At 33.8% G+C, this 230,686-nt stretch carries 205 protein-coding genes (2 of these 205 running past the window's edge); 118 read left to right on the forward strand and 87 right to left on the reverse strand.

Features of this window, described 5'->3' with window-relative positions; all coding sequences use genetic code 11:
• Positions 1-1,054 carry the 3' portion of a DEAD/DEAH box helicase gene (locus OZP10_RS18030; RefSeq protein ID WP_281632103.1) on the forward strand. It extends 311 nt beyond the left edge of the window, so 1,054 of the gene's 1,365 nt are visible here — the last part of the coding sequence; the start codon falls outside the window, past its left edge; it ends in the stop codon at positions 1,052-1,054.
• 220 nt (positions 1,055-1,274) lie between these two features.
• Positions 1,275-1,718, forward strand: a complete 444-nt coding sequence (locus tag OZP10_RS18035; RefSeq protein ID WP_109192792.1) for a hypothetical protein — start codon at positions 1,275-1,277, stop codon at positions 1,716-1,718.
• 317 nt (positions 1,719-2,035) lie between these two features.
• Here OZP10_RS18035 and OZP10_RS18040 read toward each other — a convergent pair whose 3' ends face one another.
• From OZP10_RS18040 to OZP10_RS18055, 4 genes are all read right to left on the reverse strand, one after another.
• The gene (locus OZP10_RS18040) at positions 2,036-2,614 is read right to left on the reverse strand and encodes a PhnA domain-containing protein (RefSeq protein WP_281632104.1); all 579 of its coding nucleotides are present in this window, start codon (positions 2,612-2,614) and stop codon (positions 2,036-2,038) included.
• A 74-nt stretch (positions 2,615-2,688) separates the two neighbouring features.
• Positions 2,689-3,147, reverse strand: a complete 459-nt coding sequence (coaD, locus tag OZP10_RS18045) for a pantetheine-phosphate adenylyltransferase (protein WP_281632105.1) — start codon at positions 3,145-3,147, stop codon at positions 2,689-2,691.
• Positions 3,148-3,234: 87 nt separating this feature from the next.
• A complete protein-coding gene (locus OZP10_RS18050) occupies positions 3,235-3,927 on the reverse strand; it encodes a DUF421 domain-containing protein (RefSeq protein ID WP_281632106.1) in 693 nt (230 codons plus the stop codon).
• 169 nt (positions 3,928-4,096) lie between these two features.
• Complete coding sequence (locus OZP10_RS18055) at positions 4,097-5,068, reverse strand: D-alanine--D-alanine ligase (protein WP_281632107.1); 972 nt, start codon at positions 5,066-5,068, stop codon at positions 4,097-4,099.
• A gap of 318 nt (positions 5,069-5,386) precedes the next feature.
• Here OZP10_RS18055 and OZP10_RS18060 point away from each other — a divergent pair, with 318 nt between their 5' ends.
• Together OZP10_RS18060 and OZP10_RS18065 are read left to right on the forward strand one after the other, a co-directional pair.
• A complete protein-coding gene (locus tag OZP10_RS18060; protein WP_281632108.1) occupies positions 5,387-6,007 on the forward strand; it encodes a PASTA domain-containing protein in 621 nt (206 codons plus the stop codon).
• Entirely contained in the window at positions 5,997-7,040 is a 1,044-nt protein-coding gene (locus OZP10_RS18065; RefSeq protein ID WP_281634773.1) for an RluA family pseudouridine synthase, read from the forward strand. The genes OZP10_RS18060 and OZP10_RS18065 overlap by 11 nt, the downstream gene beginning before the upstream one ends.
• 198 nt (positions 7,041-7,238) lie before the next feature.
• On the opposite strand, the gene OZP10_RS18070 is transcribed toward OZP10_RS18065, so the two are convergent.
• The 6 genes from OZP10_RS18070 to OZP10_RS18095 all read right to left on the reverse strand — a co-directional run bounded on the left by OZP10_RS18070 (position 7,239) and on the right by OZP10_RS18095 (position 12,459).
• Entirely contained in the window at positions 7,239-7,862 is a 624-nt protein-coding gene (locus tag OZP10_RS18070; RefSeq protein WP_281632109.1) for a hypothetical protein, read from the reverse strand.
• Positions 7,863-9,104: an ATP-binding cassette domain-containing protein gene (locus OZP10_RS18075; RefSeq protein WP_281632110.1), complete on the reverse strand. Its 1,242-nt coding sequence runs from the start codon at positions 9,102-9,104 to the stop codon at positions 7,863-7,865.
• Positions 9,105-9,205: 101 nt separating this feature from the next.
• Entirely contained in the window at positions 9,206-10,051 is an 846-nt protein-coding gene (locus tag OZP10_RS18080; protein ID WP_281632111.1) for a sulfurtransferase, read from the reverse strand.
• A gap of 3 nt (positions 10,052-10,054) precedes the next feature.
• The gene (locus OZP10_RS18085; RefSeq protein ID WP_281632112.1) at positions 10,055-10,912 is read right to left on the reverse strand and encodes a ThuA domain-containing protein; all 858 of its coding nucleotides are present in this window, start codon (positions 10,910-10,912) and stop codon (positions 10,055-10,057) included.
• Between the two features lie 14 nt (positions 10,913-10,926).
• Positions 10,927-11,316: a DUF1398 domain-containing protein gene (locus tag OZP10_RS18090; RefSeq protein WP_281632113.1), complete on the reverse strand. Its 390-nt coding sequence runs from the start codon at positions 11,314-11,316 to the stop codon at positions 10,927-10,929.
• 153 nt (positions 11,317-11,469) lie between these two features.
• Positions 11,470-12,459, reverse strand: a complete 990-nt coding sequence (locus tag OZP10_RS18095; RefSeq protein WP_281632114.1) for an alpha/beta fold hydrolase — start codon at positions 12,457-12,459, stop codon at positions 11,470-11,472.
• A 281-nt stretch (positions 12,460-12,740) separates the two neighbouring features.
• Between OZP10_RS18095 and OZP10_RS18100 the strand changes: the two genes are divergently transcribed.
• A complete protein-coding gene (locus tag OZP10_RS18100; protein WP_281632115.1) occupies positions 12,741-13,433 on the forward strand; it encodes a hypothetical protein in 693 nt (230 codons plus the stop codon).
• Between the two features lie 93 nt (positions 13,434-13,526).
• Here OZP10_RS18100 and OZP10_RS18105 read toward each other — a convergent pair whose 3' ends face one another.
• The 6 genes from OZP10_RS18105 to OZP10_RS18130 form a co-directional block, all read right to left on the reverse strand.
• Positions 13,527-13,964 (reverse strand): acyl-CoA thioesterase, encoded by a 438-nt coding sequence (locus OZP10_RS18105; protein WP_281632116.1) that lies wholly within the window; start codon positions 13,962-13,964, stop codon positions 13,527-13,529.
• 116 nt (positions 13,965-14,080) lie between these two features.
• Positions 14,081-14,554, reverse strand: a complete 474-nt coding sequence (locus tag OZP10_RS18110; RefSeq protein WP_281632117.1) for a DUF1203 domain-containing protein — start codon at positions 14,552-14,554, stop codon at positions 14,081-14,083.
• Between the two features lie 74 nt (positions 14,555-14,628).
• Positions 14,629-15,090 (reverse strand): SRPBCC family protein, encoded by a 462-nt coding sequence (locus OZP10_RS18115; protein ID WP_281632118.1) that lies wholly within the window; start codon positions 15,088-15,090, stop codon positions 14,629-14,631.
• A gap of 54 nt (positions 15,091-15,144) precedes the next feature.
• Complete coding sequence (locus OZP10_RS18120; protein ID WP_281632119.1) at positions 15,145-15,612, reverse strand: hypothetical protein; 468 nt, start codon at positions 15,610-15,612, stop codon at positions 15,145-15,147.
• 44 nt (positions 15,613-15,656) lie between these two features.
• Complete coding sequence (locus OZP10_RS18125; protein ID WP_281632120.1) at positions 15,657-16,934, reverse strand: Na+/H+ antiporter; 1,278 nt, start codon at positions 16,932-16,934, stop codon at positions 15,657-15,659.
• Between the two features lie 25 nt (positions 16,935-16,959).
• A complete protein-coding gene (locus tag OZP10_RS18130; RefSeq protein ID WP_281632121.1) occupies positions 16,960-17,346 on the reverse strand; it encodes an RDD family protein in 387 nt (128 codons plus the stop codon).
• Positions 17,347-17,629: 283 nt separating this feature from the next.
• On the opposite strand from OZP10_RS18130, the gene dnaK reads away from it, so the two are divergent.
• Positions 17,630-19,513, forward strand: a complete 1,884-nt coding sequence (gene dnaK, locus OZP10_RS18135; protein ID WP_177210065.1) for a molecular chaperone DnaK — start codon at positions 17,630-17,632, stop codon at positions 19,511-19,513.
• 131 nt (positions 19,514-19,644) lie between these two features.
• Here dnaK and OZP10_RS18140 read toward each other — a convergent pair whose 3' ends face one another.
• The gene (locus OZP10_RS18140; RefSeq protein ID WP_281632122.1) at positions 19,645-20,247 is read right to left on the reverse strand and encodes a hypothetical protein; all 603 of its coding nucleotides are present in this window, start codon (positions 20,245-20,247) and stop codon (positions 19,645-19,647) included.
• Positions 20,248-20,430: 183 nt separating this feature from the next.
• Here OZP10_RS18140 and corA point away from each other — a divergent pair, with 183 nt between their 5' ends.
• From corA to OZP10_RS18205, 13 genes are all read left to right on the forward strand, one after another.
• Positions 20,431-21,504, forward strand: a complete 1,074-nt coding sequence (gene corA / locus OZP10_RS18145) for a magnesium/cobalt transporter CorA (protein ID WP_281632123.1) — start codon at positions 20,431-20,433, stop codon at positions 21,502-21,504.
• Positions 21,505-21,571: 67 nt separating this feature from the next.
• Positions 21,572-23,665: a phosphate acetyltransferase gene (pta, locus tag OZP10_RS18150; RefSeq protein ID WP_281632124.1), complete on the forward strand. Its 2,094-nt coding sequence runs from the start codon at positions 21,572-21,574 to the stop codon at positions 23,663-23,665.
• Positions 23,666-23,827: 162 nt separating this feature from the next.
• Positions 23,828-25,012 (forward strand): acetate/propionate family kinase, encoded by a 1,185-nt coding sequence (locus OZP10_RS18155; RefSeq protein ID WP_281632125.1) that lies wholly within the window; start codon positions 23,828-23,830, stop codon positions 25,010-25,012.
• Between the two features lie 103 nt (positions 25,013-25,115).
• Positions 25,116-27,860: a helix-turn-helix and ligand-binding sensor domain-containing protein gene (locus tag OZP10_RS18160; protein ID WP_281632126.1), complete on the forward strand. Its 2,745-nt coding sequence runs from the start codon at positions 25,116-25,118 to the stop codon at positions 27,858-27,860.
• A gap of 244 nt (positions 27,861-28,104) precedes the next feature.
• Positions 28,105-31,113 carry a SusC/RagA family TonB-linked outer membrane protein gene (locus OZP10_RS18165; RefSeq protein WP_281632127.1) on the forward strand — a complete coding sequence of 1,003 codons (3,009 nt, stop codon included), beginning with the start codon at positions 28,105-28,107 and terminating at the stop codon, positions 31,111-31,113.
• Positions 31,114-31,117: 4 nt separating this feature from the next.
• Positions 31,118-32,581, forward strand: coding sequence for a RagB/SusD family nutrient uptake outer membrane protein (locus OZP10_RS18170; RefSeq protein ID WP_281632128.1), 1,464 nt, complete (start codon positions 31,118-31,120; stop codon positions 32,579-32,581).
• Positions 32,582-32,657: 76 nt separating this feature from the next.
• A complete protein-coding gene (locus OZP10_RS18175; RefSeq protein ID WP_281632129.1) occupies positions 32,658-34,037 on the forward strand; it encodes a glucoamylase family protein in 1,380 nt (459 codons plus the stop codon).
• Positions 34,038-34,042: 5 nt separating this feature from the next.
• Positions 34,043-34,756: a carboxylesterase family protein gene (locus tag OZP10_RS18180; RefSeq protein ID WP_281632130.1), complete on the forward strand. Its 714-nt coding sequence runs from the start codon at positions 34,043-34,045 to the stop codon at positions 34,754-34,756.
• Between the two features lie 10 nt (positions 34,757-34,766).
• Positions 34,767-37,067 carry a beta-glucosidase BglX gene (gene bglX, locus OZP10_RS18185; protein WP_281632131.1) on the forward strand — a complete coding sequence of 767 codons (2,301 nt, stop codon included), beginning with the start codon at positions 34,767-34,769 and terminating at the stop codon, positions 37,065-37,067.
• Positions 37,068-37,159: 92 nt separating this feature from the next.
• Positions 37,160-37,933 carry a glycerophosphodiester phosphodiesterase family protein gene (locus OZP10_RS18190; RefSeq protein WP_281632132.1) on the forward strand — a complete coding sequence of 258 codons (774 nt, stop codon included), beginning with the start codon at positions 37,160-37,162 and terminating at the stop codon, positions 37,931-37,933.
• A 31-nt stretch (positions 37,934-37,964) separates the two neighbouring features.
• A complete protein-coding gene (locus OZP10_RS18195; RefSeq protein ID WP_281632133.1) occupies positions 37,965-39,881 on the forward strand; it encodes a discoidin domain-containing protein in 1,917 nt (638 codons plus the stop codon).
• Between the two features lie 164 nt (positions 39,882-40,045).
• Positions 40,046-41,437, forward strand: a complete 1,392-nt coding sequence (locus OZP10_RS18200) for a M20/M25/M40 family metallo-hydrolase (RefSeq protein WP_281632134.1) — start codon at positions 40,046-40,048, stop codon at positions 41,435-41,437.
• A gap of 8 nt (positions 41,438-41,445) precedes the next feature.
• The gene (locus OZP10_RS18205) at positions 41,446-41,970 is read left to right on the forward strand and encodes a PsbP-related protein (protein ID WP_281632135.1); all 525 of its coding nucleotides are present in this window, start codon (positions 41,446-41,448) and stop codon (positions 41,968-41,970) included.
• A 79-nt stretch (positions 41,971-42,049) separates the two neighbouring features.
• Here the strand turns inward: OZP10_RS18205 and OZP10_RS18210 are convergent, their stop codons facing one another.
• The 18 genes from OZP10_RS18210 to OZP10_RS18295 form a co-directional block, all read right to left on the reverse strand.
• Positions 42,050-42,352, reverse strand: a complete 303-nt coding sequence (locus OZP10_RS18210; RefSeq protein ID WP_281632136.1) for a hypothetical protein — start codon at positions 42,350-42,352, stop codon at positions 42,050-42,052.
• Positions 42,353-42,358: 6 nt separating this feature from the next.
• Positions 42,359-42,811, reverse strand: a complete 453-nt coding sequence (locus OZP10_RS18215) for a hypothetical protein (RefSeq protein WP_281632137.1) — start codon at positions 42,809-42,811, stop codon at positions 42,359-42,361.
• Between the two features lie 89 nt (positions 42,812-42,900).
• The gene (locus tag OZP10_RS18220; protein WP_281632138.1) at positions 42,901-43,575 is read right to left on the reverse strand and encodes a YiiX family permuted papain-like enzyme; all 675 of its coding nucleotides are present in this window, start codon (positions 43,573-43,575) and stop codon (positions 42,901-42,903) included.
• Positions 43,576-43,675: 100 nt separating this feature from the next.
• Positions 43,676-44,581, reverse strand: a complete 906-nt coding sequence (locus tag OZP10_RS18225) for a hypothetical protein (RefSeq protein WP_281632139.1) — start codon at positions 44,579-44,581, stop codon at positions 43,676-43,678.
• Between the two features lie 22 nt (positions 44,582-44,603).
• The gene (kdsA, locus tag OZP10_RS18230) at positions 44,604-45,422 is read right to left on the reverse strand and encodes a 3-deoxy-8-phosphooctulonate synthase (RefSeq protein ID WP_132990404.1); all 819 of its coding nucleotides are present in this window, start codon (positions 45,420-45,422) and stop codon (positions 44,604-44,606) included.
• Positions 45,423-45,658: 236 nt separating this feature from the next.
• Positions 45,659-46,000 carry a hypothetical protein gene (locus OZP10_RS18235; RefSeq protein WP_281632140.1) on the reverse strand — a complete coding sequence of 114 codons (342 nt, stop codon included), beginning with the start codon at positions 45,998-46,000 and terminating at the stop codon, positions 45,659-45,661.
• Positions 46,001-46,019: 19 nt separating this feature from the next.
• Positions 46,020-46,466: a 2-dehydro-3-deoxyphosphooctonate aldolase gene (locus OZP10_RS18240; protein ID WP_281632141.1), complete on the reverse strand. Its 447-nt coding sequence runs from the start codon at positions 46,464-46,466 to the stop codon at positions 46,020-46,022.
• Between the two features lie 19 nt (positions 46,467-46,485).
• Complete coding sequence (locus OZP10_RS18245) at positions 46,486-47,172, reverse strand: lysoplasmalogenase (protein WP_281632142.1); 687 nt, start codon at positions 47,170-47,172, stop codon at positions 46,486-46,488.
• An 8-nt stretch (positions 47,173-47,180) separates the two neighbouring features.
• A complete protein-coding gene (locus OZP10_RS18250; protein WP_281632143.1) occupies positions 47,181-48,452 on the reverse strand; it encodes a sterol desaturase family protein in 1,272 nt (423 codons plus the stop codon).
• A gap of 109 nt (positions 48,453-48,561) precedes the next feature.
• Positions 48,562-50,073, reverse strand: coding sequence for a WG repeat-containing protein (locus OZP10_RS18255; protein ID WP_281632144.1), 1,512 nt, complete (start codon positions 50,071-50,073; stop codon positions 48,562-48,564).
• 84 nt (positions 50,074-50,157) lie between these two features.
• The gene (locus OZP10_RS18260; protein WP_111376979.1) at positions 50,158-50,433 is read right to left on the reverse strand and encodes an ATP-dependent Clp protease adaptor ClpS; all 276 of its coding nucleotides are present in this window, start codon (positions 50,431-50,433) and stop codon (positions 50,158-50,160) included.
• A 36-nt stretch (positions 50,434-50,469) separates the two neighbouring features.
• Positions 50,470-51,303: a 50S ribosomal protein L11 methyltransferase gene (gene prmA / locus OZP10_RS18265; RefSeq protein WP_281632145.1), complete on the reverse strand. Its 834-nt coding sequence runs from the start codon at positions 51,301-51,303 to the stop codon at positions 50,470-50,472.
• A gap of 129 nt (positions 51,304-51,432) precedes the next feature.
• Positions 51,433-52,185 carry a triose-phosphate isomerase gene (gene tpiA, locus OZP10_RS18270; protein WP_177210039.1) on the reverse strand — a complete coding sequence of 251 codons (753 nt, stop codon included), beginning with the start codon at positions 52,183-52,185 and terminating at the stop codon, positions 51,433-51,435.
• 84 nt (positions 52,186-52,269) lie between these two features.
• The gene (locus OZP10_RS18275) at positions 52,270-52,767 is read right to left on the reverse strand and encodes a TlpA family protein disulfide reductase (protein ID WP_281632146.1); all 498 of its coding nucleotides are present in this window, start codon (positions 52,765-52,767) and stop codon (positions 52,270-52,272) included.
• Positions 52,768-53,090: 323 nt separating this feature from the next.
• Positions 53,091-53,750, reverse strand: a complete 660-nt coding sequence (locus OZP10_RS18280) for a YqiA/YcfP family alpha/beta fold hydrolase (RefSeq protein ID WP_281632147.1) — start codon at positions 53,748-53,750, stop codon at positions 53,091-53,093.
• 41 nt (positions 53,751-53,791) lie between these two features.
• Entirely contained in the window at positions 53,792-54,247 is a 456-nt protein-coding gene (locus OZP10_RS18285; RefSeq protein ID WP_281632148.1) for a hypothetical protein, read from the reverse strand.
• Between the two features lie 137 nt (positions 54,248-54,384).
• Complete coding sequence (locus OZP10_RS18290; protein ID WP_281632149.1) at positions 54,385-55,485, reverse strand: BT_3928 family protein; 1,101 nt, start codon at positions 55,483-55,485, stop codon at positions 54,385-54,387.
• Positions 55,486-55,572: 87 nt separating this feature from the next.
• Positions 55,573-56,115 (reverse strand): DUF1599 domain-containing protein, encoded by a 543-nt coding sequence (locus OZP10_RS18295; RefSeq protein ID WP_177210035.1) that lies wholly within the window; start codon positions 56,113-56,115, stop codon positions 55,573-55,575.
• 147 nt (positions 56,116-56,262) lie between these two features.
• Between OZP10_RS18295 and folP the strand changes: the two genes are divergently transcribed.
• Together folP and OZP10_RS18305 are read left to right on the forward strand one after the other, a co-directional pair.
• Complete coding sequence (gene folP, locus OZP10_RS18300; protein ID WP_281632150.1) at positions 56,263-57,096, forward strand: dihydropteroate synthase; 834 nt, start codon at positions 56,263-56,265, stop codon at positions 57,094-57,096.
• 138 nt (positions 57,097-57,234) lie between these two features.
• A complete protein-coding gene (locus tag OZP10_RS18305; protein WP_281632151.1) occupies positions 57,235-57,867 on the forward strand; it encodes a hypothetical protein in 633 nt (210 codons plus the stop codon).
• A 28-nt stretch (positions 57,868-57,895) separates the two neighbouring features.
• Here OZP10_RS18305 and rlmH read toward each other — a convergent pair whose 3' ends face one another.
• The 7 genes from rlmH to OZP10_RS18340 all read right to left on the reverse strand — a co-directional run bounded on the left by rlmH (position 57,896) and on the right by OZP10_RS18340 (position 63,508).
• Entirely contained in the window at positions 57,896-58,369 is a 474-nt protein-coding gene (gene rlmH, locus OZP10_RS18310; protein ID WP_281632152.1) for a 23S rRNA (pseudouridine(1915)-N(3))-methyltransferase RlmH, read from the reverse strand.
• A gap of 141 nt (positions 58,370-58,510) precedes the next feature.
• The gene (locus OZP10_RS18315; RefSeq protein WP_281632153.1) at positions 58,511-58,813 is read right to left on the reverse strand and encodes an antibiotic biosynthesis monooxygenase family protein; all 303 of its coding nucleotides are present in this window, start codon (positions 58,811-58,813) and stop codon (positions 58,511-58,513) included.
• A gap of 50 nt (positions 58,814-58,863) precedes the next feature.
• Complete coding sequence (locus tag OZP10_RS18320) at positions 58,864-60,276, reverse strand: amidohydrolase family protein (RefSeq protein ID WP_281632154.1); 1,413 nt, start codon at positions 60,274-60,276, stop codon at positions 58,864-58,866.
• 261 nt (positions 60,277-60,537) lie between these two features.
• Positions 60,538-60,822: a GNAT family N-acetyltransferase gene (locus OZP10_RS18325; protein WP_281632155.1), complete on the reverse strand. Its 285-nt coding sequence runs from the start codon at positions 60,820-60,822 to the stop codon at positions 60,538-60,540.
• Between the two features lie 6 nt (positions 60,823-60,828).
• Positions 60,829-61,224 (reverse strand): OsmC family protein, encoded by a 396-nt coding sequence (locus tag OZP10_RS18330; protein WP_281632156.1) that lies wholly within the window; start codon positions 61,222-61,224, stop codon positions 60,829-60,831.
• 3 nt (positions 61,225-61,227) lie between these two features.
• Entirely contained in the window at positions 61,228-62,109 is an 882-nt protein-coding gene (locus OZP10_RS18335; RefSeq protein WP_281632157.1) for a pirin family protein, read from the reverse strand.
• Positions 62,110-62,407: 298 nt separating this feature from the next.
• Entirely contained in the window at positions 62,408-63,508 is a 1,101-nt protein-coding gene (locus OZP10_RS18340; protein ID WP_281632158.1) for a DNA alkylation repair protein, read from the reverse strand.
• 205 nt (positions 63,509-63,713) lie between these two features.
• Between OZP10_RS18340 and nadC the strand changes: the two genes are divergently transcribed.
• The 5 genes from nadC (at position 63,714) to priA (ending at position 69,260) form a co-directional block, all read left to right on the forward strand.
• A complete protein-coding gene (nadC, locus tag OZP10_RS18345) occupies positions 63,714-64,571 on the forward strand; it encodes a carboxylating nicotinate-nucleotide diphosphorylase (RefSeq protein WP_281632159.1) in 858 nt (285 codons plus the stop codon).
• 91 nt (positions 64,572-64,662) lie between these two features.
• Positions 64,663-65,586, forward strand: a complete 924-nt coding sequence (locus OZP10_RS18350) for a YihY/virulence factor BrkB family protein (protein WP_177210024.1) — start codon at positions 64,663-64,665, stop codon at positions 65,584-65,586.
• A 1-nt stretch (position 65,587) separates the two neighbouring features.
• Positions 65,588-66,016 (forward strand): DUF2147 domain-containing protein, encoded by a 429-nt coding sequence (locus tag OZP10_RS18355; RefSeq protein WP_281632160.1) that lies wholly within the window; start codon positions 65,588-65,590, stop codon positions 66,014-66,016.
• Positions 66,017-66,027: 11 nt separating this feature from the next.
• Positions 66,028-66,786 (forward strand): subclass B1 metallo-beta-lactamase, encoded by a 759-nt coding sequence (gene bla-B1-FLAV, locus OZP10_RS18360; protein WP_281632161.1) that lies wholly within the window; start codon positions 66,028-66,030, stop codon positions 66,784-66,786.
• Between the two features lie 23 nt (positions 66,787-66,809).
• Entirely contained in the window at positions 66,810-69,260 is a 2,451-nt protein-coding gene (gene priA, locus OZP10_RS18365) for a replication restart helicase PriA (RefSeq protein WP_281632162.1), read from the forward strand.
• A gap of 11 nt (positions 69,261-69,271) precedes the next feature.
• On the opposite strand, the gene OZP10_RS18370 is transcribed toward priA, so the two are convergent.
• The gene (locus OZP10_RS18370) at positions 69,272-69,970 is read right to left on the reverse strand and encodes a LytR/AlgR family response regulator transcription factor (protein WP_008463025.1); all 699 of its coding nucleotides are present in this window, start codon (positions 69,968-69,970) and stop codon (positions 69,272-69,274) included.
• A gap of 177 nt (positions 69,971-70,147) precedes the next feature.
• On the opposite strand from OZP10_RS18370, the gene rpsF reads away from it, so the two are divergent.
• The 9 genes from rpsF (at position 70,148) to OZP10_RS18415 (ending at position 89,331) form a co-directional block, all read left to right on the forward strand.
• Complete coding sequence (rpsF, locus tag OZP10_RS18375; RefSeq protein ID WP_068842999.1) at positions 70,148-70,489, forward strand: 30S ribosomal protein S6; 342 nt, start codon at positions 70,148-70,150, stop codon at positions 70,487-70,489.
• 5 nt (positions 70,490-70,494) lie between these two features.
• Positions 70,495-70,791 carry a 30S ribosomal protein S18 gene (gene rpsR / locus OZP10_RS18380; protein WP_002987043.1) on the forward strand — a complete coding sequence of 99 codons (297 nt, stop codon included), beginning with the start codon at positions 70,495-70,497 and terminating at the stop codon, positions 70,789-70,791.
• Between the two features lie 65 nt (positions 70,792-70,856).
• The gene (rplI, locus tag OZP10_RS18385) at positions 70,857-71,297 is read left to right on the forward strand and encodes a 50S ribosomal protein L9 (protein WP_177210020.1); all 441 of its coding nucleotides are present in this window, start codon (positions 70,857-70,859) and stop codon (positions 71,295-71,297) included.
• Between the two features lie 116 nt (positions 71,298-71,413).
• Positions 71,414-71,887 (forward strand): DUF6495 family protein, encoded by a 474-nt coding sequence (locus OZP10_RS18390; RefSeq protein WP_281632163.1) that lies wholly within the window; start codon positions 71,414-71,416, stop codon positions 71,885-71,887.
• A gap of 1,167 nt (positions 71,888-73,054) precedes the next feature.
• Complete coding sequence (locus tag OZP10_RS18395; RefSeq protein WP_281632164.1) at positions 73,055-83,473, forward strand: Ig-like domain-containing protein; 10,419 nt, start codon at positions 73,055-73,057, stop codon at positions 83,471-83,473.
• A gap of 47 nt (positions 83,474-83,520) precedes the next feature.
• The gene (locus OZP10_RS18400) at positions 83,521-84,453 is read left to right on the forward strand and encodes a PorP/SprF family type IX secretion system membrane protein (RefSeq protein ID WP_281632165.1); all 933 of its coding nucleotides are present in this window, start codon (positions 83,521-83,523) and stop codon (positions 84,451-84,453) included.
• Positions 84,454-84,464: 11 nt separating this feature from the next.
• A complete protein-coding gene (locus OZP10_RS18405) occupies positions 84,465-86,402 on the forward strand; it encodes an OmpA family protein (protein ID WP_281632166.1) in 1,938 nt (645 codons plus the stop codon).
• 243 nt (positions 86,403-86,645) lie between these two features.
• Positions 86,646-88,649 (forward strand): NAD-dependent DNA ligase LigA, encoded by a 2,004-nt coding sequence (gene ligA, locus OZP10_RS18410; RefSeq protein ID WP_281632167.1) that lies wholly within the window; start codon positions 86,646-86,648, stop codon positions 88,647-88,649.
• A complete protein-coding gene (locus OZP10_RS18415; protein ID WP_281632168.1) occupies positions 88,639-89,331 on the forward strand; it encodes a hypothetical protein in 693 nt (230 codons plus the stop codon). The genes ligA and OZP10_RS18415 overlap by 11 nt, the downstream gene beginning before the upstream one ends.
• Here the strand turns inward: OZP10_RS18415 and OZP10_RS18420 are convergent.
• Both OZP10_RS18420 and OZP10_RS18425 read right to left on the reverse strand, forming a co-directional pair.
• Positions 89,318-90,229 carry a bifunctional metallophosphatase/5'-nucleotidase gene (locus OZP10_RS18420; protein ID WP_177210013.1) on the reverse strand — a complete coding sequence of 304 codons (912 nt, stop codon included), beginning with the start codon at positions 90,227-90,229 and terminating at the stop codon, positions 89,318-89,320. The genes OZP10_RS18415 and OZP10_RS18420 overlap by 14 nt on opposite strands.
• A 46-nt stretch (positions 90,230-90,275) precedes the next feature.
• Complete coding sequence (locus tag OZP10_RS18425) at positions 90,276-91,055, reverse strand: 5'-nucleotidase C-terminal domain-containing protein (RefSeq protein ID WP_281632169.1); 780 nt, start codon at positions 91,053-91,055, stop codon at positions 90,276-90,278.
• A gap of 47 nt (positions 91,056-91,102) precedes the next feature.
• On the opposite strand from OZP10_RS18425, the gene OZP10_RS18430 reads away from it, so the two are divergent.
• The 18 genes from OZP10_RS18430 (at position 91,103) to OZP10_RS18515 (ending at position 107,604) form a co-directional block, all read left to right on the forward strand.
• Entirely contained in the window at positions 91,103-91,615 is a 513-nt protein-coding gene (locus OZP10_RS18430) for a DUF6913 domain-containing protein (protein ID WP_281632170.1), read from the forward strand.
• Positions 91,616-91,630: 15 nt separating this feature from the next.
• Positions 91,631-92,512: a 4-hydroxy-tetrahydrodipicolinate synthase gene (gene dapA, locus OZP10_RS18435; RefSeq protein WP_281632171.1), complete on the forward strand. Its 882-nt coding sequence runs from the start codon at positions 91,631-91,633 to the stop codon at positions 92,510-92,512.
• A 139-nt stretch (positions 92,513-92,651) separates the two neighbouring features.
• The gene (locus tag OZP10_RS18440; protein ID WP_281632172.1) at positions 92,652-93,446 is read left to right on the forward strand and encodes an outer membrane protein assembly factor BamD; all 795 of its coding nucleotides are present in this window, start codon (positions 92,652-92,654) and stop codon (positions 93,444-93,446) included.
• A gap of 9 nt (positions 93,447-93,455) precedes the next feature.
• Entirely contained in the window at positions 93,456-93,773 is a 318-nt protein-coding gene (locus tag OZP10_RS18445; protein ID WP_008463064.1) for a DNA-directed RNA polymerase subunit omega, read from the forward strand.
• A 7-nt stretch (positions 93,774-93,780) separates the two neighbouring features.
• Entirely contained in the window at positions 93,781-94,995 is a 1,215-nt protein-coding gene (gene coaBC, locus OZP10_RS18450; protein WP_281632173.1) for a bifunctional phosphopantothenoylcysteine decarboxylase/phosphopantothenate--cysteine ligase CoaBC, read from the forward strand.
• A 71-nt stretch (positions 94,996-95,066) separates the two neighbouring features.
• Entirely contained in the window at positions 95,067-95,951 is an 885-nt protein-coding gene (gene porD / locus OZP10_RS18455) for a type IX secretion system protein PorD (protein ID WP_281632174.1), read from the forward strand.
• 57 nt (positions 95,952-96,008) lie between these two features.
• Positions 96,009-97,661, forward strand: a complete 1,653-nt coding sequence (gene recN / locus OZP10_RS18460) for a DNA repair protein RecN (protein WP_281632175.1) — start codon at positions 96,009-96,011, stop codon at positions 97,659-97,661.
• A gap of 51 nt (positions 97,662-97,712) precedes the next feature.
• Positions 97,713-98,414: a hypothetical protein gene (locus OZP10_RS18465; RefSeq protein ID WP_281632176.1), complete on the forward strand. Its 702-nt coding sequence runs from the start codon at positions 97,713-97,715 to the stop codon at positions 98,412-98,414.
• Between the two features lie 55 nt (positions 98,415-98,469).
• The gene (gene fabV, locus OZP10_RS18470) at positions 98,470-99,660 is read left to right on the forward strand and encodes an enoyl-ACP reductase FabV (RefSeq protein ID WP_177210004.1); all 1,191 of its coding nucleotides are present in this window, start codon (positions 98,470-98,472) and stop codon (positions 99,658-99,660) included.
• Between the two features lie 126 nt (positions 99,661-99,786).
• Positions 99,787-100,785 (forward strand): glycosyltransferase family 2 protein, encoded by a 999-nt coding sequence (locus OZP10_RS18475; protein WP_177210003.1) that lies wholly within the window; start codon positions 99,787-99,789, stop codon positions 100,783-100,785.
• A 2-nt stretch (positions 100,786-100,787) separates the two neighbouring features.
• A complete protein-coding gene (gene coaE / locus OZP10_RS18480; RefSeq protein ID WP_281632177.1) occupies positions 100,788-101,384 on the forward strand; it encodes a dephospho-CoA kinase in 597 nt (198 codons plus the stop codon).
• Between the two features lie 59 nt (positions 101,385-101,443).
• Positions 101,444-103,030, forward strand: a complete 1,587-nt coding sequence (locus OZP10_RS18485; RefSeq protein WP_281632178.1) for a sensor histidine kinase — start codon at positions 101,444-101,446, stop codon at positions 103,028-103,030.
• 3 nt (positions 103,031-103,033) lie between these two features.
• Positions 103,034-103,750, forward strand: a complete 717-nt coding sequence (locus tag OZP10_RS18490) for a response regulator transcription factor (protein WP_008463080.1) — start codon at positions 103,034-103,036, stop codon at positions 103,748-103,750.
• A gap of 489 nt (positions 103,751-104,239) precedes the next feature.
• Entirely contained in the window at positions 104,240-104,497 is a 258-nt protein-coding gene (locus OZP10_RS18495) for a hypothetical protein (RefSeq protein ID WP_281632179.1), read from the forward strand.
• A 77-nt stretch (positions 104,498-104,574) separates the two neighbouring features.
• A complete protein-coding gene (locus OZP10_RS18500) occupies positions 104,575-104,985 on the forward strand; it encodes a hypothetical protein (RefSeq protein ID WP_281632180.1) in 411 nt (136 codons plus the stop codon).
• A 3-nt stretch (positions 104,986-104,988) separates the two neighbouring features.
• Positions 104,989-106,380 carry an RtcB family protein gene (locus OZP10_RS18505; RefSeq protein ID WP_281632181.1) on the forward strand — a complete coding sequence of 464 codons (1,392 nt, stop codon included), beginning with the start codon at positions 104,989-104,991 and terminating at the stop codon, positions 106,378-106,380.
• A gap of 14 nt (positions 106,381-106,394) precedes the next feature.
• Entirely contained in the window at positions 106,395-107,084 is a 690-nt protein-coding gene (prfH, locus tag OZP10_RS18510) for a peptide chain release factor H (RefSeq protein ID WP_281632182.1), read from the forward strand.
• Positions 107,071-107,604, forward strand: coding sequence for a hypothetical protein (locus OZP10_RS18515; RefSeq protein ID WP_281632183.1), 534 nt, complete (start codon positions 107,071-107,073; stop codon positions 107,602-107,604). Before prfH ends, OZP10_RS18515 begins: the two co-directional genes overlap by 14 nt.
• A 216-nt stretch (positions 107,605-107,820) precedes the next feature.
• On the opposite strand, the gene OZP10_RS18520 is transcribed toward OZP10_RS18515, so the two are convergent.
• The 8 genes from OZP10_RS18520 to OZP10_RS18555 all read right to left on the reverse strand — a co-directional run bounded on the left by OZP10_RS18520 (position 107,821) and on the right by OZP10_RS18555 (position 115,143).
• Positions 107,821-108,567 carry an acyl-[acyl-carrier-protein] thioesterase gene (locus tag OZP10_RS18520; protein WP_177209996.1) on the reverse strand — a complete coding sequence of 249 codons (747 nt, stop codon included), beginning with the start codon at positions 108,565-108,567 and terminating at the stop codon, positions 107,821-107,823.
• A 15-nt stretch (positions 108,568-108,582) separates the two neighbouring features.
• A complete protein-coding gene (gene miaA / locus OZP10_RS18525; RefSeq protein ID WP_281632184.1) occupies positions 108,583-109,512 on the reverse strand; it encodes a tRNA (adenosine(37)-N6)-dimethylallyltransferase MiaA in 930 nt (309 codons plus the stop codon).
• Positions 109,513-109,664: 152 nt separating this feature from the next.
• Complete coding sequence (locus tag OZP10_RS18530; RefSeq protein WP_281632185.1) at positions 109,665-110,504, reverse strand: ion transporter; 840 nt, start codon at positions 110,502-110,504, stop codon at positions 109,665-109,667.
• 30 nt (positions 110,505-110,534) lie between these two features.
• Complete coding sequence (locus OZP10_RS18535; RefSeq protein ID WP_281632186.1) at positions 110,535-111,896, reverse strand: exonuclease domain-containing protein; 1,362 nt, start codon at positions 111,894-111,896, stop codon at positions 110,535-110,537.
• An 86-nt stretch (positions 111,897-111,982) separates the two neighbouring features.
• A complete protein-coding gene (locus OZP10_RS18540) occupies positions 111,983-112,642 on the reverse strand; it encodes a YggS family pyridoxal phosphate-dependent enzyme (protein WP_281632187.1) in 660 nt (219 codons plus the stop codon).
• Positions 112,621-113,163, reverse strand: a complete 543-nt coding sequence (locus tag OZP10_RS18545) for a hypothetical protein (RefSeq protein WP_281632188.1) — start codon at positions 113,161-113,163, stop codon at positions 112,621-112,623. Before OZP10_RS18545 ends, OZP10_RS18540 begins: the two co-directional genes overlap by 22 nt.
• A 40-nt stretch (positions 113,164-113,203) precedes the next feature.
• Positions 113,204-114,091, reverse strand: coding sequence for a 3-hydroxyacyl-CoA dehydrogenase family protein (locus tag OZP10_RS18550; RefSeq protein WP_281632189.1), 888 nt, complete (start codon positions 114,089-114,091; stop codon positions 113,204-113,206).
• 86 nt (positions 114,092-114,177) lie between these two features.
• Positions 114,178-115,143, reverse strand: coding sequence for a Gfo/Idh/MocA family protein (locus OZP10_RS18555; RefSeq protein ID WP_111369704.1), 966 nt, complete (start codon positions 115,141-115,143; stop codon positions 114,178-114,180).
• A gap of 212 nt (positions 115,144-115,355) precedes the next feature.
• Between OZP10_RS18555 and OZP10_RS18560 the strand changes: the two genes are divergently transcribed.
• Positions 115,356-115,997: a protein-L-isoaspartate(D-aspartate) O-methyltransferase gene (locus OZP10_RS18560; protein ID WP_281632190.1), complete on the forward strand. Its 642-nt coding sequence runs from the start codon at positions 115,356-115,358 to the stop codon at positions 115,995-115,997.
• A gap of 30 nt (positions 115,998-116,027) precedes the next feature.
• On the opposite strand, the gene OZP10_RS18565 is transcribed toward OZP10_RS18560, so the two are convergent.
• From OZP10_RS18565 to smpB, 3 genes are all read right to left on the reverse strand, one after another.
• The gene (locus OZP10_RS18565; RefSeq protein ID WP_281632191.1) at positions 116,028-117,077 is read right to left on the reverse strand and encodes a Fic family protein; all 1,050 of its coding nucleotides are present in this window, start codon (positions 117,075-117,077) and stop codon (positions 116,028-116,030) included.
• Between the two features lie 88 nt (positions 117,078-117,165).
• Positions 117,166-117,804 (reverse strand): putative periplasmic lipoprotein, encoded by a 639-nt coding sequence (locus OZP10_RS18570; protein WP_281632192.1) that lies wholly within the window; start codon positions 117,802-117,804, stop codon positions 117,166-117,168.
• Between the two features lie 81 nt (positions 117,805-117,885).
• On the reverse strand, positions 117,886-118,341 hold the full coding sequence (smpB, locus tag OZP10_RS18575) for an SsrA-binding protein SmpB (RefSeq protein WP_177209986.1): 456 nt from the start codon (positions 118,339-118,341) through the stop codon (positions 117,886-117,888).
• A gap of 139 nt (positions 118,342-118,480) precedes the next feature.
• On the opposite strand from smpB, the gene OZP10_RS18580 reads away from it, so the two are divergent.
• A complete protein-coding gene (locus OZP10_RS18580; RefSeq protein WP_281632193.1) occupies positions 118,481-119,119 on the forward strand; it encodes a hypothetical protein in 639 nt (212 codons plus the stop codon).
• A 106-nt stretch (positions 119,120-119,225) separates the two neighbouring features.
• Complete coding sequence (locus OZP10_RS18585) at positions 119,226-119,450, forward strand: VF530 family protein (RefSeq protein ID WP_281632194.1); 225 nt, start codon at positions 119,226-119,228, stop codon at positions 119,448-119,450.
• A 1-nt stretch (position 119,451) separates the two neighbouring features.
• Here OZP10_RS18585 and OZP10_RS18590 read toward each other — a convergent pair whose 3' ends face one another.
• The 3 genes from OZP10_RS18590 to OZP10_RS18600 all read right to left on the reverse strand — a co-directional run bounded on the left by OZP10_RS18590 (position 119,452) and on the right by OZP10_RS18600 (position 121,528).
• Positions 119,452-120,006: a DUF3575 domain-containing protein gene (locus OZP10_RS18590; RefSeq protein ID WP_281632195.1), complete on the reverse strand. Its 555-nt coding sequence runs from the start codon at positions 120,004-120,006 to the stop codon at positions 119,452-119,454.
• A 112-nt stretch (positions 120,007-120,118) separates the two neighbouring features.
• Complete coding sequence (locus OZP10_RS18595; protein WP_281632196.1) at positions 120,119-120,667, reverse strand: GNAT family N-acetyltransferase; 549 nt, start codon at positions 120,665-120,667, stop codon at positions 120,119-120,121.
• Positions 120,668-120,676: 9 nt separating this feature from the next.
• Complete coding sequence (locus OZP10_RS18600; RefSeq protein ID WP_281632197.1) at positions 120,677-121,528, reverse strand: aldose 1-epimerase family protein; 852 nt, start codon at positions 121,526-121,528, stop codon at positions 120,677-120,679.
• 185 nt (positions 121,529-121,713) lie between these two features.
• Here OZP10_RS18600 and OZP10_RS18605 point away from each other — a divergent pair, with 185 nt between their 5' ends.
• Positions 121,714-123,984 carry a M1 family metallopeptidase gene (locus OZP10_RS18605; RefSeq protein ID WP_281632198.1) on the forward strand — a complete coding sequence of 757 codons (2,271 nt, stop codon included), beginning with the start codon at positions 121,714-121,716 and terminating at the stop codon, positions 123,982-123,984.
• Positions 123,985-123,988: 4 nt separating this feature from the next.
• Here the strand turns inward: OZP10_RS18605 and OZP10_RS18610 are convergent, their stop codons facing one another.
• The gene (locus OZP10_RS18610; RefSeq protein WP_281632199.1) at positions 123,989-124,252 is read right to left on the reverse strand and encodes a hypothetical protein; all 264 of its coding nucleotides are present in this window, start codon (positions 124,250-124,252) and stop codon (positions 123,989-123,991) included.
• A 201-nt stretch (positions 124,253-124,453) separates the two neighbouring features.
• Here OZP10_RS18610 and OZP10_RS18615 point away from each other — a divergent pair, with 201 nt between their 5' ends.
• The 10 genes from OZP10_RS18615 (at position 124,454) to argH (ending at position 135,419) form a co-directional block, all read left to right on the forward strand.
• A complete protein-coding gene (locus tag OZP10_RS18615; RefSeq protein WP_111423417.1) occupies positions 124,454-125,089 on the forward strand; it encodes a GNAT family N-acetyltransferase in 636 nt (211 codons plus the stop codon).
• A gap of 64 nt (positions 125,090-125,153) precedes the next feature.
• The gene (locus OZP10_RS18620) at positions 125,154-126,347 is read left to right on the forward strand and encodes an argininosuccinate synthase (protein ID WP_281632200.1); all 1,194 of its coding nucleotides are present in this window, start codon (positions 125,154-125,156) and stop codon (positions 126,345-126,347) included.
• Positions 126,340-127,317 (forward strand): N-acetyl-gamma-glutamyl-phosphate reductase, encoded by a 978-nt coding sequence (gene argC / locus OZP10_RS18625; protein WP_281632201.1) that lies wholly within the window; start codon positions 126,340-126,342, stop codon positions 127,315-127,317. The genes OZP10_RS18620 and argC overlap by 8 nt, the downstream gene beginning before the upstream one ends.
• Positions 127,318-127,406: 89 nt before the next feature.
• Positions 127,407-128,546: an aspartate aminotransferase family protein gene (locus OZP10_RS18630; RefSeq protein ID WP_281632202.1), complete on the forward strand. Its 1,140-nt coding sequence runs from the start codon at positions 127,407-127,409 to the stop codon at positions 128,544-128,546.
• 99 nt (positions 128,547-128,645) lie between these two features.
• Positions 128,646-129,839, forward strand: coding sequence for a glutamate-5-semialdehyde dehydrogenase (locus tag OZP10_RS18635; RefSeq protein ID WP_281632203.1), 1,194 nt, complete (start codon positions 128,646-128,648; stop codon positions 129,837-129,839).
• A gap of 172 nt (positions 129,840-130,011) precedes the next feature.
• Entirely contained in the window at positions 130,012-130,773 is a 762-nt protein-coding gene (gene proB, locus OZP10_RS18640; protein WP_281632204.1) for a glutamate 5-kinase, read from the forward strand.
• Positions 130,774-130,861: 88 nt separating this feature from the next.
• The gene (locus OZP10_RS18645) at positions 130,862-131,815 is read left to right on the forward strand and encodes an N-acetylornithine carbamoyltransferase (protein WP_250349336.1); all 954 of its coding nucleotides are present in this window, start codon (positions 130,862-130,864) and stop codon (positions 131,813-131,815) included.
• 101 nt (positions 131,816-131,916) lie between these two features.
• Positions 131,917-132,690: an acetylglutamate kinase gene (gene argB / locus OZP10_RS18650; protein ID WP_281632205.1), complete on the forward strand. Its 774-nt coding sequence runs from the start codon at positions 131,917-131,919 to the stop codon at positions 132,688-132,690.
• A 247-nt stretch (positions 132,691-132,937) separates the two neighbouring features.
• Entirely contained in the window at positions 132,938-134,008 is a 1,071-nt protein-coding gene (locus OZP10_RS18655; protein ID WP_089055811.1) for a M20 family metallo-hydrolase, read from the forward strand.
• Between the two features lie 130 nt (positions 134,009-134,138).
• The gene (gene argH, locus OZP10_RS18660) at positions 134,139-135,419 is read left to right on the forward strand and encodes an argininosuccinate lyase (protein ID WP_281632206.1); all 1,281 of its coding nucleotides are present in this window, start codon (positions 134,139-134,141) and stop codon (positions 135,417-135,419) included.
• A gap of 83 nt (positions 135,420-135,502) precedes the next feature.
• On the opposite strand, the gene OZP10_RS18665 is transcribed toward argH, so the two are convergent.
• A complete protein-coding gene (locus tag OZP10_RS18665; RefSeq protein WP_281632207.1) occupies positions 135,503-136,819 on the reverse strand; it encodes a pectate lyase family protein in 1,317 nt (438 codons plus the stop codon).
• A gap of 260 nt (positions 136,820-137,079) precedes the next feature.
• Here OZP10_RS18665 and OZP10_RS18670 point away from each other — a divergent pair, with 260 nt between their 5' ends.
• Together OZP10_RS18670 and OZP10_RS18675 are read left to right on the forward strand one after the other, a co-directional pair.
• The gene (locus OZP10_RS18670) at positions 137,080-138,081 is read left to right on the forward strand and encodes a DUF2157 domain-containing protein (RefSeq protein WP_281632208.1); all 1,002 of its coding nucleotides are present in this window, start codon (positions 137,080-137,082) and stop codon (positions 138,079-138,081) included.
• Positions 138,078-139,241, forward strand: a complete 1,164-nt coding sequence (locus OZP10_RS18675; protein ID WP_281632209.1) for a hypothetical protein — start codon at positions 138,078-138,080, stop codon at positions 139,239-139,241. The genes OZP10_RS18670 and OZP10_RS18675 overlap by 4 nt, the downstream gene beginning before the upstream one ends.
• A 157-nt stretch (positions 139,242-139,398) precedes the next feature.
• On the opposite strand, the gene ytxJ is transcribed toward OZP10_RS18675, so the two are convergent.
• Positions 139,399-139,788 (reverse strand): bacillithiol system redox-active protein YtxJ, encoded by a 390-nt coding sequence (gene ytxJ, locus OZP10_RS18680; RefSeq protein ID WP_281632210.1) that lies wholly within the window; start codon positions 139,786-139,788, stop codon positions 139,399-139,401.
• Between the two features lie 204 nt (positions 139,789-139,992).
• Between ytxJ and clpB the strand changes: the two genes are divergently transcribed.
• From clpB to OZP10_RS18700, 4 genes are all read left to right on the forward strand, one after another.
• Positions 139,993-142,590, forward strand: coding sequence for an ATP-dependent chaperone ClpB (gene clpB / locus OZP10_RS18685; RefSeq protein WP_281632211.1), 2,598 nt, complete (start codon positions 139,993-139,995; stop codon positions 142,588-142,590).
• Between the two features lie 399 nt (positions 142,591-142,989).
• Positions 142,990-143,874, forward strand: a complete 885-nt coding sequence (locus OZP10_RS18690; protein WP_281632212.1) for a DUF808 domain-containing protein — start codon at positions 142,990-142,992, stop codon at positions 143,872-143,874.
• 341 nt (positions 143,875-144,215) lie between these two features.
• A complete protein-coding gene (locus OZP10_RS18695) occupies positions 144,216-144,626 on the forward strand; it encodes a hypothetical protein (protein WP_281632213.1) in 411 nt (136 codons plus the stop codon).
• Between the two features lie 182 nt (positions 144,627-144,808).
• Positions 144,809-145,699, forward strand: coding sequence for a carbon-nitrogen hydrolase (locus OZP10_RS18700; protein WP_035644835.1), 891 nt, complete (start codon positions 144,809-144,811; stop codon positions 145,697-145,699).
• 310 nt (positions 145,700-146,009) lie between these two features.
• Here OZP10_RS18700 and OZP10_RS18705 read toward each other — a convergent pair whose 3' ends face one another.
• Entirely contained in the window at positions 146,010-147,269 is a 1,260-nt protein-coding gene (locus OZP10_RS18705; protein ID WP_281632214.1) for an OmpA family protein, read from the reverse strand.
• Between the two features lie 201 nt (positions 147,270-147,470).
• Positions 147,471-148,991 (reverse strand): choice-of-anchor I family protein, encoded by a 1,521-nt coding sequence (locus OZP10_RS18710; protein WP_281632215.1) that lies wholly within the window; start codon positions 148,989-148,991, stop codon positions 147,471-147,473.
• Between the two features lie 184 nt (positions 148,992-149,175).
• On the opposite strand from OZP10_RS18710, the gene OZP10_RS18715 reads away from it, so the two are divergent.
• Both OZP10_RS18715 and OZP10_RS18720 read left to right on the forward strand, forming a co-directional pair.
• On the forward strand, positions 149,176-150,216 hold the full coding sequence (locus tag OZP10_RS18715; RefSeq protein WP_281632216.1) for an agmatine deiminase family protein: 1,041 nt from the start codon (positions 149,176-149,178) through the stop codon (positions 150,214-150,216).
• Positions 150,217-150,430: 214 nt separating this feature from the next.
• Positions 150,431-151,615, forward strand: coding sequence for an endonuclease/exonuclease/phosphatase family protein (locus OZP10_RS18720; protein WP_281632217.1), 1,185 nt, complete (start codon positions 150,431-150,433; stop codon positions 151,613-151,615).
• A gap of 106 nt (positions 151,616-151,721) precedes the next feature.
• Here the strand turns inward: OZP10_RS18720 and fahA are convergent, their stop codons facing one another.
• Positions 151,722-153,005: a fumarylacetoacetase gene (gene fahA, locus OZP10_RS18725; RefSeq protein WP_281632218.1), complete on the reverse strand. Its 1,284-nt coding sequence runs from the start codon at positions 153,003-153,005 to the stop codon at positions 151,722-151,724.
• 109 nt (positions 153,006-153,114) lie between these two features.
• Here fahA and glyA point away from each other — a divergent pair, with 109 nt between their 5' ends.
• The 4 genes from glyA (at position 153,115) to OZP10_RS18745 (ending at position 156,949) form a co-directional block, all read left to right on the forward strand.
• Positions 153,115-154,389, forward strand: a complete 1,275-nt coding sequence (gene glyA, locus OZP10_RS18730; RefSeq protein WP_281632219.1) for a serine hydroxymethyltransferase — start codon at positions 153,115-153,117, stop codon at positions 154,387-154,389.
• Between the two features lie 148 nt (positions 154,390-154,537).
• Positions 154,538-155,131: a MiaE family protein gene (locus tag OZP10_RS18735; RefSeq protein WP_057122755.1), complete on the forward strand. Its 594-nt coding sequence runs from the start codon at positions 154,538-154,540 to the stop codon at positions 155,129-155,131.
• Positions 155,132-155,383: 252 nt separating this feature from the next.
• Positions 155,384-156,424, forward strand: a complete 1,041-nt coding sequence (locus tag OZP10_RS18740; RefSeq protein ID WP_281632220.1) for a GMP reductase — start codon at positions 155,384-155,386, stop codon at positions 156,422-156,424.
• 21 nt (positions 156,425-156,445) lie between these two features.
• Complete coding sequence (locus OZP10_RS18745; protein WP_281632221.1) at positions 156,446-156,949, forward strand: GNAT family N-acetyltransferase; 504 nt, start codon at positions 156,446-156,448, stop codon at positions 156,947-156,949.
• 157 nt (positions 156,950-157,106) lie between these two features.
• Here OZP10_RS18745 and OZP10_RS18750 read toward each other — a convergent pair whose 3' ends face one another.
• Positions 157,107-157,685: a pentapeptide repeat-containing protein gene (locus tag OZP10_RS18750; protein ID WP_281632222.1), complete on the reverse strand. Its 579-nt coding sequence runs from the start codon at positions 157,683-157,685 to the stop codon at positions 157,107-157,109.
• Between the two features lie 158 nt (positions 157,686-157,843).
• Between OZP10_RS18750 and aspA the strand changes: the two genes are divergently transcribed.
• The 6 genes from aspA to OZP10_RS18780 all read left to right on the forward strand — a co-directional run bounded on the left by aspA (position 157,844) and on the right by OZP10_RS18780 (position 164,767).
• On the forward strand, positions 157,844-159,253 hold the full coding sequence (gene aspA, locus OZP10_RS18755) for an aspartate ammonia-lyase (RefSeq protein WP_281632223.1): 1,410 nt from the start codon (positions 157,844-157,846) through the stop codon (positions 159,251-159,253).
• A 157-nt stretch (positions 159,254-159,410) separates the two neighbouring features.
• Positions 159,411-160,682, forward strand: coding sequence for a BamA/TamA family outer membrane protein (locus OZP10_RS18760; protein ID WP_281632224.1), 1,272 nt, complete (start codon positions 159,411-159,413; stop codon positions 160,680-160,682).
• A 149-nt stretch (positions 160,683-160,831) separates the two neighbouring features.
• On the forward strand, positions 160,832-161,506 hold the full coding sequence (locus tag OZP10_RS18765; protein WP_177209947.1) for a response regulator transcription factor: 675 nt from the start codon (positions 160,832-160,834) through the stop codon (positions 161,504-161,506).
• A 1-nt stretch (position 161,507) separates the two neighbouring features.
• On the forward strand, positions 161,508-162,890 hold the full coding sequence (locus tag OZP10_RS18770) for a HAMP domain-containing sensor histidine kinase (RefSeq protein WP_281632225.1): 1,383 nt from the start codon (positions 161,508-161,510) through the stop codon (positions 162,888-162,890).
• A gap of 82 nt (positions 162,891-162,972) precedes the next feature.
• Positions 162,973-163,695: a hypothetical protein gene (locus OZP10_RS18775; RefSeq protein WP_281632226.1), complete on the forward strand. Its 723-nt coding sequence runs from the start codon at positions 162,973-162,975 to the stop codon at positions 163,693-163,695.
• 124 nt (positions 163,696-163,819) lie between these two features.
• Positions 163,820-164,767, forward strand: a complete 948-nt coding sequence (locus OZP10_RS18780) for a bestrophin family protein (RefSeq protein ID WP_343543292.1) — start codon at positions 163,820-163,822, stop codon at positions 164,765-164,767.
• Between the two features lie 247 nt (positions 164,768-165,014).
• Here the strand turns inward: OZP10_RS18780 and OZP10_RS18785 are convergent, their stop codons facing one another.
• Entirely contained in the window at positions 165,015-166,436 is a 1,422-nt protein-coding gene (locus OZP10_RS18785) for an aminotransferase-like domain-containing protein (RefSeq protein ID WP_281632228.1), read from the reverse strand.
• Between the two features lie 111 nt (positions 166,437-166,547).
• On the opposite strand from OZP10_RS18785, the gene OZP10_RS18790 reads away from it, so the two are divergent.
• On the forward strand, positions 166,548-167,462 hold the full coding sequence (locus OZP10_RS18790; protein ID WP_281632229.1) for an EamA family transporter: 915 nt from the start codon (positions 166,548-166,550) through the stop codon (positions 167,460-167,462).
• Positions 167,463-167,793: 331 nt separating this feature from the next.
• Entirely contained in the window at positions 167,794-170,052 is a 2,259-nt protein-coding gene (locus OZP10_RS18795; protein WP_281632230.1) for an acyl-CoA dehydrogenase family protein, read from the forward strand.
• Positions 170,053-170,173: 121 nt separating this feature from the next.
• Here OZP10_RS18795 and OZP10_RS18800 read toward each other — a convergent pair whose 3' ends face one another.
• Entirely contained in the window at positions 170,174-170,518 is a 345-nt protein-coding gene (locus OZP10_RS18800) for a 5-carboxymethyl-2-hydroxymuconate Delta-isomerase (protein WP_281632231.1), read from the reverse strand.
• 114 nt (positions 170,519-170,632) lie between these two features.
• Between OZP10_RS18800 and susR the strand changes: the two genes are divergently transcribed.
• The 4 genes from susR to OZP10_RS18820 all read left to right on the forward strand — a co-directional run bounded on the left by susR (position 170,633) and on the right by OZP10_RS18820 (position 176,823).
• Entirely contained in the window at positions 170,633-172,279 is a 1,647-nt protein-coding gene (susR, locus tag OZP10_RS18805) for a SusR family glycan utilization regulator (protein ID WP_281632232.1), read from the forward strand.
• 205 nt (positions 172,280-172,484) lie between these two features.
• On the forward strand, positions 172,485-174,701 hold the full coding sequence (locus OZP10_RS18810; RefSeq protein WP_281632233.1) for a glycoside hydrolase family 3 C-terminal domain-containing protein: 2,217 nt from the start codon (positions 172,485-172,487) through the stop codon (positions 174,699-174,701).
• Between the two features lie 197 nt (positions 174,702-174,898).
• Positions 174,899-175,546 carry a DUF1349 domain-containing protein gene (locus OZP10_RS18815; protein ID WP_111423663.1) on the forward strand — a complete coding sequence of 216 codons (648 nt, stop codon included), beginning with the start codon at positions 174,899-174,901 and terminating at the stop codon, positions 175,544-175,546.
• Positions 175,547-175,686: 140 nt separating this feature from the next.
• A complete protein-coding gene (locus OZP10_RS18820; RefSeq protein ID WP_281632234.1) occupies positions 175,687-176,823 on the forward strand; it encodes an acyltransferase family protein in 1,137 nt (378 codons plus the stop codon).
• Positions 176,824-177,082: 259 nt separating this feature from the next.
• On the opposite strand, the gene OZP10_RS18825 is transcribed toward OZP10_RS18820, so the two are convergent.
• Positions 177,083-178,189 carry an NADH:flavin oxidoreductase gene (locus OZP10_RS18825; RefSeq protein ID WP_281632235.1) on the reverse strand — a complete coding sequence of 369 codons (1,107 nt, stop codon included), beginning with the start codon at positions 178,187-178,189 and terminating at the stop codon, positions 177,083-177,085.
• A gap of 7 nt (positions 178,190-178,196) precedes the next feature.
• Positions 178,197-178,499 carry an ArsR/SmtB family transcription factor gene (locus OZP10_RS18830; protein ID WP_091496855.1) on the reverse strand — a complete coding sequence of 101 codons (303 nt, stop codon included), beginning with the start codon at positions 178,497-178,499 and terminating at the stop codon, positions 178,197-178,199.
• Positions 178,500-178,830: 331 nt separating this feature from the next.
• On the opposite strand from OZP10_RS18830, the gene OZP10_RS18835 reads away from it, so the two are divergent.
• Complete coding sequence (locus OZP10_RS18835; protein WP_281632236.1) at positions 178,831-179,325, forward strand: TlpA family protein disulfide reductase; 495 nt, start codon at positions 178,831-178,833, stop codon at positions 179,323-179,325.
• 239 nt (positions 179,326-179,564) lie between these two features.
• Here OZP10_RS18835 and OZP10_RS18840 read toward each other — a convergent pair whose 3' ends face one another.
• Positions 179,565-179,945: a hypothetical protein gene (locus OZP10_RS18840; RefSeq protein WP_281632237.1), complete on the reverse strand. Its 381-nt coding sequence runs from the start codon at positions 179,943-179,945 to the stop codon at positions 179,565-179,567.
• Between the two features lie 212 nt (positions 179,946-180,157).
• On the opposite strand from OZP10_RS18840, the gene galA reads away from it, so the two are divergent.
• From galA to OZP10_RS18865, 5 genes are all read left to right on the forward strand, one after another.
• Positions 180,158-182,980, forward strand: coding sequence for a beta-galactosidase GalA (gene galA, locus OZP10_RS18845; RefSeq protein ID WP_281632238.1), 2,823 nt, complete (start codon positions 180,158-180,160; stop codon positions 182,978-182,980).
• Between the two features lie 294 nt (positions 182,981-183,274).
• On the forward strand, positions 183,275-184,144 hold the full coding sequence (locus tag OZP10_RS18850) for a helix-turn-helix domain-containing protein (RefSeq protein WP_281632239.1): 870 nt from the start codon (positions 183,275-183,277) through the stop codon (positions 184,142-184,144).
• Positions 184,145-184,455: 311 nt separating this feature from the next.
• A complete protein-coding gene (locus tag OZP10_RS18855; RefSeq protein WP_177209929.1) occupies positions 184,456-184,854 on the forward strand; it encodes a cupin domain-containing protein in 399 nt (132 codons plus the stop codon).
• A gap of 241 nt (positions 184,855-185,095) precedes the next feature.
• Positions 185,096-186,148 carry an NAD(P)-dependent alcohol dehydrogenase gene (locus OZP10_RS18860; protein WP_281632240.1) on the forward strand — a complete coding sequence of 351 codons (1,053 nt, stop codon included), beginning with the start codon at positions 185,096-185,098 and terminating at the stop codon, positions 186,146-186,148.
• 130 nt (positions 186,149-186,278) lie between these two features.
• The gene (locus tag OZP10_RS18865; protein ID WP_281632241.1) at positions 186,279-187,262 is read left to right on the forward strand and encodes an aldo/keto reductase; all 984 of its coding nucleotides are present in this window, start codon (positions 186,279-186,281) and stop codon (positions 187,260-187,262) included.
• Positions 187,263-187,478: 216 nt separating this feature from the next.
• Here OZP10_RS18865 and OZP10_RS18870 read toward each other — a convergent pair whose 3' ends face one another.
• Entirely contained in the window at positions 187,479-188,066 is a 588-nt protein-coding gene (locus OZP10_RS18870; protein ID WP_281632242.1) for a DUF4142 domain-containing protein, read from the reverse strand.
• Between the two features lie 172 nt (positions 188,067-188,238).
• On the opposite strand from OZP10_RS18870, the gene OZP10_RS18875 reads away from it, so the two are divergent.
• The 5 genes from OZP10_RS18875 (at position 188,239) to OZP10_RS18895 (ending at position 191,275) form a co-directional block, all read left to right on the forward strand.
• Positions 188,239-188,679, forward strand: coding sequence for a hypothetical protein (locus tag OZP10_RS18875; RefSeq protein WP_281632243.1), 441 nt, complete (start codon positions 188,239-188,241; stop codon positions 188,677-188,679).
• A 239-nt stretch (positions 188,680-188,918) separates the two neighbouring features.
• A complete protein-coding gene (locus tag OZP10_RS18880) occupies positions 188,919-189,158 on the forward strand; it encodes a DUF7218 family protein (RefSeq protein ID WP_281632244.1) in 240 nt (79 codons plus the stop codon).
• A 40-nt stretch (positions 189,159-189,198) separates the two neighbouring features.
• Positions 189,199-190,296 (forward strand): DNA topoisomerase IB, encoded by a 1,098-nt coding sequence (locus OZP10_RS18885; RefSeq protein ID WP_281632245.1) that lies wholly within the window; start codon positions 189,199-189,201, stop codon positions 190,294-190,296.
• Positions 190,297-190,373: 77 nt separating this feature from the next.
• Positions 190,374-190,538, forward strand: a complete 165-nt coding sequence (locus OZP10_RS18890) for a DUF1328 domain-containing protein (RefSeq protein WP_008463190.1) — start codon at positions 190,374-190,376, stop codon at positions 190,536-190,538.
• 89 nt (positions 190,539-190,627) lie between these two features.
• The gene (locus tag OZP10_RS18895) at positions 190,628-191,275 is read left to right on the forward strand and encodes a DUF5661 family protein (protein ID WP_281632246.1); all 648 of its coding nucleotides are present in this window, start codon (positions 190,628-190,630) and stop codon (positions 191,273-191,275) included.
• Between the two features lie 70 nt (positions 191,276-191,345).
• Here OZP10_RS18895 and OZP10_RS18900 read toward each other — a convergent pair whose 3' ends face one another.
• A complete protein-coding gene (locus OZP10_RS18900; RefSeq protein ID WP_281632247.1) occupies positions 191,346-191,885 on the reverse strand; it encodes a hypothetical protein in 540 nt (179 codons plus the stop codon).
• Positions 191,886-192,071: 186 nt separating this feature from the next.
• Here OZP10_RS18900 and OZP10_RS18905 point away from each other — a divergent pair, with 186 nt between their 5' ends.
• From OZP10_RS18905 to OZP10_RS18915, 3 genes are all read left to right on the forward strand, one after another.
• Entirely contained in the window at positions 192,072-192,635 is a 564-nt protein-coding gene (locus OZP10_RS18905; protein WP_281632248.1) for a YciE/YciF ferroxidase family protein, read from the forward strand.
• A gap of 70 nt (positions 192,636-192,705) precedes the next feature.
• A complete protein-coding gene (locus tag OZP10_RS18910) occupies positions 192,706-193,437 on the forward strand; it encodes a DNA-formamidopyrimidine glycosylase family protein (protein ID WP_281632249.1) in 732 nt (243 codons plus the stop codon).
• Positions 193,434-194,147, forward strand: a complete 714-nt coding sequence (locus OZP10_RS18915) for a DUF72 domain-containing protein (RefSeq protein ID WP_281632250.1) — start codon at positions 193,434-193,436, stop codon at positions 194,145-194,147. Before OZP10_RS18910 ends, OZP10_RS18915 begins: the two co-directional genes overlap by 4 nt.
• A gap of 288 nt (positions 194,148-194,435) precedes the next feature.
• Here OZP10_RS18915 and OZP10_RS18920 read toward each other — a convergent pair whose 3' ends face one another.
• Positions 194,436-194,936 (reverse strand): pyridoxamine 5'-phosphate oxidase family protein, encoded by a 501-nt coding sequence (locus OZP10_RS18920; RefSeq protein ID WP_281632251.1) that lies wholly within the window; start codon positions 194,934-194,936, stop codon positions 194,436-194,438.
• A gap of 232 nt (positions 194,937-195,168) precedes the next feature.
• Here OZP10_RS18920 and OZP10_RS18925 point away from each other — a divergent pair, with 232 nt between their 5' ends.
• Positions 195,169-195,600, forward strand: coding sequence for a response regulator (locus OZP10_RS18925; RefSeq protein WP_281632252.1), 432 nt, complete (start codon positions 195,169-195,171; stop codon positions 195,598-195,600).
• On the opposite strand, the gene OZP10_RS18930 is transcribed toward OZP10_RS18925, so the two are convergent.
• The gene (locus tag OZP10_RS18930; protein ID WP_281632253.1) at positions 195,590-198,412 is read right to left on the reverse strand and encodes a PAS domain-containing sensor histidine kinase; all 2,823 of its coding nucleotides are present in this window, start codon (positions 198,410-198,412) and stop codon (positions 195,590-195,592) included. The genes OZP10_RS18925 and OZP10_RS18930 overlap by 11 nt on opposite strands.
• 200 nt (positions 198,413-198,612) lie before the next feature.
• Here OZP10_RS18930 and OZP10_RS18935 point away from each other — a divergent pair, with 200 nt between their 5' ends.
• Both OZP10_RS18935 and OZP10_RS18940 read left to right on the forward strand, forming a co-directional pair.
• On the forward strand, positions 198,613-198,954 hold the full coding sequence (locus tag OZP10_RS18935; RefSeq protein ID WP_177209914.1) for a hypothetical protein: 342 nt from the start codon (positions 198,613-198,615) through the stop codon (positions 198,952-198,954).
• Between the two features lie 767 nt (positions 198,955-199,721).
• Entirely contained in the window at positions 199,722-200,552 is an 831-nt protein-coding gene (locus tag OZP10_RS18940) for a hypothetical protein (RefSeq protein ID WP_281632254.1), read from the forward strand.
• 62 nt (positions 200,553-200,614) lie between these two features.
• On the opposite strand, the gene OZP10_RS18945 is transcribed toward OZP10_RS18940, so the two are convergent.
• Complete coding sequence (locus tag OZP10_RS18945) at positions 200,615-200,875, reverse strand: SemiSWEET family sugar transporter (protein WP_281632255.1); 261 nt, start codon at positions 200,873-200,875, stop codon at positions 200,615-200,617.
• Positions 200,876-201,002: 127 nt separating this feature from the next.
• Positions 201,003-201,848: an SDR family oxidoreductase gene (locus OZP10_RS18950; protein ID WP_281632256.1), complete on the reverse strand. Its 846-nt coding sequence runs from the start codon at positions 201,846-201,848 to the stop codon at positions 201,003-201,005.
• A 392-nt stretch (positions 201,849-202,240) separates the two neighbouring features.
• On the opposite strand from OZP10_RS18950, the gene OZP10_RS18955 reads away from it, so the two are divergent.
• Genes OZP10_RS18955 through OZP10_RS18975 form a run of 5 tightly spaced genes read left to right on the forward strand, consistent with a single transcriptional unit; the run spans position 202,241 to position 208,814 of the window.
• On the forward strand, positions 202,241-203,455 hold the full coding sequence (locus OZP10_RS18955; protein ID WP_281632257.1) for a hybrid sensor histidine kinase/response regulator: 1,215 nt from the start codon (positions 202,241-202,243) through the stop codon (positions 203,453-203,455).
• 17 nt (positions 203,456-203,472) lie between these two features.
• Positions 203,473-207,039 (forward strand): response regulator, encoded by a 3,567-nt coding sequence (locus tag OZP10_RS18960; protein WP_281632258.1) that lies wholly within the window; start codon positions 203,473-203,475, stop codon positions 207,037-207,039.
• A gap of 17 nt (positions 207,040-207,056) precedes the next feature.
• The gene (locus OZP10_RS18965; RefSeq protein WP_281632259.1) at positions 207,057-207,422 is read left to right on the forward strand and encodes a response regulator; all 366 of its coding nucleotides are present in this window, start codon (positions 207,057-207,059) and stop codon (positions 207,420-207,422) included.
• 7 nt (positions 207,423-207,429) lie between these two features.
• Positions 207,430-208,242 (forward strand): CheR family methyltransferase, encoded by an 813-nt coding sequence (locus tag OZP10_RS18970; RefSeq protein ID WP_281632260.1) that lies wholly within the window; start codon positions 207,430-207,432, stop codon positions 208,240-208,242.
• The gene (locus OZP10_RS18975) at positions 208,221-208,814 is read left to right on the forward strand and encodes a chemotaxis protein CheB (RefSeq protein WP_281632261.1); all 594 of its coding nucleotides are present in this window, start codon (positions 208,221-208,223) and stop codon (positions 208,812-208,814) included. Before OZP10_RS18970 ends, OZP10_RS18975 begins: the two co-directional genes overlap by 22 nt.
• Before the next feature lie 69 nt (positions 208,815-208,883).
• Here OZP10_RS18975 and OZP10_RS18980 read toward each other — a convergent pair whose 3' ends face one another.
• Positions 208,884-209,648 (reverse strand): porin family protein, encoded by a 765-nt coding sequence (locus OZP10_RS18980; protein ID WP_281632262.1) that lies wholly within the window; start codon positions 209,646-209,648, stop codon positions 208,884-208,886.
• A 12-nt stretch (positions 209,649-209,660) separates the two neighbouring features.
• Positions 209,661-210,782, reverse strand: a complete 1,122-nt coding sequence (locus OZP10_RS18985) for a hypothetical protein (RefSeq protein WP_281632263.1) — start codon at positions 210,780-210,782, stop codon at positions 209,661-209,663.
• 342 nt (positions 210,783-211,124) lie between these two features.
• Here OZP10_RS18985 and OZP10_RS18990 point away from each other — a divergent pair, with 342 nt between their 5' ends.
• The 5 genes from OZP10_RS18990 to OZP10_RS19010 all read left to right on the forward strand — a co-directional run bounded on the left by OZP10_RS18990 (position 211,125) and on the right by OZP10_RS19010 (position 219,562).
• A complete protein-coding gene (locus OZP10_RS18990; protein ID WP_349293743.1) occupies positions 211,125-211,397 on the forward strand; it encodes a hypothetical protein in 273 nt (90 codons plus the stop codon).
• Positions 211,398-211,505: 108 nt separating this feature from the next.
• Positions 211,506-214,628 (forward strand): efflux RND transporter permease subunit, encoded by a 3,123-nt coding sequence (locus tag OZP10_RS18995; RefSeq protein ID WP_281632265.1) that lies wholly within the window; start codon positions 211,506-211,508, stop codon positions 214,626-214,628.
• A 37-nt stretch (positions 214,629-214,665) separates the two neighbouring features.
• Positions 214,666-215,949 carry a TolC family protein gene (locus tag OZP10_RS19000; RefSeq protein WP_281632266.1) on the forward strand — a complete coding sequence of 428 codons (1,284 nt, stop codon included), beginning with the start codon at positions 214,666-214,668 and terminating at the stop codon, positions 215,947-215,949.
• Between the two features lie 2 nt (positions 215,950-215,951).
• A complete protein-coding gene (locus tag OZP10_RS19005; protein ID WP_281632267.1) occupies positions 215,952-217,223 on the forward strand; it encodes an efflux RND transporter periplasmic adaptor subunit in 1,272 nt (423 codons plus the stop codon).
• Between the two features lie 338 nt (positions 217,224-217,561).
• Positions 217,562-219,562, forward strand: coding sequence for a heavy metal translocating P-type ATPase (locus OZP10_RS19010; protein WP_281632268.1), 2,001 nt, complete (start codon positions 217,562-217,564; stop codon positions 219,560-219,562).
• A 39-nt stretch (positions 219,563-219,601) separates the two neighbouring features.
• On the opposite strand, the gene OZP10_RS19015 is transcribed toward OZP10_RS19010, so the two are convergent.
• The 8 genes from OZP10_RS19015 to OZP10_RS19050 all read right to left on the reverse strand — a co-directional run.
• Positions 219,602-220,000, reverse strand: coding sequence for a tautomerase family protein (locus OZP10_RS19015; protein WP_281632269.1), 399 nt, complete (start codon positions 219,998-220,000; stop codon positions 219,602-219,604).
• 54 nt (positions 220,001-220,054) lie between these two features.
• A complete protein-coding gene (locus OZP10_RS19020; RefSeq protein ID WP_281632270.1) occupies positions 220,055-220,705 on the reverse strand; it encodes a VOC family protein in 651 nt (216 codons plus the stop codon).
• Between the two features lie 266 nt (positions 220,706-220,971).
• Positions 220,972-222,426 (reverse strand): sulfatase family protein, encoded by a 1,455-nt coding sequence (locus OZP10_RS19025; protein WP_281632271.1) that lies wholly within the window; start codon positions 222,424-222,426, stop codon positions 220,972-220,974.
• A gap of 143 nt (positions 222,427-222,569) precedes the next feature.
• Entirely contained in the window at positions 222,570-224,885 is a 2,316-nt protein-coding gene (locus tag OZP10_RS19030; RefSeq protein ID WP_281632272.1) for an arylsulfatase, read from the reverse strand.
• A gap of 291 nt (positions 224,886-225,176) precedes the next feature.
• Complete coding sequence (locus OZP10_RS19035; RefSeq protein ID WP_281632273.1) at positions 225,177-226,319, reverse strand: cytochrome-c peroxidase; 1,143 nt, start codon at positions 226,317-226,319, stop codon at positions 225,177-225,179.
• Positions 226,320-226,424: 105 nt separating this feature from the next.
• Entirely contained in the window at positions 226,425-227,888 is a 1,464-nt protein-coding gene (locus tag OZP10_RS19040) for a hypothetical protein (protein WP_281632274.1), read from the reverse strand.
• A complete protein-coding gene (locus OZP10_RS19045; protein ID WP_281632275.1) occupies positions 227,875-229,335 on the reverse strand; it encodes a RagB/SusD family nutrient uptake outer membrane protein in 1,461 nt (486 codons plus the stop codon). Before OZP10_RS19045 ends, OZP10_RS19040 begins: the two co-directional genes overlap by 14 nt.
• 3 nt (positions 229,336-229,338) lie before the next feature.
• On the reverse strand, positions 229,339-230,686 hold the end of the coding sequence (locus OZP10_RS19050; RefSeq protein ID WP_281632276.1) for a SusC/RagA family TonB-linked outer membrane protein. The gene runs 2,009 nt beyond the window's last position; the window shows 1,348 of its 3,357 coding nt (coding positions 2,010-3,357); the start codon falls outside the window, past its right edge; its stop codon occupies positions 229,339-229,341.

The following is a 230,686-nucleotide window of genomic DNA, read 5'->3' on the forward strand; positions in this document are numbered from 1 at the left end:
TGAAATAAAAAATTTAAGCAATCCGCCAGCGGTTTTAATTGGAACGCCTGGAAGAATTGCAGATCATATTGACAGAGATACTTTTAGAACGGATAAAATTCAAACTTTAATTTTAGACGAGTTTGATAAATCACTTCAATTAGGGTTTCACGAGCAAATGTCTTTTATCATTGGGAGATTACCAAAAGTCAATAAAAGAGTTTTAGTTTCAGCAACTTCAGATATCGAGATTCCGAAATATACACGAGTGGTAAACCCGACGGTTTTAGATTTTATTCCAGAGGAAGAAGAAAAAGCCAATCTTTCGATGAAAATGGTGATTTCGCCATCAAAAGATAAACTGCAGAGTTTGTTCAATTTGATTTGTTCGTTGAAATCAGAATCGGCTATTATCTTTTGTAATCACAGAGATGCTGCAGAACGTATTAGTGACACTTTAAACGAAAAAGGAATCTATTCAGTTTATTATCATGGCGGAATGGATCAAGAAGAACGTGAGCGTGCGCTGATTCAGTTTAGAAACGGAAGCGTAACATATTTGGTTACAACCGATTTGGCTGCCAGAGGTTTGGATATTCCAGAAATGAAACATGTTATTCATTATCATCTTCCGTTAAAAGAAGACGAGTTTACGCATAGAAACGGTCGTACGGCGCGTATGCAAGCAACAGGAACGGCATATATTATCATTCACGAAAGTGAAAAGCAATTGGATTATATAGATTATGAAATGAAGGTTTTGGATGTTGAAGGAAAAGTTTCGCTTCCGAATCCGCCTCAATTTCAGACTATTTACATCAGCGGCGGAAAGAAAACCAAGTTGAATAAATTTGATATCGTAGGATTCTTTTCTCAAAAAGGAAAATTAGAAAAAGACGATTTAGGTTTAATTGAAGTAAAAGATTTTGTTTCGTTTGCCGCAGTTAAATACAATAAAGTAAAAGAACTTCTGAAAAATATCAAAGATGAAAAAATGAAAGGCAAGAAGTTTAAAATCGAAGTTGCCCGTAATGTTATCAAAAAAGTAGAGGAGGAGAAGAAAGGGAAATATTGATTTTAGATAATTAAGAGGAAGGATTCGAGAAGCAAGATATAGATATGAAGATTGGAATTTGTAATTTTAATTTTTGTTGTTTATTTTATTGTATTTCAATAGTTTAGAAGTATGTGGCTAAGTTTTGCAATTTTATGTTAAAAAAATAACGAATTGATAGGTGTTTTTTCAATATTTCTATGTTTTTTTGTGTTCGTAAAATTGTAACCCCAAATACTATATGAAAAAGATTATTACTCTTGCCGCATTGTTTTTTACTTTTATTTCGTTTGCACAGGTTAAGGTTCTAGAAACAGTTCCTGTAGAAAAATTAGGAAAAGTAAATAACAACTACATTCAGAAAATTGGTGACGAATACACTGTGTATTACACTATCGTTCAAAGTGATGACGATTCGACTTTGAGAAAATTTTCATTTAAAAACATAGATAATGCTTATAATTCTTTATACAACATTATCATGGGCGGATTTACAGCTTCTCCGTTGTACGATATCAAATTAGAGTTACCTAACAACTACATTTGGTTGCACTACACAGGAAATGTAGTTCCAGACAAAGCTACAGTTCAATTTATGGTTTCTGGTAAAGAAAGAGACGCAGCAACAAACAATGTTTCTGAGCCATTCGTAAAAGACCAAATCAATAAATTATTCCAGAAATAATTTTTCGTTAGAAACAATATATTTAAAAAGCCCGTTCAGTTTTATGAACGGGCTTTTTTTTTGTTTCAAGTTTCAGGTTTCAAGTTTCAGGTTGATATACCTTGTTTTTGATTTTACCGCAATCCTGATAGCTATCGGGAGCAAAGTTTTTTTCTAATTTAAGGCTTTATAAAAGCACAAAGTTCGCAAAGCTTTGTGCATAAAACTTTGCGAACTTTGCGTTCCCGATAGCTATCGGGATTGTGTGCTTTGCGGTTAAATTATTAGTATTCTAAAAAAGCTTAGAATCTTAGCATCTCAAAACCTCAGCACCTTTTTTAAATCTTCTTCACGTATTGTGTAATAATCACAATCTGCTGTCCGTCTACTTTTCCTTCAATATATTCAGCGTTTTCGTGATCTAAACGGATGTTTCTAACAGCAGTTCCTTGTTTGGCAACCATGCTCGAACCTTTAACTTTAAGATCTTTGATTAAAACAACCGAATCTCCGTGTTGTAGTACTACGCCGTTACTGTCACGGTGAACTAATTTATTTTCGTCATCTTCGCCTTCTCCTGTTGCTTTTGCCCATTCTAGAGTGTCTTCATCTAAATACATCATATCAAGCAATTCTTGTGGCCACCCTGCTGAACGCATACGGCTTAACATTCTCCAAGCCACAACTTGTACTGGAATATTTTCGTTCCACATACTGTCGTTAAGGCATCTCCAGTGATTTAAATCAACATTGTCTGGATTTTCGATTTGGTCAATACAAGTGTTACAGGCAAATATAGCTTCATCAATTCCACCTTTTCTAGTTGGCAAAACTTGATAAACTTTTAAATTTTCTTCATTTCCGCAAAGTTCACATTTAGATCCGCTTCGTTTGCTTAATTCTCTCTCGATACTCATTATTTGATATTTGTTTTTAAAATGCGAAATTACTTATAATTTGCTTCGCTGGCAAGTTTTGTGTTTTGTTGTTTTTATTTCTTGACCCTAACTGCACTCGGAACCAGCATTTCATATTCGCCACCATGACGCAATACATCGCGAACAATGCTCGAACTGATAAATGAGGTACTTGCAGCTGTCAGTAAGAAAACGGTTTCTATTTTCGAAAGTTTTCTGTTGGTGTGTGCAATGGCTTTTTCAAATTCGAAATCGGCTGGGTTACGCAGGCCTCTTAAGATGAAATTGGCTTTTTCTTTTTTAGCGAGATCAATCGTTAATCCTTCATAAGTAATCACAGAAACTTTTGGTTCGTCTTTGAAGGTTTCTTCAATAAAGCGTTTTCTTTCTTCTAAAGAAAACATGTATTTTTTTTCGGCATTTACGCCAATAGCAATTATAATTTCGTCAAATAAAGGAATGGCTCTTTTGATAATGTCTTCGTGTCCTAATGTAATTGGGTCAAATGATCCTGGGAATATGGCTTTTCGCATTTTTTTAAGGTTCTAAGGTTCTGAGATGCTAAGATTCTAAGCTTGATTATGATTATGATGAATCTTATTTTTTTTTTTAGAATTTGTTTAAGTGATTCTTTTTGAATTGATTGCTTTTACCCATTCGTCTTTGTGGCAGATTTCGCAGTTTGCAGTTCCTTTTGGCAACTCTTGTGTATGTCCGCAGAAAGAACAAGCATAGATTCCGTTGGTTGGAATTAATTTGCTCTTAGAGTTAAATAAAGAAGGTAAAATAGGCAATCCGTATTTTACTTTTTCGTCGGGATAAAAAAATACGCTTATTTCTCCGCTTGGTTCTATAAAAGCATGTTTTACTTGTCCTAAATGTTCGATTGATTTTACACGAAGTTCTGAGAAAAATTCATCTTGTGCTAAAGTTTCTTTTTTAAAACTCGATATAGAAAATTTTCCATCATTAATTAAACATTCGGTTTTACCTTCTATAAACTCTTCGAATTTTTTGCTTTTTCCAGTAAGCCATGTCACAGAACGGTACAAGATAATAATGACCAAAAAGACAATTGCTGCCGGAATGATTCCGACATCTTCATAAAACATAGGATCGCCAGCAGCAGAGCCTAATGCAATAATGATTACGGTTTCAAAAATTGATAATTGTTTTACACCTCGTTTACCAGCCAATTTTAATGTTAGCAATAAAATAGTGAACATTACTGTCGAACGAAATATTACTTCCAAAAGGAAAACTTCTGGCAATTCATTAAAAAAAAGTCTATTCCATTCGAAGATTTCTTTCATTTTCTTAAGGTGCTAAGGTTCTTAGATTCTAAGGGATTAAATTTTTTTAGGTTCAAAGGCACAGAGTGACAAATGCTCAAAGCTAAAAGGCTTCGATTTCGTTCAGCCTGAGAATGTAAAAAACAAGGTGCTAAAATCTTAGAATCTTAGCACCTCAGTATCTTAGCATCTATTTTAAAGCTAACTCAATTGCATTTGTGAACAAATCTTCTAGTGAAATTCCGGCTGCTTTTGCTTGCTGCGGAATTAAACTTTCGGTTGTTAAACCTGGAATAGTGTTCATTTCCAGCATGTGTGGTTCGTCGTTTACGATAATGAATTCGCTTCTTGAGAAACCTTTCATTTTTAAAACTTCGTAAGCGCGTTTTGCTGTTTCGCTTACTTTTTTAGTCAATTCGTCAGAGATTCTTGCTGGCGTGATTTCCTGTGATTTCCCTTCGTATTTTGCTTCGTAATCGAAGAAATCATTGTCTGATACAATTTCTGTAATTGGCAATACTTTAATTTCTCCCTGATAGTTAATTACACCAACAGAAACTTCTGTTCCATCAAGGAAACTTTCTATGATGATTTCATTGTCTTCTTTGTAAGCCACTTCAATCGCAATTGGAAGTTCAGCTTCGGTTTTTACTTTTGAGATTCCGAAACTTGAACCTGCTTTGTTTGGTTTTACGAAACATGGCAATCCAACTTTTTTAACGATTTCGGCTGTATTGATTTCGTCTCCTTTGTTTAGATAATAAGAAACTGCTGTTTTGATTCCGTATGGCTTTAAAACAGATAATAAATCTCTTTTATTGAATGTTAATGCCGATTGGTAATAATCGCAAGAAGATTGTGGCATGCCGATTAATTCAAAGTAAGCTTGCATTAATCCGTCTTCGCCCGGAGTTCCGTGAATGGCGTTGAAAACACAGTCAAAAGTAATTTTCTCGCCGTTTACTGTTACAGAAAAGTCATTTTTATCGATTGGGAATTCGGCATCGTTTTGGTCTACATAAACCCATTTTTCTTTGAAAATGTGAATGCGGAATCTGTTGTATTTTGTTTTGTCAAGATATTGATACACGACATTCCCGCTGATTAATGATATTTTGTATTCGCTGGAATAGCCGCCCATGATGATGGCAATGTTTTTCATGTTTTTGTTTCAGGTTTTAATTTGTTTCAAGTTTCAGGTTTGCGGTAAATCGTTTAAATCTGTTTTGAAACTTTATTTTATATGATTTTTTAATAAATAACGTTCTTATGAAATAGAGTGCCCTAGTCCTGATAGGAGCGGCATCCTTTTGTGCCGGTGTTCGGCGCAAAAGATACAGCGGATAGCAGGAAGCAGCTCCTGAAAATTATCCTTCGGCTTTGCTCGGGATGACCATCATGGCACTTTCTTGTTTTAAACAAAATTATCATTTTTTTTGAAACGAAATACTTTATCTTTGTCGCTATTAAAAATAAATTTATGAGTTTACGTCAGTATTTAACAAGCCGAGTTTTTTTCTTGCAATTGCTTGCGGCCGCAGCTATAATTGCGGTTATTGGTTATTTATTTATGCATTGGTTAACTTTTACAACAGATCATGGACATGAAATTGCTGTTCCGAATTTGTCAAAACTAACTGAGGAACAAGTGGAAAACAAATTGGACGAACTTGATTTAGATTACGTTCTTTTGGATAGTGTTGATTACAGAAGTGAATACCCAAAATATAGTGTTGTGGAGCAAGATCCGTTGCCTGGGACAATGGTAAAAGTGGGTAGAAAAATTTATATCAAGATTAATGCTTCTGGTTTTTCTTCTGTGAAAATTCCTGATTTAATCGAGAAAACATATCGTGAGGCTGTACCAACGTTGAAAGCATTAGGTCTTGAGCCAGGAACGATTACGTATATTCCGAATCTTGGAAAAGACATGGTTTTGGAAATGCGTTTAAAAGGAAGAAACTTAAAAGTAGGAGATAGAGTGCTTAAAGCTTCTAAAATTGATTTGGTTTTAGGAGACGGAAAAGCAAGTTATGTTGATGAAAGTCAGGCAACAGATAGTACTGCGGTGCCTGCAGAAACCCCAAATGATGAACAATAATATTGAAGAAAATTTAGATCTGGAAGACGAATTATTTGAGCACTACAGATTTGAAGTACCAAAAGGTCAGGCGTTTTTACGTATTGACAAATATTTAATGTATTTGATTCCGAATGCCACGAGAAATAAAATTCAGAATGCGGCAACTAATGGAAACATTTTTGTGAATGAGATTCCAGTAAAATCAAATTACAAAGTAAAACCTTTTGATGTGATAACGGTTATGTTGTCGCATCCTCCGTTTGAAAATCATATTCTTCCTGAAGATATTCCGCTGAATATTGTTTATGAAGATGATGCTCTTTTATTGATTAATAAAGAGCCTAGAATGGTTGTACATCCTGGTCACGGAAATTATACTGGAACTTTGGTAAATGCTTTGGCGCATCATTTTGATAATCTGCCAATGAATAGCAGTGAGCGTCCAGGTTTGGTTCATAGAATTGACAAGGACACTTCTGGTCTTTTGGTTGTGGCTAAAACAGAAGCCGCTATGACGCATTTAGCAAAGCAGTTTGAAGCTAAAACTACCGAACGTGAGTATATTGCTCTGGTTTGGGGGAATGTTGTGGCTGAGAGCGGTACAATTGAAGGAAATCTGGCTAGACATTTAAAAGACAGAATGCAGATGGCCGTATTTGATGATCCAGAAATTGGAAAACCTGCTATTACGCATTATAAAGTTTTGGAGCGTTTTGGTTATGTGACTCTTATTTCTTGTAAATTGGAAACAGGAAGAACACATCAGATTCGTGCGCATATGAAGCATATCGGACATCCGTTATTTAATGATGAGCGTTACGGTGGTCATTTGATTTTGAAAGGAACGACTTTTACGAAATATAAACAGTTTATAGAAAATTGTTTTAAAGCTTTGCCACGTCAGGCGTTACATGCTAAAACACTTGGATTTGTTCATCCGAATACGGGAGAATTAATGCGTTTTGATACAGAATTGCCTCAGGATTTTCAAGATTGTATCGAGAAATGGCGTGTTTATGTGAAGTCGCATAATACGGAAGAAGAGAATTAATTAGATAATTTGTCAATTTGAAAATTAGATAATTCTTATACTAAATAAAAAAAGCTCCTTTTTGGGAGCTTTTTTTTGTTTTAGCATAATTTTATTATCGTTCCAATATTCTGTAGAGGCGCACTGCAGTACGTCTAACGTATTGTAGATATTCGTTGCTGAGACGCACTGCAGTGCGCCTCTACAGATATGCTTGTGTTAATTTAATTGTTGTAGAGATTTAATTGCTAAATCCGTTATTTCGACTTCTCCGTTGCTTATGAAACCTAATTTCCCTTTTTGATTTAAATTGCTTTTTTCAAGGGAACATTCTAATGAAGTCTGGTTGTCTACAGAAAAGTATAATTGGCTGTTTTGAACTCTAATTTTTATAACATACCATTTGTTGTTTTCCAACTTCATTGGTTTTTTGAATAGGGTTGGACCACCACGTTTGCCATACGAATCGTCATTTTTATCATAAACTCCATCGCCAATTACTAGGTTTTGATCAATTTGATATAAGTATGTTCTAATGTATTTTCCTTTATCCAAATTGAGCATAATTTCAAATAAAGATGCGTTGGTCATATTGACTTTAAAATCAATTTCATAATTCTCCGGAAGCTGTTTCTTTGAAACCAAAACTCCCCAAGGCGAAAGAGAACCGTTTCCTGTAAGGGTATCATTTTTTAAAACCCATTCTTTAGAATCGATTGTCCAATCTGATTTTAATTCTTTTGATGTATTAAAAGTATATTCTTTTTTTACTGTTGAAATGGTGCTAGAACAAGAAATCAACATGAATGGTAACAGTAGAAATACTGCAAATTTTATTTTCATTTAATTTGATTCTGAGTGATGTTTTATTTTTCCGATTGAACCTGTTTCAGATGGCAAAAGTTCAAAAACAGAAGTAGGGGCAAGGCCTTGTTCGATTCGGTGCGAAACATAGAGTATGGAAACATTGGTTTCTTGTTTTATTGTGTTGATAAGCTGAATTACCAAATCTGCGTTTTCGTCGTCTAAACCTTCTACAGGTTCGTCTAAAATCAATAATGGCGGATGTTTTAAAACGGCACGAACGATTAATGCAACGCATTGCTGGCCAATAGAAAGATCAATAAAACGTTTTTTGCGCAAATGTGTCATTTCGATTACTTCAAGCCATTGCGTTACGATATTTTTTTGATGTGTGGTTGGTTCTGTATACAATCCGATTTGGTCAAAGAATCCCGATAATATCATCTGTTCAACCGTATGGCCTTTCTGAAACAGATCCATCATGGAAGTAGCGTAAATCCCGATTTGTTTTTTAATATCCCAAACACTTTCTCCAGTTCCTTTTTTTCTTCCAAATAAAAACAAATTTTGTCCAAAACCTTTCGGATTGTCTCCTGTAATCAAAGATAAAATAGTACTTTTTCCAGAACCATTTGGACCGACTAACTGCCAGAATTCGCCTTGTTTTATTGTCCAAGAAATATTGTTGAGAATCTTTCTTTCGTCATAACTAACCGAAACATTTTCAAGTCTTATTAATTCGTCTTCTGGAAAAGTATGAGTTTCTGTTGCTTTTGGAATTGCAGTTGTATTTAATGTTTTGAAATGATTTTCGGCTTTTTTAAATGGATGCAATTCGAATGTATTGTCTTTAATTTGAGCTTTGTTTGGTACAAATTCAAGCACATCTACGGTACGATTTAGAAGCTGAATAATGGCAATATCATGGGTTAGATCTTTTAACGAATTGGCTAAAACAACTCGTGAAGCCTGATCCAAATGGTCAAAAGGATTATCGAAAATAATGTAATCCGGTTTCTGATTGATACAGTATTTTAAAAACTCTTTTTTTCGTTCGCCAGAAGAAAAAGTTCGAAGTTGTCTGTGCGAATCTGGAGAAGCTTCAACGCTGTCATATTGAAACTCTTTTTCAATGAATTTCTCGATGGCAATATCAGAAAACAGTATTCCTTTTTGATTGTTAAAAATGGCTAGTTCTTCTGTTGCTTCGCCGTTTAATATATTTTCTATTAATTTCTTTTTATTTACCTGATTTGATAAAAGTATATCCCAGTGTTGCATTGTAATTTTTATTTGTATTATTTTTTTTTTAGCCACAGATTATAAGGATTAGAGAAGATTAATCATTCGAATCTTTTTAATCTGTGGCAAAAAAATATATTTTATTCTGTTTTTTGTGTTGCCATTTCGCGGTCGTTTCTTGACCATTCACTCCAAGAACCAGTATATAATTTAGGAATTGGAAGTCCAGCGTAATCCATCGCCAATAAAGTATGGCAGGCCGTAACGCCAGAACCGCAATGTACGATTGTATTTTCTGGTTTTTTATCTTTTAAAATGGCTTTGTACTTTTCAGCCAATTCATCTGCCGGTTTAAAGAATCCGTTTTCATCAAGATTTTCTGTTAGTGGAATATTAATAGCTCCAGGAATATGTCCTGCAACTAAATCCAGTGGTTCTACCAAGCCATCAAATCTATTTTTATCACGAACATCGATTACAATATTTTGATCGTTTTTACGGGCTTTTTCGACTTGTTCAATATCGGCTAAAAGCAATTTCCATTCTTGAGAAGGATAAATTGTTTTTTCAAAAGTCTCAATTCCAGAAATGGTAGGAAAACCTGCTTGAATTGCTGCTTGATAACCGCCATTTAAAACCTGAATTTTTTCATGTCCAATGGCGCGCATCATCCACCAGAAACGAGCAGCGAAATTAGAACCGTTTTTATCATCATAAACAGCAACATGATCGGACGGTGAAATTCCTAATGAAGAAAGTACTTTAGAAAAATCTTCTGGAGATGGCAAAGGATGTCTTCCTCCATTTGCTGGATTTTCTGGAATCGCAGCCAGATCACGATTTAAATCTACAAAACGAGCGCCTTTCAAATGTTCTTTTTGATAATTTTCAAAAGTATTTGAGCCAGCTCGAGCATCAACTAAAATGATTTTAGAATTAGCAATTAATTCTTGAGCCGTAATGATAGGGGAAAGAGTAGTTGACATTTTTTATTTTTTCTTTGAATTGCCAAGCCAAAGCAAGGCATTAAGGATTAATTGACTTTGTGTTTTGTTTTCAAAAGTATAGGATAAAGTCTTGTTTGTTCCTCCTTCATAATCAATATCATTATGCCCCATATTTACATACAGCATTTTGTATTTTTTATTGGTCCAAACAACAGGATAATAACCGCTGTGCCAGATTTCATGTGCTTTTGGACCAGTTCCTAAAGGGAAACTTGATTCGTCTATTGCTAATAAAATTTCAATATCAGGATTTTTAGTCAAATCATTCGACCATCTATACCATTCGTTTGGAGCCGAAGAGAAGGTTTTAGGCAGATTTTTAGTCACAGGATGCTGATTTTCTACTCTTAAAACTGCAGAAGTAGGTTTCCAAGTATTGCTTCCATATTCTCCAGAACCTAAAAAAGTATTATGATACCAGTTCCAATCTTGATTATAGCTCGAATTATTTAAAGCAAATGCCGAAAAGTGAAATCCGATGAAACCGCCGCCATTTTCCATATATTTTTGAAAAGCTTCACGCCGTTCCTTTTTCTCAGGTCTTGTGTCTAAAAACAAAACAATTTGATATTTAGACAAGAACTTCGCATTTAGATTATCCCAATTGCTAGTTGAATCATATTGAAAATGATTCTCTTCTGCTAGCTTTGGAAAGTATTTATTGGCTTCATGTACAAAACTGATATGTGCCTGATCGTTTTTTGCGGTATAAAAAGCAATGACTTTAAATTTAGTATTTTCTTTTTTGTTTTGCGAAAAGCCAAAAAATGAAACAAGGAAAAGAATTAATAAAAGGCTTTTTTTTAAATAGGTTTGGTGGTTTTGGTTAAAAATAGTCATAAATGGTTAAGGAATTATACTGGAATTTTTTCGATTAAAATTTCATTCTCAGATTTGTCAAAATATGTGCAAGTCATTTCCACTATATCAACTCTCCATTTTGCAATTCCTGCTTGTGCACAGTGCTTACAGAAAGTCATATAATCGGTTTCGCCGTGCTGATGTTTTACCAAGTTTTCTATAAAAAGTTCTTTGTTAGGAAAATCGGCTACTTTTATTTCAGGATATTTTTCTTCTGCAGCTGCTGTGTAATTGTTTAATCCGTAATAAACAACGCTTCCGTCATGTACAAAAGTGTCATATCCTTTCACACCCAGAATTATTAAATCTTGAATATAATTTGGGAAATCTGCGCCCGTTTTTACTTTTGAATGGGCTTCTTTTATTTGTTCTATTGTAAACATATTTTTAATTTTAGATTGTTGATTTTAGATTTTAGATTTTGCCACGAATTAAACTTTTTGCCACAGATTAAGGGATTAAAATGATTTAATCTGTGCTAATCTTTTTAATCTGTGGCAAAAAAAATAATTAGCGCAAAATTCGTGGCTAATAAACTATTTCAAAAATACGATTAATGCTTTTATAAATGAATCAAAAGATTCGATATGTGGCAAATGTCCCGTATTTGGAATTTCTACCAATTTTGAGTTCGGAATTTCTTTTTGAGTTCTTTTACCCAGCTCGGCATAATTTCCCATTGTTTTTCTCACTTCTTCAGAAACCAATGGTTTGCCTAAAGCCGTTTTATCTCTTGTTCCGATAATCAATAATGTTGGGCATTTAATGTTTTTAAATTCATACAACACAGGCTGTGTAAAAATCATATCGTACAAAAGAGCCGAATTCCAAGCCACAAGATCATAATCTGGTGCTGTGGTCCAGCCTGCGCCAAGTTCAGCCCATTTTTGATAATCGGCATTCCATTTTCCGTCATAATAATTTGCCATTTGGTATTGCTTAATGCCTTCGTAATTCTGTTTCAATTCCGATTCGTACCACCAATCAACAGGTTTGTACGGAACAACCAATTTCCAGTCTTCTAGACCAATCGGATTTTCTAGAACCAGTTTTTCTGTAGTTTCGGGATACATCAAAGCAAAGCGCGTTGCCAGCATTCCGCCCATAGAATGTCCTAATACAGTCGTCTTGCTAATTCCTAAATGATCTAAAAGTTTTTTGGTGTTTTCTGCCAGCTGCTGAAAAGTGTATTGAAAATGATCTGGTTTTGTCGATTTTCCAAAACCAATTTGGTCTGGAACAATTACGCGATAACCTTCTTTTGTTAGTGCTTTAATTGTAGTTTCCCAATAAGCGCCATTGAAGTTTTTTCCGTGCAGTAAAACGATATTTTTCTGGTTATAGTTTTCGGGAATAATATCCATATAACTCATTTTTAGATACTGTCGCTGACTGCTCAGCTCAATAAAATGAACAGGAAATGGATATTCGTAATTACTTAAATTAATATCTAATGCTTTTATATTTCCTTGTTGGGCAAAACTTAAGAAGGGAATAAGTACAAATAATAGTCTTAGGATTTTCATTTTAGAAGGCATTGTTTTTATGATTTATAAAGTTAAACCGAACCACTTTTAAAACAAAGCTTAAAATCTTAAAGTTATCAGAAAAAAAGAGTTTGAAATGATTTTCTTGTTTTTAATGCCAATAATCGATGTTTTGTTGAAATTTTATCGATTAAATGATGCTGATTATGAAAATAATGTATTTTAACGGATAATGGAGCACTTCAAAGGACTTCTTTTATTAATAGGAAAATAGGACGTAATTTAGTGTAAGAATGTTGTAAGCCTTAAATGATAGTATTATGAAAAAAACTATACTTTTACTCCTGCTCACAGTCCCCACATTTGCCCAAGAACTCAATACTTTTGATTTCGCCGTTATAAACTCAACCTTAATTTCTGCCAATATAGATCTTGACAAAGGTCGGAGCGTTGTCTCTGCAAATCAAGATCAATATTCAGCTTATTTTCAGTACGCTCTTACAATGTGTGAAGACGACATCATTTTTGGCGCTGGAATTGACAAGTCCGAAATCGATCGTACCTATGTGGGTTATATCGGAAAGATTTGCGATAAATTTAGAGCTACAATTGGCATAGGATATGTCGATTCTAGAAGTGGTTACGAGGGAACTTTTACAGGTTTTAGCATCTCATGGCATTTTTCTGAAAATACCTATATTGGTGGAAACTTAGAAAATTTACATTCGTCAATAATTGATTATGATACCGACGAAAGTTTTGATTATTATAAGAAACTTGTTCCCAAAGTTTTTGGAAGTTATGAAATTATTCCAAATGTGATTGCTTTTGGACAGCTGAGTTCGAGAGTAAATGATATCGCTTTAAAATATCAGGTTCGCCGATTTTCAGCGGGAGGGTTTTATTCCGGACATTCATTTGGTGGGATTTTCGGAACCGTGAATGTCGGACGATTTGCCTTTTCCTGCAGTACCACTTTTGAAAGAGTAAATTTTGGGTTAAAGTTTGAATAATGAAATTAAAAATAAAGTTTGATTAAGAAAAAAATCCCAAAGACAATATCAGCAATTGTTTTTGGGATTTTTATAAGATTAAGATTTTCTGGTTTATAGCCCAACAAAATCTTCGCTTTTCGGGAAAATGCTCAAAGCTTGAATTGCAATTTCTGGAGTAGGAGAAGCTAATTTTCTAAGTTTGGTATCCATCCATGCGCCATCAACCGTAATCGTTGCGCAAAGTGTATCATCTTCTCTTCTAAATTCGTGAATGATAGACCAGCGTGAAGCATCAGCTTTCATTTTTGAGGTTTTAGTATGAATGAATATTTTGTCTGAAAGTTTTAATTCTTTTCTGAAAACACATTCTTCTCTAAACAAAACAGGTCCAAAACCTTGTGTCTGCATTACTTTTAAAGTTAAACCTAGTTCTTCTAAGATTTCGATACGATGCTGTGCACCAAAATCGTAATAAGCACTATGACGAACGTGAAAATTAGGGTCAAGATCTGACCAGCGGAAAGATATTTCTTTTACAAATGAAGCCATTTTATAATTGTAATTTTAATGAGAAATCGAAATTACGAATAAAAAATAAAAGAAAATTATAAAATTACTATGCGTGCATATTTTTTTATTTCCGTGGATGTAAAAAACATTTTTAATTATACTCTTTCTACTAAACAATTATAGCAGCCAGGTCTTGCATTGTGAATATGGATGTAATCTATTTTTTCGTTTTCAAAAGTTTTAATAATGCTTTCCTTGAGAGTATTTCCTTCAACTACAGACGCTTCTTTCATTATGCCATTTTTATCATAACTACGCAGCGAAAGTAATCTATGATTAAACATAAGCGGAATCTGGTTTGTTTCGAATGTACGTGTAGTGGCTTTCTTTCGTATAAAAATTGGTCCGCTTGCTTGATAAGGTGAGGCTGTTTGATGATGTTTGTATGGCAATAGAATGACTTCTTCGTCTATTTGAGCATCTTCTAAGCTAATTCTGCAAGGAAAACCTGGGGATTTATCGACTGTCATTCTGATTGCGCCGATTTTTTCTAGTTCTAGATCTGTTAATTTGAAGTAGCCTGAAAATTCTGTATGATTTAAAGACTTGATTTTAAAATTTGCTTCCATAATTTTTTTAAGCAAAAATCATATTTGATAGGAAGAAAAAAAATCCAAATCTTGCTATGTTTTTAAGTGATGTATTATAATGTCATTTTATCCAATTCAACTTCCAGCTTATCAAAATTCTCTTCGTTTTTGTCAACTACATATTGTTTAAGCTTCTGGCATTCTGCTTCGGTTTCAAAAAGCATTTTGAAAACTACTTTAGTCTGGTTTTCAGCAACAGTTTCAAAAGTTGTTAGAATTTGAAAAAGCGGTTTCGAATGACGTTTCCATGCAATAAGATTAGGTTTGTCAATTTTTATGAATTCGCATTCGTTTTCAAAATTTCCTCTTTCTGGGCCATGCATGGTAAATTTCCATGTTCCGCCTTCGCGAAAATCAAATTCATGAAATGTATTGGTAAAACCTTCTGGGCCCCACCAATTTTTTAAGTGTTCTGGATGACTCCAGGCTTTAAAAATAAGTTCTTGAGGGAAATTCAAAATACGTATGGTAACAATTTCTGAATCTGGGGTTGTCGAAAGAATCTCTGAAGTCATTTTTTTTAGCTTTAAATTAAACAAAAATTCACGGTTATAAAATTACGTCTATTTTTAAATACTTTCAAGATTGTCCCATTCGTATTCAATTTTATTTATTTTCATGAAATATGGAATTAATAGTAGAATTTCTAGTCTAAAAGAAAAATGATCTTTTCCTGCACTAAAAGGGAGTATAAAAAGAGAAGCAATGCATATTGCAATTCCAACAATGGCATCTATTTTGGCAATCATAATGGCATTGGGCTTTTCAAACCAAAGCGAATATGCTGCAAATCCTTTTAAAACCATGATAGAAATTATAAAAATTCCAGTTCCAGAATAAGCGGTATCGGTTGAGAATCCGTAGAGAGATAAATTTACATTAGGAACAAAAAGATTTGTAATAAGAGAACCTATTGCACATATAGCCATAAACATAAAAATCCAGCAGAAAACTTTTATCCACCAAGGCAGAAGTTTACGTCTTATTATTTCTGGTTTTTCAAATTCATCAAAATTGCTTTTTAATTCTTGTTCCATGGTTTGTTTTTGGTTTAGATTGGTTGGTTAGATATATTTTGAGTTTAATTTTTAAGCTTTCTTTTTTCTTCTATCTCGTTTATTTTTTTGACAATCCATGGGAGTGTTAATCCTTGGCCAATTAAAGTAAGAAGTACAACTGCAATAGAAATGAAAATAATAGCATTTCTAAGCGGAAATGGCGTTCCGTCTTCTAAAAATTTTGGCAATCCAATTGCAATGGCCAGCGAAACAATACCGCGCATTCCAGACCAGCTTATAATTAAGCTGTTTCCGAAGTCGAGAAGAGCATTTTCGCTTACTTTTCGCTTTTTCTTGTCATTATTTCTAAAAGCTTTCTGAAGGTTTATTTTTTGAAGAAATATTCTGACCATTCTCGTTAGCAATGCTACAATTGTTATTATCACTGCATATCCAATATAAGGCAAAATCATGTCATTTTCTATATCTTCTAAAACGTATCTGAAATTTAGTCCGATTAAGATAAAAATTAATCCGTTGAGTAAAAAGATAATAACGTCCCAAAGACTTTTAGAGCTGTTTTTTAAGTGCTCTGGAAAAACTTTGCTGCTTAAACGCGCCATTGCCAAACCTAAGAAAACAACTGCTATAACTCCAGAAACGTGTAAATGCTCGGCAACAAGGTAGGTGACAAAAGGCATTAAAAGCATAAAACTCACAACGACATTAGTATTGTTTCTAACCGTCCTTAGTATAATTCCTAATACTTTCCCCATTACCGCACCAACCAAAAAACCTCCTCCCAATAAAAAAACAAATTGAAAAGCGGCTTTCCAGATTACAAAAGTAGCACCCATAACGGCAGCAACTGCAAAATGATAGGCAACCAAAGCAGAGGCATCGTTTATTAAGCTTTCGCCTTCAAGTATAGTTAAAGTTTTTTGAGGTATTCCAAGTCCTTTTGTAATGTTTATGGCAGCGACAGCATCGGTAGCTGATAGTACAGCTCCAAGCACAAATGATAAAGGCCATGTCATGCCGGGAATCATATAATGAGAAACGACTGCAATCCAAAAAGTAGTGAAAAAAACTAATGGTATTGCTAGTGAACTAATTGTACCTATATTAGTTTTGAAGTGTTTAGGCGAAATGTTAAAAGAAGCATCATACAAGAGCGGAGGAAGAAAAATAAGGAAAATGATTTCAGGATTGATTTCGATTTCATTGATCGTTGGAATAAATCCGATGGCAACGCCAACAATTACAAGCAGAATCGGATAGGGAAGTTTGGCTTTATCGGCAAAAGCAGAAATACCGATAACAATGGCTAATATGAAAATGATTATGGTGTAGTTTTCCATTATGCTGATGTGCTAAATTTAGTTTTTAGATTTTTATCACTACAGTTCCGCTGATAATGTCATGAATTGCTCTTTTCTTTGAACTCGAAAAAATAGATATAAAAGAAAGCCATCCTAATAATAATTTGAATGAATATCGAATTATTGCCTGTAAAATATTTATTGATTTTGTTTCGTCTGATTTTTTTCTAATTCTAATGCTTTTAATATTGTTTCCAATTGTTCCTCCAAAAGTTGTTGCAATAGGTTCATACATAAATAAAGCTATCAATAAAACAGCTCTTAGCCAATCAGGAACATCTTTAAAATTAGATAAAACATCCGAAAAAATGATCATGCAAGCGATTATTAATACTGAATCAATTAAAATAGATTGTATTCTTTCTAATAAAAAAGGGTATTTTTCTTTCATTGATTTTTTTAACGAATATAATTAATTCTCTTTTATGCAGGAACGATAAAAATTTTTGATCAACCCGAATGGAAAATATATTTTATCTTATTTAATGTTCTAATAATGACACCTAAAAAGGAGTCTGCCATATCTGTCAGGTATGTAAAATGTCATGTTGTCAGATGATTTTTTTGGCACTGACGCAAAACTGACAATTTTATTTGGTTTTTTATATTGGCACAAAGATTGACTTATGCCACCTGAGTTATTAAAATAAAATCAAAAATTAAATATATAAAAAATGGGTAAAATAATCGGAATTGACTTAGGTACGACGAACTCTTGTGTTTCTGTAATGGAAGGTAACGAAGCAGTTGTTATCCCTAACGCAGAAGGAAAAAGAACTACACCATCTATCATCGCTTTTGTTGAAGGTGGAGAAATTAAAGTAGGTGATCCTGCAAAAAGACAAGCAGTAACTAACCCTACAAAAACGATTGCTTCTATTAAACGTTTTATGGGACACACTTTTGCTGAAACTACAGAAGAAGCAAAAAGAGTTCCTTACAGTGTTGTAAAAGGTGACAACAATACTCCACGTGTGGATATTGATGGACGTTTATACACTCCACAAGAATTGTCTGCAATGACACTTCAAAAAATGAAAAAAACTGCTGAAGACTATTTAGGTCAAACAGTTACTGAAGCAGTTATTACTGTTCCTGCTTACTTTAACGATGCGCAACGTCAAGCTACTAAAGAAGCTGGTGAAATCGCTGGTCTTAAAGTTATGCGTATCATCAACGAGCCAACTGCTGCTGCACTTGCTTACGGATTAGATAAAAAAGGAACTGATCAAAAAATTGCTGTTTACGATTTAGGTGGAGGTACTTTTGATATCTCTGTTCTTGAATTAGGAGACGGTGTATTTGAAGTATTATCTACAAATGGTGATACTCACTTAGGTGGTGATGATTTTGACCAAGTTATTATTGACTGGTTAGCTGACGAATTCAAAACTGAAGAAGGAATTGATTTACGTTTAGATCCAATGTCATTACAGCGTTTGAAAGAAGCTGCTGAGAAAGCTAAGATTGAATTATCATCTTCTGCTGAAACAGAAATCAACTTACCATACGTAACTGCTACTGCTTCTGGACCAAAACACTTAGTGAAAAAATTAACTAGAGCTAAATTTGAGCAATTATCTGATTCTTTAGTAAAACGTTCTATGGAGCCAGTTGCTAAAGCATTAAAAGATGCAGGTTTATCTACATCTGATATCGACGAAGTAATCCTTGTTGGAGGTTCTACTCGTATGCCAAGAATCGCTGACGAAGTTGAAAAATTCTTCGGTAAAAAAGCATCTAAAGGTGTTAACCCTGATGAGGTTGTTGCTATTGGAGCTGCTATTCAAGGTGGAGTTTTATCTGGAGATGTAAAAGATGTATTGTTACTTGACGTAACGCCTCTTTCTTTAGGTATCGAAACTATGGGTGGTGTATTGACTAAATTAATCGAGTCTAACACAACTATCCCAACTAAAAAATCTCAAGTATTCTCTACTGCTGCAGATTCTCAACCATCTGTTGAAATCCACGTATTACAAGGAGAAAGAGCAATGGCTGCTGATAACAAAACTATCGGTCGTTTCCACTTAGACGGTATTCCACCAGCACCAAGAGGAGTTCCTCAAATCGAAGTAACTTTCGATATCGATGCTAATGGTATCATCAAAGTTTCTGCAACTGACAAAGGAACAGGAAAATCTCACGATATCCGTATCGAAGCTTCTTCTGGATTAACAGCTGAAGAAATCGAAAAAATGAAAAAAGATGCTGAAGCTAACGCTGATGCTGACAGAATTGCAAAAGAAAGAGCTGAGAAATTGAACGAAGCTGATAGTACTATCTTCCAAACTGAATCTCAATTGAAAGAGTTAGGAGATAAATTGACAGACGATCAAAAAACAGCTATCGAATATGCTTTAACTGAATTGAGAATGGCTCACCAATCTCAAGATCTTGATGCAATCCAAAAAGGATTAGACAATGTAAATGCAGCTTGGAAAACAGCTACAGAAGCAATGTACGCTCAAGGAGGTGAAGGACAACAAGCTGCTCCACAACAAGAGCAGTCTTCTGGAGATAACGTTGAAGACGTTGAATTCGAAGAAGTAAAATAATTTACTCCATAAAGACGTATTGCGTCTTTACAATTGAATATAAAAACCGAGTCAGAAATGGCTCGGTTTTTTTGTTTAAAGTTAATGGTTAAACCCGACAGGTTTTAAAAACCTGTCGGGTTTGCTATGCATTATAAATTCAGAAATTCTTCCAATGAAGAGAAATTTTCTTTTTTATTGTGAGAAGATTTTAAATTTTCAAGATTTTCAAATAATGAAATCACTTTTTCACGTTTTAGTTTAGTTTGTTTTTCGGAGATACAAGTTAAATAAGAGCTCCATGGATATTCTATTGGATGTTCACAAAAACCATGGTTTACTGGATTGTAATGAATGTATTTTATAACAGAACGCAAATAGGATTGATTGTTAATTAATTTTCTTTTAAAAGGCCTTTCAAATAGAGAACCATGTCTATTGTAGCCTTTATTGATTGCTTTTGTATAAGCGTTAAACAAATTTCCGAAAGACTGATATGCAGGAATTACTTTTTTTATTTCAAATTCCTTTTGACTCTCTAAGATTTCTTCAAAAGTTTTAATTCTTACTAATAAATGAAAATGATTTTTTAATAAACACCAAGCTAGTGTTTCTGCAATTGGATCAATATGTTTAGTATAAAGCATTAGAAAATATTCATGATTTCTATTTTCTTTGAATAGGTTTTCTCCGTTAATGCCACGATTATAAATATGATAATATTTTCCGGGTTCTAGATTTTCAGTTTTTTGCATGTTTAATATCGTCAAGAAACCCGACAGGTTTTTAAAACCTGTCGGGTCTAGTTTAATATAAAAGTAGTAAAAAGATTACTTTTTCAGGTTTTTTATTTTTGTTAAATGTTTCTTATCAAACTGATAATTGTCATTTCCTGTTCGGAATCTTTTTCGTAATATTACTATTGTAAATTTTCATGAATGAGAAAGATCAAATACAAGAAAGGACGCAAGCTGCAACACATTACTTTAGAGTATACAGGCTCACATAAAGAGCATGAGACCGAAATGCAGCTTTTTGTATACGATGATGCCGATGTTATTGAATACGATAAGTTTACCGTCTTGGCTCTAAATTCTTGTTTTGATTATACTAAAAACAATTGGTTAAATATTCATGGCTTAAATGACATTGATCTTATTAAAACGATTGGTGCTCATTTTAAACTTGATGATTTTCTTTTAGCCGATATATTAAATACGACTAAAAGGACTAAGTTAGAAGAACAGCAAAACGTTTTATTCTTCAACATAAAATCACTTTTACCTTCTGAGTATTCAGACAATCTTAGTGTTGAACAAATCAGTTTTATTTTGAAAGATGGACTTCTAATCTCTTTTCAGGAAAAACGAAGCGATTTTTTTACGCATATCAGAGAGCGTCTTCGCACACACGCAGGAATTGTTAGAACTAAAAAAGTAGATTATCTCCTTTATTTATTGCTTGATGCTATAATGGAAAACTTCTACATTACTATTGAAGATGAAGAAGATAAAATTGAAGAATTAATTAATCAGGCTAAAAAAGGAGCACATCCTGTTATTCTTGAAAAAATTGAAAACCATCGGGATAATTTTAATTTTTTAAAACGTTCCATTGTGCCGCTTAGAGATTCCTTATATTATCTAAAAACAATTAAAGATGATGATGAATCAAACGGTTTAATCCAGAAAGAAACATTTAATTTCTTTATCAGGCTTCATCAAAAAAGTCTGGAACTTTTAGAACAAATAGAATCGGATATGAGCGCATTAGAAAGTGCCTCAAACTTTTATTTCTCGGAACAAAGCCGAAAAATGAATGAAATCATGAAAACGCTGACTATCATTTCGGCGATATTTATTCCGCTTACTTTTATTGTTGGAGTATACGGAATGAACTTTGAAAACATGCCAGAACTTAAAACCCAGAACGGCTATTTTGTGGTCATGGGTATTATGTTTCTGCTGGTAATAGCCCTAATTATCTATTTCAAAAAAAGACGCTGGTTTTAATGTTTGTTACAGTCGTGAGGAATTAGGATTTATGTAATTTTGTTATTTAGAATAAATATAAATAATTATGAGTAAAGCAATATATATTGCCACTAGCGACCATAATAGTGGAAAATCAATTATTACGCTCGGTTTGATGAGCATCTTAATTGGTAAAACGGCCAAAGTAGGGTATTTTAGACCTATAATCGAAGATTTTGTGGATGGTGAAGTAGATAATCATATCGAGACTGTTTTGTCGTATTTTAACCTTGATATTGCGTTTGAAGATGCTTATGCTATTACCAAAAGCAGATTAATTAAGAAAAAGAACAAAGGGAAAATAGGAGAGGTTCTAGATTTAATTATTGAGAAGTATAAAAAACTAGAAGAACGTTTTGATTTTGTTTTGGTTGAAGGAACAAGCTTTACGGGAGAAGGAACTTCTATCGAATTAGATTTGAATGTTTTGATTGCCAAAAATCTCGGAATTCCAACCATAATTGTAGGTTCAGGAGTTGGTAAGACTTTAGAAGAACTTTTAGATAGTCTGTATTTGGTTTACGATTCTTTCAAAGTAAAAGAGGTTGAAGTTTTATCTGTTTTTGCTAATAAAGTACAACCTGAAAATATTGAATTGGTGACAAAAAGCTTGCAGAAAAGTTTGCCATCCAATGTTTTGATAAATACAATTCCGCTTATTTCAAGTTTGAATAATCCGACCATGCAGGAAATTGTAAACGAATTGAATGCCAAAGTTTTGTTTGGAGAAAATTATCTGAATAACGAAATCGGACATTACAGTGTTGGAGCAATGCAACTTCATAATTATTTGGTGCATTTGCATAACAATGCTTTGGTAATTACACCTGGAGACCGTTCTGATATTATTTTAGGAGCTTTACAAGCTAATGAATCAGCAAATTATCCGACGATTTCAGGAATTATCCTGACAGGAAATATTGTTCCAGAGGAAAGTATTTTAAAGCTTATTGAAGGGCTTTCGGCTATTGTTCCGATTATTGCTGTAGATGGAGGAACTTACCATATTACAAATAAAATAGGTTCTATAAAATCGGAGATTTACGCCAACAATACACACAAGATTGAAACCTCAATTAATACTTTTGAAAAATACGTCGAAATTGAAGCTTTATCGCAAAGAGTGATTACTTTTCAGCCGGAAGGTATGACGCCAAAAATGTTTCAGTATAACATGGTTAAAAGAGCCAAAAAGCATAGAAAACATATTGTGTTGCCAGAAGGAAATGATGACAGAATTATTACAGCAGCGTCAAGATTGTTGGATATGGATGTAGTGGATATTTCAATCATTGGAGATAAAAAACAAATCGAAAGTAAAGTCGCAGAACTTGGACTTACATTTGATTTTTCTAAAGTAAATATTATCAATCCGATCGAGTCTGAAATGTATGAGGATTATGCTAATACGTACTATGAGCTTAGAAAAGCTAAAAACGTAAGTATTACAATGGCAAGAGATTTAATGGAAGATGTTTCGTATTTCGGAACCATGATGGTCTATAAAGGCCATGCAGACGGAATGGTTTCTGGAGCCGCTCATACCACACAGCATACAATTTTACCAGCACTACAATTCATTAAAACCAAACCTAATTCATCTGTTGTTTCTTCAGTGTTTTTTATGTGTTTAGAAGATCGAGTTTCTGTTTTTGGAGATTGCGCTATTAATCCAAACCCAACAGCAGAACAATTGGCAGAAATTGCGATTTCGTCAGCAGAATCAAGTCTGGCATTCGGAATTGAACCAAAAATAGCCATGCTTTCTTATTCTTCTGGATCGTCAGGAAAAGGAGATGAGGTAGACAAAGTAAGAACAGCAACGGCAATTGTAAAAGAAAAAAGACCTGACTTAAAAATTGAAGGCCCAATTCAGTATGATGCTGCGGTTGATTTAAGCGTTGGAAAAAGCAAAATGCCAGATTCAGAAGTAGCAGGACAGGCCAGCGTATTAATTTTTCCAGATTTAAATACAGGAAATAATACTTACAAAGCCGTTCAGAGAGAGACAGGAGCTTTGGCAATTGGTCCAATGCTTCAAGGTTTAAATAAGCCAGTAAATGATCTAAGCCGAGGATGTACTGTTGATGATATAATCAACACAGTGGTTATTACAGCCATTCAGGCTCAAGGAATGTAAATAATTGTGAATTGTTAATGGTGATTATGAATTACTTTGCCTTAAAAATTTGCTTTTATTTCAATTTTAAATCGAGATATAAAAAATATAAAACAAAAAGTTTTGAGTCTTTTAAGAAAACTCAGCACCTTAGAAACTTAGCATCTTAGTACCTTAAAAAAAATGAAAATATTAATTATAAATTCAGGGAGTTCTTCAATTAAATACCAATTAATGGTAATGCCAGAAAACGAAGTAATATGTTCTGGAATGATTGACAGAATTGGTTTAGAAACTTCAAATATTACTTTTAAAACAGCTGTTGCTTCACGAGAAGAAACACTTCCAATTCCCAATCACAAAATAGGTTTGCAGAAAGTGGCTAATATGCTTTTAGACCCTGAAAAAGGAGTAATTAAATCTACTTCAGAGATTGCTGCTGTTGGTCATCGTGTGGTGCATGGTGGAAGCGATTTTAGCGCAACAGTAAAAATTGATGAAAAAGTTAAAGAAAAAATCAAACAGCTTTTTGAATTGGCGCCTTTGCACAATCCAGCCAATTTAGAAGGAATTAATGTGGCAGAAGAAATTTTCAGTTCGGCAGAACAAATTGCTGTTTTTGATACTGCATTTCATCAAACTATGCAAGAAGTAGCATATAAATATGCAATTCCGAATTACCTTTTGAAAGAAAATAAAGTTCGTGTTTATGGTTTTCATGGAACGAGTCATAAATATGTTTCTGAAAAGGCAATTAAATACTTAAAAGATAATTCTAAAATAATTACAATACACTTAGGAAATGGCTGTAGTATGGCCGCAGTTAAAGATGGAAAGTGTATTGATACTTCAATGGGATTTTCTCCTTCAAATGGCTTAATTATGGGAACCCGCGCTGGAGATATTGACCAGTCTGTTGTTTTTTATATGATTAAAAATTTAGGTTATACTCCAGATGAGGTAAATGCTGTTTTATTGAAACAAAGCGGTATGCTTGGCCTTACTGGTTATAGTGATTTGCGTGACATTGAAGCTGAAGCCGAAAAAGGAAATAAAGAATGTCTCTTAGCATTACAGATGAATGCTTATAGAATTAGAAAAACAATAGGAGCTTATGTCGCAGCCCTAAACGGATTAGATGGAATTGTTTTTACTGCAGGAATTGGAGAAAACTCATCGTATATGCGTAATTTGATTTGTACAGACATGGATTATTTCGGAATTGAAATTAATACAGAAAAGAATCAAATTCGTTCTAAAGAATTGCGAGAAATCAATTCAGAGAAGTCTAAAGTAAAAGTTTTGGTAGTTCCGACTGATGAAGAATATGAAATTGCAAATCAGGTATTTCAATTGCTTGAAAATTAGAATATTTACACCACTGTAGTTAAAGGCTTCTTTCTTAAGGAGCCTTTTTTATGCTTTCAGTTTAAGTTTTTTGTCAGTATCTTTGAATTTAAAAAATAATATCTTGAAATCGATACTTTTTAAATCCGTTTTCTTCTTTTTCATCGCTTTACAGCTTCAGGCACAAGAATTACTTCCCTTTGTAGAAAATTATAGCAAATCTGATTATCAGGGAGATAATCAAATCTGGAATGTTGTACAAGGTAATGATAATGCCATGTATTTTGCTAATAATCACTATTTGCTTCGTTACGACGGAGTAAAATGGGAAAAATATACACTTCCGAACAAAACAATTATCCGATCAATTCTGATTGAAGGAGACAAAATATACTCAGGTTCTTATAAAGAATTTGGTTATTGGTATAGAAAAGACGGTACTATGCATTATGTTTCGATTACCAAAAATCTCAGATTATTTGATGAAAAAGATAATGAGGAAATTTGGAAAATTTTCAGGTTTAACGGTTCGCTTTATTTTCAATCGTTTAATGACGTTTTTATTTATAACGGAAAAACTATTAAGAAAATTAAATTCCCTTTTCTTATTTCGTATTGTTTTGGTGTAGATAAAAATTTATACGTTGCTTCTGTTAAAGATGGAATTTACAGAATGAACGGTAAATATATTGCCAATCCAAAAGGATGGGATATTTTAAAAAATACAGTTGTCCATGCTATCGAAAAGGTTCAAAACACAACTTATATTTTTACGCAGAAAAAAGGTGTTTTTATTGTAGAAAAAAATGGACTAAGAAGCTGGGAACATCCAATAAACGAAACTTTAAAAGCAGCAACTATCAATGTCGCTAAATTTGTTAAAAATGATAAGCTGATTATTGGGACTGGAAATCGCGGAATTTTCATTTTAGATTTAAAAAACAACAGCTATAAAAATATCGAGCGCGATAATGTTTTAATGAACAATTCGGTTCTCAGTATAGGATTGGATAAAGAAAATGATTTGTGGGTTGGTTTAGATAATGGTATTGCACATGTTGAGGTTAATTCTCCTATTTCTTTCTTTTACGATAATTCAGGGCTTTTAGGATCTGTATATGCTGTGGCTACAATTAATAAAGGATATTTAATTGCATCCAATCACGGTATTTTTGAATACAGTGCAGGAAAATTTAATATGATGCCGAATACGCAAGGCCAGGGTTGGAATATCTCTCTAATTGACGGAAAATATATTATAGGTCATAATGACGGCACTTTTTCATACGAAAATGGTACTTTGACGAAAATAAATGGTGTCAGCGGTGGCTGGAACATGTCTAAAAGCAGTATTAATAATACTTATTTTCAATCTACATATAGTGGCATTCTGGTTTATGATGATCCTTCAAATATGTCTCATTATAAGATTATCAAGGATCTGGCAAAACCCATAAAGTATGTTGCTCAAAACAAAAAGAATGAAATTTGGGCAGCCGATAATTATCGCGGTTTATATCGTGTTTTGCTAGATGATAATTATAATACATTAAAAGTTGAAAATGTCACACAGCAAAGCAAAATACAAAATGATTTTGGAATAAAGATTTTTGAATTTAGAAAAGAAATCCTTTTTCTAATTAATAACTCTTGGTATACGTACAATTCTATATCTAATAGATTGGAGGAAAATGAACTGTTCAATACAAATTTTAGAAATGTAACAGATGTAGTTTCGATAGATGAAGATCATTTCATGGTTTTGCAAAACGGAATCTTGTATCATATTTATGCACAAGGAAACAAATTTGTCTGGAATATTATTCAGGAGAAATATTATAAAGGAAAATTGATTAATGAGAATCTAAGAATTTTCAAAAAAGACAATTATTATTTGTTTAATCTGGATGACGGATTTATATCTCTTAAACTTGAGTATGAAAATAAACAAAATTCGGGAGTAAAAGTTGAAGCATTTAGTAATGGTGTTTTAGTTCCGAATGATGAAAAAATTAAATTCAATACTGAATTGCAGATTAATGTAATTTCTGGAATTTACGGAGCAAGTAAACCTAATTTATTTTACAAGCTAGATAAGGAAAAAGATTTTGTTCCAATTTCTGACGGATTAATCGTTTTGAATAATTTGGGAAGTGGTTATCATACGGTAGAAATTTTCAAACATGATGGTGCTACTTATGACAAAGTTTCTTTCTATAAATTTAAAGTTGCCGAACCATGGTATTTTTCTTTCTGGATGATTCTGCTATATTTTCTTGTTGTTGGAGCAGTTTTATTTTTCTACTATAAATGGAATAAGCTTCGTTATATGCAAAAACTGAAATTGCAGGCAGAGGAATTAAAACATCAGAGAGAAATTCTTGAAATGGAATTGAAGAAAGAAAACGAACTTAATATCCAAGAATACGAAAAACACATTTTAGAATTAGAATTGCAGGCAAAATCTTCGGAAGTAGCAGGTAAGTCACTATCTATTGCCAAACAAACTGAGATGATAGATAAAATTCAAGGTATTTTGGAAAGTGAAAAAGACTTTAGTAAACTTAAAAATGAAATTAGAAAAGCAATAAAGATTAATGAAGTAAATAAACACGAATGGGAAACATTTGAGACCAATTTGAACCAAATTCATAATGAGTTTATTATTAATCTATCAAAAAAATATCCGCATCTAACTCCAAAGGATATTAAACTATGTGTTTACCTTAAAATGAACCTTTCTTCTAAAGAAATTGCTCCTATGATGAATATCTCTTTTAGAGGTGTAGAATTACACAGATATCGTCTTAGAAAGAAGCTAAACCTTACTCAAGACGAAAACCTATCAAAGTTTTTATTAACTCTGTAAGATTACATTTTATTTTTTACAGAATTTATATTTTTCCATATCATTTTTTATATAATTACGATACATCATTACTACATCATAATGTTATGTTAAACCAATTTTGTTAACATTTATGGTGTTGATAATCATATTAATAAGATAAAATTTTAACACATTGATGTAGCTATGTTGTAGTGGTAATTGATGTACTACAACGTTGTAATTGCTTAATTTGGCTCTACTAACTTAAACGATTACGTACTGTATGAAAAATTTTATTTTTAGCTTTTTAGCGCTCTTGCTGCTGCCTACCTATATGATGGGGCAAGCTCAAGCAATTAAAGGAAAAGTAGTAGACAGTAATGGAATGGGAATTCCAGGAGCAATTATCGCTTCAGCTGATGCTAGAGCAACTGCAGATGCAGATTTCGACGGAAACTTTACAATTAATGCAAAACCTGGAGACATTTTAAAAATCTCTATGTTAGGTTTTGATTCGGTTTCTGTACCGGCAACTGCCGCACCAATGACAATAACCTTAAAAGAAGCAGGTGATACTGCTTTAAAAGAAGTAGTTGTAATTGGATACGGTACAAGAAAGAAAATTGATAATACTTCGGCGGTTAGCTCGATTAAGTCCGAAGAGATTACCAAAATGAAAGTAATGAATGCCTCTCAGGCTATTCAAGGTAAAGCTGCAGGGGTTCAGGTGTCTACTTCAGATGCGCCAGGAAGTACGCCTTCAGTTGTGATCAGGGGAGCTGGTACTGCATTAGGAGGAAGAAATCCTCTTTATGTTGTAGACGGTATGCCTACTGACAATATTAATAACATTAATACTAATGATATTACATCTTATGAAGTTTTAAAAGATGCTTCTTCATTAGCGATTTATGGTACAAGAGGTGCAAATGGTGTAATTATGATTACAACCAAAGCAGGAAAAGGTAAGCTTACTGTTGATGTAGAAAGTTTTGCAGGAATTAGAACTCCACTAAAAACTGTAAAAATGGCAAATGCTGAGGAGTATGTTCGTTACAGTAATGCTGCTTATAGCAATGATTTTCCTCAAGGAAGATTTTCTGCAAATCAGCCATATAACACAAATTGGCTAGATGCGATCACAAGAACAGGATCTTATACTCAAAATAACATTGCAATTTCAGGATCTTCAGACAATGTAAAATACTTTTTTAGTGCTGGAAATTATGAAGAAAAAGGAATTTTGAACGGATCTGATTATGGACGTACAACTTTTAGAAATAACAACGAATTTAAACTTTCTGAGAAAGTTAAAATTAGCCAAAATTTCAGTGTAAGTAGCATTAAAAATACGCCAATGCCTTTGAGCGCTTTTACTAATGCTTACAGACAATCTCCTTTAGTTCCTGTTCGTTATGCTGATGGAAAATATGGAGTTCCATTTATTTCTAATGGAGTTGTGGCAGAAACAGGATCATCATTTAATAATGTTGCAAATCCAGTGGCTCAATTAGATTATACAAATGAGCAGCAGCAATCGGTAACTTTACAAGGGGGATTAAAATTAGATTGGGATATTTTTAAATCTTTGAAATTCACATCACAATTTAATGGGGAATATTATACTTACAAACAATATAATTATGTAGACAATTTAGCACTTTGGCTTTCTGCAGACCCTACTCGTATAGCTTCTGGTTATCCTTCAGATTTGAATAAAAACACTTTAACAAGAGGTAGAGACGAATATTTTAACTGGAACTTGTCTAACTATTTAACGTATAACAAAGTTTTTGCTGAAATTCATGATGTTGAAGTTACTGCAGGTATTGAAGCAAATGTACAAGGAACTAGAGAAAAGTTAACGATTGATAGAAAGAATGTAAATGCAAATTCAAATTATTGGTCTTTAAAAGATGTTAACGTTGCAGGTAATGTTACAGGTTATAAAGATGAAGCACTTAATCAAAGAAGATTAGCATCTTATTTCGCTCGTTTTCAATATAAATTGATGGACAGATATTTGGTTACAGGTACTGTAAGACGTGACGGTTCATCTCAGTTTGCTGAAGACAAACGTTGGGGAACTTTTCCATCAGTTGGTTTAGGGTGGATCATTTCTAAAGAAAGCTTCTTAAGCAATGTAGAACCAATTAATTTATTAAAAATTAGAGGTTCTTGGGGTAGATTAGGAAATCAAAATGTGCCTCTTAATACACAATTATTAACTTCTGGACTAGATTATTCTGGTTTAGGTTCTGGTACTACAATTAATTCTCAGGTAGATCCTAATTTATCTTGGGAGATTGTTGAAGAACTTTCAGGAGGTTTTGATTTTGAATTGCTTAATAGCAGATTAAAAGGGTCATTTGATTTGTATGATAAAAACACAAACAATACAATTTTGAATGTTAAGCCTTATTCAACTTCTGGAATTACGCTAGCTACGCCAGCGCATGTTGGAGAAGTGTCAAATAAAGGATACGAGATCTCTTTACGTTGGGATGATAAAATAAACGATAATTTAAGTTATTGGATTGGAGGGAATTTTTCTCATAATAAAAATGAACTTACAAGCCTTAAAAATGTTCAGTTAAATCCAATTATTGGAGGAAGTTTAGGAAACGGTCAAAATACCAAAATTCTAGATAACACTTCTGTAGGTCAGCCATTGGGTAGTTTCTTTATGTATGAATATGCAGGAGTTGACCCAACAAATGGCCAAATGTTATACTACAAAGCAGATGGTTCTAAAGTTGCTCAATCAGGTTTAGATGAACTTAAAGATAAAAAATACGTTGGTTCTCTTTTACCGACTTCTAACTATGGTGTTACTTTAGGAGTAAATTACAAAAACATTGATTTTTCTGTTGACGGTTACGGAACTGGCGGAGCAAAAGTATACAATGGAAAAAAAGCACAAAGATTTGGAGGAGAAAATGTAGAAGCTTCTATGGCTAATGGCTTTTGGACGCCTACAAACACTACATCTTCAATTCCAGCACCTTCTAATTTAGTTCCTTATGCTTCAACATATTATTTAGAATCTGCGGACTTTTTTAGAATCAATAATATTACGTTAGGATACAAACTTCCACTTAAAGAAGATCAGTTTTTAAGCTATTGCCGTCTTTATGTAAACGCAATGAATCCATTTATCACACAAAAATTCTCTGGGTTCTCACCAGATGTTGTGTCTGATGGTAAGTTAGTTGAAGGCACTCAAGGGGTTGAATTAGATGCTTATCCATCATTGAGATCATTTGTTGTTGGTGTTAATTTAAAATTTTAAAATTATGAAAAGAATATATATATCAATGTTTGTGCTTTCTGGATTATTATTATCTGGTTGTTCAAATGATTTTTTAGATGTAGAGCCAAGTGAGGCTATTCCTGCTGATCCAGCTTTGGTCAATAGTGATGAAGGAGCTAAAAGTTTTGTAACAGCAATCTACAATCAGTTTTTAGGTTGGGAAATGTCTTCTTTTGGATGGAATGCGGTTTCAAGTATAATCTCAGATGATGCTGATAAAGGATCAGATCCTGGAGATACAGGGGGAGATAAAGATATTGTAGACGCATTGACATATAATGCTTCAACTCCATCATTTGAATCTACTTGGAATGCAAATTATGCTGGAATTAATAGATGTAATCAAGCATTAGCAATGTTTCCTAAATTAGATCAGGCATCACCAGATTTGAAAGCAAGATTAGTTGGGGAAACAAAATTCATGAGAGCTTTTATGTATTTTACTTTAGTTAAAGGATACGGAGGAGTTCCTATTGTAGATCATTTAGCTACAGTTCCAATTTCTGAGGAAGATAGAAAAATGCAATTGACACGTAAATCAGTAGCAGAAGTTTATGCTTTTATAGAACAAGATTTAAATGATGCTATTGAAGCTTTGCCTTTAAAATCTGCCTACACTGGAGCAGATGTTGTTAGGGCTTCTAAAGGAGCGGCGTATGCTTTATTAGCAAAAGTAAACCTATATCAAAAAAATTGGCAAAAAGTAATTGACAATTGTGATAAAGTAACAGGTTACTCTTTAGTTACCGATTATGCATTACAATTTAAAAAAGAAGGAGAATTTGGTCCAGAATCTATTTTTGAAATTAATGGAGTAGGTTCTACTTCTAGCCCTGGATTTGGAATTGGAAATTATACTGTTTCTCAAGCGCCTCGTGGTGCTGGAGGTTGGGGTTGGGGATTCAATACACCAACTAAAGGTTTAGCAGATGCTTATGAAGCTGGAGACGTTAGAAAAGATGCTACAATTATTTTTAGAGGTTCAGTTTTATATGACGGAAGAATAGTGGCATCAACTGTAGCTAATCCAAGATACAATTATAAGGCATATTCATCATCTTTCTATAATCAAGAATTTACAGACACTAATCTTAGATATTTAAGATATGCTGAAGTAATTTTAATGAAAGCTGAGGCATTAAATGAATTAGGAGAAACATCAGCAGCTATTCCTTTGGTAAATCAGATTCGTAAAAGAGCTGGTTTAGGAGATACTCCTTATACTTCACAGGCAGATATTAGAAAAGCAATTTATAAAGAAAGAAGATTAGAATTTGCTTTTGAGCACGACAGATGGTTTGATATTGTTAGAACTGGGCAAGCAGAAGCGGCTATGGCTGCAGATGGAAAAACTTTTATTGTTGGAAAACATGAGTTATGGCCTATACCAACTTCATTCTTGAGAGAAGCAAATGGGCTTTCTGAACAAAACCCTGGTGGTTATTAATCAAAATCTTAAAAATCACTTCCTTCAGATTTCCTGAGGGAAGTGATTATTTACCAAAAAATCTTAAATTTTTATAATGGTTAGAATTTCAGTTTTATTTTTAGCTTTTGCTTTTTTTAGTTGTGGATCAAAGGAAGATAAGTCAAAAGAAAATGTACAGGAAAATACTTCTGGCGTTACTGCATTAACAGATGAGCAGCTTTTAGATGCTGTTCAAAAACAAACATTTAAATATTTCTGGGATTATGCAGAACCAAATTCTGGATTAGCTAGAGAGCGTTATCATCCTGACGGAGTTTATCCTGAAAATGACTCAAATATCGTAACTACAGGTGGTTCAGGTTTCGGATTAATGGCTCTTGTTTCAGGAATGTCTCAAGGATATATTACTAAAGAACAAGGTGTAGAACGTCTTAACAAAATTGCAGATTTTTTAGGCAAAGCTGATCGTTTTCACGGAGCATGGCCACATTGGATGGACGGAAATACAGGAAAAGTAAAGCCTTTTGGAACCAAGGATAATGGTGGAGATTTAGTTGAAACCTCATTTTTGGTTGCAGGAATGATTACGGTTCGTGAATATCTTAAAGATGGTTCTGAAAAAGAAAAAGCAGTAGCTCAAAAATTCGATGCACTATGGAAAGGTGTTGATTGGCAATGGTACACCAACAATAAAAATGTGTTGTACTGGCACTGGTCACCAAACTACGCTTGGCAGATGAATTTTCCTTTGCGAGGATATAACGAATGCCTTATTACGTACGTAATGGCAGCGTCTTCGCAAACACATACAATCGATGCGAAAGCATATCACGAAGGTTGGGCGAGAAGCGGCGGTATAGTTTCTTCAAAAACAAAATATAATATTCCACTTATTTTAAAGCACAATGGTGCAGAAGAATTTGGTGGTCCATTATTTTGGGCTCATTATTCTTATGTAGGTTTAGATCCAAACCATTTAACAGATAAATATGCTAATTATTGGGATTTAAATGTAAATCAGACTAAAATCAATTATGAGTATTGTGTTCAAAATCCAAATAAAAATGCAGGTTATGGTCCAGAATATTGGGGTCTAACAGCTTCTTATTCAAGAAATCCTGACGGTTCTATTGGATACAATGCACACATGCCAAGCAACGATCAAGGTGTGATTTCTCCAACAGCAGCAATCAGCTCAATTGTTTACACGCCAAAAGAATCTATGGCCGTAATTAGAAATTTATACGAAAATCATAAAGAAGAAACTTGGGGAGATGCAGGTTTTTATGATGCTTTGAGTTTAGGAAATAAGTGGGTTGCAAAACGTTATTTAGCAATAGATCAAGGTCCTGAAGTTGTAATGATCGAAAATTATAGAACAGGATTGATATGGAAATTGTTTATGAACGCGCCAGAAGTAAAACAAGGTTTAACAAAACTTGGATTTAAATCTGGAAAATACAGACTTCAATAATTGACATGAAATACAAATTAGCTTTTTTATCTTTTTTGCTTTCACTTTTAGGCTTTAGCCAGAGTGAGGTAACTGGAAAAATTAATACCGTCATAATGGCAAAGTATGAACTTGGCTATGTTTTGCATAAACCGGCAAATACAAAAGAGAAAAAGCCTTTGATAGTTTTTATTTCTGGAGATGGAGAAAAAGGAACTGATCTTGAGAAAGTAAAAATTAATGGACCTTTAAAATATTTAAAGACTCATCAATTAGATGCTTACGTTCTTGCTCCACAATGTAAAGAAGATGAAAACTGGGATATAGAATCAATTTACCAGCTCATTCTAAAAATTCAGAAAGAGAATAAAATTGATTCAGAAAGAATATATGTTACTGGTTTGAGCTCAGGAGGTTGGGCTTCTTGGAATTTGGCTTTTGCACATCCAGATCTATTTGCCGCAAATGTACCTGTCGCTGGCTTTGTAGATTTGATTCAGTTAGAAAAAGCATGTGAAATTGCCAATATTCCAACCAGGATTTTTCATGGATTACTCGATGATGTGGTAAATGTGAATTATGCAATCACGATTTACAAAGAATTAAAAAAATGTAATGCTAAAGATGTGAAGCTGACCATTTTTGATGATGCAGGTCATGACAGCTGGACAAAAGTATATGATAATCAAGAAATCTATGACTGGATGTTGCAGCAAAGAAAAACGAATACAAACAAATAAATAGAATAGAATGAAAAACAAATTAGTCTTACTTTTTTTAGGATGCGCTGTTTTGGGTTATGCTCAAAAAAAGCCAGCTAAAAATACAGTGAAAATTAAACCAAAGTCTGAATTTGTGGCGGAATTAATGTCAAAAATGACTTTAGACGAGAAATTGGGTCAGTTAAACTTGCCAACATCTGGTGATATTACCACTGGGCAGGCAAACAGCTCAAATGTGGCAAAAAATATTGCTGAAGGAAAAGTGGGCGGTTTGTTCAACATTAAATCAGTTCAAAAAATTAAAGAAGTACAGAAAATTGCGGTTGAAAAAAGCCGTTTAAAAATTCCGTTGCTTTTTGGTATGGATGTTATTCACGGTTACGAAACAACATTCCCAATTCCGTTAGGATTATCTTGTACTTGGGATATGGGTTTAATTGAAAGAAGTGCTCAAATCGCTGCAAAAGAAGCAAGTGCAGACGGTATCAACTGGACATTCTCTCCAATGGTAGACATTTCTCGTGATCCAAGATGGGGAAGAGTTTCTGAAGGTTCAGGAGAAGATCCATATTTAGGAAGCCAAATTGCAAAAGCAATGGTTAATGGTTACCAACAGCACGATCTTACTAAAAATAACTCAATCTTAGCTTGTGTTAAACACTTTGCATTATATGGTGCTCCAGAAGGAGGACGTGATTACAACACAGTTGATATGAGCCACATCAGAATGTTTAATGATTATTTTCCTCCTTACAAAGCTGCAGTTGATGCAGGTGTAGGTTCGGTTATGGCTTCTTTCAACGAAGTTGACGGAATTCCAGCAACTGGAAACAAATGGTTAATGACAGATGTTTTAAGAAAACAATGGGGTTTCAAAGGTTTTGTAGTAACAGATTTTACGGGAATTCCTGAAATGATTCCTCACGGAATGGGCGATTTACAGCAAGTTTCAGCTTTAGCATTAAACGCTGGAGTTGAAATGGATATGGTTGGAGAAGGTTTCTTAGGAACTTTGAAAAAATCTTTAGATGAAGGAAAAGTAAAAATCGAAACAATCGATAACGCTGTAAAACTTATTTTAGAAGCAAAATATGATTTAGGATTATTCCAAGATCCATATAAATATTGTGACGAGAAGAGAGCAAAAACTGAAATCTTTACAACAGATAGCAGAAAAGAAGCACGTGATATTGCAGCTCAATCTTTAGTTTTATTAAAAAACCAAAATCAGTTGTTGCCTCTTAAAAAATCTGGAACAATTGGTTTAATCGGACCATTGGCAGATGCTAAAGAAAACATGCCAGGAACTTGGAGTGTGGCTACAAAAATGGAAAATGCTGTTTCATTATTGAGAGGTATCAAAGAAGTAGCTGGAACAGGAACTAAAGTTTTATACGCAAAAGGAAGCAATTTAGATTACGATGAAACTTTTGAAACTAATGCGACAATGTTCGGTAAAACGTTACACCGTGATGCTCGTACAAAAGAAGAATTATTAGCAGAAGCTTTAAAAGTAGCTGAGCAGTCAGATGTAATTGTGGCAGCTTTAGGAGAATCTGCAGAGATGAGCGGTGAATCTAGCAGCCGTACAAACTTAGAAATTCCACAAGCGCAAAAAGATTTATTAAACGCTTTATTAAAAACTGGAAAACCAGTTGTTTTAGTTTTATTTGACGGACGTCCGTTAGTAATTACAGACGAAGAAAAAACAGTTCCTGCAATTTTGAATGTTTGGTTCGCAGGTACAGAAGCTGGTTGCGCTATTGCTGATGTTTTATTTGGAGATGTTAATCCTTCAGGAAAATTAACTTCAACTTTCCCAAGAAGCGTTGGACAATTGCCAATTTACTACGCGCACAAAAATACAGGAAGACCACTTTCTAACACAGAAGGGAAATTCGAGAAATTTAGATCAAATTATATTGACGAAAGAAACGAGCCATTATTCCCATTCGGATTTGGTTTAAGCTATACCAATTTTGATTATTCAAACTTGAAAATTTCTTCCGATAAGATGGATTCAAACGGAAAATTGAAAGTAACTGTTGATGTAACAAACACTGGAAATTTTGACGGAAAAGAAACAGTTCAATTGTACATTAGAGATTTAGTTGGTTCAGTAACAAGACCAGTTAGAGAATTGAAGGGTTTCCAAAAAATAGCACTTAAAAAAGGTGAAAAACAGACAGTGAGTTTTGATATTACTGTTGAAGATTTAAAGTTTTATAACTCTGATTTACAATTCGTAGCAGAGCCAGGGCAGTTTGATATTTTCGTTGGAGGAAATTCAAACGCCGATAAGAAAGTTAGTTTTGAGTTAACTAAATAGTTGGTTTATTTGATTAGTGAAAAGCCCTTCGTTTGGAGGGCTTTTTTTCTAAAAGGAATAACCTTTTTTGTGATTTTTTAACTACGATTATTATGAATAAATTAAAAATATTTAGTTCAGCATGCCTTATTGCTTTTTCATTTTGTAATGCACAAAAGAATGCCATTGTAGCGCATCGAGGTGCATGGAAAAAAAACAATCTACCTGAAAATTCTATTGCATCTTTAAGACATGCAATCGATTTAAAATTGCCAGGTTCAGAATTTGATGTTTGGAGAACGGCAGACGATTCACTTGTAATCAATCACGATGCACATTATAACAAACTGCTTATTGAAGAAACGAATTATGCAGATTTGATAAAATTTAAACTTTCAAACGGAGAAAAGCTTCCAACACTTCATGAGTACATTTCAGAAGGAATGAGAAATAACAAGCACACACTTTTGGTTTGCGAAATCAAGCCTTCAGAAATCAGTAAAGAAAGAGGACAAAAAACGGGTGTAGCAGCAGTCGAAACCATTAAAAAATTAAAAGCCGATAAAAATACCTGCTACATCAGTTTTGATTATGATATTCTAAAGAAAATTAGAGAAATAGATTCTAAGACGTCTTTACAATATTTAGAAGGAAATAAATCTCCAAAAGAAGTCAAAGCAGATAAAATCAATGGTGTAGATTATCATTATTCAGTCTTTCAAAAGCATCCAGAATGGATTCAGGAAGCTAAAGACAATAAGATTATTCTAAATGCTTGGACTGTCAATGACGCAAAAGATATGGATTGGATTATAGCTCATAAATTCAATTACATCACCACAAATGAACCTGAACTTTTAAAGGAAAGAAAAGAGGTTAAAAACTAATCTTCTAAAACTTTACTAAAGAAATCTAACCATGAAAAAGATATATAAACAACTTACGCCGATTTTGTTTTCGATGCTTTTCGGAAGTACTCTTTTGGCACAAAATTCTGGTAAAACCGAATGGTTTGAACCTAGCAGACCCGCAACAACATATTGTAATCCGATAAATATTGGGTACAATTTTACTACTCATAATCACAACGGAATTCCAGAATCACGCCGTTCGAGCGCCGATCCTGTAATTATTACCTATAAAGGCGAATATTATTTATTTGCTACCAATCAAGCAGGTTTCTTTTGGAGTAAAGACATGTCCGACTGGAATTTTGTTTACGGAAGTTTTCAAAGACAGCCGGGCGACGATGACCAGTGTGCTCCTGCGGCTTGGGTTGTTAACGACACATTATTTTATGTTGGTTCAACTTGGAAAAGAGATCATCCGATTTGGAAAACAGCTGATCCAAAATCAGGTAGATGGACACGCCATGTAGATAAAGCAATGCTTCCAACTTGGGATCCTGCAATTTTTCAGGACGATGATAAAAAAGTATACATGTACTACGGTTCAAGCGGAAAATTACCACTTGTTGGAGTAGAAGTTGATTATAATACTTGGCTTCCAAAAGGAAATCAGGCTGATTATGCAACTTTGTATAAAGCGACAGAAGTAGAGGATATTCAGAAACCATACGGACAAATTAAAGAAGTTGCCATTTTAGATCCTTCGGCTCACGGATGGGAACGTTTTGGGCCAAATAATGATATGGAACCTGCACCTTGGGGAAATTTTATTGAAGGTGCTTGGATGACGAAACATAATGGAAAATATTATATGCAATACGGAGCTCCTGCAACCGAGTTTAAAGGTTATGCAAATGGAGTTCATGTTGGAGATAATCCGTTAGGGCCATTTACGTATCAAAAACACAATCCGATGTCATATAAACCAGGCGGATTTGTAATTGGAGCTGGACACGGAAATACTTTTGCCGATAATTATGGAAATTACTGGAATACTGGAACATGCAAAATTTCTATTAAAGATCGTTTCGAACGTCGTATAGATATGTTTCCAGCAGGATTTGATAAAGATGATGTAATGTATTCTATTACCGCTTATGGAGATTTCCCAATTGTATTGCCAACAAGCGAGCGTGATCAGACAAAAGGAGCTTCATCTGGATGGATGTTACTTTCGTATAAAAAGCCTGTTACTGTTTCTTCTTCTGAGGAATGTATGGAAGTGGAAACGCATAGAATGGATAACGGAGGAAAAAAAGTATATGAGAAGTTTTGTTACGGACCAGAAAATTTGACAGATGAAAATATTCAAACCTATTGGTCTGCAAAAACAAGTAATCCAGGCGAATGGCTTCAAATGGATTTAGGACGTCAAATGGAAATAAATGCTTTGCAGATTAATTACGCAGACCATAAAGCGACGCAGTTTAATAAAGCAATGGATATTTATTATCAATATAAAATATTCATGTCAGATGATGCTCAAAATTGGACTTTGGTGGTAGATAAATCTAAAAATGATAAAGATGCACCACATGATTATGTAGAGCTTTCAAAATCGATTAAAGCGCGTTACATTAAAATGGAGAACATTCACAATGCATCAGGCTTGTTTGCTATTTCTGATTTCAGAGTTTTTGGAAATGGATTGGCTGCAAAACCAAAACCTGTAGCTTCTTTTAAGGTAGACAGAAATAAAGCAGATTCTAGAAATGCTATGATTTCATGGAAAAAACAGACAGATGCAATTGGTTACAATATTTATTACGGAATTGCTCCTAATAAATTGTATAACAGTATTATGGTTTACGGTGACAATACATACGATTTTAGAGGTTTGGATAAAGGCACAAAATATTATTTCACAATAGAGCCTTTTAATGAAAACGGAATTGGAACAAAAAATAAGATTATTGAAGTAAAATAATCTTTATTTAAAGAATACGTAAAAGCTCCGATTGCAAATTGAAGAATTTGTAATTGGAGTTTTTTTTGTGAAAAGGTTGAGGAAAAAACTTCAGAAATGTCAATAATTTTGTTCCTTTGCGAATATGCCATTGGCATGCTAAACTCCAAATTACTACAAAAACTATGAAAAAAACGATTCTTTTAACTGCTTTAGTTTTAAACGGATTGACATCTTTTGCACAGACAAATGATGAAAAAAACATTAAATTATTTTACAAAAAAGCTTTAACCGAAGCAAAATGCTACACGTGGCTAGAATACTTGTCAAATGATATTGGCGCTCGTTTGTCTGGATCTAAAGGAGCAGAACAAGCTGTTGAGTACACTAAAAGCCAATTAGAAAGTTTAGGACTTGATAAAGTATATTTGCAAGAAGTTATGGTGCCACATTGGGTTCGTGGCGAAAAAGAAACAGCTTATATTCTGGATGGAAAAGTAAAAACCACTGTACCAATTTGTGCATTAGGAGGTTCAGTAGCAACTCCAAAAACGGGTCTTACAGCAGAAATAATCGAAGTTCAAGGAATAAAAGAATTGAACGAACTTGGAGCTGATAAAGTAAAAGGTAAAATTGTTTTCTACAATAGACCGATGAACCCTGAAAACATTGAAACCTTTACTTCTTACGGAGCTTGCGTTGATCAAAGATATGCAGGAGCAAAAGAAGCTGCAAAATTAGGAGCAGTAGGAACAATTGTTCGTTCTATGAATTTAAGATTAGACGATTTTCCTCATACAGGAGCTCAAAGTTATGGTGACTTGCCAAAGGCGCAATATATTCCAACTGCGGCAATCAGTACAAATGGAGCTGAATTGTTAAGTAAATCTTTAAAAGCAAATCCTGCTTTAAAATTTTATTTCAAACAATCTTGTGAAACTTTACCAGATGCGTTGTCATATAATGTAATTGGTGAATTGACAGGAACGGTGACTCCAGAAAACATTATGGTTGTTGGAGGGCATTTAGATTCTTGGGATTTAGCAGATGGTTCTCACGATGATGGAGCAGGAGTAGTGCAAAGTATGGAAGTAATCCGTATTTTGAAAAACTTAAATTATAAACCTAAAAATACCATTCGTGTTGTATTGTTTATGAACGAAGAAAACGGCGGAAAAGGTGGTGCTAAATACGAAGAAGTTTCAAAACAAAACAAAGAGAATCATATTTTTGCTTTAGAAAGTGATTCAGGAGGATTCTCTCCAAGAGGATTTTCAATTGAAGCTGATGATGTTAATTTGAAAAAGATTCAAGGTTACAAAGATCTTTTTGAGCCTTATTTGGTGCACAGTTTTACAATTGGTCATGCAGGTTCTGATATTAATCATTTGACTTCGCAAGCTATTGTTAAAGCAGGTTTGAAACCAGATTCTCAGCGTTATTTTGATTATCACCACGCTGCAAATGATAAATTTGATGCAATCAATAAAAGAGAATTAGAGCTTGGAGCTGCAACAATGACTACATTAATGTATTTATTAGACCAAAACGGAATCGAGACTAAAAAAGCAAATTAAGATTTATTTTGAAGCTGTTTTTAAATTTTATCGCGATCTTATTTGTAACATTCGTATTTGGACAGCATAAATCTGAAGACACCTCTGGGAAATTATATATAAGCGAAAAAAAATATTCGTTATTATTTCCTTATAACTGGCATCTTCAACAATCAGATTCTTTGCAAAAGAAGTTTATGCTTTTAAGCGAAAAAAGTTCGGCAAATGATAATTTTATTGAAAATGTAAGTTTACGGATTTCTGATCTTGGATATACAGGAGTTAAAGCAAAAACAGTAAAAAAGATAATTGATAAAAGATTCGGAGTAAGCAGCGAAATTATTTCTAATCGAAAGGTTGTAAAAAACGGTTTACACGGTCAAGAAATTGTTTACAAGCAATTAATGAGTAATGGTGTTTTCGGTACTATTTTGCAATACTATTTTATTAAAGATCGAGATTTATACATACTTACCTTTTGCAGTAAAAGTGAAGAGTACTTGTCTTATATGCCCGTTTTTCAATACATGTATGAGAATTTTGATATAAGATAAAACAGTATATTGTTATAAAAAAAAACAGCAATCAGGTATTGATTGCTGTTTTTTTTTATATAATTATTATCGATTGGGATTAAAGTTTCATTACAATCAAATAAAATATAAAGGTGAGAGGGATATTAGAAAGTAAGATCAGAATTTTGGTTCCTATATCTCTTCGCTGTTCTGGAAGATGAATAAACCGGTCTGTTAAATGTACAAACATAATTGCATTTACAATTATTGCGCCCAACGCAAATGGCCAAGCGATAACCAAAACGATCGGATTTCCGTTTGAAATGATATAAAGGATAAACAGAATTGTGCTGATTATAAATGTGCCAACAGCCAATTCAATAGATTGTTTTTCTTCAAAAGGGTTGTGAATTGTTTTCATATGTTTTTAAATTTTAAAAGTTTGCTGAATAGTTTGAACAGGCATAAAAAGCATTTTTGAAAAATCGAGATAATGAAATGAATTTGCTTTTCTTCCTCTTTTAAATTGATGAATAAAATAGTTGATGCGCTTCGGATAAAAAATAGTTCCAGTTGCTATTACCATAAACAGATACATGCTTTTCTTTCCATTCCCAAGCAAATAATACTGCATGCCAATTTCTTCATAAACCGAAACGCCAGTATTAGTCAAAACATGGATAATATCGTGATCTTCGAGTTTTTCCTGAATATCAAAATGGTTTTTGTAAAGAAAACTTCCTAAGCCAAATCCTAGACTTTCTTCGGGATAATCCATTAGAGTGTTTTTATCAATATTCCAAGGTTCATTCTTTTTAAAATATTTTTGATACGGTTTTTTAGAACATTCATACAGTTTTTCAATCAAATAATCTCTCATAAGGTGTTGGTTTAAAAGTTCTTTGAATTTCAAAGTTAATTAACAAATAAAAAAGCTAGAATGAATAAGGGACTAGCTTTTTTGAAATATTAGTAAGTGTCTACTACTGTTTTTAATATATTAGATTCGGCAATATCAGAAGGAGCAACGACTTTTTCTTCTAATGGAATATCATTGCCATAACGCTCTTTTAGTATTTTCTGAACTCTCGGATCTTGCAAATTAAAATCTTTCAACTCTCTAAGTTTAGACAATTCGATTCCTGCAGCGTTTTTATAAATCTTCCAAATCAATTCAGAGCAATATATTCTGTTGTCAGTCCATTCAAAATAGGCATCGTATTCTTTACCGTCAAATTGCTGACTGTAATCTTTCATTTTTTGCAAAACTTGCGGACTTAAAGCATTTTCGTCTTTTAACCTTTTTACGACATATTTGCTGTCTTTTCCGTGTTTAATCCAATCTTCAAGTGGAGTAAGTTTTACTGGCTGAACGGCTTCAAAAACAAACCAATTTCCGTTAATATCGTAAATAATGCCGCAATGTGAGAATTTCGAATTAGTTGCAATTCGAACGGCTTCACATTGTTTAGATTCTGAGGTTTGAAAAATTAGATCACCATCCTTAAACTTGCTTGCCACCATTTTTTCTTCTTTGGCTCCAGTAAACGGATTGTTCGGAAAAACTTTTATAGCCACAAACAAGGCACAGCCAAAGCTGATGATAAAAGTAATGATCGGGAATAGATATTTTTTGAATTTCATAAAGTAAGTTTTAAAGTACTTTGAGATGCAAAGTAAATGATAAAAAAAATAGCTGCCAAATAAAATGACAGCTATTTTCTAAAATATATTTTGAGAAATATTAGATTCTGAAAATACCTCCAACAGCAATAATTCGTTGAAAATAAGTAAAGTGTTGAGACGCTTTATCTTCAGGGCTTGTTGTTGTTTTAATATCCGGCATGTTGATATAACCTCCTTTTAACTCTCCTTGAACATAAAAATGTTTGAAAAAAGTAATGTTAAGACCTGCTTTTGCAGAAACCCCATAACCAGAAACATGAAAATCATCGTGACGTTCTTTACCTAAAATCGTAGTATTAGTTTTTGGATATAAAACCCCAGCGCCAATACCTTCAGTTAAGTTAATCTGAACTTTATCGATATTTGGCAAACCAAACCATTTAGAAATATCATCAAATCTGGCAACTTCCGTATTGATGTAGTTTAAACCATCTGTATGTTCGTACATTAAAAAAGCAGGACCGTTTACATTTACTTCACCATTTCCATAACCTCCTTCTTTAGCTCCTCCTTGAGACATATCGACAGGAGTATTGTTATAGTTACCATTGTAGATTGATGCAGGATCATCTGATGGCAAATTGATGTTTCCGTTAACGTTTGCAATTTGATTCTGAGCCATTACATATTTCATGTGATCAACACCGATTGTAACACTATAATGATCACTAAAAAAGTAACCAAGTCTCAAATTTGTTTGAGGAATAGTCATATTTACAGGATTAACATAGTCAACATGCCATCCTTTTGGTTTGTCATGAGCTGACATATTTTCAACAGTAAAGTTGTAATCCTTACCTCTAAAGTTAACATCAGATTTTGAGTAACTTTCTCTATTACCACCCCACATAACAAAGAATTTTCCTTTATTGTGTGCAGCATATTTTTGTACTGGTATTTCCTCCTGAGCAAATGTGTTTAGAGAAACACAAGCCAGTAAGAAAAATAAAATTTTTGTTTTCAAAGAACTTAAGTATTATAAAAAATTAAAATGAGTTAACTGTTTTTCTAATAGCTACTAATTTGTTCATCAAACCTTCAAAATAGTCTAAATGAAGCATATTAGCACCATCACTTTTTGCGTTAGCAGGATCAAAATGCGTTTCGATAAAAATACCATCAACACCAACTGCGATACCCGCTTTTGCTACTGTTTCGATCATGTCAGGTCTTCCGCCTGTAACTCCAGCAGTTTGATTTGGTTGTTGAAGTGAATGCGTTACGTCTAGAACTGTAGAAGCATATTGTTGCATAGTAGGAATTCCTCTAAAATCTACAATCATGTCTTGGTAGCCAAACATAGTACCGCGATCTGTAACCATAACATTCTCGTTATTACAGTCTAAAACTTTTTGAACAGCATGTTTCATGCTTTCTGGGCTCATAAATTGTCCTTTTTTCAAGTTTACGGTTTTTCCTGTGTTGGCAGCAGCTACAACAAGATCAGTTTGACGAACTAAGAAAGCAGGAATTTGCAATACATCTACATATTGTGCAGCCATATCAGCATCTTCATTGGTGTGAATATCTGTTACAGTCGGAACGTGAAAAGTTTCAGAAACTTTTCTTAAGATTTTTAATGCTTTTTCGTCACCAATTCCAGAAAAACTATCGATTCTAGAACGGTTTGCTTTTTTGAAAGATCCTTTAAATACATAAGGAATCTGAAGATTGTCGGTAATACCAACTAATTTTTCAGCAATTCTAAGAGCCATTTCTTCTCCTTCAATAGCGCAAGGTCCTGCTAATAAAAAGAAATTTCCGCTGTCAGTATGCTTAATTTGTGGAATATGTTGTAAGTTCATAAAATTATTTTTTTGCAATGCAAAGGTAGTTATGATTTATGAATAGCAGATGAAGATTTAAGATTATTTTAAGAAGTCGAATAACTGACAAGGAGCTCAGTAGAATTAACGATTTTCTAAAATTTCTTCAAAATGATTAAATGCTTTTTCCAAGGCAATATTAAAGCATGAAAAGAAACTAAGACATGATATTTATCATGTTCCAAAGTTTTGCAGTTTAATGTTGTTTTTTAGTTTTAGCTAATATGTCTTTTTGATTTATTTTCTCTCCATCTTTTAATTAAAAATTGAGTGACAATAATCAAAATGAGAACAAAAAGAAAAAAGAAACAAGCTACAGCAATTCCGACAAGAGGCATTCCGCATCTTACAGGATTTGGATATTGTTCGTATTGTTTAGAAAAATTATAATCTGCAATATTAAAAGCCACAAAGGCAAGTACAATTTGAAGGATAAAATTTATCCAAGAAATAATAGTGAATTTTAGAGAAGACGGTTTATAGATTGAAAAACTTCCCAGTATTAATTGTGATAAGACAGGTAAAATAATGAGAAGCAAGGGTAGTAAATTAAGCATAATTTTAATCTGACACCGTTTATTTCAGCCTCAAACCTAGAGGAACCATTAAAATCCCTTTTTCATAAATATTCAAATACAGTTTTATCGGTTTTTTCTGTCCTTCCCATTTTAACTCGTAAACATTCAAAAATCCAGCGCCCATATTACTTCTTTTAGTTGGGAAAGGGCAGCACGTTTCTAATCTGGAATACGTTATTTTTTCGCCATTTGGGCCAGCCAAAGCGTTTAAGAAACGAGTTTCGTTTAGAGCTTCGTTATTTGTGTTTTGAAAAAAGATATTAATTGGATAATCAGGATCATAACCGTACTTTTTATCTTTAGCAAATTGCGTTATAGCAAAAGTATTGTCCTTTTTTAGAATCAAATCAGGTGCGTTATCGTCGACATTCTTTAAAGTCGATTTTGTGCTTACGCAAGAAGAAACACTGATTAATAAAACAATTAAAAAAGCTATTTTTTTCATGGTCGAGATTGTTGGATAATTAAACTGCTTGTTCTGTTGTTTTTGGATTTAGTCTTAAAGTACCAACTACAATCAGATATTGTGCCAGAAGATAAGTCAGCATAATAAAAAAGGAACTTTTAGGAATGGGAGCATAAAATTTATTCACCGCCAAAATGCTATCAGAAATAATAAAGAAAATGGCGCCTAAAAATACAAGCTTATTTCCTGGTTTTTCCCATACCAGAAATCCGTTGAAAGCAAATAAAAGCATAATTGAAATCACAGAAGCATAAATGGAAACAGGAATTTCAAGTTCTCCTAAATAAGGCATTAAAACAGAAACCATTCCAATTAAGTAGCATGCAATAAAGACACTTCCAAATATAAAAAGCGGTTTGTTTTGTTTTTTTCTGATTCTTTTCTGTTTATTAAAAAGAACGCAATAGACAATATGTGCCGTTAAGAAAAATACAAGCCCTAAAATAAAATAAATTTCACCAAGATCAGTAAAAAGCAAAATGACATCTCCAAGCCAAGAAAGCGCAAGTGCGGCCAATAAAATATTTTGAGTTGGAAATTTCCTGTAAAAGTAAGCCCCAAACCCAATAATTGGTATTAGGATGGGTTTAAGAAAAAGGTCGAAACGTTCGTAGCCAAAGAGCAGAATAATGAGATAAATTATACTAAATGCTACATAAATTTTAAAAAAAAATGAGTTTCTCATAATAGGGGTTATGAATTGGTATATTGGTTTTGGTTGGTTTTAAAGTCAAAATTAACAAAATAAAGTGTTGTCAAGAAAGATAAAATTAGGTAAGTAAAAATAATATAATTACTAATTGAAATTGTACGATTTAAACCAAACCAATCTCCATAATAACCAATGATGCAAATTACAATTCCCAATCGGATAGCTTCCCATAAAATAGCAAACCGGTTTTTATCCATTAACTCTGTGTAGCTATATATGGTTACAAAAATAAAAAAGCCATAGATGAAGATGTTTGGAAGACCAATTTTAGCAATATTTTCAAACAGATAACTTACAAATAGTAATGTTACCAGCATTTGAATAACAGACCAGTAAATTAGTTTTTGAGAATTCTGCGTGCCATATTTTTCAAAATTAAAAACATTCTCGATTTTGTTTACGGGATATTTTTCTTCAAAGTTTTCTGGACGCCAGCCTGTTGGTTTAAACCAAATTGTCAATTTGTCTTTCCATTTTGGAGCGCGCCAGGCATCTTTTATTAATAAACTCAGATGCTGAAAATTTATCTTTATAGGATTCCAGGTATTGGCTGGTCTTGTGATTCCGAAAACAGGAGGTACATCGTCTAATTCTTCTTGAAAAGTACCAAAAAGCTTGTCCCAAAAAATAAAAATCTGCGAATGATTTTTATCTAGATATTCTGGATTAATGGCATGATGCACTCGATGATGTGAAGGAGTTACCAAAATATACTCAACAAATCCCATTTTCTTAATATGTTTGGTGTGATACCAAAATTGTAAAAATAAATGAATAGGTAGCGTAATCGCAATTACAGAAGCAGGAACGCCCAACAAAGCTGCGGGAATCAATAAAAAAGTAAATAAATTGACCAAACTAGCAATGGGCTGACGCAATGCGCAAGCAAGATTAAACTCTTCACTACTATGATGAATGGCATGTTTATTCCATAGAAAATTAATTTGATGTGCCAAACGATGGCTCCAATAGCCATAAAAGTCGATAACAAAAAAGGCAATGCAATAGGAGAGAACATTAGCTTCCAAATGCTGTAATGCAATTTTAGAAACTAGCCATTCGTAAGAAAGAAAAGTCACGCTCAGTCCTAAAACATCTTTAACCGAATTAGTAATGCCAGAACTGATGCTGGAAACGCTGTCTATTAATGGTGCAGTGTCGTTCTTTTTGTAAATGCCGTAAATTTTTTCAATGATAATCAAGGCTAAAAAAACCGGCATTGCAATAATCAATATCTTTCCGTATTCTTCCATAAAAAATGCATTCTATTTCGTTCAAATATATAATAAAATCAAATGCATTTTGAATTATTTGTAATTAAACAGTTATGATTGTGTTATTTATTCAAAATAGAATTGCAAATTATTGAGACTCAAAAGGATATTTTACAGAATGAAATTTTACCGTTTTTAGATTCTTTATATTAAATCGTACCGATTCTTTTATGATTTGAAATGAGTCGTATTTTATATCCAAGAGTATTTGATTATCAGAACTGACAACTCCGTACTTATTGTTTTTCTTTACAACAAATTCTCCCGTTCCGTAAATCTCTGTAATCGCATCATATTCTGCCGGAATTGCTATTGTGTTGTTATTGCTGTAAACTCCAAATTTGTTCTTGTATTTAAAAACTTGATAGTTGCTCTTTGCAAATCCTCTAAAAATAGAATTATCCTTTACGAATTCATCTACAAAAATTTCAGTCTCAGTGTAATTATTGTTTTCAACTGTAAGAAGATATTTTTTAGAATTTTTTACAGCGAAAATTTTGTTTTGAGAAGCACTATAAAAATCATACTCTTCAGGAATTATAACTTCTCCTTTACTAGAAAGCAGACCTTCTTTGTTTTCAGGGTTAGTTGTGATATAGTATTTAGAAAAAGGATTAATATACTGATACGAAATCGGAATGATTTCTTTTTCCAGATATGGATTTACAATGCCTTGTAAATTATTTTTATAAGCAAAATAATGATCTTTGAATGAAATACTATCTTTAGAATAAACAGCATAAATGTTATCGTAAACTAAAGGTTTCAGAACAGAATCTTTTTGATCGACCAGACCATTTTTTGCATTACTTTTTACAATATAAATCGAATTAGAAGGATAAATTTCATCGTATTTGCAGTCAATATTGTATTTTCTATTTGAATTTATAATGCCTTTCTTTTTGGTCAACGTGTTTAAAATAAGGAAAGCATCTTGAGTAAGTATTCTTTCAAACTTATGATTTTTAATAGTATTTAAAACGATGTTTCCAAGAGTATCAATTATTAAAGTGTTTTTGTTTTGAAGCGTTACAATCGATCTTTTATGCTGGAAATATTCAATATCAGAAGCCTGAAAATTGGTGAATTGTTTTCCTTCGGCATTAAATAAATCAACATTGTTATTATTCTGGACAAATAAAATAGCATTGCTGCCCATTATATTCTCATATTTAATTGGCAGAATGATTTTATTTTTTAGGTCAATAACTCCGCTTTTGTTGTTTTTTGAAACTCTTACCAGATTATTTCCGAAGTAGAAAACATCTTCATAATCAAAGGGAATCATGATATTGCCTTGCAAATCAATAAATCCTCTTTTGAATTTTTTATTGACTATTTTGCCAGCTTCAAATATATTTTTAAGATCTTTTCTATTATGGATGAATTGATATGTGGGGTTTATAACTACATTTCCGAGAGAATCAATTAATCCCATTTTTTCGTTAAAAGTTCTAAATACAGCATAATTATTTTCAAAACCATACACATATTCGTAAGTCTTATTTTCCGTCAATTGCTTGCGAAGATCCTCAAATTTTGCTTGCCCTTTTGAGATAAAAGATAATAGTAGAATTATTAAAAGAAAGATATTTCTCATAATTTTAAATTAATAAAAATAAAAACGCATTCTGTTCAATTCTAGTAGAGAATAAAGCAGAATGCGTTTAAAAATTATGTGCAATTAAACAATTTCGGCGCTAAGACCAGCCTCGAGAAGTTGTGTGCATTGCGGTTTCAATTTTTCTATCGGGCCTGTTTTCACAGTGCATTTTCCGTTGTAATGTACAATCAAAGAGCATTGCTCAGCTTGTTCTGCTGTGTGGCTGCAAACACGCATAAGAGTATCAATTACGTGATCAAAAGTGTTTACATCATCATTATACACAATGATCTCGTTATTAAAAGCAATGGCTTCTTTTTCGCGAACTCTTTCTCTTACTTTTTCTTTAGTACTCATATCTTATAGTTTTTGTACTGAATTGATTATCAGTATCTAATTTACGTATTTTAAAGATACCCAATTGTTTCTTTGAAGCTTTTTAACATAAGTTAAACCCTTTTCGACGCATGATGCATCGATAAATGGAATATCTTCTTCGTAAAAACCGCTAAAAAGAATAATTCCTTTTGGATTTAAAGCATCTACGTATGCTTGCATATCATTCAGCAAAATATTTCTGTTGATATTGGCAATAATCAAATCATATTTTTTGCCTGCTAATAATGCCGCATCGCCTTCATAAACGCTGATGTGTTTGCAATTATTGCGTTCCGAATTTTCGATAGAGTTCAAATAACACCAATTATCAATATCAATCGCATCAATAGGTTCAGCGCCTTTCATTTCAGCTAAAATAGCTAAAATGGCAGTTCCACATCCCATATCAAGTGTTTTTAAACCTTTCACATCCATTTCAAGTAAATGCTGAATCATCATGTGAGTAGTTTCATGATGTCCAGTTCCAAAACTCATTTTTGGCTCAATTACGATATCAAATTCAGCGTCTGTTTTTTCGTGAAAAGGAGCACGAACGTGACATTTTCCGTCTACATCAATTGGTTCAAAATTCTTTTCCCATTCTTCATTCCAGTTTACCTGATCGATCTCTTCAATCGTATATTCAATTTTAAACTCTTCAGATTGCAAAATATAGATATCATCTAGAATATTTTCATCCCATAAATCTTTCTTCACAAAAGCCGAAATTCCGTTTTCAGTTTCTGTAAAACTTTCAAATGCTTTTTCGCCTAGTTCAGCCACTAAAATTTCAGAACCCAATTCTTTTGGCTCAATTGTAAAATGATATCCTAAATATATATTCGACATAAATAAAAATTTTTGCAAAGGTAATCCTTAAATTATAAATTTTCAATTTTAAAATTCCAAATTCCAAAACGAAAAAACCATTCGCATCGCGAATGGTTTTTTGTAAAATTTAAGATCTAAAATCTAAAATTAGATAGCAGTAACAATAGCTAGGAAATCGTCAGCTTTTAAAGCAGCACCACCAATTAAACCACCATCTACGTCTGGTTTAGAGAAGATTTCTTTAGCGTTCTCTGGTTTTACAGAACCACCATATAAAATAGAAACTTCGTCAGCGATTTCAGCTCCAAAAGCTTTACGGATAACTTCTCTGATAAATTCGTGCATTTCTTGTGCTTGTTCTGGCGAAGCAGTTTCTCCTGTTCCAATAGCCCAAACTGGTTCGTAAGCTAAAACAATTTTAGACCAAGATTCTTTTGCGATATGGAAAACACCATCACGTAATTGATTCTCAACAATGTTGAAGTGATTTCCAGACTGACGATCTTTTAATTCTTCTCCGAAGCAGAAGATTACTGTCATATCATGTTTTAACGCTGTATCAACTTTATCTGCGATTAAAGCATCAGTTTCGTGGAAAATAGCTCTGCGCTCAGAGTGACCTAGGATTACTGTATTAACGCCAATGCTTGTTAACATATCTGCAGAAATTTCTCCTGTAAAAGCACCGCCTTCTGCTTGGTGAACGTTTTGAGCAGAAACTCCAATAGTTGTATTTTTCAACTTAGCTGCAGCAGCTTGTAAGTTTACAAAAGTTGGAGCTACAATTACTTGTGCATTTGTTTTTGCTGGAATTTTAGCAATTAATTCGTTTAATAACTCTTCAGTTTGCGCAGCATTTTTATGCATTTTCCAGTTTCCTGCAACAATCGATTTTCTCATTTTGGTAGTTTTATATTATTTTTTTGTTTTTTGTTTTGAAAGAAGTCAAAATTTAAATTGAATTTTGATATTCTTATTGAAAGATTATTTCAATGATTGTAAAGTAGAATTAATTTTTTCGAAATCAGTTTCGATTGCTCTGTATAAAACAATTTTTCCAGTTTTGTCAACAACAATATATCTTGGAATCCAGTCCAAATCAATAGCTTTTCCGAAAAGACCTTTCATGCCATCGTTCATCATAAAATGGTCGCCTTTATTTAACTCATGTTTTTCGATTCCAGCTTTCCATTTATCAGCTGTTTTATCAGCTGAAATAAATAGGTAAGAAACATCAGGATTATTGGCTTGTAATTCTTTTAATTTTGGCATTGCTTTTACACAGTCACCACACCAAGAAGCCCAAACTTCGATAACCAAAGTTTTTCCTTTATATTTTTTTAAAATGTTTTTGAAAGTAACCTGACTTCCGTCAGTGGCTAGTAATTTCTCAGACAGAGCTTCTTTAGAAAAAGCAGTTTTCTGAGCTTGAGTGCATGAAAAAGAAATAAATGCAATTACGGCTAGAACTAATTGTTTCATATTTGATTAAAATTATTTTTTATTAGGGTACTGAATTCACAAAGTTAAACAAACAAATCGAATGCCAATTGTAGATTAACAAAATTTGAAGAGTCGTTTATTTTATAACAAAACGACGTTTTTTGGTTGAAAAAAGTGTTTTGAAATCGTAATAGTAGAGAGTAAAAATGGTGTTTTTTTCTAACGAAGATATTTTGCAAATAAAAAAATGATAAAAATTTTATTTTTAGAAAAAGATTTTAATCAAAAAAACGTCTGATTGCAATAAAGAAGCCTTCAATAAAATCAAAATTATTGAAGGCTTCTTTTATTTTTTTGAATGCTTAATTTAATTCATAATTGCCATTTGCCCATTTTTTGCTCGGAGCAATCCAATTGTCTGCGGCTTTGTACAAAAAGCCATGTTTTAGGCCAGTGTTCAATTCAATTTCCTTGAAATGATCTATTTTGCATTTAGAAGTTTCTTTTCTTTTAATAGCAGAAACTCCGTAAATATCTGATTTCTCATAAATAGTCAAAATATTTCCGCACCAATTAATATCTGTGATTTGTTGTATATCGGTGTCCATAAAACAACCTATAAAAACAAAATTCAGATCTGGATTAGACAGATAAGTAGAAACATATTGGGCAATATAACCACCTTGTGAAGTTCCAATTACCGTAATATGATTGGAAGGAACGCCTTTCTTTATAAGGTTTTTGATTTGCTTTGCCATCGTCTGGGCATATTCAGCAGAGTTTGTGTTTTTCTTTCTTTTTTCACTAAAAACAATAAAATTATCCTTTCTGAATGATTCTAATATTTCGTTATACTCGGCTTTTCCATATTCAGGATGAGCGACATTTAGATCGTTTTCTTGTACAAATTTGTTGTAAAAAAAGAAGATATAGCGTTGATTTTCATTTTTTGTTTGACCGAAACCCGCAATGCAAAATAAAATGGAGAACGAGAAAGTAAGTGTTTGAAAGAGTTTTTTCATGAATAGATTATGTAGAATGTAAAAATGGATTTAAATCGATTTTAGTTTTTTGTATCCATTAAAATTTTATAAATCCCAGTTGTTTTTTCTTCTTCATATGCAGCATTTTTAACTTCAAATGCCTTTTTTATGATACTACTGCATTGGCTTCCTTTTACACTTTCTGTAACAACAAGTAATTCAAAAACAGGTTTGTCTCCAATATTTACAGCATAATTAAATGTTCCTGCTTCAAATGCTAATACTAACAAAGCACGATCTGAATTGTTGCTTTTCAGATAAGTGGTTTGAATTATCTTATTTTGATTTAAATCTGTTACTGTCACAGGTGTTTGCGGGGTAAAGGTGCCATTGTTAAACAAATTAGCTCCGGAATCTTTATCTACAAATTCGAAAGTAAGTCCAAAAGGTCCTGTTGAGCAGTTTGTTTCAGCAGAATCACAGCCTGTAGCAAAAAATAAAACTAGAATAGCGGAAATCTTTAGCAATTTTTTCATGGTTAAAATAGTTTTTGGTTTGCTCAAATGTAGGATTATTATTCGTAATCTAAAAGTTAACTTTTAACAAGAATCCTAAAAATCAAAAGCGCCAGCAAACGTATTGTTTGCTGGCGCTTTTGATTTTGTTTGAAGTATTACAATTTCAAATCATCAACATCATTGTAATGTACTTTTTGAGCGATAGTTCCGTCATGAACCACAACAATGCTTGGATTGGCTCTTTCAACCGTTTTTAAAGCTGTTCCATCGCAGAAATAGAAATCAATATCTAAAGCGTAATCTTTTTTAGCTTTAGCAATTTCGTCAGCTCCAGAAGCGGTCATCCCAATTACTTTGTAGCCTTTTGCTTTTGCATCTGCAGTAACTTTAGCTAATTTTTTCATTCCTTCAGGATTTGACAAATTCAAATCGTAAGTTACATAGATTAGTAATTTTGGTTCCTTTAATAATTCTTCTTTATAGTCAGAATCATCTTTTGTCATCGTAAAATCGTGAATAGGAGGAACGTAACCTTCAGAAATTATTTTGTCTTTTCTATCAACAAATACAGCACCTTCAGGAATATTCATTAAATCCTTTTCTGTAAATTCTTTGTCTACGCCATTTACTTTATAAATGAAAATCATTTCTACAACCGATTTTGGAGCACCTTCTGGAATTTCCATTCCTTTCTCGATGTTTGTTCCTACTTTATATGGGCGGAAATCTTTGATAGGATTGTGATTGATCACCCAAACAGCCATAAATACACATAAAATGATACTGATTAAAGTGATAATATTGGTAACCAATTTAGAGAATAAAGGTTTTACTAATTTTTTATTGATAAATAAGATCAGGATAAAGAATAATAAAACAACGTCTTTTGTGAATGATTGCCAAGGCGTTAAGTGTAAAGCGTCTCCAAAACATCCGCAATCTTTAACTACATCAAAATAAGCAGAATAGAAGGTAAGGAAAGTAAAGAAAACGATTAGCAATAATAAAGCCCAGATTGTTAGTTTTGATTTATATCCAACCAAAAGCATAACACCCAAAACTACTTCTAAAATTACTAGAAAAATAGCTAGTCCTAAAGCCAATGGTTCTAAGAAAGGCATGTTGAAAACAGGTTCACTAAAATATTCTGCTAATTTATAAGAGAATCCAACGGGATCATTCAGTTTTATTAATCCAGAAATGATAAATAATACACCGACAAATAATCGGGAGAATTGGGTAATGATGTTTTTCATGGCGTAAATATTAAGATATTAAATCTCAAAAAATAAATTCCAAATTCCAATCATGTTTGGATTTTGGAATTTAAAAATTTTGAAATTTTATTTATTTATAGGGTTTAAGATTAAAGCAAAAACAGAATAATTAATCATATCCTGATAGTTTGCATCGATACCTTCAGAAACGATTGTTTTTCCTTTATTGTCTTCAATTTGTTTAACGCGAAGTAGTTTTTGAAGAATCAAATCTGTTAAAGAACTAACACGCATATCACGCCAAGCTTCACCATAATCGTGGTTTTTGGCTTCCATTAATTCTTTTGTCAATTTTACTTTAGCATCGTACAATTCAGTTGCTTTTTCGACGTCTAGATCCGGCTGATCCACAACGCCCAACTCTAACTGAATTAAAGCCATGATAGAATAATTGATGATTCCGATAAATTCTCCTTTTTCATCTTCATCTACTTTACGGACTTCATTTTCCTGTAAACTTCTGATTCGTTGTGCTTTTATAAAAATTTGATCCGTCAGCGATGGCAATCTTAAAATTCTCCACGCACTGCCGTAATCTTTCATTTTATTGATAAACAAAGTGCGACAAACCGCTATAACATTATCAAATTCTTGGGAAGTATTCTTCATTTATATGCTGTATATTTGCTAAAATTTCTTCAAAAATAAGGATAATTTTTTAAGAGTTTCAAGTTTAAGGTTCGCTTTGTTTCAAGTTTTTTCTAAACAAAGTGTTAATGCAGAACTTGGAACCTGAAACCTGAAACAAAATAAACAATGACAATTAACTGCAAAGGTGAACTTATAGATTTATCGATTCCTAAAGTAATGGGAATTCTAAATGTTACTCCAAATTCTTTCTTTGACGGAGGAAAATATAAAAACGAAGACGAAATTATTTCGCAAGTAGATAAAATGCTTTCTGAAGGTGCAACATTCATTGATATTGGAGCATATTCTAGCAAACCAAGTGCTGAATTTGTAACGGAAAAAGAAGAAATTGACCGAATTGTTCCGGCAATCGAATTGATTTTAAAGCATTTTCCGGAAGCTTTATTATCAATTGACACTTTTAGAGCCGAGGTTGCAAAAGCAAGTATAGAAAGTGGCGCTGCAATTATTAATGATATTGCTGCGGGAGAACTAGATGATAAAATGTTTGGTGTTATTGCAAAATATAATGTTCCGTATATTATGATGCACATGCGAGGAAATCCGCAGACGATGCAAAGTTTAACGCAGTACGATGATATTATAAAAGAAATGCTTTTCTATTTTTCTGAAAAAGTGAAAAAAGCAAGAGCGTTAGGCATCAACGACTTGATTTTAGATCCAGGTTTTGGTTTTGCTAAAACAACCGATCAGAATTATGAAGTAATGCAAAAAATGGAACTTTTTAATTTGTTAGAATTGCCTGTTTTGGTAGGAATTTCAAGAAAATCGATGATTTATAAAACGCTTGATATTACACCACAAGAAGCTTTAAACGGAACAACATTCTTAAATACAATTGCATTGACAAAAGGTGCTAAAATTCTTCGTGTTCATGATGTGAAGGAAGCGATGGAATGTGTTACTTTGTTTAATAAAATGAGTTTAAATACTATTTAAATGATTGTTTTGTCATTCCGAGGAACGAGGAATCACACTCGAAACTCGACAAAGATTGGCGAATTTCTGTGAGGAAATACTAGTGTGATTTCTCCTTCGTCGAAATGACAAACTTTGTGTAAAATGAATTTTAAAAATATGAAATACTTTACCCTAATTATAGCTTTCCTACTTTTCTCCTGCGGAAAAAAAGAAGACGTTTTATTGCCAAAATCAAATGTTTCAATTGTAAAAGACGTACAAGATCATTCGCCGATTTATATCTTTTTTAAAATTGAAGGAAAAGACACGATTGCCGATTTAAATCGAAAAAGCGCCATAATTTCAACCAATTGGATTTTAAATATAGACAAACGTCTTCCATTGAAATTAGTGATTCCGCAAGTAATGAAAATGCAGGAGAAAAAGCGTAACGAGAAAATGCATCAGAACGAAGAATCTGAAAACTATTATTCTTATGCAGATTCTATTGGGAAAAATCTAGCCTTTTTGCCTTTTACGAAAGTGTTTTATAAAATGGAGAAACCTACTGCAGGAAGTTTTGTGGTTTACTTTAGTAAAGGAAAGAAACGAGTTTTTATGGGAAATCAGGAAATAAAAATATCAGAAATATTAAAGCACTTTTATAGTATAAAGTTTGAAAAAGTGCCAGATCTGGTGTTTTTATTTGATAAGAATATGAGTTATGAAGAATACATTCAGTATAAAATTCTACTGCAAAAAGATGTGACTTACAATCTTGATACACTTCCAGTAGAATTCATTTTCTAACCTGAAACCTGAAACTTGAAACATAACCTTATTGATGATGATAAGGTTCGTTGCGTAAAATTGTAAATCCGCGGTACAATTGTTCGATAAAAAATAAGCGAACCATTTGATGCGAAAATGTCATTAGCGAAAGCGAAACTTTTCCCTGCGCTTTTTTATAAACGGTTTCAGAAAATCCGTAAGGACCACCAATTACGAAAACTAAAGTTTTAACTCCAGAATTCATTTTCTTCTGTAATTCTTCAGAAAAACCAACGCTTGAGAATGTTTTTCCGTTTTCATCCAATAAAATCAACTTATCGGTTGCTGAAAGTTTAGAAAGAATCAATTCGCCTTCTTTTTCTTTCTGCTGACTTTCAGATAAGTTTTTTACGTTTTTGATATCGGGAATAATTTCCAAATCAAATTTGATGTAAAATGACAAGCGTTTGGTGTAATCGTCTATCAAAGTCTGAAGCGATTTATTATCTGTTTTGCCTATTGCTATAAGTTTGATGTTCATTGGTTAAGTTTTTTGCAGCGAATTGCACTAATTCGCACGAATTTATTTTTTTGCCACAGATTAAAAGGATTTTCACAGATTATTTAAAGGGAAATAAAAAATCCTTTTTAATCATTTTAATCTGTGGCAAAATGAAAAACTTTATTTTTTATTCTCAAAAACGGTTTCAAAATGTTCTACAATTGGAAACGGTTCGTAATAATGATGTAAAATCTTTTTCCATTCTAAATAAGCTTCAGAAGTTCTAAAACCTACTGTATGATCTTCTAATGTATTCCAATTGACCAATAAAAGATATTTGTTTTCGACTTCCAAACATTTCTCTAATCGATGCCCTAAATAACCATCAATTGAAGAAATGTATTGACTTGCTTTTGTAAAATCAGCTTCAAATTGATTGGCTAAGTTTGGTTTTACGTATAGAAATGCGGCTTCTAATATCATAGTTTACTGTTATCAAACCCGACAGGTTTTTAAAACCTGTCGGGTTTCGTTTAGTTGTTAAACTTCGCTTCAAAAGTTTTAAAACGATTATCTAAATCTTTGATTAATTGTTTTTTAACTGATGCATCTTGAATAAAACTGTAATTGATGCTGTTGTAAACGTATTTTTTAATTGTTTCATAATTTACGTCAGGATATCTTTTTGCCAGTAAAACATATTGCTCTGTCATATTACTTCTCAAAATTCCTGCATCGTCTGTGCTAATCACAATTGGGACATTAAATTCTTTGTAAAGCGTAAACGGATGTCTGTTTTCTTTCACTTTTAAAATGAATTCGTTACTCGTTAAATTGATTTCAACAGGGATGTTATTTTTAGACATGTACTTCAATAAATCATATGAGTTGGCTTCGTAAGCAATATCAACTCCGTGACCAATTCTATTTGCGCCTGCAACATAAATAGCATCGTTGATGTGCCAAGTCAATTCTTCTGGTTGAACTAAACCTAAAGTCAATTCGCCTGCATGAAGCGTATATTTTACATCAGGAAATTTGGAGTGACAGTATTTAAACATCACCATGTGTAACCAGTAATCTTTCATAGAAGTTTGTCCGTGTTCTGGAGAAACGATATTTACACCAGCGGTCAATTTACTTTCGCTTGACGAAATAAAAGCAATTACCAGATTTTTGAATAAATCTACTGGATCCATAAAACGAAGTACAAAGTTTTGATAACGCATTGTAAAACGTTCGTCGTCCATTTTTAAATCTTTATGCAATTTGGCTATGAAATTATTGTTGAAATCTTCAGCATACTTTTTAGCATCTTTTTTCTGAAGTAATTTATACAATTCATCCAAAAGTTTCAGAACTGCTTTTTCATCTTTCTGTTCTGAAGCTTGGCGAAGTTTGGTATTGAAATCGGTTAAATCTGAAACATTCATATCACAAGGAATTGTTGATAATTGTGTTTCAATGTAAGTTACATTTTCTGCAATGGCGCGTTTTTTTAATTCTAACATTCCTTCTGCAAAATGGCCTTGAATGGTAGGCTCAAATTTCATAAAAGAATCAAAAAACTGATCGTCAGAAGGAACCGATCCGTTATAATCTTTAACCGACCAAGTTTGCATAATCTGCTGTTCGTAATACTCTAATTTTCCTTTATTTTTAATAGAGGAGAAATTTTCCCAATTTCCGTTTGTAGGTTTGGTTTTAGAAACTGCCATCGTTTCAAGATTCAAATAAAAGTCTTCTGCAATTGCTCTTTCCAAAAGAGGCTCTGCATAAACTGATCCTGAAAAATGATGGTGTAAATCGCCTCCTTTAGGCATTTGTTGAAAGAAAGCTGTTAAGAGAGCTTCATTATTTCTGATTTTTTCTAAATAACTCTCAGCCGATTGAGAAAAGCCGATTTGTGCTATAAAAAAACAGAAAAGCGTAATTATTCTTGTCATACTCTATGATTAAATTACGCGCAAATATACGAGTTTTCGGAGAAATTTGAAAATTTGTTTTTTGTTGTGGTGAGTTTTACCGCAAAGAGCGCAAGGTTTTATGATATACGAAACCTAATATAAACGCAAAGTTCGCAAAGCTTTATGTAAAAAACTTTGCGAACCTTGCGTAATTCTTTGCTCCCGATAGCTATCGGGATTGCGGTTAAAAAAAACTTAGTCCCGATAGCTATCGGGATAGCATCTCAGAACCTTAGAAACTCAAGAAAAAAGCACATCACGAATTTCTTCAACCTTATCAAAAACGCTTTTTGCGAAAGGACAAAGTGGGATAATTTTTAGATTGTTATTTCTCGCATATTCTACGGCAGCCATAACCAGTTTTTTGCCCACGCCTTTTCCGTTAAAGTCAGGACTTACTTCGGTATGGTCAATGATGAATTTTGAATCTCCTGCCCAAGTGTACGTCATTTTTCCAGCTTCTTTTCCGTCTTCGATGGCTTCAAAATAGCCTTTTCTTATATCGTTTATTTGTTGAATTTCCATATTGTTTTATACTAAAGAAGTTTCTATTTTAATTGTGTTTATAAGTGTTTTATGGACGGGACAGCTGTTAGCAATTTTCAAAATTCGCTGTTTTTGAGTATCGTCTACATTTCCTGTAATTAAGATTTTGGTTGAAAATAAAGAAACAGTATGTTCTTCATTCTTTTCAAAATCGACCCAGATTGTAAGTTCTGAAACATCCCAAGCTTTGCGATCAATGTACATTCGCAGTGTAATTAAAGTGCAGGATGCAAGAGAGGAAGCCAGAAGTTCAAACGGACTAAAACCTAAATTTTTTCCGCCCACATCTTGCGGTTCGTCAGCAATTAGAATATTCCCTGTTTTAGAAGTTATTTCTGTGCGATATTTTCGTGTGTCTATTGTTGCTTTTACTGTATCCATAAGTTATTTAATTCTTGGTTCTGGTAATGGAACAAATTCTGTTTCTCCTGGAACTTTTGGGAAAGTTTGGTTTGTCCAGTCAGTTTTTGCTTTTTCGATGAGGTTTTTGTCTGATGAAACAAAGTTCCAAAAGATAAAATGTTCTTCAGGAAAAGGCTGTCCACCAAAAATGTAAACAGTTGAATTTGCAGCAATTTCAAATTCACAAAGAGAAGCTTCGGTTGTAATTAAAATTTGTCTTGGATCGTAAGTATGTTCGCCATTTTTAATGCTTCCATCTAAAATATACAATCCGCTTTCTCCGAACAAATGGTGTCCGATATTAATTTTCTTAGCTTCTTTGCTTTTAATTTCAATAAAGTATAACGGACTGTATACAGGAACAGGTGATTTTCTGTCAAATGCTTCGCCGGCAATTAATTTGTATGAAACGCCATCTTCTTCCCAAGCTGGAATGTCATCTGCTTCAACATGTGTGAAATTAGGCTCCATTTGCTCCAATTCTTTTGGGAGCGCCACCCAAATCTGCAATCCGTGAAGCATTTTATCTGAATGTCTTAAATATTCTGGAGTTCTTTCGGAATGAACGATTCCTTTTCCAGCCGTCATCCAGTTTACTGCTCCCGGTTTTATTTCCAATTCTGTTCCTAAACTGTCGCGATGCATAATGCTTCCTTCAAACAAAAATGTCAAAGTAGAAAGTCCGATATGCGGATGCGGAGGAACATCCATATTTTCATGATCACTTAAATGTGCGGGTCCCATATGGTCGATAAATACAAATGGTCCAACTGCTCTTTTTTCGCGGAAAGGCAATAAACGGCCTACCATAAAATTGCCAATATTGGCAGCGCGTTCTTCGATAATTAAACTAATATTTGACATGTGGTATTTTTTATTTGATTTGAAAACAAAATTACAGTGGTGATAGAAATCTGTAACTTAATTTAGATTAAGAAAAGTTGTTTTTTGTATTATCTATAAAAGTAAGGAAAATGTGGAATAATTCAAATCATTGATTTTGATGTTTCTAAGTTTTTTTGTCATTTCGACGAAGGAGAAATCTTAGCAAGAAACTCGACAAAGATTGAATTCTCGTTGCGGAGCTACTTGTGGAGATTTCTCCTTCGTCGAAATGACAAACTAGACGACAACCCCTTGATTATTTACGAAATTTGTACTTTTAATCAATCAGCTCAAACTCCAAAACTTCACTCTCAGTTCCATTAATAATAATCGACAATTGATGTTTTCCAGTATGAAAAACTCGCGTTGTAATGAGTTTAAAAGACTGGTTTCTCTCAATCTTAGTTAATTGATTCGGATGATAAACTTTCTCACTGATTTTGAATACTTTTTTAGCCAAATGTCCTTTTGCTTTTTTATAATGGACAGCATATTCTAAACGAACTGTTTTTGGAGCTTCGTTTTTATTATTCAAGTGAAAATGAAACTGAAGATAATCTCCAATTTTTACAGTTGGTGTTTTGATTTCGAAAGACGAAAGTTCAATATTGGTGCTTTCTAAACCATAGTGGCTTAAAATTTCAGGATGTCCTTGTTTTAGTAAAGTTCGGCTTCCATGTTTAATAATTCCGTCAGTTTCTTTGCTGTGGCCTTTCCATCTTGAAGCTATTTCTAATACAATTTGCGGATTATCTTTAGCAATATCATTTAAATTATTGGCTACGCTTCTTCGAACATATTCTGAAGGATCGTTTTTTAAATTCTCTAAAATAGGAAGAATAGGAGAAGGGTCTTTCTTCAAAAACGGAATTGCCATTGCCCACGGTAATCTCGGTCGTGAACCTTCACTTGCCAATCTGCGAACGTGTTGATTTTCATGTAAAGACCATTTTGTCATTTCGTCAATCATTCTTTCTTTATATTTTAAAATGAAAGGACGAACGGCAAATTCGCAACTTATAAATTGTGTGATAGAAACAAAAGCTTTTACAGATGTTTCAAAATCGTCTAAACCGTAATTTTCAATATAATCGGCAAAAAAAATGAAAGCCAAATTGCCATCAGTGAAACTACTTTTCTTTAAATTTTCGATGATTTTATCAATTAAAGCAACGGCTTCAGGAAAATTTTGAGGTATAAACTGATGCAAAACCACTGTTGTGTGCTTCATTCTTTCTTTCCATTCTTTTTGAGCAAAATTGCCTTCGTAAATCGCTTCAATGAATTTCTCTTTTTTGAATGATGGATGCGCTTCGGCGACAGCCTGACCAAATTTTTCGTAAAAAGAAACCGAGTAAATATCTTTAATTAATCCCATAAATTTTGCTTGATTGAACTCCAAAGATATTTAATTGATCTCTTATTAAGAGATTAAGTATTGTTAAGAATTGTCACTTTATTTTTGTGAATATCTTAATGTTTAAAAAAGAGGTATTTGATGTTTTATCTAATTTTTCATGTTGTTAGAACTTTCAAATCCATAAAATATATCCTAATTTAGCATTATTATTAAAAACAGAAAAATGATAAGCGAAGCTCAATTTCAAGCAGAATTACAACTTTTAATCAGTAATGCCATTAGAGAAGATGTAGGACCAGGCGATTACAGTTCGCTGGCATGTATTCCAGATACTGCCCACGGTAAGGCAAAACTATTAGTAAAAGATCAGGGGATCATTGCTGGAGTTGAACTTGCTAAAATGATATTTGAACATGTTGACCCAAAATTAAAAGTAAAAACATTTATTGAAGATGGGACACGTGTAGAATATGGTGAAATCGTTTTTGAAGTTTCAGGAAGCTCTCAATCTATTTTAAAAGCTGAAAGAGTGGTTTTGAATACCATGCAGAGAATGTCGGCGATTGCTACAAAAACAAGTCATTTAATGCAGCTTCTAGAAGGAACAAATGCAAAAATACTAGATACTCGTAAAACGACTCCAAATTTTAGAGCCGCAGAGAAATGGGCCGTAAAAATTGGTGGTGGCGAAAATCATCGTTATGCTTTGTATGATATGATTATGCTGAAAGACAATCATATTGATTTTGCTGGTGGAATTACGCGCGCTATTTCTAAAACAAAGGAATATTTAAAGGAAAATAATTTAGATCTGAAAATTATTGTTGAAGCCCGCAATTTAGATGAAATCAGAGAAATTTTATTGAGCGACGGAGTTCATAGAATCCTGATAGACAACTTTAATTATGAAGATACAAAAACGGCAGTAAATTTGATTGGTTCAAAATGTCAGACAGAGTCTTCTGGAAATATTAGCGAAAAAACAGTTCGTGAATATGCTCTATGTGGTGTAAATTATATTTCCTCAGGCGCTTTAACGCATTCTGTTTATAATATGGATTTGAGTTTGAAAGCTTTTTAATGGAGTTATGAATTTTGAGTGATAAGTTATGGTTTTTGTAAATCTAAAATCTCCCGATAGCTATCGGGACTAAAATCTAAAATCAAAAAATATGTCGCAAGAGATAGAAGATCGGATTGAGAAACTGCCTGTGGTGCGGTCATTAGCCCGACTTTTGAAGAAAATTAAACTGCCTTGGCTAGAAGGGTTTTCATTGTATGATTTGTTGGAAATGTATACCATAGGAATTGTTGATGGTGCTTTTTCATATCATGCAAGTGCGGTTTCATTTAGCTTTTTCATGGCTTTGTTTCCTTTTGCGCTATTTATTTTAAACTTGATTCCTTTTATTCCGATAGATAATTTTCAGGAAGATTTTTTGCAGTTCGTACAGCAGAGTGTTCCTCCAAATACCTTTGATGCAATCAGCAAAATTATCAGCGATATTTTAAATAATAGTCACTCGGGTTTGCTTTCGTCTGGATTTTTTCTTTCGATTTTTTTAATGGCAAATGGAATTAATGGCATTCTAAGCGGTTTTGAATCTTCTAAACATGTCTTTGATAAAAGAGGTTTTTTTAAGCAATATTTAGTTGCGTTGGCGATATCTATTGTGATGACTATTATTTTGTTTGTAACAGTCGCAACAATTGTAGTCTTTGAGGTTTTTATTCAAAAAACAATTATTCAGGATGTGCTGAGTGATCGAATTCCGCTTATTATTTTAGGGCGTTATTTGTTTGTTGTTTTAATGATCTTGATAACATCTTCAATATTATTGCGTTATGGTACAAAACAGTATAATAAAGTGCCTTTTATAAGTATTGGTTCTGTTTTTACCACAATCTTAATTGTTATATCTTCGTTCTTTTTTGGGATTTGGGTTATAAAATTTTCAAAATACAACGAACTTTATGGTTCAATTGGAACATTATTAATTCTAATGTTTTATATTTGGATAAACTGTATGATTCTGCTTTTAGGTTTCGAATTGAATGCTTCTATCAGAAAATTAAAACAAAAAAAAGAAAAATAATATGAAAAACTTGATGCTAACTATCGGAGTGTTCTTCTTTGCCCTAACCATGCAAAGTCAAAGTGTAATTGGAAAATGGAAAACAATTGACGATGAAACGGGCGAAGCAAAATCTATAGTAGAAATTTACGAAAAATCTGGAAAAATTTATGGAAAGATTGTAGATATACTTCGCGAAGGCCACAAAAAAGATGTTTGTGTAAAATGCGATGGTGCTGAAAAAAATAAACCGATTTTAGGAATGGTTATTATAAACGGACTTAAAAAAGATGGTTCTGAATATAACGGAGGAACAATTTTAGATCCTACAAGCGGTAAAAAATACAAATGTTATGTTACTTTAGAATCTGCAGATAAATTGAAACTTCGCGGTTATGTTGGGATTTCTTTAATGGGAAGAACACAATACTGGACACGAGTAAAAAATTAATTAATATTTAAATGCGAAAATTAGCTTCGATAGTTTTATTCTTAGCAGTAGTTTCAAACAGCTTTGGACAATCTAAGAATTCGCCATTACAAATAAGTCATCTAACAGGTGACTTTTATGTTTATAAAACATTTCATTATTACAATGGAATATTAATTTCTGCCAATGCTATGTATCTAGTTACAGATAAAGGTGTTGTGCTTTTTGATGCGCCTTGGGATAAAACACAGTTTCAGCCTTTATTGGATAGTATAAAAACAAAACACAATATAGAAGTTGTAATGCTTTTTGGCACACATTCTCATGAAGATCGTGCAGGCGGATTTGATTTTTACAGAAAAAAAGGAATCAAAACCTATTCAATTAAATTGACAGATGATATTCTGAAAGAAAAGAATGAGCCAAGAGCTGAATTTATAATTCCAAATGATACTGTATTTACAGTTGGGCAATATAAATTTGAAGTATATTATCCAGGTAAAGGACATGCGCCGGATAATATTGTAGCGTGGTTTGCTAAAGATAAAATTCTTTATGGCGGATGTTTTATAAAAAGTCAAGAAGCAAAAGATTTGGGATATTTAGGAGATGCAGATGTTAAAGAATGGGAGAGATCAATAAAAAAGGTTCAGTCGAAATTTAAAAATCCAAAATACGTTATTCCTGGACACGATGGTGGAACAACGAATAAATCTATAAATCATACTTTGGAGCTGGTGAAGGAATATAATCTTTCAAAAAATGCTTCTCTTAAAACCGGTCAGAAATAATTACTGACTTATAAAAAATTTTCATGTATTTCATCGAAGTTATTTTACCACTTTCCTTAGCAAAGACTTTTACTTATAGTATTTCTGAGGCCGAATATCATTTCATTAAAAAAGGAATGCGTGTTGCGGTGCCTTTTGGTAAAAATAAAATATATACGGGGCTTGTTTTGGATGTTCATGAAAATGCTCCGACATTATATGAAGCAAAAGAAATCCATCAGATTTTAGATGAAAAACCGATCGCAACCGAAATTCAGATTAAACACTGGCTTTGGATTGCAGATTATTATATGTGTGGCATTGGTGATGTGTATCGCGGAGCATTTCCAAGCGGATTATTGCTGGAAAGTGAAACAATTATTTCGCATAAACCCGATGTTGTGGTCAACGACAGCGAACTTTCTGACGATGAGTTTTTGATTTATGAGGCATTACATCATCAGAGTTCTTTAAAAGTTCAGGAAATTGCTTCTATTTTAAATAAAAAAAATATACTTCCAATTCTGCAAAAACTGATTGCGAAAGATATTATATTTTTAGAGGAAGAAATAAAAGAAACGTACAAGCCAAAGTTGGTTCGTTATGTTAAACTGCATTCAAAATACGAATCGGATAGTGGTTTGGAAAAATTGCTGGCAGCATTAAAAAATGCCAACAAACAAAGGGAAATTGTTTTGGCTTATTTTCAGATTAGTGCTTCTGAAAAAAAGCCTATTACAGTAAAAAAACTCATAGAAGTTTCAAATGCAGGTTCGGCAGCTGTAAAGTCTTTAGTTGAAAAGGAAATATTTGAAGAGTATTATTTACAGCAGGATCGTATTATATTTAATGGTGAAAAATCAGAAAAAGAATTACAGCTGAGTGAAGCTCAAGAAAATGCTTTTTCTGGAATAAAGAATAGTTTTTCAGAAAAAGAAGTGTGTCTGCTTCACGGCGTAACTTCGAGCGGAAAAACAGAAATTTATATAAAGCAGATTGAAGAGTATTTGGAAACTGGAAAGCAGGTTTTGTATCTGTTGCCAGAAATAGCGCTTACGACACAGCTGGTTTCTAGATTGCGCCTTCATTTTGGCGATAGAGTCGCTGTTTTTCATTCAAAATACAGTAATAATGAAAGAGTTGAGGTTTGGAGGCAAACGCTTGAAAATTCGCCGAAAGCTCAAATTGTAATAGGAGCAAGATCGGCTTTGTTTTTGCCTTTTAATGACCTAGGATTATTAATTGTTGACGAAGAACATGAGCAGACTTTTAAGCAGACTGATCCAGCGCCAAGATATCATGCAAGAGATGCCGCAATAGTTTTGGCTAATTTTCATAAAGCTAAAGTATTATTAGGTTCAGCAACACCTAGCATTGAAACCTATTTTAATACGCAAAATAATAAATACGGATTGGTAACTCTTTCTGAGCGTTACAAAAATGTGCGTTTGCCTGAAGTGGTTTTAGTTGATATAAAGGACAAGCATTTCAGAAAAAGAATGACAGGGCATTTTAGTGATCTTTTAATTGAAGAAATTGCCGAGTCATTGTCATTGGGCGAGCAGGTTATTTTATTTCAAAATAGGAGAGGATATTCGCCTATAATTGAATGTTTAACCTGTGGGCATGTTCCGCATTGCCAACAGTGCGATGTGAGTCTAACATATCATAAGCATAAAAATCAGCTTCGTTGTCATTATTGCGGATATTCGATTGCAAAACCTACTAATTGTCATAGCTGTTCAAGTATAGATTTAACTACAAAAGGTTTTGGTACAGAACAGATAGAGCAGGAGTTATCTTCACTTTTTCCTAAAGCGAAAACAGCCAGAATGGATCAAGATACTACTCGAGGTAAATTTGGTTTTGAAAAGATAATAGATGCGTTTAAAAATCGTGAAATTGATATTTTGGTTGGTACACAAATGCTAGCCAAAGGACTTGATTTTGATAATGTGGGCTTGGTTGGAATCATGAATGCTGACAATATGCTTCATCATCCCGATTTTAGGGCTTTTGAGCGTAGTTTTCAAATGATGACGCAAGTCGCTGGAAGAGCAGGAAGATCTGAAAAACAAGGAAAAGTTGTAATTCAGACTTACAATCCGAATCATAATACAATTCAGCAAGTTACAAACCATAATTATATAGGTATGTATAAAGAGCAGTTGTATGATAGGTTGATCTATAAATATCCACCTTATTTTAGAATTATAAAGCTTACGTTAAAGCACAAAGATTTTGATAAACTAAAAGAAGGAGCGATGTGGCTGTATCAGGTTTTGAATCAAAATCTAGGAATACCAGTTTTAGGTCCAGAAGAACCTGCAATAAGCAGAATACGAAATGAATATATTAGAACCATATTAATTAAGATTCCGCAAAATCTTCATTTAGGGAATACAAAAAAAACTATCCAGAAAATGCTGAATAGTTTTGAAGCTGTGGCTCAATATAGAGCTATAAAAGTTGTGATTAATGTAGATTTCTACTAAGACGAGTTAAATTAAGAAGAAGTTGAAAGTGCTTTTACAAGATCTTCTTTTTTATTACGGCTTAAAGGTATTTTGGTGATGCCTATTTCGGCAAATTTACTATTGAAACGTTCAACTTTATCTATATTGATAATATATGATTTGTGGACACGGATAAACTTGTCTTTTGATAAATCATTTTCAAAAGATTTCATAGTAGAAAGAACCAGATTACTATCGTCCTCAGTTACTACTCTTACATAATCTCCAAAAGCTTCAATCCATTTTATTTTTGAAGTAAAGATTTTAAGTTTTTTTAGATTACTTTTGATGAATATATGTTCTCCTTCTTCTTCTTTGATATCTTTTTTAAGCAAATGCATATCAATTGCTCTTTTTACAGAGGCGTTAAAACGATCCACTGCAATAGGTTTTTGAAGATAGTCGGTAGCATCATAGTCGAAAGCTTTTAAAGCATATTCGGCTTTAGAAGTGATAAATATAATCTGCGGTTTTGATTTTAATCCGTCTAGGAAATCAAAGCCGTTAATAACTGGCATTTCTATATCAAGAAATATTAAATCGATATTATTTAATGAGATACAACTTTTTGCTTCAATTGCATTAGAAAAATCCCCGATTAAATGCAAGCCTGGGTGATTATTTACCAATTTGGCAATAATTGTCCTTTGTATAGAACTATCATCTACAACAACACAGTTTAGTTTCATAACATTTAAATTTAGAATAAATTCAGGATAGCAGTAGTAAATGTATTATTTTTTTGTAAAAAAAACTAAAGTTGAGGCATCTTTTTTGCATTATGACGAATAAAAGAAAAAAACTGTTGCATATATAAATTAAATGCTTACTTTTGCACCCAATTTTAACAAATAAATTTTTTATTTATGAATCATTATGAAACTGTTTTCATTTTAAATCCCGTTTTATCTGAGGTTCAGGTGAAGGAAACAGTAACGAAATTTGAAGAATTTCTTACTAGTAGAGGAGCTGAAATGGTATCGAAAGAGGATTGGGGTCTTAAAAAAATGGCTTACGAAATCCAAAACAAAAAAAGTGGTTTTTATCACTTATTCGAATTCAAAGTAGCTGGAGAAGTTCTTTTAGCTTTTGAAACTGAATTCAGACGTGATGAAAGAGTTATGCGTTTCTTAACTGTAAGTTTAGATAAACATGCTATTTCATGGGCTGAGAGAAGAAGAGCAAAATTAAAATCTACTAAAGCGTAATTATTATGTCTACAATCGAGCAATCTGCAAAAGGAAAAAAAGACGGAGATATCAGATATTTAACGCCTTTAAACATTGAAACTAACAAAACTAAAAAGTATTGCCGTTTCAAAAAATCAGGAATCAAATACATCGATTATAAAGATGCTGATTTCTTATTGAAATTCGTTAACGAGCAAGGAAAAATTCTTCCTCGTCGTTTAACTGGAACTTCATTAAAATACCAAAGAAAAGTTTCTGTAGCTGTAAAAAGAGCTCGTCACTTAGCTTTAATGCCATACGTGGCCGATTTATTAAAATAGTATAAAAATCTAGTCGCTGGTTTCTGTTCAAGCAGAACCTAACTTCTAAAAATAAGGACAACAACATGGAAATTATTTTAAAACAAGACGTACAAAACTTAGGATTTAAAGATGATGTAGTATCTGTAAAGCCTGGTTACGGTCGTAACTTTTTAATTCCTCAAGGTTTTGCTACTTTAGCAACTCCTTCTGCTAAAAAAGTTTTAGCTGAAAACCTAAAACAAAGAGCACACAAAGAAGCTAAAGTTGTTGCTGATGCTAAATCATTGGCTGAAGCAATTAAAGCTCTTGAAATTAAAATTTCTGCAAAAGCTGGTGGAGAGAAACTTTTTGGTTCTATCACAAACATCGACATTGCTGAAGCTTTAGAAAAATCTGGAAACGCTATCGACAGAAAATTCATCACTAGTGGTATCGTAAAACGTACTGGAAAATACAGTGCAAGTATCCGTTTACACAGAGATGTAATTGTTGAGTTACCATACGAAATTGTTGCTGAAAAGTAATAGTTTTTAACTCTATACTAAAATCCCGATGCAAATCGGGATTTTTTTGTTTAATATAGAAAGAATAGTAATAATTAGACTTATAGCTAACAGCTAAAGCATAAAGCCTAAAATGAATGAAATACGCAAGATTAACAAAAGAACAATTTGATGAATTACATGCTGAATTTGCAAGTTTTTTGGCTACACAAGCTATAGACAGAAAAGAGTGGGAGGAGCTTAAAGTTAATAAACCAGAAGTAGCAGAACAAGAGCTTGATGTCTTTTCAGATTTAATTTGGGAAGGTGTATTGACTAGAGCAGAATATTTAGAACATTTTTCTAAAAACCATATATTTTTATTTCATTGTTTTGATACTTACATCCAATCGATTGTTTTGAAATCTCTTTCTTCAGATGTTGATTTTTTGACAAAAGAAGGACTACAATGGTTAAGCGATAATATGTTTACTGACAATATTGAAATGAAAGTGGGGAAAAAAGTATTTACAGAAGAACGTAATTCTTCGATTTTTGAGTTGATTAAACAAGGGGCTTTTTTAAGTGATGGTCAATTATTTAGTCAAATTAATACGATTATAGAATCGTAATTTAGTTTTAATAACTTTTTAAGATGGCAAGCAATTAATAATAATTGTTTGCCATTTTTTATTTTTTAACTTTTGTTTAATTTTTTTATAAATTTTAACCCCGTATTTCTACGCGTTTTTTTTGAATCTTTCAAAGAATTCGAAAATTTATGCTTGCTTGAAATACAAGAGGTGTATTTGGTCTGTATTACGGATAATTTTGTCGATAAAATTGTATTTATTGTAAGATTATACTTTATTTAAATCGATTTAACATATTTTGTTTAATATTTTGTTTAATTAATAAAAGGAGACAAAATTATGTTAAATGTAGCGTTTTTTCTACTGTTTTAGGAGGCCCGTAATTTTAAAACAAGAGATTTAAGATTAAATTATAAGAATTTTAGGCTTGTTTTATGTTTTTGTTTTTTCTAATTTTAGGTAACAAAAGTTAAACAAAGTTTTGCTTTTGTTTTTTCTAAACATGAGGGTTAAATTATTTTTCCCGAAAAGTTGAGATTGAAATTCAAAAAAATTAAATAATAACTTAATAAGTCTGTGTATGGAATTGACAATTACTTTCTTTATCAAATTTACTTTAGTTGTTTACTTTGTTTTAGCTTTATATGTTATCCTATTAAGCTTACTTCAGCTCAACGAAATTTTTAATCGTTATACGATATTTAATTTTTTTTCAAAAGGTTTACATTTTAGTTTGCTCTCTTATAGTTGCCCCATTTTGCGGGCTGATTATAAGGAGCAATAATTTTATTGGATATAAAGAGATTCCTGCTAGCTTTTGTAGCTAGATAATTTAGAATGACTAATCAACTTTCTAATGAACGAATCGACATATATATAGAATCCCCATTCTACTTTAAACTAAAATTTTCATTATGAAAATTAGGCCTGCAACAAATCACTCCTCTTGGAAAATTGACTACAATCATTTTTCCTCAAAAAAAACGGAATTTATTTTATCTCGTGGAGATAGAATAAGTTCACCGGTATATTGTGATGTACCGAATTCAACATAATTTTTTTTTACTAAAACAGAATTTAGCGGCTTTTTTATAAGTCACTAACCTTTGTTTTAACTGTTTGATTTTTAACTGATTGTTTAATTGCGTAGGTGCGTGCACTTACTGCAAGAGGTGTTTTATTGTCCATTTTCTAATCTTCCAAATTATGAAAAAAAAATTTACTTTTTATGATCTCATCATCCAGAAGAGATTATTTGCCGTATGGCTTTTATTGTTTTTATTGCTTTTGAGTAATAAAAACTTTGCGCAAACATTTTGCCGACCTACAGCAAACACTACCAGTATTGGTGGAGTTTGTTTGGGTCCTACTGGAGTGACTAATGCTGCTTTGGCTTACGATTCCAGTTTGAGTACATATGCAACAATAACAAACTCATTGGGAGTTGCTTGTTTTGCCCAGGAAACGGTAACCTTTAATCAAACTGCGAAAGCAGGAGATGAAATTGTGCTATATTATGGTAACGGAAGTGCTGTAATAAGTGCAGGAGTATTGGCAAATTCGACTTTGCAACCTTTGTTATCTGGTAGTCCTGCAGGAGATGCAGTTCCGTTAAGCGGACTAGTTAATCTTCAACTGTTAGATAATGGAGATAATATTAATGTTGTAAAGTATACGCTAACATCAGATGCTAATCAGATAAAAATTCAAACAGGAGGACTTGTTAGTTTGCTGATTAATTTAAGAATTTACGATGTACGTTTGCAGTTTGCAAAACCGACAATTGCAAATGGAGAGACACAATCGGTATGTTTTGGACAATCTGTAGCGCTTTCTGCCACAGCTGCCACTGGTACAACAGTAGCTTGGTATGATTCGCCAACAGCAACTACACCACTTTCGAGTGTAGGAACATATACTACACCAGCTTTAACAGCTACAACTACATATTACGTAAGTACTTCAAGAAATGCTGGCTGCGAAAGTGATCAGCGATTACCTGTAACGATTAATGTTATTCAGCCTATTGTGCCTGTCATTAGTACTACTGGTACTACTATTTGCTCTGCTGGAGCAACGCAGGCAACGACATTATCTGTTATAAATCCGGTATTAGGTACAACTTATAATTGGTATGATGCTGCAACAGGAGGAACTCTTTTGGCAACAGGAAGTACTTATACGCCAACAGTGCCATTAGGTACTAGTACTTTTTACGTAGAAGCTTCAATTGGAACTTGTAAATCGACCCGTACTCCAGTTACCGTTACATCGACTTCAGTTCCTGCTTTGGCGACAGTTTTAACACAAAGTGTATCGATACTTTCTGGTCAGAATGCAACTTTAAGTGCTTCGACTACAGAACCAGGTGTTGGTTTAGATTGGTATGATGTTCCGACAGGAGGAACAAAATTATTAGCTAATTCTAATACTTTTACAACTCCAATTTTAACAGCAACTAAGACTTATTATGTTGAATCAGTTAATCTTACTGGAGGTTGTGTAAGTGCAACCAGAGTGCCTGTAACCGTAACGGTTCAGCCAACAGCTTCAGGAGGATGTCTTGAAGCCAGCAGTCAGGTAACTACTCAAATTGGTATATGTTTATTGTGTAACGCTACAAATCCGAATTTTTCCGTAGACGGAAATCCTGCAACTGCAGCAAGACTGACTATTCCTGCTAATGTAGTAGGATCTATGCAGCAAACATTACAATTCACAAATCCAGGAAAAGCTGGAGATAATGTTGATGTTGATTTAGAATTACCAGGAGGTCTCGCAGATGTTCAGCTTTTAAGTGCTATTAGTTTAGCAACCTATAATGGTGCAACTTATAATAATGATAGAGTTACGATTAATAACCCTCTTATTACTTTACAGTTATTAAGTGGTACTAAATATAGAGCAAGTGTTAAAGCAGGTGCTAACTTCGACCGTGTGGAAGTTCGTTTAGGAGGAGTTCTAGGTCTTTTAACTAATTTAGATATTTATCAGGCTACTTATAGATATAAAGCTCCGACTGTTTCTGGAAATACAACAATTTGTAGCGGACAAACTGCAACTTTAAATGCTAGTCTAGCTTTGGGTGAAACTATTAAATGGTATGATGCTTCAACAGGTGGAAATTTATTAGCAAGCACAGCTTCATTTACTACTCCAGCTTTAACAGCGAATACAACTTATTATGTTGAACTGACTCGTAATGGTTGTGTTAATAGTGAAAGAAATCCTGTCGCAGTTACTGTAAATAATCCAGTGGCACCAACATCGATTTCTACTGTTCCTACAAATTTATGTAGCGGAGAAACTACAACGATAACAATTCAATCTCCAGTTGCTGGTACAACATATAATTGGTATGATGCAGCTACAGGAGGAACTTTGGTATTTACAGGAACCTCTTTTGTAACTCCAAGTTTGACCGTTCCAACGATTTATCATATTGAAGCGGTAATTGGAACTTGTTTGAGTGCTCGTACACCAGTTAATGTAAATGTTAACCCAAGACCAGCGCCTCCAGTTCCTGTATCTGCGAACGTTATTATTCAGTCAGGTCAGAATGTACAGCTGTCTGTTGTAAGTAGTCCTGGAGTTTCTTATTTATGGTATGATGCTCCAACAGGAGGAAATCTTTTACAAGGTACTGGCAGTAATATCTATACACCTAATCCCGTTTTAACTGCAAATAAAACATTTTATGTTGAAGCTGTGAGTACTGCATCAGATTGTAAAAGTACTTCAAGAACTGCGATTAATGTAATGGTAACCAATACGGTTAGTACTTGTTTGCAACCAAGTTCACAAACGACATCTATAGATCCAGGTCTTTTATGTGCTTTATGTACTTTCAGTAATCCTGGAGATTCTGTTGATAATGATATAGATACTTTTGCAACGCTTTCCACTGTTGCAGGAGTAGCAGGATCTTATGTGCAGCAAATATTAACTTTTCCCTCTGAAGGAAAGGTAGGAGATATTATAGAGGTTGAATTGGCTTTACCAGGTGGGCTTGCTGATGTGTCATTGTTAGGAGGGGTTAGTTTAGCTACTTATGGAGAAGTTTTTGGGGCTCCAGTTTTTAATAATGATAGAGTTCTGCTAAATAATGGTTTAATAAGTTTACAATTGCTGTCTGGAGATAGATTTAAAGCTAGTTTTGTTGCGACTGCACCATTTAATCAAGTTGAAATTCGTTTAGGTGGAGTGGTTACATTATTAACAAATTTAAATATTTATGGAGCTTCTTATAGATTTCCAAATGCTACAATAACAGGAGCAGCAGCACCGATTTGCGCTGGACAGGCGGCAACATTGACGGCTACTTCTACAGGAACTGAAACCTTTACATGGTACGATGCTCCTACAGGTGGAAATATTGTGGCAGTTAGCCCAACTCTTCCATTAACCGCTACTACAATTTATTATTTAGAAGCAACTCGTGGTGGAACTTGTATTAATAGTGTTCGTCAGCCTGTTACGGTTAATGTATTATCTATTCCAACAGATGCAGATATTACTATTGCAAGTCCTTTGACTGCTTCTTGTGCGGGAGGAATTGTACTAGCTCCAACATCTGCTTTAGCGGGAGCAACATTTAGATATTATACAGATCAAAATAAAACACAAGAAATTACTACAGGTACGGTAACAGGAATAACGTATTTAAAAGATCCTACAACAGGGGCATTAACAATTAGCGGACTTACTTCTGCTAGTCCTACTAATACTTATTATGTATCTGTTTCTAATGGAGGACTTTGTGAAAACATAAATGGGACATTAAAAGAAGTAGTTGTAAATTATCCAGCTGGTTCAGCTTTAACTGTTACAAGCCCATTTGTAGGATGTACAAAAGTTAACCTAAAAGATGCTATTGCAAATTTTGATGCAAATACAACTTACACTTTCTTTGATTCAGCCAATAATCCAATTACAGATCAAGCTGCAGCAAATATAACAGTGAGTGGAAATTATTTTATTCAGGCTCAGAAAACAGGTGTTGCTTGTCCATCAGTAAAAGTGCCAGTGACTGTAAATGTAACTCCATTACCAACATTAACTGGGGTAACAAATTCAATAGCGGTTACAAAAGGTTCATCAGTTACTTTAACAGCAACATCAAACGGAACTATAACTTGGTACGATCCACAAGGAAATGCTTTAGGATCTAATAGTACAGGTCCTCTTAATACAGTAGGAGTTTTCACTTATACTGTAGTTGCTAGCAACGGATCTTGTACTACAAGCCAAACAGTAACTATAAGCGTTATTGATCCTGCGACTTGTGATACTCTTTTAGAAAGAGTTTATGCAAATTCTCAATTATCAGGTTCAGTTATTACAGGTAATGTGACAAATGGAGCTTTGGCTGTAGATGCTGACCCAAGTACTTTTTCAACTATTACGACTGGCTTAGGAGTTTTAGGTGTTGGAACTACATGGCAGAATTTACAATGGCCAACCACTATACCAAAAGGAACTCCGGTAACAGTAAAATTAGGTCTAGAAAATAGTCTGATTGCTGTTGGTCAAAGTGTTACTGTGATAGGTACTAAGCGTGACGGATCTAATAATCCAATTGACATTGGAACTTTACAATCGGTATCAAGTTCATTATTGAATTTATTGCCAGGTCAAAATTCATTCGAATATACATTTGTGCCTTCTAATGCTTCGGGCGTTCAGGATTATGATGGTATTCGTGTACAATTAGGAGCAGTTTTGGGTGTGGCACAAAATATTAATGTTTATGATGCTTATTACAAAAAACAAGTTTCACAAATAGCTTGTGGCCAAGGAGATATTGAAGATATTTTCTCTGGCGTAAAAGATATGGGCGTTGGTGCTTTAACAGCTACCGTAGGTGTTTCTAATCCGTGGAATGTAGCCGATGGCGATGTTGCTACTTATGCTACAATGTTTAGTGGAGCAGGAGTACTTGCGGCTGCTGAACTTACTACAAAATTTAGAACACCGTCTATGGTTGGGGATAGTTTAAGAATTACAATTTCTAAACCAGGAACACTTTTAAATCTTAACTTACTTACAGGATTTAGAATTCAGTTGTATTCAGGTAATATTGCTGTTGGTGCTCCGATAGAAAATACGAGTAGCTTATTGACTTTAAAATTACTTTCGGGAGATACAATGGCTATGACAATTGTGGCGCCTCAAACACAACCATATGATAAAGTAGTAATTACTTTTGGAGGTGTAGCAAGTGTTTTAGATCAATTAAGAGTTCACACTATTGATCGTGTAACCAATACGAAAGTTATTGGAAGTGGTCTTGATAATAAATTAACAGTCTGTCCAGGAGATAATATTACCCTCCAAGTACCACCTAAATCGTGTGCTGATTATGCTTGGTATGACTCGCCAACAGGAGGGAATCTTGTAGCAAGTGGTCAAACTTATACAATTCCGGTTGCATTGCCTGCGGGCACTTATAAATATTATGTTCAGCCAATTCGTTACGGTTGTGCGGCTTTAGAAAGAGGAGAGGTAACAGTAGTTGTTAGAGCTACTACTCCTGTATCTGCAGTAGCAAACGTAACTATCAATGGAGGAAATAGTACTATTATTTGTTCTGAAACAGGAACAGTAACATTAGATGCGATTTTAAGCAATACACCAGTTCTTACGAATCCAGTATACCACTGGTATAGTTTTGATGGAACAACAAGTCAGTTAATTGCAGGTGAAACAACATCTAAATTAGTAATAAACGGGTTAGCTCCTGGAACTTATACTTATTATTTAGGAGTTAGTTCAGATGAATATTGTGAAACTATACCAGCAAACAGAAAACAAGTAACGTTTACAATCTTACCAACTTCTCTTGAATCTGATATAGTGGTAAATAACGCTTCTATTTGTCATAATACAGATGCAGTATTAACGCCAACAAGTGCGTTGCCAACCCCTGTTTTCTTCTGGTACTTAGATGCCAATAAAACACAGCCAATTTTAAATGGAACCGTAAGTGGCGTAACGTATGCTGTTGATAGCACTACGGGAGTTTTAACCGTATCAGGTTTAACACCTGCTATGAGTCCTCTTACTTATTATGTGGCTGTTACAAGTGACAATACATGTCAAAATAAAAACGGAGAGCTTAAAGCGGCTACTGTAATAGTTAATGATCCTCCAACGCCAACATCCACAGAGAATACACAGAATTTCTGTTTAATCAATGCGCCAACGGTGGCTAATCTTCAGGCAAATGAAGCTAATGTAGTTTGGTATCTTTCTAATATGGGAGGAACTGCATTAGATCCAACAACAGCATTGGTTGATGGAACAATTTATTATGGAGCTATAAAGGATTTATTAGGTTGTGAGAGTTCAGTTAGATCAGAAATAACAGTACATGTAAATGATCCAGGAACACCGACTTTGGTGACAGCAGGAGTGCAAACTTTCTGTAAAGAAGATCTTCCGACATTTGCAAGCATTCAGACAAATGAAGCAAATATAGTTTGGTATACAGCTATAACAGGCGGAACATTGATTCCATCGACAACAGCTCTGACAACAGGCCAGTATTTTGCAGCAATCTCAGATCTATTAACAGGCTGTGAAAGCGCTACGAGATTACCGGTTGATGTTAATGTAAATGATCCAGGAACACCGACTTTGGTGACAGCAGGAGTGCAAACTTTCTGTAAAGAAGATCTTCCGACATTTGCGAGCATTCAGACAAATGAAGCAAATATAGTTTGGTATACAGCTATAACAGGCGGAACATTGATTCCATCTACTACAGCTCTGACAACAGGCCAGTATTTTGCAGCAATCTCAGATCCAGCGACAGGCTGCGAAAGTGCTGCGAGATTAACAGTTGATGTAATTGTAAATGATCCAGGAACTCCAACATTGGTGACTGCGGGAACGCAAAACTTCTGTTTGGCAAATGCTCCTACGTTTGCAAGCATCCAGACTAATGAAGCTAACATTGTTTGGTATACAGCATTAATAGGCGGAACATTGATTCCACCAACAACAGCTCTGACGACAGGGCAGTATTTTGCAGCGATTTCAGATCCAGCGACAGGCTGCGAAAGCGCTTCAAGATTGACAGTTGATGTAATTGTAAATGATCCGGGAACACCGACTTTAGTAACAGCAGGAGTGCAAAATTTCTGTAAAGAAGATCTTCCGACATTTGCAAGCATTCAGTTCAATCAGGCAAATATAGTTTGGTACACGGCTTTAACAGGCGGAACATTGATTCCATCGACAACAGCTCTGACAACAGGCCAGTATTTTGCAGCAATCTCAGATCTATTGACAGGCTGTGAAAGCGCTACGAGATTACCGGTTGATGTGAATGTAAACGATCCTGGAACACCGACATTGGTGACAGCAGGAGTGCAAACTTTCTGTAAAGAAGATCTTCCAACATTTGCAAGCATTCAGACAAATGAAGCGAATATAGTTTGGTATACAGCTATAACAGGCGGAACATTGATTCCATCTACAACAGCTCTGACAACAGGCCAGTATTTTGCAGCAATCTCCGACCCAGCGACAGGCTGCGAAAGTGCTGCGAGATTAACAGTTGATGTAATTGTAAACGATCCAGGAACTCCAACATTGGTAACTGCGGGAACGCAAAACTTCTGTTTGGCAAATGCTCCTACGTTTGCAAGCATCCAGACTAATGAAGCTAACATTGTTTGGTATACAGCATTAACAGGCGGAACATTGATTCCATCTACTACAGCTCTGACGACAGGACAGTATTTTGCAGCGATTTCAGATCCAGCGACAGGTTGTGAAAGCGCTTCAAGATTGACCGTTGATGTAATTGTAAACGATCCAGGAACACCGACTTTAGTAACAGCAGGAGTGCAAAATTTCTGTAAAGAAGATCTTCCGACATTTGCAAGCATTCAGTTCAATCAGGCAAATATAGTTTGGTACACGGCTTTAACAGGCGGAACATTGATTCCATCAACAACAGCTCTGACAACAGGCCAGTATTTTGCAGCAATCTCAGATCTATTGACAGGCTGTGAAAGCGCTACGAGATTACCGGTTGATGTGAATGTAAACGATCCTGGAACACCGACTTTGGTGACAGCAGGAGTGCAAACTTTCTGTAAAGAAGATCTTCCAACATTTGCAAGCATTCAGACAAATGAAGCGAATATAGTTTGGTATACAGCTATAACAGGCGGAACATTGATTCCATCTACAACAGCTCTGACAACAGGGCAGTATTTTGCAGCGATTTCAGATCCAACGACAGGTTGTGAAAGCGCCTTGAGATTGACAGTTGATGTAATTGTAAATGATCCGGGAACACCGACTTTAGTAACAGCAGGAACGCAAAACTTCTGTTTGGCAAATGCTCCTACGTTTGCAATCATCCAGACTAATGAAGCTAACATTGTTTGGTATACAGCTATAACAGGCGGAACATTGATTCCATCTACAACAGCTCTGACGACAGGACAGTATTTTGCAGCGATTTCAGATCCAGCGACAGGCTGCGAAAGTGCTTCAAGATTGACAGTTGATGTAATTGTAAGCGATCCGGGAACACCGACTTTAGTAACAGCAGGAACACAAAACTTCTGTTTAGTTAATGCTCCAACATTTGCAAGCATTCAGTTCAATCAGGCAAATATTGTTTGGTATACAGCTTTAACAGGCGGAACGGTAATTCCATTAACAACAGCTTTAGCTACAGGCCAGTATTTTGTGGCAATCTCAGATCCATTAACAGGCTGTGAAAGCGCCACGAGATTACCAGTTGATGTGAATGTAACTGATCCTGCAACGCCAACAACAAATAGTACAACACAAAATTTCTGTTCAGGAACAAATCCGACTGTTGCCAATCTTCAAGTGAATGAAAGCAATGTAGTTTGGTTTACTACGCAGACAGGAGGAACAGCTTTAGCTGCAACAGATGTTTTAACAACGACAACTTACTTTGGAGCAATTAAAGATCCAGCAACAGGATGTGAAAGCAGCGTAAGATTGCAAGTGGCTGTAACGGTTGGTAATCCAGCAAATCCAACAACAAACAATACAGCGCAGACTTTTTGTTCTGTAAATGCGCCAACGATTGCAAATATTCAAGTAAATGAAAGCAATGTAACTTGGTTTACAACTGCCAGAGGAGGAACAGCAATTCCTGCAGGAACAGCTCTTGCTTCTGGAATATATTTTGGAAGTATTGTAGACGGAATAGGTTGCGAAAGTTCAACTCGTCTTCAGGTAACTGTTACCGTAGTTAATCCAAGCGCGACACCGACTACAGCTAATACAACACAAAACTTCTGTACTTTAAATTCGCCAACAGTGGCAAACATTCAAGTAAATGAAGCAAATGTTATTTGGTATAGCACAGCAACAGGAGGAACAGCGATTCCGCCAACAACAGCACTTGTAACAGGTACATATTATGGTGCAGTTTCAAGTACAATTGGTTGCGAAAATCCAGCTAGATTGGCTGTTGTAGTAAATGTAAATTCACCAAGCGTGATAACAACACCAAGAACAACACAAACTTTCTGTTTATCTGCAGTGCCAACATTGGCTAATATTTTGGTAAACGAAACAAATGTAGTTTGGTACGCATCAGCAACTGGTGGAACACCATTGGCTAATACAACTCCACTTACAGCAACTACTTATTATGCTGGAGCGTTAACGAATACATTTAATGGCTGTGATAACGGACCAAGACTAGGAATTACAATTGCATTCGAAAATGATGCTGCAGTTCAAATTGCTTCAACAGATGATACTCCATGTGTATTCAAAGGAGTAACGTATTCAATTGCAAATGGTAAATCTAATTATGTATGGACTATTAACGGAGGTACAATTGTTTCAGGCGGAGGTACAAACGATGGATCTGTAACCGTTTCTTGGTCAGATATTGGTCCAGGAACTGTAACGGTGGCTTATGTTAATAATTGTGATGAGAGAACCATAAAAACTCTAAATGTTACAGTAGCAAGCTGTTCAGATCTAACGATTACTCATACGGTTGATAATCCTACACCAAATTTTGGAGATCAGGTAACCTTTACAATAACTGTAAACAATGTAGGAGAAGGCGATTTCATCAATACGCTTGTGAGTGATTTACTTCCTAGCGGTTTACAATTGGTAAGTTTATCTGCAACATCAGGAACATACGATCCAGCAACACAGCTTTGGACAATACCAACGCTTAATGCAGGTCAGAGTGTAGTATTGACAATAGTGGCAGAAGTTTTACCAAATGGCAATTATACAAGTGTCGCAACTGTAGAAACTTCAACTCCGCTAGATGTTGATGCATCAAACAATTCAGCTTCAGTTACATTAGAACCAATTTGTTTAACTGTTTACAATGAGTTTACTCCAAATAATGATGGTAAAAACGATTTGTTCAGAATAGACTGTATTGAGTCTTATCCAAACAACGAGTTGAAAGTGTTCAACAGATACGGAGCATTAGTGTATAGTAAAGCACATTATGAAAATGATTGGAACGGAACAGCAAATGTATCCGGTGTAATTAATAGAGGAGATATGCTGCCAACAGGTACTTATTTTTATGTGATAACCATTGGAGATGGAACGGTTAAAAAAGGCTGGTTGTCTATCATGAGATAACCCACTTCTATTAATCATCTAATTAATTAAACTAAATAAGTATCGTTATGAAACTATATATAAAATCATTAGAAACATATTTTATATTAATATGTTCTTTTATTACGGTTTGCGCTTCGGCACAGCAAGATCCCGAATATACACAGTATATGTATAACACTATGGCGGTAAATCCAGCGTATGCTGGATCTACCGGAACCATAGAAGCAGCACTTTTATATCGTTCTCAATGGGTAGGAATGCCTGGTGCACCAGAAACACAATCATTCTCCATTCATTCTCCTCTTAGAAATGAAAAACTTGGATTGGGTTTAAGCATTGTTAATGATAAAATTGGACCTTCCAACGAACTATATCTTGATGGAAACTTTTCTTATTCATTGCCTCTTGGTTATGAAAAAAGATTGGCTTTTGGTATTAAAGCAGGAACAAGAATGCTAAACATCGATTGGTCTAAAGGAAGATATTATGATAATGATGATGTTTTATTAAATCAGAATATTAACAATCAGATGAAATTAGCTGTAGGAGCAGGGATTTACTATTATACAGATAAATGGTATGTAGGATTTTCGATTCCAAGTTTTATTCAGAATGATTACTATGACGATGTTCGTGAATCTATTGATTATGATCGTATGCATTACTATTTAATGGGAGGTTATGTTTTTGATTTGAATCCAAATTTGAAATTTAAACCAGCATTTTTAGTAAAAGCAGTAAGCGGAGCTCCACTTACCGCAGATATATCGGCAAATTTCATGATTCAGGAAAAGTTTGTTATAGGGGGAGCATATCGAACAGATGATTCGGTAAGTATACTGGCAGGTTTTCAAATAGCACCAAGTTTCTTTCTTGGATATGCTTTTGATTACACTGTAAGCCAATTGAACAAATACAATGATGGTTCACACGAATTCATCTTGCGTTATCAATTTGTGCAAAAACAAAGTAAAATTAAATCTCCTCGATTCTTCTAAAAATAAAACTTATGAGAAAACTATATATCCTATGTTTAATTTTGAGCGTTACGTTTAGTTTCGCTCAAAAAACTAATTTGAAGAAAGCTGATGCTTTATTTAGAAGCTTTTCTTATTTGGATGCTTCCAAAGCTTATGAAGAATGTTTACAAAACATAAAAGATCCGTCAGCGCAGACTTTGAAGAATGCGGCAGATTCCTACTATTTTATTTCCGATTCTAGAAATGCACTTAAATGGTACAGAAAATTATATGAAGTGCAAGGAAATAATCTGACTGATATTTACTATTTGCGTTACATTCAATCTATGAAAGCAGTTATGGATTATGATGAAGCAGATAAAATAACAAAAGAATATTTAGATAAAAAAGGTGATAAAGCAGAGATTAACCGATATGTTGCCCAAAAGAAATATATGGACAGCGTAGCAAAGGCAAAACCTCTATATACCATTAAAAATTTAGATATTAATACGAGTAAATCAGACTTCGGAGCTACATTTTTTAGAGACAATGTAGTATTTACATCGGCTCGTGATACCACAAAGTTTAGCGAAAAATTGTATACTTGGAACAACCAGCCTTTTCTTAATCTGTATATTGCAGAAAGAAATCCAGCAGATGGAAGTTTATTTAACGAAACAGTTTTTCTGCCGAATATAATGACAAAATATCATGAAGCTACGGCAAGTTTTGATAATCAGGGAAAAACAATTTATTATTCAACCAATATTGTAAAGAAAAACAAATTGGTTGTTGATGAAGCGAGAGTCAATAATTTTCAGATTGTTAAAGGCTCGATCGTTAATAATAAATTAGAAAATCCAGAGAAAGTATTTTTTGATAGTGATGATTATTCCGTAGGGCATCCTGCATTAAGTGAAGACGGAAGACTGCTTTTCTTTGCTTCAGATATGCCTGGAGGGCAAGGTGAAACCGATCTTTATATGGTAAAAATTGCGGCGGATGGGACTATGAGTTCGCCTCAGAATTTAGGGCCAAATATCAATACAATTGGTAATGAAGTTTTTCCATTCTTCCAAAACGGAGTTTTGTACTTTTCTTCTGACGGACATTATGGCTGGGGAGATCTGGATTTATACGAAAGTAAGCTTCAGGCAGACGGAACTTTTTCAGTGCCAAAAAACCTTGGAGCGCCTATCAACAGCAATAAAGACGATTTTTCTTTTATAATTGACAAAACAGATGCTTATGGCTATTTTTCTTCAAATCGAGCAGGAGGAAAAGGTGATGATGATATCTATTCTTTTGTAAAAGGAAAACCAATTTGTAACCAAAGTATATCTGGAATGGCTATCGATCATAAAACCAAAAAGCCTTTGACCGATGTTACCATAATGGCGTACAACTCTTTTAGCGAAGTTTTAGGTGAAACCAAAACAAATTTCGACGGTAAGTATGCCATTGAAGTTCCTTGTAACAAAGTAATCAAAATGATTGCAGCAAAACCGAATTACAGTAGTGATGACAAAACTGTAGAAACAACAGAGCAAAATGGTGGCGAAATAAAAGATGTAAACTTTGAATTAAGCAATTACGACGATTTGGTTGTGAAAAAACAAGGAGTAGAAAAAGTAGATGTTAACCCAATTTATTTTGACTACGACAAATTCGATATTACTCCAAAAGCTGTAGAAGAATTAGCTAAGGTTGTATTTATAATGCAGAAATTTCCAAACATCAGAATCAAAATTGAATCTCACACAGATTCACGCGGAAAAGATGCATATAATTTAAAACTTTCAGACAATAGAGCAAAATCGACACGAGATTATATCCTTTCGCAAGGCATAGATGCTTCTCGAATTGAAAGTGCCATTGGGTATGGAGAGACTCGTTTAATTAATAAATGTAAAAATGGTGTAAAATGTACCGAAGAAGAACATTTGTTAAATAGACGTTCAGACTTTATCATTATTCAAAAATAATTTTATATTTTCGCTGTAAACTATTGATTTTCAGTTTAAAATACAAAACGTCGAAACCATTTGGAAGTTGGTTTTTTTAATTCTTTTTTAAGAATAATGGACAAGGAGAGAATCAGACTGCATGAATTTGCAGTCTGATTTTTGATTTTCTAAAACTTTAATTTTTTCTGCATTTGAACAAAAATAAATTCTAATTTTGATATTCAGTTTTTCATCACAATAATCTGCAATATTTTACTATTTATGAGCATTCAAGAGACCATTCAAACATTACGAAATGAACTTAATCAGCACAACTATAATTATTATGTGCTAGACAATGCCACAATTTCAGATTACGATTTTGATATTAAACTGAAAGAACTTCAGGATTTAGAAAACAAGCATCCAGAATTTTTTGACGAAAACTCACCAACGCAAAGAGTAGGCGGAACTGTAACCAAAAACTTTAAAACAGTTGCGCATCAATACAGAATGTATTCTTTGGATAATTCTTATTCTAAAGAAGATCTTTTAGATTGGGAAAACCGTATTCAGAAAGTTTTAGGAAATGTTAGTTTGCAGTATACTTGTGAATTAAAATATGATGGAGCTTCAATAAGCATTACATACGAAAACGGAAAATTAGTTCAGGCATTAACTCGCGGAGATGGTTTTCAGGGAGATGAGGTAACAACCAATATTAAAACGATAAAATCAGTTCCTTTGCATTTAAAAGGAAATTATCCAGATAAGTTTGATATTCGAGGAGAAATTATTCTTCCATTTGCTGGTTTTGAAAAGATGAACCAGGAATTAATCGAAATTGGAGAAACTCCATATTCAAATCCAAGAAATACGGCTTCAGGAAGTTTAAAACTACAAGATAGCGCTGAGGTTGCTAAGCGTCCGCTTGAGTGTTTGCTTTATTTTGTAACAGGAAACAACCTGCCTTTTAAAACACAATTTGAAGGATTAGAACTAGCTAGAAGCTGGGGCTTTAAAGTGCCAAAAGAAGCAAAATTAGTCAATAGCATGCAAGAAGTTTTTGACTTCATTGACTATTGGGATGTTCACCGTCATAATCTTCCATATGAAACAGATGGTGTGGTTATCAAAGTGAATAGCATTCAGCATCAGGAAGAATTAGGCTATACTGCAAAATCTCCACGCTGGGCAATTGCTTACAAATTCAAATCAGAACAGGTTTCAACCAAATTAAAATCAATTTCGTATCAAGTAGGAAGAACCGGAGCAATAACGCCAGTTGCCAATTTAGAACCTGTTCAGCTAGCTGGAACTATTGTAAAAAGAGCTTCTCTTCACAATGCCGATCAGATTGAAAAATTAGATATCAGAATAAATGATACCGTTTTTGTTGAAAAAGGAGGAGAGATTATACCAAAAATTATTGCGGTTGATTTAGACAAGCGTCCAGAAGATTCAGAAAAAACACATTATATTACGCATTGTCCTGAATGTCAAACGGAATTGATTAGAAACGAAGGAGAAGCGAATCATTATTGTCCTAATTTTTACGGATGTCCTCCGCAGATTATTGGAAGAATCCAGCATTACATTTCAAGAAAAGCGATGGATATCGAAGGACTTGGAGGAGAAACTGTTGCTTTATTGTTTAAAAATGGATTAGTGCACAATTATGCTGATTTATATGAGTTGAAAGTAGAAGATATTCTGCATTTAGAAAGAATGGCTCAGAAATCGGCGGAAAACTTGGTAAATGGAGTTCAGAAATCAAAAGAAATTCCGTTTGAAAGCGTTTTGTTTGCACTTGGAATTCGTTTTGTTGGAGAAACTGTGGCTAAAAAACTAGCAAAACATTATAAAAATATCGATGCTTTGAGTCAGGCTTCGTTGATGGATTTGGTTTTAGTAGATGAAATTGGAGAAAGAATTGCTAAAAGTGTTATCGAATTCTTTGAAAATGAAGAGAACAAAAAAATTATAGAACGTTTAAAAAGTTATGGAATTCAATTTGAAATTGAAGAAAAAGTAAACCCAAATGCTACTGATAAATTTGTTGGAAAAACTTTTGTGGTTTCTGGCGTTTTTAGTCAATTTTCTAGAGACGAACTAAAGAAAGCCATCGAAGATAACGGAGGAAAAGTAGGAAGCTCAATTTCTGCAAAAACAGATTTTGTAGTGGCGGGAGATAATATGGGACCAGCAAAACTGGAAAAAGCAACAAAATTAAATATCACCATATTGTCTGAAGAAGATTTTATAAACAAATTGAATGAAGCCTAATAAACCATCATTAATTTTGTTCTTTCTGGCATTGTTCTGTACTATCATTTTTGATTGGACAGGACAGGATTTTTTTGCGACATATGCAAAAGCAATTGTTCTTCCTGCGATTTTTATTTATTATCTAATCAGCAGTGAGTTCGAAATAAAAAAAACAGAAGGTTTAATTTTTTTCTTCTGTTTTGTTGGTCAGGTTTATGACTTGATGGATATTGAAAGCTCTGAAATAGGAGGAGTACTGAGTTTTCTGATTGTTTATGTTTTAATCGTGACCATATTTATTCGGGAACACGAGAGAATAAAATTAACCAAAAGGGATATTTTGCCTATTTCTATCGTAGTTGTTTTTATTGTCTACTTGTTAATCTCTGTTTTAAGTTTACAGCTTGACAGCATGAGAAAATTTATTATGCTTTATACTGTATACGGAATTGTTTTGAGCGTACTGAGTTATTTTTGCTTTGTTAGTTACATTACAAAAGGAACACACATGGCCTTGCTGATGTCGCTAATGGCAATAAGCTATATTTTCTCTGATATCTTTTATATTTTTAATGAGTATTTCTCGTACTCGGTTGTTTTAGTCCTAATACGAGATACAACTCAAATTCTAGCTTATTTCTTTATGGTAGAGTACTTTTTAGAAAAAGCTAGAATTCAAAGAAAGACTATACAACAATAGTTGCGCTTTGGTTGGTGTGAGCTTTGTCTTTATCAAAATAGAAATCGATACGGCCTAAATTAATTCCGTAGCATCCCACTTGATTTACCAGCACATCTTTTCCTGCCTTATTCTTTACGATTGTAGGTTTGTCTAAGAAAGTATGTGTGTGGCCTCCAATGATAAGATCAATATCCTGAGTTTGTGCAGCAAATGTCAAATCACTTATTTTACTTGGCTCGTCTTTATATTTGTAACCTAAATGCGAAAGACAAATTACCAAATCACATTTTTGTTCTTGTTTTAAAAGTTTTGTCATATCCTGAGCAACTTCAACAGGATTGTTATAAACTGTTTCAAGGTATAATTTTTTATCTACTAAACCTTGAAGTTCAATTCCAACACCAAAAACACCAACTTTAATTCCATTCTTATTAAAGATTTTGTACGGTTTAACATGTCCGTCCATAACCGTGTTTTTAAAATCGTAGTTAGAGTTGATAAAGTCAAAAGTTGCATGCGGAAGCTGAGCGTATAATCCGTCAAGACCATTGTCAAAATCATGATTTCCAATTGTTGAAGCATCATATTTCATCATGCTCATCAATTTAAATTCCAATTCACCTCCATAATAATTAAAATAAGGCGTTCCTTGGAAAATATCTCCAGCATCCAATAAAAGAACATTTGGGTTCTCTTTACGGATAGCTTCAATTAATGTTGCACGGCGAGAAACGCCTCCTTTATTAGGATTACGCGGATCATCAGCAGGAAAAGGATCAATGTGGCTATGCACATCATTAGTATGTAGAATTGTTAGATGCTTAATATCGTTACTTTCAAAACTGCTCAAAGACAATCCTAAACTTAATAGGGCAGTACTCGCTGCTGTTTTTTCGATAAACTCTCTTCTTTTCATTTTATATATTTTTTGCAGAAATGCTATACTTGTTTTTTTGTAATTTTTATTCTTCGGTAATTCTGATATTTTTAGGAGCAACCACTGTGTCTACTTCTTTAAAATAATCAATCAGTACATCTCTTAGTTTGTAATTTAAATCAAACTTTTGAGTGCTTTTTGCAAAGAAAGTCATGCTGTCTCCTCCATTTGCCAAATAATCGTTTGTAGCAACGTAATACGTTTTGTTTAGATCAAGCGGTTTGCCTTGTACTATGATATCTTTTGCTTTATTATCTTTTGTAATAGTAAAAGTCATTCCAGACAATGGCTGAGGTTTTTTCTCCTTAATAATGTAAGCCGCAATTTCTAAGATCTGATCGCCCTTTAAAGCTAAAACAACCAAACTGTTTTCAAAAGGCATAATTTCAAAAGCCGTTCTTGTTGTAACATTTCCTTTTGGCAAAATAGCACGAATACCGCCATGATTTAAAAGACATATATCTATGTTTTTCTTTTCACGAGCGTTAAAAACAATGTTTCCTCTCTGCACGCAAACATCTGCCATTAGGCTTCCAATGCCAGTTTGCCACTTTCCAGTGCTTTTGTCAAGAGTTTCAGGGCAATAAGCCAATACATTATCTAAATCCTTATTAATGTGATCTCGATAAGGTTTAATAAAATTTTCAATTTCAGGAGTTTCCCCAGTCTTTTCGGTAACAGGAAGTTGTTTTCCTTCAATTTTAGATAAATTGTAGTTTTTCGTACTACAAGAAGAGATTGAAAAAAGTGTTAAGAATATAACAAAAAGTTTTAAAAATCCGTTATACTTTTTTAGTTTTACCATTTTAAATGCAACTTAAATAATTAATTTTGTAATCTAGTAAAAGTACTATGTTTTTAAATTATATAAAGGAATTTTTTGTAAAAAAATCATTAAATGTTAATTTAAATAATGAAAAAAGCGGAGTATTAGCTAAAAACGGTCAAACAATTGGTTTATTGATAGATGAGAGCACTTTTGAAAATTCAGAAGCACTAATTAGGGAGTTAACGCTCCACGGAATTGCTTTAGAAAATATAAAAGTTCTTGCCTACAGAGAAAAATTTAAGGAAAAAGAAACCTATTTTCGTCCAACTTTTGGTAAAAAACACATCAATTGGAAAGGTGAAATTATAGAAGGTTATTTGAATGAATTTGTAAATTCAGAATTTGATCTTTTGCTGAGTTATTACGATGTTGAAAATGTCTTTTTAATGTTTATCACAAACAAGTCAAAAGCTAAATTTAAAATCGGATTTTCTGCTGTAGATCAAAATTTAAATCGTTTGATGATTAATACAGAATTAGGGAGCTATAAACTATTCGTTTCAGAATTGTTTAGGTATTTAAAAAATATAAAATAAATTATAATAATTAATATGCAATCATTGATAGGTACTGGTGTTGCACTTGTGACGCCATTTAAAAAAGATTTTTCAGTTGACATTGAAGCTTTACAGAGAGTTGTAAACTTTTCTATAGATGGTGGAGTGGAGTATCTTGTTGTAATGGGAACAACAGCAGAAAATGCAACCCTTACAGCAGAAGAGAAAGAATTGGTTATAAAGACTGTAATCGATGTGAATAAAGGAAGATTGCCTCTAGTTTTAGGAGTTGGAGGTAATAATACTATGCAGATTGTAGAAGAGTTGAAAACAAGAGATTTTTCTGCTTTTGAAGCGATATTGTCTGTTTCACCTTATTATAATAAACCAACTCAGGAAGGAATTTATCAGCACTTTAAAGCAATTGCTGAAGCTTCTCCAGTTCCAGTAATCCTATATAATGTTCCAGGAAGAACGGCAAGTAATATGCTTCCTTCAACAGTGGTGCGTTTGGCTAATGATTTTAAAAATGTCGTAGCTATTAAAGAAGCTGCTGGAGATATGGCTCAGGCTATGCAGATTATTAAAAATGCTCCAAAAGATTTCTTAGTGATTTCTGGAGATGATATGTTGGCATTGCCGATCGTTTTAGCAGGAGGAGCAGGCGTTATTTCGGTAATCGGACAAGGTTTTCCTAAAGAATTTTCAGAAATGATTCGTTTAGGATTGAATAAAAAAGCAGCGGACGCTTACAAAACACATTACTTTTTGTCAGACAGTATTGATATGATTTTTGAGCAAGGAAATCCAGCTGGAATCAAACAAATCTTCCAAGCCCTTGGAATTGCTGAGAATACTGTTCGTCTACCATTGGTTTCTGTTGATGAATCTCTTGCAACAAGACTAAATGACTTTGTAAAAAACAGCATTAAATAATTGTTAAAGTGTTAGTATTTTAAGATACTAAAAAATTATTTTGCAGTAGCTAAATTAATAACTAAATTTGCCACCGAAACTTCGGTGCGATTTCACTTTGGCATAATTAATTGTCTGAGATTGTAATAACAGTAAGAAAATGAAAAAAATACTATCGCTATTAATTGTTGTGACTCTTTTTTATTCTTGTGGAGAATATCAAAAAGCATTGAAAAATGAAGATGTTGCAGCAAAATTTGAAATGGCAACAAAAATGTATGATGCCGGTAAATACACAAAAGCGATTCGTCTTTTTGAGCAATTAGCAACTTCTTACCGAGGAAAACCTCAGGCAGAAAAGCTGTTTTATATGTTTTCGCAATCGTATTATAAAACAAAACAATACTATTTAGCTGGCTATCAGTTCGAAGCGTTTGTTTCAGGTTATCCGCGAAGTGAAAAAGTGCAGGAAGCTGCTTTCTTAGGAGCTTATAGCTATTCTAAGTTGTCGCCAGTTTACAGTTTAGACCAAGCAGATACTGTAAAAGCATTAGAAAAATTGCAGGCTTTTATTGATAATTATCCAAATTCAGAATACATCCCTCAGGCAAATGAGGCTGTACAAAAGCTGAATGGTAAATTAGAGAAAAAGGCATACGAAAACGCTAAAGGATATAATACCATTTCAGATTATAAATCGGCATTAATTGCTTTTGATAATTTTATCGCTGATTTTCCTGGAACACCTTTAAAAGAAGATGCATTGTTTTATAAATATGATTCAGCATATCAATTGGCAATTAACAGTATTCCTTCAAAAATGGAAGAACGTTTACATGTTGCACAAGCGGCTTATGCGAATTTGATGAAATTTAAAAGCGATACAAAGTATAAAGAAAAGGCAGACGAGATGAATGCTAGAGTTGAAACAGATTTACAAAAATTTACTAAATAAAATAAAGTCATGGATTTAAAAAAGACGAATGCTCCTGTAAACACAATAACTTACAATAAAACAGTTATTGAAGAGCCAACAGGAAATGTGTATGAGGCAATTACCATTATGGCTAAAAGAGCAAATCAAATTAATTCAGAGATTAAAAAAGAATTGACTGAAAAATTAGAAGAATTTGCTACTTACAATGATAGTCTAGAGGAAGTTTTTGAAAATAAAGAACAAATTGAAGTTTCTAAATTTTACGAAAAATTACCAAAACCACACGCTTTAGCTGTTCAAGAATGGTTAGACGGTAAAACTTACCACAGAAGTTCAAACAAATAATAGTACAATGTCAGTTTTAAACGGGAAAAAGATTTTACTGGGTGTTTCCGGTGGAATTGCAGCCTATAAAACAGCCACTTTAGTACGACTTTTTATAAAAGCAGGTGCACATGTCCAAGTGATCATGACACCTGCTTCTAAGGATTTTGTAACCCCACTTACATTATCAACCTTATCAAAAAATCCAGTACATTCAAGTTTCTTTAATCAAGATGATGAAGATCAAGTTTGGAACAATCACGTTGAATTAGGGCTTTGGGCCGATTTAATGTTGGTTGCGCCTGCGACTGCCAATACTTTATCTAAAATGGCAACGGGAAACTGTGATAATCTTTTAATTGCGGCCTATTTATCGGCAAAATGTCCAGTCTATTTTGCGCCTGCAATGGACTTGGATATGTATAAACACCCTTCGACTTTATCGAGTTTTGCTGCGTTAAAGCAGTATGGAAATATTATGATTCCTGCTGAAAGTGGAGAATTGGCAAGTGGTTTGTCCGGAGAAGGCCGAATGGCTGAACCTGAGAATATTGTTGCTTTTCTAGAAGCTGATTTGGAGAGTAAACTGCCTTTGAAAGGAAAAAAGATACTAGTTACGGCTGGTCCGACATACGAAGCGATAGACCCTGTGCGTTTTATTGGAAATCATTCTTCGGGAAAAATGGGGTTTGATATTGCTAATGAAGCGGCAAGCTTAGGAGCAGAAGTGTTTTTAATTGCAGGTCCGACTCATTTTAAGGCTAAAAATAGTTTGATAAAAGTGGTTGATGTGGTTTCGGCTCAAGAAATGTACGATGCCTGTCATCTGTATTTTAATGAAGTTGATGCAGCAATCGCAGCTGCAGCTGTAGCAGATTATAGACCTAAATTTGTTGCAGATCAGAAGATTAAGAAAAATACAGAAGAGTTTTCGATCGAACTGGAAAAGACAAAAGATATATTGTCTTCTTTGGGTGCTATCAAAAAAAATCAGTTTTTAATTGGTTTTGCATTAGAGACTGAAAATGAAATTGAAAATGCTAAGTTGAAAATTCAGAAAAAAAACTTAGATTTGATTGTTTTAAATTCCTTACAAGATAAAGGTGCCGGTTTTAAAAAAGATACCAATAAAGTAACTTTTATTGATAAAAATTTTGAAATAGAACCAATGGAATTGAAATCAAAAGAATCTGTAGCGGCTGATATTTTGAATAAAGTTATTCTGCATTTTTCAAAATCATAAATTTAGAATATACGCCGAAAACATAAATTGGAAACGATTTGTGTTTTATAAAATTAAATATCTAGACGATTATGAATAAAATAGTTACACTATTAGTATTTTTAAGCTTTGGTTTTGTACAAGCTCAACAGCTAAATTGTACAGTAACTATTAATACAGAACGGCTAACAAATCCAAATAATCAGGTTTTTAAAACGCTTCAAACTTCTTTGTCTGAATTTGTAAATAAAACAGACTGGACGGGATCTGTTTTAAAACAAAACGAAAGAATAAACTGTTCGATGTATATTACTTTATCATCAAATAGTTCAGATCAATTCACAGGAACCATTCAGGTTCAATCTTCCAGATTGATTTTTAATTCGACTTATTCTTCTCCTGTTTTAAATTACAATGATAAAGATTTTAATTTCAGATATACAGAATACGAGCCATTGTTGTTTAACCCAAATACCTACGACTCAAATTTAGTTTCTGTTGTATCTTTTTACTGTTATCTAATTTTAGGTATGGACGCCGATACTTTTCAAATGGGCGCAGGAAATCCATACCTTCAAACGGCTCAAAATATTGCAAATGTTGCGCAGCAAGGTGGGTTTAAAGGTTGGAATCAATCTGATGGACTTCAAAATCGTTATTATTTGATTAATGATATGATTGCCCCAACTTATAGCGATTTACGTCAGACAACCTATGCTTATCATACTGGTTTGGATGCTATGACCATGGATCAAAAAGCGGCAAAAGAGAAAATAAAAAATGCTTTGCTGTTAATTGGAAAATTAAATTCGGTGAAGCCAAATGCTTTTATTACCCGAGTTTTCTTTGATGCAAAATCAGACGAAATTGTTTCTATTTTTTCTGGCGGACCAAGTATTCCAATTACAGATTTAACAGATGTCTTAAATAAGGTTTCTCCATTAAACTCTACTAAATGGTCACAGATTAAATATTAATCTCGTTTTTATAACCCACTTAAAACTCTTTAACTCTCATTTTTACAAAATTGCCCTATGATTACATCGCTGTCAATTAAAAATTATGCTCTTATTGAAAAACTAGCCATTGATTTTTCTAAAGGTTTTTCTATAATTACAGGTGAGACAGGTGCAGGAAAGTCAATCATTTTAGGAGCTATTGGTCTTGTTCTGGGCAAAAGGGCGGACCTTACTTCACTAAAAAATAAAGAAGAAAAATGTGTTATTGAAGCACAGTTTGAAATTGGAAAATATAATCTGAAAGACTTTTTTGAAGCTAATGATTTAGATTATGAAGACGAAACGATTATTAGACGTGAAATTTTACCTTCTGGTAAATCTCGTGCTTTTATAAATGACAGTCCCGTAAATCTTCAGGAATTGCAAGATTTAAGCTTGTACTTAATTGATATTCATTCGCAGCAACAAACACAAGAATTGTCAGATGAGAATGTGCAGTTTAAAATTATTGACGCTATTGCTAATAATGCAGAAATAATTGCCGAATATCAAAAAATATTAAAATCTTATAAAGCTGATAAAGCGAAGTTAAATGCGTTGCTTAAAAAGCAGAGTGATGCAGGTAAGGAGCAGGAATATCATACATTTTTGCTGAATGAATTGGTTTCGGCGCAATTAAAATCTGGTGAACAAGAAGAATTAGAAGAGGACTACGAAAAATTGAATAATGTTGAGATTATTAAAGAATCTCTAGATAAATCATTGTCAATTGCAAATGAAGAGCAGTTTGGTGTTTTTCATAATTTGAATGAAATTAAAAATGCATTGCAAAAAGTAGCTCCGTTTTCATCAGAATATCAAAATTTATTCGAGAGAATTACAAGCTTAACGATAGAATTTGATGATGTTTCTAAAGAATTGCAAAATTGCTCTGAAAAATTGTTAAATGATCCAGTGCAGCTGGAGCTAATAAATCAAAAATTACAATTGATTTATAATTTACAGAAAAAGCACCAAGCAAGTTCTGTAGATGAACTTCTTCAGATTCAATCAGATTTGGGTAATTCTTTATTAGAGTTGGGTAATATGGATGAGGAAATTGCTTCTTTGTCTAATATTATAGAAGAAAAAGCAACTGAGTTGGATAATTTCGCATTAAAAATCCATGAAAATAGAGTAAATGCGATTCCGAGATTATCAGAACAGCTAATTTCAATTTTAGAAACATTAGGAATGCCAAATGCTCGTTTTAATATGGAATTATTACCTTCTGAAACGTATTTTCAAAACGGAAAAGACGAACTGCAATTCTTGTTTTCTGCAAATAAAGGAACCGATTTTGGCCTGCTGAAAAAAGTAGCTTCAGGAGGAGAGATGTCTCGTATTATGCTGGCTGTAAAAGCCATTTTGGCTAAATACTCTAAATTGCCAACATTAATTTTTGACGAAATTGATACAGGAGTTTCTGGAGAAATTGCAATCAGAATGGGTGAAATCATGAAAGAAATGAGCAATACAATGCAGATTTTTGCCATCACACATTTACCTCAAATTGCGGCAAAAGGAGATTCTCATTTTAAAGTTTCTAAAGCAACAATTGGCGACGATACACAATCTGAGTTAAAACTTTTGTCTCATAACGAAAGAGTTACCGAAATAGCTCAAATGTTATCGGGTGCAAACATCTCTGATTCGGCATTAAATCATGCAAAAGAATTATTAAATTAAATAATTAAATTATATTTGCCACTAACCAAATTAGTATAAACAGGAGGAAATATGATTAAAAAAATACATGTTTTATTTTTTCTTTGCCTATTTGTTAGCAAGATTAGCGCGCAGGATCAGATTTCAAATGAAGTAGCTGTGGCTAATAATGGGGAAGTTAAATCTTATATAGCAAAAGATTTTCCAGAAGGCGTTTACAGAACCTATGAAGATTTTATAGAAAAGAACGCAATCAACATGGGAGATGGCATAATAAGAAAAACAGTAGTTGGTTATAAAACTCTTGATAGAACATTTCTTTCAGATCAAGTTTTTTTTGCTTGGACAAGAACTGATGTGAAAATTACTGATTTTTTTGCCATTAGTTATAATGGCAGTCTTTACATACAGCAAAAATATTTTCATAAATTTTCTGTAAAAGAAGATAAAAACCAAGATGGAGATAATCCGAATTCTTATCATAGAGTTATGAATGATGGGAAGTTTTTCTATCTAGAAGGATTGTTTGCAAATTCTTGGTCAAAAGCGTTTGCTTATGGTAGTGGAGGAGCAGTTGGAGGGACAATAGGCGCAAACTTGAATAGGTTGAAAGGTGTTGTTTTTGATGTGGATAAAAAAGAAACTAATTTTATTAGAAATTGCGAAGATTTGAATTTTTTAATCGAGAAATACAACGGCAATAAAATTGAATGTAAAGAAAAAGATGTTGATATTTTGACGGTACGTGAAAACATTCAGAAAATTATAAAATAGTTTTAGAAGCTCTTTTTGAAAAAAAAACAAATTAAAATAGAAAAAAATAAAGAATATGATTATAGAACCTAGAATGAGAGGATTTATTTGTTTGACTGCCCATCCAACGGGAGCTGAACAAAATGTAAAAAATCAAATCGAGTACGTAAAATCTAAAGGAGAAATCGCTGGTGCTAAAAAAGTTTTAGTAATTGGTGCTTCTACAGGTTTCGGATTAGCTTCAAGAATTACTAGTGCTTTTGGTTCTGGTGCATCTACAATTGGTGTATTTTTTGAAAAGCCACCAGTTGAAGGAAAAACAGCTTCTCCAGGATGGTATAATTCTGCAGCATTCGAAAAAGAGGCTCATAAAGCAGGTTTATATGCAAAAAGTATCAATGGAGATGCATTTTCAAACGAAATTAAAAGAGAAACTCTTGATTTAATCAAAGCAGATTTAGGACAAGTAGATCTTATAATTTATAGTTTAGCTTCTCCAGTAAGAACTAATCCAAATACAGGTGTTACACACCGTTCAGTTTTAAAACCGATCGGACAAACATTTACAAATAAAACAGTCGATTTTCACACAGGAAAAGTTTCAGATGTTTCAATCGCTCCTGCGAATGAGGAAGATATTGAAAATACAGTTGCTGTTATGGGTGGAGAAGACTGGGCAATGTGGATTGATGCTTTGAAAGCTGAAAATTTATTAGCTGAAGGTGCTACAACAGTTGCTTATTCTTATATTGGACCATCATTAACAGAAGCAGTTTACCGTAAAGGAACTATCGGTCGTGCAAAAGATCATTTAGAAGCTACAGCGTTTACTATTTCAGATTCTTTAGAATCTATTGGTGGAAAAGCTTATGTTTCTGTAAATAAAGCTTTAGTTACTCAAGCAAGTTCTGCAATTCCAGTAATTCCATTATATATTTCTCTTTTATATAAAATTATGAAAGAAGAAGGAATTCATGAAGGTTGTATTGAGCAAATCCAGCGTTTATTCCAAGACAGATTATACAATGGTTCTGAAGTTCCTGTTGATGAAAAAGGAAGAATCAGAATTGATGATTGGGAAATGCGTGAAGATGTTCAGGAAAAAGTGGCTAAATTGTGGCTGGAAGCTACGACAGAAACATTACCTGAAATTGGAGATTTAGCTGGATATAGAAGTGATTTCTTAAATTTATTCGGATTTGAAGTGCCTGGTGTTGATTACAACGCAGATACAAACGAAGTTGTTGAGATTGAAAGTATCAAATAACATATTTTACTACTAGTAAACGAAAAACCATCAGCCAAAAGCTGATGGTTTTTTTGTTAATATACCATATCTTTGTTAAAATTTTGAAACAATAAAAATATACCCTTTAATAACGCGCATTCTGCTATGATTTTTTCTTTAATTATACCCGTGTATAATCGTCCAGATGAAGTTGATGAGCTTTTAGAAAGTCTCTCAAAATCTGATTATAATGAAGCTTTTGAAATTGTTCTTGTCGAAGATGGATCTTCAATTCCATGTCGAGATGTGGTGATGAATTATCAAGGAAAATTAAATATATCATATTACTTCAAAGAGAATTCTGGTCCAGGCGATTCTAGAAATTTCGGGATGCAGAGAGCCAGAGGTGATTATTTTATCATTTTTGATTCAGATTGTATTATTCCTTCACAATATTTGACAGAAGTTCGTAAAGAATTAGATGCAAATTATGTGGATTGTTTCGGAGGGCCAGATAAAGCGCTTGATAGTTTTTCTGATATTCAAAAAGCTATCAATTTTGCTATGACTTCATTTCTCACAACAGGAGGAATTAGAGGTGGCTCTGAGAAAATTAACAAGTTTCAGCCTCGCAGCTTTAACATGGGAATTTCTAAAAAAGCTTTTGAAGCTTCAAAAGGTTTTGGGAACATTCATCCAGGTGAAGATCCAGATTTATCTATTCGTTTATGGAATCTCGGATTTGAAACTAGGCTGTTTAAAGAGGCTTATGTATACCATAAAAGAAGAATTGACTGGGAAAAATTCTCCATTCAGGTTAATAAATTTGGTATTGCAAGACCAATTTTAAACAGTTGGTATCCAGAACACAATAAGCTTACTTTTTTCTTTCCGACTCTTTTTATACTCGGATTATTATTAGCTTTTTTATTGTTAATTTTCAATATCGATATTTTATTACAATTATATTTCGTATATTTCGTTATAATTTTTCTTACAGCTAGTATTCAAAACAAAAGTATCAAAATTGGATATCTATCTGTAATAGCAGTGTGGAAACAATTTTATGGTTACGGAACTGGATTTTTAAAGTCATATGTAAAAGTGATTTTATTAAAAAAGAAACCGCAGGAAGCTTTTCCACGTATGTTTTTTAAATTATAAGAATGACAAAAGTTATTGGTCTTACAGGAGGAATTGGCAGCGGTAAAACCACTGTAGCAAACTATTTTGAAGAAATGGGTGTTCCTGTTTATATTGCTGATGACGGTGCAAAAAGAGTACTGCAGTCAAAAAATATCCTTGAAGAAGTAAAATCTACTTTTGGTGGCAACATTTTTGATGGTGAAGTTTTAAATCGTGCCAAATTAGCACAGGTTGTTTTTAATGATAAAGAGCAATTGGCAAAATTAAATGCTATTGTTCATCCAGCTGTAAAACTGGATTTTGAAGTTTGGTTGAAAAAGCATGAAGATTATGATTATGTGATTTACGAAGCGGCTATTCTATTTGAAAGTGGCCGTTACAAAGAATGCGACGTAATTATAACCGTTACAGCTCCAGAAGAGGTGAGAATTGAACGAGTTATAAAACGAGATAAAACCACAAGAGAACAAGTTTTAAGTAGAATGAAAATGCAGTGGGATGATGAAAAACGAATTTCTAAGAGCAATTTCGTGATTAATAACAATAATCTTAAAAATGCTAAAGAAGAAGTTGTTAAAATTCTTAAAATTTTAAATATAAAACAAAAACAGTCTTAAATGTTAATATTTGGTTAATGTATTATTTAGTATATTGTTAAAATATTAATTTTGTTTCGATGAATAAATTATTTTTTAGAATACTTGTTTTATTGATGAGTCTGTCCTTAATAGGGATAATTCTGGTACAAGTGTTTTGGTTCAATTCTTCGTTCAAAAATAATGAAGAGCAGTTTAAATACCACGTTACTCAAGTAATTGGAAATGTTGCAGATAAGCTGGAACAACAAGAAGAGTACAGTTTCTACGACAAATACAACCGTATTAAAGATAGTACGGGTAAAATTCCAAAAAAAGAAGATTTGTTGCAAGTATTTTATGTTCAAAGAAATACTAAAACAAACAAAACAATTGTTTATTCGAATACATTGACATCTGAGGATTATGATATTAATGGTTCGGTTTTTAACAAAAAATTCAGCAGCGAGCGTTTTAAAAATTTTAGTTCAAGAAGAGTAACTGAAGTTTATAATAATAACAATGGAATTGATAATAATAGCTTAGGACAAAGTATTATTCCTGATCTTAAAATTGAAAAATCAGGAAGTTTAGATATATTAAATAAAGTTCAACAGCAAATTCAATATAAAGACATCGCTTCTTTGACTCCAATAGAAGGTAGGATTACAAAAGATAAGCTGAGTAAATTATTGAAGAAAGAACTTGAAGAATATGGTGTAAAAACCAAATTTGAATTCGGAATATACAGCAGTGGCAATCCAACAAAAATAAAATCTGACGGATTTCATTACGATAAAGAAGCTACTTATAGCATTCCGATTTATACAGATAATGAAGGAAATAGCAAATATGAACTCTCGGTTACTTTTCCTCATAAAAAGAAGTTCTTATTGTCCGAATTATTAAGTATTACTATTTTATCGATAGTTTTTACTTTGATTATAATTGTAGCTTATACGAGTGCATTAAATCAACTGTTGCGTCAGAAACATATTTCTGAAATTAAAACAGATTTCATTAATAACATGACGCACGAGTTTAAAACTCCGATTGCTACAATAAACTTAGCTTTAGATGCTATTAGAAGTCCTAAGGTTATTGAAGATAAAGAAAAAGTTTATCGTTATCTTCAAATGATTCGGGATGAAAATAAAAGAATGCACGCTCAGGTTGAAAATGTATTGCGTATTTCTAAATTAGAAAAAAGAGAGCTTGATATTACAAAAGAACCTACAGTAGTTACAGATATAATAGATGATGCAATTGAGCACGTTAATCTAATTTTAGAAGACAGACAAGGAACTGTCGAAAAACATTACAATGCTGCCAGAACAACAGTTTTAATTAACGAAGTTCATTTTACAAACGTACTGGTTAATATTTTAGAAAATGCAATAAAATATTCTCCAGATACTCCAAAGATTGAGATTTTTACAGAAAATGTGAAAGACATGATTCTGATAAAAGTAAAAGATCATGGACTAGGAATGAGTAAGATAGCTCAAAAACGAGTTTTTGAGAAGTTTTATAGAGAACATACCGGAGATCTTCATAATGTAAAAGGGCATGGTTTAGGATTGGCTTATGTAAAAAGAATAGTAGAGGATCACAATGGTCAAGTATATGTAGAAAGCGAAAAAGGAAAAGGTAGCACCTTTATAATAAAAATACCATTAATAAATTAAAATATGGAAAATACTAACAAAAGAATACTTTTAGTAGAAGATGACCTAAATTTTGGGGCGGTTCTTAAAGATTATCTAATGTTAAATGACTTTGAAGTTACTTTAGCTAAAAACGGTATGGAAGGTTTCGAGAAATTCAAGAAAGATGTATATGATTTATGCATTTTGGATGTAATGATGCCTTATAAAGATGGTTACACTTTGGCCAAAGAAATTAGAGAGAAGAACAGTGAAGTGCCAATTATCTTTTTAACAGCAAAATCTATGAAAGAGGATGTATTAAAAGGTTACAAAGCTGGTGCTGATGACTATTTAAATAAACCTTTTGATTCTGAAGTTCTTTTAATGAAAATTAAAGCAATTATTCAAAGAAAATCAGCAGATACAAAAGCAGAACAAGTACAGTTTGAGTTTAATATTGGTAAATTCCACTTAAATTCAAAATTAAGATTCTTGACTTTCCAAGATGAAGAACCAATAAAATTATCTCCAAAAGAGAATGAATTGCTTAAAATGTTAATTCTTCATGAAAATGATTTAATGCCAAGAGAATTAGCTTTAACTAAAATCTGGAGAGATGACAATTACTTCACATCAAGAAGTATGGACGTTTACATCGCTAAATTGAGAAAATACTTAAAAGCTGATGAAGATGTTGAAATCTTGAACATTCACGGTGAAGGTTTCAGATTAGTTGTAAAAAGCAAAGTTTCTGAATAATTGAATTCACTAAAAAAATATAAGCTCTGAGAAATCAGGGCTTTTTTTTGCTACAAAATGAAGTGTTTTTTAATTAGTCTAATATTTTGATTACTAAAGTGATATGTTGATTTTGATCATTAAGTTGTTTCTAGTTTAAAATTGTTTTAAAGAATTTTCTTTAAAATAATTTGGAAAATCAAAAAACAATTCTGAATATTTGCACACGAAAAAAATAATAACCCTTTAAAACGAAGAAAAAATGTTTGTACTTACATCGACATCACAAAGCTTCACACCAAACAGATTTGGTGAAGCAGTTCTTCGTGGCCTATTTCAATCTTAGAAATACATTTTTAGATATATAAAAAAGCCCGAAGACAATAAGTTTCGGGCTTTTTTTATTCTAGACACTTCAAAATTTTCCCGAAAAAGCGATTTTAAAATTTATCCTTTTGGATAAGATGGTTAGCCTAGTTTGGCTATTAATTTAATGCATGATAATTTTTTATGGAAAATTATACTGTAGATGAGTACGCTTTGTGTGCTCGTTTTAAAAATAAAAGAAGGAAAAAAAGATTAGTAAAAGAAGATTTTGAAAAACATTTAATTCAGTTAAGAAAACTTGAAATTGAACTTTGGAATAAGCGTAAAGACTTACCATTAATGCCTTTAGAAATTCCTTATCAAAAAGGCTGGCAACGAAACTTTAAATTAAGAGATGATATTTCCAGATCAAGTGAAGCTCCATTTTTAAGGAATTATTAGAAAAAATAAATACTTGGCAGTTTTCTCCTGAAAAATCTTTTGAGAGAAAGAAAAAAAGAAAAAGAAAACATGTTTATGTGGAGAAATTCCAAACTGTAAAAGAATTTTCAGAGTGGGAATGGAAAAGTTCAAAATTAGAATTGACTGAAAAAGAAAAAACACATTTTTATAAAAGAGAGCGCTGGTGCGGCAATTGTAAACGATACAAAATTCATTATGTATTTAATGAGCCTTGGCGATATGTGCTTCGTGTTAGCCCTTATATGATAACACATACAAAAATGGTTGATTCGGACTTGGAAAGTGAAATTCAAGTTGTTGAAAATTACATTGTTAATCATAATCTTAGAGATAAAACAAACAGATTAATGCACGGCAGTTCTCGTAAATGGAGTTACTATGAAAAAGAAAAACCAAAAGAGACAAGTCCAATTAAAAATAAAAGTCTACATATATTGTATCAGCAATATACAGATGAAATGATATAAATCATGGGAAATAAATTATCTGGAAAAGACCTGATTAAATTAGGTTTTCCAAAGAACAATTCAATAAACATCGCCTTAGGGCAGATAAACAGATATAGAAAAAGAGAAAAAAAAGAATCTATTCTAACAGAAGCAAAAGACGTTTTATTACATCCTGAAAAATATGAAGGAAACGGAACTTGGGGAAAAGTAGCAGAAGGCTTAATTAAACCGGTTCAGGTAAGAATGCATCAGCTGAAAAATACTAGAGCGCCATTTAAAATTTTTGGAGAAAATGAAATTGATGAGCAGGCTAAATTTCAATTGTATGATTCATTGAAACTGCCAATTTCTGTTGCAGGAGCTTTAATGCCAGACGCTCATTCTGGTTACGGATTGCCAATTGGGGGAGTTCTGGCAACTGATAATGCCGTGATTCCGTATGGAGTTGGTGTTGACATTGGATGTCGAATGAGTCTTTCGATTTTTGATTTGCCGGCTTCTCATTTTAAAGGAAAAGAACATCAATTGGAAGCAATTTTAAAAGATAATACAAAATTTGGAATGTATGAAACTCATGTTTCTAGAGTTGATCATGAGGTATTTTACAATAGTGGATTTCAGGATATTCCGTTGTTAAAAAATCTTTTGCCAAAAGCTTATAAACAATTAGGAACTTCAGGCGGAGGAAATCATTTTGTAGAATTTGGAATTGCCAAAATTGAAAATCCAGAGAACGAATGGAAATTAGAAAAAGGTGAATATTTCGCAGTTCTTTCACATAGTGGTTCTCGCGGATTAGGCGCAAATATTGCGAAGCATTATACTTATTTGGCAACAAAACAATGTCCGCTGCCAAAAAATGTACAGCATTTAGCTTGGCTAGATTTGAATACGCATGACGGTCAGGAATATTGGCTGGCGATGAATTTAGCTGGAGAATATGCAAAAGCTTGCCATGATGATATTCATAGAAGAATTGCCAAAGCGATTGGAAAAAGAGTGGTAGTAACGATTGAAAATCACCACAATTTTGCTTGGAAAGAAATCGTAAACGGTCAGGAAAGTATTGTGCATAGAAAAGGTGCAACACCAGCTAATGAAGGACAATTGGGAATTATTCCAGGTTCGATGACTGCGCCGGGTTTTATTGTGAAAGGAAAAGGAAATTCTGAAAGTTTAAATTCGGCTTCGCATGGTGCGGGACGTTTGTTTTCGAGAGCAAAATGTAAAAGTACATTTACACAAAGTGAAGTTAAAAAGGTTTTGAAAGCAAATGAGGTAACCCTGATTGGAGGAAATATTGATGAAGCACCAATGGCATACAAAGACATTACAAAAGTAATGGCAAATCAAACCGATTTGGTTGAAGTTCTGGGAACATTTACTCCGAAGATTGTTAGAATGGACCGCTAAAGAGAGAAAAGATTATGGAAAGAATAATTCAAATAACAGCAGGTCGCGGACCTGCAGAATGCACTTGGGTTGTCGCTCAAGTGCTTAAAAAAGTTTTGGAGGAAGCTCAAGATCAGGATTTAGACGTCGTTTTACTCCAAAGAGAAAAAGGAGAAGAGAACGGAACGATTGAAACTGCATCGATTTCTGTAAAAGGAAAAAATACCGATCAGTTTATGAAATCTTGGGTCGGAACGATTCAGTGGATTGGTCAGAGTCAGTTTAGGAAAATGCACAAACGCAAAAACTGGTTTATTGGAATTTTTGAAATTGAACCAAAGAAAAATGCATCAGTTTCAGAGAATGACATTCAATATCAAGCGATGCGAAGTTCAGGTGCTGGCGGTCAGCATGTAAATAAAGTGAGTTCGGCAATTCGTGCGACACATATCCCAACAGGAATTGCTGTTGTAGTAATGGACAGCCGTTCGCAGCACCAAAACAAAAAACTGGCAACAGAAAGATTATTAAAAAAACTAGAAGACGAGAAACTAGTTCAGCTTAAAAGTCACGTAGAAAAACAATGGGAAAACCAGCTCAATGTAGAGCGTGGAAATCCAATTAGAGTTTTTATGGGAAGTGATTTTAAAAAGAATAAAGTTGAGAAAAGCTACAAAGGAACTCGTCAGAAATTAAAAAACGATTTAAGAAATGAAAACAACTGATAAATACCTTTTTCAGGCTTTGGATAATTATCCGTTTTGGCTTGAAGGAACAATAGAGTCTTTAGATTATGCTTTTTCTTATGATGACAAAAATACAATGGTTTTGTGTCTGTACGGAAGAATTCAGGCAGAACAATTAATGAATTATGAAGAAGCGAAATCTTATTTTCAGCAAGCTTTATCGATTAATATTCAAGCACTTGAAGTATATCCGTATTATTTAAAAACATTGATTTTAAATGAAGATTATGAAGAAGCGCAAAGATTAATTGATTTTGCTTTGACGGTGAAAGGAATCAATAAGGCGGAGATTTACATCAAAAAAGCAGTTTTGTTAGAAGTACAGCATAAATTTAAAGATGCTTTAAAAGAAATTAAGCAGGCAAAATTATATTCTATTCAGCATGATTATGATTCAGGAATTAGTGAAGTAGAGAAAAGAATAAAAGGAAAAATTGATTTGTTGGAAAAGAAGAAAGAAAAGAAATCTAGAAAGGATTCGAAGAAGAAATCGAAATGATTTTAAACAAAAAAAACGATGCAAAATTGCATCGTTTTTTTTTTGTTTCTCAAGTGTAGATATACATCAAGTTTGTCATTTCGACGTAAGGAGAAATCTTCGCAAGAAGCTCTACAAAGATTGGACATTCGTTGCGGAGCTTCTTGCGAAGATTTCTCCTTACGTCGAAATGACAATATCGAGGAAAGGCTGGGGTTAAAATGCCTTTTAATCTTTTTACTTCCAATGCAATTCCAAAGCAAAGCACGTTTTTTCGCCTTTTGTAATGCTGAATGTTGCTGTTGTATGATCGTCGTCTTCGCTTTCGTGAATAACAACATTATCTTGCAGTGAAAGTTCTTTCATGAAATTCATTTCGAAGCTTTTTACTTCTTGTTTCATGATTCTTTTTGGATCAACATGATCCAAACACCATTCCAGATATTTTACGTTATTTACATGATTTACAATATCTAAATCGGATAGATATACTGTTTTTTCGAAAACGGCTTCTTTTTCGTGATTGATGTTTATTTTAGAAAAACCTTCTTCCGTTGCTCTGTTTTCTGGGAATAATTCGAAATGTTCAAAAGGCAGTGCTAGAGCTTCTGGCCGACGTGCTTTTGTATTGAAAACTGCCCAATAGGTTTCGCAACCTACTATTTTTTTTCCGTTTACATACATTTCCAATGCACGAACAGAACGTGAGTTTTCTAGGCTATTAATCCACGTTTTTACGGTAACAACGTCTTGCCATTTTGGTAATGCCGTAATTTCAACACGCATTCGGCTTAAAACCCATGCTTGATCAAATTCCTGCATGTCATAAAAGCTGATTCCGCCAACTTCTGAATGTGCAGCTGCGGTTAATTGTAAAATATTACACAAATCGGTATATTTTAAAAAACCTGTAGGCGTACATTGTGTAAAATTGATTTCCCAGTCTTTGCTTAAAACTGATGTGAAATTGGGAGATATTGGCATTGTAAATTTTAGATTTTAGATTAATGATTTTAGATTTTCTTCGATGTAATGAATAATCTCATTTCTGTCAGTCGAATAATCAAACCATTTGGTGTTTTCGTTTCGTTTGAACCACGTTAATTGTCTTTTTGAGAATCTTCGTGTGTTTTTTTTGATTTCTTCTATTGCAAAAGGCAAAGTGAATTCTCCGTCAAAATAACTAAATAATTCTCTATAACCGACCGTTTGAAGCGCATTTAACGCTTTGTTAGGATAAAGTGCTTCGGCTTCTTTTAATAATCCTTCGTTCATCATGATATCAACACGCTGGTTGATTCTGCTGTAAATGATTTCTCTGTCGGCATCTAAACCAATTAAAATAGGAGTGAAGTCTCGATTGTTTTTCTTTAAATTTAAGAAAGAAGAATAAGGTTTTTGAGCTCCAAGACACACTTCTACAAAACGCATCATTCGTTGTGGATTTTGTAAAGTCTGCGGATTTTCTACAGTTATTTTTTGATAATATTCTGGATCTAAATTTTTGAGTTGCTCCTGAAGATATTCGATTCCGAGTTTTTCGTAGTTTAAATTTACTTCTTGTCGAACTTTTGGATCAATTTCTGGAAATTCGTCAAAACCTTTTAAAATGGCATCAACATATAAACCTGATCCGCCAATAAGGATAACGAAATCATTGGTCTGGAATAATTCTTCAATCTTAGCTAAAGCTTCTTTCTCGTAGTCACCAACGGTGTAGCTTTCAAAAATAGATTTATTTTGAATGAAATGATGTTTGGCAGATTTTAGTTCTTCCTGACTTGGGACTGCGGTTCCGATAGTCATTTCTTTGAAAAATTGACGGCTGTCGCATGATACAATCTCACATTTAAAATGTTGTGCCAAAGCAATACTTAAGGCTGTTTTGCCTATAGCTGTTGGTCCGACAATGGTAATTAAGTATTTCATAATTTTTAGCCCAGATGGAAATGGAAACCCCGGACTTATATTTGTTGAATTTTTTTGGTGTAAAAGAGCGACCAACGGAAGCTCCTTTTATGCCTTAAAAAATTACAAATATAAGGAGGAGTTGGAATGTACAGCTGGATTAGCTTCTATAATTAATTATTTGGCAATTCGGTTCCGCATTCGTAGCAATATTTTGCGTTATCGAAATGGACTTGAGATTGACAATTTCTACATGTTTTTTTTGTGCCTACAAAACTACCTTTCAGACTGCTTTTTGCAAATTCGGCGGTTACAATTCCGGTTGGAACGGCGATGATTCCGTAACCTAAAATCATAACAAAAGCGGCTATAAATTGTCCAAGCGGCGTTTGTGGCGAAATATCCCCATAACCGACCGTTGTAAGCGTAACAATTGTCCAGTAGATTCCCATTGGAATACTGGTAAATCCAGATTCTCTGCCTTCAACCAGATACATGATTGTACCGATAATTACGGTGCTGATTAAGACAAAATAAATAAAAACCAGAATTTTTTCTTTGCTGGCTTCGATGGCTTCTTTTAGTTGCAGGGATTGATGATTGATTTGCGGAATATGCAGAATCTTGAATAATCGGAGAAAACGCAACGCTCTTACGATTGATAAAATACTCGCGCCAGGAAAAAAAATCGACAAATACATAGGTAAGACGGCAAGCAAATCGATGATTCCGTAAAAGCTGAAAATGTATTTGACTGGTTTTTGGATTGAAATAATTCTTAGTACATATTCGATGGTAAAGAATATGGTAATTATCCATTCACAGACTAATAATTGTTCGTGATATTTAGAACTTACGCCTTCAACAGTATCAAGCATTATTAAAAGCACGCTCAATAAGATTAAACCTAGCAATACTAAATCGAACATTCGTCCTAAGATGGTATTGGTGCCATATAGAACGATTTTGACTTTTTCTCTGAAGATTTCGTATTGTGATTTTGTCTTTTTCATATCCTTAAAGATAATCAAAGTTTTGTTTTGTTAAAATTGAAGTATTTTTAATGACTTGCTTTTGCGGATATAACTCTGAATGATATTTTTTACGTCGCGATTATGCTGCATTGGAACCAGAATATTTTTTAAGATCTCGATATTCGTAATTTGATAATTAAGATCGTAATACGCGTAACCTTTGTATATTCCGTTTTCAATTAGAATTGCACTTCGTTCGTTTACATTTCTACCTCTGTCTATCAATACCATGCTTTTGTTTTCAAAGCTGTTTTCTGAAATGAATTGCTGTACTCTTAAATTGTAAATTTCTGGAGTAACTTCGCCAATGCAGGCGCCGTCGCATTCTTTGATTTTATATTGAAAACACTCTTTTTTGGTTTGATATAAACCTGTAAGTTTTTGGCACAAATGGTATTTTGACGTAAATCTGAAAAGTGCATTTTTTCCTTCTTGTAACGAAGCAAAAGAGGTAATTTCTTTTTTACGTCCGTCAGCTTTTTCCAATCTTAAGTTGATGTAACCGTCTGAATCTTTTTCGGCATATAAAGCTATTGGAAATACAGATTTTTTCTGCGAACGATTGTATCGCGGACGATTAACTTTTACTTCCTGGCTTTCTTTTAAAAGTGCGATTAATTCGCTTCCGGTTTCGTCATACGTTATGGTAAAAACTTCTGCCTGGATTCTTTTGCTTTTGGTTGTAATTCCGGTAAAATGCTGATTGACTCTTTTTTTGATATTTTGGCTTTTGCCAATGTAAATTAAAGTGCCGCTTTCGTTATAGATATAATAAACGCCAGTTTTTGTTGGCATTTGGCTGAGAATGTCTAAAAATTTTGGAGAAATCCCTTTTTCGACTTCCAGTTTTATAAAATCTTTTATGATTGTTTTTTCGACATCTTTTTCCAAAAGCATTTTAAAAAGCTTGGTTGTAGCCATAGCATCTCCGCTGGCACGATGTCTATCAGCCATCGGAATTCCAAGTGCACGGACTAGTTTTCCTAAACTGTATGAAGGTTGTTCTGGAATTAGTTTTTTGGCTAATTCAACTGTACAAAGTGTTTTAGCTTCAAAATCGTAACCTAAACGACGAAATTCAGTTCTAAGGATTCTATAATCGAAAGAAGCGTTGTGAGCAACAATAACGCAATCTGAAGTAATTTCGATAATGCGTTTTGCAACTTCATAAAATTTAGGAGCTGACTGCAACATAGCGTTATTGATTCCAGTAAGTTTTACAACGAAAGGCTGGATTGGAATTTCAGGATTGACAAGGCTGATGAATTGATCGACTACTTCATGACCATCAAATTTATAGATGGCGATTTCGGTAATTCCCTCTTCATTAAACTGTCCTCCAGTTGTTTCTATGTCTAATATTGCGTACAAATTATGTGTTCAGTGTTCAGTTTCGATTATTATCGAAATTAGTGTTCAGTTTTTCTACGTACTGCAGTGCGCCTTTACAACAGTTATTAACGTCTGCCAAAAATGCTGCTTCCAATGCGTACCATTGTGCTTCCGCATTCTATTGCCAATTGATAATCTCCAGACATTCCCATTGATATCGTGTTTAGGCTGCAGTTTTCAGTTTTCAGATTTTTTATCGAATCAAAAATCGATTTTAAATGTGTAAATTCTTTTTTTATTTGATTTTGATCTTCTGTGAATGTTGCCATTCCCATTAAACCTAAGATACGAATATTTTTTAACTCTTTAAACTCCACAGAAGTTAAAAGTTCATTTAATTCGTTTTCGTCTAAGCCAAATTTAGATTCTTCTTCAGCAATATAAATTTGAAGAAGACAATCTATTGTTCTATTGTTTTTTACAGCTTGTTTGTTAATTTCTTGCAATAATTTCAAGCTATCAACCCCGTGAATCAAATTGACATATGGCGCCATAAATTTGACTTTATTCGACTGAACATGACCAATCATATGCCATTGGATGTCTTTTGGCATTTGTTCCCATTTTTCAGTCATTTCCTGAATTTTGTTTTCTCCAAAAATGCGCTGTCCAGCTTCGTAAGCCTGCATCAAGTCTGAAACAGGTTTAGTTTTTGAAACGGCAACAAGAGTTACGTGTTCAGGTAAAGTTGCTTTAATTGTATTTAAATTCGATGCGATTGACATTTTTCTATTTTTTCCTGGGTTCTCATTATGTCTAACTTTTCGTCAATTATAATTTTTTCTCCTTTGTATGTTTTAAATTCATTAAACATTTTGAGAATTTGTTCGTCTGAAAATGTTTGAAATGAATTTACAATGTAACTTTTTTTTCCGTTTTTTAATTTTAAATAAAAGGTAGTGCTACACAAACCTCCACGAGTTGACTTGCATTTTGCCTCAATTTTTGTTTCTTTTAAGGAAACTGACTTTTTCCATTTTGTATTAAAGTCTTCACCTTCTAATATTATCTTGTTTTCATCAATGGTAACTAAATTGATAATGCTTTTGAATGAATTTATAGCTAATACAATGCATAATATCAAAAGAGCTAATTCAAGAAAATATGCGTAATATCTTAGATCTTTGTCCTCAAAAAATCGAGAAATTACAAATGAATAAATTATAAATACAAGTAAGAAAGCAAAAGGTCTTTCGCTTAAAATTCTAGCTTTTAATTTTTTATGTTTTCCCTCAAATGTAATCATATCTTAGACGAAAAGTAAGCTTACTTTTGAAATGGAAATACTAGATAAACTGCTTCGAAATTTTCTCTGCTTTTTTGCTTTCGCTATAATCGTAAAAACCTTCTCCAGATTTAACTCCTAGTTTTCCGGCTCTAACCATATTTACTAAAAGCGGGCAAGGAGCATATTTAGGATTTTTGAATCCGTCGTACATTACATTTAGAATGGCAAGACAAACATCAAGACCAATAAAATCGGCTAATTGAAGCGGTCCCATTGGATGTCCCATTCCTAATTTCATTACCGTATCGATTTCGTAAACTCCGGCAACTTTATTGTATAGCGTTTCGATTGCTTCGTTTAGCATAGGCATTAAAATTCTGTTTGCAACGAAACCTGGATAATCGTTTACTTCAACAGGAACTTTACCTAATTTTTCAGATAAAGTCATGATGATTTTAGTTACTTCATCACTTGTATTGTATCCACGGATGATTTCTACCAATTTCATAATCGGCACTGGATTCATAAAATGCATCCCGATAACACGCTCTGGATGTGCTACAACAGCTCCGATTTGTGTAATAGAAATAGAAGAAGTATTGGTTGCTAAAATCGTATTGTGTGAACAATATTCATTCAATTGTTTGAAGATGTTCAGTTTTAATTCAACGTTTTCAGTAGCTGCTTCAACAACAAGATCGACACCTACAACACCGTCTTTAATATCAGTATAAGTAATAATATTAGTTATAGTTTTGGTGACGTCTTCTTGAGTTATTGTGCCTTTAGATAACATACGATCCAAATTGGCAGCAATAGTTGCCATTCCTTTATCTAAAGATTTTTCAGAAACATCGATTAATTTTACGGTAAATCCGCTTTGTGCAAAGGTATGAGCAATTCCGTTACCCATTGTTCCTGCTCCAATTACAGCTATTGTTTTCATTTTGCGCTAGATATTTTTTTATGATTTAGCCACGAATTCACCAAATAATTCGTGAATTCGTGGCTATTTATTTTGTTTTTTTTTAACTATTTATTGAAACAATCAATAATTTGATACGCTACACGTAATGCGTCTGTTGCTTGTTCAAGTGTTACAACTGGAGTTGTATTGTTGTTTATTGCATCTGCAAACGAATTTAATTCATCTAAGATTGCATTATTTTGCTCAACATCTGGATTAGTGAAATAAATTTGTTTTTTAACTCCTTCAGCATTTTGAAGAATCATATCAAAATCTCCTGGAACTTCTGGGGCATCTTTCATACGAACCACTTCACATTTTTTTTCTAAAAAGTCAACAGAAATATAAGCGTCTTTTTGAAAGAAACGTGATTTGCGCATGTTTTTCAAAGAAATTCTACTTGCAGTTAAATTGGCAACACAGCCATTTTCAAATTCAATTCTAGCATTGGCAATATCTGGAGTATCACTAATTACAGATACACCGCTTGCATGAATATCTTTTACTTTTGAATTAACAACGCTTAAAATAGCATCAATATCATGAATCATTAAATCTAAAACCACAGGAACATCTGTACCACGCGGATTAAATTCTGCCAAACGATGCGTTTCTATAAACATCGGATTTTCGATCATATTTTTCGTAGCAATAAAAGCGGGATTAAAACGCTCTACGTGACCTACTTGCCCTTTTACATTGTATTCATTTGCTAAAGCGATAATTTCTTCGGCTTCTTCTACAGTGTTTGCGATTGGTTTTTCAATAAAGATATGTTTTCCTGATTTTATGGCAACTTTAGCACATTTATAGTGTGAGAGAGTTGGAGTTACAATATCAATCACGTCGACAGCGTGAATGAGTTTTGCAATTGTACTGAAGTTTTTGTAGCCAAACTCTTTTGAGATTTTTTCGGCATTTTCTTGATTTTCGTCGTAAAATCCAACTAATTCGTATTTGTCAGATTGTTGTAATAAGCGTAAATGTATTTTACCAAGATGACCAGCACCTAAAACTCCTACTTTTAACATGAGAATGTATTTTAAACAAAAATATAATTTATTTGTTTACTGTGAAAATGAATTTAGTGAATTGTGTGTTGTAAATAGCGAATTGTAAATTATCATACGTGTTTTTTGACTTTCAACTTTTGACTTTCGACTGTATTAATTTATTATTTAAAAATCAATATTTGAAATCCTGTTTTGTTTCTTATTTTTGCGAAAATAAAACCTACCTAATTTTGAAAGATACTGCCAAACATCAAGGACTTCGTAATCAATTAGTAACTACTTTAGAGCAGAAAGGAATTACTGATAAAGCGGTGCTGGATGCGATAAAAAAAATCCCGAGACACCTTTTTTTAAATTCAAGTTTTGAAGATTATGCTTATCAAGACAAGGCTTTTCCTATTGGAGCAGGACAAACTATTTCGCAGCCATACACAGTTGCTTTTCAATCGCAATTGTTGGAAGTAAAAAGAGATCATAAAGTTCTTGAAATCGGGACCGGTTCTGGTTATCAGACTGCTGTTTTGTTTATGCTTGGGGCTAAAGTATATACTGTTGAAAGACAAAGTGAATTGTTTAAAAAAACGTCAAACTTATTTCCAAAATTAAATATTCGCCCTAAGCACGTTACATTTGGAGATGGATATAAAGGATTGCCAAATTTTGCGCCATTTGACAGTATTATAGTTACAGCGGGTGCGCCTTTTATTCCACAGCCTTTAATGGCACAATTGAAAATAGGAGGTAGATTGGTTATTCCGTTAGGAGAAGATATCCAGATTATGACTTTATTGATTAGAAAGAACGAAACTCAATTTGAAAAACATGAGTTTGGAGAATTTAGATTTGTTCCTCTATTAGAAGATAAAAATTAATAAGAAAGCCCAGTTTTAGCTGGGCTTTTTTTATTGAGTAAGAATTGAAATATATCTTTCCAGACTTTCTTTTTCTTTTTGTGCTATAAAAAGAAAAAAATCGTCTTTGTCTTTTTTAGTCTGAGCAATTTCTAAAGACTGATAATATTGCATTCGGGTTTCGTAGTCTCCTTTAATATTAGCAATGAGATAGCCTTTTTGCATTAAAATTAAATTCATTATTAATCTTGAAGTTCTTCCATTGCCATCAATAAATGGATGAATTGTAACCAATCTTTCATGCATTTCGGCTGCCAAAATAACAGGATGCAATTTATTTTTATTGATTTCATACCAAGTAAAATATTCTTCCATTTCTTGAGGAACAATTAAAGGTTGTGGAGGCATGTGAGTGTTTCCTTGAATCATAACCTGAACTTTTCTATATCGTCCTGCATCTTCGGGAATTATTCCTCTTAGAATTAAATTATGAATTGATAAAAGATCGCGCTCGTTTAGTGAATTGTTTTTGTTCATTAAATCTTTAATAAAAGCAATTGCTTCTTGATGATTAATAGCTTCAAGATGCTCTCGCATGCTTTTTCCAGAAATTGTTAAACCTTCATTTATAACCATATCTGTTTCACGAAGAGTCATAGTATTTCCTTCAATTCTATTGCTTTCAAATGTATATTCAAGTTCCAATGCTTGTTTGATCTTAAAGCTGTCGAATTGTCTGTATGAATCTAATTTTTCTTTTAGAAGATCAATTTCTTTTAAGATTTTTTCTAAAGAAGTAGATAGTTTAAGATTAGAGACTGTCTTGTTGTATTTGATTTCGTCTTCAGTAACTTTTAATGCTTTCAAAGCAAATTCTTCATCGCCAATTTCATAAAGAATTTTTTCTTTAAGCCAGGCAATCATTAAAGTTTCGTAATCAATTTCTAAAAGCTGGGCTAGTTTTGAAATTTGTTCTTTTGTTGGTTTACGCGTTCCCGATTCAAATTTACTGATTAATGCTTGATCTATTCCCGCCAGTTGAGCCAACTCACGGGTTTTAAGACCTTTTTGCTCTCTTGCGTTTTTTAAAAGTGATTTCATTTTTGATGAAAATTATAGTCTTGACAAAATTAGTCATAAATTTAAACATAAAAAAAGCAACATACTTAAAGTTGCTTTTCTTTTTATTCTATTTTGGAGGCAAAGAGCCATCTTTTCGCATTTCTTTTACCACTGTTTGCATAATCGCGTCTACTGTTTGGCCTAAATCTGTAACATATTGTGACTCTGTAGTTCCTGTCCAGATTAATTTGTTTTGTTTTAATGAAAATACATTGGTTTCGACCATGTAAGAAGTGGTTTCTTGGTAATAACCGGGATCATAAAAGTTTGGAGAATACATGCCATACCAGTTTCCAAAACCGTATCCATACATGCCTGTATACATTCCGTCAAAACCGCCATAATACATTCCTGTATAAGTTCCGGGAACATAATTAACCTCTTTTTCTTTGCTGACCAAACGCATACTAATTACGCCGTCAAAGTTTTCGTCTTGTAAGACCTTTAGTTTTTGTTCTTGCGTTAATTGGGAGGTTGCATTTAAATACTGATATGAAGTTTTAAAAACCGGATTACCAGCAGCAATTCTGTTTTCAATAATTCGTCTCGAAGCTTCATCTTTGACTAAAGCTACCACCAAAACTTTTTTAAACTGTTCTTGTGTAATCGTTACATCTGGATCTCTCCAGCTGTTTACAATTGATGTATTACTGCCGCAACTTGAAAACGCTGCTATAGCGAAAAACAAAACTAAGTACTTTTTCATATTTTACAGTTAAATTATTTTGTAATAAAAATAACGATAAAATATTATAAATGTATCATTTAGAGAAAATTAAATTTGGTTTTAATTATAAGCTTTTTTAATACGGTCCAAATCACGTTTGGTGTCTTGTTCTTTTAAAGATTCACGTTTGTCATAATTCTTTTTCCCTTTACAAAGACCAATTTGTAGTTTAGCCAAACCTTTTTCGTTTGTAAATAGCTTTAAAGGTACAATCGTTAAACCTTTTGCCTGAACATTTTTATGAAGCGTTTTTAATTCTTTTTTATTTAAAAGCAGTTTTCTTTCACTTCGTGATTTATGATTGAATTGGTTTCCAAAAGAATATTCTTCAATATAAGTATTAATGGCAAAAAGTTCCATGCCACTGAATTCGCAAAAACTTTCGGTAATGTTTGCTTTTCCTAGACGTATAGATTTAATTTCTGTTCCCGCCAAAACAATTCCAGCAGTATAAGTGTCGATTATTTCATAATCGAATCGGGCTCTTTTGTTAAGTATATTGACTGATTTTATCATGGTTGCAAATGTAAGACAAAATTGAAAAATGTGGCAGTTAAAGATAATTAAAGTTTTTTTTAAATCTATGATTTTAATCAGCCTTAAGCAGAAAGCTTACACATAAGTTTGTCCTGTAATTAAAAAAAAACGAAATAAAATGAAAAAGATTGTAACATTAGTGAGTATGGTGTTAATCGGTTTAACTGCTAAAGCTCAAGATTCGTCTCAAGGGTTAAAAGGAGCTTGGTTTGCAACTTCTCAGTTTGGTTATCAGCAGACTAAAAATGAGGGTAATAAAAACACAAATTTATCTGTTATTCCAGTTGTAGGTACATTTGTTACTCCATCAGTTGCTGTTGGGGCAGGTGTTGGATATATTAATATCAAAGCCCAGACAGATGCGGGAACAGCTGCAAAGACAGATTTAATTGTTGTTCAGCCTTTAATTAGAAAATATTGGAACGTAGCAGGTTCATTATATTTCTTCGGACAAGCAGCAATCCCTGTTATTACTGGAAAAGAGAAGGAAAGTGAATTGAAAGTTAATCAAGTTGGATTATCAGTATCTGGAGGTTTAGATTATTTTGTTACAAAAAACTTCTCTGTAGAGTTCTCTTATGATTTGGCTAATTTTACTTCTACAACATTAAAAGCTCAAGATGGAGAAAAAACAACTGTTACCAATTTTGGATTGGCACATGTTGCTAATGTTGACCCATTTTATAATACCGCTTTGGCAGGAAGTAATCCAAACTTGACTTCTCCTGTTTCTGTAGGTTTTAAATTTATATTCTAATTTATTCTTTATTTGATTAACGTAAAATTCTTTTAGTAATTTTGCAAAAAAAGAAGACCGTACTTTTTTGAAGTACGGTCTTTTGATATTATTAAAAAAGTATAAGATGCAAAATCAATCCAAAGATCCTTTACACGGAATTACACTTCAAAAAATTGTTGAAACCTTAGTCGATTATTATGGGTTTGATACTTTAGGGGAATTAATTCCGATAAAATGCTTTATCTCAAACCCAAGTGTAAAATCAAGTCTTACTTTTTTAAGAAAAACAGATTGGGCTCGTAAGAAAGTAGAGGAGCTTTACATCAAAACACTTCCTAAGTTAAGCTGATTTATAATTTGTACGAAATCATAACTCCGCCACGATATGGTAGCCACTCACCACTTTTGTTCCAGTGTACTGCTTTTTCATATCTTCCTGGAGTTCCGTCATTATAATATCCGTGATAAAATCCTTGGTGCCATCCACCACCTACAAAAAAGTCAAGTAAAAATTTATCACTTAATTTTAGATTATAACCTACTGTAGCTCCAATTCTATAACCGAAGCCATGCTCATACATGTTAGTGTCCCAATAATTCCATTTTTGTATGTCATATTTATCTGCGCCTATATGAGCTCCCGCATAAAATCCATTGTATTTTTCTTTAAAATGATAACGAATTTCGGGAGTAACAGTAACAAATTTCATAGGGCTATGGCCATTAATAGATTCCCAAAAAGAAGCCATTACATCAGCACTAAAAGTTGTTTTTTCTCCAATACTAGTTTCAATACCAATGTTCGGAATAGCCAACAAAGCTGTAGCTCCATTAAATTTTACAAAAGTCTGACTTTGCATTTGCACACAAAATAAAAGAACAATTAGGGCGAATAATTTTTTCATAAGATATTTTTGGAATTCAAAAGGCAGCTTTTTTTGCTGATTTTGAGCGCAAATATAACGTATAATGGTAGATAACTATTGTCTATAAGATTTTTTTAACAAGTATAAAAACCTACTTTTCTAATAATGAGTAAATTACCTTGTCTAAAAATTTTCCTTCCCAAAATTCTACTTCTTTTAGATGAGCTTCTTTAACAAAACCACATTTTTGCAATACCTTTTCAGAGGCATAATTTTCTGGATCAATTACGGCTTCAATTGAATGAAGCTTTAAATCTTCAAAGCCGTATTTAATCAGATGGTTTACTGCTTCTGTCACAATTCCTTTTCCATGATGATCGGGTGAAAGAATGTAACCAATTTCAGCACGGTAATTTTCGGGTTGCATTCTATAATACCCAATAATTCCGATTAATTTAGAATCATTTTTAAATCGGACACTCCAGTTTATTCCTTCATTAGTATCAATTTTTTCATCAATCATTCTAATGAGCTCCAAAGCTTCCCCATGATCTTTTGCCAGAGGTCTAGGAATATATTTCATGTTTTCAGGATTAGAGCGTAATTCAAAGACCTCCTTTACATCTTTATCTGTTAGTCTGTCTAAAATTAAACGTTCTGTTTCTATTATTGGAAATGGAGTAAAGTTAAAATCTAACATTTTGTTTTGTTATAATATAGTAATACTAAATTTTGCACTGAAATTTTTGTTTCCATCCAAAATCAAAATTCCTTCTTTTTTGTATAAATCGCCAGTGTTTTCATCAGTATCTGAATAGCCAAGCCAAGGCTCAATGCAGATAAATGGCGCATTTTCTTTAGTCCAGATTCCTAAACTTGGAAAATCATTATAGCTAACTTTTACATACGGTTTTGAATTGTTCAGAATAGTTAGGGATTTTGAATCTAATGTTTTGAAAATTAATGCATCATTCTTGAAAAGCTCGTAATTTAAAGGAACTAAATTGTCTTTTGTTTCTAAAGCTTTGGTCTTAGAAGAAATCAAATCGTTTTCAAGTAGATAATATTTTAAATTTTCTTCTTTTTCGAATTGGAAGGCATAATCTTCAAAGTTGTCTGGAAGTGCGATTGCCGGATGTGCTCCAATTGAAAAGGGCATTTTTTCTTTTCCGTTATTTATTACTTTGTATTCAAGTTCTAATGCGTTTTCATTAAGTGTATAAATAAGCTGTAATTCAAACTCAAAAGGATATTTCAGTAATGTTTCTGCAGAAGATTTAAGAGAGAAAACAGCTTTACTCTCTGTTTGTTCAATCAATTCAAAATCCATATCACGCGCAAAACCATGACGCGGAAGATGGTATTCTTTTTCATTGATTGTGTAAGTGTTATTTTTTAAAGTCCCTACAATTGGAAAAAGTACTGGCGAATGCTTACCCCAAAAATCGGGATTACCTTCCCAAATATATTCGTTGTTTTGATTGTCTTTTATAGAAAATAATTCGGCTCCAGCATGTTTAATAGAAGCTTTTAATATAGAATTTGAGATAGTTGTAGTCACAATGTTGAATCTAAAATGAATATTCTTTTAATAGATGTAAATATATTTTATAAAATTTATTTTTTTAAGAAAAAGGCTTAAATTATTTTATTGGTAAAATTTTGCTAAAATTGAATTTATGTTTTGAAATATCTCTGTAAATAGCTTTTTTTTTCATTAATTTGCTACATAAACAGCTAAAAAATATGAAAAAGCAATCTGCAAAAGCCATTTTAACCGCGGCTTTATTTTTTGGGATTTCTTCAGTTTGGGCGCAGCAAACTCCGTCAGCACCAGCAGCAAATCCAGTAAATAATTACAATTACCATGATGCCTTTGGACCTCATTTCTACACCAAAAATGCTACATCAACCCGTACTGCGAGCGGTGAACCAGGAATAGAATATTGGCAGAATAGAGCCGATTACCAGATTACGGCAAAATTAAATGGAACTACAAATGAGATTGTAGGGACAGATGAAATTACTTATACTAATAATAGTCCTAATAAATTGTCTTTTCTTTGGTTGAATTTAGATCAGAACTTATTTAAAGAAGATTCTAGAGGGAACGCTGTTGTACCTTTAACAGGAAGCCGTAACGGTGCTCAAGGACAAGTTTTTGATGGTGGAAATAAAATTAAATCTGTAAAGGTAATTTCTGGAGGAAAAAATAAAACAGAAGTTGATGCTAAATATATAGTTACAGATACTAGAATGCAGATTTTCCTTCCTCAGGAATTGGCTGCAAAAGGAGCTTCTGTAAAAATTAAAATTGATTTCTCTTTCATCGCACCTTTTGAAGGATCGGATAGAATGGGAGTTTTAGAAACCAAAAACGGAAAAATCTTTACAATTGCACAATGGTATCCACGTATGTGTGTGTACGATGATGTGAGAGGATGGAATACAGCTCCTTATTTAGGTGCATCTGAGTTTTACCTTGAATATGGTGATTTTGATGTAAAATTAACTGTTCCAGGGAATCACTTTGTAGTTGCTTCTGGTGAATTATTAAATGGTCAGGAAGTGCTTTCTGTAGATCATTTCAAAAAATATAAAGATGCAGCAAACAGTGATAAAACTGTAACGATTCGTTCTGAGCAAGAAGTAAATTCAGCTTCAAATGCAAATGCTGGAACAGATAAAACATGGCATTATAAAATTAAAAATGCACGTGATTTCTCTTGGGCATCATCTCCAGCTTTCATATTAGATGGAGCAAAAATTAATCTTCCTAGTGGTAAAAAAGCATTAGCATTATCTGCTTATCCTGTTGAAAGTGCTGGGCAAGGTGCTTACGGGCGTTCTACAGAATATGTAAAAGCATCAATCGAACATTATTCTAAGCAATGGTTTGAATATCCTTATCCAGTAGCTACAAACGTTGCGGGGAATGAAGGAGGAATGGAATATCCTGGGATCGTTTTCTGCGGATGGAAATCTAAAGGACAAGATCTTTGGGGAGTTACAGATCACGAATTTGGTCATATCTGGTTCCCAATGATCGTGGGATCAAACGAAAGATTATTTGCTTGGATGGATGAAGGATTTAATACTTTCATTAACTCATTAAGTACTGCTGCATTTAACAATGGTGAATATAAAGAAGGGCCAACAAATTTGCATGATATGGCAGAACCTTTTACTAGACCTGACTTAGAAACGATTATGAGTTCTCCTGACAACATGAAGGAAGCTAATATTGGTATGTTATGCTATTTTAAACCAAGTGCAGGTTTGGTAATTTTAAGAGAGCAGATTTTAGGTAAAGAACGTTTTGATACTGCTTTTAGAACTTATATTCAGCGTTGGGCATACAAACATCCGCAACCAGACGATTTCTTTAGATCTATGGAGAATGTAGCAGGGGAAGATTTAAGCTGGTTCTGGAGAAGCTGGTATGTAAACAACTGGCGTTTCGACCAAGGTGTTAATTCTGTGAAATATGTAAAAAATGATCCAGCTAAAGGTGCTGTAATCACAGTTGAAAACTTTGATAAAATGCCTATGCCTATTGTTTTAGATGTAAAAACAAAAAGTGGAAAAGTGACAAGAGTTAATTTGCCGGTAGAAATTTGGCAAAGGAATAATTCTTGGTCTTTCAAACATAATTCGACTGAAGAGATCGAAAGCATCACTTTAGATCCAGATAATGCTTTTCCAGACAACAATACGTCTAATAATGTTTGGACGGCGGGAAAAGGTAAGGTAGAAAAAGATATTATTTTAGATCCGTATATAGGAAACTACATTACTGCAAAATCGCCTTTAACAATTGAATTGACCGAGAAAAATAGTGTTTTAAATGCAGAACTTCCAAACTATCCTAAGTTTGCATTAGAGCCTGTTGCAAACGAAAAAGATACTTTCGAATCTGCTAGAGCTGGCTTAAAAATTAAGTTTAATGAAGCAAAAACTGGTTTCGATTTGATACTTATAGGAAATGGGCAAGTGATTCCGTTTACAAAAAAGTAATATTTTAAAAGTTTAAAGTCTTAAAAACCCGACAATTAGAAATAATTGTCGGGTTTTGTTTTTTAGTATATTCACAAAACGTAAAAAAAATGTTAGAATTTTTATTTTTTGTTTTGAAAATAAAAAAATAATGTACTTTTGCACCGATGAATAAAATAAGTTTACATATAACTTCTTTGTCACGGACAAACTCACCGATTACTTCTCCCGAAGTACGGACACTATCTCTATAGTGTTCACTGAGTTTTATAGCCGTATATTTATTCATATCCATTTTTCATTTTGAAATCACATAATTTGTCCATTGGACAAACATATCCTAAAAGTATTTATTATTTTGTAAATTTTCTTAATCAAGTTTTTGATTTTGAGAATGTTACTTCTATTTTGCTTAATTTTATTGGATTCAATTCTGGATTTCAAACGAATCAATATGCTTTAATTTTTAACTCTAACTTCAATAATTGAAATGAAGATCTCTATTGTTGTTACCCAGGAAGAACACTTCAAATACGCACAAGAAATCTGCGATACGATAGAATCATCTGCCTTGTTAAGAGGCACGGGGATTGCTAAAAGAACTCCTGAGTACATTCAGAAAAAAATGGCAAACGGTGATGCAATGATTGCTTTGGCTGATGGAAAGTTTGCAGGTTTTTGTTACATAGAAAGCTGGCAGCATGGAAAGTTTGTTGCACATTCTGGATTAATTGTACATCCAGATTATAGAAGTCATGGTTTAGCCAAAAAGATAAAATCAAAAGTTTTTGAATATTCTTTGAAAAGATTTCCAGACGCTAAAATATTTGGAATTACAACTGGTTTGGCTGTAATGAAAATTAATTCTGAATTAGGTTATAAGCCAGTTCCGTTTTCAGAACTTACAACCGATCCGAGTTTTTGGGCAGGCTGTAAAACTTGTACAAACTATCATATTCTGCAAAGCAAAGAAAACAAAATGTGCCTTTGTACAGGAATGTTATACGACCCAAAGGAAAAACAAAAAACACCGCCAAGACATCCTTTTAATGAGGCTGTCTTAAACAGACTTAGAAAAATAAAACAAGCTTTATTTTTAAATAAAATATTGTCATTGTTTGTTTAAGTCAAATTAATTAGAAAAAATCTCAAACTGCTAAATACGAAAGTATTAGCCAAAATTATAAAAAATGAAAAAAGTAGTATTAGCTTATAGCGGAGGATTAGATACCTCGTATTGTTTGAAATATTTAAAAAATGAAAAAGGATACGAAGTTCACACTGTTCTTGTTGATACAGGAGGATTTTCTGCTGAAGAATTAACAGCTATTGAAAAAAGAGCTTACGAGTTAGGAAGTGCACAACACGCCAACTTAACAATTTTAGATAAATATTACGATAAAGCTATCAAATACTTGATTTTCGGAAACGTATTAAAAAACAATACATATCCATTATCAGTAAGTGCTGAACGTATTTTTCAAGCAATCGAAGCTATAAAATATGCGAAAAAAGTAGGAGCTACTGCAATCGCTCACGGAAGTACTGGTGCTGGAAATGATCAAATTCGTTTTGATTTGATTTTCCAAACTATCGCTCCGGAAATTGAAATCATTACGCCAATTAGAGATTTAAAATTATCAAGACAAGAAGAAGTTGATTATTTAGCTCAAAACGGAGTTCACTATTCTTGGGAAAAAGCACAATATTCTATCAATAAAGGACTTTGGGGAACAAGCGTTGGGGGAAAAGAAACTTTAACTTCAAGTCAGCCATTGCCAAGTGAAGCTTATCCTTCACAATTACAAAAAGAAGGTGAAGAAAAAGTAACGCTTCATTTTGAACAAGGAGAATTAGTCGGTTTAAATGGAAAAACAGATAAACCATCAAATAATATTGTAGCTCTTGAAAAACTAGCAAGTGCTTATGCAATAGGTAGAGATATTCACGTTGGAGATACAATTATCGGAATTAAAGGAAGAGTTGGTTTTGAAGCTGCTGCTCCGTTAATTATCATAAAAGCACACCATTTATTAGAGAAACATACTCTTGGAAAATGGCAGCAATACTGGAAAGAACAGCTAGGAAACTGGTACGGAATGTTATTCCACGAAGGTCAATTCTTAGATCCAGTGATGAGAAACATTGAAACTTTCTTGCAAGACACTCAAAAAACAGTAAACGGAACGGTAACAGTTTCATTAAAACCATATCATTTCTCACTTGATGGAATCGAATCTGAAAATGATTTAATGAACACAGGTTTCGGTCAATACGGAGAAATGAATAATGCTTGGACATCTGACGATGCAAAAGGATTTATTAAGATTTTAGGAAATGCACAAAACATATTCTCATCTGTAAACAAATTAGATCATGATTAATGTCGGAATTATTGGTGGTTCGGGCTACACAGCCGGAGAACTCATCAGAATTTTAATGTATCATCCCAAAGTAAACATTGATTTTGTTTACAGTACAACAAACGCTGGAAAACCGCTTTCTGTGGCGCACCACGATTTGATGGGTGATATCGAAATGAATTTCACAGATGAAATCAATCCGAATGTGAATGTTGTTTTCTTGTGTTTAGGTCACGGAAAATCGATTTCATTTTTGAAAGAAAACCAGTTTGCAAGTCATACCAAAATCATCGATTTAGGAAATGATTTCAGATTGAATAAAGATGCTCATTTCGAAGGAAAAGATTTTGTTTACGGATTGCCTGAAATTAATAAAGCAGAAATTAAAAAGACAAATTATATTGCCAATCCAGGCTGTTTTGCAACTGCTATTCAATTGGCATTATTGCCTTTAGCAAAACATAATTTGCTGAATAATGATGTTCATATTAATGCTACAACGGGAAGTACAGGAGCGGGAGTAAGTCTTTCAGAAACTTCTCATTTCAGTTGGAGAAACAATAATATGTCACATTATAAAGCTTTTGAACACCAGCATTTAGGCGAAATTTCAGAAAGCTTAGTTCAGTTACAAGACGATTTTGACAGCGAATTGCTTTTTATTCCAAACAGAGGAGATTTTCCAAGAGGAATTTTTGCAACGCTTTATACATTATGCGATGATAGTTTGGAGCAATTGGTTGCTAAATACGAGGATTTCTATAAAAACGAGCCTTTCGTAACTGTTACCACAACAAACATCAACATGAAACAAGTGGTGCAAACGAATAAATGTATCATTAGTTTATTGAAAAAAGGAAACCGGGTTCTCATAACATCAATTATAGATAACTTAACCAAAGGTGCTTCAGGACAAGCGATTCAAAACATGAATTTAATGTTCGGTTTAGAAGAAACCACAGGTTTACATTTGAAACCAAGCGGATTTTAGAAAAAATTTGTTTCAGGTTTTAAGTTTCAAGTTTCACGTTCTCTAGCGTAACTTGAAACCTGGAACCTGAAACTTTAAACAAAAAACACATGAACTTATTCAACGTTTACCCATTATACGACATAACTCCAGTAAAAGCAGTAGATTGTACAATTATTGACGACAAAGGAGTAGAATATTTAGATTTATACAGTGGACATGGTGTGATTTCTATCGGACACACACAGCCAGATTACGTAGCAAAATTGAAGAATCAGATAGATAATTTAGGTTTTTATTCGAATGCAATTCAGAACCCTTTACAAGTGGAATTGGCTCAGAAATTAGGAAAACTTTCTGGTCTTGAAGATTACGAATTGTTTTTGTGCAGTTCTGGTGCCGAAGCAAACGAAAATGCTTTAAAATTAGCTTCTTTCCATAACGGAAAATCTAGAGTTGTGGCTTTTCATAATTCTTTCCACGGAAGAACTTCTGCAGCGGTTGCAGTTACAGATAATAAAAAGATTGTTGCACCAATTAACGCACAGCAGGAAGTTACTTTTTTACCTCTAAACCAAATCGAATTAGTTGAAGCTGAATTAGCTAAAGGAGATGTTACTGCTGTAATTATTGAAGGAATTCAAGGAGTTGGAGGTTTAGATCAAGGAACAACTGAGTTTTTCCAGGCTTTAGAAAAAGCATGTAAAAAACACGATGTTGTATTGATTTTAGATGAAGTACAGTCAGGATATGGAAGAAGCGGGAAATTCTTCGCTTTCCAACATCACGGAATCAACGCTGATATTATTTCGGTTGCAAAAGGAATGGGGAATGGATTTCCAGTTGGAGCGATTTTGATTTCTCCAAAATTCGAAGCAAGTTTCGGATTATTAGGAACTACTTTCGGCGGAAGCCACTTGTCTTGTGCAGCAGGAATTGCAGTTTTGGATGTAATTGAAAAACTAGATTTACAAAAAAATGTAAACGAAGTTTATGAATATTTCTTAGAAAAAATCAAAGAAGTTGACGGAATCAAGCAAGTAAAAGGAAAAGGCTTAATGCTTGGAGTAGAGTTTGATTTTGATGTTGCAGCTTTAAGAAAGAAATTAATCATCGAAAAACACATTTTTACAGGAAGCGCAAACAATAAAAATCTATTAAGAATTTTACCGCCTTTAACTGTTAAAAAAGCAGATATCGATACGTTTGTAAAAGCTTTAAAAGAAAGTTTAGAAGAATTAAAAAACTAATTCTCAATATTAAACCTGACGGGTTTCCAAAACCCGTCAGGTTTAAAATAAAGTTTCCGAAAAAGAAACAACCAAAAAACAACCAACCCACTTGAAATTATGAAACCATTATCAATTGAAACACGCAATGCGGTTTTGCAGTCTATGGCAAAGCTGGTCGAGCAGGAGCGGAATGAGATAATCTTAACAAATCAGGAAGATCTTGCCGATTACGACGGCTCAGATTTAGCGATGGAAGAACGCTTAAAAGTAGATGATAAAAAAGTCGACGAGATGATTTTATCATTAAACCAACTAGCTTCTCAGGAAGATCCCGTTGGCGTTGAGCGTTTTCATTTTACTCATGATAATGGAATAAAAGTGGTCAATAAAACTGCTGCTTTCGGAACGATTTTAATTATTTATGAATCCCGTCCAGATGTTACCATTGAAGCGGGCGGAATTGCCTTTAAATCTGGAAATAAGATTTTATTGAAAGGTGGAAAAGAATCTCTAAAATCAAACTTGAAAATAGTAAGTCTTTGGCATAAAGCCTTAGAAGAAAACGGAGTTTCAAAAGACTGGGTGGAATATCTGAATTATAACAGAACAGAAACTCAGGCATTCTTGGAAAAACCTACTCAAAAAGTTGATTTAATTGTTCCAAGAGGAGGTGAGAAATTAATTGAGTTTGTAAAAGCACACGCAACCTGTCCCGTAATCGTAAGCGGACGAGGAAATAATTTTGTTTACGTTCATAAAGATGCCGATACAGATTTAGCCTTAAAAATAATTTTGAATGCCAAAACTTCCAAAATTTCAGCTTGCAATGCAGTTGATAAGGTTTTAATAGATTCTAAGTTACCCAATTTTGAAGGTTTTACGGCTATTTTAATAGAAGAATTAAAAGAACATAATGTTGAAGTAATCGTCGATAAATCGTTAGAAAATTTTGAAGATACAGAAACACTTCAAAACGAAGATATTTGGTACGAAGAATTTCTGGATTATAAAATCGTAATTGGAACCATCGATTCTCAGGATCATGCCATTGATATGATTAATAAATACTGCGGAGGACATTCTGCAGCAATTATTACCAGAGATAACGAAATCGCACAACAGTTTATGGAATCGATAGATACGGCAGCAGTTTACCAAAATGCCTCAACCAGATTCACAGATGGCGGACAATTCGGACTTGGTGGTGAATTAGCAATAAGTACCGATAAACTGCACCAAAGAGGTCCAATCGGTCTTCAACATCTCGTAACAAACAAATGGTACGTGTATGGAGAAGGACAGATTAGGTAATTTTAGATTGATGATTAACGATTTTTGATTTTAGATTATTAGAATTTGGAATTTAAAAAATTGATATTTATTTAAAGATTTAGCTTTGCGAACTTAGCGTTTATAAACACAAGAAATATCAAAAAAACCTTGCGCACTTTGCGGTTAAAAGAATCGCAGCAAAACAACAACAATGGGTAAGAAACGGATTTTATTAAAAATAGGAAGTAATACTTTAACCAAAGAAACCAATCATATTTCGCGGGGAAAGATTGAAGACCTTGGAATACAGATTGCAGCTTTAAACGATGAATATGAATTTATCATTGTGAGTTCAGGAGCGATTGCGGCAGCAAAGCAGTTTGTAAAACTAGATAATCAAGATAAAGATGTTTTTGTAAAACAGGCTTTGGCTTCAATCGGACAGCCTCATTTAATGCGGATTTATAATGAAAATTTTAAGGATTTAGGCTTAAATACTTCGCAGTGTTTGCTTTCTTATTCTGATTTTGAAAAAGAACAGACCAAAAAGAACATTGTAAATACCATTAATGTATTAGTTAAAAACAATTACATTCCGATTATTAATGAAAATGATACCGTTGCAACAGATGAAATTCGGTTTGGAGATAATGATAAGTTAGCAGCTTTAACAGCAGTTCTTTTAAATGTCGATATTCTAATTATTGCGACCAATACAAACGGAATATATACCAAAGAATCCATTCATGATGAAAATCCTCAAACGATCAAATTGGTAAATGATTTGAAGTCGCTGGAGAAAGAAATTGGCGAATCAAAATCATCACACGGAACAGGAGGAATGCAGTCTAAGATAGAAGCAGCCGCAATTTCAAAAGCAGCCAATATCGAAACCTGGATTGTCAATGGACTGAATGATAATTTTATTTTGAAGGCATTAAAAGATGAAATTGAATTTACTAAAATAATCTAATGAGTCAATTAGAAAATTAGTTAATTAGATAATGCACAATTATCAAATTTTCTAATTATCACATTATCTAAATTAATAAAGAAAACAAATGAACTACATATCAATAAAAGACATCAACTCATTATCAAAATGGGTAAAACAAGCGATTAAAATCAAAAAAAATCCGCTGAAAAATCAAAGTTTAGGGAAAAACAAAACTCTAGGAATGTTATTCTTCAATCCGAGTTTAAGAACGCGTTTAAGTACTCAAAAAGCGGCAATGAACTTAGGAATGAACGTTATGGTAATGAATTTTACCAACGAAGGATGGACATTAGAATTTGAAGACGGAGCCGTGATGAATTCAGGTGCTTCAGAACATATTAAAGAAGCTGCAGAAGTGGTTTCTCAATATTGCGATATCATCGCAATCCGTGCATTTGCTGGCTTGGTTGATAAAGAGAAAGATTATCAAGAAACGGTAATTTCAGGATTTTTGAAATATGCTACAGTGCCGATTGTAAATATGGAAAGTGCTATACGTCATCCGTTGCAGTCATTAGCAGATGCGATTACAATGGAAGAATTTAAACCTAGACACAAAGACAAACCAAAAGTAGTTCTTTCTTGGGCGCCTCATCCAAAAGCATTACCACAGGCAGTTGCCAATTCATTTGTAGAAATGATGCAGATGCAAAAAGACATGGATTTTGTAATCACTCATCCAGAAGGTTACGAACTAAGCCCAGAAATTACAAAAGACTGTAAAATTGAATACGATCAAAACAAAGCGTTTGAAAATGCCGATTTTGTTTACGTAAAAAACTGGAGTAACTTCAACGATTACGGAAAAGTAACCAACAGTGATCCAAATTGGACAGTTACAGCTGAGAAAATGGCATTAACCAACAACGGAAAATTCATGCACTGTCTTCCAGTTCGTCGTAACGTAATTGTAAGTGACGAAGTTCTTGACGGAGAAAATTCAATCGTAATTGAACAAGCGAATAACAGAACGTATTCAGCACAATTAGTTTTACAAAAGATTCTTAAAAAAATATAATTTTTTGAGGTGCTAAGGTTCTAAGTTTCTAAGATACTAAGGAACTATGAGCAAAAACCTTAGTCCCTTAGTATCTTAGAACCTTAGCAACTTAGAACCTCATGAAAGTTACCGTAATAAAAATAGGTGGAAATATCATCGATAATCCAGCAGAATTAGAACAATTTTTAACCGATTTTTCTAAAATTGAAGGCTATAAAGTTTTAGTTCACGGCGGTGGAAAATCGGCTACAAAAATGGCGCAGAGTATTGGATTAGTTCCGCAGATGATTGACGGACGCCGAATTACAGATGCTCCAATGCTTGATGTTGTGGTCATGATTTACGCCGGACAAATCAATAAACATATTGTTGCTCAATTGCAGGCAAAAGACAATAACGCAATTGGTTTTTCTGGAGCTGACGGGAATTTAATTCTGTCAACAAAAAGAAATCACCCAACAATAGATTACGGATTTGTAGGCGATGTAAAACAAGTCAACACCAAATTACTGGCAACGTTGTTAGAAGCTGGAGTTGTCCCTGTTTTTTGTGCGATTACACACGATAAAAACGGACAATTGTTAAACACCAATGCCGATACCATTGCAAGTGAATTATCAATTGCATTATCTGAAGTTTTTGATGTAACGCTAACGTATTGTTTCGAAAAGCAAGGCGTTTTACAAGATTCGGAAGACGATTCATCTGTGATAACTGAAATCAACGAAACATTATACAATAAGCTAAAAGAAGAAAAAGTAATCCATTCTGGAATGATTCCAAAATTGGATAATTGCTTCAATAGTTTATCAAGAGGCGTGCAGAAAATTAAAATTGGACATCACAGAATGCTCCAGAATTCAGATATTCCGCATACAACGATTATATTATAAAAAATGTTGCCACGAATTGACATTAATTTTTGCTGTTAAAAGCGAAAATAATTTTAGATATACATCAAAAAGTTTATTTTGATTTTAAATCTGTGATAAAAAAATAATGTTTGAAAATCCGTGTAATTAGTGGCAAAAAAATAGAGCGCACGAGGTATTTTAAATAAATTTGCGCAAGTAAAAATGGTCAAAGGAAAGCTCAAAAACTTTGTTGCTTTGTCCCTTTGAGCCTTTGAACCTTATTAAAATGAAAAATATAGATACGCTTACCCAGGAAGCAATTAGTTTATTGAAAAGCCTAATCGAAACCCCTTCATTTTCTAGTGAAGAAGACCAAACGGCTCTTTTAATTGAAAATTGGTTCAATCAGAATGAAATTCCTTTTAAAAGAGAAAACAATAATGTGTGGGCTTTCAATAAATATTTCGACGAGAACAAACCCACACTTTTACTAAACTCACATCACGATACCGTACGTCCTAATCAGGCGTATACTAATGATCCGTTTAAAGCGATTGAAAAGGATGGTAAATTATTCGGATTAGGAAGTAATGATGCTGGTGGATGCTTAGTTTCATTATTAGCAACTTTTGTACATTTCTACGAAAATCAAAATCTTTCTCACAATATTGTAATTGTAGCTTCTGCGGAAGAAGAAAGTAGCGGGAAAAATGGGTTAAACAGCGTTTTAAAACATTTACCAGAATTAGATTGCGCAATTGTAGGTGAGCCAACTTTAATGCAATTAGCAGTTGCAGAAAAAGGTCTTTTAGTTTTAGATGTAAAAGTAAAAGGAACCGCAAGCCACGCCGCACATCAAAATGATGATAATGCATTATACAAATCAATTCCAGTAATGGAATGGTTTAAAAACTATAAATTCGACAAAATATCTGACGTTTTAGGTCCTGTTAAAATGACTGTAACGCAGATTAATGCAGGAAAACAGCATAACGTTGTTCCGTCAGAATGCGATTTAGTGGTTGACATTCGTGTAACAGATCGTTATACAAATGCTGAAATTCTAGAAGTTGTAAAAGCAAATGTAAATGCCGAAGTGACGCCAAGATCAATGCATTTAAATGCTTCTTCTATTCCAGTTGCACACGGTTTGGTTCAAGCAGGAATTGCTTTAGGAAGAACAACGTATGGTTCGCCAACACTTTCAGATCAATCGGTTTTAAGCTGTCAATCTTTAAAATTAGGACCTGGAGAAACGTTGCGTTCGCATTCAGCAGACGAATTTATTTTTGTAAATGAAATTGAAGAAGGAGTCGATTTGTACATTAAAATACTAACCGATTTCTTTAAATTATAAGAAAAGAAAAACCGCCACGAATTCACGAATTAATTTTTTACTATCAAAATCCGATATTAATTCGAAAAAATTAATCGCAAAGATTTGAAAAAATTAATTCGTGAATTCGTGACGAAAAAAAATAGTACCTATGAAACTTTGGGAAAAAGGAATACCAACAGATAAACAAATTGAACAATTCACAGTAGGAAACGACAGAGAGTTGGATTTGGTTTTAGCAAAATACGATGCTTTAGGTTCAATTGCTCATGCCAAAATGTTGGGACAGATTAGTTTATTAACTGCTGACGAAACAACATCTTTAGTTGATGCATTAAACGAAATTATCGCTGATATTGTAGTTGGAAATTTCGAAATCGAAGACAGTTTTGAAGACGTGCATTCTAAAATCGAATATCTTCTAACTGTAAAACTAGGCGATGCCGGAAAGAAAATCCATACCGCGCGTTCTCGTAACGATCAGGTTTTAGTAGACGTTCATCTGTATTTAAAAGACGAATTAAAAGCGATAAAAGAGCAGGTAAAAACATTGTTTGATTTGTTGATGGAATCGGCAGAAAAACACCAAAACGTTTTATTGCCAGGATACACGCATTTACAAATCGCCATGCCATCGTCATTCGGAATGTGGTTTTCTGCTTATGCTGAGAGTTTAATCGACGATATTACAATGTTGAACGCCGCTTCTAAAATTGTAGATCAGAATCCGTTAGGTTCTGCTGCAGGTTATGGAAGTTCGTTTCCAATCAATAGAACCTTTACAACGAAAGAATTAGGTTTTGAGACTTTAAAATACAATGCTGTTGCCGCACAAATGAGTCGCGGAAAAGCAGAGAAAACTGTTGCTTTTGCGATGACAAGCGTAGCAGGAACATTGTCAAAATTTGCAATGGACGTTTGTTTGTATATGAGTCAGAATTTTGACTTTATTGGTCTTCCGGCTCATCTTACAACTGGTTCGAGCATTATGCCTCATAAAAAGAATCCAGATGTTTTCGAATTAATCAGAGGAAAATGCAACAAGATTCAGGCGCTTCCATACGAAATTACTTTAATTACTAATAATCTTCCAAGCGGTTATCACAGAGATTTACAGCTTTTAAAGGAAGGTTTATTTCCAGCGATTCAGAACCTAAAAGCTTGTTTGGATATTGCAATTTTCTCAATAAAAGATATTACAGTTAAAGATCATATTTTAGAAGATAAAAAGTATGATTATTTGTTTACTGTAGATACTTTAAACGAAATGGTTGTTGCAGGAATGCCGTTTAGAGATGCTTACAAAGCCGTTGCAGAACAATTGGAAGCTGGAACGTACCAATCTCCAAAACAAACGAAACATACGCACGAAGGAAGCATCAATAATTTATGCTTGGATGCGATTAAAGATAAAATGAAAGCTGCTTTTTAATTTCTGGTAAGATGTAAAAAGTGAAATGTAAAAAGAAAAAAGGTCATTGATTTGTTTCAATGACCTTTTGTTTTATACTAAAATTAGTTTTTTATGAGTTTGAAAGTTTTGCTTCTGTTGTCTATTTGAACTTTGCATACATAAATGCCTTTTGCAAGATTTCCGACGTTTAATTCTAATTTTTCATCTGGAGAAACATTTTGGGAATGTGAATATATTTTTGACCCATTAGAAGAAAACAGATTCACTTGAGCTAAACCATTATCAGAGCTTGAAAAATCAATATTTAACAGACGATTTATAATTGATGGATAATACTTCAAATCCAGATTATTTACATTGTCGTTTAGTCCTAAATTATTGCAGCTTGTAGATACGGCACCTTGAGCGGTAACCTGAAGTGTTGCACCAGCACCGCATGAAGCGTTCGAAATATATCCTGCAACATTACCGATAGGCAAAACGCTATACGTGTATGAAGGTTTTGTTACTGCTGTTCCTGAATTGGTTGGAGCATTCAAACAATCTGTAAAGGCGATTCCGATTGTACCACCGTCAGTACTAACGTAATTTTTAAAAGCAGTTCCGATTTTAGCAAAATCCGTCCCTTCTACGTAACAAGTTGTATTATTGCTTCCACCGCCTAAACCAATTGCAAGTGAACCCGATACAGAAGTGTTATAATAGCAATTCAAAATATGAAGTTCAGCATTTCTGGCTCTTGGCATTCTTTCTTTACAGCCTTCTGCCCAGTAACAGTTTTTAAAAGTAATGCTATAATGTCCGTCAGAAGGAGCGTCGGTTTTAGAAGAACCTACTAAGTCAGAAAAACGGTGATCATCAGCACCGCCAGATCCTCCAGCTTTTGGTGCTTTTAGATAAATAAATTTACACCATGAAACCGTTACGTTATCAGCAGCGCCTTTGTTGTCAAAATTTCCGTCCATTCCGTCCTGAAATTCACAATGATCGACCCAGATATTAGTCGCTTCTGAAGTAAGATTATCACGTCCGTCAACATCGTAAGCGCCTGGGCCTTCAAAAATTAAATTTCTGATGATAATATTATTTGAACCTGGTTTAAGATTTAAAATTCCTGAACCGGCTGCGGTTTGATCCAGATTGACCAAACGGGCACCAGGAAGTCCGATAATAGTTTTGTCATTTACTTGAAGACTGGTGTAAGTGCAATTTATGGTTCCCGAGACCAAAATTACTTGCGGAGTAGTTAATTTTAATTTTGCTGTTAAATCAGTCAGATTTGTTACAGTGACAGGAGCTGCGGTTCCTCCGCCAGTTGCAGATGCACCAAACCCTTCAGGAGCGCTCATGTAATAATTTTGAGCAAACAAAAAGGAGCAAGGCAGAAGCAATGCTAATAAAATAAGTTTTGTTTTCATTTTAAGCGTGGTTTTTGTGGTTTCTATAGTTAATGTAATCGATTGCACAAATGTAAAAGAATTAAAATAATTTCAAATTAATTTATTAAATATTTATGTTTTAAACTTTTGATATCTAGAATTGTAAATTTTGTTTTAACAGCAATAATTTGCAAAACAATCTGTGATAATGTTTTAGAAAACAGAAAAAGGTTTAAAAATTAAAAGCAGAATTTTCATGCTAAATACATATATTTGATATGCCAGTTTAAAACATATCAATGAAAAAATTCAATGAACAATCTACCTTTAATCTTTTTGAGAAAGGTTTGATTACAGAAAATCAATTCGAAGAAGTTAAGACTTATCGAAACCTAAATATATTTTCGTTAAATGCAGAATTAAAGCTATTCCTTTATTTGTCAGTATTGTTATTTACTTCAGGAATTGGAATTCTGATTTATGAAAATATTGATACAATTGGACATATCGCCATTCTAGCATTGCTTTTAATCGTTATTGCAGTTTGTTTTTTCTATTGTTTCAAATATTCTAAAGGTTTCCAGAAAGGCGAAGTTACTTTTGAACATCCGGTTTTAGAATATCTGGTTTTAGCGGGAAACATTCTGACTTGTATCTTTATCGGATATCTGCAATTTCAGTACAAACCTTTTGGAGATCACTACGGGTTGGCTACTTTAATCCCAACAATAGTAAGTTTCTTTTGCGCTTATTATTTTGATAATAGAAGTGTTTTAACTATTGCTGTTACAGGTTTAGCGGCGTATGTAGGACTTTCGGTTACACCGCAGGATATATTTAATGACAGTAATAATTTGTACGCTAGCCAAAGTTTGAGTTATTCTGCAGTAATGTTAGGAGTTTTGTTGGTTTTGTGGACGATTTACAGCCGTAGAATTTCGCTTAAAACGCACTTTAGCTTGATTTTCCTGACTTTCGCATTGCATATTGTAAGTATCGCTGCGATTAGTAATTTGACAGGTTATGATACTTTAGCATGGATAATATTTGCTTTGATTTTAGCTGGTTCAACATATTATTTCTATAAAGCCAGCTACGAATATAAAGCAATGTCTTTATATGTATTTATGATTGTGTATGCTTACATCGGCGGAAATATTGTCTTATTTAGAATTTTTGAAAACGTCGATTTCTCTGATATTTGGGAATTGCTTATTTTTCTATTGCCAGCATATTTCATTGGCTCAATTGTAATGTTTATTAAATTAATTAAAAACTTCCATAAAGTTATTGCAGAATGATAGTATACAACAAACAATTATTGGATAATGAAGCTTTAACAGATGAAGCAGATGCTTTATTTAAAGGTGGTTTTATAAGTAAAGATCAGAAGAAATTTATAGAAAAGGAATTGCCAGTTTTAAAAAGCCAAAGTAATATTTTAGTTAGAATAGGATTTTTTTTGCTTGGTTGCTTGTTGTATCTTTCAGTTTGCGGCGCAATTTCTTTGTTTGGTTTAAGCAGTGAGAATGTCTTTTTTCAAATCTGCTGTTACATTTTTGCTATAGTGGGATTTGTTGGAATAGAGTTACTTGCGAATCAAAAATTTCATAATCACGGCTTAGATGATGCGTTTGTTTTAGGAGCACTTTTAAATATCGGAATTGCAATTGCAATTACAACAGAAGGTTATGAAATGGTTATAGCATTTTTTGTAGCAATAGGAGCATTATTTATCTTTTTGAGATACTTACATGTATTGTCCATGTTTGTTTTTTGCGTAGCTGTTACGGCTTTTTTGTTTTTTGGAATGTTTGAATTTGGAGAAATAGGAAAAGCAATTCTGCCATTTACAGCAATGATTTTTGCAGGCGTATTTTATTTTTTAACAAAAAAAATGATGAATCGTCTAAATGAAAATTATTATTACAATGGACTTTTGCTTGCAAATAGCTTTTGTCTAGTTTTATTTTATCTTTCCTGTAATTATTTGGTTGTTAGAGAACTTTCGGCAGCACTTTTAGATGTTGAAATAAAACCAGGAACCGATATTCCGTTTGCATTTTTCTTTTATGCGTTTACATTTCTTGTTCCGATATTGTATCTAATTCAGGCTTTAAAAACAAAAGATAGAATAATGCTTTGGTTGAGTTTTTTAGCGGTCGCATTTTCAATTTATACGATTAGATTTTATCACTCCGTTTTGCCAATCGAAGTTGCGCTTACATTGGGAGGGATAATTTTATTTGCAATAGCTTATTTTTCAATTAAAAAATTAAAAGAAAAAGAGAGTGGATTAACCTTTAAACCAGATAGAATCAATCATTCAGATAGTTTATTAAATGCAGAAGCTTTAGTTGTAGCTTCAACTTTCGGTATGAAACCAGGGGTTAAAACAGATTCTCCAATGGAATTTGGAGGAGGAGGTTTCAGTGGAGGAGGTTCTGAGGGAAGTTTTTAAATTATTTTTGCCACAGATTAAAAGGATTAAAAAGATTTTTTTAGCCACTAATTTCACGAATTTCCACTAATTAATTTTTATTTTAATTATTTGTACTCAAAGTGCGTAGATAAAGACTTTAATCTTTTTAATCCTTTTAATCTGTGGCAAAAAAAAACTATACCTTACTCTTCAATGCTTCTGCATCAATATCGCTGTGCGAAACATCGTAAACTGCCTTTCCGTTTTTGATTAAAATCAATTGTGGAGATTCGTGATATACTCCAAATCTGCTAGCAATTTCATTTGAAATGTCTCTATGTGCGACCAAGTCCAAAAAGTACGCATCAACAACACCCTCAAGATCAAACTCTCTTTCAAATTGTTTTAAGGCCATACGGCTAATGCTACATCTCGTGCTATGTTTGAAAATTACAACTGGTTTTTCATTTGAAATGGCTTCAATTTCCATTAATTGAAGAATATCTGTTAATTCTGTCCAGTTAACTTTACTTTTTGCTGCTTCTGAGTTCTCTGAACTTCCGAAGATTGAATTAAAAAAACTCATATTTGGCTTGGTTTATGACTTTTTGACGTGTTAAAACGATAAAAACTTGATTTTAACTGTCATTTTGTCTGTTTTTTTACTATGGAATATAATTTGTCTATTAGAATACAAAGTTAAATTATTTGAGTTAACTATTTACCTCAATAAATCGTAACTTTAATCCTATTTAATTTATAAGGTTAAATCAATCAAAATCAGAAAGATATGAATATAAATAAGTTTACTATTAAATCGCAGGAAGCCATTCAGTTGTCGCAGCAATTAGCACAACGAAATGGTCAGCAGCAAATTGAAAATGAGCACATTTTCAAAGCAATATTTGAAGTTGATGAAAACGTGGCGCCATTTATTCTAAAAAAATTGAATGTAAATGTGCCGTTGTTTTTGCAAATTTTAGACAGTACAATTCAGAGTTTTCCAAAAGTTTCCGGAGGAGATGTTATGCTTTCCCGAGATGCCAACAAAGCTTTGAATGAAGCTGAAATCATTGCACAAAAAATGAACGACGAATACGTTTCGATCGAGCATTTAATTTTAGCCATTTTTGACTCAAAAAGTAAAGTTTCTCAGATTTTAAAAGATCAGGGAGTTACAGGAAAAGGTTTGAAAGCGGCTATTGAGGAACTAAGAAAAGGTGAAAGAGTAACTTCGGCATCGGCAGAAGAAACGTATAATTCGCTTAATAAATTCGCTAAAAACTTAAACGAATTAGCTCGTACAGGAAAATTAGATCCAGTTATTGGGCGTGATGAAGAAATTCGTCGTGTATTGCAGATTCTAACTCGTAGAACAAAAAACAACCCAATGCTTATTGGGGAACCTGGAGTTGGTAAAACTGCAATTGCAGAAGGTTTGGCACATAGAATTGTGGATGGCGACGTTCCAGAAAACTTAAAAGATAAAATCGTTTTTTCTCTAGATATGGGAGCTTTGATTGCCGGAGCGAAATATAAAGGAGAATTTGAGGAACGTCTAAAATCGGTTGTAAAAGAAGTTACCGCCGCAGACGGAGATATTGTTTTGTTTATTGATGAGATTCATACGCTTGTAGGAGCGGGTGGAGGTGAAGGCGCTATGGATGCGGCTAACATCTTGAAACCAGCTTTGGCTCGTGGAGAATTGAGAGCAATTGGTGCTACAACTTTAGATGAATATCAAAAATATTTCGAAAAAGATAAAGCACTTGAAAGACGTTTCCAGAAAGTTCTTATTGATGAACCAGATACAGAAAGCGCGATTTCAATCTTGCGAGGTATCAAAGAGAAATACGAAACACACCATAAAGTTCAGATTAAAGACGAGGCAATTATTGCTGCAGTTGAACTTTCGCAAAGATATATCACCAATCGTTTCCTACCAGATAAGGCGATTGACTTAATGGATGAAGCTGCTTCTAAATTACGTATGGAAATCAATTCGAAACCAGAAGAGTTAGATGTTTTGGATCGTAAAATCATGCAGTTGGAAATTGAAATTGAAGCCATCAAACGTGAGAAAGAAGAGAGCAAGCTGAAAATTTTGGGTATGGAATTAGCCAACCTTAAAGAAGAGCGCAACGAAATCTATGCAAAATGGAAACAGGAAAAAGATATTGTTGACGGAATTCAGGCTGTAAAACACGAAATTGAAGACTTTAAATACGAAGCAGAACGTGCAGAACGTGAAGGCGATTATGGAAAAGTAGCTGAGATTCGTTATGGAAAAATAAAAGAAGCACAAGAACGTCAGGAAAGTCTGCAAAAACAGTTGTTGGAATTTCAATCTGGAAACTCTTTGATTAAAGAAGAAGTAACAAGAGAAGATATTGCAGAAGTTGTAGCAAAATGGACTGGAATTCCAGTAACCAAAATGCTTCAGACAGAAAGAGAAAAATTATTGCATCTTGAAGATGAATTGCATAAGCGTGTAGTAGGTCAGGAAGAAGCGATAGAAGCAGTGAGTGATGCTGTTCGTAGAAGCCGTGCCGGTTTACAGGATATGAAAAAACCTGTTGGTTCATTCTTATTTTTAGGAACAACCGGAGTTGGTAAAACGGAGCTAGCAAAAGCATTGGCTGAATATCTTTTTGATGATGAAAATGCTATGACTCGTATTGATATGAGTGAGTACCAAGAACGCCACAGTGTGAGCCGTTTAGTTGGTGCACCTCCAGGATATGTAGGTTATGATGAAGGTGGTCAGTTGACAGAGGCTGTTCGTAGAAAACCTTATTCTGTTGTGTTGTTAGACGAGATTGAAAAAGCGCACCCAGATACTTTCAATATTTTATTGCAGGTTCTAGATGAAGGTCGTTTGACAGACAACAAAGGACGTCTGGCAGATTTCAGAAATACGATTATTATTATGACCTCAAATATGGGAAGTAATATCATCCAGGAGAAATTTGAAAACCTAAAAGGAGGAGTTGAAGCAGCGACAGAAGCGGCTAAAAACGAAGTTTTAGGATTATTAAAACAAACTGTTCGTCCTGAGTTTATCAACCGTATCGATGAGATTGTAATGTTTACACCGCTTACAGTAGAGAACATCTCAAGAATTGTAAACTTACAGTTAAAGAGTGTTACAAAAATGTTGGCTTTGCAGGGCATTACAATGGATGCAACTCCAGAAGCTATTGCTTACTTGGCCGATAAAGGTTACGATCCGCACTTTGGGGCAAGACCTGTAAAACGTGTAGTTCAAAGAGAAGTTTTAAATCAATTGTCAAAAGAGATTTTGGCAGGAAATATTACAACAGACAGCATCATTTTATTAGATGCTTTCGATGGCAAACTGGTTTTTAGAAACCAGACAGTTAAATAATTTTTTTTTTTAGTTAATCTTGAAAAAGCATCAGTGTCAAAGCTGGTGCTTTTTTTTTTACCGTAAATTCTGAAACTTTTAGCCTAATTGTTGTAACAATTCATTTTGAAAAAATATTCAATTTTAAGTTCATAAAAATCAGCAAATTATTAATTTAAAAAATAAAGACATGAATAATATTTTCAGAGGGTTATTGGCAGGATATGGAGCTAAGAAATTAGGTGGCGGATGTTTCGGAACCATTATAGTTTTTATCATTCTTTGGGTTCTTTTAGGACAATGTAATTAAAGATTCTACTACAGAAAAATACGAATAAAAAGATAAATTTTGATCTGATATTATTGGGCAGATTAAGGCAAAATGTCTAGATTCGCATCACTAAAAATAAATTTAAAAAAATGGCTTCAGGTTTTTTTGTTCTATTAGATGATATCGCAGCAATTATGGATGACGTTGCAGTAATGAGTAAAGTTGCTGCAAAGAAAACAGCTGGAATTCTAGGAGATGATTTGGCAGTAAATGCAGAAAAAGCTTCTGGTTTTGCATCATCAAGAGAATTACCGGTTTTATGGGCAATTAGTAAAGGTTCGCTTCTAAATAAAATTATTATTCTTCCAATTGCATTTTTGTTAAGTGCTTTTTTACCAATTGCAATCATAGTAATTTTAGTGCTCGGAGGATTATTTTTAGCTTATGAAGGAGCCGAAAAAATTTATGAATTTGTTTTTCCTCATAAACATGAAGAATCAGAAGGAATCACAAACGAAGCTTTAACTGAAGAACAAATTTTAGAAATTGAAAAGGGAAAAATAAAATCGGCAATTGTAACCGATTTTATACTATCTGTAGAAATCGTAATTATAGCATTAGGTACAGTTATAGAAGAACCGCTAACACAACAAATTGTTGTAACATCTATAATTGCATTAGTTGCAACAATTGGAGTTTACGGAATTGTAGCTCTTATTGTTAGAATGGATGAAGCAGGTTATAAGCTTATAAAATTTAGTAAAAGCGAAAAAAGCCCATCAAGATTTATTGGAAATTTATTGGTAAAAGCCCTTCCGCTAGTTATAAAAGCCCTAACAGTAATTGGAACAATTGCATTGCTTTTAGTTGCAGGAGGAATCTTTGTACATTATATTCCATTTTTTCACCACTTGTCAGAAGAAATTCAAATCCCATCAATTATCAAAGAATTTACAGTTGGATTAACTTTAGGTCTAGTAGTTTTACTGTTTGTGAATCTTTTCAAAAAGATTTTTAAAAAGAAAACGGCTTAAATATAACCTCAATCTATATACTTTAAAACATCAGTTTATACTGGTGTTTTTTTGTTTTAGAAGCAGATCAACTCATTTTCAAAAGCACGTTTAGTCCCGCTTTCCGTTAAATCTTTTCCCTGCTAAAGAAGCAGGAAAAAGGATATCACTTCAATCGGGGGCTATCGAGAAGATTTTTATTTTCATAAGAAATAACGGTAATTTTTAAATATTTTTTTATAAAATAAATCTCTGATTTTTAGTTCTTTAATAATACATCGGAACTTTTTAACATTTTTTATAAGCAACCTTTGCAACCAAGACGCGTCTTCATAGTAATTAACAATTAATTATTATTTTATATGAAAAGTTTTAGATTAAAAACAGCTTTAGTAGTATTATTTTTATCAATTGGATTTGTTTCTTGCAGTAGCGATGATGATAAAGTAGAATCGACAGTTAAAACAAAAACAGCATTTGTAACCGAAATTAAAGGTCCAGAAACTGGAAAAGTAAATGAGGAATTAAGCTATGACGTGACTTTTATTGTAGATAACGCTTGTGGAGAATTTGATAAAATTAGCGAAACAACAATTGGTACAGACAAAGGATTGCAAGTTATAGCAAAATACGCTTCAGATGTTTGTACACAGCAAATTCCAGATCCTAAAAAAACAGTTTATAAATTTAAATCTGCTGAAAAAGGAAGTTTCGAAATTAAATTTAAGAAATCAGAAACTGAATTCCTTACTCAAAAAGTAGTGATCGAATAACAACTTGTTAAGTTGATATTTTTTTAGGTTGAAAGCCATTTTACAGAAGTTTTATTTTAAACGGACGTGAAATGGTTTTTTGATTTTGAGGAATTGGTACTGATTTATTAGTTGTTATATAAAAGTTATCTACTTTGACATTCCTTTAAAAAGTATTATTTTTGCACTCTAAATTTTATGTCATGCCGAAAAGAAAGTATAAAATATCAGTAATTCAGTTAAATCTGAATGATGTTGCCGAAAATAATCTTAAAAAATGTATCAGCTGGGTAAGAGATGCTGCAAGTCAAGGTGCAGAAGTTATTTTATTGCCTGAATTATATAGCAGTCATTATTTTTGTCAAAGTGAAGATGTAGATAATTTTGCATTAGCAGAACCACTTTACAGCACTTCATTTATTGCATTCAGCGAATTGGCAAAAGAATTAGGAGTAGTAATTATTGTTCCTTTCTTCGAGAAAAGAATGGCAGGAATCTATCATAATAGTGCTTACATTATTGATACTGATGGAACAGAGGCTGGTTTATACCGTAAAATGCACATTCCAGATGATCCTCATTTCTATGAAAAATTCTATTTCACTCCGGGCGATTTAGGTTTCCAGGCAATCGAAACTAAAAAAGGAACTGTTGGAACTTTAATCTGCTGGGATCAGTGGTATCCAGAAGCGGCTCGTATTACAGCGCTTAAAGGAGCAGAAGTTTTATTCTATCCAACAGCAATTGGATGGCATCCAAAAGAAAAAGAGCAATATGGAGAAAATCAATATGGTGCTTGGATGAACGTAATGAAAGGTCATGCAGTAGCAAATGGTGTTTTCGTTGCAGCAGCAAACCGAATTGGTCTAGAAAAATACCTTGAAGGAACAGAAGGAATTCAGTTCTGGGGAGCTTCTTTTATTGCAGGACCGCAAGGAGAAATTTTAGCTCAGGCTTCTCATGATAAAGAAGAAATCTTAATTGCTGAGGTTGATTTAGATCTTCAGGAAAATGTTCGTCAAAATTGGCCGTTCTTTAGAGATAGAAGAATTGATGCTTTTGGAGATATTACAAAAAGAGCAATTGATAAATAATTTGATTTATCTAAAATATATAAAAAGGACAAAATATACATTTTGTCCTTTTTTTTGTAAGCTTTGGAGAAGCTAAATTATTTATAGCAAAGAATAAATGTTTACAATATAAAGCTCCAGCGGAGCGACATCTAAATAGACTCTATAAGAACATGTCGCTCCGCTGGAGCTTTTTATTTTGTCTTATTGTAGTGCTATAAATATTTAGCTTCTCCGAAGCTTTAAATAAGTATTAAAACTATGTTTTTAATAAAAAGGAGCTATTTCGTATTGAAATAGCTCCTTTTCTGCTTTTAGCTTTATATATAGATTACTTCACTTGGAAAGTAACTCGCCTCACGATTTGACGTGCTTCTTTAGAGTTTTTGTTAACAGAAGTATCTTCTCCATTAGCAATTACATTCAATCTAGAAGCATCGATTCCAGCATTTACTGCTACTTTTTTCACAGCTTCAGCTCGTTTTCTAGATAATTCAGTGTTGTAGCTTGAGTTTCCAATTTCATCAGCATAACCAATAATATCGGCAGATTTTCCAGGGTTGTTTTTCAAGTATTTCACTAAGAAATCAACACCAGATAAAGAAGCGTTTGTTGGTTTAGACGAATTGAAATCGAAGTAAACATTTACATAACCACCGTTGATTAATTCTTCAACTGTATTGTTTGTAGCTGTTCCAGCACCTTTTTTCTCGTAAGTTTTGTCTAAGTAGCTTTCTAACTCATCTGGAACACCATTTTGATTGGTATCAATAGATTGTCCTTTTGTATTAACAGCAACTCCTGCAATACTGTTTGGTTCTAAATCGTATAAATCAGCAACTCCATCTTTGTCTGAATCAATAAGACCAGTTTCGATTAAGTCAACTCTTTGTTCCAATTCGCTGATTCTATCTTCTTCACCAACCCAGTCAGCATGTTTTTGGTTTTTACCTAGGTAGAAAGTTAAACCTACAGAAGCATTTAATAAAACGCCATCAAAAGAACCTGTGGTAGTATTTCCCATTCCGTCAAAGTTCCAGTTTTGTCTTCCGTTAACAATTCCAGTAAGGTCACCTGTCAATGCTACTCGGTCGCTTAATCTAATTTGTCCCGTTAAACCTGCAATTCCGTGAGCCATGTAATCTTGTCCACCAAATCCTGTTTCAGTACTAATTTGCGAAACCCCAAAACCACCATGTGCCAAAAGACCGATTGTGTTTGTCCAAGTTTCAAAATTTAAAGCGCGTCCAACATTGATAACCCCTTGTAAACTCGCTCTAACGTAGCGGCTTTCAAAATCTGGAGTATCTTTTTTCTCTTTGAATTGATCGTAACCAACATCTAATTTTACCCCAAACTTTGGACTAAACATATATCTTACACCCAAATCTCCGTGAAAAAAGTTTAATGATTCTGTAGTATAACCTGGAGTCATTGTTCTGGTTGGTTTGTTAACCCCACCATTAAGCTCGATCGACCATTTGTTGTATTCTTGATCTACATTTGGTTTTGTAGAAGTAGTAGCCATATTTTGAGCACCTGCAGCAAATGATAGTAATAATAAGGATACTGATACTAATTTCTTTTTCATGATATCAAAAATTAAATTGTTTTTATTTTAAACTCTGAAACAAAATTAGAGGTCGAATTCTAGAAAGTGTTGTATATACCCTTACATAATTCCCATATTTTGGCTTTTAATTGTGTAAATCCGTTAAAATAAGTACAATAGAATGCATAAAAAAGGACAAAATTCACATTTTGTCCTTTTGCTATCCTTAAAAAAGAGTTATTATTTTAAATCAGGCTGATAAATTTTAACAGATCCATCGCCTTCGCTGCTTACTACCAACAAGCTTCTTTTCGTCGGACTTTTTGAAGCCGGAATAAAAAGAATACCTTCTGGAGCATCTCCTGTTTTTACAGTTTGTAAATACTGAGGCGAAGTTGGGTTTGTAGCATCATAAACCATAAAAGCATCAGATCTTTCAAGCCCTACAAACAGAATATTTTGATTTCCCATTTTACTCACAACTACAGCTTCTGGTTCAGAACCTTTATCATCACTTCTTTTATCGTCGTAAGTGCCTATTTCATTTGTTTTTTTGTCAACATCATTTTTGCTGTCAAAAACAATTTTTCCTGTATTTCCGTTCCAGATAGAAAAAGATCTTCCTCCAAAACTTACCATTTGGTCTAAATCTCCATCTCCATCAGTATCTCCCATATCGGCAACAAGATTTAATCTTCCTAAATTGGTGTCTAATTTTAAAGTAGCTGCATCAGGGAAAGCTGTTGCGTCAAGTGTCATGCTTTTCATACGCTTCACATCAGTGTAAGCAGTATACTCTCTTGCATCACCTTCGTTAGCAGTTACAAAATATGGAACATTATTTACAGTATAATGACTGATTGCATCTGGCATATACAATCCTTTCACTTTCCAAGGATTAAAAGCAATTTTATTATCGCTATCGCTTACGTCAATTGCGTTTTCAGCTGTGTTATAATCTTTCATTCCTAAAGGATAAATAGCAGTAATCGTTTTCGAAGTTAAATCAACTTTTGCAACACCATTATTTTCTTGTAAAGTTACCCAAGCCGTTTTAGAATCGTCTGAAATTGTAATGTATTCAGGTTCGATATCTTGAGCAAAACTAGTTTTAGCAAATTTTGAAATTCTGAAGCCATCTTTTACCAATGCCGCAGCCTGACCAGCAAATGAAGCGAAGTCTAAAGTTGTAACATTGTAAGTGCTTGTTTCAATAATAGAAACAGTTCCGTTTGGATCTTGTGTGTAATCTGTATTTGGCTCGCCTTCATTTGCCGTCATAATATATTTTCCGTCTGGAGAAAAAGTAATCATATCTGGCAAAGCACCAACTGTTACTTGTTTAATTAAGCTATAATCTGAAGTATTAAAAACAACTACTTTTCCGTTTCCTTGTTTGTTTACTGTAGATTCTAAAGCTACCGCAAGTTTACCGTCAAAAACAGAAACGCTGTTTGCTGCGCCTTCGTAGGCAACTAAATCAATTTTTCCGATTTTAAGTGGTTTTGTCGGATCACTAATATCGATAACGTCAATTTGATTAACACCGCTATTGTTTACTGTAAAAAGTCTTTTTGTTTTTTCGCAGTAAGCAGAAATTTCAGCAGCAGCTTCTCCGCCAATAGTAATAGAACCAATTTCTTTAAAAGTTCCTGGATTTTCGTTTACAACAACTTCTGGTTCGGTGTTTGAATTTTCATCATTGTTACAGCTTGCCAATAAAAAAAGAGCAGCTAATAATGAGAGAGATAAATTTTTCATGTGTTAGTTTTTAGTTTTGGCAAAAGTAATTCTGAGCTCTCTGTTAAATATTAAGTGTGTATTATTTAATCTTTAACTTAAATTTTGCAGGATAAGTTTTGTGAAATTACAGAGGAATTTCAACCAAATGTTTTATAATCCTAACGAATGCTTATCTTTGCACTTTCTAAATTAGAACCTATTTATGTCAACAAATAATAGAAGATTTCCAGCAGAATGGGAAAAGCAACAAGGAATTGTATTGTGTTTTCCGCACAATGGTAACGATTGGCCAGGAAAATATGAAGCCGTTCAATGGGCTTTTGTAGAATTTATTAAAAAAGTAGCGACTTTTGAAACTGTTTTTTTGGTGGTTGCCGATGAAAAACTAAAAGAAAAAGTAGCTGATATGCTTGAAAGAGCTCGCGTTAATACTGAAAACGTTTCTTATATTGTTCATAAAACAAACAGAAGCTGGATGCGCGATTCGGGACCAATTATTGTAAAAAATGGTTCAAAAAGAGAAGCGCTTAACTTTAACTTTAACGGTTGGGCAAAATATAAAAACTATCAATTAGATAAATTTGTTCCTGGTAAAGTAGCTGATTTTATTGATGTTCCTTTAACTCAAGTAATGTACAAAGGAAAACCTGTAATTGTTGAAGGTGGGGCGATTGATGTAAACGGAAAAGGAACTTTACTGACTTCTGAAGAGTGTTTGATGCACCCAACAATTCAAGTAAGAAATCCTGGTTTTACAAAAGAAGATTACGAAGCTGTTTTTAAAGAATATCTTGGAGTTACCAATGTAATTTGGTTAGGAGACGGAATAGAAGGAGATGATACGCATGGTCATATCGACGATTTATGCCGATTTGTAAACGAAGATACGATTGTAACAATTGTAGAAACAGAAAAAAATGATTCAAATTACAAACCTTTACAGGACAATTTGAAACGTTTGCAGAATGCTAAATTAGAAAACGGAAAATCTCCAGTTATTGTAGCATTGCCAATGCCAAAGCGTGTTGATTTTGAAGATTTAAGATTGCCGGCAAGTTATGCTAATTTCTTAATCTTGAATAATTGCGTTTTAGTGCCAACATTCAACGATAGCAACGACCGAGTAGCTTTAAATATTTTAGCTGAATGTTTTCCAGATCGCGAAGTAATCGGTATTAGCTGTATCGATTTTATCTGGGGATTCGGAACTTTACATTGTTTAAGTCAGCAGATTCCTGCATAAAAATAGTGTCCACTGATTATAAAATAATCGTTTTGATATTTTTAATCTGTGATAAAATTATCAGATATTCAGAGACTTTCTTATATCGTTTGAGCTGTCACGAAAAGTGGCAGCTTTTTTTTGTTGTATATTTAACAGACAGATTTGCCGTGTGTCCACACATCCTTCTTATATTCGTATGTTCAATAATGCAGAAATGCAGATTTAATTTTATATGAAGAAAATATTTTTTATCCTTTCCGTGCTTTCTTCCGGAGCTTTATTTTCGCAGTCCGATTCACAAGGCAAAAATGAACTTACATTTGCTACCTACAATGTAAGTATGGAATCTGATAATTATTCTCCCAAAGGTGCAATGGGAAAATCGGAGCAGATACTGATTTATCAGCTTAATTCAGGGCATAATACTCAAATCAGAAATATTGCCCAGATTATTCAGACCGTTCGACCAGATGTTATTTTGCTAAACGAATTTGATTATATTAAAGACCCTGAACTTGGTGTAAAGGCGTTTATAAAAAATTATTTGAACGTGAGCCAAGGTGGAGCAGCCGCTATTGATTATCCTTATTACTATTATACGACAGTGAATACGGGCCAGCCAAGTCCTTACGATTTGAACAATGATGGAAAGTTGGATAATTTTGGAAATGATGCATGGGCATTTGGCATGTATCCTGGACAATACGGGATGATGCTTTTATCTAAATATCCTATTGATGTTAAGGCGGTTCGTACTTTTCAGCATTTTAAATGGAAAGATATGCCAGGAGCATTGATTACCAAAAAAGCAGATGGATCGGATTGGTACAGTAAGAAAGCATGGAAGGAATTTCCATTATCTTCAAAATCTCACTGGGATGTTCCTGTAGAGATTGACAATAAAACAGTTCATGTTTTAGTCAGTCATCCAACTCCTCCAACTTTTGATGGTGTTGAAGATCGCAATGGGAAAAGAAATCATGATGAAATTCGATTCTGGAGAGATTATATTTCAGACAATTCTGCTTCGTATATTTATGATGATAAAGGAGTAAAAGGAGGTTTGCCTCCAGATTCTCGATTTGTCATCATGGGTGATCAAAACGCCTCACCAGTTGAAGGAGATGCTATGAGAGAAGGTATAAAATCCTTAATAGAAAGTCCGAAAATTAATAGCGACTTGACGCCTGCTAGTAAAGGTGGTGCTGAATTTAGTCCTAAAAATCCTTTTGGAGTTAATCATACAGCCTTTTGGAGAATGCGAGCTGATTATGTATTGCCATCCAGACTTGGTTTCAAAGTTGTTAATAGCGGTGTATTCTGGCCTGCAAAAGGTGAGGCAATGTCAGAATTGGTAGAAAAACGAGAATCAAGTTCAGATCATCGTTTGGTTTGGGTAAAAGTGGTCTTAGAATAAATAGCTTTTTCTTTCAACTTTTTCTAGATTAAATATAAAGCATAAAAAAAACCTTGGATTTCCAAGGTTTTTTGTTTTTCTATATCTCTTCAGATTGCTCTGCTCTTCATTGTCTCGTAAATGGAGGTAATAATTGGCTTGAAACTTCTCCAAATCCAATTCTTACTTCGTTGTTTTCGCAGAAACCGCGAATAATAACAGTATCATTATCTTCAATAAATTTACGTTCACTTCCGTCACTTAGTTTAAGCGGATTTTTTCCTCCCCAAGTTAATTCTAGCATAGAACCAAAACTATCAGGAGTTGGACCAGAAATAGTTCCAGAACCCATCATGTCTCCAGAATTCACGCGACATCCATTTGAAGTGTGATGCGTTAATTGCTGAGCCATAGACCAGTACATGTACTTGAAGTTAGATTTTGAAATTATCGTTTCTTCTTGATTTTCTGGTTGTAAAGAAACTTCTAAATGAATATCAAAAGCTTTTTTACCTTTTGTCTGCAAATACGGAAGCGGAGACGGATCTTGTTTTGGTCCCTTAGTTCTAAAAGGTTCCAAAGCATCCATAGTCACAATCCAAGGTGAAATTGAAGTAGCGAAGTTTTTTGCTAAGAATGGCCCAAGAGGCACATATTCCCATTTTTGCATATCGCGAGCACTCCAGTCATTTAGTAAAACCATTCCGAAAATATAATCTTCAGCTTCATAAGTTGAAATATTTTCGCCCATTACATTTACATCTGTAGTAATAAAAGCAGTTTCTAATTCAAAATCTACTAAACGAGATGCTCCAAAAACTGGTGTATCGTGTCCAGCAGGTAAAGTTTGTCCCATTGGTCTGTGAACTGGAATTCCAGAAGGAACAATTGTAGAACTTCTTCCGTGATATCCAACTGGAATGTGTAGCCAGTTTGGCAATAAAGCATTTTCTGGATCACGGAACATTTTTCCTACGTTTGTGGCATGTTCTCTACTTGAGTAAAAGTCAGTATAATCACCAATTAAAACTGGCAATTGCATTTCTACGTCTTCGATTTTAAATATAACAATATCGCGATGTTTTGTTGTATCTCTTAACTGCGGATTGGTCTCGTCGAAAATCTCAGCGATACGATTTCGAACCAAACGCCATGTTTTTTTTCCATCAGAAATAAAATCATTTAGCGTATCCTGCATAAACATATCATCGGTTAATTCTATTCCTTCAAAATAATTTAATTGCTGTAAAGCTCCTAAATCTATGGCATAATCGCCAATTCTTGTTCCTACAGTAACGACATTTTCTTTGGTAAGAAATACACCGAAAGGAATATTCTGAATAGGGAAGTCGCTATTTTGTGGCACTTCTAACCATGATTTTCTATTGGTATCGTTGGCGGTTATTGGCATGTTTAATGTTAATTGTTTGTTGAAAAATTACATGTCAAATATATCATAATCTAGCTGTTTGACAAACGTTTTTTTGTATTTTTGCGTGAAATTAACGAAAAACAAAAAAATGCAACGCGACGAACAAATTTTTGATCTTATCCAAGAGGAGAAAGAAAGACAAATTCACGGACTAGAGCTTATTGCTTCTGAGAATTTTGTAAGTGATGAAGTAATGGCAGCAGCAGGGTCTGTTTTAACTAATAAATATGCTGAGGGTTATCCTGGCAAAAGATACTACGGCGGTTGCGAAGTAGTGGACGTTATCGAGCAGATTGCAATTGACAGAGCTAAAGAATTATTTGGAGCTGAATATGCAAACGTACAGCCTCACTCAGGTTCTCAGGCAAATACATCTGTTTACCATGCTTGTTTAAATCCAGGTGATACTATTTTAGGTTTCGATTTATCTCATGGAGGTCACTTAACTCACGGTTCTCCTGTAAATTTCTCTGGACGTTTATACCGTCCGGTATTCTACGGTGTAGATGCTGAAACTGGTCGTTTAGATTATGATAAAATTCAAGAAATTGCAACTAAAGAACAGCCAAAATTAATTATCGCTGGAGCTTCGGCTTATTCTCGTGATATGGATTTTGCTCGTTTCAGACAAATTGCTGACAGCGTAGGAGCAATCTTGTTTGCTGATATTTCTCACCCAGCAGGTCTTATTGCAAAAGGATTAATGAATGATCCAATTCCTCATTGCCACATTGTTTCTACAACAACTCACAAAACATTGAGAGGACCACGTGGAGGTTTGATTTTAATGGGTAAAGATTTCCCAAATCCACAAGGATTAACAACTCCAAAAGGAGAAATCAGAATGATGTCTTCATTATTAGACTTAGCTGTTTTCCCAGGAAATCAAGGTGGACCTTTAATGCATATTATCGCTGCTAAAGCAGTTGCTTTTGGTGAAGCATTAAAAGATGATTTCTTTACTTATGCAATGCAATTAAAAAAGAATGCAAATGCAATGGCTGATGCTTTCGTAAAAAGAGGTTATAACATTATCTCTGGCGGAACAGACAACCACATGATGCTTATTGATTTAAGAAACAAAGGCATTTCTGGTAAAGAAGCTGAAAACGCATTAGTAAAAGCTGAAATTACTGTAAATAAAAACATGGTTCCTTTTGACGATAAATCTCCATTTATCACTTCTGGAATTCGTGTTGGAACAGCTGCAATCACAACTCGTGGTTTAGTTGAAAAAGATATGGAAACTATTGTTGAGCTTATTGATAAAGTTTTATCTAATCATACAGATGAAGCCGTTATCGAAGAAGTTGCTGAACAAGTAAATGATATGATGAGCGAAAAACCGATTTTCGCATATTAAAAATTAGTCAAAAGTCATAAAGTCGAAGGTCGAAAGTCTAAAAATGGAAAGTGAATTTCTATCTTTAGTTTTTGATCTTCGATTTTTCTTTTAAAGTTTTCAAATGACTTTATGACTTTCGACTTTCAAACTTTAAGACTTAAAAAAAATGGGCGTATTAAGATTACAATTGCCAACCGACCCAAGATGGGTAAATATTGTTGAGAAAAACATTGAAGAAATCTTAACAGATCACGCTTGGTGCGAACAAAAAGCGGCAACAAATGCGATTACGATTATCACAAACAATTCTGAGCATCAAGATTTAGTGAAAGATTTATTGGCTTTAGCCAAAGAAGAAATAGATCATTTTGAACAGGTTCATAATATCATCATTAAACGCGGATTAAAACTAGGACGTGAGCGCAAAGATGATTACGTAAACGAACTATACCAATACATGAAAAGAAGCGGCGACGGAAGCCGTGTTTCTGGACTTGTAGAACGATTATTGTTTTCTGCAATGATTGAAGCACGAAGCTGTGAACGTTTTAAAGTGCTTTCTGAAAATATTAAAGATGAAGAATTAGCGCTTTTCTACAGAGAATTAATGGAAAGTGAAGCAGGACATTACACTACTTTCATCACATACGCACGTAAATACGGAACAGGAATCGATGTTGAAAAACGTTGGAGAGAATGGCTCGCTTTCGAAGAATCAATCATTACCAATTACGGAAAAGGAGAGACGATTCACGGGTAGTTTTTTGATTTGTTTACTTTGTTTCAGGTTTCAAGTTTCAAGTCTGTCACGTTGAGCGATCCCGATAGTTATCGGGAGAAACGCGTTCCTAATTAGAAACTTTGTGAGTCTCTGTGAAATAAAAACATTCAAATTAGCACTTTCGCAAAAGTGAATTGATAATTGTTCAAAAGTTCGAGTTTTTGTTAATCTAAAATCTAAAGTCTACAATCTAAAATTCCTTACATTTGAGAGTAACCAAAATCTCGAACTATGAGAATAGAAATGGACCTCAAATTGGGTTTTAAAGACGTAATGTTTAGACCTAAAAGATCAACGTTGAAAAGTAGATCTGAAGTTTCCTTAGAACAAAATTTCAAATTTTTGCATAGTACTGCAAATTGGACAGGAATTCCGATTATGGCCGCCAATATGGATACTGTTGGAACTTTTGAAATCGCAAAGGTTTTGGCACAAGAAAAACTTTTTACGGCCATTCATAAACACTACACTTTAGAAGAGTGGAATAACTTTCTAAAAAATGTAACTCCAGATTTCTACAATTATATTGCCGTAAGCACCGGAACAGGAAAAGAAGATTTTGAGAAAATAGGAGCAATAATTACTGCAAATCCGTTATTGAAATTTATTTGTATTGATGTTGCAAACGGCTATTCAGAACATTTTGTTCAGTTTTTAAAGAAAACCCGTAAACAATATCCAGACAAAATAATTATCGCTGGAAATGTGGTTACTGGGGAAATGACTGAAGAACTGCTTTTGGCAGGAGCAGACATTGTAAAAGTCGGAATCGGACCAGGTTCTGTTTGTACAACTCGTGTGAAAACTGGCGTAGGTTATCCGCAGTTATCAGCCATTATTGAATGTGCCGATGCAGCGCACGGTTTAGGGGGGCATATTATAAGCGATGGCGGCTGTTCAACTCCGGGCGATGTTGCTAAAGCTTTTGGTGCAGGAGCCGACTTTGTAATGTTGGGAGGAATGCTCGCAGGACACACAGAAAGCGGCGGTGAACTAATAGAAGTCAAAGGAGAAAAATTCAAACAATTTTACGGAATGAGTTCAAAAACAGCAATGGATAAACATTCCGGCGGTGTTGCAGAATACAGAGCAAGCGAAGGGAAAACAGTTCAAGTTCCGTTTAAGGGTGACGTCATTCACACTGTTTTAGATATATTAGGCGGAATAAGAAGTACATGCACTTATGTTGGAGCTTCAAGATTGAAAGAATTGACTAAACGAACAACTTTCATCCGCGTAAGCGAACAGGAAAATCAGGTTTTTACTAAATAAAAATATATTTCAAAATACATTATGATTAGCATTTCGGAAGCAGGGTTAGGTGATATTTCTACAATTCAGAAAATTACAAACATTACTTGGCCTATTACGTACGGTGAAATTTTATCTAAATCACAATTAGATTATATGTTATGTTTGTTTTATTCTGATGAGGCTTTGGCAAAACAAATTGAGAATAAAGAACAATTATTCTATCTTATTTTAGATTCTGAATCTACAATTGGCTTTATAGGAATTGAGCATCATTATAAAAATGAAGCTATAACCAAAATTCATAAAATCTACCTTTTGCCAGAAACTCAAGGAAAAGGGTATGGGAAAAAAGTATTTGATTTTATAGAAAGACTGGCTTTAGAAAACAATTCAAAACAATTATCATTGAATGTAAATCGATTTAATACAGCATTAGATTTTTATAAAAAAATAGGTTTCCAAATTAAAGAAACCGTTGATATAGAAATTGGAAATGGGTATTTAATGGAGGATTATGTGATGGGAAAAGCAATCTCAAAGTAATTTTTTAGCATTTTTGTCATTTCGACGAAGGAGAAATCTTCGCAAGCAGCTCCGCAACGAGAATCCAATCTTTGTAGAGTTTCTCGCGAAGATTTCTCCTTCGTCGAAATGACAAACTTTGAGGGTTTTAAGTATAAATTATTGGACTCTTTATTGTTTAACTCACAATCACATCATGCGTAAATAATAATCCTTTCACTTCCTTCAAAGAAAAAATAGCTTTCTTTAATTTAGTTTTAGAAGGATCAATAGTATAATTGTAACTCGTTTTAAAATCAGCTTTGTTAGCGATGGCTTTGTTGAATTCAGAACGATATAAGTCACAATTATCGAAAATTGCGCTGGTTAAATCTGCAGCCATAAAATCTACAGCGATTAAACTGCAATTGGTAAACGGAGTTCCTTTCAGTTTTAAAGTATAAAACTTAGAAAAATCGAGAATGCAATCATTAAAATGAACTTCAAAAATTAGTTTGTCGCACATAGCGAAATTCACTTCTTTAATTTCGCATCGATTAAAAGTAACGGTTCGTAATGCCACATAATTAATTTTTGCTTCGCTGAAAATACAGTCATTAAAAATACAATCAATGAAAGTAACGGCTAAAAACGTGCACGCAGAAAAGTTACAATTGTTAAAAACGCAAGATTCAAAGTCTTTAAAATTAAGATCATCTTTGGCGTAAACAATTGTATTGTATTCTTTATCAAGAAAATATTCGCTTTCTTTTTTCAACCCTTTTCTATAATTATTTGAAGGTGAAAAGGTAATAATTTACCATAGAATAATGGGAACAAATTATAAATGATTTTGATTTCATTCACATTTTTAATCGGTAAAATGCTGTAGCTTTACACTTATTTTTTTAAGTCAAAACATATCAATTTTATTATATGGAACCAACAAGAAAGGAACATGATTTTTTAGGAGAATTAGAAATTCCGAATCATTTATACTACGGAATCCAGACTTTTAGAGCTGTAGAAAATTTCAATATTACAGGAATTCCGATTTCAAAAGAACCTTTATTTATCAAAGCTTTAGGATATGTAAAAAAAGCTGCTGCTCTAGCCAATAAAGACTGCGGCGCAATTGATTCTAAAATTGCTGAAGCAATCTGTTACGGAAGTGATCAGGTCATCGCGGGCAAATTTGATCAGGAATTTGTGAGCGATTTAATTCAGGGTGGAGCAGGAACTTCTGTAAACATGAATGCGAACGAAGTCATTGCTAATATTGGTTTGGAATATTTAGGTCATAAAAAAGGCGAATACAATTTTCTTCATCCAAACAATCATGTAAATTGTTCTCAATCGACAAATGATGCATATCCATCGGCTTTTAGAATTGCTTTGTATTTGAAAATGGAAAGTTTTATTAAAACTTTAGCAGGTTTAGAAGTTGCTTTCGCCAAAAAAGGAGAGGAGTTTAAAGAAGTCCTAAAAATGGGAAGAACGCAATTACAAGATGCGGTGCCGATGACTTTAGGGCAGGAATTTAATGCTTACGCCACAACAATTGGAGAAGATATTCAGCGTTTAAAAAATGCTCAGGAATTGCTCTTAGAAATCAATATGGGAGCAACAGCCATTGGAACAAAAGTAAATGCTCCAGAAGGTTATCCAGAAATCTGCGTAAAATATCTGGCAGATGAGGTGGGAATTCCGTTAACACTTTCACCAGATTTAATTGAGGCAACGGTTGATACAGGCGCTTACGTTCAGATTATGGGAACTTTAAAACGTTCTGCGGTTAAGATTTCTAAAATCTGCAATGATTTACGATTATTAAGTTCAGGGCCAAGAACAGGTTTTAATGAAATCAATCTTCCAGCGCGTCAGCCAGGTTCTTCTATTATGCCAGGGAAAGTAAATCCGGTAATTCCAGAAGTGGTAAATCAGACTTGTTTTTATGTAATCGGTCAGGATTTAACGGTGACAATGGCGGCAGAAGCGGGACAATTGCAATTAAATGTAATGGAACCTGTAATTGCTTTTGCCATGTTTACTTCGTTGGATTATCTTTCAAATGCTATTCAGACTTTAATCGATAAATGTATTAACGGAATTACAGCAAATGTGGACCATTGCTATAATATGATAATGAACAGCATTGGAATTGTAACGCAATTGAACCCAATTTTAGGTTACGAAGAAAGTGCAAGTATTGCTGGAGAAGCTTTAAAAACGGGTAAAAGTGTGCATCAAATTGCAGTTTTGGAAAGAAAGCTGATTACACAAGAAAAATGGGACGAAATTTATTCTCTCGAGAATCTGATTCACCCAAAATTTATTACCAAGTAATATTTGAGATGATATTTCCAAGCCGTCAAATTTATTTTTGACGGCTTTTTTTGTTAAAATATTTTTGAATTAATTAGTTTTAGTTCGTAAGATGTTGAAAATAAGACTTATATTTACAGTAGGATTGAGCTTTTATCTCTAAAACTAAACTTTGTAAATGGTAATTTTTTTTAAAAATAATGCCGATAAGTACAAGTCTAAAATCTTAGGATTATTGCTTCTTATTTCTTTTAATTCATTTTCTCAAGAGGAACTCAGCAATCCAAATATTTGTCCTCCCAAAACAATATTCGATATTTTTAAAAAAGATGATGATGCGCTAGTCGTTAAACCTACAAAAAACAATTTCTTTTTATTAATTCCAGCAATAGGTTCTCAGCCTGCAACTGGTTTCTTTTTTGGAGCCGTTGCCCAATATACTTTTAAAGGAAAAGAAGAAAAAGACAAATATTCGATTGCTAATATCGGAATTACTTACACGCTTAAAAATCAGTGGTTAGTTAATGTGAAAAACAATATTCTGCTCAAGAATAATAAAATCTTTCTGAGTGGCGATTACCGATTATATCTGTTTTCGCAACCCAATTATGGATTAGGAACCGATATAATTCCGCCAAGGCGTGACCGTCCGCCTGGATTTAGTGTCGATTCGCTAGCTCAGGATATGGATTATAATTACTTCAAGTTCCATCAGACAGTTTCTTTTGAAGTTAAGGAAAATTATTATGTTGGAGGAGGAATTAATATCGATTGGTATTCAAGCATTGATGACAAAGAACTAGATATTGATAAAGGAAATTATACTTATCATTACAATTACAGTCAAAAATATGGTTTTGATCATAATGAATATTTCTTGAATGGAGTGAGTCTAAATTTGGTTCACGATTCACGAGATAATCAGGTAAATGCATCAAAAGGTTGGTTTGCTAATATAAATTATAGATTTAATCCGGTACTGTTTAATAATCAGGAATATAGTAATGTTCTGTTTGCAGAATACCGTCATTTTATTCCTGTTTCGCATAAGAATCCCCGTTATATTTTGGCAATTTGGACTTATGGACAGTTTGTGACAAGAGGAAAAGTTCCGTACTTAAACCTGCCGGCAATTGGCTGGGATCAGCGTAGCAGAAGCGGAGAAGGGTATACGCAGGGATTGTTCAGAGGAAATGGGTTGGTTTATTTATCGACAGAATTTCGATTTCCTATTACCTGCAACCAATTGCTAAGCGGTACTGTTTTTACCAATTTTGTAACAACGAGTAATTCTGATAATGATCTTAAATTGTTCAAATCCATTCAGCCCGCAGCAGGTATTGGTTTAAGGCTTTTAATAGATAAAGCATCCAAAACCAATCTGATTTTCGATTATGCTTGGGGTAATAATTCTAAAGGATTTTATCTGAATGCTGGAGAAACTTTTTAATTTTAAAAATTTAAGTGTAAAATAATAGTAAAAAGCAGGCTATCGAGTCTGCTTTTTTTATTGTTCACAATAAAATCATAATTTGTAAAGTTGTTTAAAATTATTTTAAATAGTATTCTTATTTTTGTTGTATATACAAACTTCTTAATATGAAATTACTGATAGTCGAAGACGAGCCAAATCTATTATCGATATTACGAAAAGGTTTTGCAGAAAATAATAATGAAGTAAGCGTTGCTATGGATGGTCAAACTGCCATGGAAATGATTCATAATTATACTTTCGATGTGGTAATTTTAGATGTTATGCTTCCTGATGTTAACGGAATCGAAATCTGCAGAAGACTTCGAGCAGCAAAAAACTTTGTGCCCATTTTACTTTTAACGGCTCTTGGAACTTCAGAAAACATTGTAACTGGTCTTAATTCTGGTGCGGATGATTATCTGGTAAAGCCTTTTAAATTTGGTGAATTAGACGCCAGAGTAAATGCTTTATACAGAAGATCACAGCAGGAAACAGAAAAAATAGACACCATCACAATTGCTGATTTAGAAATAAATGGACGCGCCAAAACTGTCAAAAGAGATGGCGAGAATATTGTATTAACTGCCAAAGAATTTAAACTGCTATACTATTTAGCTAAAAATACGGGGCGCATTGTTTCGCGCGATCAAATTTTGGACAATGTTTGGGATATTAATTTTGATATGAATACCAATGTTGTCGATGTGTATATTACGTACTTAAGAAGAAAGATAGATAAGCCTTTTTCAACCAAACTGATTCATACCATGAAAGGTTTAGGTTATGTAATTAAGCCATAATATGGATATTAGAAAAAAAATCACTTTCAATTATGTTGCCCTTTCTACCTTTAGCACTTCGCTATTGTGTATTATCGTATTTTTTCTTTTTAGAGAAAACAATCGATATCACTTTTTAAAGCGATTAGACGATAGAGCAAAAATTGTCGCTTCAATTCATTTTCAAAAAGACCCAGAGAAAATTAAATATTATAAAAATCTTCAAAAAAATGGTCTTGAGGAATTAATTGAAGAAGAAGAATATGTATTAAAAATAAATAGCCATAATAGTTTTGATTATAATACTAATCTCAATCTTCCAAATACCTTTTATACCAATATCTTAAGAACGGGAAAAGATTCTTATGAAAGAGATAATAAATATTATTTAGGACAGATTTTTCAAGAAAACAATCAGAAATATATTGTGATTGTTGGTGCGAGAGACCGTAAAGGTAGAGATACAACCGTTTATATTGTCAAAATTATGCTTTTTGGCGGAATCGGATTTGTAATTCTTGCTTTTCTTTTAGGGCGATTCCTAGCCAAACGTGTTATTAATCCTGTAGCAAGAATTACTAAAGAAGTAAAAAGAATTAGTGCTTCTAATTTGCACAATCGTCTTCCCGAAGTTAAAAATTCTGATGAAATTTCAGATTTGACCAATACGTTCAATAATATGTTGGATCGATTGGAAACTTCTTTTGAAATTCAAGCTAACTTTATTAATAATGCTTCTCACGAGTTAAAAACGCCAATTACAACCATTATTGCCGAATCTGAGATTATGTTGCTAAAAGAGAGAGAAAAGCATGAATATGTAGAATCTTTGCAAAATATTTATAGCCAGGCTTCAAGATTAGGGAATTTGACAGAAAGTCTTCTTAAATTAACGCAGACAGGATATGACGGACAAAAACAAGTTTCAGATATTGCCCGAATGGACGAATTGTTGTTGGATGTAAAATCAGATTTAGATAAAATTTATCCAGATAACCGCGTAAGCATTAAACTTAATTTTGCTCCAGAAGATTCTAATCTATTATTGTTACCATGCAATAAACCACTTTTAGAATTGGCTATCAATAATATTATTACGAATGGAGTAAAATATTCAGACAACAACGAAGTCTTTGTAAATCTTACAGCCAATAAAGAAATGATCAAAATCACGATCAATGATATTGGTATCGGAATTCCGCCAGAAGATATTCCGCATTTATATGAGCCTTTCTTTAGAGGCAAAATTGCGGCTAAGTATATTGGTTATGGTTTAGGATTGCCCTTAGCGTCTAAAATTATTAGAATGCACGATGGTGAACTTCAAGTACAGTCAGAACAAAACAAAGGAACAATCGTTACGATCATCTTCAAAAAAGGCAACATTAAAAAATCTAATGTTTAATTTTAGAAAATTCTAATTTTAAATTAATTAAGGTCTAATTTGCGGACAGTTATTTTGTAGGTATAAACTAAAAGATATACTTATGAAAAATTTTCTTATACCTACAACTTTAAAAGATGATACTATTTCGGCAGTTAAATCTGCGGTAAATCAGTCTAAGAATACGGAATCGGAAATTATTTTAGTATTAGTTACAGAAGCTCCTGATACGTTTTCTTCTTCGGGCTTCTTAAGAGAAATGAGATCTGGACTTACCAAAAGTCAGGAAGAAGTTTTAGAAACTTGCCGTTATATTATAGAACATACTTCAAATATTAAGCTAAAAGTTCACAACCAATACGGACTTTCAGCGCCAATTTTCAAACGTCTCATTGAAGCTTTTTCGGTAAAGCTGGTTATTCTTACGCACTCTTATAAGCAAGAAAGCAAAAGAATTCATCAGTATTTAGTGCAATTGGCTGGGAATCAAAAATGCCCGATTCTGCATTTAAGTACAGAAGTCAATAAAGAGGTTTTCCATAAAGCTTTATATGTAGAAAATTCCAGTAAAAATATCCATGTAAAAGATGTACAGGAATTCTTAAGCGCCAATTTCTCTTTTGAAATTGTGAGTCAAACAGCCAATTTTGAAGATAACTACGAAAATGTTGCACCGTTTTTATCAGAAGCCATTTCAAAACATAACATCGATATGTTAGTAGAAACACGCAAAGGCGAAAAAATCAAATTTAAGAAAGTCAAAAAAGAAAATGTCAATGAAAAGCTAGGGCTTCCGGTTCTTTCATTGTACGAAGAGATGGTTTGAGACTAAGGTTCTCAGATTCTGAGGTTCTAAGGTACTAAGTTTTTTAATTTTTAGCCTTAAGATCTCAGAACCTTAGCCCCTTAGTTCCTTAGCCCCTTAAAAATATTAATTTAAAACCGAAAATATGTTATTAAAGAAAAGAATACCAATGAAGTACGTTCTCGGGAAAATTAAAGTAGAAATTGCTCTAGTACTCGCATATACAGTACTATTTGAAATTTTCCATCATTATTTCATCAATCTTCCTGTAGATATCCCGATTGCGATTCCAACCATGATTGGAACAATTATTTCCTTATTATTAGCTTTTAAGTCCAATCAAGCTTATGACAGATGGTGGGAAGCGAGAATAGTTTGGGGAGCTGTAGTAAATGATTCAAGAACACTTATTCGTCAAGTTTTAACCTTTTACAATGATCCTGGTTATTCAGTTGAAGCCAGCGAATTCAAAGAAAATTTTGCTAAAAGGCAAATCGCTTGGTGTTACAGTTTAGGAGAATCGCTTAGAAAAAGAGATGCCATAAAACCGCTTGAAGGTTTAATTAGCGAAGAAGAAATCAAATACATCAAAAATCATCAGAACGTTCCGAATGCCATTTTGATGCTGCACGCAAGAGATTTAAGAACCGCTAAAAACGAAAAGAAAATCAATATGTACCAACAGGTAGAAATTGATAATACATTGTCAAGATTATGTGATGAAATGGGAAAATGTGAGCGTATTAAAAACACGATTTTTCCAACAACATACAGCATGTACATTAGATTGACCTTGTGTTTATTCATTTTTGTATTGCCTTTCGGATTAACAAGCGTATTAAGCTGGTTTGCAATTCCGTTGATTACTGCAATTGGTGCCGCTTTCTTTTTAATCGAAAGAATGGCGATTCATTTGCAAGATCCGTTTGAAAACCGACCAACAGATACTCCTGTTACGGCAATTGCAAATACAATTGAAAAAAATATTAAACAAATGCTGAATGAATATCAAAGTGAATTTGATATCCTAAAAGAATTTGAATTAAATGACGAACCTAAGAAAGTCGAGAAAGACGCTTATTTTGTCTTATAACTATTTAATTTTGGTCTTCTTTTAATTGTTGGCTGGACAGTGTGTAGTTGCACTGTCCAGTTTTTTTGTTTTGTCATTTTAAAAAATGAATATAGACAACAATTATAACACAAACATCTTAAATATAGCCTGCGGTTTCAACCGCTGGAACGCAAAGAATATCAAAAACTACTATGCGTTCCCGTGGTTGAAACCACGGGCTATGTTAATTTGATGATGTTGATAATATTGTGTTGATTTTCTTAGTCTACAATTGCTTCGCCAATCTCCCCAATGTCTGAATAGCAGTTCTCAATTCATTTGACCAAGGCAATCCAAAACTCAATCGCATGCAGTTAGAAAATTGATTTTGAAATGAAAAAATCCTTCCGGGCGCAATACTAATATTATGCTGTAATGCTAAATGATAAAAAGCAGCGGTATCTATTTTTTTATCCAATTCGACCCAAAGAAAGAACCCCCCTTGAGGCTGACTCACTTTGGTTCCTGCAGGAAAAGATTCTAAAACAGTATTGATGTAATTGGTGCAGTTTCGATTCAGAATTTGGCGAATTTTTCTAAGATGATTTTCATAACGGCCATTTTTTAAAAAGTCACCAACGACTTCGTGTGTAATAGTTGAATTGGAGATCGTATGGTATAATTTGGTTCTTAGAACTTCTTTTTTAAACTTCCCAGGCGAAACCCAACCCACACGATAGCCTGGTGCCAGACTTTTGGAAACCGAACTGCAGCACAAAACAATACCGCTTTCATCATAAGTTTTACAGTTTGTCGGACGGCTTGTTCCAAAATACAAATCGCCGTGAATATCATCTTCAATTAGCGGGACATTATAAAAATCCATTAAACGGACAATTTCCTTTTTATGTTCATTTGGTAGCATGCTTCCCGACGGATTACTGAAATTACTCATCAAAACACAAGCTTTTACTTTATTCGTAGAAAGTGTTTTTTTGACCGCTTCCAATTCGATTCCTGTTGTCATATTAGTTGGAAGTTCCATTACATACAAACCCAATGATCTCGCCAATTGCAGAATTCCAAAGTAAACCGGGCTTTCTGTAATAATCGTATCTCCCGGCTTAGTCAGCGTTAGTAAACAATCCGAAATTGCCGAAATACAGCCCGGAGTTGTTATAATATCATCTTCAGTCAAAGAACCGCCCCAAGTAAACGACCAGCGCGCAATTTCTTTTCTTAAATTACTATTACCTTCAATTTCTTCATAACTCGTTCCGCTGTTGGGTAATTGGCGCATGGCCTGAACCATACCTTTATTAAGTTTCGCAATCGGAAGTAATTCATTTGATGGAAAACCAAGCGAAAGCATCGTAATATCTTTTTTACGCATATCACCATAAACCAAATCAACCAAATCCTCGCGTTCAATGTTTTCAAGTGTTAAAAGCGGTGTGCTTGCCGATGGTTCTGGAATTGTTCTAGCCGAAATATTACTTACATAATAGCCTGATTGCGGTCTAGATTCGATCAAAGAACGACTTTCAACTTCGTAATATGCCTTGCTGACAGTACTCATGCTGTAACCAGTTTCAGCGCACACTTCTCGTATAGATGGCAGTTTGTCGCCTACATTTAAAAGTCCAGATTTGATCTGTTTTTCGATGAGGTCAGCAAATTGAAGATATAAGTAATTGGAATTTTTCATTGTAAAAATAAAAACTGTTATGCTGCAATTTACAAAAACTGTATCTGTATTGCTGTTTAATTTTTTAGAAATTTGCTTCATCAAAAGAAAACAAATCAAATCGGAGTTTTTGTGAAAACAACAAAGTATTATATAGCGGCAATTATTGCTTTTACCACATGGGGACTTTTCAGCTTGGTTTTAAGGCCAATTCATGAGTATCCGTCATTAGATATTCTATTTTTCCGTGTGTTTAGCTGTAGTATTTTGATGCTTTTGATCGCCCTTTTATTCAAAAGAAAACAAATAAAAGAGACCATCGAAATTTTTAAAGCATTGCCAAAATCAGAAAAAAGAAAATCTGTTTTATTGAATATTGGCGGAAGTGCTTTTTTGATGGGAAATTGGTTTACGTATATTTATGTAATGAATCATGTCAGTGTTAAAGCAACTTCTCTAGCGTATTTAGTTTGCCCGATTCTGACCACCATATTAGCTTATTTTATATTGCAGGAAAAACTGTCCAAAACGCAGTGGATTTCTGTGGGATTAAGCATTTCAGGCTGTGTTTTGCTGTCTTATGCCGCTATTATGGATATGGTTTTCAGTATTATTATCGGATTAACTTATGCCTCTTATTTAGTAAGCCAGCGTGCGAATAAAGGTTTTGATAAATTTATTGTACTGACTTTTCATATTACCTTGGCAGCATTAGTATTATTACCGTTTTATCCGGTTTTTGGGGGACCGGTTCCAACGGAATTTAAGTTTTATCTCTGCATTGAAACCATTGCAATTGTATTTACTATAATTCCGTTATTTCTCAATTTATATGCACTTTCAGGAATCAACTCTTCGACAGTTGGAATGTTATTAAACATTAATCCGATGATTGCATTTGGTTTGGCGGCCTTCTTTTTCAAAGAAAATATTACGCCATTGCAGATTACAGCATATGGTATCATTTTTACCGCAGTGTTAGTTTTTAATTCGCATCATATTTTTGCCATAAAGCAAAAAATGACCTCAATATCCAAAGGTTCTTAATTCTTAGTTTTCATATTTTTTATTGGTTTAAAATCGAAAATTGTCAGAATCTTAACAGGATGTTTAAACAGGAATGAGTATATTTCATTCCTGTTTTTTTATGCAATAAACTGAAAAAAATATTTAGCCACAGATTTCACAGATTAAAAAGATTATATTCTTGTGAGAAAAAATGTTGCCACGAATTCCACTAATTTTCACGAATTAAAAATTTTTAGAATAGGGAATAAAATTTGTGAAAATTAGTGGAATTCGTGGTGAGAAAAAAAATCATTTTAATCTGTGTAATCTGTGGCAGAAAAAAAACTATTATAAACCGAATACCACTCATATGAAAATATCCAAACTTCAAGCCTTTACTCCGTTATTTTATTTAGTGTGGTCAGATGATTTACTGACGCAAAAAGAGTTTACAACTTTACAAGGATTTATAAATTCTCTAAATGTATTATCTCAAGAAGAAAAAGAATATTTACTTTCTAAAGTAGATATTTCAAATCCGCCTTCGCGAAATGAACTCACACAATGGAAATCGGATATTGAAAAAAGCATTCAAGATAAATCTTCAGTTAAGTCCATTTTTGATATTGCAAAAGCACTTTCAGGAACCGATTTAGATTTAACTCCAATAGAATCTGATTTCAAAAAACTGGAAAATGATTTAGGAATTTTGGGTGAAGAAGCGCTGCAAAACTTTAAAACCAAAGCAGGCTCTTTTACTGCCGATTCTCATACTAATGCTAGTTTTGATATTCAGAAAATCACTCAGATTTTAGACGGAAAAGAAGCCACAATAATCAAAAGAGTAAAATCGGTGATTTCAAGACCCGAATTTGCGTATGAAACTTCTACCGATATTAACGTTTTCAGACAAACCGTTTACAAATGGTGTAAAATTCTGGCCGATGAAAACCTCGGAAGTATGGCATATCCGAAGGAATACGGAGGAGGGGGAAATGTAGAAGATTATTTTGCGATTATGGAAACGCTGAGCTATCACGATTTAAGTCTGGTAATTAAATTTGGTGTTCAGTTTGGACTTTGGGGAATGAGCGTTCAGTCTCTTGGAACTGAAAAACATTATGCTAAATATTTAAAAGATATTGGCTCGCTGAAACTTCCTGGCTGTTTTGCTATGACCGAAACACATCACGGATCGAACGTAAAAGGTTTAGAAACTACAGCAACTTACAATCATAGCGATCAGACTTTTACTATTCACACACCAAATAAAAATGCGCAAAAAGAATATATTGGCAACGCAGCTGTTCACGGACAAAAAGCAACTGTTTTTGCGAAATTAATTATTGACGATCACGATTATGGTGTTAATGCGTTTGTGGTTCCGTTACGCGATCCAAATGGAAATGTCGTAAATGGCGTAACAATTGGCGATTGTGGTCATAAAATGGGATTAAATGGCGTAGATAATGGAACGATTAGTTTCGATAATGTAGTAATTCCGAAAGAAGATATGCTTGATCGTTTTGCTTCTGTGAATGAGAAAGGCGAATTTGAAAGTCCGATTCCGAGTGATAATCGTAGATTTTTTACCATGTTAGGCACTTTGGTAGGAGGTAGAATCGGGATTCCGCGTTCAGCTTTAGCAGCAGCAAAATCTGGATTGACAATTGCCATTCGTTACAGCGATCAAAGAAGACAATTTGGACCAGAAGGCGGATCTGAAGTTCCGATCTTAAATTATAGAATGCATCAACGCAGATTGTTGCCGCCTTTGGCTAAAACATATGCGGTTCATTTTGCATTACAATATCTAACCAACAGATTTTTAAATAGAACGGAAGCTGAAATGCAAGAAATTGAAGCTTTGGCTGCGGGAATGAAATCGTATTCAACTTGGAGCACGAGAGATATTTTGCAGGAATGCCGTGAGGCGTGTGGAGGAAAAGGATATTTATCTGAAAACCGAATCGATGCACTTAAAAATGACACGGAAATCTATACCACTTTTGAAGGCGATAATACGGTTTTGATGCAATTAGTGGCTAAAAATCGTTTGGCAGAATTCAGAAAATCGTTTGGAGAAATGGGTTCGCTTGGAATCATTAATTACGTATATGAAAATGCAAAAACAGCTATTGCTGAGAAAAATCCAATTGCAACCAGAAGAACAGATGATGAGCATTTGTTAGATAGTGAATTTCATCTTCAGGCATTTGTTCACAGAGAAAAGACAATCTTGGCTTCTGCAGCGCGACGCATCAAGAAATTGATTGATGGCGGACTAGAGCCTTATGATGCATTTAATGTCGTTCAGCATCAAATGATTGATGTTGCACAGGCGTATCTAGAAAGAATAGTTCTAGAACAATTTCAGCTTGCAATAAAAGCGGTTGAAGATGAACCATCAAAAGCAATTTTGACGAAACTGAATCAGCTGTACGCACTTTCTACAATCGAAAAAAATAAAGCTTGGTATTTGGAAGACGGTTATATGGAAGCAGTTAAAACCAAAGCAGTCCGTAAAATTGTAAATCAGCTTTGCTGGGATATTCGTCCTGATGCTGTAGCTCTGGTAAATGCTTTTGATATTCCAGAAAGCTGTTTGGCAGCGCCAATTGCGGTTTAATTTTAAACCATATAAGTAATATAAGTTTAAAAAAAATCTTTGCCAAAGTTTTAAACTTTGGCAAAGATTTTTTTATACCATTAAAGTTTAAGACATAAAAGTAATGATAACATAAAAGCCTTTATATCATTGTTTTATTAAAATAGTTTGACTTTTCAAATTCTTGGACATTCATAGAAATTACAGAAACTTCTGGAAGCAGAGCATTCAATTTTGTAACAATTACTTTTGATAGGTTACCTTTTTGTTCATCATTTCGTCCTTCCATAATATAGCTGAAAACATGGATGAAATCATCTAAGGTATTTCCGTTGTTATAATTTGTAAAAGGATTAATACGAACTTTAATTTCCGAAGCAGTAAAAAGATCAATTGATAAAGCGGCATCAAAAACTCCCTGTATTATTTCGTCTGCAGCTAGTCGGCGCAGCACATTTTCTGAACAGTCAATTATAAAGTGTGGCATAATTTTTAAGTTTTATAGGGTTTGTTGAAACAAAATTATAAAAAAGCTCCCTTGTAATATTTTAGAATACACACTTTATTATATTTGTATATCTTATTTTATTTTTTTGTCAGTTTGAAAAATCTATTTCTTTCCCTTTTTACAGTTCTTATTAGCTTTCCTCTTTTTGCATCGGAGAGCACAGATGTTATTTTAAAAGAGCTAAACGAAGCAATCAAAAATAAACAGCATTACGTAAAAATTAAAGAAGAACGAATTGCGAACTTCAAGAAAATTAAATCTGAGAATCTTACCAAAGAACAGGAGTATAATTACAACAAAACGCTTTATTTAGAATATCAGAAACTAAACTCAGATTCAGCTATTCAATACGTAAAAAAGAACCTCAAAATTGCAGAAGAACTTCAAAATAAAGAGCTTTTCAATTTGGCCCAATTGGAATTGGTAACGCTTTATTCCTCTTCTGGAAAATACCGTGAATCTGAAGCCATTTTAAAGAGTATTAATAAAAAAAGCCTTCCTGCTTCTTTACTCCCAAATTATTTTATTTCGTATCGTGAGTTTTTCGAGCATTACGCTGCAAATAGTTACAGTCCTGAATATAGAAAACAGATAGGAAAATATAGAGATTCATTATTAAGTATTCTAAATCCGAATACATTGGATTTTCAAATTAATAGAATTCAGCAGGATATTTTTATTGATAAAAAATACAATGATCCCAAAAAGCAATTATTGGCTTTATTGAATAAAACAAAAGAAGAAAGTCCGCAATATGCAATGATTACGTATTTATTAGGGAAAATTGCAGAAGCCACACATGATTTAGAATACAGAAAGAAATACTACGCGCTTTCGGCCACTTCAGATATTAAAAATGCCAATAAAGACAATGCTTCCTTGCAGGAACTGGCTTTGGTTTTTTACGAAATAGGAGATGTTGATATGGCCTACAAACTCACGCAATCTGCCATTGAAGACGCGCTTTATTGCAATGTTCAGTTCAGGACTTTGCTCATGTCTGAAGTATATTCGATTATCAATACCGTATATTTAGAACGTGAAGCGCAGAGAAAAAGCGAATTACAGATTTACTTGCTTTGCATTAGTCTGCTTTCTTTGTTTTTGATCGTTGCGGTTATTTACGTGTATATACAGATGAAAAAGGTTTCCAGAATTCGATCAGAACTTTATGAAACCAGTCAGAAATTAGCCGAATTAAACAAAGATATTACCGAAACAAACAGTCAGTTGCAGGAAAGTAATCTGCAATTGTCTGAATCTAATTTGGTAAAAGAAGAATATATAGCACATTTCTTTAGCCTTTGTTCGACTTACATCAATAAATTGGAAAATTACCGTATCATATTAAACAAGAAAGCAACGGCAAAACAATTTGATGAAATTTACAAAATTCTAAAGTCAACTACTTTGGTTGATAATGAATTAGAGGAATTGTATAAGAACTTCGATATTATCTTTTTAAACTTATATCCAACATTTGTCAAAGATTTCAATGCTTTATTAATACCAGAAGAACAGATTGTTCTCAAGCAAAATGAATTGCTAAATACCGAGCTTCGAATTTTTGCTTTAATCAGATTAGGAATTACTGATAGTGTTAAAATAGCGGCATTTTTACGTTATTCTTTAAGCACAATTTACAACTATCGCACAAGAGCTCGAAATAAGGCTGCAGTTTCGCGAAATGATTTCGAAGAAAAGGTCATGAAAATAGGTTCAAAGACTTTGAAAGTGTAAAAAATAGTTTTAAATCTACTACTTTTTTTAGTGATTTTAAAATGTTAAGTTTTTGTAATTCAATATTTTAGTTTTTTAATCTACTACTTTTTTCTGTCTAAAAATGTAACATGTACTATAACGTTTTAGTTTTACAATATGATAAAAAAAGTTTTTCGGTAAGAAGACTTTCCTATTATAAACTAATGCTTTAATAAATACTGTTATGTTAAAAAACGTTAAAACAATTGTTGTTTTACTTTTACTAAGTTCTGTTGGAATGAATGCCCAGAACAAAGTGCCAGTTTATCTAGACGATAAAAAACCGATTGAAGAGCGTGTAGAAGATGCGCTTAAACGAATGACTACCGAAGAGAAAATTGCCATGATTCATGCGCAATCTAAATTTAGTTCTCCAGGTGTAAAACGTCTTGGGATTCCAGAAAACTGGATGACCGATGGACCACACGGAATTCGTGCAGAGGTAAAATGGGACGAATGGGATCAGGCAGGATGGACAAACGATTCTTGTATTGCTTTTCCAGCGCTTACGGCACTTTCATCAACATGGAACAAAGAATTGGCTTCTTTATATGGTAAATCTATTGGAGAAGAAGCACGTTACCGCAACAAAAACGTATTATTAGGGCCTGGTGTAAACATTTACAGAAGTCCATTAAACGGACGTAACTTCGAATATATGGGAGAAGATCCGTTTTTAGCTTCAAAAATGGTTGTTCCCTATATTAAAGGAGTGCAGTCAAATGGAGTTGCGGCTTGCGTAAAACATTTTGCTTTAAACAATCAGGAAACTAAACGTAATTCTGTGGACGTAATTGTTGACGATCGTACATTGTACGAAATTTATCTTCCAGCTTTTAAAGCTGCAGTTCAAGAAGGTGATGTTTGGTCAATTATGGGCGCTTACAATAAATACAAAGGACAGCAATGCTGCCATAACGAATATTTGTTAAACGATATTCTTCGCGGAGAATGGGGCTTCAAAGGAGTTGTAGTTTCTGACTGGGGTGGTGTTAACGATACTAAACAAGCTATACATAATGGATTGGATATGGAATTTGGTTCTTGGACAAATGGTTTGTCTTGGGGAACAAGTAATGCTTATGACAACTATTATTTAGCAAAACCATATTCTGAAATGATCAGAAAAGGAGAAATTGGAACAAAAGAATTAGATGAAAAAGTGCGTCGTATTCTTCGTTTATCTTTCTTGACGACTATGGATAGAAATCGTCCTTTTGGATCTTTTGGAACAGAAGAGCACGCTATTGCAGGGCGTAAAATTGCTGAAGAAGGAATTGTTTTATTGCAAAACAACAACAACATTTTGCCAATCAATCTTTCTAAAACTAAAAAGATTGCTGTAATTGGAGAAAATGCTATTAAAATGATGACTGTTGGTGGAGGAAGTTCTTCACTTAAAGCTAGATACGAAATCACACCATTAGAAGGTTTGAAGAAAAGAATCGGAAATCAAGCTGAAATTGTATACGCAAGAGGTTATGTAGGAGATCCGACAAGTAACTATAACGGAGTTATAGCTAAAGTAAGCTTAGAAGATAAACGTTCTCCTGCTGAGTTAACGGCAGAAGCTTTAAAAGTGGCAAAAGATGCAGATATTGTTCTTTTCATCGGTGGATTGAACAAAAGTCCAAATCAAGATGACGAAGGACATGATCGTAATGAATTGAATTTATCTTATGGTCAGGATAAATTAATCAGCGATTTAGCGAAAGTAAACAAAAACATTGTTTTCGTAAATATTTCTGGAAATGCAATCGCAATGCCTTGGATTAAAGAAGTTCCAGGAATTGTTCAAGGATGGTTTTTAGGAACTGAAGCTGGAAATGCTTTAGCAAATGTTTTGGTTGGCGATGTGAATCCGTCAGGAAAATTATCTTTCACTTTCCCAGTAAAATTATCTGATAACGGAGCTCACGCTTTAGGTGAATTCCCAGGTGGTGATTCAGTAAAATACAATGAAGGAATTTTTGTAGGGTACCGTTGGGCTGATAAAAACAAAATCAAACCTTTGTTCTCTTTCGGACACGGTTTAAGCTACACGACTTTTGCTTACGGAAAAGTAACAGCAGACAAAAAACAAATGAACGCTGGAGATAAAATCACATTCTCTGTAAATGTAAAAAATACTGGAAGCAGAGAAGGTTCTGAAGTAGTTCAATTGTATATTTCTGATTTAAAATCTTCATTGCCACGTCCAGTAAAAGAATTAAAAGGTTTTGAGAAAGTAGCTCTTAAAGCTGGAGAAGAAAAAACAGTAACGTTTACAGTTGATAAAACGGCTTTAAGTTTCTTTGACGATAAAAAACACGACTGGGTTGCTGAACCTGGTGATTTTGAAGCAATTATTGGTGCTTCTTCAACAGATATAAAATCTAAAGTGAATTTTTCACTTAAATAAGTTTTTTTATTTCTAAAAATTGGTTGGTTTGTAAAGCTGCAAGTGTAAAAATTTGCAGCTTTGCTTTTAGTTAAAATCTTACCATTAAGGCATTAAGAAACATAAAGAATAGCTTTATTGTCTAATATTTTGAGCCAGGTTCATGAAGTAAAAGCTTAATTTTCTTAATATCTTAATGGTTTTAAAAAAAAATGGATATGAAAAAAATTACGCTCGCAATATTGACTTTATTTTTTGCGAAGAATATTTCAGCACAAAGTCTGAATAAAATGCAATGGTTTAATGAACCTGAAAAATGGGAAATTAAAAACAATGCTTTAATTATGAATGTCACCGCAAATAGCGATTATTGGAGAATTTCGCATTATGGTTTTACAGTCGATGATGCTCCTTTTTACTATGCAACCTATGGAGGAGAATTTGAAGCAAAAGTAAAATTGACGGGAAATTATATTGCTCGTTTTGACCAGATGGGATTAATGATTCGTATTGACGAAAAGAATTACATTAAAACTGGAGTTGAATTCGTTGATGGAAAATTCAATATCAGTACCGTCGTAACGCACGATAAAAGTGATTGGAGTGTAACAACTTTAGAAAAAGTGCCTCCTTTTATCTGGATAAAAGCCGTACGAAGATTAGATGCTGTTGAGATATTTTATTCTTTTGATGATAAAAATTACATCATGACCAGAAATGCGCCTTTGCAGGATAACACGCCTGTGATGGTTGGTTTAATGGCCGCTTCTCCAGACGGAAAAGGTTTTGAAGCTAAATTTGAAAACTTCTCAGTAAAACACTTGCCAGACCAAAGAAGATTAGAATGGCTTAAAAATCACCAATAGATTTGAAGTTATAAGTTAGGAGTTAGGAGTGATAAAACTGAGAGTCAAATCAACAAAGAGCTTCAAACTTGAAAATTTAACTTATAACACTTCACACAATAACTTTAACCGATAACCCTTAACCCATAACTTATAACCAAATGAATATTAAACCAAAAAAACATTACGAAATACTTGATGGTCTTCGTGGCGTAGCTGCTATTCTGGTAGTTGCTTTTCATATTTTTGAAGCTTTTGCTGGCGGAAACCGTTTTAAACAAATTATAAATCACGGATATCTTGCCGTAGATTTCTTTTTCCTTTTGTCAGGGTTTGTTGTTGCTTACGCGTACGACGATCGTTGGGTAAAAATGGGACAATGGGAGTTTTACAAACGCCGATTAATCCGTTTACAGCCAATGGTAATCATGGGAATGATTATTGGGGCAATATTTTACTATTTCCAAGCCTCAGATATATTGTTTCCAATGATTGGGGGTATGGAAGTCTGGAAAGTCATTCTAACAATGGTCGTCGGATTTACATTACTGCCAATTCCTCCTTCACTAGAAATTAGAGGCTGGGGCGAAATGCATCCTTTAAATGGTCCGGCATGGTCGCTTTTTTTCGAATATATTGCAAACATCTTGTACGCCGTAATCTTTCGTAAATTTTCGAATAAAGTAATGGCAGTTTTTGTACTGCTATTTGCCGGACTATTAATTAATTATACTGTTTTTGGGCCAAAGGGTGATGTTATCGGTGGATGGTCACTAAATCTAGAGCAGCTGAATGTTGGTTTTACCCGATTATTGTATCCGTTTTTTGCTGGGGTTTTATTATGCCGATTAGGAAAATTAATCCATGTAAAAAATGCTTTCTGGATTTGCAGTATTTTGATAACAATTGTTTTGGCGTTGCCGAGATTTGGAGATGAAAACAGTCTTTGGATAAATGGTCTGTATGAATCAATCTGTATTATTTTTATTTTCCCAATAATTGTAGCAATTGGAGCAGGAGGAGAAATCAAAAACGAATTTTCTCTTAAGATTTGCAAACTTTTAGGTGATATTTCTTATCCAATTTACATTACGCATTATCCGTTAATTTATTGGTTTACAGCATGGGTTGTAGATAACAAAGTTTCAATGGAAAATGGCTATTTAGAAGGAATCGGAGTTTTAATCGTAAGTATCGTTCTAGCTTTCGTATGCTTAAAATTATACGATGAACCAGTTAGAAAATGGTTGATGAAGAAATTTCAGAGAAAAAAAGTTTCTGAGGTTCTAAGTAACTAAGGTTCTAAGATAATAAAGATTGGTCAAAAAGGATTCTAAGATAAAACTTAGTCACTTAGAATCTTAGTTTCTTAGCGTCTTTAAAAAAAATGAATTTCTAAATTTTGTTAGTTATAGATATTCAAAAAGGGATGAAGTTTTAAACTTCATCCCTTTATTATTTCAGTATAGTTCGATTTTCAGTAAGAAGCAACAAAAAAACTTAGCATCTTAGTCCCGATAGCTATCGGGATAGAATCTCAGCACCTTTAAAAAAAACTTATTCTAAAACCAATTGTCCCAAAGCTTCTTTAGTAAAGCCTTTCAACTCATCAGTTTTTCCTGCTTTGATTTTAGCCACCCAGTTTGGATCTGATAAAAGAGGTCTTCCAACAGCGACCAAATCAAAATCGCCTCTATCGAAACGTCTGTTTAGTTCCTCTAAAGAAGTTGGCTGAGAACTTTCTCCAGCAAATGCACCAAAGAAATCGCCAGAAAGGCCAACAGAACCTACGGTAATAGTAGGAGCGCCAGTTACTTTTTTAGCCCATCCTGCGAAGTTCAGATCAGAATCTTCAAATTCAGGTTCCCAGAAACGACGTTGTGAAGCGTGAATAATATCAACACCAGCGTCAACAAGAGGAGTAAGCCAAGCTTCTAATTCCTGCGGATTCTTAGCCAGTTTATAATTATAATCAGAAGGTTTAAATTGAGAAAATCGCATGATAACAGCAAAGTCGTTTCCAACTTGTTTTCTCACTTCTTTAATCACTTCAATTGCAAAACGATTACGTTCAGGAAGTGTTTTTCCGCCGTAGATATCTTCACGTAAATTAGTTTCAGCTCTAAAGAACTGATCGATTAAATAACCGTGTGCACCGTGAATTTCTACAGTATCAAAACCTAATCTTTTAGCATCAGCAGCAGCTTTACCAAAAGCAAGAATGGTATCTTCAATATCTTTTTCAGACATGGCAACACCATTTCTAAAATCAGGACGATTTAATCCAGACGGACCTTCAAATGGAACAGGAGGAACCCATCCAGAATGGTGATTGTCCATAATTCCCATGTGCCAAATCTGCGGTCCCATTTTTCCGCCAGCAGCATGAACTCCATCAATCACTTTTTTCCATCCATTTAGAGCTGAATCGCCATAAAAATGAGGAACATTAGCATCATTAGAAGAAGATTTTCTGTCAATAACAGTTCCTTCAGATAAAATTAATCCAACTTCGCCTTCAGCTCTTTTTTGGTAGTAAGCTGCGACTTCATCAGTTGGAACTCCGTTAGGAGAAAAAGAGCGCGTCATTGGCGCCATTACGATTCGGTTTTTCAGATTTAACGACTTTAAGTTAAATTCAGAAAAGAGGTTGTTTGTACTCATAGTAATTTTACAAATTAGATTGAATTAATTTACTAAGTGCTTCAAAGGCACCTTCGTTACGTTTATAATAAGTCCATTGTCCAACACGTTTGGCTTCAATAAAACCAGCACGCTGTAAAATAGACAGGTATTCGGATACGGTTGATTGTGTTAAACCAGCTTTGGCTTGAATCTGCCCAACACAGACTCCATGCTCAAATCCTGCATGTTCCAGCTGGCCAGGAAAGTTAATTTCAGGCTCTTTTAGCCATTCCAACATCTGTAGTCGGGACTTATTAGATAATGCTTTAAAAATTTCTATCGTTTCCATAGCGCAAATATATCGACTTTTCCCGATATATGGATTTAGAGAAAAATATTTAGGATAATTTTATGATTGGGGAGGAAGAAACTTTTTGTTACGCAAAGAGATTTTATTAAAGAAAAATTATATTTGTTTTAGTTTTAATCAAAGAAAAACGCAGAGTTTTATTTTCATTTTATGTCATTTCGACGAAGGAGAAATCTTCGCGAGAAGCTCGACAAAGATTAGGCATTCGTTGCGGAGTTACTTACGAAGATTTCTCCTTCGTCGAAATGACAAACTATTGTGTTGATTATGAGATTAAAATAATCCTCAAACAAACAAAACTTAATCTATTATGAAAAAAACTGTACTTATTGTAGCATTCTTATGCAGTGTAATCACGAGTTCTAAAGCTCAAGTTGTAGGCGTAGATGTTGGAGACATTGCTCCGGAAATCGATCTTCCGGATACAAAAGGAGAAAAAGTAGCGCTTTCTTCTTTGCGAGGTTCTTTGGTTTTAGTGGACTTCTGGGCTTCGTGGTGCGGACCTTGCATTAAAGAACAGCCTTTATTAATAAAATTGCACAATGCTTATCCAGACAAATTATCGATCTATGGAGTTTCTATGGATACCAAAAAGCCATTATGGACAGGAGCAATCGCAAAAGCAAAATTGCCTTGGACAAATGTTAGTGATTTAAAATACTGGCAGTCTCCAGTTGTGGGAGATTATATGCTGCAATCGGTTCCTTTGAACTTTTTGATAGATAAAAACGGAATTATTTTAGCAAAAAATATTCACGGACAGGCTTTAGAAGCAAAAATTAAAGAGCTTTTAGAGGTGCAATAAATTTTCCTTAACCGCAAAGAGCGCAAAGGTTTACGCAATCCCGATGACTATCGGGAGCAACGTTTTTTACTTGAAAAATAAGACTCTCGCAAAGCCGCAGAGTTTATTATTCTTAGCGACTCTCCGACTTTGCGAGATTCTTTAAAAATGTAGCGTGCTTAGCGCAAACCTTTGCGCTCTTTGCGGTTAAAAAACAAAAGTCCAGCTAACAGCCAGACTTTTAATTTTTAATTTTTTTCTTAAGACTCTTTAATTACTTTTTTTACACCTCCAAAACTCGTTCTCATCATTTCTCTAATCTGAAATTGCGTTTTGTTCTGCGATGCACTTTTCCAATCTTTGAGATCAAAAATATGAATTTGATCTGCATAAGGATTCGTTAAGAATGAAATTCTCGAAATGGTATATTTATAATATTTCAGTTCATGAGAAACGTGTCGATTTGGAACTACAATAAGTATGTTTTCCCAATTCAAGAAGTCTCTCGGAACATCTTTTCTTTCTAACAATCCTAAAGATTCAAAAAAAGCCACAATCTTTTGATCATTAAGCTTATTAATCTTATGATCTAGGTTTTTAAAAGTTGTCTGGAGTCTATTTTCATTAATAATAGTACTCATAATGGTAATTGCTTTTTATGATTTTCAATATAAAATTACATTAAAAGAAAATCAATTTTGAATCTGAAGTCATTAGATTCATTCTAAATTTTAGATGACCTTCTGGAAGTATTTGTACGAAAGAGTTATCAGACTTTGATAAAATACTATTAACCTTTCTTCTTTAAAAGCTTTATTTTTATCGCTATCTGATTTTACTAACAACCAAACCTATGAAAACTACTTTTTCTCAAAAAATAATTCTCTGCTTTTTTCTTGCATGTTCATTCCATTTATTGGCTCAAAATAAATCAGGAAGAGAATTGATTTTAATTGATAAAGACTGGCGGTTTTCATTGGGACATCAATACGATACAAAAAAAGATTTTGGTCATGCAGAAGGTTATTTTTCTTATCTGACTAAAACTGGATTTGCTGACGGGCCAGCGGCTTCTGGATTTGATGACCGCGCTTGGAGAAAATTAGATTTACCACACGATTGGGCAGTCGAACAGCCTTTTAGCGAAAGCGCAAGTTTTAGTCACGGATTTAAAGCAGCGGGAAAAAATTTTCCAGAAAGAAGTATTGGTTGGTACAGAAAAAAAATTACGATTTCGAATGAAGATTTAGGAAGAACAATTTCTTTAAAATTTGATGGTGTTTTCAGAAACTCAAAAGTGTTTTTTAACGGATTTTACTTGGGAACGGAGGAAAGCGGTTACAATGGTTTTGAGTATGATGTAACGGCTTATGTAAATTATGGAGGCGAAAATACAATCGTAGTCCGTGTTGATGCTTCGATGGAAGAAGGCTGGTTTTATGAAGGAGCAGGAATCTATAGACATGTTTATTTGCAGAAAGCCAATCCGCTTCATGTGGCACAGAACGGAACTTATGTAATTTCAGAAATTGAAAATAATAATGCTGTCATTACTGCAGAAGTAAAATTGGAAAACAAAGGACATTTTAAAGGAAATGTTGAAATAAACCAAACCATTTTAGATCCATCGGGAAAACAGATTGCTTCAAATGAAGATAATGTGGAAGCTCCAAAATTCTATAAAACAAATAGTTATACTTTTAAATTAAATGTCAAAAATCCGCTTTTGTGGGATATTGAAAATCCTAATTTGTATAAACTGATTACCGAAATTAAAAGTGAAGGGAAAATAATTGACAGATATGAAACTTCATTTGGAATTAGAACGATAAAATTTGATCCAGAAAATGGTTTTTTACTTAACGGAAAAGCGGTGAAATTAAAAGGAACCAATAATCATCAGGATCATGCCGGAATTGGAACAGCGCTTCCAGATGAAATTCAGTATTATAGAATTAAGAAGCTGAAAGAAATGGGTTCCAACGCCTATAGATGCTCGCATCATCCGCCAACGCCTGAATTGTTGGATGCCTGCGATAAATTAGGAATGCTGGTTATTGATGAAACTCGTTTAATGGGAATAAACGATTACCATTTGAATGATTTACAGCGAATGATGGAGCGCGACCGAAATCACCCGAGTATTTTCTGCTGGTCTGTTGGAAATGAAGAGTGGCAAATTGAGGGTGGAATTACCGGTGAAAGAATTACCAATACAATGCAAGATTTTTCTAAAAGTATTGATCCAACAAGGCCTGTAACAGTAGGAATCAGCAGCGGATTTAAAAGCGGAATTTCTTCAGTTGTAGAAATTATGGGTTATAATTATCTTGGAAACGGAGATATCGATGCGCATCGAAATCAGTTCAAAAATCAGCCGGGGATGGGAACCGAAGAAGGTTCGACTTTTGCCACACGTGGCATTTATTTTACAGATGATGCCAAACATTACCAAAGTGCTTATGATAAAAAACCTCGTCCGACTTTTTATAGCATCGAAGAAGGTTGGAAATTCTATGCCGAAAGACCTTATTTGGCAGGAATGTTTATTTGGACAGGTTTTGATTACCGAGGCGAACCAACGTCTTATGGCTGGCCGTCTGTAACTTCGTATTTCGGAATGATGGATGTTTGCGGTTTCCCAAAAGACAATGTTTTCTATTTAAAATCGTGGTGGGGAAAAGAACCCGTTTTACATTTATTGCCACATTGGAATTGGACCGGAATGGAGGGTGCAGCAATTGATGTTTGGGCTTATTCGAATTGCGATGAAGTAGAGCTTTTTCTCAACAAAAAGAGTTTAGGAAAAAAGAAAATGGAACAAAACGGTCATTTGGAGTGGAAAGTGAATTATGTTGCAGGAACTTTGGAAGCAATTGGTTATAAAAATGGTAAAAAAGTACTTTCTGATGTTCAAAAAACAACTGGAAAATCAGAAAATATTAAATTGTCAGTAGATAAAGAAAATGTTTTAAAAGGAAAGGTTTCGGTTGTAACGGTGGAAACTACAGATAAAAATGGCTTGCATGTTCCGACAGCCAATGACGAAATTATATTTTCTATTAAAGGCGGTAAAATTTTAGGAGTAGGAAACGGTGATCCAACTTCGTTAGAAAGCGATCAGTTTATTGATGACATCGCCCTGGTTGCTATAAATAATTTTAAGGAACAGAAAGGAACAAGTGCATCTCTGCCTCAGCAATTATCAGATTATGCAGAGAGCGAATGGATAGAAGCTTTTAAAGATCGCGATTACAAAAAACAAGCGCCGTCTTATATTTATAAAGGAGAATTTGATTTGAAAAGCAATTCAGGTTCTTCGATTGTTAGTTTCTTTTACAAAAAAATCGGAGTTGAAACTGTAGTTTTCGTAAACGGAAAAAAGATCGAACCAAGCGTTGAAGATGCTCAGAAATATATTTTTGATACAGCCATTTTAAAGCAAGGAAAAAACACTATTCATATTGCAGCAACTCCATTACAAAAAGTAAAAGATTGGGATGTAATGAACACCGATCCAGGAATTATCCAGGTAGTTACTCCTGCTGAACCTTGGAAGAGAAAGTTATTTAATGGTTATGCTCAAATTATTATTAAGAAAGATGAAAACGCGAAAGAAGTTGTTTTATTTGCTTCTGGGAAAGGTTTAAAGAATGGTGTGATTGTGGTGAAGTAGTTTTTTAACCGCAAAGGACGCTAAGAATTGCGCAAAGGACGCAAAGTTTTTTCTCAATTTATGTCTTCCTGAGCGAAGTCGAAGGATGCGCAAGTGACTCGGCATGCAATATAAAATGATCATGTCCTTCGACTTCGCTCAGGAGAACAAATCTGAATCTTTGAATTTAACTGTAATTTTTTTTTTGCGAACCTTGCGTAATTCTTAGCGTCCTTTGCGGTTAACCCCATAACCTTAAAACCTGAAACAAAAAATTAACAAAAGAATAATGTTTGATTTTCATAACTTTGCAAAATGAATAATCAAACAGAAACTCAGAGTTGCGATTTTACTTCAGATTTAAAAATGAAGGGATTTAAAGTGTATCCTATAAATGGGGATTTTAGTAAAGTTCCCGTTTACAGCCGAAGAGACTTTTATAAAATCTGCATCAATACCAGTAAAAGCATCATACAATATGCCGACCGCGGAATAGAAACCAACGGGACGATTCTGTTTTTCGGCAATCCGATTATTCCTTATTCTTGGGAAACGATTTCTGAGAAGTTTGAAGGTTATGCCTGCGTTTTTACCGAAGAATTTTTTAAAACAAAAGACCGTTCTGAAACCCTTCAGGAATCGCCTTTGTTTAAAATAGGAGGAACGCCAATCTTTACTTTAACACCTGAACAAAAAGTATTTATAGATTCGTTGTTTCAAAAAATGATTGAAGAATACGAAACCGATTATGCATTCAAAGACGATTTGATGCGCAGTTACGTCAATTTGATTATTCATGAATCGATGAAAATGCAGCCTTCGGAAAGTTTCTTTAAACATAAAAATGCTTCTTCGAGAATTACTTCTTTGTTTTTAGAATTGCTGGAAAGACAATTTCCAATAGAAACCAAAGATCAGCCCTTGGCTTTAAAAACACCTCAAGATTATGCGCAAAGTCTTTCTGTGCACGTGAATCACTTAAATCGTTCTGTAAAAGAAGTTACAGGAAAACCTACTACAGCACATATTACCGAAAGAGTCATTAACGAAGCAAAAGCTTTACTGCAGCACACAGACTGGAGTATTTCGGATATTGGTTATTCGCTTGGTTTTGAATATCCGAGTTATTTCAATAATTATTTTAAAAGACTTACAGGAACAGTTCCGAAATCGCTTCGAGTGTAAATTGTTTCAATTTCTTAATTTTTTGTTTGAATTTTGTTATTTCGGCATTGTAGTATTGCACTACATTTGCCCTGAAATAAACAACGAATCTTTGTATCAGTTTTTTTAATGACTAAATAACACTTCACAAAAGCGATGCTCCGCTTTGCATTTAGTTTTAAATTTTGATAGTAGAAAAAATATAAAATTTTTAAAGTATTAACTAAAATCAACAATCTCCTTCTATAAGAGATTCGATGTGCTGATTATTTCATTCAAATAAGCTTATAAGAATTTTTAAAATTAATTATTAACCTAAAAAAATCGAAATTATGTCGACACAATTCACTGCCGTAACCGAAGAAGGTAAAATTCCAAATACTTATATGACAGGCGAAGTGTCATATAAGAAGCAGACAAGCGAAATTCATCCGGAAAACACCGTTATTAAAGATGTTTCTTTTGAGCCTGGTGCAAGAAGCAATTGGCGTATCAATGCGAGTCTGCAATTGATTATTGTAACCGATGGAGCGGGCTATTACCAAGAAAGAGGCGGACAAATTAATCTTATCGAAAAAGGAAAAGTAATCACGGTTTTACCTGGAATAGAGCATTGGTATGGAGCAACACCAAAAACGAAATATTCTCATATTACTATTGTTACAGAAGTAGACAAAGGTCATGGAACTTGGCTGGATAGTGTTACCGATGAAGAGTATTATTCGTTTTAGATTCTAAGCTTCTAAGGTTCTAAGCTTTTGGCTTTTGAGTTTTTTTGCGCAGATTTTATTGATTAACAAAAAAATATTTTTTGGTTAGGTTAAAATAATCGAAATTTATATAACTATTTGTAAATCAGTACAAATCAGTCGGATCTTTACGCCAATTTCGTAACAGTTTTAAACCTGAAACCTGAAACTTGAAACCTGAAACTTGAAACAAAAAACAATTAACAAAAAACTATAAAAAATTATGGAAACAAAAGACATTAAAGCCTTTGGTACAGAAGCTGCCGAAGCACCATTAAAAACTTTAGATATTAAAAGAAGAGCTGTACAGGCGCATGATGTTGAAATAGAAATTTTGTATTGCGGAATCTGCCACTCAGACTTGCATTCAGCTAGAAACGAATGGCATGGCACTATTTATCCGATTGTTCCAGGGCATGAGATTGTAGGCCGTGTAACAAAAGTGGGAGATCACGTAAAAGGTTTCAAAGTTGGCGATTTGGCGGGAGTTGGCTGTATGGTCGATTCTTGCAGAGAATGTGAGCAATGTAAAGAAGGATTGGAGCAATATTGTGATCCAGGAAGCATCTTAACATTCAATTCTCCTGATAAACATTTAGGCGGACAAACTTTTGGAGGTTATTCTCAAAGTATTGTAGTCGATGAAGATTTTGTACTTCATATTTCAGATAAATTAGAACTTTCTGCTGTTGCGCCATTATTGTGCGCAGGAATTACAACATATTCTCCGTTAAAACACTGGAAAGTTGGTCCTGGCCAAACAGTTGGAATTGTAGGTATTGGAGGTTTAGGACATATGGGAATCAAATTAGCAAAAGCTATGGGAGCTCATGTGGTTGTTCTAACCACTTCTTTATCTAAAGTAGAAGATGCAAAACGTTTGGGTGCCGATGAGGTTATTTTGTCTACAGATCCAGAGCAAATGGCAAAACACGCCAAAAGCATGAATTTTATCTTAGACTGCGTTTCTGCTGAACACAACATCGATTCGTATCTAAATTTATTAAAAGTAGACGGAACTTTAACGCTTGTTGGAGCGCCAATGGATCCGCTTCCTGTAACTTCTTTCAGTCTTATTTTAGGAAGAAGAAGCTTCGCTGGTTCTGCCATTGGAGGAATCGCAGAAACTCAAGAAATGCTTGATTTCTGTGCCGAACACAATATTACTGCCGATGTTGAAGTAATTGGTGTTAATGATGTAAACGATGCCTACGAAAGATTATTAAAAGGAGATATTAAGTACCGTTTTGTGATTGATATGGCGTCGCTTAAATAAGTTGCTAAGGTTCTGAGGTACTAAGCTGCTAAGTTAAAAGAAAAGCTTAGAAGCTTAGTATCTCAACGCCTTAAAAACTTTAAAAAAAGCTTAGCTCCTTAGTATCTCAGAACCTTAGAACCTTAAAAAAATGCAAACAAGAAAACTAGGAAATAGCGGTTTAGAAGTCTCAGCATTGGGACTCGGCTGCATGGGAATGAGTTTTGGATATGGTCCAGCTCATGACAAAAATGAAATGATAAGTCTGCTTCGTTCTGCTTATGAAAAAGGAATTACCTTTTTTGATACGGCTGAATGTTACGGGCCATTTTTGAATGAAGAACTTTTAGGAGAGGCTTTAGCGCCTTTTCGCGATAAAGTTGTCATTGCAACAAAATTCGGCTTTTTGGAAGGCGATTCTAAAAAAGGATTAGACAGCCGTCCGGAGTGGATTAGAAAAAGCATAGAAGGTTCGTTAAAAAGATTAAATACCGATGTAATCGATTTGTATTATCAGCATCGTGTTGATCCGAATGTGCCTATGGAAGATGTTGCTGGAACTATAAAAGATTTAATTCAGGAAGGAAAAGTAAAACATTTTGGACTCTCTGAAGCTGGCGTAGAAAGTATTCGCCGTGCGCATGCTGTTCAGCCCGTTACCGCATTGCAGAGTGAATATTCGCTTTGGTGGAGAACTCCAGAAGAAGAAATTCTACCTGTTTTAGAAGAATTAGGAATTGGTTTTGTGCCTTTTAGTCCGTTAGGAAGAGGTTTTTTAACTGCAAAAATTGATGCAAACACACAATTTGACAGCACCGATTTTAGAAATACATTGCCTCGTTTTGCTCCTGAAGCCAGAAAAGCAAATCAAGCTTTTGTAGATCTATTAGGAAAAATGGCTGCCGATAGAGGTGCAACAAATGCACAAATTGCACTTGCGTGGATTTTAGCACAAAAACCTTGGATTGCACCAATTCCAGGAACCACAAAATTACATCGTTTAGAAGAAAACCTTGGCGCATTAAACTTAGTGCTCTCTGCCAGCGATCTTTCAGAAATTAACGATGTTGCATCAAAAATAACAATAGAAGGTTCCAGATATCCAGAGCATTTACAGAAAATAGCGGGAAAATAGTATTTTGAGCTTCTAAGCTACTAAGGTTCTAAGTGGCTAAGTTTTTCTCTTAGAATTTAAAACCTTAGAAGCTTAGCATCTTAGAGTCTTAGAACCTAAAAAACAAACCCCTCAAGCAATTCAACTCTTGAGGGGGTTTTTAGCAAAGATTTGAGGTTCTTATATACTTTATACTTAGAATCTCAGAACCTTAGAATCTTAGCGTCTTAATTCATTTTACTTTTTGTCTAGGTTTTGTTTCAGCAATTTAGCATGTTCCAAATGCGCTGTTAAACCTGCAATATTGTTAGAAGCCCAAGTTTTTACATCTTCGTCAACGGCATTTTTAGTTGCATCTTGAAGCTTTTTGATCGCTTTTTCGTGACCATCAATCATCATATCAGCGAATTTTTTATCAAAATCAATACCCGATTTCTCGTTTAATTTATTGTATTCTTCTTGTCCTTCCTCAGTTAGAGAAGTTGGAAGAGTAAAGTTTTTCGCTTTTGCTAAAGCACTTACTTCAGAAGCCGATTTAGTGTGCTCATCAACAAGCATTTTACCAAATTTTTTCACTTCAGGATTTGTACTTTTTGTTTGCGCCAGTTTACCGATTTCGATTTCTGCCAAATTAATTTCAGCTTGATCTACCAAAAATTCAGAATCATCTTCTTTACTGTCTATAGAATCAAATTTTGCTTCGTTTGCGTCTTCTGCAACTTCTTTTGGATCTTCTTGTTTGGTTTCGTTTTTACAAGATTGAAGGAATATAATAAGAAGTCCTGCTCCTAAAATGGCTTTTCCGGCTAATAATAACTTTTTCATGATTTTAATAGTTTAAATGTTATAATGTAAAATTATGGAGTACTTACAGGAATGTCTTACAGGATTTTGAGAGATTGTTATAGGATTAAGATGTAGTTATTAGCTATTTAATTTTGTTTAGTATTTTAAATAAGCATAAGTTTGTTATTTTAAGAAAAATATTACTTTTAAAATGAATATTCAATCAGAGTTTAGAAATGCATTGTTTGTAAGAATACTAATGGGTGTTGTTCTTTTTGTAACATCATTATTTTATGTTGTATATAATTTACTGATAATTTTCAATCCAAATCCATTATTGATTGTTACATGTTTGGTTCTTTTATTTACTATTTATTGTATTCCTGATTTGTTTGAAATATTTACATTGACGATTAAAGATGATGGAATTGAAATAAGAACGCTTATTACTGGTCGTAAAAAGTTTATTGCTTATGATAGTATTAAAAATATTAAGAGAGGAAAAGTTAGATTTCGAACTAAAACAGGAACCATATCAGATGGATATTATTATAGTACATTGATATTTAAAGATAATACAAGTATAATAATCTCTCCAGATCATTTTAAAAATTATCAGACTTTGATGAGTTATATTTATGAGAAATTTTAAGTTTAAGAAATCAATAATAGAGCCTAATCCCAATTCCAAAAAGAATTGGGATTTTTTTTTGACTACTAACATTTCACAAATCACATTTCACAAAAAAAACATTTTACATTTCCCCTTACACAATTCCCATCCTACAAATATGAAATATCGAGCCAAAATTCTATAACAGATTCGCTTAACATTTTCAGGAACTTTGACTTATCAGATTTTTAGAATTTAAACCCTTAAAATTTAAAGTCATGCCAGATCCAAGAATTAAGAATGAAGCGCAATATGAAGCACTGGTAAAAAAAGGATATAGCAAAGAAAAATCGGCTCGAATTGCCAATACACCAGACGCAGGTAAAAAAGGCGGAAAAGCAAAACCGTATGAAGAATGGACAAAAGAAGAACTTCTGAAACAAGCCAGTAAAGTAGGCATAAAAGGAAGATCTTATATGAACAAAAGAGGTTTAATTGAGTCTCTAAGAAATAATTAAAATAATAACTAAGTTTTAATGTGATAAAATTTTAAATACCATGAATGCTGCAGCTAGAAAAGAAATCTTAATGAATCAGCTGATTAAAGCTCCACATTTGGTCATCGAAAAACTGGATTTGGAATACATCAATGATCGTCAATTGACAATTGTACGCTGTCGCGAAGGTGAGAATTTCGTTTATAAAAAGAACGGAAGGCATCTTAAAAATAAAAATGAAATTAAACGCATTAATAGCTTAGTGCTTCCGCCAGCTTGGGAAAATGTTAGAATTACAGATGTAACAAACGGGCATTTGCAAGCAGTAGGAACCGATGTTAAAAATAGAAAACAATACCGTTATCATCCGAGATGGAATTTGATACGAAACCAAACCAAGTTTTACAAAATTGCTTCGTTTGGTGCCAAGCTTCCTTTAATTAGAAAGCAGGTCGATATTGATTTAGAAAAGAAAGAATGGTCAAAAGAGAAAGTAATTGCTTTGGTGATTCGGTTAATGGAAGAGACGCATATTCGGATTGGAAACGAGAAATATGCCAAAGACAATAAATCGTACGGACTTTCGACTTTAAGGAAACGCCATATTAATATCAATAAGAATTCGCTTCGATTTGAATTTATTGGAAAAAAGGGAGTACAGCATACCATTACGACTCGAAATAAACAATTGATCAAACTGGTAAGCCGTTGCGAAGAAATTCCAGGTTGGGAAGTTTTTAAATATTACGATAAAAATGGCGAAAAGAAAGTACTCGACAGCCATATGGTCAACGAGTATTTGCATACTATTTCGGGAGAAGATTTTAGTGCAAAAGATTTTAGAACTTGGGCAGCTTCGATTATTTTTTTTGAAAGTCTAATGGAGCTCGGAATTACAAATGACGAAAAAGAAAGCAAACAGAACATTATAACTGCTTTTGATTTAACTGCCGAAGCACTTGGAAATACAAGAAAAGTATGCAAAGATTATTACGTTCATCCGCTTTTAATTTCGACTTATGAAGACGGCTCGATTCAGAAATATTTTGATATAGCCAAGAAAAGCCGAAGCACAAAAAAGTATTTTACAAAATCAGAAATAGCATTTTCAGAATTGATTGAGAATTATCAGATCAATTTAGAATCGCCTTGTCAATAAAAGAGTTACTGCATCTCTTAAAAAGCTGAAAAGTTTGAATTACAAACAAAATCATTATTAACTAAAAAACTATTATTATGTTACGTTGGACAGTCACTTTTATTATTCTAGCCATAGTGGCGGGAATATTTGGATTCGGTGGAATTGCCGCTGGAGCCGCTAGTATAGCTAAAATTTTATTCTTTATATTTTTAGTTCTTTTCGTTATTTCTTTAATAAGCGGAAGATCAACAAGAGTATAGAAGAAGTATCAGTAAATACAAAAAAATCAAAACGGCACATCTTATTTCGAAGATGTGTCGTTTGTGGTTTGATTAAAAAAAAGCAAATAATGGGAACAAAAAGCGGTGCTTATCAGGATGTTTATATTAAAAGAGAAGACGAAATGGTAAGCCTTAAAAATGATGTGACAGATTTTTGTGAAAAGTATATAAAACCTGTTCATCCTAAAGATTGGGATTGGTCGGTGCGTGATTTTGAAAATCCTAAAAACGATCCGACAACTGCAGAAGCACGAGCTATTGCAAATGTGGTTTTTAAGGATTTGAATGATAAAAAACACACCGATGTTGATCTTTCTACAATGAATAATGTTCATGCAATAAAAGCCTACCTGGATCCGAAAAGCAAACATGAAGCTTTTAATATGGAAGAATTTGCTTTTGCATTAAAAGTTGAATTGGAGCACGGAAGGGTAAAAGATGTAAATGTTACCAATAACCATCCGTTTTTGACGGCTATGATTGCGCTTGCACACATGACTGAAAGTCTGACGTATTATAAAAGATTGAAAGTGATGGAAGCTGAGGGCGAGATTTATGAAATTGTTAGAAAATTAGAAGCATCGCCAGTTGGCAAGGAAAAATGGTATAAAGAATTAGGGAAAGCAGAACAGGAGCTTAACGAAGCCAAAGCCGGATTAGCCGAGCGTTTGGCACGTATGGACGATATTCCAGTATTGAAAATTATTGGAGATTAGTGTTGAATTTTAAACTCAAAAAAACCGTCTTGTTATTTAACGAGACGGTTTTTTATCCTTTAAAAAAAAATTAGAATTTGCGAGGATCATTTTCTGGATATCTCTCGTCATCCTTATCTTCCTGAACATCATCTTCGATATAATCAGTGTCATCATCCTCGCCTATGTCTTCTTCTATGTCTTCTTCTATGTACTCGTCTTCATCATCTTCATCATCATCTTCGTCAAGATCTTCCAAGACGTCTTCAGTTTCATTAAAATCATATTCTTCTTCGGTTAAATCTGAAGGATTGTCAAATTCGTCGTTTTCTTCGAAATCATCTTCCAATTCGACTTCATAAATATCATCGTTATTATCTTCTAAATCCCTGTCCTTATGAAAATCATCATTTAAATCATCCAAATCATCATCGGCAAAATCCTCCTGATCTGGATTAGGTCGGTTCGGATTGAAGCCATTTCTTACCGTATATCCTCGTTCTGCAATTTCACGATTATCGGTATCCGATTTTCTAATATCGTTTTTAAGATCTTCTGCCAGATTTCGGTCATCTGAAAAATGTTCTCTAAAATCTTTATTCGTGCCGTTGTTTTTATCTATAGTATTCATGATCGCTGTTTTTTATGATTATATATACAAAGCTAGCATGAAGCTGACGGAATATATTATAAAATTATAAAGTGTAATTCTATAATTAACAGATGTTTAGAATGGAATTTTAACTTGTAATCATATAACCCATCTGATTGTGCAGGCAGTAATTTTACCAGCATATTAATCATAAAAACTATTACCATGAAAACTACAGATAGTAAAAATGCAAAAGAAACTACGCCGAGAGGAGTTACCAAGCCGAAGTCGAATGCTGCTTCAGGATTAACAGAGTTATTTGAAGACGGATTAAAAGATATTTATTGGGCAGAAAAAGCACTTACAAAAGCTTTGCCTGTAATGGTAAAAAACGCTTCTTCTGTTGAATTGAAAGATGCGATTGACAATCATTTAACCGAAACCGAAGAACAGATTATTCGTTTGGAAGAAATTTTTAAAATTATTGGTAAAAAAGCAACAGCAAAAAAATGCGATGCAATGGAAGGTTTAATTGAAGAAGCCAAAGGAATGCTCGAGGAAACCGAACTTGGAGTAGTGCGAGATGCAGCAATTATTGCAGCAAGTCAGAAAATTGAGCATTATGAAATTGCTACTTATGGTACTTTAAGACAATTTGCAGAAACGCTAGGTCTGCCAGAAGCAGCAACTTTATTAGAACAAACGCTCGACGAAGAAAAAGGAGCCGATAAAACCCTTACAGAAGTCGCTGTAAACGCAGTAAATCTTGAAGCTGCTGAACTTGAATAGCAGATTAAGAAATGAAATAAAAGTGCAGTTCTAAATCTGCACTTTTTTAGTTAAATAAAAAATTCAGTATATGCCCGAAGGTCCGTCTATAGTAATCTTAAAAGAAGAAGTGCAGCAATTTGCCGGACAGAAAATAATTTCTGTATCTGGAAATGCCCATATTGATATTTCTCGCCTGAAGGATAAAACCGTTCTTGCTTTTAAAACTTGGGGAAAACATTTTTTAATCTGTTTTGATTCCTTTACAGTGAAAATTCACATGTTAATGTTCGGAACGTATCGAATTAATGAACGTAAAGATTCAAAACCTAGATTGAGTCTAGTTTTTGAGAATGGAGAGATCAATTTCTACACTTGCTCAGTTAAAATTTTAGAAGGCGATGTCAATTCACATTACGATTGGAGTGTCGATGTAATGAATGAAAATTGGAATCCGAAAAAGGCAAAAGCTAGTGTCGACAAAATGGAGAATAAAATGATTTGCGATGTAATTCTAGATCAGGATATTTTTTCTGGAGTGGGTAATATCATTAAAAATGAAGTTTTGTACCGCTGTTATGTACATCCAGAATCGATTGTAGAGAAAATTCCGCCTCACGTTATTAGTGAGCTTATTGCGGAATGTTCTACTTATAGTTTTGAATTTTTGTATTGGAAAAAGAAATTCGAACTGAAACAACATTGGGAAGCTTATACCAAAAGTATTTGTTTGCGATGTAATCTGCCGTTTCAAAGAAAACAGACGGGAGAGCGAAAACGCAGAAGTTTTTTCTGCACCAATTGTCAACAACTATACAAATGAAAAATCAAGTAATAATAGGATGTTCAAGCTTTTATAACAGTTTCTGGAAAAATATTTTTTATCCTCAAAACCTGCCTTCAAAGCAATGGTTTGAGTTTTATTGCCATCATTTTGATACTTACGAATTTAACGGCAGTTTTTATAAATTTCCGACAGTAAGAATTTTTCAAAATTGGTACAATAAAACGCCTGAATCTTTCAAGTTTTCAGTAAAAGTGCCCAAAGAAATTACCCATATCAAAAAACTGCAAGAATGTGAAACGCTATTGAATGACTTTTATGAAGTCTGTAAAGTAGGTATGAAAGAAAAACTTGCGGTAGTTTTATTTCAATTTCCTCCGAGTTATATTTTTAGTCGAGAAAAATTAGAAACTATAATCAATAGCCTAGATTATAATTTTAAAAATGTAGTCGAATTTCGTCATGAAAGCTGGTGGAATGACGAGGTGTGGAATGTTTTCAAAGAAAATAATATTACATTTTGCAGTGTGAGCCATCCCAATCTTCCTCAAACTATTTTTAAAGATTTTCCACTTTTCTATATGCGATTTCATGGAGTTCCAAAATTGTTTTATTCTAGTTATTCTACTGAAGAATTGACTAAAATAAACCGTGAAATTCATTCCAAAAAAGGTTTTATTTATTTTAATAACACAGCAAGCGAAGCAGGAATTTTGAATGCCTTGGAGTTGAAAAGAATGAATAGTTAGAGACTTTCTTGCTTTTTTTAACCGCAAAGTGCGCAAAGTTTTTTTTATTTTGAAGACTTAATGCAAACGTAAAAAAGTTCGCAAAGCTGTTCTTGTTATAGGTAGATTTAAACAGATTCAAAATCAATTTAATCTTTTATCCCGATAACTATCGGGAGTGGCAAAAAAAATTAACCGCAAAGTACGCAAAGGTTTATGCAAAGCACACAAAAGAAAAAATCTTAGCGAACTTAGCGTAAACCTTTGCGCTCTTTGCGGTTAAAAAACTTCTACAGTTTAAAAAAAAAGCTACAATTTCAAGCTTCCTTCAATTCCGTCATCCATTGTTTTTCCTGTTACAAAAGCAGCGGTCATTTTTGCAATTGCAACCATTTTTCCATTTTTGTTGTTCCAATAATATCCATCTTCGGGAACTACTTTAATCACACTCAAATTTGGATCATCGACACCGCCAGGCATCCAGATTTTCACAATAGGATTCCATAATTTTTCGATAGTTTCCCTGTCGTATGAAATACTTGCGGTTCCGTGAAGTGTTAGAAATTTATCATGCGGTTCAGAAAAGAAGATTTCAACCATTGGGTTTAATGTAATTTCTGCATTCTGACTGCTGTTTCGGTCAGATAAAAACCATAAGTTTCCCAAATCGTCAATTTTCTGAACAGACATTGGTCGTGACTGTAATCTATATTCATTGTATGTACAAAACATACACGTTTTAATATGCTCAGCAAGATCTTTTATCTTATCAACAGCAAATTCATCTGTAAGGTCTTTATGATCGCCCATAATGTTATTTTTTTTAAGTTTTTTTTATATTTAATTATTTGACTGACAGTAAGATATTGTCTGAAAAATGTAGAAGGTAAAGTTGGTGCTTTTTGTACTTTTTTAGTTTATATAATTAAACTTATAAATTATGAGATTTCTATTTGTTTTGTAACAAACTCGGGAGGTTCTGCCCTTTGTTACATAAAATTGCACTATATTTGGAAAAATAAACTTCTAAGCCAAAAATACCATGACAGATTTTACCATATTCTATACCGATGATGACGAAGATGATTTGTGTATTTTTGCTGATGCTGTAGAATCTATACCTCACAATATCAATTTGCAAACTTATTCAGGAAGTCAAAATTTTCTGAATGCTCTTTCAGATTCATCTGTTGTTCCGTCTGTTATTTTCTTGGATTTAAATATGCCAGGAAAAAATGGTTTTGATGTTTTGGAAGAACTTAGAAAATCTGATGATAAAAAAGACATTCCTGTTGTGATTTATTCAACATCGAGTGAACCTGGGAATATTGAGAGATGTCTTAATCTTGGAGCTAACTGCTTTATTACCAAACCAGTTTTAATGAGCGATATTATAAAGGCAATAGAACACGCTATGAAGATTGACTGGGATAAATTTATTCCGAACAAATCTAATTTTGTATTTAAATATTAATTTCTGATAAATCGGGAATATAAATATTAAAAACCGAGCCTTTACCTTTTTCACTCGAAACTGTAATTACCCCTTTGTGGTTTTCTACGATTTTTTTCACTATTGCAAGACCGATTCCTGTTCCTTTGTATTCGCTTTCGGTGTTTAGGCGTTGGAAAACTTCAAAGATTTTTTCTTTATAAATCAATTCAAATCCAATTCCGTTATCCGAAACTTGGAGATGATGGTACATTTTGTCTTTAAATTCAGCATTTGGAATCGATTTTCCATCAACTTTTGTAACCGTTATTTTTACTTTTGGAGGAACACCCGGACGCGAGAATTTTAAGGCGTTTTCTACTAGATTATGAAGCAGCTGTCTAAACTGAAATTGTATAAGAGTAGCTTCTCCTAAATCATGATATTCAACTACAGCATTTTTTTCTTCAATTCGATCCGAAAAATCACTGATTACTTCGTCGGCGATTTCGTCTATATTAGCCTTTGTAAAAACACGATCGGCAGAATTGGCACGAGAATAGGTTAGTAAATCCTGTATTAGATTTTGCATTTTCTTTGCCGAAAACTCAATTCTTGCTAAATAGGTTTTGGCATTCGCCGAAATATTCTGCTCATCTAAGTCAGATAATCGGCTTGCAAAAGTCTGTATTTTTCGCAATGGTTCTTGAAGGTCATGACTAGAAATATAAGCAAATGATTGCAATTCAATATTCATATTGACAAGGTCTCTATTGGTAAGTTCCAGCTGTGTGGTGCGTTCAATAATCTGTTCTTCCAGTTTATTGGTAAAATTCTTTTGTTCTTCTATATCGGTGCTGGTTCCAACCCACATTTGCACCTTTCCAGATTCGTCCAATTGTGCAATAGCACGGCTCAGCTGCCATCTGTATTCTCCATCATATCGTCTAAAACGATGTACAAAAAGAAATTCGTGACCGCTTTTAACAGATTCCATCCAAAGCTTTACATTTTCTTCTCTATCATCTGGATGCACGACTTGAAGCCAGCCATTTTTGTCAATTTCTTCCTTCGTAAATCCAGAATAGGTGAAGAAAGTTTCATTAAAATAATTCAGATTGCCTAAAGTATCACTTGTCCAGATTGATTGCGGAATAGAGTCGGCAAGGAGCCTGAATTTTTTCTCGCTTTTTGCTAAAACTTGCTGACCTTCTTTTTCGGTTGTAACATCCATAACAGTTCCAACCATTTTTGACGGCTCATTATTTTCATCAAAAAAAATTTTGCCATGCACTTTAATCCAAGCTATAGAATTGTCTACCTTAAAAACTCGGGCTTCATATTTGTAAATGCTCGTTTGTAAAGCCTTTTCAAATGCATCTGCAACAATATATTCATCTTCAGGAATAACACGGCTTCGAATGTCTTGATGTACTATTTTTTTATTTTTGTCAAATCCGAAAATGTCAAGGATATTATCGCTGTAGATTAATTTTTTGTTCTTTAAATTCAAATCCCACATTGCAATTTCGCCAATTTCGGCAGCTTGTCTCGCTCTTTCTTCGGCAGTTTCAATTTTTTTACGGGCTTTGACTTTAGCAGTTACATCATAAACGGTACACATAATACCAGAGGCGGTTCCATTCTTTTCATAAAGTGTTGTATATTCATAATCAAGGTAGAATTTTTTTAGTTTTCCGCTGATATCAACATAAGCAACGCCTTCATTTTCTTGGATTGTTTTTCCATTAATCAGAACTTCAAGCAGTAATTCTGGATATTTTTGATTTTTGAGCTCAGGAAATACTTCTATTAGCGGTATGCCAATACAGTCTTTTTCTTCTTTTTGCCAGATATTATGCATCATGGCTTTATTGGCCATTTCGATTATAAAATCTTTTCCTCTAAATATCGCCATAGCAATAGGAGAGTCCATTACAATTTCTCTAAACGCTTTTTCGCTTTCAGTCAAAAGATGTCTTGCTTTTACTTCTTCAGTTACTTCATAAGACACAACGGTGACACCTTCGATAACGCCGTTTTCATCTTTTAACGGATAAAAAACGAGATTAAAGTAACCCAATTCCTCTTTGTTATAACGATTTAAAGTGACAGGAAGTTCATCAGTAAAATAGGCGGTTCCAGTTTCGAAAACATTTTTCAGCAACGGGAAAACCTTTTCTTTTGCCTCTGGAACCGAATCAAAAATAGGTTTGTCAAGAATGTCTTTTTCCTCTTTGTCAATAATATGAAGATAGGTTGAGTTGACCATCTCCGCAATAAGTTCTGGACCTTTTAGGATACAGATTCCCAATGGCAGCTGTTTTACTGTATTTCGAAATCGCTTTTCACTTTCTTCTAGTTTTTTTCGAGTCACTACTTGCTCTGTTGTTTCATTACAGATAACCAAAACACCAGTCGTTTTTCCATTTTCATCATTTACCGGACTGTAGCTGAAAGTCCAGTAAACATCTTCCATCTTACCATTTCTATAAATAGGCAATAATTGATCTTCATGCCAGGTTGCTTCTCCTTTCGTGAGCACTTGATCTATCAACGGTTCAATAAAGTCCCAGATTTCTGGCCAGTAATCAGCGCCTTTTTCACCAAGAATCGATGGATGTTTACCATTATTACCCAAACTCGGGCGATAAGCATCATTATAAAAACAAATATGGTCTGGTCCCCAAAACAAAAACATGGGAAATTTGGAGTTTAAAAGAATTCCTAAAGTAGTGCGAAGACTTTGAGGCCAAGATTCTACTGGACCTACTGCCGTTTTGCTCCAATCTTTGGCACGGGTAAGTTCACCCATTTCTCCTCCGTTGGCCAGAAAATCATAGTTTTTACTCATTAATATTTTGCTTTTTATTTAATTTCTAATGGGCTTATTTTCAGACTTTATTGCATGTTCCGAATTAAGCTCTGTTAAAATTAATAAAAAATAAAATCTCTTTTAAAGCCCTTTTTTGAATGAGGTAAGATTAAAATCAATTGAGTTAATTTTATCTCCTATGTATACGGAAATTTGATAAACAGATAAACTGAAAAGATATGAAACGAGAAGATTCAAAACATGAAACCGACAATATAAAAAGATATCAAGAAGAAGGTTATACTGCTAATTACATATTCGAAAATGATCGTTTAGTAGACTCAGAAACTAAAGAGGTTTATAATCCTGAAGATGTATTTATTGTAGCGCATCATCGATATGAAGGAATGAGCGATCCAGATGATATGTCAATTTTATATGTTATCGAAACAAAAGATAAAAGAAAAGGAACTCATTTATTAGGATACGGACCTATGGCCGATTTGGAAGAAGCAGAATTTTTTAAAGACATTCCGAAAGCCAATTATGCTAAAAATGCAGACATAAACGAATTGACTTAAAAGAATAAAAATAGATTGGTATTTTTATTTTGCTGATGAGCAGTTGTTTCAAATTTATTTGAGGCAGCTGCTTTTTTTTTTAAGCTTCTAAGGGACTGAGGTTCTAAGGTGCTAAGCTTTTTTTCTTACTGTTTTTGAAAAGTGAGAAAGGTATAAGCTTAGTTTTTTAGTTTGAATTTATTTTTTTAAGCTTCTAAGGGACTGAGGTTCTAAGATGCTAAGTTTTTTTTTCTTACTGTTTTTGAAAAGTGAGAAAGGTATAAGCTTAGTTTTTTAGTTTGAATTTATTTTTTTAAGCTTCTAAGGGACTGAGGTTCTAAGATGCTAAGTTTTTTTTTCTTACTGTTTTTGAAAAGTGAGAAAGGTATAAGCTTAGTTTTTTAGTTTGAATTTATTTTTTTAAGCTTCTAAGGGACTGAGGTTCTAAGATGCTAAGTTTTTTTTTCTTACTGTTTTTGAAAAGTGAGAAAGGTAGAATCTTAGTTCTTTAGTTTGAATTTACTTTTTTAAGCTTCTAAGGGACTGAGGTTCTAAGATGCTAAGGCTTTTTTTTAGTATTTCTTTTGTGCAGCAAAGAAACTTAGAACCTTAGCATCTTAGAACCTCAGAACCTTTAAATAAGAATTATGAAATATCTTCTAAAAATTGTATAAAGAGTTGAAGGTTAATATAAACGAAATTTGGATTATAGAAATGAAGTAAAAACCAATAGTTAGTTTTTATGCGTAAATAATTACTAACCACTTTATTAAAACCAAAACCATATAATGAAAAAACTTTACATAAATACTGGAAGCTTTGATGCTGTTTTTAATAATCTAAAAGAGAGTTTTGGCGGAAACTTATGTGTTACTGCCAATGAATACAAATTGACAATTAAATCAAAATGGGCAACAGGAAGCATTTCTGGAGTACGTTTTGAAAAAGAAATGACGTATCTCAACTTTGATTTGGCTTTTAATCAAGACGTTAATTTAAGTATCGAATCTAATCCGTTTGCGCCTGTATTTTTTGTTTATTGCGAAAATGGAAATGTCTTGCACAGTTTTGGTGCAAATGGAGCTGTTAAACGCTTAAAAAAGCAGCAATCTGGTATTATGAGTAATTCTTCTTCAATTAATAGCGTATTGTATTTTGAAAGCCATAAACAGATTCAGTTTTCATTGATTGGAATGCCAACTAATAGAGAATCAAAAGAAGCCGATGTTGATTTTATTGCTCAAGTTAGAAAGAGATTTACGTGCGAATGTGGAAATTATATTTATATCGGAGCTGAGAATTTAAAAATAGGAGAGAAGTTTCAGGAACTTAAAGCAATTCCAAAACAAGGAACTGTTCGTTATCTGCTGATGAAAAGCATCTTGCGAGATATTTTAGAGTTGGAGGTAGCGCAGCATAGTTACAATTATTTAACTCCGTTTGTTCCGATTTTGAATTTCGCTATTAAACAGCTAAGCGAAATCAGAAAACTTTCAGAAATAAATTTGGGATCAGTTATGTCGCCAGTACTATTCTTTAAAAGAAGCTTGCAATCGCGAACTTTAAAAGAAAAGTTGCATTTAGAATTAAAACCATATAATCAAAAATTAGCTAGCTAGTAAGCAATATTATATTCTTCAATTTCTGAAAAAACAGCTTCATCCGAGCTGTTTTTTTATGCTTATTCTTTTTCATAATAAATGATAAAATAAACCATGATGAGATTTAAAACGAAAGAAATACTATTGGTCAGAATAATTGGAAGGTCTTTTTTAAGAATTCCGTAGACAATCCAGACCGCAATTCCAAAGGTTAAAATGCTGAACATTTGTAGCGAAATTTCTTTTACTTTCTTGGTTTTCCAGACCTTTATAATTTGCGGAATCGTAGATAGTGTAATACACGCTCCAGCAAAAAGTCCGATGATATCTATATAATTCATTTTTCTTTTTTTAAGGTTTTAAGCTCCGGAGATGCTAAGTTATTCGTTGGTTTTGTTATTAGACTCATTACATAGATTACAAAAGAAAAACTTAGAACCTTAGCATCTCAGAACCTCAAAACCTTTTCTACCCCACCAATTCACCGCCATTGATATGAATAAACTGTCCAGTAATATAACTGCTGTCTTCGCAGGCCAGAAATACATACGCAGGAGCTACTTCAGATGGCTGTCCGGCTCTTTCCATCGGATTATCTTTTCCGAAATCAGATAATTTATCAAAACTGGCTACTATCAAAGGAGTCCAGATTGGTCCTGGAGCAACGCCATTTACACGTATTTTCTTTTTTGCCAACATAGTCGAAAGTGATCGCGTAAAACTAACAATTGCACCCTTTGTACTGGCATAATCTGCTAAATGCTCGCTTCCGCGAAAAGCCGTCACAGAAGTTGTATTGATAATTGAATCGCCTTCTTTTAAGAAAGCAAGTGCTGCTTTGGTGATATAAAAGAAAGGATAAATATTGGTTTCAAAAGTTTTATGGAGCTGTGTTGAAGTTATATTTTCAATTTCAGTTTGCGGAAACTGAGTTGCAGCATTATTCACAATAATATTGAGGCTTTTAAAAGTGCTATGACACTTTTTAATGGCATTTTGGCAAAATTTCTCATCTTTCAAGTCACCGCTAATCAATAGACATTGTTGACCTTCTTTTTCGATCATTGCTTTGGTTTCTTTGGCATCTTTATCTTCTTTTAAGTAGACAATCGCTATATTGGCACCTTCACGGGCAAAATGTACCGCGACACTTCGTCCTATTCCGCTGTCTCCTCCAGTAATAAAAGCTGTTTTTCCAAATAACTTGCCGCTTCCAACATAGTTTTCTCTAATAATTTCAGGCTCGGGATTCATCATGTGTTCATTGCCGGGAAGATTTTGTTTTTGCTCGGGAAATGTTTGTTTCTTTTTCATGATTTCTCTTTTTAAGCTTTTTTAATGCAATTAAAATTAGATGATAGCTATAGTTTTACTTGCCTTAAAAGACATTTTGTTTGCCTCAATAAAATCAAAAAGAGGTGTGTTGTATGAAAATACATCAATTAGTAAGAAAAGTTGAAATAACAAGAAATTTCTAATAAGTTAGCAATCATACAGTATGATTAAAATGATGGCAAAAGATGGGAATTTTGTAACTATTTCCGATTTAGATAAAAAACCTGCTCGCTATTTTTTTTATACATTTGAGAATTTCCACATAATTTTTAAGAGTTGCTTCGGCAATTCTTTAAAAAAATAAGAAAATTTTTAAATTTCACTTTAAATTCAAGAGTTTTGATTTACAACAGATTTAGCTCCCACACGGCATGGTATTAATTGTAGACGATATAAGGGCGAATATTATTGCCTTAAAGAAAACATTAGAGCTGCATAATATCGATGTCGATAGTGCCGAATCTGGAGAAGAAGCTTTAAAGAAAATCCTAAAAACAGATTATTGTCTGATTATTATGGATGTTCAAATGCCAGGACTTGATGGCTTTGAAGTGGTAAAAATCCTTTCAGGAAACCAACGCACAAAAGATATTCCCGTAATTTTTCTTTCGGCACTTAATACCGAGAAAAAATACATTTTTAAAGGATATGAAACAGGTGCTGTTGAATATATTACCAAACCAGTAGACAGCGATTTGCTGATTCTTAAAGTAAAGACTTTCATTAAGATTTACGAGCAGCAAAACGAACTTCGAGCGATGAAAGATCTGCTTTCTAAAGAAATCAAAATTAGAAAAGAAGCTCAGGACAATCTTGAAATAAAAATTGCGGAGAGAACGCGGGAATTGGTTCAGAAAAACGAAGAACTGGAACTCCGAAATCATGAATTGCAGCAGTTTTCCTGGGTAGTATCGCATGATTTGAATGAACCTATTCGTAAGATTCAGATATTCATTAAAATTATAAAAGATCTGTATTTAAAGGCAGACGACAAAGCGATTGATTATGTAGATCGAACAATAAAATCGGCAGAAAGAATGCAGACTTTGATTACCGATCTTTTGGCTTATTCTAGACTTTCGGCACAAGTTAAACCTGAAAAAACAGATTTAAACGTGGTTTTACAGGAAGTGTTGGGTGATTTTGATTATCTCATAGAACGCAAAAATGCCACAATAAAAACCAACGAACTGCCAACAATTGACAGTATTCCGAGCCAGATGCGTCAGGTTTTTCAAAATCTCATTGGAAATGCTTTGAAGTTTTCTGGAAATGACGAAAAAGCGGTAATTGAAATTACTTCGGAAACTATTTTAGAAAAAGCAATCGAAAGTCCGACTTCGCCAGAAGGAAAATTTTGCAGAATTACAGTAAAAGATAACGGAATTGGTTTTGATGAGATTTATCTTGATCGTATTTTTATTATCTTTCAAAGCTTAAATGATCGTCAATCTTACGAAGGAACGGGAATTGGACTGGCAATTGCTAAAAAAATCATAGAAAAACATAACGGATTAATTACGGCTAAAAGTAAAGTGGGAGAAGGTGCAAGCTTTATCATTGTTCTTCCTTTAAAATACGAATAAAAATAATTTAGAAATATATGAATGGTAATTTTAAAAGAAATTTATTAATCAGTTCACTAGTTTCACTGCTTGTACTTACTATTAGTTCTGTTGCCTCTTTTATTAGTATTAAAAGTTTACTAAACAGTAACTTTTGGGTAAACCATACGCAGGATGTAATCTATAACCTAAACGAAGGTTCATCGATTATTACAGAAGCCCAAACCAGCATGAGAGGCTATCTGCTTACAGGAGACGAACAGTTTGTGGACCGTTTTAATGATTCGGAAGCCAAATCAAATACTTATTTTGAAAAGTTAGATGAACTTACGTCTGACAATCCCTCACAGACAAAATTACTAGAAGAATTACGTACCAAACGCTCCGGTTTCTTTAAATATTTGAATAATCAGATTGTAAAAAAACGATTAAGCAAAGAAACACTGATTTTCGACTTGAATGAAGGTCGAAAAATGATGAATGACATTAAGGCAATCGTCAAAAAAGTTGAAAATACAGAACAAAAACTTTTAGAAGAACGTAATTCAAATTCAGAACGTTACGGAAATTATAGTTTGGCTTTAATTGCCATTGCTTTCTTTATAGCTTTTCTTATTTCTATTGTTTTCCTAATCAGAATTCTGAAAGATTACAACGAGAGAACTTTACTGCAGCAAGAATTAATAAAAAAAGATAAAGAAACAGCCGAAAGACTTGAAGTAATAAGCGGCATTGCGACACAAATTGCTAAAGGAAATTACGATGTCCAAATTGATGATAGAAAAGCTGATACTTTAGGTGCTTTGGGATTGTCTATTCATAACATGAAAGATTCATTAAAAGATTCTTTCGAATTATTGTCCCAAAAAGAATGGCTTCAATCAGGCGTTGCGACGTTGAATGATAAAATGCTGGGCGAAAAAACAATTCAGAAATTATCTAAAGATGTAATCGAATTTTTGTGCCAGTATACCAACAGCAGTGCAGGAGTTTTGTATGTGATTGATGGTGAAGAATTGACTGTTACGGGAGGTTATAGTTATATACCAAGTAAAAACAGAGAACGAATCAAGAAAGGCGAGGGGTTGATTGGGCAATCTATTGTTTCTGGAAAAATGTTGGAGTTAAAAACACTTTCTCCAGACGATATTCAGATCAATTATGCATTGGGAGAAATAAAACCAACCCATATCGTGGCAATGCCATTAATGGATTTCAAGATTGAAGGAGCGGTTGAGCTGGCTAGCATATACGGATTTTCGATGCTGCAGCTTGAATTCTTAAATAGCGTAGCCAATAATATTGGAATTGCGATTAAGGCGACCCAAAACCGTAAACGAGTAATGGAACTTCTAGAAGAAACCAAAGTTCAGTCTGAAGAACTTCAAATTCAGCACAGCGAATTGGAAGCGATAAATGCAGAGTTAGAAGCGCAGACAGAAAAATTACAGGCTTCAGAAGAAGAACTTCGCGTGCAGCAGGAAGAGTTGGAACAAACCAACGAAGAACTTTCTGAAAGAAGCGTTTTATTAGAAGAAAAAAACACCGAAATTCAGAAAAAATCAGAAGCTTTGGAGCTGACTACGCGTTACAAATCGGAGTTTTTGGCTAATATGTCGCACGAATTGAGAACACCGCTGAATTCTATTTTATTGTTAAGCCGTTTGCTGTCTGAAAACAACAATAAAACGATGAACAATGAAGAAATCGAATTTGCGAAAGTGATTCAGAGTTCAGGAAACAGTTTATTAGGCTTAATTGATGAAATTCTAGATTTATCTAAAATTGAAGCTGGAAAAATGGATCTGGAATTCTTAGATGTTTCAACTAAAGAAATTACAGATAATCTTCATAACTTGTTTTATTTGGTTGCAAAAGAAAAGGGAATTAATTTTGAAATTATTGCCAAAGAAGCGCCAATTGTTATTAAAACAGACAAAATGCGTTTGGAGCAGATTTTGAAAAACCTGATTTCGAATGCGATTAAATTTACCGAAAAAGGAACTGTTTCTCTTGAAATTAAAGTCGATACAGACGATGATAAAATAATCTGCTTTATTGTAAAAGATACCGGAATCGGAATTCCGATCGAAAAACAGCCATTGATTTTTGAAGCTTTCCAGCAAGCGGATGGTTCAACAAAACGTAAATATGGCGGAACTGGTTTAGGACTTTCAATCAGTCGTGAATTGGCTAAATTATTACGTGGAGAAATTATTCTTCATAGTAAAGTTAACGAAGGAAGTACTTTTACATTGTGCCTTCCAAAGTTAGGATTTGCTATCAACAAGGTTTCGGTAAATAAAATTCCGCATGCAGAAGAAATCGAAGTAACAACTGAAAGTGAAGAGGAAAAACCAAAATACATCAGTGAAGTTATTCCGCAAGAAATTGAAGACGACAGAGATTCAATTGTCGAAGGCGATAAAGTCATTTTGATTGTAGAAGACGATATCAATTTTGCAAAATCGTTGTTGGCTTTCACACAGAAAAAAGGATACAAAGGAGTAGTGGCAGTAAGAGGTGATTATGCTTTAAATTTTGCATTAATTTACAGACCAATCGGAATCTTATTGGATATAGAACTTCCAATAAAAAGCGGATGGCAGGTTTTAGAAGAGCTAAAAAATCATTCTCATACCAAACATATTTCGGTGCATATTATGTCTTCGCATAAACTGAAACAGGAAAGTCTGCTAAAAGGAGCTGTAGATTTCTTAGATAAACCAGTTGCTTTTGACCGAATTCCAGATGTTTTCAAACGTATTGAACACATTATAAACAAAGAATCGCAGAAGGTTTTAATTATTGAAGACAATCCGCAACATGCAAAAGCATTGGCGTATTTCTTGGAAACGTATAATATTAACTCGGAGATTAAAAGCGAAGTTTCAGAAGGTTTATCTTCTTTAGGAAAAGAAGAGGTAGACTGTGTAATTCTAGATATGGGAATTCCAGACAAGCAGGCTTACGAAATTCTAGACGGTGTTAAAAAAAGTCCAGGTTTAGAGAATCTTCCGGTAATTGTTTTTACAGGAAAAAGCCTTTCTATAAAAGAAGAATTAAAAATTAAGAAATATGCCGATTCTATCATTGTAAAAACGGCACATTCGTACCAAAGAATGCTCGATGAGGTTTCGCTTTTCCTTCACTTAGTAGAAAATAAAAAAGAAGGAAATGCAGGAAAAGAAAGCAGTAAAAAACTGAATTCGTTAAACAATATTTTATTTGAGAAAAAAGTATTAATTGTGGATGATGATGTACGAAACATCTACTCGCTTTCAAAAGCTTTAGAAGCATTTAAAATGAATGTTATTACAGCTTTTGACGGAAAAGAGGCAATTAAGATTCTGAATGAAAATCCAGATACAGATGTGGTGCTTTTAGATATGATGATGCCAAATATGGACGGTTACGAAACAGCAGAAAAGATTAGAAGCAATCCTAAATTTCTTAACTTAGCAGTAATCGCTGTAACAGCTAAAGCTATGACAGGCGATAGAGAAAAATGTATTAAGGCGGGAGCTTCAGATTATATTACAAAACCGGTCGATGTCGATCAGTTGTTATCGCTGCTTCGAGTTTGGTTATACGATAAAATCTAATCTTAAAAATACTGTACATGGAAAAGAAAAAAGTATTGATTGTAGATGACGATTCTAGAAATATTTTTGCTTTAGTAAATACTTTAAAAGCAAAATCTTTTGACTGTTTGTCTTGTTTAAGTGCCGAAGAAGCCCTGAAAATATTAGCAAAAGATAATTCAATTGACGCCGTTTTATTGGATATGATGATGCCCGAAATGGACGGTTACGAGGCGATTCCGCTTATTAAAGCCATTCCCTCGCAAGAGAATACTTTTGTAGTTGCCGTAACAGCGCAAGCTATGACAGGAGATAAAGAAAAATGTTTACAAGCCGGAGCAGATGCATACATCTCAAAACCTGTGGATGTAGATAAATTACTTCACATCTTGGGAGAAATTTAAATGAATTATGATTGAAGATATTGAATTAGAAACTCTCATTAATGAAGTTTACGAATATTATGGTTTTGATTTTGGAAGTTATTCAAGAGCATCACTTAAAAGACGTGTAAGCAGGGTATTTACTTTGGATGGATTCAAGCATTTTCATGAATTTTTGTCTAAAGTCCGTACCGATCCGGAATATTGCAAAAAAATGATTGACGAAATAACGGTTAACGTTACAGAGATGTTTCGTGATCCGTCTTTTTATCAAACCCTTCGAAAAGAAATTCTCCCTTTACTAGGAACCAAACCTTTTATTAGAATCTGGCATGCCGGATGTTCTACGGGAGAAGAAGTGTATTCGATGGCCATTATGCTCAAAGAAGAAGGCTTGCTGCACAAATCATTATTGTATGCAACAGACATAAATGCAACGGTTTTGGAAACAGCCAAAAGCGGTATTTTTCCGTTGAGAATGATAAAAGATTATGCCGATAATTACCGTGAGGCGGGCGGTCAGGAAGATTTTTCAGATTATTATATTGCCAATTACGGGTTTGCAAAATTTAATGAAAACCTATCGGAGAAAATGGTTTTCTCGCAGCATAATCTGGTTTCAGATACTTCGTTCAACGAATTTGACCTGATTTTATGCCGTAATGTTTTAATTTATTTTGATAATAATCTGCAGAAAAGAGTAGTCAATCTTTTTGATGACAGTCTGGCCGTTTTGGGCTTTTTAGCTCTCGGAACAAAAGAAACTATAAAGTATTCTATATCTCAAACCAAATACAAACAATTTGATAAGGAGAAAATATGGAGGAAAATAAAAGAATAACAAATTGTAAAGTAGTTATAATTGGAGGTTCGGCTGGAAGTTTGCAGGCATTATTGCAGATTTTACCATTTTTAGATAAAGCAGTTTCTTTCGCAATTGTCATTGTTGTTCACAGAAAAAACTCAGACGAACAAACTCTAGAAGACTTAATCGCTTTAAAAACAAAAATAGGCGTAAAAGAAGTAGAAGATAAAGTAAAACTCAAACCAGGATTTATTTATATCGCGCCTTCTAATTATCATTTATTATTTGAAAAAAACGAAACCTTGTCTTTAGATATTTCAGAAAAAATAAACTACAGTAGACCAAGCATAGACGTTTCTTTTGAGTCTGCTGCAGAGGTTTATGGTGAAAGTTTAGTTGGCATTTTACTTTCGGGTTCCAATTCGGATGGAACGGTTGGATTGAGAGCAATTCAGACAGCTGGCGGAATAAGCGTTGTACAGAATCCGCTTTCTGCAGATATGCCTTTTATGCCCAATAATGCCATTTTGCATACGACACCAGATTTTATTCTAAATACAGAAGAGATTCTGGAGTTTATAAAAGAAATTAATATTGCTGATTTTTGATTAACGATTTTTGATTTCAGATGGAAGAAATCAAAAATCGTTAATCCTCAATCTAAAATCTTCAATTTCTTATTTTTTTTCATCTTCTGGAAGCACCACTTTATTTAATTCAGCTTCTTTTTCAGCTCTTCTTTGCGCTGCTTTTCCTTTTCCAATTGGCAATCCTGCAGTGACATACAAAGATCTGTTGTATTGATTATTTGGACCATCTCCTTTCATTACTGTCACAAGTCCTAAGTAATATTGAACGGTGATATTTAAGCCATGACCAACATTCATGTGATAACCAGCACCAAAGGCAAGTCCGGCATCTATAACATGAATTTGATCTCTGATGTTTTTCTTATATACCACATCGTCATTGTTGATTTCGTTTTTAAACTCATCAAATGCTTTGGCTAACAAACCAAATTGTGGACCAGCTTTAAGGTAGATATTGTTTTTGAATTGGTATTTGATTAGTATCGGAACATTAAAATAACGTATTTCACGATTTACATGTCCGCCTGCAAAAGTATTGTCTAGATTTTCATCATTTAAAGAATACACCGGAATATCTTTGGCTCCCATAGGCGATTTTACGATTACTCCAGTATTGATCATCCAAGCTGGATTTTTCTTATACCTGAAGTCAAAGTAAAAACCAAGATTAAAACCTGGGTTTAAAGCAGACGATCCCATATTGGAAATAGTAGAAAAATTAGCACCGCCTTCAAGACCAAATTCTAAAAACTCTGAGTTGAGTTTATCTCCAAAGATTAAGGAAATCAAGACTTGGGACTGGGCAGAACTAATGCAAAAGAAGGTAAAAACGATTACTACACTTTTTTTCATATAATGGATGAATTACAGTCCAAAACGATATTGCAAACTTCCCAAAACTTGTGTACGTGAACCTAAGAAACCGGCTTCTGCGCGAAACATAACGTGTCGGCTGAATTGATATTGAGATCCTATAATAAAGTTCCACATATCTTTTGGTCTTTTTTGAAGTGAATATTGAACAGATGAATCTGAAGCTGTACTCAATGCTCCGTCTAGAGTTGCTAAGAATGTTCCTGCTCTATCTAAAGCTCTATCGGCAGTGTTATGTTTAGCAATATTAACCGGATTTTTTTGTTCAGCTGGGCTTAAGCCATTCCACCAGTTATCTACTTTTACCTGATTGTCAGAGACTTTTTGAAGTCCAGTGTCTACTTTAGCTTGGGCACTGCTTAGATCAATAAAATCAGATAAAGGCAAATCTCCATTCGTATCTCCAGAAATATGAACTCTAAAAGCTCCAACCCAAATTGCTATATTGGTGTCTGGTTTATTAAATTTAAATGTTTTTCCTAATCTAGGACCAAAAATATATGAAAATGCTGGTTTATCAAGTGAGCTGATATCAGTCCAAGCCATATTCATGTCTAGTGCAAACCACCCACCGCCAATACCAATTGTTGGTGTCATACCTATACCAAAAGTAGTAGCGTCAAAATTGGCTTTGGTGCTAAAATTGGCAATTTCGGACCAATTGTTATCTGCGTCTGGCACCCAAATGCCTGCATTGATTTTCGTTGCCGTTTTGGCCTTTCCGAAAATTCCATAAATATTTAAAAAGGGAAGCAACCATACATCAGGTCTAATCGTAAGCGCACCAGCTTCAACTGTTGATTTATCAAATCGTACAATTTCATCTAAGTTATATTGGGGGCCATGATTAAAACCAATATTCAAATCATTAATAATGATTTCAGATTCCTGCCAAAAATAATTAACAGAAACTCCTGCAGAATAAGGAAGTTTATAGCCTTTCTGTGCTACTTTTTCTCCCCAAATAGGTAAAGCGTACGGGTATTTTTCGACTTTAAGGCTGTCTTTTAGTTCTTCATTTTTTTTACCTACAATTTTATCGGTATAAACCTGCGCAAAAATTTGCATGCTGAATAATAATAAAAAGGCTGATATTAGTGTATTACATTTCATTGATTAGAGTGTTTTAATGTTAATTAAACTTCGAAAAATAAATATGTACTAATGCTATTGTGGGAATCTTTTTATTGGTATGCGATATAGGTTTGTATTATAATTAAAGATTAAGGCTTAAGAATGTGTTAATTAGTGTTAAAGTTAACGAAATTTTCTTACCTCCGACAAAAATTAAATGAGAAAATGATAAAAGCTTTAAAAATAATTTTAGGATATTTTTAAGTATTTTTCTTTTAGGAATTATCGCCATCAATTACCAATTTAAAAAATAATTGTATTTTTACAGCTGTGAAATGGATAACAATCATATTATCAATTTACCTGTTGGCATTATCTAATATGCCATGTGCAGATATGGAAGTAAACAGCGCTATGCATAAAACCGCTCAGTTTGCTTCAGAAGACAATCATTCGCACGACAAAAACAATGATTTATGTTCTCCTTTTTGTGTCTGCAACTGCTGTGGAGCACAAGTTTTAAGTTACCATTCTGCTGTAAGTTTTGAATTTCCTAAAACTTACAATCAAATTTCAATAGTCTTACCAAGTTATAGTTCTGTTTTTATTTCCAATTTCTTCGGAAGTATTTGGCAGCCCCCTCAAATAGCATAATGATTATGTCTGTTCCTATATTTTAGGAAACGGACGAGAGAGTTGTGGACTTTCAACACATTTCCAGACAATTTATTTGTCTAATTTCTCACGTCATTATATATTCAAATGTTAGATAAAATCATTCAGTTTAGTATACGAAATAAATTCGTCATACTATTATTTACCCTTGCACTCATTGCTTGGGGAAGCTATTCGCTTAAAAATTTACCGCTCGACGCCCTGCCAGATGTAACCAACAATCAGGTACAGATTATTACCACTGCACCAACATTGGCGAGTCAGGAAGTAGAGCAATTAATTACGTATCCTTTAGAACGAGCTGTAAAGACAGTTCCCAATATTATAGAACTTCGCAGTATTTCTCGTTTTGGATTATCGGTTGTAACCGTTGTTTTTGAAGACGATGTAGATATTTACTGGGCTCGCGAACAAATATTTCAACGTTTAAAACAAGCCGAAGAAAACATTCCAGATTATGTAAACTCTCCAGAATTAGCGCCAATTTCTACAGGGTTGGGAGAAATTTACCAATACGATGTTTATGCCAAAAAAGGGTATGAAAACAAGTACAGTGCAGTTGAGCTAAGAACAATTCAGGATTGGATTATTATTCCGCAATTGCAGGGAATCCGCGGTGTTGCCGATGTAAGTACTTGGGGTGGAAAACTGAAACAGTTCGAAATTGCCGTAAATCCGAATATGCTAAACAGTCTCGGTGTAACGATTACTGAAATTTTTGATGCTTTAGAAAAAAACAATCAAAATACAGGTGGAGCATACATCGAAAAAGATCAGTACACTTATTTTATTCGAGGCGTCGGAATGGCAAAAGGCGTAAAAGATCTCGAAAATGTTGTAGTTAAAAACCGAAACGGATCGCCAGTTTTGGTGCGCAATGTGGCGCAAGTACGCGAAGGAGTAGCGTTGCGTTACGGTGCTTCAACCAAAGATGGAAAAGGAGAAATTGTTTCCGGAATGGTTTTAATGCTCAAAGGAGAGAATTCTAGTGCTGTCGTAAATCGTGTTCACGAAAAAATGGCTCAGATTAACAAAAGCCTTCCAGAAGGTGTTGTTGCCGAGGCCTTTATAGACAGAGGAAAATTGGTAGACAATTCTATTAGAACCGTTGCGAAGAATTTATTAGAAGGTGCATTAATAGTGATTTTTGTTCTGATTTTATTCTTAGGAAATCTTCGTGCAGGATTGATTGTTGCTTCTGTAATTCCGCTGGCAATGCTTTTTGCTGTTATTTTAATGAATGCTTTTGGAGTAAGTGGAAACCTGATCAGTCTTGGAGCCATAGATTTCGGAATCATAGTCGACGGAGCCGTAATTATTGTGGAAGCCACGATGCATCATCTGCAGCAATTCAAAAACAAAAAAGAATTGACGCAGGAAGAAATGGATGATGAAGTTTACAATTCGGCTTCAAAAATCAGGAACAGCGCCGCTTTTGGTGAGATAATTATCTTGATTGTGTATCTGCCAATTCTAGCTTTAATTGGAACCGAAGGAAAAATGTTTAAACCAATGGCCATGACAGTTGGTTTTGCCATTATCGGAGCATTTATTCTTTCGCTGACGTATATTCCGATGATGAGCGCTTTGTTTCTTTCGAAAAAAACAGAACACAAAGAAAACTTTAGCGACCGCATGATTGCTTGGCTAGAAAGCCGTTATACGCCTTTATTGAAAAAAGCCTTAGAATTTAAAAAAGTAGTGCTTTCTATTGCTGTTGGATTATTTGCTTTTGCTTTTATTGTTTTCCAGAATATGGGTGGCGAATTTATCCCGACAATCGAAGAAGGCGATTTAGCAATCAATGCCACAATTATGACAGGAAGTTCGCTGACGCAAATGGTGGAAACTACTACGAAATATGAGCAGATTCTGAAAGCTAAATTCCCAGAAATCAAGACCATTGTCACCAAAATAGGAAGCGGTGAAATCCCGACCGATCCGATGCCGATTGAAAGCGGGGATTTGATTATTGTTTTAAAAGACAAAAAGGAATGGAAAGGAAAATATCATAATTGGGAAGATTTGGCCAATGCCATGAAAGAGGAAATGGAGATTATTCCTGGAGCAAATATTGAGATTTCTCAGCCTATTCAGATGCGTTTTAATGAGCTAATGACAGGAAGTCGTTCTGATATTGCGATCAAGATTTTTGGTGACGATTTGGAAATCTTAGATGCTAAAGCGACTGAGTTAATTTCGAAAATTAAGGGAATTGAAGGAATCGGGGATTTAAAAGCTGATAAAGTAACAGGATTACCTCAAATTACCATCAAGTACGATTATGATAAAATCGCGTTGTACGGACTCAATATTTCAGATATCAATCAAATTATTCGTTCCTCTTTTGCTGGAGAAGTTGCCGGAAAGATTTATGACGAAAGCAAAAGGTTTGATGTAGTGGTGAGAATGGACGAAAATAATCGCGCTGATATTACTGATGTAAGCAATCTTTTTATTCCACTTCCAAGTGGACAGCAAGTGCCGCTTTCTCAGGTTGCTTCTGTGGATTATGAACAAGGTCCTGTGCAGGTTATCCGCGAAGACGGAAAACGAAGAATCACGGTTGGATTAAACGTTCGTGGAAGAGATATTAAAAGTGTTGTCGAAGAAATTCAAGCAAAATTGGATAAAAGTTTTAAACTTCCGGCGGGTTATTATGTTACTTACGGTGGACAATTCGAAAATCTGATCGAAGCTTCAAAAAGACTTTCTGTAGCCTTGCCAATTGCTTTGGGACTAATTTTGGTCTTGTTGTATTTTACGTTTAAAAGCGCCAAACAAGCATTGCTGATTTTTAGTGCGATTCCGTTATCGGCGATCGGAGGTGTTTTTGCACTTTCACTGAGAGGAATGCCGTTTAGTATTTCTGCTGGAATTGGGTTTATCGCCTTATTTGGAATAGCCGTTTTAAACGGAATTGTATTGATTTCGTATTTCAATCAATTAAAGACAGAAGGAATTTTAGATCCGTTTCAGCGCGTTCTTATTGGAACCAAAACTCGTTTACGTCCCGTTTTAATGACCGCAGCCGTAGCTTCATTAGGATTTTTGCCAATGGCATTATCTACAAGTGGGGGAGCAGAAGTGCAGAAGCCTTTAGCAACTGTAGTAATCGGCGGATTAATCTCAGCAACTTTATTGACGTTAATCGTTTTGCCGATTTTGTATTTATTGTTGGAGCGTGGGTTTAACCGCAAAGAACGCTAAGGTTTACGCAAAGCACACAAAGAAAAATTTAAAGAAAATGAAAAATTTATTATGCAGTTTAAGAAAGATAACCTTTGCGAACTTCGCGCATCCTTTGCGAACTTTGCGGTTAAATGAGTTGCTATTAGCAAATAAGGTTTTGTGGTTAAGTGCATTCCTATTAGCAAGTACAGCAACATTTGCACAGCAAACCATAAGTCTAGAAAAAGCAATAGAACTAGCCAAATCAAACAACATCGACTTAAAAATCGCTGACAAAGAAATCGAGAAACAAACCGTTCTCAAAAAAGCAGCATTTCAGCCCGATCCACTTCAGGTGCAGTATCAAGGCGGGCAGTTTAATAGCGCCGATTACGACCATAATGTTTCGGTACAGCAGTTTTTTCCGTTAGGAAATATTACTAAAGCCAATCGACAATTGCAGGAAGAATTGGCAAAACTGGCCGAGAAAAGAAAAGCTCTGTCTTCATATGAGATTGAAAAAGCGGTGACATTGGCGTACTATCAATATTTGTATGGAGTTTCTGTCCAGAAACTTAATTCAGAATTGAATGCTATTTACACCAAGTTCTTAAAGAACGCCGAACTTCGTTTTAAAACGGGAGAAAGCGGGAACATCGAAGTGATTAGTGCCAAAGCCAAAGTAAAAGAAATTGAGACCCAGAAAGCGCAGTTAGAATACGATTTGACAATTTATCAGAAGCAATTGCAGTTTTTTATCCAAACAGATGAAAATGTAATTCCAGATTCTAATACTGCTTTGCAATACAACTTTGCAGAAAATCAGGAAAATACAAAAGCAGAAACGCTAATGACCGATTTGTATCAGCAGCAGATTTCGGTTTATCAAAAAGAAGCGGGAACGTTTAAAGCTTTGCGTACGCCCAAAGTAGGATTAGGATATTTTGCTCAGACAATAAATACAGAATCTTTGTTTCAAGGTTTTACAGCCGGGTTACAGATTCCGTTGTTTGGCGGTGTTAATACGACAAAGGCTAAAGCAGCTGAAATCAGTATCTCGCAGTCACAATTAGCTTTAGATCGAAATAAAATGATGCTGAATCTGCAGAAAGAAGAATTGCAGAATAATTTCAAAAAACAGCAGAAAAACATGGCGTATTTCCAAAATGAAGGCTTGCATTATGCCGATCAGATTATTGAAACGGCTCAGAAAAGTTATGCCAATGGCGATATGAGTTATTGGTCGTATATCAGCTTTTTAAATCAGGCCATCGATATAAAAAAGCAATTTGCAGAAGCGACACACAGCTATAATCAAAGCGCTATCGAACTTCAATTTCCAACTATCAAAAACAATTAATCATGAAAAATATATCTAGTTATTTAACCGCAAAGAACGCTAAGGTTTCGCAAAGAACACAAAGTTTAATTTCCTTGCGCGCCTTGCTCCCGATAGCTATCGGGATTGCGCTCTTTGCGGTTACCTTAATAAGCTGTAATCAAAAGAAAGCAGAAGAAACACAGGAAGAAGAAAAATCTACTACAGAAGTGGCGCTAAGCGCTTCTCAATACAAAACAGTCGGAATTGAAACTGGAATTGTAGAAGACCGAAATCTGAACAAAGTGATCAAAGCGAATGGTTATACAACTGTTCCTCCACAAAACTCAGCTGAGGTTTCGACTTTAATTGGCGGAACGGTAAAGGATATTTTTGTTTTGGAAGGAACCTATGTAAACAAAGGAAAAGTATTGGCAACGATTCAAAATCTGGAAGTTATAGGAATGCAGGAAGATTATCAGTCAGCGGTTGCAAACGTGGAGTACTTGCAGTTAGAATATAATCGTCAGAAAACGTTGAGTGACGAAAATGTGAATCCGAGAAAGACTTTTCAGGAAGTAAAAGCCAAATTAGCAGCCGAAAGAGCCAGAGCGCAAGCAGCAAAAAACAAGTTAGATGCTTTGCATGTTAATACAAAAGGAACAACATCTGTCGTGCCGATTGTTTCGCCAATAAATGGTTTTGTTGGAAAAATCAATATTGCCAAAGGTGCTTTTGCCAATACAGGAGTTTCGCTTTTTGAAGTGGTCGACAACAGCCAGATGCATTTGGATTTGAATGTGTATGAAAAAGATTTAGGTTCGATTTCTATTGGTCAGGTGATTGATTTTGTATTAACAAATCAGTCGAATAAATCAATTAAAGGAAAGATTTTCGGAATCAATAAATCTTTTTCAAATGAAAGTAAAACGGTTGCGGTACACGCTAAAATTGATCCCGCTGATGCGAAAGGATTGATTCCAGGAATGTACGTTTCGGCAAATATTAATATTACCAATGCAACTGTTCCAGCACTTCCAAAAGATGCTGTGGTTCGTAATGCCGATAAATATTTTGTTTTTGTTCAAGAAGAAGGGCATGCAGAAGAAAAACATGAACACGCAGCAGGCGAAAAAGAAGAAGCACACGAAGAAGAAGTTCATTTTAAAGCTGTAGAAGTAATTCCAGGCACAACCGATTTGGGTTTTACAGAAGTTAAATTCGTTGATAAGATTGATCCTCAAGCAAAAATTGTTACAAAAGGCGCTTTTTATCTGCTTTCTGCAATGAAGGGAGGCGGGGAGCATTCGCACTAGTGGGTTTTGCCACGAAGGCGCCAAGACACAAAGTTTTTTTAAAGATGCTAAGTTGAGAAGAAACTAAGATGATGAGTTTTTTCTCATTTTATGTCATTTCGACGAAGGAGAAATCTCCGCGAGAAGCTCGACAAAAATTGGGTTTTCGGTGCGGAGTTACTTGTGGAGATTTCTCCTTCGTCGAAATGACAAATAGAACGTTTAATTCTCATTCAGTAAAAAACTTAGTGCCTTCGTGGCAATAAACTTTACCACAAAATGCTTAAATTTAGGGCATTATTTAAAACAAAGTTTTGCTAACCTGAAACATGAAACTTTAAAAGTTAAAAAAGTTATCCATGATACATCAAGATAAAGAAGTAAAAACGATAAAAAATAAGACCAAACCTTCCTGCTGCTGTTCTCATGACGAACCCGTGCACTCTGATAATGACGGGCACAATCACGAAGGGCATGATCATGAACATAACGCAAACGGCAGTCTTTTTCAATTGTTTCTGCCATCAATTATATCCTTTGTTTTACTGTTAATCGGAATTGGTTTAGACAACTATTTTCCGCAAGATTGGTTTAAAGATTATGTTAGAATCGTTTGGTATGCCATTGCCTATCTTCCGGTTGGACTTCCGGTTTTAAGAGAAGCTTACGAAAGCATTGTAAAAGGAGATGTTTTCTCTGAGTTTTTCCTTATGTGTATTGCCACAATTGGTGCTTTTGCCATTGGTGAATATCCTGAAGGTGTAGCTGTTATGCTGTTTTATACGATTGGAGAAACCTTTCAGGGAATGGCGGTTACCAGAGCCAAATCAAGTATTAAAAGTCTCTTAGACCAGCGTCCCGATGAGGTAAATGTTTTAGTAAATAATGTTGCAGTAAAAGTAAAAGCCAAAGACGTTCAAATTGGAGCGGTTATTCAGCTTAAAGCTGGAGAAAAACTAGGATTAGATGGTGTTTTGCTATCAGATTCAGCTTCGTTTAATACAGCAGCATTGACAGGAGAAAGCAAACCAGATACTAAAAAGAAAGGCGATACCGTTTTGGCCGGAATGTTAAACGGAAATACCATTGCAGAAGTAAAAGTAACAACTGCTTACAACGACAGTAAACTGTCTAAAATCCTGGAGCTAGTCCAAAATGCCACAACTAAAAAAGCGCCAGCGGAATTATTCATCAGAAAGTTTGCGAAAATTTATACCCCAATTGTAGTCTATCTGGCAATTGCAATTTGTTTGCTTCCAATGCTTTTTGTAGACAATTATGTTTTTAGCGATTGGCTTTACAGAGCTTTGGTTTTCTTGGTTATTTCTTGTCCGTGCGCTTTGGTTATCAGTATTCCGTTGGGTTATTTTGGCGGAATCGGTGCTGCAAGTAAAAACGGAATCCTTTTTAAAGGCAGTAATTTTCTCGACAGTATTTCGACGATTCAGAATGTGGTGGTAGACAAAACGGGAACTATGACCGAAGGAGTTTTTAAAGTTCAAGAAGTCATTATAAAACCCGAATTTGATCAGGCAGAAATCTTAAAACTGGTCAATGCTTTAGAAAACCGAAGCACACATCCAGTAGCAACGGCCATTCATAATCATGTTGGGCCAGTAGATCCTTCTGTTGAACTGAAAGATATCGAAGAAATTTCAGGTCATGGATTGAAAGCTTCTTATAACGAAAAAGAGTTGCTGGTAGGGAATTTTAAGCTTTTGGATAAATATGTGATTTCGTATGATATTGATCCGTCTTCAATTGTTTACACGACTATTGCAATTGCTTACGGAGGTCAATTTGCAGGCCACCTTACAATTGCTGATGAAATTAAAGAAGATGCTCAAGAAACGGTTTCAAAACTAAAAGCATTAGGCGTAAAACTTACTATGTTGAGTGGAGATAAAGCCAATGTCGTTCAGTTTGTTGCAGATAAAATCGGAATTAAAAGTGCTTTTGGTGATTTGCTTCCAGAAGATAAAGTCAATAAAGTCAACGAAATTAAAGCTAAAAACGAAACCGTGGCCTTTGTTGGCGATGGTGTAAACGATGCGCCAGTAATTGCTTTGAGCACAGTCGGAATTGCAATGGGAGGTTTAGGTAGCGATGCTGCGATCGAAACAGCAGATATTGTTATTCAGGACGATAAACCTAGTAAAATTGCAATGGCAGTCAATATCGGAAAACAGACCAAGAAGATTGTCTGGCAGAATATTACACTGGCTTTCGTAGTAAAAGCCTTTGTACTAATTCTAGGCGCGGGCGGACTTGCCACAATGTGGGAAGCCGTTTTTGCCGATGTTGGAGTAGCGCTGTTAGCGATATTAAATGCGGTTCGAATTCAGAGAATGAAATTTTAAGATAAAAAAAGCCCGATTCGTACGAATTGGGCTTTTTCCTTATTTCTTTAAATGTTTTTGTTCTTGAATTTCTCCATTGCCAAAAGACCAGTTTTCATGACCATTATTTTCCAGTAAAACAATAATTATGTTGTTGATCAAGATTTCAGTTGAAGCCGAAATTTTTGAAGCAATTTGGTGATATAGCTTTTTTTTTTGTTCTAAAGTTCTTCCTTGTCCTGCAGTTATTTGCACAAAAATAATTTCGTCAGAATGCGAAATTCCTAAATAACTTTTAGGGTATTTTAATTGATGCGGTTCTAGTTCTTCAATCACATGAAAATAATCATCGACAGGAATATTAAATTCTTCAATTAAAGATTGATGAATAGCTTCAGAAATAGTATTTTTTGTTTCAAGCGAAAGCTTTTTGGGAAGACTGATTCTAACAAATGGCATTTTGATTCATTTTAAAAATTAGATAAAAATACAGAATTTAGAATTGGCAGATTATTAAAAATCCAATTCAGTTATATTTTCATTATTCTCTAAAGTAATTTTCAACGGATTACTTTCAGAAGGAATTTGAGTTGGATACCAATTTCTAGTAGGCTGCACCAAAATCAATAAACCTTCATGATCGCCAATTGCAGCAAATTTATCGGTATTGGTATTTTGAGAAAAGAAATGAAGTCCGTGTTCTTCTATTAATTGATTTCCTAATTGTAATGGACTTTCCGTAACAATTCCGATTTCGCTAATGTTTAAAATAGAAGCAGCGTTAAATTCTCCAATTTGTTCGTTGTTAAGATCATGTCGAGCAATGAATTCGAGTAAATTTCCATTGTGATCAAAGAAATAAATAGAATGCGCATTCCAATTTTCGAAATTCGTAACGACACTTTTATCTTCTAAAACAATTAAATCAACTTTGTTTTTGCACCATTGAATAGCTTCTTCAAGCTGATTTTCGGGAATATTGAAAGCAAAATGATAGATGGAATTAAACTCTTTGTCTTCGACAAATTTTAAAATTGAAGTTCCTGCTTGAAATGTTATCGATTTTTGGTCATTTTCCAGAATGAAAAGCCCAAAAATGTTTTGATAAAATGCTTTCGTTTTTTGAATATCGTTTGTTTTAATTTGTATCTGATCTATTCTCATGACAATAATTTTTTATAAAAGAAAAAGGCTTCTTTTGAATGATAAACAAATTTAGAAAATGCCTGTGATATCAGGGATGCGGCGCTATTTTTTACGTCAATGAAAGGATAGTAAATAAGTATTGGCTGAATTCAAATCGCATCTCTAAATATTTTATTAAAGTTACAAAAAGACAAACAGGAAGTGTTGTAAGATTATCGTAAAAACTTTCATTTTGCAATCTATGTGCATATAAAAAAGTCCGATCATCATCGGGCTTTTTGTTTTTAATATGTAGCAGGTTTTCTAACATTTTTCCCCACTTTGTTATTCAAATCATCACCAAGATCTTCTCTTGCAGTATCGGCAATTTTCTGGATTTCGGCTACTATTTCGGGATATAATTGCTGCACATCTCGGACTTCTCCCGGATCATGTGCTAAATCATAAAGCGCCATTGGAAATTCCGTAGAAGCACCTTCTCCGCGATAACCATCTTTTCCTTGTAATTTTTTGTTGTAGGTTGTGCCTTTATGCGGAAAAACCAATTTCCAATGTTTATAGCGAATGGCTTCTAAATTATTGCTTCCAACTCCGAAATAATAATAAAAAATTTCTCTTGGACCTGAAGCTGTTTTTCCAGTCAAAACAGGAAGAAAATTCAAACCATCAATTTGGTTTTTTGGTAAAGCAGCACCTGTAATGGAAGCAATTGTAGGCAACAAATCCATATTGGTCATTAGCGAACTATTGACCGTTCCAGCTTTTATTTTACCCGGCCAACGAATTAAAAACGGAACTCTTGTACCGCCTTCCCATGTAGTTGATTTCCCTTCTCTAAAACCTCCCGAAGAACCTGCATTGTCACCAAAAACAAGCCACGGACCATTGTCGCTGGTAATAATTAAAACAGTGTTTTTGGCAATTCCTTCTTTATCTAATGTGTTTATAATTTCGCCAATTGACCAGTCCAGTTCCATAATAACATCTCCAAAAAGACCTAAATCACTTTTCCCTTTAAACTTGTCTGAAACGGCCAAAGGAGCGTGAGGTAGAGGATGCGTTAGATATAGAAAAAAAGCATTTTTTTTGTTTTTCTGAATAAAACCAATCGCTTTTTCGGTAAAGAGAGTTGTTAATTTTGAAGCATCTTTGATATTTTCAATCGTATCAATAATGGTTGTATTGCTGATTAATGGAAGCGGAGGGAAGCTCGAACGCATGTCTTTAGAATCGGTAACTTTTGAGTAGCCGTCATAATCAATTGGCCATACATCATGCGAATACGGAATTCCGAAGAATTCATCGAAACCATAATTTGTTGGCCAATAAGGAAGTTCGTTTCCTAAATGCCATTTTCCGTAATTAGCCGTTTTGTAACCGTTTTTCTTCAAAAGCGAAGCAATAGTTTCCTCATTCGGATTCAAAGCGTGTTTGGCTCCAGGAAGCAATACACCCGACATTCCTATTCTATTAGGATAACAGCCCGTAAGTAAAGCCGCTCTCGATGCTGTACAAATGGCCTGTCCAGCATTAAAGTTGGTTAAACGCATTCCTTCCTCGGCAATCTGGTTGAAATGCGGAGTGTTAACTCCCGTCATTCCGTAGGGTTCTGTGTCGCCATAACCCATATCATCCATGTTGATGATAATGATATTGGGTTTAGAATTTGAATTTTTATTCTGAGCAATGCTTAAAGAGGCAATTGCCAAAAGAAAGAGCAAAAAGAAACTTCTTTTCATGATTTGTGGTTTTTGGAATAATTAATAATGGCATGGCGTATAAGTTTGGTTGACCACAAATATATTCAAAAGATGAAGTTGAGAAATAAAAAAAGCCCATTTCACAAAGAAATAGGCTTTTGTTTTTATTTTGAGAGAATCAATTATGGTTTCAAATCTACCACCACTTTTTCGATTTTTCCTTGAAAAGTAAAAGGAGCATCATAAGTTCTGTTTACAGGTGTTCCAAAGTCTTCACCAACATCTAAAGTCTCATCGGCAGAAAAACGGCTTGGCACTGTTTTCGGAATATCACCGCTGGCTACTTTTTTGCCGTCAACAAGCAAAGTTGCTTTAGCCGATTTCCCGACACCGCCGCCTGCGTAATCAAAATTAACTACAATTTTGTGTTTGCCTGCAGTTAAAGCGGTTGGCGATTGTATGCTCCATTTATGATTTGGATAGTGAGAAAAAGCATAAGCAAACGTTGGTTTACCTTTTTGAAGCATTAAAGCCAATCCGGCAAAATAACCGCCTTGCGTAATAATCATACCTTCTTGGCCAGCTTTTACATCGACATCGGCTGTTATGCTGAATGATGTATTTTTCATATTAGGTGCCATTCCTTCTGTGATACGAGATGTACCTTGGTGAAAAGTAAATTGATTTCTGCCTTTATTTAAATTAGGACGATTTTCGGGATTTACTCTGTCTATATAACGATCATCAAATGGGAAAACTTTGTATTTTTCAGCTTCTTCCATAAAATCCTTTTGCATTTCTTTTAGCTTTTCTGGATTTTGCGCTGCAATATCATTTGCCTGGCTATAATCTTTCGTTAAATCATATAGTTCCCATTTATAATCTTTTACAGGATCTTCGGTTGGTACAGGATGTCCTTGCCACGGAAGGTTTTTTGGAGTTGTGCTCGCCATCCATCCGTCTTTGTAATAAGCTCTGTTCGCAATAACCTCAAAGTATTGTGATTTGTGTGTTTCGGGTGCATTGGCATTATCAAAAGAATATACAAGACTTTTTCCTGCCATTGGCGTCTGATCGAAACCATCAACTTTTTTAGGCTGCGGAATATTTGCTGCTTCAAGAATGGTTGGAACGATATCAGTTATATGAGTAAACTGGCTTCTTATTTGGCCCACTTGTTTGATTCTTGCCGGCCATGAAATTACCATTCCTGTGCGGCTTCCACCTAAATGTGATGCGATTTTTTTATCCCACTGAAAAGGCGTATTCATAGCATGTGCCCAGCTGTGTGAAAAATGTTCAGCCATCCACGGCCCGCCAAAATCATCTAAGTGTTTTAGCATAAATTCCTCGGTGTCAACTTCGCCATTAACCATAATACCAATTTCACTAGTTAATCCTTGTCCTGTTGGATCTTCGGCACTAGAACCATTATCTCCCATAATAAAGATGACCAAAGTATTATCATATTGACCAAGATCTTTGATGCTTTGCAATATTCTTCCAATCTGATAATCACAATGCGCAAGCATTCCGGCATAAACTTCCATTTCTCTGGCGGCTACTTTTTTCATTCCTGGCGATAAAGCATCCCATTTTTGGTAATCTGCAGGAGTTGGTGCCAATAATGCATCGGGAGGAATAATACCAAGCTTTTTCTGATTTTCGTAAGTTTCAATTCGCTGTTTATCAAATCCCTGATCGAATTTTCCTTTAAATTTTGCAATCCATTCTTTTGGTGCTTGATGTGGAGCATGCGCAGTTCCAGGTGTATAATAAGCAAAGAAAGGTTTGTTAGGAGAAAAATTCTTTTGAGTTTGTATCCAATGAATGGCGTGATCGGCTAAATCTTTGTCTAAAATATATTCAGAATTTACTTTATCATCTTTTAAATACGGATCTACTGGTTTTGTTCCTTCAAATAAAGCAGGTCTAAATTGATGTGCGTCGGCACCTAAAAAGCCATAGAAATATTCAAAACCTAAACCTGTAGGCCATAAATTAAAAGGTCCTGCTGGAGTAGATTGCCAGTCGGGCACGTTATGATTTTTTCCAAACCATGAAGTTCCGTAACCATTGTCGGTTAAGATTTTACCGATTGTAGCAACGCTTCGCGGCACTAAACTGTTATAACCGGGATAAGGAGTTGAGAATTCCATAATAATTCCTGTCGCAGCAGTATGATGATTTCTTCCTGTAATTAAAGCTGCTCTAGAAGGAGAACAAACCGCTGTGGTATGAAAACGGTTGTAGCGTAATCCGCTTTTGGCAAGAGCATCAAAATTAGGTGTTGGAATTGGTCCTCCAAATGTAGAACTTGCTCCAAAACCAACATCATCAATCATAATCAGTAAAACATTTGGTGCACCTTCAGGCGCACTAATTTCTTTTGGCCATTCTATAGGATCAGAATCTTTAATTGTTGGAGCAACTTTTCCCACTTTTTGATAAGGTTCAATGGGTAAAACTGTTCTGTCGGGCCAATTTTGGGCATACATTTTACCAAAGGCAAGAAATGCAATGAGTACTGCGAAAAAAGTTATTTTTCATAAAATTAAGTGGTATTATATTAATATAAAAAAAACAGTGATAACTTTTTTAAGAACTTGTATTTTAGTTGAATACATAGTAAATGTACAAAAAATAAAGTGCGCTATTTAAAATAATGTTAAAATTTTTGCTCAGACGATTTCTATGCTTTTTTCGAATAAAAAAAGCCTATTTCATAAAGAAATAGGCTTGAAAGATTTGCAAATAGTTGGGGCAAAATACAAATCATTAGAACTAACTTATTTGGGCATTTCTGGAATTATAATTCGTCTTGTTGGAGTGCTTAAAGTTTCTATAAATGCGAGTAAATCGCCGATTTCTTCTTTGCTCAAATCTAGCTTTCTAAGCATTGGATCTGCTTTTGGAATAAGTGAATCTCTTGCAGTCCCTAGATATTTCTTTTGAACAGGAGACGGATTTCCTAAATTGTATAATTCGACAACATCTAATAAAGTTGGAAAATGTCCGTGATGCATCCACGGTTTTGTGTTTACGACTTCACGAAGCGTTGGCGTTCTAAATTTGCCAATATCTTTTACATTTTTAGTAACATTATAACGCCCGAAATCTTCATTTTTTGTTCCGAATAAAGTCTGTCCGTCATTATGAAACTGATTATCGCTGAAATAAGGCGTATTATGGCAATTGATGCATTGTGCTTTAGTTCTAAACAAATGCATTCCTTTTACCTGCTGATCGGTAAATGCGTCTGATTTTCCGTTTACAAACTGATCAAATTTACTTTTCGGACTATTGATTGATCTTTCGAAAGTGGCAATGGCGTATTGAATTCTTTCTAAAGTCACTTTTTTATCGCCAAAAGCGGCAGTAAATAAAGAATTATAGCCTTTTATCTTTGCAATTTTATCTACTGCAATAGTCAGTTTTTCATTCATTTCTAAAGGATCCTGAACAGGAAATTGTGCTTGATCTTCGAGACTTGATGCACGTCCGTCCCAGAACAAAGAAGTGGCGTAGGCTGCGTTTAAAATTGTCATCGAATTGCGTTTTCCAGTTTGGCGATCATGGCCAAAAGAACGCGTTAAATTATCCGTCCAACCCAATTCAGGATTATGGCAGGAAGCACACGCAATTTGTCCGCTTTTAGACAACCTCGGATCAAAAAACAATATTTTCCCTAAACTTTCCTTTTCTTTAGAATACGGATTATAAGCTGGATAAGGAACCGCAGGCAAAACGCCAATATCCTGAAATTTGGCTTTATCGACATTTTCGTGTAATTCCGCAGCAGGCCATTTTGACGAATCTCCACTGGAATACAGTTTCCGTAATTCCTGAATGTCAATATAATCGGGACCTTCAGCTGTTTTATAAGCCGATAATCCAAGTAAGAATAGGAGAGGGAAGATTAGTTTTTTCAATTCTTTTTTGTTTTTTGTTCTTTTTTGTTTCAGGTTTCAAGTTTCACGTTCTGTTGCAACGTGAAACTTGAAACTTGAAACTTGAAACCTGAAACCATTTTCATATTAAAGAGAAACTTCTTTAGGACATGAAATACTCAATGCTGTTGGTTTTGGATACGTTTTGTTATTGTACATTCTGTATTGTGTCGAAACCGTTCCTCCAAACAGTTTATCGTTGGTCAGTTTTAATTCAAATGAAATTTCATATAAACCTGTGCTGATTTCTTTATAGGTTCCTTCTCCAGAAATGGCAATAACATGCGTATTTGTAGCACTTGATCCGATAGTAATATCTTGCGGAATCACGAGAACGGTTCCTTCCGTTTTGTTATTTCCATTTGCTGGGAAAAACTCCAAAGCCGAAGTGATATTAAATCCAGGCGAAATTGCGGCAGAGTTACTTTCGTTAGAAAACCATCTTTTTAAACCAAAAGAATTGACTGTATTTGTCCCGCTAGAAACGTTAAAACCGATTTTGAAAGCGTCGTGGTAAATGTCATCGTTAGGGTTTGTTGTGCCTTTATCGCTATATAAAATGGCGTTTGGATCGTCTTTGGTCACGACAACTGGATAAGTTAAAGCATTAAAAGTCTGCCATGTACAGTTTCCATTATTATTAAACCAATGTTCGCCATAAGTCAGATAAAAGGCATTTGTAGAATCTGTAAATTTAGATGCTGGATTGGCCTGAATATCTCTCGGAGATTTTATTGGTTTTGCGATGGTTAGATTGGTATTTCCTGTAGCAGTGTAATTAGGAATATTTATTAAAGTAATCTTCGATTCGTAACGGGCATCATCATTTTGAAGATCTTCTAAAAGAGTTAAATGGTACGTTACAGAACTTCTGTTATCGCCAAAATCATCATGCGTTAAAGAATATTCAAAACCATTTTGAAACTTGAAAAAGTTAGCGTTTTCAATTTCCTCAGGAAAGAAACCATTTGGGAAATTTACTTTAAAATCGATTGTTTCGCCTACTTCGCCTTTCACATTATATTGTGTTACCGGAAAAGTATAATTGGTGGCAATGGTTCCTAAATCTATTTTGAAAGTATTGTTTGGATAGGCCGAATTTAAATTCCCGATATGAATATCAGGATCAGAAACCGTTTCAAGCTTTAGATTAATACTTTGATTTTCAGTCCATCTTTTATCAAAAGAAACATAAATAGTATCGGTTAGTTTGTTTCCTTGAAATGAAAGCTGATTTACCGGATTTACACTAAAACTATTTGCAACGCCTGATGTTTCTGCACTAAAATTGGCTGTAACGGCTTTTTTTAAGGAACGAGTGGTAAGAGTTACAGGAACTTTTAATGTTTTTACAGATTTGTTTTCATAAGTGGACTGTGGAACTAAATTTCCGTTTATAGCAGGATATTCCAACGGAGAATTATCTGCTTTTACCAAGAAGTTAAATCGTAAATACGGATCAATTTCAGAACCTAATTTATAATCGTCTTTGGAACAGGAAATATATAATAGGGCGGTAAATAATACGCTGAATATCTTAATACGAGTCATTTTGCTGCAAGTTTGGGTTAAGATTAGTGTTGAATGTTGGAATTGGCAGTACATATTTTAGAGACGGATAAGTCAAACTGCACACATTTGCAAGACAGCCGTCGGTTCTAGAAACATCTTTATGGTTTCTGGCAATATCGAAGAACAAAAAGCCTTCAAAACACAATTCTTTTCTTCTTTCTAAAAAGATATCTTCTTTTAGATTTGCTGTATTGGTCAATAATGAAGCATTGGCACGGGAACGAATCGTATTAATGTCTGCCATTGCAATATCGGCTCTGTTGGTTTGTAAAGCTGCTTCGGCACGAATCAAATACATTTCGCTAAGTCTAAAAGCGACATACCCTGCATTGTCTTGAAACTTTTTGGTAAAACTATAATTTACGTAAGTCTGAACGCCATCAACCAATGTAAAAAGAGGTTTTACCAAGAAAAGCTGCTTTCTTAAATCATTGTTTTCATATAAATTAATCAAATCATTTGAAGCGGTATATTTTTCAAAACTCAAATCTGTATTATAGCCAAAAAATTTTGACATTGATCCCGAAACATTGTTTTCACTGTCTGTAGGAATAGCAAATTCAAGTAGAATTTCTGAAATTGGAAGATCTGGTTTTGCCCATTCTGTTAATAGGTTTTCTTTACTGGTTAAAACGGTTCCAGAATTGGCAATAACATCATTTGCTGTTTCGTAAGCATTTGCCCAATCTCCTTTTTGAAGATAAACTCTCGCTAATAAAGCTTTTGTATTTTTTTGATTGAAAAAAGAGTAAGCAGCGCCCGAAAGCAATGAGTTATCCGAATAATTAGCAATAGCAGTCTGGAGATCATTAATAAGTAAAGCATACGTTTCTGCAGCGGTTTTACGTGCTGGATATTGAATGCCGCCTTTTATAGATGCGGTGCTGTAAATGATTCCTAAATGCGATGCATCTGCAGTATATTTATAATCTTGACTGTAAACCAGCGATAAAAGAAAATGCGTATAAGCTCTTATAGCCAATGCTTCTGCTTTGATCTGATTTTTTTCTGCAACGGTAGCATCGGTTAGGGAAGGAGTATATTCTAAAATTAGATTTGCCTGATTTATAATATTATAACTATCATCGTAAAATGATTTGTAATTACTCGTCAATGCTTGATCATCAAAAGAATAAGCCTGTTCAACATTAGATGGTGTCGAAACTTGTCCTTTAAGACTTCCTGTTGCAATTGGAGTAAATTTAATATTTCCGCCTTGTAAATCTGCATAAACAGCATATCGTTCTGATCTTACATTGGCTTCTAGTGAAGAATAAAGCCCTCTAAGCGCTTGTAAAACGCCAGTTTTATTTTGTAAAAGTTCGTCTATAGAAGTCTGTGTTCCGGGTTCTTGTTCTAAAAAGTCACTGCAGCTTTGCAATGAAAATAGTAGAAAAAATATGGATAGGTATTTTGAATATTTCATTTCTTAAAATTTAGCATTAATTCCCAGCGAAATTGTTCTTGCCTGCGGATAGATATAACTGTACTCTCGTACGCCGTTCATTCCTTTTGGACTTTTTTCTTTGTACCAATACGCCACATTTGTAGCATCGGCAAAAACAGAAAGTGCATCCAGAAAAGTATTTTTTAACGGTACGTTATAGCTTAAATTAATATTGCTGATTCTGATGTAAGTCGCATCATAAACATATTTGCTTAAGTTGGTTATAATTGGCGAAAGCGTAACGGCAGATTGTGTAACATTATCACCTGGGTTTCTCCAATAATCATAAGCATTTACAGAAAGATTTCTGTTTGTTGTTACGTTATATTGATCAATAAGAACACTTGATGCTAGAAAGTCTCCGCCAATTTGATAATCGCCTCTAATCGATAAAGTAAGATTATTATAGAAAGTAAAATTATTATAGAAACCTCCATAAGCATCTGCCTGTTTGTCTCCAATAGGTTCCCAGTCAGCGATTGTGTATAATTCGCCATACGTTTTAGCATCGTAAACTTGGCCATTTTTCTGAACAAGATCTCTTCCTGTAGCAGGATCTACGCCAACCCACTTAACTCCCCACAATGTCGTAGTGCTGTAGCCAATTTTTTGTGCCAATGCCAGATTTGCTACAGAATAGTCGCTTCCTAAACCTTTTAAATCGGTTACTTTGCTGTCTACTGTAGAAATATTGAACGCTGTTGTCCATTTAAAGGCGTTACTTTTTATCCATTTAATTCTTGTAGTAAGCTCAAAACCTTTGTTGTACATGCTCGCTGCATTTAATTGTATTGAACTATAACCCGTTTCAGTAGGAATGTCTCTTGCTGTAATTAAATTGCTTTTATTATCATAGTAGTATTCTAAAGTCAATTCGATTCTTTTGAAAACATTAAAATCAAATCCAGCATTGAATTTTGTGTTTTTTTCCCAGCTTAATCTGCCGTTTGGAGCCGCTCCAGGCGTTGCTTCTATATCGCCATTGTATCCATTTTGGCTGATATTGTACAAACCTTTAGATCGGTACGAACCAATTTTAGAATTTCCTGTTGTACCATAACTGGCTTTTAATTTCAGGAAATCAATCCAAGAATTAGAATTCAGAAAATTTTCATTGCTAATAATCCATCCAGCACCCAAACCACCGTTATGAGCCACATCGGTATCATCTCCAAAAACAGAACTCTGGTCACGACGGTAATTGGCCAATAAGAAATAGCGTTTTTTGTAATTGTAGTTTACTTGCGAGAACAAAGAAACCCTAGAGTTATAGCTAATTTCGTTTCTATAACTCTGTCCATCTGTAGATTCATCTTTTGGCGTATCTGGA

This window comes from Flavobacterium luteolum, assembly GCF_027111275.1.
Lineage (GTDB): Bacteria > Bacteroidota > Bacteroidia > Flavobacteriales > Flavobacteriaceae > Flavobacterium > Flavobacterium luteolum.

Coding starts and splice junctions, on each gene's coding strand:
- OZP10_RS19010 (WP_281632268.1), top strand. CDS start 217,562: ATGATACATCAAGATAAAGAAGTAAAAACGATAAAAAATAAGACCAAA.
- OZP10_RS18545 (WP_281632188.1), bottom strand. CDS start 113,163: ATGATTACATTTGAGGGAAAACATAAAAAATTAAAAGCTAGAATTTTA.
- ligA (WP_281632167.1), top strand. CDS start 86,646: ATGAGCATTCAAGAGACCATTCAAACATTACGAAATGAACTTAATCAG.
- OZP10_RS18395 (WP_281632164.1), top strand. CDS start 73,055: ATGAAAAAAAAATTTACTTTTTATGATCTCATCATCCAGAAGAGATTA.
- OZP10_RS18940 (WP_281632254.1), top strand. CDS start 199,722: ATGAAAAAACTTTACATAAATACTGGAAGCTTTGATGCTGTTTTTAAT.
- OZP10_RS18800 (WP_281632231.1), bottom strand. CDS start 170,518: ATGCCACACTTTATAATTGACTGTTCAGAAAATGTGCTGCGCCGACTA.
- OZP10_RS18900 (WP_281632247.1), bottom strand. CDS start 191,885: ATGAATACTATAGATAAAAACAACGGCACGAATAAAGATTTTAGAGAA.
- OZP10_RS18550 (WP_281632189.1), bottom strand. CDS start 114,091: ATGAAAACAATAGCTGTAATTGGAGCAGGAACAATGGGTAACGGAATT.
- corA (WP_281632123.1), top strand. CDS start 20,431: ATGAGAAAGATCAAATACAAGAAAGGACGCAAGCTGCAACACATTACT.
- galA (WP_281632238.1), top strand. CDS start 180,158: ATGAAAACTACTTTTTCTCAAAAAATAATTCTCTGCTTTTTTCTTGCA.
- OZP10_RS18915 (WP_281632250.1), top strand. CDS start 193,434: ATGAAAAATCAAGTAATAATAGGATGTTCAAGCTTTTATAACAGTTTC.
- OZP10_RS19000 (WP_281632266.1), top strand. CDS start 214,666: ATGAAAAATTTATTATGCAGTTTAAGAAAGATAACCTTTGCGAACTTC.
- clpB (WP_281632211.1), top strand. CDS start 139,993: ATGAATATAAATAAGTTTACTATTAAATCGCAGGAAGCCATTCAGTTG.
- OZP10_RS18370 (WP_008463025.1), bottom strand. CDS start 69,970: ATGAAACTAAACTGTGTTGTTGTAGATGATAGTTCTATACAAAGGACA.
- OZP10_RS18170 (WP_281632128.1), top strand. CDS start 31,118: ATGAAAAGAATATATATATCAATGTTTGTGCTTTCTGGATTATTATTA.
- OZP10_RS19020 (WP_281632270.1), bottom strand. CDS start 220,705: ATGAGAATAGATCAGATACAAATTAAAACAAACGATATTCAAAAAACG.
- OZP10_RS18075 (WP_281632110.1), bottom strand. CDS start 9,104: ATGCAACACTGGGATATACTTTTATCAAATCAGGTAAATAAAAAGAAA.
- OZP10_RS19045 (WP_281632275.1), bottom strand. CDS start 229,335: ATGAAATATTCAAAATACCTATCCATATTTTTTCTACTATTTTCATTG.
- argC (WP_281632201.1), top strand. CDS start 126,340: ATGATTAATGTCGGAATTATTGGTGGTTCGGGCTACACAGCCGGAGAA.
- OZP10_RS18865 (WP_281632241.1), top strand. CDS start 186,279: ATGCAAACAAGAAAACTAGGAAATAGCGGTTTAGAAGTCTCAGCATTG.
- OZP10_RS18720 (WP_281632217.1), top strand. CDS start 150,431: ATGAAGAAAATATTTTTTATCCTTTCCGTGCTTTCTTCCGGAGCTTTA.
- OZP10_RS18130 (WP_281632121.1), bottom strand. CDS start 17,346: ATGAAAGAAAAATACCCTTTTTTATTAGAAAGAATACAATCTATTTTA.
- OZP10_RS18180 (WP_281632130.1), top strand. CDS start 34,043: ATGAAATACAAATTAGCTTTTTTATCTTTTTTGCTTTCACTTTTAGGC.
- OZP10_RS18515 (WP_281632183.1), top strand. CDS start 107,071: ATGAAAACAACTGATAAATACCTTTTTCAGGCTTTGGATAATTATCCG.
- OZP10_RS18780 (WP_343543292.1), top strand. CDS start 163,820: ATGTTATTAAAGAAAAGAATACCAATGAAGTACGTTCTCGGGAAAATT.
- coaE (WP_281632177.1), top strand. CDS start 100,788: ATGACAAAAGTTATTGGTCTTACAGGAGGAATTGGCAGCGGTAAAACC.
- OZP10_RS18245 (WP_281632142.1), bottom strand. CDS start 47,172: ATGAGAAACTCATTTTTTTTTAAAATTTATGTAGCATTTAGTATAATT.
- coaBC (WP_281632173.1), top strand. CDS start 93,781: ATGTCAGTTTTAAACGGGAAAAAGATTTTACTGGGTGTTTCCGGTGGA.
- OZP10_RS18645 (WP_250349336.1), top strand. CDS start 130,862: ATGAACTACATATCAATAAAAGACATCAACTCATTATCAAAATGGGTA.
- OZP10_RS18610 (WP_281632199.1), bottom strand. CDS start 124,252: ATGAATAAATATACGGCTATAAAACTCAGTGAACACTATAGAGATAGT.
- OZP10_RS18165 (WP_281632127.1), top strand. CDS start 28,105: ATGAAAAATTTTATTTTTAGCTTTTTAGCGCTCTTGCTGCTGCCTACC.
- OZP10_RS18220 (WP_281632138.1), bottom strand. CDS start 43,575: ATGAAATTCAAAAAATATCTATTCCCGATCATTACTTTTATCATCAGC.
- OZP10_RS18990 (WP_349293743.1), top strand. CDS start 211,125: ATGCCATGTGCAGATATGGAAGTAAACAGCGCTATGCATAAAACCGCT.
- OZP10_RS18995 (WP_281632265.1), top strand. CDS start 211,506: ATGTTAGATAAAATCATTCAGTTTAGTATACGAAATAAATTCGTCATA.
- OZP10_RS18540 (WP_281632187.1), bottom strand. CDS start 112,642: ATGTCAATCGCATCGAATTTAAATACAATTAAAGCAACTTTACCTGAA.
- OZP10_RS18785 (WP_281632228.1), bottom strand. CDS start 166,436: ATGAAAAATTCCAATTACTTATATCTTCAATTTGCTGACCTCATCGAA.
- OZP10_RS18920 (WP_281632251.1), bottom strand. CDS start 194,936: ATGGGCGATCATAAAGACCTTACAGATGAATTTGCTGTTGATAAGATA.
- OZP10_RS18490 (WP_008463080.1), top strand. CDS start 103,034: ATGGAAAATACTAACAAAAGAATACTTTTAGTAGAAGATGACCTAAAT.
- OZP10_RS18825 (WP_281632235.1), bottom strand. CDS start 178,189: ATGAGTACAAACAACCTCTTTTCTGAATTTAACTTAAAGTCGTTAAAT.
- OZP10_RS18115 (WP_281632118.1), bottom strand. CDS start 15,090: ATGACTTCAGAGATTCTTTCGACAACCCCAGATTCAGAAATTGTTACC.
- OZP10_RS18565 (WP_281632191.1), bottom strand. CDS start 117,077: ATGAAATCACTTTTAAAAAACGCAAGAGAGCAAAAAGGTCTTAAAACC.
- rpsR (WP_002987043.1), top strand. CDS start 70,495: ATGTCTACAATCGAGCAATCTGCAAAAGGAAAAAAAGACGGAGATATC.
- rpsF (WP_068842999.1), top strand. CDS start 70,148: ATGAATCATTATGAAACTGTTTTCATTTTAAATCCCGTTTTATCTGAG.
- OZP10_RS18955 (WP_281632257.1), top strand. CDS start 202,241: ATGGTATTAATTGTAGACGATATAAGGGCGAATATTATTGCCTTAAAG.
- OZP10_RS18835 (WP_281632236.1), top strand. CDS start 178,831: ATGAAAAAAACTGTACTTATTGTAGCATTCTTATGCAGTGTAATCACG.
- OZP10_RS18870 (WP_281632242.1), bottom strand. CDS start 188,066: ATGAAAAAGTTATTATTAGCCGGAAAAGCCATTTTAGGAGCAGGACTT.
- argB (WP_281632205.1), top strand. CDS start 131,917: ATGAAAGTTACCGTAATAAAAATAGGTGGAAATATCATCGATAATCCA.
- kdsA (WP_132990404.1), bottom strand. CDS start 45,422: ATGAACTTACAACATATTCCACAAATTAAGCATACTGACAGCGGAAAT.
- OZP10_RS18070 (WP_281632109.1), bottom strand. CDS start 7,862: ATGAAAATAAAATTTGCAGTATTTCTACTGTTACCATTCATGTTGATT.
- OZP10_RS18960 (WP_281632258.1), top strand. CDS start 203,473: ATGAATGGTAATTTTAAAAGAAATTTATTAATCAGTTCACTAGTTTCA.
- OZP10_RS18240 (WP_281632141.1), bottom strand. CDS start 46,466: ATGAAAAAAATAGCTTTTTTAATTGTTTTATTAATCAGTGTTTCTTCT.
- OZP10_RS18815 (WP_111423663.1), top strand. CDS start 174,899: ATGAAAAAAATTACGCTCGCAATATTGACTTTATTTTTTGCGAAGAAT.
- pta (WP_281632124.1), top strand. CDS start 21,572: ATGAGTAAAGCAATATATATTGCCACTAGCGACCATAATAGTGGAAAA.
- OZP10_RS18390 (WP_281632163.1), top strand. CDS start 71,414: ATGAAATACGCAAGATTAACAAAAGAACAATTTGATGAATTACATGCT.
- OZP10_RS18040 (WP_281632104.1), bottom strand. CDS start 2,614: ATGAGTATCGAGAGAGAATTAAGCAAACGAAGCGGATCTAAATGTGAA.
- OZP10_RS18250 (WP_281632143.1), bottom strand. CDS start 48,452: ATGGAAGAATACGGAAAGATATTGATTATTGCAATGCCGGTTTTTTTA.
- OZP10_RS18090 (WP_281632113.1), bottom strand. CDS start 11,316: ATGTTTACAATAGAACAAATAAAAGAAGCCCATTCAAAAGTAAAAACG.
- dapA (WP_281632171.1), top strand. CDS start 91,631: ATGCAATCATTGATAGGTACTGGTGTTGCACTTGTGACGCCATTTAAA.
- glyA (WP_281632219.1), top strand. CDS start 153,115: ATGCAACGCGACGAACAAATTTTTGATCTTATCCAAGAGGAGAAAGAA.
- OZP10_RS18905 (WP_281632248.1), top strand. CDS start 192,072: ATGAAAACTACAGATAGTAAAAATGCAAAAGAAACTACGCCGAGAGGA.
- OZP10_RS18285 (WP_281632148.1), bottom strand. CDS start 54,247: ATGAAAAAATTGCTAAAGATTTCCGCTATTCTAGTTTTATTTTTTGCT.
- priA (WP_281632162.1), top strand. CDS start 66,810: ATGTATTTCATCGAAGTTATTTTACCACTTTCCTTAGCAAAGACTTTT.
- OZP10_RS18580 (WP_281632193.1), top strand. CDS start 118,481: ATGAAAAAGATTGTAACATTAGTGAGTATGGTGTTAATCGGTTTAACT.
- OZP10_RS18520 (WP_177209996.1), bottom strand. CDS start 108,567: ATGCCAATATCTCCCAATTTCACATCAGTTTTAAGCAAAGACTGGGAA.
- OZP10_RS19025 (WP_281632271.1), bottom strand. CDS start 222,426: ATGAAAAGAAGTTTCTTTTTGCTCTTTCTTTTGGCAATTGCCTCTTTA.
- OZP10_RS18735 (WP_057122755.1), top strand. CDS start 154,538: ATGGGCGTATTAAGATTACAATTGCCAACCGACCCAAGATGGGTAAAT.
- OZP10_RS18105 (WP_281632116.1), bottom strand. CDS start 13,964: ATGGCTTCATTTGTAAAAGAAATATCTTTCCGCTGGTCAGATCTTGAC.
- OZP10_RS18840 (WP_281632237.1), bottom strand. CDS start 179,945: ATGAGTACTATTATTAATGAAAATAGACTCCAGACAACTTTTAAAAAC.
- OZP10_RS18415 (WP_281632168.1), top strand. CDS start 88,639: ATGAAGCCTAATAAACCATCATTAATTTTGTTCTTTCTGGCATTGTTC.
- OZP10_RS18195 (WP_281632133.1), top strand. CDS start 37,965: ATGAAAAAGATATATAAACAACTTACGCCGATTTTGTTTTCGATGCTT.
- fabV (WP_177210004.1), top strand. CDS start 98,470: ATGATTATAGAACCTAGAATGAGAGGATTTATTTGTTTGACTGCCCAT.
- OZP10_RS18860 (WP_281632240.1), top strand. CDS start 185,096: ATGGAAACAAAAGACATTAAAGCCTTTGGTACAGAAGCTGCCGAAGCA.
- OZP10_RS18405 (WP_281632166.1), top strand. CDS start 84,465: ATGAGAAAACTATATATCCTATGTTTAATTTTGAGCGTTACGTTTAGT.
- OZP10_RS18555 (WP_111369704.1), bottom strand. CDS start 115,143: ATGTTAAAAGTAGGAGTTTTAGGTGCTGGTCATCTTGGTAAAATACAT.
- OZP10_RS18350 (WP_177210024.1), top strand. CDS start 64,663: ATGTCGCAAGAGATAGAAGATCGGATTGAGAAACTGCCTGTGGTGCGG.
- OZP10_RS18290 (WP_281632149.1), bottom strand. CDS start 55,485: ATGAAAAACATCATTACCCAATTCTCCCGATTATTTGTCGGTGTATTA.
- OZP10_RS18465 (WP_281632176.1), top strand. CDS start 97,713: ATGATTAAAAAAATACATGTTTTATTTTTTCTTTGCCTATTTGTTAGC.
- OZP10_RS19030 (WP_281632272.1), bottom strand. CDS start 224,885: ATGTATGCCCAAAATTGGCCCGACAGAACAGTTTTACCCATTGAACCT.
- OZP10_RS18760 (WP_281632224.1), top strand. CDS start 159,411: ATGGTAATTTTTTTTAAAAATAATGCCGATAAGTACAAGTCTAAAATC.
- OZP10_RS18615 (WP_111423417.1), top strand. CDS start 124,454: ATGAAGATCTCTATTGTTGTTACCCAGGAAGAACACTTCAAATACGCA.
- OZP10_RS18210 (WP_281632136.1), bottom strand. CDS start 42,352: ATGAAAACAATTCACAACCCTTTTGAAGAAAAACAATCTATTGAATTG.
- OZP10_RS18775 (WP_281632226.1), top strand. CDS start 162,973: ATGAAAAATTTTCTTATACCTACAACTTTAAAAGATGATACTATTTCG.
- aspA (WP_281632223.1), top strand. CDS start 157,844: ATGGAACCAACAAGAAAGGAACATGATTTTTTAGGAGAATTAGAAATT.
- OZP10_RS18065 (WP_281634773.1), top strand. CDS start 5,997: ATGAACAATAATATTGAAGAAAATTTAGATCTGGAAGACGAATTATTT.
- OZP10_RS18110 (WP_281632117.1), bottom strand. CDS start 14,554: ATGGAAGCAAATTTTAAAATCAAGTCTTTAAATCATACAGAATTTTCA.
- OZP10_RS18055 (WP_281632107.1), bottom strand. CDS start 5,068: ATGAAAAACATTGCCATCATCATGGGCGGCTATTCCAGCGAATACAAA.
- OZP10_RS18280 (WP_281632147.1), bottom strand. CDS start 53,750: ATGAAAAAACTCTTTCAAACACTTACTTTCTCGTTCTCCATTTTATTT.
- OZP10_RS19015 (WP_281632269.1), bottom strand. CDS start 220,000: ATGCCATTTGTTAGAATCAGTCTTCCCAAAAAGCTTTCGCTTGAAACA.
- OZP10_RS18700 (WP_035644835.1), top strand. CDS start 144,809: ATGCCGAAAAGAAAGTATAAAATATCAGTAATTCAGTTAAATCTGAAT.
- OZP10_RS18745 (WP_281632221.1), top strand. CDS start 156,446: ATGATTAGCATTTCGGAAGCAGGGTTAGGTGATATTTCTACAATTCAG.
- OZP10_RS18330 (WP_281632156.1), bottom strand. CDS start 61,224: ATGGATACAGTAAAAGCAACAATAGACACACGAAAATATCGCACAGAA.
- OZP10_RS18695 (WP_281632213.1), top strand. CDS start 144,216: ATGAAAAGTTTTAGATTAAAAACAGCTTTAGTAGTATTATTTTTATCA.
- OZP10_RS18930 (WP_281632253.1), bottom strand. CDS start 198,412: ATGAGTAAAAACTATGATTTTCTGGCCAACGGAGGAGAAATGGGTGAA.
- bla-B1-FLAV (WP_281632161.1), top strand. CDS start 66,028: ATGCGAAAATTAGCTTCGATAGTTTTATTCTTAGCAGTAGTTTCAAAC.
- OZP10_RS18430 (WP_281632170.1), top strand. CDS start 91,103: ATGTTTTTAAATTATATAAAGGAATTTTTTGTAAAAAAATCATTAAAT.
- OZP10_RS18630 (WP_281632202.1), top strand. CDS start 127,407: ATGAACTTATTCAACGTTTACCCATTATACGACATAACTCCAGTAAAA.
- OZP10_RS18095 (WP_281632114.1), bottom strand. CDS start 12,459: ATGAAAATCCTAAGACTATTATTTGTACTTATTCCCTTCTTAAGTTTT.
- prfH (WP_281632182.1), top strand. CDS start 106,395: ATGGAAAGAATAATTCAAATAACAGCAGGTCGCGGACCTGCAGAATGC.
- OZP10_RS18125 (WP_281632120.1), bottom strand. CDS start 16,934: ATGGAAAACTACACCATAATCATTTTCATATTAGCCATTGTTATCGGT.
- OZP10_RS18505 (WP_281632181.1), top strand. CDS start 104,989: ATGGGAAATAAATTATCTGGAAAAGACCTGATTAAATTAGGTTTTCCA.
- dnaK (WP_177210065.1), top strand. CDS start 17,630: ATGGGTAAAATAATCGGAATTGACTTAGGTACGACGAACTCTTGTGTT.
- OZP10_RS18690 (WP_281632212.1), top strand. CDS start 142,990: ATGGCTTCAGGTTTTTTTGTTCTATTAGATGATATCGCAGCAATTATG.
- OZP10_RS19040 (WP_281632274.1), bottom strand. CDS start 227,888: ATGACTCGTATTAAGATATTCAGCGTATTATTTACCGCCCTATTATAT.
- OZP10_RS18935 (WP_177209914.1), top strand. CDS start 198,613: ATGAAACGAGAAGATTCAAAACATGAAACCGACAATATAAAAAGATAT.
- OZP10_RS18440 (WP_281632172.1), top strand. CDS start 92,652: ATGAAAAAAATACTATCGCTATTAATTGTTGTGACTCTTTTTTATTCT.
- OZP10_RS18325 (WP_281632155.1), bottom strand. CDS start 60,822: ATGGAAATTCAACAAATAAACGATATAAGAAAAGGCTATTTTGAAGCC.
- OZP10_RS18970 (WP_281632260.1), top strand. CDS start 207,430: ATGATTGAAGATATTGAATTAGAAACTCTCATTAATGAAGTTTACGAA.
- OZP10_RS18140 (WP_281632122.1), bottom strand. CDS start 20,247: ATGCAAAAAACTGAAAATCTAGAACCCGGAAAATATTATCATATTTAT.
- OZP10_RS18315 (WP_281632153.1), bottom strand. CDS start 58,813: ATGATATTAGAAGCCGCATTTCTATACGTAAAACCAAACTTAGCCAAT.
- OZP10_RS18295 (WP_177210035.1), bottom strand. CDS start 56,115: ATGAAGAATACTTCCCAAGAATTTGATAATGTTATAGCGGTTTGTCGC.
- OZP10_RS18260 (WP_111376979.1), bottom strand. CDS start 50,433: ATGAGTACTAAAGAAAAAGTAAGAGAAAGAGTTCGCGAAAAAGAAGCC.
- OZP10_RS18980 (WP_281632262.1), bottom strand. CDS start 209,648: ATGAAAAAAAGTGTAGTAATCGTTTTTACCTTCTTTTGCATTAGTTCT.
- rplI (WP_177210020.1), top strand. CDS start 70,857: ATGGAAATTATTTTAAAACAAGACGTACAAAACTTAGGATTTAAAGAT.
- OZP10_RS18875 (WP_281632243.1), top strand. CDS start 188,239: ATGAATATTCAATCAGAGTTTAGAAATGCATTGTTTGTAAGAATACTA.
- OZP10_RS18655 (WP_089055811.1), top strand. CDS start 132,938: ATGAAAAATATAGATACGCTTACCCAGGAAGCAATTAGTTTATTGAAA.
- miaA (WP_281632184.1), bottom strand. CDS start 109,512: ATGAAATACTTAATTACCATTGTCGGACCAACAGCTATAGGCAAAACA.
- OZP10_RS18850 (WP_281632239.1), top strand. CDS start 183,275: ATGAATAATCAAACAGAAACTCAGAGTTGCGATTTTACTTCAGATTTA.
- OZP10_RS18890 (WP_008463190.1), top strand. CDS start 190,374: ATGTTACGTTGGACAGTCACTTTTATTATTCTAGCCATAGTGGCGGGA.
- OZP10_RS18475 (WP_177210003.1), top strand. CDS start 99,787: ATGATTTTTTCTTTAATTATACCCGTGTATAATCGTCCAGATGAAGTT.
- OZP10_RS18740 (WP_281632220.1), top strand. CDS start 155,384: ATGAGAATAGAAATGGACCTCAAATTGGGTTTTAAAGACGTAATGTTT.
- proB (WP_281632204.1), top strand. CDS start 130,012: ATGGGTAAGAAACGGATTTTATTAAAAATAGGAAGTAATACTTTAACC.
- OZP10_RS18975 (WP_281632261.1), top strand. CDS start 208,221: ATGGAGGAAAATAAAAGAATAACAAATTGTAAAGTAGTTATAATTGGA.
- OZP10_RS18175 (WP_281632129.1), top strand. CDS start 32,658: ATGGTTAGAATTTCAGTTTTATTTTTAGCTTTTGCTTTTTTTAGTTGT.
- OZP10_RS19005 (WP_281632267.1), top strand. CDS start 215,952: ATGAAAAATATATCTAGTTATTTAACCGCAAAGAACGCTAAGGTTTCG.
- OZP10_RS18320 (WP_281632154.1), bottom strand. CDS start 60,276: ATGACAAGAATAATTACGCTTTTCTGTTTTTTTATAGCACAAATCGGC.
- OZP10_RS18355 (WP_281632160.1), top strand. CDS start 65,588: ATGAAAAACTTGATGCTAACTATCGGAGTGTTCTTCTTTGCCCTAACC.
- OZP10_RS18155 (WP_281632125.1), top strand. CDS start 23,828: ATGAAAATATTAATTATAAATTCAGGGAGTTCTTCAATTAAATACCAA.
- OZP10_RS18795 (WP_281632230.1), top strand. CDS start 167,794: ATGAAAATATCCAAACTTCAAGCCTTTACTCCGTTATTTTATTTAGTG.
- OZP10_RS18665 (WP_281632207.1), bottom strand. CDS start 136,819: ATGAAAACAAAACTTATTTTATTAGCATTGCTTCTGCCTTGCTCCTTT.
- OZP10_RS18985 (WP_281632263.1), bottom strand. CDS start 210,782: ATGAAATGTAATACACTAATATCAGCCTTTTTATTATTATTCAGCATG.
- OZP10_RS18605 (WP_281632198.1), top strand. CDS start 121,714: ATGAAAAAGCAATCTGCAAAAGCCATTTTAACCGCGGCTTTATTTTTT.
- OZP10_RS18400 (WP_281632165.1), top strand. CDS start 83,521: ATGAAACTATATATAAAATCATTAGAAACATATTTTATATTAATATGT.
- fahA (WP_281632218.1), bottom strand. CDS start 153,005: ATGCCAATAACCGCCAACGATACCAATAGAAAATCATGGTTAGAAGTG.
- OZP10_RS18830 (WP_091496855.1), bottom strand. CDS start 178,499: ATGGAAACGATAGAAATTTTTAAAGCATTATCTAATAAGTCCCGACTA.
- OZP10_RS18495 (WP_281632179.1), top strand. CDS start 104,240: ATGGAAAATTATACTGTAGATGAGTACGCTTTGTGTGCTCGTTTTAAA.
- OZP10_RS18910 (WP_281632249.1), top strand. CDS start 192,706: ATGCCCGAAGGTCCGTCTATAGTAATCTTAAAAGAAGAAGTGCAGCAA.
- OZP10_RS18965 (WP_281632259.1), top strand. CDS start 207,057: ATGGAAAAGAAAAAAGTATTGATTGTAGATGACGATTCTAGAAATATT.
- OZP10_RS18050 (WP_281632106.1), bottom strand. CDS start 3,927: ATGAAAGAAATCTTCGAATGGAATAGACTTTTTTTTAATGAATTGCCA.
- nadC (WP_281632159.1), top strand. CDS start 63,714: ATGATAAGCGAAGCTCAATTTCAAGCAGAATTACAACTTTTAATCAGT.
- tpiA (WP_177210039.1), bottom strand. CDS start 52,185: ATGAGAAAATCGATTGTTGCAGGAAACTGGAAAATGCATAAAAATGCT.
- OZP10_RS18305 (WP_281632151.1), top strand. CDS start 57,235: ATGAAATACTTTACCCTAATTATAGCTTTCCTACTTTTCTCCTGCGGA.
- ytxJ (WP_281632210.1), bottom strand. CDS start 139,788: ATGAGTTTTTTTAATTCAATCTTCGGAAGTTCAGAGAACTCAGAAGCA.
- porD (WP_281632174.1), top strand. CDS start 95,067: ATGAATAAAATAGTTACACTATTAGTATTTTTAAGCTTTGGTTTTGTA.
- OZP10_RS18710 (WP_281632215.1), bottom strand. CDS start 148,991: ATGAAAAATTTATCTCTCTCATTATTAGCTGCTCTTTTTTTATTGGCA.
- OZP10_RS18275 (WP_281632146.1), bottom strand. CDS start 52,767: ATGAAACAATTAGTTCTAGCCGTAATTGCATTTATTTCTTTTTCATGC.
- OZP10_RS18715 (WP_281632216.1), top strand. CDS start 149,176: ATGTCAACAAATAATAGAAGATTTCCAGCAGAATGGGAAAAGCAACAA.
- OZP10_RS18190 (WP_281632132.1), top strand. CDS start 37,160: ATGAATAAATTAAAAATATTTAGTTCAGCATGCCTTATTGCTTTTTCA.
- bglX (WP_281632131.1), top strand. CDS start 34,767: ATGAAAAACAAATTAGTCTTACTTTTTTTAGGATGCGCTGTTTTGGGT.
- OZP10_RS18080 (WP_281632111.1), bottom strand. CDS start 10,051: ATGTCAACTACTCTTTCCCCTATCATTACGGCTCAAGAATTAATTGCT.
- OZP10_RS18340 (WP_281632158.1), bottom strand. CDS start 63,508: ATGGGATTAATTAAAGATATTTACTCGGTTTCTTTTTACGAAAAATTT.
- OZP10_RS18570 (WP_281632192.1), bottom strand. CDS start 117,804: ATGAAAAAGTACTTAGTTTTGTTTTTCGCTATAGCAGCGTTTTCAAGT.
- prmA (WP_281632145.1), bottom strand. CDS start 51,303: ATGTCGAATATATATTTAGGATATCATTTTACAATTGAGCCAAAAGAA.
- OZP10_RS18425 (WP_281632169.1), bottom strand. CDS start 91,055: ATGGTAAAACTAAAAAAGTATAACGGATTTTTAAAACTTTTTGTTATA.
- OZP10_RS18585 (WP_281632194.1), top strand. CDS start 119,226: ATGCAAAATCAATCCAAAGATCCTTTACACGGAATTACACTTCAAAAA.
- OZP10_RS18420 (WP_177210013.1), bottom strand. CDS start 90,229: ATGAAAAGAAGAGAGTTTATCGAAAAAACAGCAGCGAGTACTGCCCTA.
- rlmH (WP_281632152.1), bottom strand. CDS start 58,369: ATGAACATCAAACTTATAGCAATAGGCAAAACAGATAATAAATCGCTT.
- OZP10_RS18530 (WP_281632185.1), bottom strand. CDS start 110,504: ATGAAAAAGACAAAATCACAATACGAAATCTTCAGAGAAAAAGTCAAA.
- OZP10_RS18765 (WP_177209947.1), top strand. CDS start 160,832: ATGAAATTACTGATAGTCGAAGACGAGCCAAATCTATTATCGATATTA.
- OZP10_RS18885 (WP_281632245.1), top strand. CDS start 189,199: ATGAATGCTGCAGCTAGAAAAGAAATCTTAATGAATCAGCTGATTAAA.
- OZP10_RS18670 (WP_281632208.1), top strand. CDS start 137,080: ATGAAAAAATTCAATGAACAATCTACCTTTAATCTTTTTGAGAAAGGT.
- OZP10_RS18950 (WP_281632256.1), bottom strand. CDS start 201,848: ATGAAAAAGAAACAAACATTTCCCGAGCAAAAACAAAATCTTCCCGGC.
- OZP10_RS18120 (WP_281632119.1), bottom strand. CDS start 15,612: ATGGAACAAGAATTAAAAAGCAATTTTGATGAATTTGAAAAACCAGAA.
- OZP10_RS18620 (WP_281632200.1), top strand. CDS start 125,154: ATGAAAAAAGTAGTATTAGCTTATAGCGGAGGATTAGATACCTCGTAT.
- OZP10_RS18100 (WP_281632115.1), top strand. CDS start 12,741: ATGAAAAAAACTATACTTTTACTCCTGCTCACAGTCCCCACATTTGCC.
- OZP10_RS18445 (WP_008463064.1), top strand. CDS start 93,456: ATGGATTTAAAAAAGACGAATGCTCCTGTAAACACAATAACTTACAAT.
- folP (WP_281632150.1), top strand. CDS start 56,263: ATGACAATTAACTGCAAAGGTGAACTTATAGATTTATCGATTCCTAAA.
- OZP10_RS18810 (WP_281632233.1), top strand. CDS start 172,485: ATGTTAAAAAACGTTAAAACAATTGTTGTTTTACTTTTACTAAGTTCT.
- OZP10_RS18705 (WP_281632214.1), bottom strand. CDS start 147,269: ATGAAAAAGAAATTAGTATCAGTATCCTTATTATTACTATCATTTGCT.
- OZP10_RS18635 (WP_281632203.1), top strand. CDS start 128,646: ATGAAACCATTATCAATTGAAACACGCAATGCGGTTTTGCAGTCTATG.
- OZP10_RS18770 (WP_281632225.1), top strand. CDS start 161,508: ATGGATATTAGAAAAAAAATCACTTTCAATTATGTTGCCCTTTCTACC.
- OZP10_RS18855 (WP_177209929.1), top strand. CDS start 184,456: ATGTCGACACAATTCACTGCCGTAACCGAAGAAGGTAAAATTCCAAAT.
- OZP10_RS18215 (WP_281632137.1), bottom strand. CDS start 42,811: ATGAGAGATTATTTGATTGAAAAACTGTATGAATGTTCTAAAAAACCG.
- OZP10_RS18200 (WP_281632134.1), top strand. CDS start 40,046: ATGAAAAAAACGATTCTTTTAACTGCTTTAGTTTTAAACGGATTGACA.
- OZP10_RS18925 (WP_281632252.1), top strand. CDS start 195,169: ATGACAGATTTTACCATATTCTATACCGATGATGACGAAGATGATTTG.
- OZP10_RS18880 (WP_281632244.1), top strand. CDS start 188,919: ATGCCAGATCCAAGAATTAAGAATGAAGCGCAATATGAAGCACTGGTA.
- OZP10_RS18485 (WP_281632178.1), top strand. CDS start 101,444: ATGAATAAATTATTTTTTAGAATACTTGTTTTATTGATGAGTCTGTCC.
- OZP10_RS18035 (WP_109192792.1), top strand. CDS start 1,275: ATGAAAAAGATTATTACTCTTGCCGCATTGTTTTTTACTTTTATTTCG.
- smpB (WP_177209986.1), bottom strand. CDS start 118,341: ATGATAAAATCAGTCAATATACTTAACAAAAGAGCCCGATTCGATTAT.
- coaD (WP_281632105.1), bottom strand. CDS start 3,147: ATGCGAAAAGCCATATTCCCAGGATCATTTGACCCAATTACATTAGGA.
- OZP10_RS18820 (WP_281632234.1), top strand. CDS start 175,687: ATGAATATTAAACCAAAAAAACATTACGAAATACTTGATGGTCTTCGT.
- OZP10_RS18335 (WP_281632157.1), bottom strand. CDS start 62,109: ATGTCAAATATTAGTTTAATTATCGAAGAACGCGCTGCCAATATTGGC.
- OZP10_RS18060 (WP_281632108.1), top strand. CDS start 5,387: ATGAGTTTACGTCAGTATTTAACAAGCCGAGTTTTTTTCTTGCAATTG.
- argH (WP_281632206.1), top strand. CDS start 134,139: ATGAAACTTTGGGAAAAAGGAATACCAACAGATAAACAAATTGAACAA.
- OZP10_RS18085 (WP_281632112.1), bottom strand. CDS start 10,912: ATGACTATTTTTAACCAAAACCACCAAACCTATTTAAAAAAAAGCCTT.
- OZP10_RS18255 (WP_281632144.1), bottom strand. CDS start 50,073: ATGAGAAATATCTTTCTTTTAATAATTCTACTATTATCTTTTATCTCA.
- OZP10_RS18235 (WP_281632140.1), bottom strand. CDS start 46,000: ATGCTTAATTTACTACCCTTGCTTCTCATTATTTTACCTGTCTTATCA.
- OZP10_RS18675 (WP_281632209.1), top strand. CDS start 138,078: ATGATAGTATACAACAAACAATTATTGGATAATGAAGCTTTAACAGAT.
- OZP10_RS18945 (WP_281632255.1), bottom strand. CDS start 200,875: ATGAATTATATAGATATCATCGGACTTTTTGCTGGAGCGTGTATTACA.
- OZP10_RS18895 (WP_281632246.1), top strand. CDS start 190,628: ATGGGAACAAAAAGCGGTGCTTATCAGGATGTTTATATTAAAAGAGAA.
- OZP10_RS18595 (WP_281632196.1), bottom strand. CDS start 120,667: ATGTTAGATTTTAACTTTACTCCATTTCCAATAATAGAAACAGAACGT.
- OZP10_RS18590 (WP_281632195.1), bottom strand. CDS start 120,006: ATGAAAAAATTATTCGCCCTAATTGTTCTTTTATTTTGTGTGCAAATG.
- recN (WP_281632175.1), top strand. CDS start 96,009: ATGATTACATCGCTGTCAATTAAAAATTATGCTCTTATTGAAAAACTA.